We start from the raw sequence: 230,686 nt of genomic DNA, 5'->3' as shown, positions 1-230,686 counted from the left end.
GCAGCAGCGCCGCCCCGCCGAGCAGCAGCGGCGCCTGGAGGCGGTGCCGGGCGCCCACCAGGGTGACCAGCAGCGCCGCCGCGCCCAGCAGCAGGGGCCGCAGCCAGTGCGCGTCGCCCCACACCGCGAGGAGGCTCGGCACCAGCGTGGCGGCCAGCCCGGGGCCGTACGCCGTCCAGGACGCCGCCCCCGGATCGCGCCGCCTGCGCAGCACGCCCACGAGCAGCGCCGGGACCGTCACCGGCAGCGTGTACGCCTCCGGCGTGCCCACCTCCCAGGCCGCCAGCCGCACCCACGCGGCCAGCACGAACAGGGCAGCCGCCGCACAGCCGACGGGACGGCGGTCGGCGCGTACCGCCGTCGCCGCGGCGATCACGCCGGTCAGGGCGAGGACCAACGCCAGCACCGGCGGGTCGGTCACCGCGAGACCGAGGGCCAGCAGGGCCGCCGCGGCCCCGGCCACCTCCACGGTCACCCGGACCGGGCCCTCGACCCGGGGCGCCCACAGCGCCGCCGCCGACGGGACCAGCAGCACCAGCAGCGCGACGTACGGCGGCTGCCAGCCGACCGAGGCGCCGGTGGCGCAGGCCAGCGCGGTGGCGTACCCGACCGTCGCGGCGGCGGGCGCGGGCCGCCGGGCGGCCGACGCGCACAGCGCCGTCAGGAACGCGAGCACGCCGAGCGTCGCCGGTTCCGTGGCCAGGGCCAGCAGGGCGAGCGGGAGCGACGTCAGCAGGGCGAGCGCCATCGGGACCGTCCGCCGTAGCGCGAGCAGTGCCACCGTGAGCAGGGACCAGGTCAGGAGTGCCGCGAGGTAGGGGAGCCGCAGCGTCGCGGGCGTGATCAGCACGGCGGCCCAGGCCAGGACCAGCGACGCGGCGAGGGCGCGAGGGCGCCACTCGGGGGCGCGGACCGCCCGCCACACCACCCTGGCGACCACGGCCAGGACGACCGGCGCCAGCGCCGCGTCCGTCGGCCACGGCAGGACCCCCGTCACCGCCTCCCGCGCGTCACCCGGCGTCCCCGACCAGACCTCGGTCAGCCGGGCGGCCGGACCGACGGACGCCACCAGCACGACCGGCAGCGCCCACAGCACGGCCACCGCCTGCACGGCACCAGAGGCCCACGCCAGCCCCGTCCGCACCCCCCGCGGCACCCGGTCGACCCGGACCGCCACCAACAGCGCGATCCCGCACGCCAGATGGACCGGCACCGTCCACGCGTCCGGCAGCACCGCGTGCGGCACCCCGGCCAGCGCGGCGGTCACCAGAAGCCCCGCGGCCACCGCGTTGCCCACCGCCACGCCGGGAGCACGCCAGGCGGCGCCCAGGGCGATGGCCGCCGCGAGGAAGAGGAGCGCCGCCGCACGGGCGGCGGCGCTCGGACCGGGCGCCGTCCAGGACAGCCACCCGGCCGCCAACACGCCCCAGCCGCCCACGCCGTACCCGCCGACCACGGCGACCGCGCGGACGGCGGAGGCGGAAACCCGGAGCGCCAGCACCGTGTCCAGACCGGCCGTCAGCAGCAACGCGACCGTGACGCCGTACGCACCGGCGTCCACGGCCACCGCCGCCAGCGGCAGACACAACTGCGCCACCAGCACCGCGGCGGGCACCGGCAGCCGCAGCCCCGGGTCGGCCCACCGCGCCAACGCCCGGCCGTACGCCGCCCACGCCGCCGCCAGCACCGCCGAGGCCGCCGCCGCGTACCCGGTGCCGTCCAGCGAGCCCAGCGCGACCTCGTACAGCGCGTACGCGTCGAGCACCGTCAGCGCCAGCCCCAGCCCCGCCACCGTCTCCGCCGTCGACCGCAGCCCCCGCCGCAGCAGCGGCAGCGGCGCCGCGAGCGCGGCCACCGTGACGCCGCCGAGGACCAGCGCCCGCCCCGCGATCCCCAACTCCCCCCAGCTCACCAGGGTGAACGCGGTCGCCGCGAGGGTGAGCAGGGCGCCGCCCAGGAGCAGCAGGACGTTCTGGACACTGGGCGCGGAGGCGTCCGGACCCGGCGCGACGGGCGTCGGACCCCACTGCCGTACCGGCTGCGAGCGGGACACGAGCCAGGCGCGGCGGGCCAGCAACTGGGCCCGGCGGGCGTCCAGTTGGTACAGCTCGGCGTCGAGGATGCGCAGCTCCTCGGCCGGGGGCGGCAGGTGCGTCATGACGCCGAGTGTGGCTCGCGTCACGTCGCCGGACATGAGTGCGCGTACTCAGCCCGTACTCAGATGCGGCACCCCGCACCCCACGGGGCAGACTCCGTCCATGGACTGGAACCGTTACCGCTTCCTCAGCACCTGGTCCCTGCCCGCCCCGCCCGCCACCGTCTACGACGCGCTCATGCGGGCCGAGGACTACCCCCGCTGGTGGCGCCAGGTCCGCCGCGTCGACCGCACCGACGACACCAGCGGCGTCATCAGCATCCGCTCCGTGCTGCCGTACGACATGACGTTCACCGCCCGCCAGGTACGCAGGGACGCGGCGGCCGGAGTGCTGGAGGCGGCGGTGACCGGCGACATCGAGGGCTGGCTGCGCTGGACGATCACCCCGCGCGGCACCGGAACCACCGCCCGCTTCGAGCAGGTCGTCGACGTCAACAAGGCCCTGCTCAGACGGCTGGCCGTGCCGGGACGGCCGGTGTTCCGCGCCAACCACTGGCTGATGATGCGCTCCGGACGGCGCGGGCTCGCCGCCCACCTGGAAGCGGTTTGATGCCAGCCCCGTCGCACCTGTATTGTTCGGTGCGTTCCCGGGCGATTAGCTCAGTGGGAGAGCGCTTCGTTCACACCGAAGAGGTCACTGGTTCGAACCCAGTATCGCCCACCGGGAAAGGCCGGTCCGCCACCGCGGACCGGCCTTACGCATGTCCCGCGCCCCTGCCCCCGCCGCACGCCTCATGCCGCCGCCGCAGGCGCCTCCGGGCGCAGCGGCCACGCCGGGTCCACCGCCTCGTCCGTGCCGCTGCGGGCGAACCACGCCTGCAGACCCCGGGCCTGCGCCGCGTGCCACACCGCCTGGAGCGTGTGCAGCTCACCCGGGGACAACCGCTCAAGCCGGGCCGCGAACCGCCGCCCCAGCGCCCGGACGACCTCCAGCGCGGCCAGCGCGTCCGCCGCGGCGTCATGCGCCTCGTCCAGCTCCACGCCGTAGTGCGCGCACAGGTCGGTCAGGGTGCGGCGGCCCTTGCGGTAGCGGTCGAAGTGCTTGTCGAGGACCCGCGGATCCAGCACCAGCAACGGCGTCGACTCAAACCACCGGCCCAGCGACGAGGCACGGTGCCGGCGCAGCTCCCGGTCCAGCAACGTCAGGTCGAACGGCGCGTTCATCACCACCAACGGACGCCCCGCCGACGCGTGTTCGGCCAACTGCGCCGCTATCTCGTACATCACCGGCGCGGGCCACCTGCCGTTGCGCTGGAGATGGTCCTCCGTCAGCCCGTGCACCGCCGTCGCCTCGGCGGGCACCGGCACCCCGGGATTCACCAGCCAACGCCGCACCCGTGGCCGTCCACCCGTCGCGTCCTGGACGACCACCGCCGCCGACACGATCCGGTCGCCCTCCACGTCCACACCCGTCGTCTCCGTGTCGAAGGCCGCCAAAGGGCCCTCGAACCAGCACGTCATACGACCAACTCCTCGCTCACCCACGACCACTGACGCTCCGTCCGGCCGCCGCTTCGGTGATACCCGGGCCGTTTGCGCCGTACGCCGCCCGGAGACAACAGGAGTACGGGTCGGCGCAGTTCAGCGCTGTCGTCAGCACACCGCCGCACGGCCCGGCACTCGACGACCACCTGTGCTCGGAAGGCTGTACGGTCATGGCGGTAGCGCAGCCCGAGCGGGGCGGGCTGCTGCCCGAACGCACCAGCCCCCCGCGCGGTTCCCTCGCCACCACCGCCTGCATGGAGACCCTGCAGGTGGGCTATCTGCACGCCGTCGCCGCCGCGGCGGGCTGCTCACTCGCCCAGCCGTTCCCCGACCACGGCATCGACTGGCACGTCAGCCACAGCGCCCCCGGCCACACCGTCGACGACGAGGTCACCATCAAGGTGCAGCTCAAGGCGACGTACCAGACCCCGCCCCACCCGCCGGGCCGCACTTTCTCCTTCACGCTCGACAACGACCACCTGGTCAAACTCGCCCGCACCCCGGTCTCGGTACACAAGATCCTCGTCGTGATGCTCGTCCCGCGGTCCCGCGACGACTGGCTGCGCGCCAGCCACGACCGGCTCGACCTCAGGCACTGCTGCTACTGGGTCAACCTCGCCGGTCACCCCGTCACCGGCCGGACCCGGACCACCGTACGGATACCGACCGCGCGGATCTTCGACGACCGGGCCCTGTGCGAGATCATGACGCGGGTCGGCACGGGAGGCAGACCATGACGCACCGCCCGCTCGACGAACCCGCCCGCCCCCACCCCACCGACGCCCACCCCACGCGACCCCCCGACCCCGCCGACGTCGACCCCGCCGTCCTCGCCGCCCTGCTGCGCCGACACGGCTGGCAACGCCGCGGCGGCGCCCCCGGCCGCTACGGCCGCTGGACCCCGCCCGGACCCGCGGGGCAGGGCACCAGCCTCCTCGTCCCCGAGAGCCGCGCCTTCCCCGACAGCGACGACCTGCTCGGCGAGGCGCTCGACGCCCTCACCCGCAGCACGGCACCCTCCGCCCGCGAGGTGCTCCTCGGGCTGACCGTGCCCAGCGACGAGGTCCACTGGTGGCGCGACACCCCCGCGGGACCCACCCGCTGGACCGACGAGGAACGGCTGCGCGCCGCCGCCCGGCACCTGCTCCTCGCCGCCGCCCTCGCGACCCGCGCCCGCGCGGGCTACCACGGCGCCCGGCACCGCCGGACCGCCGCCGCGCTGCTCACCGACGTCCTCGTCGGCCCCGCGTCCGAAGGCGACCACCTCACCGCCTTCGTCCCCGTACACACCGGACGACCCCTCGCGATACGGCTCCACCACGCCCTGTACGCCGCCCGCGAAGCCGTCGACTACCAGCGCGCCACCGGCGGCATGGACGCCTTCGACACCGCCGTGGAAGCGGGCGTCAGCCGCGAACTCACCGAGGCGCTGACCACCCTGGTGCACGGCACCGAGGGCGCCCGGATCGCCGTCGCCTGGGCGCCCGCCGCCGGAGTGCCCGAGGGCTGCGCGCCCGGCGCCGAACCCGTCGGGTTCTCACCCGGCGACCTGCCCGCGCTGCGCGCCGCCGGGGCCCGCTACCTGCGCGCCGAGCCCTCCGTGCCGGTCCGGATCACCGGCGCCGTGGTGCGGATGCGCAGGACCCAGCCGCGCGGGCCGGGCACCGTACGGCTGCGGGTGCTCGCCGGGGCCGAGGTGCCGCACGTCAGGCTCACCCTCGACGAGGAGGACTACCGCCTCGCCGGGCACGCCCACCTCGTCGGACTGCCGGTGCGGGTGCACGGGCGGCTGGAGAGCCGCGGCGGCTTCCGGCGGCTGACCGGCGCCAGCGGGATCGTCCCCGTACAGGTCGACGAGGGAGAGCGGGACCGGCTCCTGAAGTCCCTCCAGGAGGACCTCGACCTCTTCGAGGAGGCGTGCGGCGGCGAGGACTGACGCTAACCGTTTCGCGGTGGGCGGGGGCGGGTCGGTACGATTCCGGCTACGGCGCGCGCTCGGGTACGGCGCTCGCATTCGCCTTCAGTCAGGAGAGACCGGTGTCAGACGTCCGTGTGATCATCCAACGCGATTCCGAGCGGGAAGAGCGCGTGGTGACGACGGGCACTACGGCCGCCGACCTCTTCGCCGGTGAGCGCTCGATCATCGCCGCGCGGGTGGGCGGCGAGCTGAAGGACCTCGCTTACGCGGTCTCCGACGGCGACGAGGTCGAGGGCGTCGAGATCTCCTCCGAGGACGGCCTCAACATCCTGCGGCACTCCACCGCGCACGTCATGGCGCAGGCCGTGCAGGAGCTGTTCCCCGAGGCCAAGCTGGGCATCGGCCCGCCCGTCCGGGACGGCTTCTACTACGACTTCGACGTGGAGAAGCCGTTCACGCCCGAGGATCTCAAGGCCATCGAGAAGAAGATGCAGGAGATCCAGAAGCGCGGGCAGCGCTTCTCGCGCCGCGTCGTCACCGACGAGGCCGCCCGCGAGGAGCTGGCCGACGAGCCGTACAAGCTGGAACTGATCGGCATCAAGGGCTCCGCGTCCTCGGACGACGGCGCGGACGTCGAGGTGGGCGGCGGCGAGCTGACCATCTACGACAACCTGGACGCCAAGACCGGCGAGCTGTGCTGGAAGGACCTGTGCCGGGGCCCGCACCTGCCGTCGACCCGGGCGATCCCGGCGTTCAAGCTGATGCGGAACGCGTCGGCGTACTGGCGCGGCAGTGAGAAGAACAAGCAGCTCCAGCGCATCTACGGGACCGCCTGGCCGTCCAGGGACGAGCTGAAGGCGCACCTGGAGTTCCTCGCCGAGGCCGAGAAGCGCGACCACCGCAAGCTGGGCTCCGAGCTGGACCTGTTCTCCATCCCGGAGCAGATCGGCTCCGGCCTCGCGGTCTTCCACCCCAAGGGCGGCATCATCCGCCGGGTCATGGAGGACTACTCGCGGCGCCGCCACGAGGAGGCGGGGTACGAGTTCGTCTACACCCCGCACGCCACCAAGGGGAAGCTGTTCGAGACCTCGGGCCACCTCGACTGGTACGCCGAGGGCATGTACCCGCCCATGCAGCTCGACGAGGGCGTGGACTACTACCTCAAGCCCATGAACTGCCCGATGCACAACCTGATCTTCGACGCGCGCGGGCGGTCGTACCGTGAACTGCCGCTGCGGCTGTTCGAGTTCGGCACCGTGTACCGGTACGAGAAGTCGGGCGTCGTGCACGGGCTGACCCGCGCGCGTGGCTTCACCCAGGACGACGCGCACATCTACTGCACCCGCGAGCAGATGTCCGAGGAGCTGGACAAGCTGCTCACCTTCGTGCTGGACCTGCTGCGCGACTACGGTCTGACCGACTTCTACCTGGAGCTTTCCACCAAGGACGAGACCAAGTTCGTCGGGTCGGACGAGGCATGGGAGGAGGCGACCGAGACGCTGCGCGAGGTCGCCGAGAAGCAGGGGCTGCCGCTGGTGCCCGACCCGGGTGGCGCGGCCTTCTACGGTCCGAAGATCTCCGTGCAGGCCCGGGACGCCATCGGCCGGACCTGGCAGATGTCGACCATCCAGCTCGACTTCAACCTGCCGGAGCGGTTCGAGCTGGAGTACACGGCGGCCGACGGCTCCAAGCAGCGCCCCGTGATGATCCACCGGGCCCTCTTCGGCTCCATCGAGCGGTTCTTCGCGGTTCTCCTTGAGCACTACGCGGGCGCCTTCCCGGCGTGGCTCGCGCCGGTGCAGGCGGTGGGCATCCCGGTCGGGGACGCGCACGTGGAGTACCTGGAGAAGTTCGCCGCGGAGGCGAAGAAGAAGGGGCTGCGGGTCGAGGTCGACTCTTCGTCTGACCGGATGCAGAAGAAGATCCGCAACGCCCAGAAGCAGAAGGTGCCGTTCATGGTCATCGTCGGGGACGACGACATGAACGCGGGCACGGTGTCGTTCCGCTACCGGGACGGTTCGCAGGAGAACGGCATCCCGTTCGACGAGGCCATCGGCAAGATCGTCAAGGTCGTCGAGGAGCGCGCGCAGGTCTGATCCGCGTCGGGTGCGGGCCCCCGGGGAGTTCACCTCCCCGGGGGCCCCTCCTCGTCCTCCCGGGAGAACACCTGGAGCAGCCACGACGAGAACGACCCCGTCACCGCCCCCAGCAGTGCCAGGCCGCAGGCCATCATGCCGACGGCGATGAGGCGGCCCACCGGCGTCACGGGCGCCACGTCGCCGTAGCCGACGGTGGACAGGGTCGAGCAGGTCCACCAGATCGCGTCGCCGAAGGTGCGCATGGTGGTCCCGGGGGCGCCGTGCTCGTGGTGGTAGACGGCGAGCGCGCCCGAGAAGCCGAGGAGCACCGCGGACGTCCCGGCGTAGACGATCACACGTCCGTACAGCGGGAGCCGGGGCAGCCCGTGCCGTCGCTGCACCCGCTCGTACGTCTTCACGAACCGCAGGGGCCGCAGCAGCGGCAGCACCAGCACGATCGTGTCGAGCAGATGGGTGCGTACGAAGCCCAGGCGCCGCCCGCTGAACCGCCAGCGGACCGCGTAGTCCACGGCGAACACCGCCCAGGCGGCGAGCATCGTGGCGTAGCAGGCGGCGCGTGCCGCCCGGGGCAGGGCGGGCTCGGCGAGGACGCGGACCGCGTAGGCGGCCAGGAAGAGCAGCGAGGCGAGGGTGAGGAGGCCGCCGGTGCGGCGTTCCCAGCGGGCCTCGGGGCTGTCGTCGTCCATCGGCCCAGCTTCACCGGGTGGTTTCGCGGGTGCCCGGCGACACGCCCCGTTCGGGCGACGCCATATGCTGCCTAGCATGACGAGTGAGCCGGAGCAGCAGATCGGAGTGGGTACGCAGGACGCGTTCCAGCGCCTGTGGACGCCCCACCGGATGGCCTACATCCAGGGTGAGAACAAGCCGAGCGGCCCCGGTGCCGACGACGGCTGCCCGTTCTGCTCGATCCCGGCGAAGTCGGATGAGGACGGGCTGGTCGTCCGGCGGGGTGAGCTGGTGTACGCGGTGCTGAATCTGTACCCGTACAACGGGGGCCACCTCATGACCGTGCCCTACCGGCACGTCGCCGACTACACCGATCTGACCGACGCGGAGACCGCTGAGCTGGCCGAGCTGACCAAGCAGGCGATGACGGCGCTGCGGGCCGCGTCGGGGGCGCACGGGTTCAACATCGGGATGAACCAGGGCGCGGTCGCGGGCGCGGGGATCGCCGCGCATCTGCACCAGCACATCGTGCCGCGCTGGGGTGGGGACACGAACTTCATGCCGGTGGTGGGCCACACCAAGGTGCTGCCGCAGTTGCTGGCGGACACCCGGAAGATGCTGGCGGAGGCGTGGCCGGGGCGGTGAGACGCGTCACGCGCCCTGAGGGGCGTCACGTGCCCTGAGGCGCGTCGCACGCACGTCACCGCCCCCGCGGGCCGGGCTCACGCGTCGTAGAGGTCGGCCTTCTTCGGGGAGGCGTCCTGGACGGCCCCGCTGAGGGAGGCCGAGCGGGAGCCGAACTTCTCCGTGTCGACGCCGTTCTCCTTGAGGACCTTGATCGCGGCGGAGTGGACGACGCGCAGGACCGGGGTGGCGGCGCGCAGGGCGTCGTCGGCCATGAAGCGGTGCCGCCAGGGCTTGTCGGCCCACACGTGCCGCAGTCCGAACGGCTCGGGCAGGGTGAGGGAGCCGCCGAGCCAGTTCAGCAGCGGCGGGTACCAGGTGAGCGGCGCGCGGGCGGCGAGGCGGACGACCTCGTCGGTGTCGACCAGCGGCAGCTTGATCGTCCGGCTCTCCCAGCGCTTGAGGGACTTCTGGACGGACTTCTCCTTGGCCGCGGGCTTCGCCGAGAACAGCGGGTGGACCCGGCCGAGGGCGTGTCCGGTGACCTCGATGCGCAGGGTCTCGTAGAGCACGGTCACCGTGATCAGCATGGTGATGACGAGCTGGCCGTCCCACAGGACCCACTGGACGCCGAGGTAGTGGCGGTCGCCGCTGCCGAACTGCTGCTTGTTGCAGATTTCCTGTATGGCGTGCGGTTTGACCTGGTACGCCTCCACGTCGGTGCCCTCGGGCCGGGAGACCGCGCCCGCGTTCTCGTCGACGGGGGTGACGATCCAGTGCCGTATCGACGGCTTGGGGAAGCCGCCGGTGTTCAGTGGGCCGCGCTCCAGCATCCGGAGCTGGTCGTGGATGGAGCGTATGACGTCCCAGCTACGGAACGGGTGGATCTCCCGGTCGGGGTCGGCGGGCACGAGGTCCTCGGCGAGCTGCCAACTGCCCCAGCGGGTGCCCATGCCGAGTATGCCCTTGGGTCCGGCGTAGAAGACGGAGTTGGACTGCTGCTCGGCGCTGAGCTTGGCCAGGGACTGGCGCAGTTGCTCGGCGGCGGTCTCGCCGGGGCTGCTGGGCACGGCCTCGGGGACCTTGGCGCCGACGCTGCTGCCGGAGAGCAGGCTGTCCCAGCGTGCGCGCAGGTCCCGCGCGGTGCGCTCGCAGATCCGCTTGGCCCAGAACCAGCCGACGACGGGCATCACGACGGCCGCGCGGGCGTACCAGGCCCAGAAGCCGGTGAAGGGCATCCGGAGGAGGAAGATCACGGCGAGGGCGCCGACGGCGACGAGGAGGGTGGTGGCGAGGGTGGAGGCGCGTTTGTCGTCGCGCTTGGCCACGGTGGTGCGCAGGGTGAACACCAGGAGCCAGATCAGCAGTCCGGGCAGGAAGAGGACGCCGCACAGGACCATGACCATGGACAGGAGGTTGTCCCGCTCCTTGCGGATGCGGTTGGCCGCGAGGCAGTGCTCGACGACGACCTGGGGTTCGGCGCCGAAGGACTGGATGAGCGGTTTGCGGCCGGAGCCGAGCATCCGGTTGACGACGGCCGTGGCGAACGCCTCGCCGAGGTTGGGCCGGAAGATCTTGGCCCACTTCTGGCCCTCGGAGACCTTCGACTCGTGCCACTCGCTGTTGGCCTTGAGGATCTCCGAGACCTCGTTGTCGCGGTAGGCCGCCGAGGCCAGCGCGAACGTCGCCGTCTGGCCCTCGTCACCCGTGCGCGGCACCTGCGGCCCGAAGAAGTCCGCGTAACCGCCGTCAACGGTCATTCCCGCCCCCACTCGCCGCACGCACTGTCGCTACTGCGGCCTTCCCGACTTCCCTGCTTCGCACACCTGTTGATCAGGCCATCAGGGTATCCGCAGCCACTGACATCCGGACGGCGGACGGCCGAAGCCGTCCGCCACCGGGGCGGGGAACCCTCCGGAACCGGCCACTTGGGGGTGGTGCGGGGGCAAGCGGGCGGTCCGGGGCGGGTGTTGTCACACCTGGTCGGCCTCCTGTTCGCGGACCTTCTCCGCGACCTGCGCGGGCATCGGCTCGTGCCGGGCGTAGCGGCGGCTGAAGCGCGCGGTGCCGTGGGAGAGGGAGCGCAGGTCGACGGCGTACCGGTCGATCTCGATCTCGGGTACCTCGGCGCGGATGAGGGTGCGCCCGCCGGGGGTCTGCTCGGTGCCGAGGACCCGGCCGCGCCGTCCGGACAGGTCGCTCATGACGGCGCCCACGTAGTCGTCGCCGACGAGGACGCTGACCTCGGCGACCGGTTCGAGGAGGTGGATGCGCGCGTCGGCGGCGGCCTCGCGCAGGGCGAGGGCCCCGGCTGTCTGGAAGGCGGCGTCGGAGGAGTCCACCGAGTGCGCCTTGCCGTCCAGGAGGGTGACGCGGACGTCGATCAGGGGGTATCCGGCGGCGACGCCCTTGGTGGCCTGGGTGCGGACGCCCTTCTCCACCGACGGGATGAACTGCCGGGGCACCGCGCCGCCGACGACCTTGTCGACGAACTCGATGCCGGAGCCGCCCGGCAGCGGCTCCACCTCGATCTCGCAGATGGCGTACTGGCCGTGGCCGCCGGACTGCTTGACGTGCCGTCCGCGGCCCGCGGACTTGGCGGCGAACGTCTCGCGCAGGGACACCTTGTGGGGGATGACGTCGACCTGGACGCCGTAGCGGCTGCGCAGTCGTTCGAGGGCGACGTCCGCGTGGGCCTCGCCCAGGCACCACAGGACGACCTGGTGGGTGTTCTGGTTCTGTTCCAGGCGCATGGTGGGGTCCTCGGCCACGAGTCGGGCGAGGCCCTGGGAGAGCTTGTCCTCGTCGGCCTTGCTGTGTGCCTGGATGGCGAGGGGGAGCAGCGGGTCGGGCATCTCCCAGGGCTCCATGAGGAGCGGGTCGTCCTTGGCGGAGAGGGTGTCGCCGGTCTCGGCGCGGGCGAGCTTGGCCACGCACGCGAGGTCGCCCGCGACGCAGTGGGTGACGGGGATCTGCCGCTTGCCGAACGGGGTGGACAGGGCGCCGACGCGTTCGTGGACGTCGTGGTCCTCGTGGCCGCGGTCCGCGAGCCCGTGCCCGGAGACGTGGACCGTCTCGTCGGGGCGCAGGGTGCCGGAGAAGACGCGGACCAGGGAGACGCGGCCGACGTAGGGGTCGGAGGAGGTCTTCACGACCTCCGCGACGAGCGGGCCGTCGGGGTCGCAGGGCTTCAGCTCGCGCGGGGTGCCGTCGATGGTGGTGACGCGGGGCGCGGTGCGTTCCAGCGGCGTCGGGAAGCCGCCGGTGATCAGTTCCAGCAGTTCGACCGTGCCGAGGCCCTGCCGGGCGCCGTCGGTCGCGGGGGCGGCGGCCAGCACGGGGAAGAAGGTGCCGCGCGCGACGGCCCGTTCCAGGTCGGTCACGAGCGTGCTGACGTCGACGGGTTCGCCGCCGAGGTAGCGGTCCATGAGGGTCTCGTCCTCGCTCTCGGCGATGATGCCCTCGATGAGCCGGTTGCGGGCCTGTTCGATCAGCGGGAGCTGGTCCTCGACGGGTTCGGACTCCTTGCGCTCGCCGGTGGAGTAGTCGTACAGCCGCTGCGACAGCAGCCCGATGAGGCCGGTCACGGGCGCGTGCCCGTCGGGGGCCTGCGGGCCGTGCAGCGGCAGGTAGAGCGGCAGTACGGCGTCGGGGTCGTCGGCGCCGAACGCGTCGGCGCAGAACCCGGTCATCTCGTCGTAGTCCGCGCGGGCCGCCTCCAGGTGGGTGACGACGATGGCGCGCGGCATTCCGACGGCGGCGCACTCGTCCCACACCATGCGGGTGGAGCCGTCCACGCCGTCGGAGGCCGAGACGACGAAGAGGGCGGCGTCCGCGGCGCGCAGACCGGCGCGCAGCTCCCCGACGAAGTCGGCGTACCCGGGGGTGTCCAGCAGGTTGATCTTGATGCCGTTCCATTCGACGGGCACCAGGGAGAGCTGTACCGAGCGCTGCTGGCGGTGCTCGATCTCGTCGTAGTCGGAGACGGTGCCGCCGTCCTGCACGCGGCCCGCCCGGTTCACCGCCCCCGCGGTCAGCGCGAGGGCTTCCACCAAGGTGGTCTTGCCCGATCCGGAGTGGCCGACCAGCACCACATTCCGTACGGACGCGGGGTGGTCGGCCGCCATTGCCCTGCCGGCGGCTCCGGGGTGTGTGTTCGCCTTGTCGCCCATTGTCCTGCCTCCCGTGCGCGGTGAGGTCCCTGTGGGCGCGGACACGCGGGAACCGCGTGCGGGGGCGGCTCCGGCGACGCCCGCGATCCTTCGAGCTTTCCACTCCCGTCACGGTGCGTCCATACGGAGGATGCGAAACCGACTTTCTGGACGTGGCGCCGGTGGCCCGCGCGGGCTGTCGGTGCCCGGCAGCCACGGGCACGCGCGCGTGGCTACGATGGGCCAGCCGGTGGCCAGCAGGGGCCGCGCGGCGAATTGACCCTCGGGAAGGCCATGCTGAACAAGTACGCGCGTGCTTTCTTCACGCGTGTTCTCACGCCGTTCGCCACGTTTCTGATCCGGCGGGGCGTCAGCCCTGACACGGTCACGCTGATCGGCACCGCCGGTGTGATGGCGGGGGCGCTGGTCTTCTACCCCAGGGGGGAGTTCTTCTGGGGCACGGTCGTGATCACGCTGTTCGTCTTCTCCGACCTCGTCGACGGGAACATGGCCCGCCAGCTCGGCCGCTCCAGCCGCTGGGGCGCCTTCCTGGACTCGACGCTCGACCGGGTCGCCGACGGCGCGATCTTCGGCGGGTTCGCGCTGTGGTACGCGGCGGGCGGGGACGACATCGTGCTGTGCGCGGTGTCGATCTTCTGTCTGGCCAGCGGCCAGGTGGTGTCGTACACCAAGGCGCGCGGTGAGTCGATCGGGCTGCCGGTCGCCGTCAACGGGCTGGTCGAGCGGGCCGAGCGGCTGGTGATCTCGCTGGTGGCGGCCGGGTTCGCGGGGCTGCACAAGTTCGGGGTGCCCGGCATCCAGTACCTGCTGCCGATCGCGCTGTGGATCGTCGCCGTCGGCAGTCTGGTCACGCTGGTGCAGCGCGTGGTCACCGTGCGCCGGGAGTCCGCGGAGGCGGAGGCGGCGGCGGAGGCGGAAGCCGCGGCGCAGGCCGCGCAGCCGTCCGGCAACGCCGCCCAGAACGGCGCTGGTGCCGCCCCAGGCGCCCGCAACGCCGCGCGGGGGGCCGGGGGAGCCTCGCCGGACGGCGGGGCGGCGACATGAGCGCCCAGGACCGGCTGACGGACGCGCTGTACGGCGCTGGCTGGGGCACCGTGAAGAAGCTCCCCGAGCCGGTCGCCGTACGGCTCGGCCGCACCATCGCCGACGTCGCCTGGCGGCGGAACGGCAAGGGCGTCCAGCGGCTGGCGGCCAACTACGCGCGCGTGGTGCCCGACGCCACGCCGGAGCGCCTGGCGGAGCTGACCCGCGCGGGGATGCGCTCGTACCTGCGGTACTGGATGGAGTCGTTCCGGCTCCCGGCGTGGAGCGCCGAGCGCGTCAAGGGCGGCTTCGACCCGAAGGACGTGCACTACCTGACCGACGGGCTGGCCGCCGGGAAGGGCGTGATCCTCGCGCTGCCGCACCTGGCCAACTGGGACCTGGCGGGCGCGTGGGTCACCACGAAGCTGGCGACGCCGTTCACGACGGTCGCCGAGCGGCTGAGGCCGGAGACGCTGTACGACCGGTTCGTCGCCTACCGCGAGGGCCTCGGCATGGAGGTCCTGCCGCACAGCGGCGGCTCCGCCTTCGGCACGCTGGCCCGGCGGCTGCGCGACGGCGGCCTGGTCTGCCTGGTCGCGGACCGCGACCTGTCCGCCTCCGGGGTGACCGTCGACTTCTTCGGCGCCCGGGCGCGGATGCCCGCGGGGCCCGCGCTGCTGGCGCAGCAGACCGGCGCGCTGCTGCTGCCGGTCACCCTCTGGTATGACGACTCGCCGGTCATGCGGGGCCGGGTGCACCCGCCGGTCGAGGTACCCGAGTCAGGTGACCGGGCCGAGAAGACGTCTGCCATGACACAGGCGCTGGCCGACGCCTTCGCCACCGGCATCGCCGAGCACCCGGAGGACTGGCACATGCTGCAACGGCTGTGGACCGAGGACCTCGACCCCGCGAAGGGACCCTCGTGAGGATCGGCATCGTCTGCCCGTACTCCTGGGACGTCCCCGGCGGCGTCCAGTTCCACATCCGTGACCTGGCCGAGTACTTCCTGCGCCTCGGCCACGAGGTGTCCGTCCTCGCCCCGGCCGACGAGGACACCCCGCTGCCGCCGTACGTGGTCTCGGCGGGCCGCGCGGTCCCGGTGCCGTACAACGGCTCGGTGGCCCGGCTGAACTTCGGCTTCCTGTCGGCGGCGCGGGTGCGGCGCTGGCTGCACGACGGCGCGTTCGACGTCATCCACATCCACGAGCCGACGTCGCCCTCGCTGGGCCTGCTGACCTGCTGGGCGGCGCAGGGCCCGATCGTGGCGACGTTCCACACCTCCAACCCGCGCTCACGCGCGATGATCGCCGCGTACGCCATCCTCCAGGCGGCGCTGGAGAAGATCAGCGCCCGGATCGCGGTCAGCGAGTACGCCCGCCGCACGCTCGTCGAGCACCTCGGCGGCGACGCGGTGGTCATCCCCAACGGCGTCGACGTGGACTTCTTCGCGCGGGCCGAGCCCAAGCCGGAGTGGCAGGGCGGGACGATCGGCTTCATCGGGCGCATCGACGAGCCGCGCAAGGGCCTTCCGGTGCTGATGAGGGCCCTGCCGAGGATTCTCGCCGAGCGGCCGGGAACGCGGCTGCTGGTGGCGGGCCGGGGCGACGCGGAGGAGGCCGTCGAGTCGCTGCCGGAGGAGCTGCGCGCGCGGGTGGAGTTCCTCGGCATGATCAGCGACGAGGACAAGGCGCGGCTGCTGCGCAGCGTCGACCTGTACGTGGCGCCCAACACCGGCGGGGAGAGCTTCGGCATCATCCTCGTCGAGGCGATGTCGGCGGGCGCGCCGGTGCTCGCCTCCGACCTGGACGCCTTCGCGCAGGTCCTCGACCATGGGGCGGCGGGCGAGCTCTTCGCCAACGAGGACGCGGACGCCCTGGCCGAGGCGGCCGTCCGGCTCCTCGGGGACCCCGGGCGCCGCGAGGAACTGCGGGCGCGCGGCAGCGCCCACGTCCGGCGCTTCGACTGGTCGACCGTCGGCGCCGACATCCTCTCCGTCTACGAGACGGTGACGGCGGGCGCGGCGGCGGTGGCGACGGACGAGCGGACGACGGGCCTGCGGGCACGGTTCGGGCTGGCGCGGGACTGACGGGACTGACGAGCCCGGTTGAGGCTCGCTCACGACCGACAGGAAAGTCGGGACTGACGAGCGGGCCCGTGACCCCTCGTGGGAAACCCCCCCGCCGCACGCGGGTATAGCCTTGCCGCCCGTGACCGCAACCCTCATCTGGATCCTGGTCGCCCTCGTGGCGATCGGCCTGTACCTGAGCTGGACCGCGGGCCGCCTGGACCGCCTGCACGCGCGCATCGACGCCGCCCGCGCCGCCCTCGACGCGCAACTGCTGCGCCGGGCCTCCGTGGCGCAGGAGCTGGCCACCTCCGGGGTGCTCGACCCGGCCGCGTCGATCGTGCTGTACGAGGCCGCGCACGCCGCCCGGCAGGCCGAGGAGGAGCAGCGGGAGTTCGCGGAGAGCGAGCTGAGCCAGGCCCTGCGCGCGGTCTTCGCCGACCCGGGCCAAGTGGACGAGGTGCGGGCCGCCCCCGGCGGTGAGGCGGCCGTCACGGAGCTGGCGGAGGCGGTGCGGCGGGTGCCGATGGCCCGGCGCTTCCACAACGACGCCGTCCGCGCGGCCCGCGCCCTGCGGCGGCACCGCAAGGTGCGCTGGTTCCGGCTGGCCGGGCACGCCCCTTTCCCGCTGGCCTTCGAGATGGACGACGAACCGCCCGCCGCGCTGGTGGAGAGGGCCGCCTGAGCGTCGTATTCCGGACACCTCCCGTTCGGAAAACGAGCCACCGCTTCCCCATTGGCCCTTGCTGTGGCCTGCACGCCTCACGTTTCCTCGGTGCCTAGTAGCCCTCTTTCCCTTCAGTGAGGTCACCCGTGTCCAGCACCCTCTCCGAGAACCAGACCCCCGAGACCGGCACCGCGCGCGTGAAGCGCGGCATGGCCGAGCAGCTCAAGGGCGGTGTGATCATGGACGTCGTCACGCCGGAGCAGGCGAAGATCGCCGAGGACGCGGGCGCCGTCGCCGTCATGGCCCTGGAGCGGGTCCCCGCCGACATCCGCAAGGACGGCGGCGTGGCCCGGATGTCCGACCCGGACATGATCGAGGGCATCATCGACGCCGTGTCGATCCCGGTGATGGCCAAGTCCCGCATCGGCCACTTCGTCGAGGCCCAGGTGCTGCAGTCCCTCGGCGTCGACTACATCGACGAGTCCGAGGTCCTCACCCCGGCCGACGAGGTCAACCACTCCGACAAGTGGGCCTTCACCACCCCCTTCGTCTGCGGCGCCACCAACCTGGGCGAGGCCCTGCGCCGGATCGCCGAGGGCGCGGCGATGATCCGCTCCAAGGGCGAGGCCGGTACCGGCAACGTCGTCGAGGCGGTCCGCCACCTGCGCCAGATCAAGAACGAGATCGCCCGGCTGCGCGGCTACGACAACAACGAGCTGTACGCCGCCGCCAAGGAGCTGCGCGCCCCCTACGAGCTGGTCAAGGAGGTCGCCGAGCTGGGCAAGCTCCCGGTGGTCCTCTTCTCCGCCGGTGGTGTCGCCACCCCCGCCGACGCCGCGCTGATGCGCCAGCTCGGCGCCGAGGGCGTCTTCGTCGGCTCCGGCATCTTCAAGTCCGGCGACCCGGCCAAGCGCGCCGCCGCCATCGTGAAGGCCACCACCTTCTACGACGACCCGAAGATCATCGCCGACGCCTCCCGCAACCTGGGCGAGGCCATGGTCGGCATCAACTGCGACACCCTGCCCGAGTCCGAGCGCTACGCGAACCGGGGCTGGTGATGACCGCTCCCGTGATCGGAGTCCTCGCACTCCAGGGCGACGTACGGGAGCACCTGATCGCCCTGGCCGCGGCCGACGCCGTGGCCAGGCCGGTCCGGCGCCCCGAGGAACTCGCCGAGGTGGACGGCCTCGTCATACCCGGCGGTGAGTCCACCACCATCTCCAAGCTGGCCGTCCTCTTCGGCCTGATGGAGCCCCTCCGCGCGCGCGTGCGGGCCGGTATGCCCGTCTACGGCACCTGCGCGGGCATGATCATGCTCGCCGAGAAGATCCTCGACCCGCGCTCGGGCCAGGAGACCGTCGGCGGCATCGACATGATCGTGCGCCGCAACGCCTTCGGACGGCAGAACGAGTCCTTCGAGGCGGGGGTCGACGTCCGCGGCGTCGACGGCGATCCTGTGGAGGGCGTCTTCATCCGCGCGCCGTGGGTGGAGTCCGTGGGCGCCGCGGCCGAGGTGCTCGCCGAGCACGAGGGGCACATCGTCGCCGTCCGCCAGGGCAACGCGCTGGCCACGTCGTTCCATCCGGAGCTGACGGGCGACCACCGTGTGCACGCGCTCTTCGTCGACATGGTGCGCGCGAGCCGGGCGCCGGAGTCCTTGTAGGATCTCTGACGTTCGTCATTGGATGGGTTACGCGAAGGAGACAGGCAGATGTCCGGCCACTCTAAATGGGCCACGACGAAGCACAAGAAGGCCGTCATCGATGCCAAGCGCGGCAAGCTCTTCGCGAAGCTGATCAAGAACATCGAGGTCGCGGCCCGCATGGGCGGCGTCGACCTGGACGGCAACCCGACGCTCTACGACGCCGTGCAGAAGGCGAAGAAGTCGTCGGTGCCGAACAAGAACATCGACTCGGCGATCAAGCGCGGCGGCGGCCTCGAAGCGGGCGGCGCCGACTACGAGACGATCATGTACGAGGGCTACGGCCCCAACGGTGTCGCGGTGCTCATCGAGTGCCTCACCGACAACCGCAACCGCGCCGCCTCCGAGGTCCGCGTCGCCATGACCCGCAACGGCGGCTCGATGGCCGACCCCGGCTCGGTGTCGTACCTGTTCAACCGCAAGGGCGTCGTCATCGTCCCCAAGGGCGAGCTGACCGAGGACGAGGTCCTCATGGCGGTGCTGGACGCCGGTGCGGAGGAAGTGAACGACCTCGGGGAGAACTTCGAGGTGATCTCCGAGCCCACCGACCTGGTCGCGGTCCGCACCGCCCTCCAGGACGCGGGCATCGACTACGAGTCCGCCGACGCCAACTTCGTCCCGACCATGCAGGTCGAGCTGGACGAGGAAGGCGCCAAGAAGATCTTCAAGCTGATCGACGCGCTGGAGGACAGCGACGACGTGCAGAACGTCTTCGCCAACTTCGACGTCAGCGACGAGATCATGGAGAAGGTCGACGCCTGAGCCGACGCTCTCGCTCGAACGGGCCGACGGGACACACCCGTCGGCCCGTCGCGTTGTCGGTGGTACCCGATAGCCTGCACAAACAGGCGATCGAGAGAAGGGGGAGCGGTGCGCGTACTGGGGGTGGACCCGGGACTGACCCGGTGTGGCGTCGGTGTCGTCGAGGGCGTCGCGGGCAGGCCGCTCACCATGCTCGGCGTCGGCGTCGTCCGCACCCCGGCCGACGCGGAGCTGGGGGACCGGCTCGTCGCCATCGAGCGGGGCATCGAGGCGTGGCTGGACGAACACCGGCCTGAATTCGTCGCCGTGGAGCGCGTCTTCAGCCAGCACAACGTGCGCACCGTGATGGGCACCGCCCAGGCCAGCGCCGTCGCCATGCTGTGCGCCGCCCGCCGTGGCATCCCCGTCGCCCTGCACACCCCCAGCGAGGTCAAGGCCGCCGTCACCGGCAGCGGACGCGCCGACAAGGCCCAGGTCGGCGCCATGGTCACCCGGCTGCTGCGGCTCAGCGCGCCGCCCAAGCCCGCGGACGCCGCCGACGCCCTCGCCCTCGCCATCTGCCACATCTGGCGCGCCCCCGCGCAGAACCGCCTCCAGCAGGCCGTCGCCCAGCACACCGCCCACACCACCCGCACCACCCACACCGCCCACGCAACGAAAGGCCGTACGGCATGATCGCCTTCGTCAGCGGCCCGGTCGCCGCCCTCGCCCCGGACTCCGCGGTGGTCGAGGTGGGCGGCATCGGCATCGCCGTCCAGTGCACCCCGAACACCCTGTCCGCACTGCGCACCGGCCAGCAGACCAAGCTCGCCACCTCCCTGGTCGTCCGCGAGGACTCCCTGACGCTGTACGGCTTCGCCGACGACGACGAGCGGCAGACCTTCGAACTGCTCCAGACCGCCAGCGGCGTCGGCCCCCGCCTCGCCCAGGCCATGCTCGCCGTGCACTCCCCGGACGCCCTGCGCCGAGCCGTCGCCACCGGTGATGAGAAGGCCCTCACCGCCGTCCCCGGCATCGGCAAGAAGGGCGCGCAGAAGCTGCTCCTGGAGCTGAAGGACCGGCTCGGCGAACCCCTCGGCGCCCCCGCCGTCGGCGCGCCGGTCACCCAGGGCTGGCGCGACCAGTTGCACGCCGCCCTGATCGGCCTCGGCTACGCCACCCGCGAGGCCGACGAGGCCGTCACCGCCGTCGCCCCGCAGGCGGAGGCCGCGGGCGGCCCGCCCCCGGTCGGGCAGCTCCTCAAGGCCGCCCTCCAGACGCTGAACCGCGCCCGCTAGCCCGCAGTCGAGAACCGAGGCACACCACATGAACTGGGACGACACCCCCGACACCGCCACCGAGCGGCTCGTCGGTGCGTCCGCCGACCGCGAGGACCAGGCCGTCGAGGCCGCCCTGCGCCCCAAGGACCTGCACGAGTTCATCGGCCAGGAGAAGGTCCGCGAACAGCTCGACCTCGTGCTGCGCGCCGCCCGCGCGCGCGGCGCCACCGCCGACCACGTGCTGCTGTCCGGCGCCCCCGGCCTCGGCAAGACCACCCTGTCGATGATCATCGCGGCGGAGATGGGAGCCCCCATCCGCATCACCTCCGGCCCCGCCATCCAGCACGCCGGTGACCTCGCGGCGATCCTGTCCTCCCTCCAGGAGGGCGAGGTCCTCTTCCTCGACGAGATCCACCGCATGTCCCGCCCCGCCGAGGAGATGCTCTACATGGCGATGGAGGACTTCCGCGTCGACGTCATCGTCGGCAAGGGCCCCGGCGCCACCGCCATCCCCCTGGAGCTGCCGCCGTTCACCCTGGTCGGCGCCACCACCCGCGCGGGCCTGCTGCCGCCCCCGCTGCGCGACCGCTTCGGCTTCACCGCGCACATGGAGTTCTACGAGCCCACCGAGCTGGAGCGGGTCATCCACCGCTCCGCCAGCCTGCTCGACGTCGAGGTCGAGGCGCCCGGCGCCGCCGAGATCGCGGGCCGCTCCCGGGGCACGCCCCGCATCGCCAACCGGCTGCTGCGCCGGGTCCGCGACTACGCGCAGGTCAAGGCCGACGGCGTGATCACCCAGGAGGTCGCCGCCGCCGCCCTCGCGGTCTACGAGGTCGACGACCGCGGCCTCGACCGCCTCGACCGGGCCGTCCTGGAGGCCCTGCTGAAGCTGTTCGGCGGCGGCCCCGTGGGCCTGTCCACCCTCGCGGTCGCCGTGGGGGAGGAGCGCGAGACCGTCGAGGAGGTCGCCGAACCCTTCCTGGTCCGCGAGGGACTGCTCGCCCGCACCCCGCGTGGCCGGGTCGCCACCCCCGCGGCGTGGGCGCATCTCGGCCTCACCGCGCCCGGCACGGGCACTGTAGGAAACGGACAACAGGACTTGTTCGGGACGTGACGGTGCGGACATTGGCCCGGCCAGGAACCCTGGTGCCATGCTGAGCGTTGTTCCATGCGCGCGGACTCGCTTAGACTCCGCCGATGCCGCCCTTCTCATGGCGGCAAGCACACCCCCAACCATCAGGCCGCTCACCACCGCGGTCGTGTGAAGGAAGTTCCGACCCGTGAGTCTCGTGACCCTCCTCCCGTTCATCGTGCTCATCGGGGCCATGTTCCTGATGACGCGGTCGGCCAAGAAGAAGCAGCAGCAGGCCGCCGACATGCGGAACCAGATGCAGCCCGGTTCCGGCGTCCGCACGATCGGGGGCATGTACGCCACGGTCAAGGAAGTCAACGAGGACACCGTCCTCCTCGACGCCGGACCGGGTGTGGAGCTGCTCTTCGCCAAGAACTCGATCGGTGCGGTCCTTACCGATGACGAGTACAACCGCATCGTGCACGGCATCGAGCACGACCTGAAGTCCGACGCTGACCTCGTGCCGGACGACGCCTCCTCCCTCACCGACTCCGACGAGTCCGCCGACGCCGCCTCCGACGGCGACACCTCCGCCGACGCCTCCGTCGACCTCGGCAAGAAGGACACGGCCGAGGAGCCGTCCACCGCCGACGCGAAGCCGGGCGAGGAGCCGAAGAAGACCGACGGCGACTCCGACGCGAAGTAGTCACGCCCCAGGGCGCGCGGGCGGGACCCGCGCGCCTCGGGACCTGCTCGTCGCGCACGAGATCCCCACACCATGGCACGGCCGCCCGCCCGCAGACCCGGCGCGGAGCGGCCCGAGAGGGAGTACGAGAAGGTGGCAGCACCCAAAAAGGGCCGGAGCGCGAGCGCTCAGAGCAAGCCGGTGCGCTCGCTGGTCCTGATTCTGATCGCCATCGTGGCGCTCACGGGGGGCATGTTCCTCTCCGGACATACCACCCCGCGTCTCGGCATCGACCTGGCGGGCGGCACGAGCATCACGCTCCGCGCCGTCCCCGAGGACGGCAACGAGGCGGCGATCAACAAGACCAACATGAACACCGCGGTCTCCATCATGGAGCGCCGCGTCAACGGTCTTGGCGTGTCCGAGGCGGAGGTCCAGACCCAGGGCGATCGCAACATCATCGTCAACATCCCCAAGGGCACCAACTCCAAGCAGGCCCGGGAGCAGGTCGGCACCACCGCCAAGCTGTACTTCCGGCCGGTCCTGGCCACCGAGCCCACCGGCGGCGCCGCGGCGAGCCCCTCGCCCAGCGCCTCCGACGAGGCCACCGGCTCCGCCAGCCCCTCCACGTCGGCGTCCCCGTCGGACGGTGAGTCCGCCACCGGCACCGAGACCGCCGAGGCCACCCCGTCGGGCTCCGCCACCACCCAGGGCCGCCCCGTCACCGACGCGCTGAAGGCCGACCCGACCCCCTCCAACAACTCGGCCTCGGCCTCCGCCTCCGCGAGCGCCAGCCCCTCCGCCACGGACGGGGGCGCCGCCTCCGACGCCGACAGCAAGGCCCAGCAGGAGTACGCCGCGCTGGACTGCTCCAAGAAGGCCGCCCGCACCGACGCCGGTGACGGCGCCAAGCCCGAGAACTCCACCGTCGGCTGCGGCGAGATCGAGGGCGTCTGGTACAAGTACCTGCTCGGCCCGGCCGCCGTCGACGGCACCGAGGTCGACGACGCCGACGCCGTGTACGACACCCAGAGCGGCGCGGGCTGGAAGGTCCAGATGGACTTCTCCTCCTCCGGCGCCAAGAAGTTCGCCGACATCACCGGCAAGCTCGCGCAGAACCAGTCGCCGCAGAACCAGTTCGGCATCGTCCTCGACGGCGAGGTCGTCTCCAGCCCGTTCGTCAGCCAGTCCATCACCGGCGGCAACGCGGAGATCTCCGGCAGCTTCACCCAGGACGAGGCGCAGAACCTCGCCAACATGCTCTCCTACGGCGCCCTGCCGCTGACCTTCCAGGAGGACAGCGTCACCACGGTCACCGCCGCGCTCGGCGGCGACCAGCTCCAGGCGGGCCTCATCGCGGGCGCCATCGGCCTCGCGCTGGTCATCCTGTACCTGGTGATCTACTACCGCGGCCTGTCCTTCATCGCGATCGCCTCGCTGATGGTCTCCGCCGCGCTCACCTACGTGATCATGTCGCTGCTCGGCCCGGCCATCGGCTTCGCGCTGAACCTGCCCGCGGTCTGCGGCGCCATCGTCGCCATCGGCATCACCGCGGACTCGTTCATCGTCTACTTCGAACGCGTCCGCGACGAGATCCGCGAGGGCCGCTCGCTGCGCCCCGCGGTCGAGCGGGCCTGGCCGCGCGCCCGGCGCACCATCCTGGTCTCCGACTTCGTGTCGTTCCTCGCCGCCGCGGTGCTCTTCATCGTCACCGTCGGCAAGGTCCAGGGCTTCGCGTTCACCCTCGGTCTGACGACCGTCCTCGACGTCGTGGTCGTCTTCCTCTTCACCAAGCCGCTGCTGACGCTGATGGCGCGCCGGAAGTTCTTCGCCAGCGGCCACCGCTGGTCCGGCCTGGACCCGAAGGCCCTGGGCGCCAAGCCGCCGCTGCGCCGCACCCGCCGTCCCGCCGCCCCCGTCGACCCGAAGGAGGCGTGAGATGTCGAAGCTCGGCAACCTCGGCGCCCGACTGCACCGTGGCGAGGTCGGTTACGACTTCGTCGGCAACCGCAAGCTCTGGTACGGCATCTCGATCCTGATCACCATCACGGCGATCGTCGGCCTGACGGTGCGCGGCCTGAACATGGGCATCGAGTTCCAGGGCGGCGCCGTCTTCACCACCCCGAAGACGTCCGTCTCCGTCTCCCAGGCCCAGGAGTACGCGGAAGAGGCCTCCGGTCACGACGCGATCGTCCAGAAGCTCGGCAACGGCAGCCTGCGCATCCAGATCGCGGGCACCGACACCAGCAAGTCCGACCAGATCAAGAACACCCTCGCCGAGGACCTCAAGGTCAACGAGGAGGACATCAACGCCGAACTGGTCGGTCCCAGTTGGGGCGACCAGATCGCCAACAAGGCGTGGCAGGGCCTGGGCATCTTCCTGGTCCTGGTGGTGATCTACCTGGCGATCGCCTTCGAGTGGCGGATGGCCGTCGCCGCGTTCGTCGCCCTGATCCACGACATCACCATCACGGTCGGCATCTACGCCCTCGTCGGCTTCGAGGTCACCCCGGGCACCGTGATCGGTCTGCTGACGATCCTCGGTTACTCGCTGTACGACACGGTCGTGGTGTTCGACAGCCTCAAGGAACAGACCAAGGGCATCACCAAGCAGACCCGCTGGACCTACAGCGACATCGCCAACCGCTCGATCAACAGCACCCTGGTCCGCTCGGTCAACACCACCGTGGTCGCGCTGCTGCCGGTGGCGGGCCTGCTGTTCATCGGCGGCGGTGTCCTCGGCGGCGGCATGTTGAACGACATCTCGCTGTCGCTGTTCGTCGGCCTCGCGGCCGGGGCGTACTCCTCGATCTTCATCGCCACGCCGCTCGTCGCCGACCTCAAGGAACTCGAGCCGGAGATGAAGGCGCTGAAGAAGCGCGTCCTCGCCAAGCGCGCCCAGGGCGGCGAACCCGCCGTGGAGCCGACCGCCGCCACCACGGACGACGGCTACGACGACGGCCCCGACGAGCCGGGGGACGCCGCGCCCGCGGTCGTCGGCCCGCGCAACCAGCCCGCGTCCCGTGGCCGGGGCCGCGGCCGACCGTCGGGGAAGCGCCGATGACCGACATCGAGCAGCTCCTGCTCAGCCGCATCCGTGACGTGGCCGACTACCCGGAGCCGGGCGTGATGTTCAAGGACATCACCCCGCTGCTCGCGGACCCGGCGGCGTTCGGCGCCCTGACCGACGCCCTGGCGGAGATCGCCGTACGCGAGAACGCCACCAAGGTCGTCGGCCTTGAGGCCCGCGGCTTCATCCTGGGCGCCCCGGTCGCCGTCCGCGCGGGCGTCGGCTTCATCCCCGTACGCAAGGCGGGCAAGCTCCCCGGAGCGACCCTCAGCCAGGCGTACGACCTGGAGTACGGCTCGGCGGAGATCGAGATCCACGCCGAGGACCTCAGCGCCGACGACCGGGTCCTGGTCGTCGACGACGTGCTCGCCACCGGCGGCACCGCCGAGGCGTCCCTGGAGCTGATCCGCCGCTCCGGCGCCCAGGTCGCGGGCGTCGCCGTCCTGATGGAGCTGAGCTTCCTCGGCGGCCGTCCCCGGCTGGAGTCCTCGCTGGCCGGAGCGCCCCTGGAGTCCCTCCTCACCATCTGACCGGCCCCGCACCGCGCGCCCAGCACCGAGCCCCACCGCTGGGCGCGCACCCGTTTCCGGGGCCCGGAGGAATCCCCCGGACGCCCCTTGTGTTCCTCGGGTAGACGGCCCTCACACTGGCCTGAAGGCGATCCTGGAGCCCGGGATCGCTACCATGGGGTCTCCGGAGCCTGACCGGGGGACCCGGATCGCGCACGAGGAGCCCTCTTGCCAGACGAGGCCCAACACCTGACCGCCGCCAAGCCCGAGCCCACCCCGGGCCCCGCGGCGGAGCCCGCGCCGAACGCCAGGAACGACACCCGCGGGCCGGTCGAGTACGCCCCGGCTCCGTCCGCGAACCCCGCCGAGCAGCGCCCCAAGCCGTCCCCTCCGCAGCGCCCCACGGCCACCCCGCCCATCCGCCCGGCGTCCGCGCAGCCCGTCCGCACCGGCTCCTCCAACCGCGTCCGCGCCCGCCTCGCCCGCCTCGGCGTCCAGCGCGCCAACCCGTACAACCCGGTCCTGGAGCCGTTGCTGCGGATAGTGCGCAGCAACGACCCCAAGATCGAGACGTCGACGCTGCGCCAGATCGAGCGCGCCTACCAGGTCGCGGAGCGCTGGCACCGCGGCCAGAAGCGCAAGAGCGGCGACCCGTACATCACGCACCCCCTCGCCGTCACCACCATCCTCGCCGAGCTGGGCATGGACCCGGCCACCCTGATGGCGGGCCTGCTGCACGACACCGTCGAGGACACCGAGTACGGCCTCGACGACCTGCGCCGCGACTTCGGTGACGTCGTCGCCCTCCTCGTCGACGGCGTCACCAAGCTGGACAAGGTCAAGTTCGGTGAGGCCGCGCAGGCGGAGACCGTGCGCAAGATGGTCGTGGCGATGGCCAAGGACCCGCGCGTCCTGGTCATCAAGCTCGCGGACCGCCTGCACAACATGCGCACCATGCGCTACCTCAAGCGCGAGAAGCAGGAGAAGAAGGCGCGCGAGACCCTGGAGATCTACGCGCCACTCGCCCACCGCCTGGGCATGAACACCATCAAGTGGGAGCTGGAGGACCTCGCCTTCGCGATCCTCTACCCCAAGATGTACGACGAGATCGTCCGCCTGGTGGCCGAAAGGGCACCCAAGCGTGACGAGTACCTGGCCATAGTGACCGACGAGGTCCAGCAGGACCTGCGCGCCGCCCGCATCAAGGCGACCGTCACCGGACGGCCCAAGCACTACTACAGCGTCTACCAGAAGATGATCGTCCGCGGCCGGGACTTCGCGGAGATCTACGACCTGGTGGGCATCCGCGTCCTGGTGGACACCGTCCGCGACTGCTACGCGGCCCTGGGCACCGTCCACGCCCGCTGGAACCCGGTTCCGGGGCGGTTCAAGGACTACATCGCGATGCCCAAGTTCAACATGTACCAGTCGCTGCACACGACGGTCATCGGACCCAACGGCAAGCCGGTCGAACTGCAGATCCGCACCTTCGACATGCACCGCCGCGCCGAGTACGGCATCGCCGCGCACTGGAAGTACAAGCAGGAGGCCGTCGCGGGTGCCTCCAAGGTCCGCACGGACGTGCCGCGCGCTCCCGCCGGCAAGGCCGGCAAGGACAACGCCGCCATCAACGACATGGCGTGGCTGCGGCAGCTCCTGGACTGGCAGAAGGAGACCGAGGACCCCGGCGAGTTCCTGGAGTCCCTGCGCTTCGACCTCTCCCGCAACGAGGTCTTCGTCTTCACCCCGAAGGGTGATGTCATAGCGCTCCCCGCCGGTGCCACCCCCGTGGACTTCGCCTACGCCGTCCACACCGAGGTCGGCCACCGCACCATAGGGGCGCGCGTCAACGGCAGGCTCGTACCCCTGGAGTCCACCCTCGACAACGGCGACCTGGTGGAGGTCTTCACCTCCAAGGCGGCCGGTGCCGGACCCTCCCGGGACTGGCTCGGCTTCGTCAAGTCACCGCGCGCCCGCAACAAGATCCGCGCCTGGTTCTCCAAGGAGCGCCGGGACGAGGCGATCGAGCAGGGCAAGGACGCCATCGTCCGCGCGATGCGCAAGCAGAACCTGCCGATCCAGCGCATCCTCACCGGCGACTCCCTGGTCACCCTGGCGCACGAGATGCGCTACTCGGACATCTCCGCGCTGTACGCGGCGATCGGCGAGGGCCATGTCTCCGCGCAGAACATCGTGCAGAAGCTGGTCCAGGCGCTCGGCGGCGAGGAGGCCGCCACCGAGGAGATCGACGAGACGGTCCCGCCGTCCCGTGGCCGCAGCCGCAAGCGCCGCTCCAGCGCCGACCCCGGCGTCATCGTCAAGGGCGTCGAGGACGTCTGGGTCAAGCTCGCCCGCTGCTGTACCCCCGTACCCGGCGACCCGATCATCGGCTTCGTCACCCGAGGTAGCGGCGTATCGGTTCACCGCAGCGACTGCGTCAACGTGGAGTCACTGTCGCGCGAGCCCGAACGCATCCTCGACGTCGAGTGGGCGCCCACCCAGTCCTCGGTCTTCCTGGTCGCCATCCAGGTGGAGGCCCTGGACCGCTCCCGGCTCCTGTCGGACGTCACCCGCGTCCTGTCCGACCAGCACGTCAACATCCTCTCCGCGGCCGTCCAGACCTCCCGCGACCGCGTCGCCACCTCCCGCTTCACCTTCGAGATGGGCGACCCGAAACACCTCGGCCACGTCCTGAAGGCGGTCCGGGGCGTGGAGGGCGTGTACGACGTCTACCGCGTGACGTCGGCCCGCAACCGCACGTAGGGGACCAGACGCAGAGAGGGGCTCCCCGTGGTGGGGAGCCCCTCTCGTCGCTGTCCGTGGGTCAGCCGCCGAACTCCTGCAGGCCCTTCAGCGCCTGGTCGAGCAGGGCCTGGCGGCCCTCCAGCTCACGCTCCAGCTTGTCGGCCTTGGCGTTGTTGCCCTGGGCGCGCGCCTGGTCGATCTGGCCGCGGAGCTTGTCCACGGCGGCCTGGAGCTGGCCGGTCAGCCCCTCGGCACGCGCGCGTGCCTCCGGGTTGGTACGGCGCCACTCGGCCTCCTCGGCCTCCTGGATGGCCCGCTCGACGGCGTGCATCCGGCCCTCGACCCGCGGCCGGGCGTCGCGCGGGACGTGGCCGATGGCCTCCCAGCGCTCGTTGACGGAGCGGAACGCGGCACGCGCGGCCTTCAGGTCCGTCACCGGGAGGATCTTCTCGGCCTCCTCGGCCAGCTCCTCCTTGAGCTTCAGGTTCTCCGCCTGTTCCGCGTCCCGCTCGGCGAAGACCGAGCTGCGGGCGGCGAAGAACACGTCCTGGGCACCGCGGAAGCGGTTCCACAGGTCGTCCTCGTGCTCGCGCTGGGCGCGGCCCGCCGCCTTCCACTCCGTCATCAGCTCGCGGTAGCGCGCGGCCGTGGGACCCCAGTCCGTCGAACCGGACAGCGCCTCGGCCTCGGCGACCAGCCGCTCCTTGGTCCGGCGGGCCTCCTCGCGCTGCGCGTCGAGCTGCGCGAAGTGCGCCTTGCGCCGCTTGGAGAACGCCGACCGGGCGTGCGAGAAGCGGTGCCACAGCTCGTCGTCCGACTTGCGGTCCAGGCGCGGCAGCCCCTTCCAGGTGTCCACCAGCGACCGCAGCCGCTCACCGGCCACCCGCCACTGGTCGGACTGGGCCAGCTCCTCGGCCTCGGTGACCAGCGCCTCCTTGGCCTGCCGGGCCTCGTCGGTCTGCTTGGCCCGCTGCGCCCTGCGCTCCTCGCGGCGCTTGTCCACCAGCTCGACCAGCTTGTCCAGCCGGGCCCGCAGCGCGTCCAGATCCCCCACGGCGTGGTGCGCGTCGACCTGCTCGCGCAGGTGGTCGATCGCGACCTGCGCGTCCTTCGACGACAGGTCGGTGGTCTGCACTCGCTTCTCGAGGAGGCCGATCTCGACAACCAGGCCCTCGTACTTGCGCTCGAAATAGGCCAGCGCCTCCTCGGGGGAGCCCGCCTGCCAGGAACCGACGACCTGCTCGCCGTCGGCCGTACGCACGTACACGGTCCCCGTCTCGTCGACGCGGCCCCACGGGTCGCTGCTCACAGCGCCTCCTCCACATGATGCCTGCGGGGGGCGTCGGCTCCCCCGGGCATCGTCCACAGTTTCGTCACGGCCAACATAGGCGACCGGCGGGTTGCCTGTCCGCATCCCGCGCGACCGAAATTACGCAGTTGGGGGTCAGGATTCGCTGACCGTGGCCTTGTTGATCACGACCGTCGCGTTCGGTGCCCCGTCGCCCGCGCCGGTGTTCTCACCCGCCTTGGCAATCTTCGTGAGTACCTTCATCCCGGCCTCGGAAACGGTACCGAACGGGGTGTAGTTGGGCGGCAGCGGACTGTCCTCGTAGACGAGGAAGAACTGGCTGCCACCGCTGTTGCGGCCCTGGCCCGAGGAGGCGTCGAACTGGTTGGCCATCGCCACCGTGCCCTTCGGGTAGGTGTCGCCCTTGAGGCTCTTGTCCTTCAGGTTCTCGTCCGGGATGGTGTAGCCCGGCCCGCCGGTGCCGTTGCCCGTGGGGTCGCCGCACTGGAGGACGTAGATGCCGTTCGTGGTGAGCCGGTGGCACGTCGTGTGGTCGAAGTAGCCCTTACCGGCGAGGAAGTTGAACGAGTTCACCGTGTGCGGGGCCGCCGACGCCTTCAGGTCGATGTCTATGTCACCGCAGGTCGTCGCGAGCTTCATCGTGTACTTCGCGGACTTGTCGATGGTCATCGCTGGCTCCTTCTTCCAGCTCATCGACTCCACCTCGCCCTTCGCGGGCTTGTCGCAGGGGTCGGGCGCCTTGCTCGTCGGCTCGGCGCTGGGCGTGACCTCCGCGCCCGCGTTGCTCTTGTCGTCGTCGCCCTTCAGGGTCCCGGTCGTGTACAGCGCGAGGCTGCCCACCAGAACCACGCCGAGCACCGACGCGATCACCGCGTTGCGCGTGCGCGCCTTGCGTCGTGCCTGGGTGCGCCGCTGCTGCTGCCGCAAGAACTTCTCCCGGGCGAGCTGACGCCGCCGCTGTTCCTGGCTGACCACCGGGTCTACTCCTCGTGCGTCTGGTTACGTCGACGGGTTACGCGCCCTGGAGTCAACCGCGCGCGTGTGTGCCCCGTACCGTATATGGGTTCCCTGAGGATGCGGCAGCGCCGGTAGGCTTCTGGCCTCAGGCGCAGCCCATTCACAAGCCACTCGAACCGACACAACGAAGGACGATCGTGCTCATTGCCGGGTTCCCCGCCGGGGCCTGGGGGACGAACTGTTATCTCGTCGCCCCCGCCGCCGGTGAGGAGTGCGTGATCATCGACCCCGGCCACCAGGCCGCCCAGGGCGTCGCGGAGGCGGTCGCCAAGCACCGCCTCAAGCCGGTCGCCGTCGTGCTCACCCACGGCCACATCGACCACGTCGCCTCGGTCGTCCCGGTGTGCGGCGCGCACGACGTGCCCGCCTGGATCCACCCCGCCGACCGCTACATGATGAGCGACCCGGAGAAGGGCATCGGCCGCTCCATCGGGATGCCGCTGATGGGCGAGCTGACCGTCGGGGAACCGGACGACGTCAAGGAGCTGGCCGACGGCGCCACGCTGGAACTGGCCGGTCTCGAACTGTCGGTCGCGCACGCGCCGGGCCATACCAAGGGGTCGGTGACCTTCGGTATGCCCGAGGCGGCGGACATCCCGCCGGTCATGTTCTCGGGCGACCTGCTGTTCGCCGGCTCCATCGGACGCACCGACCTGCCCGGTGGCGACATGGCCGAGATGCTCGACTCGCTGGCCCGCGTGTGCCTGCCGCTCGACGACTCGACCGTGGTGCTGTCCGGACACGGCCCCCAGACGACCATCGGCCGGGAGCGCGCCACCAACCCGTACCTGCGGCAGGTGGCCGACGGCCAGGGAGCCGCCGACCAGGCTCCCCGACGAGGAATGTGACGAGAGAACTCCCGTGAGCACCTTCAAGGCCCCCAAGGGCACGTACGACCTCATCCCGCCGGACAGCGCCAAGTTCCTGGCGGTCCGCGAGGCGATCGCCGCGCCGCTGCGCAACTCCGGCTACGGCTACGTCGAGACGCCCGGCTTCGAGAACGTGGAACTGTTCGCGCGCGGGGTGGGCGAGTCCACCGACATCGTGACCAAGGAGATGTACGCCTTCGAGACCAAGGGCGGCGACCGGCTCGCCCTGCGCCCCGAGGGCACCGCCTCCGTGCTGCGCGCCGCGCTGGAGGCCAACCTGCACAAGGCGGGCAACCTCCCGGTCAAGCTCTGGTACTCCGGCTCCTACTACCGCTACGAGCGCCCCCAGAAGGGCCGCTACCGCCACTTCTCGCAGGTCGGCGCCGAGGCGATCGGCGCGGAGGACCCGGCGCTGGACGCCGAGCTGATCATCCTGGCCGACCAGGCGTACCGCTCGCTGGGCCTCAGGAACTTCCGCATCCTGCTGAACAGCCTGGGCGACAAGGAGTGCCGCCCGGTGTACCGGACCGCCCTCCAGGACTTCCTGCGCGGTCTCGACCTCGACGAGGACACCCTGCGCCGCGCCGAGATCAACCCGCTGCGCGTCCTCGACGACAAGCGCCCCGACGTCCAGAAGCAGCTCACCGACGCCCCGCTGCTGCGCGACTACCTGTGCGACGCCTGCAAGGCGTACCACGAGGAGGTCCGCGAGCTGCTCACGGCGGCGGGCGTGGCCTTCGAGGACGACGCGAAGCTGGTGCGCGGCCTGGACTACTACACCCGCACCACCTTCGAGTTCGTGCACGACGGCCTCGGCTCCCAGTCCGCGGTGGGCGGCGGCGGTCGCTACGACGGCCTGTCCGAGATGATCGGCGGCCCCGCGCTGCCGTCCGTCGGCTGGGCACTCGGCGTCGACCGCACGGTGCTGGCCCTGGAGGCGGAGGGCGTCGCCCTGGAACTCCCCGCCACCACCAGCGTCTTCGCCGTCCCCCTCGGGGAGGAGGCCCGCCGCGTCCTGTTCGGCAAGGTCACCGAGCTGCGCAAGAACGGCATCGCGGCGGACTTCTCCTACGGCGGCAAGGGCCTGAAGGCGGCGATGAAGGCGGCCAACCGCAGCGGCGCCCGCTACACCCTCGTCCTCGGCGAACGCGACCTCGCCGAGGGCGTCGTCCAGCTCAAGGACATGGACTCCGGCGAGCAGACGGCGATCGGCGTCAACGAGATCGTCGCGGAACTGGAGTCCCGGCTCGGCTGACGGCCGGGGGTGGGTGGTCTCGGCCGTATGTCCTTATCCGGATCGAACGGCCCCCACACAGGCGTGTGCGGCACAATGACCCGTGCCGTAAACGGCCCCCCACCCCCTAGCGACGGAATCGGCGTGATGAGCAAGACGACTGTGCAGGGCGTCTCCACCGGAGTCGACCCGCGGGCCGACGACGGGCCGCGCACCGAGGGCGGCAGCCGGGCGCTCGCCCTGCTGCTGGTGATCACCGGCGCCGCGGGGCTGCTCGCCGCCTGGGTCATCACGATCGACAAGTTCAAGATCCTGGAGGCCAAGGTCGCGGGGGAGACGTTCACCCCCGGGTGCAGCCTCAACCCCGTCGTCTCCTGCGGCAGCGTCATGGAGAGCGACCAGGCGTCCGTCTTCGGCTTCCCCAACCCGATGCTGGGCCTGGTCGCCTACGGCATCGTCATCGGCGTCGGCATGGCCCTGCTCGCGCGGGCCCGCTTCCCGCGCTGGTACTGGCTCACCCTCAACGCGGGCACCCTCTTCGGCGTCGTGTTCTGCGCCTGGCTGATGTTCCAGTCGCTGTACCGGATCAACGCCCTGTGCCTGTGGTGCTGCCTCGCCTGGGTCGCCACGATCATCATGTTCTGGTACGTGACCTCGTTCAACGTCCGCAAGGGCTTCCTGCCCGCGCCGGGCTGGCTCAGGGGCTTCTTCGACGAGTTCACCTGGGTCATGCCGGTGCTGCACATCGGGATCATCGGGATGCTGATCCTGACCCGGTGGTGGGACTTCTGGCTGAGCTGACGGCCGGGACCGCGTTGTCAGTGCGGTGATTTAGGGTTCTGAGCGTGGAGCCCGACCTGTTCACCGCCGCAGCCGAAGACCGCCAGGAGAAGGAGCCGTCCAGCAGCCCCCTGGCGGCGCGGATGCGCCCGCGCACCCTCGACGAGGTCGTGGGCCAGCAGCACCTGCTCAAACCCGGCTCACCCCTGCGCCGCCTGGTCGGCGAGGGCGCCTCCGGCCCGGCCGGGCCGTCCTCGGTGATCCTCTGGGGCCCGCCCGGCACCGGCAAGACCACCCTGGCATACGTCGTCTCCAAGGCCACCAACAAGCGGTTCGTGGAGCTGTCCGCGATCACCGCCGGGGTCAAGGAGGTCCGCGCGGTCATCGACGGCGCCCGCCGCGCCACCGGGGGGTACGGCAAGGAGACCGTCCTCTTCCTCGACGAGATCCACCGCTTCAGCAAGGCCCAGCAGGACTCCCTGCTCCCCGCCGTCGAGAACCGCTGGGTCACCCTGATCGCCGCCACCACCGAGAACCCGTACTTCTCGGTGATCTCCCCGCTGCTCTCCCGCTCCCTGCTGCTCACCCTCGAACCCCTCACCGACGACGACATCCGCGCCCTGCTGCGCCGCGCCCTCGCCGACGACCGCGGCCTGAAGGGAGCCGTCACCCTCCCCGAGGACACCGAGGCGCACCTGCTGCGCATCGCCGGGGGAGACGCCCGCCGCGCCCTGACCGCCCTGGAGGCCGCGGCCGGGTCCGCCCTCGACAAGGGCGACACGGAGATCGCGCTGACGACGCTGGAGGAGACGGTCGACCGCGCCGCGGTGAAGTACGACCGCGACGGCGACCAGCACTACGACGTCGCCAGCGCCCTGATCAAGTCCATCCGCGGCTCCGACGTCGACGCAGCCCTGCACTACCTGGCCCGCATGATCGAGGCCGGGGAGGACCCCCGCTTCATCGCCCGCCGCCTGATGATCTCCGCCAGCGAGGACATCGGCCTCGCCGACCCGAACGCCCTGCCCATCGCCGTGGCCGCCGCGCAGGCCGTCGCCATGATCGGCTTCCCCGAGGCCGCCCTCACCCTCAGCCACGCCACCATCGCCCTCGCGCTCGCGCCCAAGTCCAACGCCGCGACCACCGCGATAGGCGCCGCCCTGGACGACGTACGCAAGGGCCTGGCCGGGCCCGTGCCGCCGCACCTGCGGGACGGGCACTACAAGGGCGCCGCCAAGCTGGGGCACGCGCAGGGGTACGTCTACCCGCACGACCTGCCCGAGGGCATCGCCGCCCAGCAGTACGCGCCGGACGCGTTGCGGGACCGCGAGTACTACACCCCGACCCGGCACGGCGCCGAGGCCAGATACGCGGACGCCGTGGAGTGGACCCGCAAGAACCTCGGTCGGAAGCGGCCCTGAGTACCCTGTAGACTGCTCCGAAGTGCTGAGTCCCGCGCTGTCAGAACGGGACAACCAGCCGGAGACCCGGTCCTCAGGGACCGGCTCCAGGAGCGTCGCGCACCGTCGAACGGTGTCGCGGGCAGCCCACCACCATCCCAGCAGGTCAGGGAAGCGGTCGGTGGGCCACTCGCGTGCTGCACGTATGTGCCCAGACCAGGGGAGCGGCTGCCCGACAGGTCCCACGCGGACCCGGCGGGTTTCCCCGGCTGCGGATGCGACCTCCCTCACCACCCTGACGAGCCGAACTAGGAAATGAGAGACAGTGGCGAACCAGTCCCGCCCCAAGGTCAAGAAGTCGCGTGCCCTCGGCATCGCGCTGACCCCGAAGGCCGTCAAGTACTTCGAGGCCCGTCCCTACCCGCCGGGTGAGCACGGTCGTGGCCGCAAGCAGAACTCGGACTACAAGGTCCGTCTGCTGGAGAAGCAGCGTCTGCGCGCGCAGTACGACGTGTCCGAGCGCCAGCTCGTCCGCGCCTACGAGCGTGCCTCCAAGGTTCAGGGCAAGACCGGTGAGGCCCTGATCATCGAGCTGGAGCGCCGCCTCGACGCCCTGGTCCTGCGTTCGGGCATCGCCCGCACGATCTACCAGGCCCGCCAGATGGTCGTCCACGGCCACATCCAGGTCAACGGCCAGAAGGTCGACAAGCCGTCCTTCCGCGTCCGCCCGGACGACGTCGTGCAGGTCCGCGACCGCAGCAAGGACAAGACGCTGTTCCAGATCGCCCGCGAGGGCGGCTTCGCCCCCGACGGCGAGACCCCGCGCTACCTCCAGGTGAACCTCAAGGCCCTGGCGTTCCGCCTGGACCGTGAGCCGAACCGCAAGGAGATCCCGGTGATCTGCGACGAGCAGCTCGTCGTCGAGTACTACGCCCGCTGACCCCAGCCGGCGCGGTCACCCCAGCGGTACCTCAGCCCGCCGTCTCGCCACCCCTCCGGGTGCGCGAGGCGGCGGGTTCGTGCTGTTCCGCCCCCTCCGGCGCACCCCGCGCCACCGCCCCGCGCGGCGCCGGAACCGCCGACAGCGCACGGTCCCCGTCGGCCGGGCCGCCGCGCAGCGCCCGCGCCACCGCCGCCTCCCGGCCGAGCCGCGTCCCCTCCCGCACGCCCCGCGCGTACCGCTCGTCGCCGAGCTGCTCGCGGGCCAGCGCCTCGCAGCGCTCGTGCGGGGCGTTGTAGTAGGCCGAGCCGAACAGCGGCAGCCCCACCGAGGGCCACATCCCGGCCGCCGCGCCCTGGAGCACCGCCGCCTCCGCCGGGTCGCCCTCGGCCACCGTGACCAGGGCCAGCAGCTCCACAGCCAGCACCGAGCCGAGCAGGTCACGGAAGGCGTGCGCGCCCTTCAGCCCCTCCGTCAGCAGCTCGCGGGCGGTGGCCAGCTCACCCTCGCGCCAGGCCGCGTACGCCAGCACGTACAGGGCGTACCCGCGCGCCCAGCGCTCGCCGTGGTCCTCGCAGACCCGGCGGACGTCCTCGCACAGCCGTACCGCGTCCGCGAGGTCGCCCTGGAAGGCCCGGGTCATCGCCAGTTCGACCTGGCCCATCAGGACGTTGCTGTTCAGCTCGCCGATCTCCCGGTAGCGCTCCAGCGCCGACCGCAGCAGCCGCTCCGCGCACGCCATGTCGTCGGTGACCAGCGCCAGACAGCCCCTGCGGTGCTCCGCGTACGCCATCGCGGTCGGGCTCGCGACCCGCTCGGCCGCCTCCCGGCACTCCTCCAGCGCGCCCAGCGCCGTGACCGGGTCGCCCTGGAGGACGGCCACGTAGCCGAGCACCCACAGCGCCTTCAGCCGGGACTGCTCACCGGCCCCGCGAGCCGCGGCCCGCTCCGTCTCCGGCTCCAGACAGCGCACCAGCCAGTGCCGCCCCTCCGCGAGCCGCCCGCAGCCCACCCAGTGGAACCACAGCGAACCGGCGAGGTACTGCCCGAGGTGCGTGCCGTCCGGCTCGCTCAGGCAGTGCTCCAGCGCCTCCCGCAGGTTCGGCAGCTCCGCCTCGACCCGCGCGGCGACCTCGTGCTGCCGGGGCGAGAACCACTCCAGCTCGCACCAGGTCGCCAGGCCCAGGTACCAGTCCCGGTGCCGCCGCCGCAGCCGCTCGGCGTCCCCGGTCGCCGTGAGCCACTCGGCGCCGTAGGCCCGGACGGTGTCGAGCATCCGGTAGCGCACCCCGGCCGGGGTCTCCTCGCGGGCCAGTACCGACTGGTCGAGCAGCCGCGCCAGGACGTCGAGGACGTCGTCGGAGGGCAGGCCGTCGCCGCTGCACACGTACTCGGCGGCCTCCAGGTCGAACGTTCCGGCAAACACCGACAGGCGCGCCCACAGCAGCCGCTCGGGCGGGGTGCACAGCTCGTGGCTCCAGCCGATCGCCGTGCGCAGCGTGCGGTGCCGGGGCAGGCCGTCGCACGGGCCGCCGTCCAGGAGCCGGAACCGGTCCCCGAGCCGGTCCAGGAGACGGCGCGGGGCCAGCGCCCGCAGCCGCCCCGCCGCCAGCTCCACGGCCAGCGGGATGCCGTCGAGGCGTCGGCACAGCTCCCGTACGTCCGGGTCGTCGGCGAGCGGCACGCCCTGCCGCTCGGTCCGCTCCCGCAGCAGCCGTACGGCGTCGTCCTCACCCAGCGGGGCCAGCGGGAACAGCAGCTCGCCCGGCACGCCCAGCGGTCTGCGGCCCACGGCGAGCACCCGCAGCCCGGGCGCGCGGCGCAGCAGCTCCCCGACGAGCTGGGCGCAGGCGTCCACCAGGTGCTCGAACCCGTCGAGGAGGAGCAGGAGTTCACGTTCGGCGAGATGGTCGCAGAGGGCGTCGAGCGGCGGCCTGGCGGTGTGGTCCGTCAGCGCCAGCGCCTCCACGACCGCGTGTTCGACGAACTCCGGGTCCCGCAGCGGGGCCAGTTCCGCGCGCCAGACGCCGTCGCGCGGGGTGCGTCCGGCGCCCGCGCGCGCCGCGAGCCGTGACTTGCCGACCCCGCCGGGGCCGGTGACGGTCACCAGCCGCGAGGCGTCGAGCGCGCGGGCCAGTCCGGCGAGTTCGGCCGTCCGGCCCACGAACGCGTCGAGTTCGAGGGGGAGATTGCCGGGTACAGGGTCCTCGGTGCGCTGATGGTCCCGCATGGAACACGGAGCGTACTGAATCGTATTCAGTCCGTACAATCGGCGCACAAGACCCAACCCCGCGCGCCCCCCTAATCCGGTGCGAGCCCGTGGTCCTGGCGCGATAGGCTCGGTGCACGACTTTTCCAAGCTCAGATTTCCGATGCTCAGGGAGCGGGTGCGCAGTGTCCGGTGGAGAGGTGGCCGGGATCCTGGTGGCCGTCTTCTGGGCGATCCTGGTGTCCTTCCTCGCCGTGGCCCTGGCGAGGCTGGCCCAGACGCTCAGGGCGACCACCAAGCTCGTGGCGGACGTGACCGACCAGGCCGTCCCGCTGCTGGCCGACGCCTCCGCGGCGGTGCGCTCCGCGCAGACCCAGATCGACCGGGTCGACTCGATCGCCTCGGACGTCCAGGAGGTCACGTCGAACGCGTCGGCGCTGTCGACCACCGTCGCCTCCACCTTCGGCGGCCCCCTGGTCAAGGTCGCGGCGTTCGGCTACGGCGTACGCCGGGCCCTGGGCGGCGCACGCCGGGAGGACGCGCCGGAGCGAGCGCCCCAGCACACGGTCATCGTGGGCCGCACCGTCCCGGCCGCGCGGTGGAGCAGGCGCAACGGCCGCGAAAACCGCGAAAACCGCGAAAAGCGCGGCAACCGGGGAAAGAAGGACTGAGAGCCAGCGATGTTCCGCCGTACCTTCTGGTTCACCACCGGCGTCGCCGCCGGGGTCTGGGCCACCACCAAGGTCAACCGCAAGCTGCGCCAGCTGACCCCCGAGAGCCTCGCCGCGACCGCGGCGAACAAGGCACTGGAGGCCGGTCACCGGCTGAAGGACCGCGCGGTCGGCTTCGCGCTCGACGTCCGCGACAACATGGCCGAGCGGGAGGCCGAACTCGGCGAGGCGCTCGGCCTGAACGCGCCCGTCGACCCCGAACTCCCCGCCGCCCGGCGCTACACCGCCATCGAGAACAGCAACAAGACGAAGACGTACGTCATCGACCGGACGACGTACTCGTACAACCGGAATGAGGACCACTGATGGAGTCGGCTGAGATCCGCCGCCGCTGGCTGAGCTTCTTCGAGGAGCGCGGGCACACCGTCGTCCCTTCGGCGTCGCTCATCGCGGACGACCCGACTCTGCTCCTCGTGCCCGCCGGGATGGTGCCGTTCAAGCCCTACTTCCTGGGCGAGGTCAAGCCGCCGTTCGACCGCGCCACCAGCGTGCAGAAGTGCGTGCGCACCCCCGACATCGAAGAGGTCGGCAAGACCACCCGGCACGGCACGTTCTTCCAGATGTGCGGCAACTTCTCCTTCGGCGACTACTTCAAGGAAGGCGCCATCAAGCTCGCCTGGGAGCTGCTCACCAGCCCCCAGGACAAGGGCGGTTACGGCCTGGAGCCGGAGAAGCTCTGGATCACCGTCTACAAGGACGACGACGAGGCCGAGCGCATCTGGCACGAGGTCGTCGGCGTGCCCAAGGAGCGCATCCAGCGCCTGGGCATGAAGGACAACTACTGGTCCATGGGCGTGCCCGGCCCGTGCGGCCCCTGCTCCGAGATCAACTACGACCGCGGCCCCGAGTTCGGCGCCGAGGGCGGCCCCGCCGTCAACGACGAGCGGTACGTGGAGATCTGGAACCTCGTCTTCATGCAGTACGAGCGCGGCGAGGGCACCGGCAAGGACAACTTCGAGATCCTCGGGGAACTGCCGAGCAAGAACATCGACACCGGACTCGGTCTCGAACGGCTCGCCATGATCCTCCAGGGCGTGCGGAACATGTACGAGATCGACACCTCGATGGCCGTGATCGACAAGGCCACCGAGCTGACCGGCGTCCGCTACGGCGACGCCCACGCCTCGGACGTCTCCCTGCGCGTCGTCACCGACCACATGCGCACCGCCACCATGCTCATCGGCGACGGCGTCACCCCCGGCAACGAGGGCCGCGGCTACGTGCTGCGCCGGATCATGCGCCGCGCCATCCGCAACATGCGCCTGCTCGGTGCCACCGGCCCGGTCGTCAAGGACCTCATCGACGTCGTGATCGGCATGATGGGCCAGCAGTACCCCGAGCTGATCACCGACCGCGAGCGGATCGAGAAGGTCGCCCTCGCCGAGGAGAACGCCTTCCTGAAGACGCTGAAGGCGGGCACCAACATCCTCGACACCGCCGTCAGCGAGACCAAGGCCGCCGGTGCCACGGTGCTCCCCGGCGACAAGGCGTTCCTGCTCCACGACACCTGGGGCTTCCCGATCGACCTCACCCTGGAGATGGCCGCCGAGCAGGGCCTGTCCGTGGACGAGGACGGCTTCCGGCGCCTGATGAAGGAGCAGCGGGAGCGCGCCAAGGCCGACGCCCAGGCCAAGAAGACCGGCCACGCCGACCTGGGCGCCTACCGGGAGATCGCCGACGCCGCTGGTGCCACCGAGTTCATCGGCTACACCGACACCGAGGGCGAGTCCACGATCGTCGGCATCCTCGTCGACGGGCTGTCCTCCCCGGCCGCCACCGAGGGCGACGAGGTCGAGATCGTCCTCGACCGCACCCCGTTCTACGCCGAGGGCGGCGGCCAGATCGGTGACACCGGCCGGATCAAGGTGGACTCCGGCGCCGTGATCGAGGTCCGCGACTGCCAGAAGCCGGTGCCCGGCGTGTACGTCCACAAGGGCGTCGTCCAGGTCGGCGAGGTCACCGTCGGCGCCAAGGCGCACGCCGCCATCGACGACCGGCGGCGCAAGGCCATCGCCCGCGCCCACTCCGCCACCCACCTCACCCACCAGGCCCTGCGCGACGCCCTCGGCCCGACGGCCGCCCAGGCCGGTTCCGAGAACCAGCCCGGCCGGTTCCGCTTCGACTTCGGCTCCCCGTCCGCCGTACCGCAGACGGTCATGCTGGACGTCGAGCAGAAGATCAACGAGGTGCTCGCCCGCGACCTCGACGTCCGCGCCGACGTCATGGGCATCGACGAGGCCAAGCGGCAGGGCGCCATCGCGGAGTTCGGTGAGAAGTACGGCGAGCGGGTGCGCGTCGTCACCATCGGGGACTTCTCCAAGGAGCTGTGCGGCGGCACCCACGTGCACAACACCGCCCAGCTCGGCCTGGTGAAGCTGCTGGGCGAGTCGTCCATCGGCTCGGGTGTGCGCCGTATCGAGGCCCTCGTCGGTGTGGACGCCTACAACTTCCTGGCCCGTGAGCACACGGTGGTCAACCAGCTCACCGAGCTGCTCAAGGGCCGCTCGGAGGAACTGCCGGAGAAGGTCTCCGCCATGCTCGGCAGGCTGAAGGACGCCGAGAAGGAGATCGAGAAGTTCCGCGCCGAGAAGGTGCTCCAGGCCGCCGCCGGACTCGCGGAGTCCGCCAAGGACGTGCGCGGCGTCGCCCTGGTCACCGGCCAGGTCCCGGACGGCACCACCGCCGACGACCTGCGCAAGCTGGTCCTCGACGTGCGCGGGCGCATCCAGGGCGGCCGGGCCGCCGTGGTCGCCCTGTTCACCGTGGTGAACGGCAAGCCGCTGACGGTCATCGCCACCAACGACGCCGCCCGCGAGCGCGGCCTCAAGGCCGGTGACCTGGTGCGTACGGCCGCCAAGACGCTCGGCGGCGGCGGTGGCGGCAAGCCGGACGTCGCCCAGGGCGGCGGCCAGAACCCGGCCGCCATCGGTGACGCCGTCGACGCGGTCGAGCGCCTCGTGGGCGAGACGGCCAAGTGAGCGACGGACCGGCGGATGGCGCGGGCCACGGGATGCGCCGTGGCCGACGCCTCGCCATCGACGTCGGGGACGCCCGGATCGGGGTCGCCTCCTGTGACCCCGACGGAATCCTCGCCACCCCTGTGGAGACGGTCCCCGGCCGGGACGTCCCGGCCGCACACCGCCGCCTGCGGCAGCTCGTCGAGGAGTACGAACCGATTGAGGTCGTGGTCGGACTCCCCCGCTCCCTCAAGGGGGGCGAGGGCCCGGCCGCGGCCAAGGTCCGGGTCTTTGCGAAGGAGCTGGCCAAGGGCATCGCGCCGATCCCGGTGCGACTGGTCGACGAGCGGATGACCACGGTCACGGCCAGCCAGGGGCTGCGCGCCTCCGGCGTGAAGTCCAAGAAGGGACGTTCCGTCATCGACCAGGCCGCTGCTGTGATCATCCTCCAGCAGGCACTGGAATCCGAACGGGTGTCAGGGAAGCCGCCGGGCGAGGGCGTCGAAGTGGTCATCTGATCGCGATACGGTAACGTTCCGCGCGATGCGGCTGCATTCGAACAGCTACCGCACAGGAGAGGCGGAACGGACACCGGACCCGGACGCCGCGTGACCGCCGCCTCGCGGCTCTAGGGGATCGATGACTGAGTATGGCCGGGGCCAGGGCTCCGAACCGTGGGATCCGCAGGACCCGTTGTACGGGGACGGCGGATGGGATGGACAGCAGGCCCAGCAGGGCCAGCAGTCCTCCTACGGCGGCCAGCCGCAGCAGCCCCAGCAGCCGCAGTACGGCGAGTGGGGCCAGGGAGCGCAGGACCCGTACGCCCAGCCGCAGCAGCAGTACCCCCAGCAGTACGACCAGCAGCAGTACACCGCGCAGCAGTACGACCAGCAGCAGGGATACGACCAGCAGCAGTACGACCAGTACTACGGCGGCCAGGACCAGCAGCAGTACGGGCAGCAGCAGGGCTACGGCCAAGGGCAGGGGCAAGGACAGGGCCAAGGACAGGGCCAGGGTTACGGCCAGCAGCAGTACGACACCGGCGGCTGGGCCAACGGCTCGGCCCCCCAGGCGGCCTACCCGGGCGACCCCGCCGACCCGTACGCCCAGCAGACCGGCACCTACGGCGGTGAGCAGCCCGACTTCTACAACACGCCGGACGCCTACCCGCCGCCGGAGCCGCCGAGCCGTCGGCGCGCCGAGCCGGAGCCCAGGACCGACTGGGACCCGGGCCCCGACCAGGGCGAGCACGCCTTCTTCGCGGGCGACGACGAGGACGACGACCGCGCTGACGACCGCGACGAGTCCGGCGGCCGGGGCGGGCGCGGGGACCGGCGCGGGCGCGGCGGCAAGGACAAGAAGAGCCGCAGCGGGTGCGCCTGTCTGGTGGTCGCGCTGGTGTTCGGCGGCGGGCTGGCCGGGGTCGCCTACTTTGGCTACCAGTTCTACCAGGATCGTTTCGGCGCGGCCCCGGACTACGCGGGCGACGGCACCAGCGAAGAGGTGGCCGTCGAGATCCCCAAGGGCGCGACCGGCTACGAGATCGGCCGTCGGCTGAAGGCGGCGGGCGTCGTCAAGAGCGTGGACGCCTTCGTCGCCGCGCAGTCGAAGGACCCGCAGGGCGACTCCATCCAGGCGGGCTCCTACCTGCTGCGCAAGGAGATGTCCGCGGCGAGCGCCGTCGACATGATGCTCGACCCCAAGAGCCAGAACAACCTGGTCATCCCCGAGGGCACCCGCAACGTCGTGATCTACGAGAAGATCGACGAGCGCCTGGAACTGTCCAAGGGCACCACGGCCAAGGTCGCCAAGGAGGAGTACAAGAGCCTCGGCCTGCCCGAGTGGGCACTGAACCACCCCGACGTGAAGGATCCGCTGGAAGGATTCCTCTACCCGTCCAGCTACGCCGCCAGCAAGGGTCAGAAGCCGGAGGCCATCCTGAAGGAGATGGTCGGCCGCGCCAACGACAAGTACGAGGAACTGGGCCTGGCGAAGAAGGCGGAGGGCCTGGGCCTCGACGGCCCCTGGGAGCTGCTCACCGTGGCCAGCCTGGCGCAGGCCGAGGGCACCAGCCACGACGACTTCCGCAAGATGGCCGAGGTCGTCTACAACCGCCTCGACCCGGGCAACCCCGAGACGTACGGCTCCCTGGAGTTCGACTCCACGTACAACTACATCAAGAACCAGAGCGAGATCGACCTGACGATCGCGGAGCTCAAGCAGTTCAAGAACCCGTACAACACGTACTACGTCAAGGGACTCCCGCCCGGCCCCATCGACAACCCGGGGGAGGAGGCGCTCAAGGGCGCGCTCAACCCGACGGACGGCGGCTGGTACTACTTCATCTCGCTGGACGGCAAGACCAGCAAGTTCACCAAGACGCTCGCCGAGCACGAGAAGCTCGTCGAGCAGTTCAACGCGTCGCGGTAGACGACTGACGCTCAAGGACGGACCAATGACACCTCGGGCCACCGACGCCCACCGGGCCGCCGTGCTCGGTTCGCCCATCGCCCACTCGCTCTCCCCGGTGCTGCACCGCGCCGCGTACGAGCACCTGGGGCTCACGGGCTGGTCGTACGACCGGTTCGAGGTCGACGAGGCCGCCCTTCCCGCCTTCCTCGCGGGACTCGGCGCGGAGTGGGCCGGGCTGTCGCTGACCATGCCGCTGAAGCGGGCGGTGATCCCGCTGCTCGACGAGGTCAGCGACACGGCGGCCTCCGTCGAGGCGGTCAACACGGTGGTGTTCACCGGGGACGGCCGCCGCGTCGGCGACAACACCGACATCCCCGGCATGGTCGCGGCCCTGCGCGAGCACGGCATCGAACAGGTCGGCTCCGCCGCCGTCCTCGGCGCGGGCGCCACCGCCTCCTCCGCGCTCGCCGCGCTGGCCCGGATCTGCGCGGGACCGGTCACGGTCTACGTCCGCAGTGCCGCCCGCGCCGCGGAGATGCGGCAGTGGGGCGAACGGCTCGACGTCGAGGTCCGCACCGCCGACTGGTCCGACGCCGCCGCGGCCCTGCGCGCCCCGCTGGTGATCGCCACCACCCCGGCCGGTACGACCGACGCGCTCGCCACCGCCGTACCGGAGATGCCCGCCACCCTCTTCGACGTGCTCTACGACCCCTGGCCCACCGCGCTGGCGGCCCGCTGGTCGGCGTACGGCGGTGCCGTCGTGAGCGGGCTCGACCTGCTGGTGCACCAGGCCGTGCTCCAGGTCGAGCAGATGACGGGGCACGCCCCGGCTCCCGTGGACGTCATGCGGAAAGCGGGCGAACACGCGCTCGAAGAACGCTAGGATCCGCTCGACTCACGCAGGGGGCGTGGGCCTGGAGGGGAAGCGTTTCTCATGTCCGTGGACACACAGCTCGCGTCCGCCAAGACCGCGATCTTCGACGCCGTGGTCGGATTCCTGCCCGACTGGGCGCAGATCGGTGTGCTGGCGCTCATCCTGCTCGTCGTCGTGGTGAGCTGGGGCGTCAGCCTGAAGGGCTGGATCAGTCGGCGCCGGGCGGCGCGCCACGCGCCGGTGGCGCCGCGGCAGCCGCAGGGCAGGGGCGCCGACTACCTGGGCCCCTACGCCCCGCGGCAGCAGCGGAGCGACCAGGGCAGCGGCGCCGACTACCTCGGCGCCTACGCGCCGCGGCAGCGGCCCGACGGGACCGGCTGACCGTACGGGCCGTCCGCCTGGTGGACCGGCGGCCGGGACACCGGCCCGGACGTGGGAGGATCGGAGGTGGCGGGCCAGGGCCGCGCACCCCGGTCGCGCCACGGCGTACGCGAGGACACGCGTACGTGAGGCAGTACCAGGGCGCGAGCACTGAGGAGCACCGTTGAGCAGGTTGCGCTGGCTGACCGCGGGGGAGTCCCACGGTCCCGCACTCGTCGCGACGCTGGAGGGCCTTCCCGCTGGCGTGCCGATCACCACGGAGATGGTGGCGGACCACCTGGCGAGGCGGCGGCTCGGCTATGGACGCGGTGCCCGGATGAAGTTCGAGCGGGACGAGGTCACCTTCATCGGCGGCGTCCGGCACGGACTGACCCTCGGCTCGCCCGTCGCGGTCATGGTCGGCAACACCGAGTGGCCCAAGTGGGAGCAGGTCATGGCGGCCGACCCCGTGGACCCGGCCGAACTGGCCGAGCTGGCCCGCAACGCCCCGCTGACCCGCCCCCGCCCCGGCCACGCCGACCTCGCGGGGATGCAGAAGTACGGCTTCGACGAGGCCCGCCCGATCCTGGAGCGGGCCTCCGCGCGGGAGACCGCGGCCCGGGTGGCGCTGGGCGCGGTCGCGCGGTCGTACCTGAAGGAGACCGCCGGGATCGAGATCGTCTCGCACGTCGTCGAGCTGGCCGCCGCGAAGGCCCCCTACGGCGTCTACCCGACCCCCGCCGACGTGGAGAGGCTCGACGCCGACCCGGTGCGCTGCCTGGACGCCGACGCGTCGAAGGCGATGGTCGCGGAGATCGACCAGGCCCACAAGGACGGCGACACCCTCGGCGGCGTCGTCGAGGTGCTGGCCTACGGCGTCCCGGTCGGCCTCGGCTCGCACGTGCACTGGGACCGGCGCCTCGACGCGCGGCTCGCGGCGGCGCTGATGGGCATCCAGGCGATCAAGGGCGTCGAGGTCGGCGACGGCTTCGACCTCGCCCGCGTGCCCGGCTCCCAGGCGCACGACGAGATCGTCACCACCGACGAGGGCATCCGCCGCGCCACCGGCCGCTCCGGCGGCACCGAGGGCGGCCTGACCACCGGCGAGCTGCTGCGCGTGCGGGCGGCGATGAAGCCCATCGCGACCGTCCCGCGCGCCCTGAAGACCGTGGACGTCGTCACCGGCGAGCCCGCCGCCGCCCACCACCAGCGCTCCGACGTGTGCGCGGTGCCCGCGGCCGGGATCGTCGCCGAGGCGATGGTGGCGCTGGTGCTGGCCGACGCGGTCGCGGAGAAGTTCGGCGGCGACAGCGTCACCGAGACCCGCCGCAACGTCCGCGGCTACCTCGACAACCTGGCGATCCGGTGACCGGGCCGCTGCTCGTCCTCGTCGGCCCGATGGGCGTCGGCAAGTCCACCGTCGGGCACCTGCTCGCGGAGCACCTCGGCACCGGCTACCGGGACACCGACGACGACATCGTCACCGCCGAGGGCCGCACGATCGCGGAGATCTTCGTCGACGAGGGCGAGGAAGCCTTCCGGGCGCTGGAGAAGCGGGCGGTGCGCACCGCCCTCACCGAGCACGACGGCGTCCTCGCGCTCGGCGGCGGCGCGGTCCTGGACGCCGACACGCGCGCGCTGCTCGCCGGGCAGCGCGTCGTCTACCTCTCCATGGACGTCGAGGAGGCGGTCAGGCGGACCGGACTCGGCGTCGCCCGCCCGCTGCTCGCGGTCAACCCGCGCAAGCAGTGGCGCGAGCTGATGGAGGCCAGACGGCACCTGTACGAGGAGGTCGCCGCCGCGGTCGTCCCCACGGACGGCCGTACGCCCGAAGAGGTCACCCAAGAGGTCCTGAACGCCCTGGAGTTGAAGGAAGCATGAGCGAGGCAGTCACCCGCATCCAGGTCGGCGGCACCGCGGGCAGCGACCCGTACGAGGTCCTGGTGGGCCGCCAGCTCCTCGGTGAACTCGGCGGGCTGATCGGGGACAAGGCCAAGCGGGTCGCCGTCATCCACCCCGAGGCGCTCGCCGAGACCGGCGAGGCGCTCCGCGCCGACCTCGCGGAGCAGGGCTTCGAGGCGGTCGCCATCCAGGTGCCCAACGCCGAGGAGGCCAAGACCGCCGAGGTCGCCGCCTACTGCTGGAAGGCGCTCGGCCAGTCCGGGTTCACCCGCAGCGACGTCGTCGTGGGCGTCGGCGGCGGCGCCACCACCGACCTCGCCGGGTTCGTGGCCGCGACCTGGCTGCGCGGGGTGCGCTGGATCGCCGTCCCGACGACCGTGCTGGCCATGGTGGACGCCGCGGTCGGCGGCAAGACCGGCATCAACACCGCCGAGGGCAAGAACCTGGTGGGCTCCTTCCACCCGCCCGCGGGCGTCCTGTGCGACCTCGCCGCGCTGGACTCGCTGCCGGTCAACGACTACGTCTCCGGGCTCGCGGAGATCATCAAGGCCGGGTTCATCGCGGACCCGGCGATCCTGGAGCTGATCGAGGCCGATCCCGAGGCCGCCCGCACCCCGGCGGGGCCGCACACCGCCGAGCTGATCGAGCGCTCCATCCGGGTCAAGGCCGAGGTGGTCTCGTCCGACCTGAAGGAGTCGGGCCTGCGGGAGATCCTCAACTACGGCCACACGCTCGCCCACGCCATCGAGAAGAACGAGCGGTACAAGTGGCGGCACGGCGCCGCGGTCTCCGTGGGGATGCACTTCGCCGCCGAACTCGGCCGTCTCGCGGGCCGGTTGGACGACGCGACCGCCGACCGGCACCGCGCGGTGCTTGAGTCGGTCGGGCTGCCGCTGACCTACCGCTACGACCAGTGGCCCAAGCTGCTGGAGACCATGAAGGTCGACAAGAAGTCCCGCGGCGACCTGCTGCGCTTCATCGTCCTGGACGGACTGGCCAAGCCGACCGTCCTGGAGGGCCCGGACCCGGCCGTGTTGCTGGCCGCGTACGGGGAAGTCGCGGAGTAGGCCCGTCCGGGTCGGGCACTTCGGGTGCTCCCCGGCCGTTCACCAAAGGACGACCGGGGAAGGTACCGTTCGGTAGCAGGCGGAGCCGTGTACGGCCCCGCCGCCAGCGCCAGTTGACTTGCACGAGACGGAGTGGGACGGGATGCAGCACGCAGTGGGGTCCGAGCTGCCGCCGCCCCACCGGCCGGGACCGGGACCGGCTTCCGGCTGGCCACCGCCACCGACCGCCGCGCACCAGGGGCCCGCGCATCCTGGCACGGGACCGGATGCCCAGCATCCCGGCTACGGCGGCGCACCCGCCGGTCCCGTCCCCCCGGTGCCGCCCGCGCCGCGTCCGCAAGGCACTCCGGTTCCGCCCGGCCCGTCCGGGGGGCACCCGGGCGCGCACCCCCCGGTGCCGCCCGCGCCGCGGCCGCCGAGCCCTCCGGTTCCGCCGAGGGGTCCGTCCGGGGGGCATCACGGAGCCCACCCGTCCGTGCCGCCCGCGCCGCATCCCCCGGGTCCGGCCGGGCCGCCGCCCGGCGCGCACCCGCCCGTGCCGCCCCACCCGGCGTCCCAGCAGGCCCCCGTCCAGCCTCCGCTGCCGCCCACGTCGGACACCACCGGCCATGTGCCGCTCCCGCCCGGCGGCCCCGTCGGCGTGCCGAGTCCGCCGCCCGCCATGGCGGTCCCCGACGCGGCCACCACCACCCTCGCGGTGCTGCTCATCGGCCCCGCGGGCGCGGGCAAGACCAGCGTGGCCAAGTTCTGGGCGGACCACCGCCGGGTCCCCACCGCCCACATCAGCCTGGACGACGTCCGCGAATGGGTGCGCTCGGGCTTCGCCGACCCCCAGTCCGGGTGGAACGAACACTCCGAGGCGCAGTACCGCCTGGCCCGCCGCACCTGCGGCTTCGCCGCGCGCAACTTCCTCGCCAACGGCATCTCCTGCATCCTCGACGACGCCGTCTTCCCCGACCGCCCCGTGGTCGGCCTCGGCGGCTGGAAGCGGCACGTGGGCCCCGGGCTGCTGCCGGTGGTGCTGCTGCCCGGCCTCGACATCGTCCTGGAGCGCAACGCCGAACGCTCCGGCAACCGCCGCCTCAGCGACGAGGAGGTGGCCCGCATCCACGGCCGGATGGCGGGCTGGTACGGCTCCGGGCTGCCGATCATCGACAACTCCCAGCTCGACGTGGAGCAGACCGCGCAGGTCCTGGACGACGTCCTCGCCCGTTCGATCGCCAGCCCACCGCAGTGGTAGCGCCGTAGACCGGGACCAGCCGTGCGCCCTCGACGGTCGGCCGCCCCACCCCACCGCAGTGGTAGCGCCGTACACCGGGAGCTAGCCGTGCGCCCTCGACGGTCGGCCGCCCCACCCACCCCCCACTCGGCCGTCCCCGACCGGCGCCGGGGCCGCCCAGCTCTTACGCTCGGGTCATGTCAGAGGTGTACGCGGCGCGCCGGACGCGGCTGAGGGACCGGTGCAACGCGGGCGGCAGCGCGGCGGCGCTGGTGTCCCGGCCCGCCAACGTGCGGTATCTCGCGGGCGCGGCGCCCCACGGCGCCGTCCTGCTGCTGGGCAAGCGCGAGGACCTGCTGGTCTGCGCCGGTCCGCCGGAGGACCGCCCCACCGACGGACGGCGCGACGAGACGCTCGGCGTGCAGGTCCTGCCCGGCCCCGGCGGCGATCCGGCCGTCGCCGCGGCCGACCTCGCCACCGCGCAGGGCGCCGACTCGCTCGCCGTGGAGGAGCACCACCTCACCGTCGCCCGGCACCGCGCCATCGGCTCGGTCGCCCCGCGGCTGCGGCTCGCCGACCTGGCCGGTGCGGTCGAGCAGCTCAGGGTGGTCAAGGACGAGGAGGAGATCTCCTGCCTGCGGATCGGCGCGGAGATCGCCGACCAGGCCCTCGGGGAACTGCTGGAGTCCATCCTGGTGGGCCGCACCGAACGGCACCTCGCCCTGGAGCTGGAGCGGCGCCTGGTCGACCACGGCGCCGACGGCCCCGCGTTCCCCACCTCCGTCGCCACCGGCCCGCACGCCGGACGCCGGGGCCACCGGCCCACCGACCGGCGGGTGGAGGAGGGCGACTTCCTCTCCGTCTGCCTGGGCGCCACCTACCGCGGCTACCGCTGCGAGATCGGCCGGACCTTCGTCATCGGCACCAGCCCCGCGGACTGGCAGATCGAGCTGTACGACCTGGTCTTCGCCGCCCAGCGGGCCGGGCGCGAGGCGCTCGCGCCGGGCGCCGCCTTCCGGGACGTGGACCGCGCGGCGCGTCAGGTACTGGACTCCGCGGGGCACGGCGAACGGCTCCCACCACTGACCGGGCACGGTGTCGGGCTCGAAATCGACGAGGACCCTCAGTTGGCTCCCTCGGCCATGGGTAAACTGGACGCTTGCGTGCCGGTCACCGTCGAACCGGGGGTCCACCTCCCGGGCCGGGGCGGTGTCCGGATCGATGACACGCTCGTCGTGCGCCCCGAGGCGGACGGCGGACCCGAGCTACTCACCATCACGACCAAGGAGCTGCTCGCGCTGTAGCGCGTGTCTTCTGGTCGTCCACGTCAGTCCAGGAGATTCCGCAACCGTGGCTTCCACGAACGACCTCAAGAACGGCCTGGTGCTCAAGCTCGAAGGCGGCCAGCTCTGGTCCGTCGTCGAGTTCCAGCACGTCAAGCCCGGCAAGGGCCCCGCCTTCGTGCGCACCAAGCTCAAGAACGTGCTCTCGGGCAAGGTGGTCGACAAGACCTTCAACGCCGGCGTCAAGGTCGAGACGGCCACTGTCGACAAGCGCGACATGCAGTTCTCCTACATGGACGGCGACTACTTCGTCTTCATGGACATGGAGACCTACGACCAGCTCATGGTCGACCGCAAGGTCGTCGGCGACGCCGCGAACTTCCTGGTCGAGGGCTTCACCGCCACCGTCGCGCAGCACGAGGGCGAGGTGCTCTTCGTCGAGCTGCCCGCCGCCGTCGAGCTGACCATCCAGGAGACCGAGCCGGGCGTGCAGGGCGACCGCTCCACCGGCGGCACCAAGCCCGCCACCCTGGAGACCGGCCACCAGATCCAGGTCCCGCTCTTCATCACCACCGGTGAGAAGATCAAGGTCGACACCCGTACGAGCGACTACCTCGGCCGGGTGAACAGCTAACCGTGGCTGCCCGCAACACGGCCCGCAAGCGCGCCTTCCAGATCCTCTTCGAGGGCGACCAGCGCGGCGCCGACGTCCTGACGGTCCTCGCGGACTGGGTCCGGCTCTCCCGGACCGACCCGCGGCAGCCGCCGGTCAGCGAGTACACGATGGAGCTGGTCGAGGGCTACGCGCAGCACGCGACCCGGATCGACGAGCTGCTCGCCCAGTACGCCGTCGGCTGGACGCTGGACCGGATGCCGGTGGTGGACCGCAACATCCTGCGGCTCGGCGCGTACGAGCTGATCTGGGTCGACGAGACCCCGGACGCGGTCGTGCTGGACGAGATGGTGCAGCTCGCGAAGGAGTTCTCCACGGACGAGTCGCCGTCGTTCGTCAACGGCCTGCTCGGCCGTCTGAAGGAGCTGAAGCCGTCGCTCCGGCGTGCCGAGGACTGAGCGGCCCGCGGCCACCGTGCCGCGGCGACGGAGAAGGGGCCACAGCAGCGCGCTGTGGCCCCTTCGGCGTTCCCGGGTACCGCCGGACCCCGGCGGTACGTTTCTGCGGTGACGCGGGCTGTCAGACCTCCTCGTGGGAGACCGCGCGCCGGGCGTCCGCGTCCAGCACGCCCCAGCTGATGAGCTGCTCGGTGAGGACCGAGGGGGACTGGTCGTAGATGACGGCGAGTGTGCGCAGGTCGTCCTGGCGGATCGACAGCACCTTGCCGTTGTAGTCACCGCGCTGGGACTGGATCGTGGCGGCGTAGCGCTGGAGGGGGCCCGCCTTCTCGGCCGGGACCGTGGCCAGCCGCTCCAGGTCGAGGACCAGCTTCGGCGGCGGCTCGGCGGCGCCGCCCGGGGTGGTGCCCGGCAGCAGCTCCTGGACCGGAACGCCGTAGAAATCCGCCAGCTCCGCAAGGCGCTGCACGGTCACGGCGCGGTCGCCACGCTCGTACGAACCGACCACGACCGCCTTCCAGCGTCCCTGGGACTTCTCCTCGACACCGTGGAGGGAAAGGCCCTGCTGGGTGCGGATGGCCCGGAGCTTGGCCCCGAGCTGTTTGGCGTATTCGCTGGACATATAGCTCCCCGGCACTGTGTCGACGCGGCCTGGCCGTGTTCCCGGCCGCGCAGTTGGTAACTCACTGTGAGGTTACGCAGCGTTACTCTTCCGCGTCAAGCCGAATGGTCCGCACCGACGCTTCCGTGGTAACGGTGACCGGTTGCGCCGAACGGGTGGTCCTGGGGCGGTTGAGCGGGTGGTCCGGGGGGTGCTCCGGGGTGTCGCAGGGGCCTGCTACCGTGGGTGGCGCAATCCCGACGTCCTTTAAGGTCCGTCCCGTGAGGCGGAGAAGGAGGTCCGTTTCGTATGGACAAGCAGCAAGACGGCCAGCGGGACGCGCAGGCGTCCGACGCCCGGCCCGTCCTCGAAGGCCCCGACATCGCCCGGGTGCTGACCCGCATCGCCCACGAGATCGTCGAGCGCGCCAAGGGCGCCGACGACGTGGTGCTCCTCGGCATCCCGACCCGGGGCGTCTTCCTCGCCCAGCGGCTCGCCGCCAAGCTGGAGCAGATCACCGAGCGCAAGGTGCCGTGCGGCTCGCTCGACATCACGATGTACCGCGACGACCTGCGGATGCACCCACCGCGCGCGCTCGCCCGCACCGAGATCCCCGGTGACGGCCTCGACGGCCGCCTCGTCGTCCTCGTCGACGACGTGCTGTTCTCCGGCCGCACCATCCGCGCCGCCCTCGACGCCCTGAACGACATCGGGCGCCCGCGCGCGGTCCAGCTCGCGGTCCTCGTCGACCGCGGCCACCGCGAACTGCCCATCCGCGCCGACTACGTCGGCAAGAACCTCCCCACGTCGCTGCGGGAGACGGTCAAGGTCCAGCTCGCCGAGGAGGACGGTCGCGACACCGTCCTGCTCGGTGCCAAGCCGACCGCCCAGTAGCAGCCGAGGCGTACGCCACCGTCGTACGCCTGCTCCGGCGCGCCCTCACGCGCGCGTGCCTGCCCCGAAATCTCCCCGTTCGCCACGAACGAACTGCCTTACGGAGCCTGAAAGATGCAGCGTCATCTCATCTCGGCCGCCGACCTCACCCGCGACGACGCCGTCCTGATCCTCGACACCGCCGAGGAGATGGCCCGGGTCGCGGACCGGCCCATCAAGAAGCTGCCGACCCTGCGCGGCCGGACCGTGGTCAACCTCTTCTTCGAGGACTCCACCCGTACCCGGATCTCCTTCGAGGCCGCCGAGAAGCGGCTCTCCGCGGACGTCATCAACTTCACCGCCAAGGGCTCCAGCGTCTCCAAGGGCGAGTCCCTGAAGGACACCGCCCAGACGCTGGAGGCCATGGGCGTCGACGCCGTCGTCATCCGGCACGGGGCCTCCGGGGCGCCGTACCGGCTGGCCAACTCCGGCTGGATCGACGCCGCCGTCATCAACGCCGGTGACGGCACCCACCAGCACCCCACGCGCCCTGCTGGACGCGTTCACCATGCGGCGCCGACTGGTCGGCCGGGACGCCGGGCTCGGGCAGGACCTGTCCGGGCGCCGGATCACCATCGTCGGCGACGTGCTGCACAGCCGCGTCGCCCGCTCCAACGTCGACCTGCTGCACACCCTCGGCGCCGAGGTCACCCTCGTCGCCCCGCCCACCCTGGTGCCGGTCGGCGTGGAGACCTGGCCCTGCGAGGTCTCCTACGACCTCGACTCCACGCTCACCAAGTCCGACGCCGTGATGATGCTGCGCGTCCAGCGCGAGCGGATGAACGCCGCGTTCTTCCCCACCGAGCGCGAGTACTCCCGCCGCTACGGCCTCGACGGCGACCGCATGGCGCGGATGCCCGAGCACGCCATCGTGATGCACCCGGGGCCGATGGTCCGCGGCATGGAGATCACCGCCGAGGTCGCGGACTCCGACCGCTGCACCGTCGTCGAGCAGGTCGCCAACGGCGTCTCCATCCGGATGGCCGTGCTCTACCTGCTGCTGGGCGGCAACGAGCCCGCCGTCACCCACGCCCGCACCAACGAGGAGAAGTAAGACCCATGAGCAAGATCCTGATCCGTGGTGCGAAGGTGCTCGGCGGCGCGCTCCAGGACGTGCTGGTCGACGGCGCGACCATCGCCGCGGTCGGCACCGGACTGAGCGCCGAGGGCGCCGAGGTCGTCGAGGCGGACGGCAAGGTGCTGCTGCCGGGCCTGGTCGACCTGCACACGCACCTGCGCGAGCCCGGCCGCGAGGACTCCGAGACCGTCCTCACCGGCACCCGCGCCGCCGCCTCCGGCGGCTACACCGCCGTGTTCGCCATGGCCAACACCTTCCCCGTCGCGGACACCGCGGGCGTCGTCGAGCAGGTCTACCGGCTCGGCCAGGAGCACGGCTACTGCGACGTGCAGCCCATCGGCGCCGTCACCGTCGGCCTGGAGGGCAGCAAGCTCGCGGAACTGGGCGCCATGCACGAGTCGGCCGCCGGGGTCACCGTCTTCTCCGACGACGGCAAGTGCGTCCACGACGCCGTGATCATGCGCCGGGCGCTGGAGTACGTGAAGGCGTTCGGCGGCGTCGTCGCCCAGCACGCCCAGGAGCCCCGGCTGACCGAGGGCGCCCAGATGAACGAGGGCGTCGTCTCCGCCGAACTCGGGCTCGGCGGCTGGCCCGCCGTCGCCGAGGAGTCGATCATCGCGAGGGACGTGCTGCTCGCCGAACACGTCGGCTCGCGCGTGCACATCTGCCACCTGTCGACCGCCGGGTCCGTGGAGATCGTCCGCTGGGCCAAGTCGCGCGGGATCGACGTCACCGCCGAGGTCACCCCGCACCACCTCCTCCTCACGGAGGAGATGGTCCGCAGCTACAACCCCGTCTACAAGGTCAACCCGCCGCTGCGCACCGAACGGGACGTGCGCGCGCTGCGCGAGGCGCTCGCCGACGGCACGATCGACATCGTCGCCACCGACCACGCCCCGCACCCGCACGAGGACAAGGACTGCGAGTGGGCCGCCGCCGCCATGGGCGTGGTCGGCCTGGAGACCGCGTTGTCAGTGGTCCAGGAGACCATGGTCGACACGGGTCTGCTGGACTGGGCCGGGGTAGCCGACCGGATGTCCTTCAAGCCCGCCCGGATCGGTCAGGCCAAGGGCCACGGTCGTCCCGTCTCGGCAGGTGAGCCCGCCAACCTCACCCTCGTCGACACGGCATACCGTGGCTCCGTGGACCCCGCGGGCTTCGCCTCGCGCAGCCGCAACACCCCCTACGAGGGGCGCGAGCTGCCGGGCCGGGTCACGCACACCTGGCTGCGGGGCAAGGCCACCCTCGTCGACGGGAAGCTCACGTGACATCCGTAATCCTGCTGGCCGCCGAGAAGGAATCGGCGGAAGTGACCGACTGGGCCGCCCGGATCGGCTGGGTCATCGGTCTCGCCCTGTTCGTCGCGCTCGTCTACTGGCTGATGCGCGAGGGCTGGAAGTGGCGCGGCACCCTCCAGGGCGACCTGCCGGAGCTGCCCAGCGCGCCGGAGGAGCCCGGCGAGGCGAGACTGACCATGGAGGGCCGCTACCACGGCTCCACCACCGCCGGTCAGTGGCTTGACCGCATCGTCGCGCACGGCCTGGGCACCCGCAGCCGGGTCGAGCTGACCCTGACGGACGCCGGACTGGACGTCGTACGCCCCGGGGCGGCCGACTTCTTCGTCCCCGCCGCCGCGCTGCGCGAGGCCCGGCTCGACAAGGGCATCGCGGGCAAGGTCCTCACCGAGGGCGGACTGCTCGTGGTGACCTGGGCGCACGGCGACAAGCTGATCGACTCCGGCTTCCGCTCCGACCGCGCGGCCGAGCACACCGCGTGGGTCACCACGCTGAACGACATGATCAACAAGAGGGAAGGCGCACGATGACGACCTCCACCAGGGGAGCCGCGAAGGTTCCCGCCGTACTCGTCCTGGAGGACGGCCGGATCTTCCGGGGCCGTGCCTACGGGGCCGTGGGGGAGACCTTCGGCGAAGCGGTGTTCTCCACCGGCATGACCGGCTACCAGGAGACCCTCACCGACCCGTCGTACCACCGCCAGGTCGTCGTGATGACCGCCCCGCACGTCGGCAACACCGGCGTCAACGACGAGGACCCCGAGTCCAAGCGGATCTGGGTCGCGGGCTACGTGGTGCGCGACCCCGCGCGCGTGCCGTCCAACTGGCGCTCCCGGCGCTCCCTCGACGAGGAGCTGCGCCACCAGGGCGTCGTCGGGATCTGCGGCATCGACACCCGCGCCCTCACCCGCCACCTGCGCGAGCGCGGCGCCATGCGCGTCGGCATCTTCTCCGGCAACGCGCTGCCCGACGAGGGCACCATGCTCGCCGAGGTCCGCCAGGTCCCCGAGATGACCGGCGCCAACCTGTCGGCGGAGGTCGCCACCAAGGAGCCCTACGTCGTCCCCGCGATCGGTGAGAAGAAGTTCACCGTCGCCGCCGTCGACCTCGGTATCAAGGGCATGACCCCGCACCGCATGGCCGAGCGCGGCATCGAGGTGCACGTCCTGCCCGCCACCGCCAGCGTCGACGACGTGTACGCCGTCCAGCCCGACGGCGTGTTCTTCTCCAACGGCCCCGGCGACCCCGCCACCGCCGACCACGCCGTCTCCGTGATGCGGGGCGTCCTGGAGCGGAGCACCCCGCTGTTCGGGATCTGCTTCGGCAACCAGATCCTCGGCCGCGCGCTCGGCTTCGGCACCTACAAGCTGAAGTACGGCCACCGCGGCATCAACCAGCCCGTGCAGGACCGTACGACCGGCAAGGTCGAGGTCACCGCGCACAACCACGGATTCGCCGTCGACGCCCCGCTCGACGAGGTCTCCGACACCCCCTTCGGCCGCGCCGAGGTCTCCCACGTGTGCCTCAACGACAACGTGGTGGAGGGGCTCCAGCTCCTCGACCGCCCGGCCTTCAGCGTCCAGTACCACCCCGAAGCGGCAGCGGGCCCCCACGACGCCGCCTACCTGTTCGACCGCTTCGTGAAGCTCATGGAGGGCCAGCGTGCCTAAGCGCACCGATATCCAGTCCGTCCTGGTCATCGGCTCCGGCCCGATCGTCATCGGCCAGGCCGCCGAGTTCGACTACTCCGGCACCCAGGCGTGCCGCGTCCTCAAGGCCGAGGGCCTGCGGGTCATCCTGGTCAACTCCAACCCGGCGACGATCATGACCGACCCGGAGATCGCCGACGCCACCTACGTCGAGCCGATCACCCCCGAGTTCGTCGAGAAGATCATCGCCAAGGAGCGCCCCGACGCGCTGCTGCCCACCCTGGGCGGCCAGACGGCCCTCAACACGGCGATCTCCCTGCACGACAACGGCGTCCTGGAGAAGTACGGCGTCGAACTGATCGGCGCCAAGGTGGAGGCCATCCACAAGGGCGAGGACCGCGACCAGTTCAAGGACGTCGTCGAGGAGGTCCGCAGGAAGACCGGGCACGGCGAGTCCGCGCGGTCGGTGATCTGCCACTCCATGGACGACGTCCTCGCCGGGGTCGAGGAACTCGGCGGCTACCCCGTCGTCGTACGGCCCTCCTTCACCATGGGCGGCGCCGGTTCCGGCTTCGCCCACGACGAGGACGAGCTGCGCCGCATCGCCGGTCAGGGCCTCACGCTCTCCCCGACCACCGAGGTGCTCCTGGAGGAGTCCATCCTCGGCTGGAAGGAGTACGAGCTGGAGCTGATGCGCGACAAGAACGACAACGTCGTGGTCGTCTGCTCCATCGAGAACTTCGACCCGATGGGCGTGCACACCGGCGACTCCATCACCGTCGCCCCCGCGATGACGCTCACCGACCGCGAGTACCAGGTGCTGCGTGACGTCGGCATCGCGATCATCCGCGAGGTCGGCGTCGACACCGGCGGCTGCAACATCCAGTTCGCGGTCAACCCCGTCGACGGGCGGGTCATCGTCATCGAGATGAACCCGCGCGTGTCGCGGTCCTCGGCGCTCGCCTCCAAGGCGACCGGCTTCCCCATCGCCAAGATCGCCGCGAAGCTCGCCGTCGGCTACACCCTCGACGAGATCCCCAACGACATCACCCAGGAGACCCCGGCCTCCTTCGAGCCGACCCTGGACTACGTCGTCGTCAAGGCGCCCCGGTTCGCCTTCGAGAAGTTCCCGCAGGCCGACGCCACCCTGACGACCACCATGAAGTCGGTCGGCGAGGCGATGGCGATCGGCCGCAACTTCACCGAGGCGTTCCAGAAGGCGCTGCGCTCGCTGGAGAAGAAGGGCAGCCAGTTCACGTTCGTGGGCGACCCGGGCGACAAGCAGACGCTGCTTGAGGAGTCCGTCCGGCCCACCGACGGGCGCATCAACACCGTCATGCGGGCCATCCGCGCGGGCGCCACGCCCGAGGAGGTCTTCGAGTACACCAAGATCGACCCCTGGTTCGTCGACCAGCTCTTCCTGATCAAGGAGATCGCCGACGAGCTGGCCGAGGCCGCCGAGCTGACCCCCGAGCTGCTCGCCGAGGCCAAGCGGCACGGCTTCTCGGACGTCCAGATCGGTGAGATCCGCGGCCTGCGCGAGGACGTGGTCCGCGAGGTGCGGCACGCGCTCGGCGTCCGCCCGGTCTACAAGACCGTCGACACCTGCGCCGCCGAGTTCGCCGCGAAGACGCCGTACTTCTACTCCTCCTACGACGAGGAGACCGAGGTCGCCCCGCGCGAGAAGCCCGCGGTGATCATCCTGGGCTCCGGCCCCAACCGCATCGGCCAGGGCATCGAGTTCGACTACTCCTGCGTCCACGCCTCCTTCGCGCTGTCCGACGCCGGGTACGAGACGGTGATGGTCAACTGCAACCCGGAGACGGTCTCCACCGACTACGACACCTCCGACCGCCTGTACTTCGAGCCGCTGACGCTGGAGGACGTGCTGGAGATCGTGCACGCCGAGCGGCAGGCCGGACCCGTCGCGGGCGTCATCGTCCAGCTCGGCGGCCAGACCCCGCTGGGCCTGTCGCAGGCCCTGAAGGACAACGGCGTACCGATCGTCGGCACCTCCCCGGAGGCCATCCACGCCGCCGAGGACCGCGGCGCCTTCGGCCGCGTGCTCGCGGAGGCGGGCCTCCCGGCCCCCAAGCACGGCACCGCCACCACGTTCGCCGAGGCCAAGGCCATCGCGGACGAGATCGGCTACCCGGTCCTCGTACGGCCGTCGTACGTGCTCGGCGGGCGCGGCATGGAGATCGTCTACGACGAGGCCCGGCTGTCCTCCTACATCGCCGAGTCGACCGAGATCAGCCCCTCCCGGCCGGTCCTCGTCGACCGGTTCCTGGACGACGCCATCGAGATCGACGTCGACGCCCTCTACGACGGCGAGGAGCTGTACCTCGGCGGTGTGATGGAGCACATCGAGGAGGCCGGCATCCACTCCGGCGACTCCGCGTGCGCGCTGCCCCCGATCACCCTCGGCGGCTTCGACATCAAGCGGCTGCGCGCCTCCACCGAGGGCATCGCCAAGGGCGTCGGCGTGCGCGGCCTGATCAACATCCAGTTCGCGCTCGCCGGGGACATCCTCTACGTCCTGGAGGCCAACCCGCGCGCGTCGCGCACCGTGCCCTTCACCTCCAAGGCGACCGCCGTGCCGCTGGCGAAGGCCGCCGCCCGGATCTCGCTGGGCGCGACCATCGCGGAGCTGCGCGCGGAGGGGCTGCTGCCGCGCCACGGCGACGGCGGCGAACTGCCGCTGGACGCGCCGATCTCCGTCAAGGAGGCCGTCATGCCGTGGTCGCGGTTCCGCGACATCCACGGCCGCGGCGTCGACACCGTCCTCGGCCCGGAGATGCGCTCCACCGGCGAGGTCATGGGCATCGACTCCGTCTTCGGCACGGCGTACGCCAAGTCGCAGGCCGGGGCCTACGGGCCGCTGCCGACCAAGGGCCGCGCCTTCATCTCCGTCGCCAACCGCGACAAGCGGTCGATGATCTTCCCGGCCCGGGAACTCGTCGCGCACGGCTTCGAGCTGCTCGCCACCTCCGGCACCGCCGAGGTCCTCAAGCGCAACGGCATCAACGCCACCGTGGTGCGCAAGCAGTCCGAGGGCACCGGCCCCAACGGCGAGAAGACCGTCGTCCAGCTCATCCACGACGGCGAGGTCGACCTCATCGTCAACACCCCCTACGGCACCGGCGGCCGACTCGACGGCTACGACATCCGCACCGCCGCCGTCGCCCGCTCCGTACCGTGCCTGACGACGGTGCAGGCGCTCGCCGCCGCCGTCCAGGGCATCGACGCGCTCAACCACGGCGACGTGGGCGTCCGCTCGCTCCAGGAACACGCGGAACACCTGACCGCGGCCCGCGACTAGCAGCCCGACGAGGGGGACACCGGAAACGGTGTCCCCCTCTTCATGAGGCTTACGAGGACACCATGTACAAGACCTTCTTCACGCTCGTCTTCCGGCGGATGGACCCGGAGCGGGCCCACCACCTCGCCTTCCGCTGGATCCGCCTGGCCGCGCGCGTCCCCGTGCTGCGCACCTTCGTCGCGGCCGTCCTCGCGCCCCGCTACCCCGAGCTGCGCACCGAGGCCCTCGGGCTGCGGATGCACGGCCCCTTCGGGCTGGCCGCGGGCTTCGACAAGAACGCCGTCGCGATCGACGGCATGGCGATGCTCGGCTTCGACCACGTCGAGATCGGCACCGTCACCGGGGAGCCACAGCCCGGCAACCCCAGGAAGCGGCTGTTCCGGCTGGTGCCGGACCGCGCGCTGATCAACCGCATGGGCTTCAACAACGACGGCTCCGCGGCCGTCGCCGCCCGCCTCGCGGCCCGCGAGGAGGTCTTCAGGACCGTCGTCGGGGTCAACATCGGCAAGACCAAGGTCGTCCCGGAGGCGGGGGCCGCCGCGGACTACGTCAAGTCCGCCGAACGCCTCGCGCCGCACGCCGACTACCTCGTCGTCAACGTCTCGTCGCCCAACACGCCAGGACTGCGCGACCTCCAGGCCACCGAGGCGCTGCGCCCGCTGCTGACCGCCGTCCGCGAGGCCGCCGACCGGGCCGTGCCCACCCGGCGCGTCCCGCTGCTGGTCAAGATCGCGCCCGACCTCGCCGACGAGGACGTCGACGCCGTCGCCGACCTCGCCGTGGAACTCGGCCTGGACGGCATCATCGCCACCAACACCACCATCGCGCGCGAGGGGCTCGGCCTGACCTCCGATCCCGCCCTGGTCGCGGAGACCGGCGGCCTGTCCGGCGCCCCCCTGAAGGCCCGCTCCCTGGAGGTACTGCGGCGCCTGTACGCGCGCGTGGGCGACCGCGTCACCCTCGTCGGCGTCGGCGGCATCGAGAACGCCGAGGACGCCTGGCAGCGCATCCTCGCGGGCGCCACCCTCGTGCAGGGCTACAGCGCCTTCATCTACGAGGGCCCCTTCTGGTCCCGGGCGGTCCACAAGGGCCTCGCCGCCCGGCTGCGCACCAGCCCGTACGCCACCCTCGCCGACGCGGTCGGCGCCGACGTGAAGGAGACCGCATGACCGCCCTGGAGCCCTTCGGCGCCCGGCTGCGCCACGCCATGGACGAGCGCGGCCCGCTTTGCGTCGGCATCGACCCGCACGCGTCCCTGCTCACCGAGTGGGGGCTCAACGACGACGTCGCCGGTCTGGAGCGGTTCAGCCGCACCGTCGTCGAGGCGACGGCCGACCGGGTCGCCGTCCTGAAGCCGCAGAGCGCGTTCTTCGAGCGGTTCGGCTCGCGCGGGGTCGCCGTCCTGGAGAGGGCCGTGGCGGACGCCCGCGCCGCCGGCGCCCTGGTCGTCATGGACGCCAAGCGCGGCGACATCGGCTCCACCATGGCCGCCTACGCCGAGTCCTTCCTGCACAAGGACGCCCCGCTGTTCTCCGACGCGCTGACCGTCTCGCCGTACCTGGGCTACGGCTCGCTGCGGCCCGCCGTCGAGCTGGCCCGGGAGAGCGGCGCGGGGCTCTTCGTGCTGGCGCTGACCTCCAACCCGGAGGGCGGCGAGGTGCAGCACGCGGTGCGCGCGGACGGGCGGAACGTGGGCGCGACGATGCTCGCGCACCTCGCCGCCGAGAACGCCGGTGAGGGTCCGCTGGGCTCCTTCGGCGCCGTCGTCGGGGCCACGCTGGGTGATCTGTCGTCGTACGACCTGGAGATCAACGGGCCGCTCCTCGCGCCCGGCATCGGCGCACAAGGGGCGACTCCGGCCGATCTTCCGCAGGTCTTCGGGGCGGCGGTGCGCAACGTGGTGCCGAACGTCAGCCGGGGGGTGCTGCGGCACGGTCCCGACGTCGTCGCGCTGCGTGCTGCCGCGGACCGGTTCGCCGACGAGATCCGGGCGGCGCTGGCGGCGGTCTGAGGGGGCCGGGGGAGGGTCAGCGAGGGGTCGCGGAGGGGCCCGCGTCTGGATACATCCTCAAATCCGGGGCAGTATGTCTGAAATGTACTGTCCTGACAGAGGCTGACCAGGACTTTTCCGCTGTTCTCGCTGACTCTGGCGGACTTGCCCGCTAGTCTCCGACGAGTGAGGGCCCCTCCCGCGCTCCAAGGCAGCGGGGGAGAACGGGCGAGCGTGTTGCTCGTGGCCCCTCAGGTGTGGGGCGACTAGGTTCCTCACCGGTCCGTATCCGACAGTTCGACATCCGAGGTGACGTAGGCGTGGCTCTTCCGCCCCTTACCCCCGAACAGCGCGCAGCCGCGCTCGAAAAGGCCGCCGCGGCTCGCCGGGAGCGGGCCGAGGTCAAGAATCGACTCAAGCACTCCGGCGCCTCCCTTCACGAGGTCATCAAGCAGGGCCAGGAGAACGACGTCATCGGCAAGATGAAGGTCTCCGCACTCCTGGAGTCCCTGCCGGGCGTGGGCAAGGTCCGCGCCAAGCAGATCATGGAGCGACTGGGCATCTCCGAGAGCCGCCGCGTGCGCGGTCTCGGTTCCAACCAGATCGCCTCCCTGGAGCGCGAGTTCGGCAGCACCGGCTCCTGAGTCCCGGGCGCCGGGCGATTGCTGGAATAATCGCCGCATGAGTGAACGTCCGCGGCTGACCGTGCTCTCCGGCCCCTCGGGGGTCGGCAAGAGCACGGTCGTCGCCCATATGCGCAAGGAACACCCCGAGGTCTGGCTCTCGGTGTCGGCGACGACCCGTAGGCCGCGCCCCGGCGAGCAGCACGGGGTCCACTACTTCTTCGTCACCGACGAGGAGATGGACAAGCTGATCGCCAACGGCGAGCTGCTGGAGTGGGCCGAGTTCGCCGGAAACCGCTACGGCACCCCGCGCGCGGCCGTGCTGGAGCGGCTGGAGGCGGGTGAGCCGGTGCTGCTGGAGATCGACCTCCAGGGTGCCCGGCAGGTCCGCGACACCATGCCGGAGGCCCAGTTGGTGTTCCTGGCTCCGCCCTCCTGGGAGGAGCTGGTGCGCAGGCTCACGGGCCGGGGCACCGAGCCGCCCGAGGTGATCGAGCGCCGCCTGGGAGCGGCGAAGGTCGAGCTGGCGGCCGAGCCGGAGTTCGATACGACCTTGATCAACACCTCTGTCGAGGACGTGGCGCGCGAGCTGCTAGCCTTGATGGCAGTCGTGTGATCATGACTGATCTTTTCCCATCCATCGGAAGGTAGAGCGTGTCCTCTTCCATCTCCGCGCCCGAGGGCATCATCAACCCGCCGATCGACGAGCTTCTCGAGGCCACCGACTCGAAGTACAGCCTCGTGATCTACGCGGCCAAGCGTGCCCGCCAGATCAACGCGTACTACTCGCAGCTCGGCGAGGGTCTCCTTGAGTACGTCGGTCCGCTCGTGGACACCCACGTCCACGAGAAGCCGCTCTCGATCTCCCTCCGCGAGATCAACGCGGGTCTGCTGACCTCCGAGGCCATCGAGGGCCCGGCGCAGTAAGCAGAAGCGTTAAGTAGTATTTTCAGCCTGAAGCTGACTTATCCACAGGCCCGGCACGCGACTGCCGGGCCTGTGGTGTGTGATAGGGGCGTACGTGCGGGTCGTCGAGGTGCGGGGAGTGACGGTGGACAAGCCGAAGGTCGTTCTGGGGGTCAGCGGTGGCATCGCCGCCTACAAGGCGTGCGAACTGCTGCGCCGACTGACGGAATCAGGCCATGACGTCCGGGTCGTGCCCACCGCCTCCGCGCTGCACTTCGTCGGCGCCGCGACCTGGTCGGCCCTCTCCGGCCACCCCGTCTCCACGGAGGTGTGGGACGACGTCCACGAGGTGCCGCACGTCCGCATCGGCCAGCACGCCGACCTCGTGGTGGTCGCCCCGGCCACCGCCGACACGCTGGCCAAGGCCGCCCACGGCCTCGCCGACGACCTGCTGACCAACACCCTGCTCACCGCCCGCTGCCCGGTCGTCTTCGCCCCCGCCATGCACACCGAGATGTGGGAACACCCGGCCACCCAGGAGAACGTGGCGACCCTGCGCCGCCGCGGCGCCGTCGTCATCGAACCGGCCGTCGGCCGCCTCACCGGCGTCGACACCGGCAAGGGCCGCCTGCCCGACCCCGCCGAGATCTTCGAGGTCTGCCGCCGGGTGCTGGCCCGGGGGGTGGCCGAGCCCGACCTCGCCGGACGCCACGTCGTCGTCAGCGCGGGCGGCACCCGCGAGCCCCTCGACCCCGTGCGCTTCCTCGGCAACCGCTCCTCCGGCAAGCAGGGCTACGCCCTCGCGCGGACGGCGGCGGCGCGCGGCGCCCGCGTCACCCTGGTCGCCGCCAACACCGGCCTGCCGGACCCGGCGGGGGTGGACGTCGTCCCGGTCGGCACCGCCGTCCAGCTCCGGGAGGCGGTGCTGAAGGCGGCGGCCGACGCCGACGCCGTGGTGATGGCCGCCGCGGTGGCGGACTTCCGGCCCGCGGTCTACGCCGCCGGGAAGATCAAGAAGCAGGACGGCCAGGACCCCGAGCCGGTCGCGCTGATACGCAACCCCGACATCCTCGCGGAGATCTCGGCCGACCGCCCCCGCGCAGGACAGGTCGTCGTGGGCTTCGCCGCCGAGACCGACGACGTCCTGGCCAACGGCCGCACCAAGCTCCGGCGCAAGGGCTGCGACCTGCTCGTGGTCAACGAGGTCGGCGAGCGCAAGACCTTCGGCTCGGAGGAGAACGAGGCCGTGGTGCTCGGCGCCGACGGCAGCGAGACCCCCGTGCCGCACGGTCCCAAAGAGGCGCTGGCAGACGTCGTCTGGGACCTGGTCGCGGCCCGGCTCGGCTGACCTCAGGGGTGGGCGGAGTGTGGCTGGAGTGGCGACATTGCGGTGTGGCGGCCCTGGCCAAGGCGGCGGGCCATTGGGCAGAATGCGGGTGCCGCAGGTCACAGCGCTTCCGAGAGGCGAGACAGGGGGGCCGGTGACCGAACGCGACCGATAAACTGTTCTCGGACGACGCCGGGCGCAGCCCCCGTCCCGTCCGCCCATGATCAGCCAGCAGCCGCTGCAACCCCAGGGAGCGTTGTGTCCCGTCGCCTGTTCACCTCGGAGTCCGTGACCGAGGGCCACCCCGACAAGATCGCTGACCAGATCAGCGACACCATTCTCGACGCCCTGCTCCGCGAGGACCCCTCCTCCCGAGTCGCCGTCGAGACCCTGATCACCACCGGTCTCGTGCACGTGGCGGGTGAGGTCACGACCAAGGCCTACGCGCCGATCGCCCAGCTCGTGCGCGAGAAGATCCTGGAGATCGGCTACGACTCCTCCAAGAAGGGCTTCGACGGCGCGTCCTGCGGCGTGTCGGTGTCGATCGGCGCGCAGTCCCCGGACATCGCGCAGGGCGTGGACACGGCGTACGAGAACCGCGTCGAAGGCGACGACGACGAGCTGGACCGGCAGGGCGCCGGTGACCAGGGCCTGATGTTCGGCTACGCGACGGACGAGACGCCGACGCTGATGCCGCTGCCCATCTTCCTCGCGCACCGGCTCTCCAACCGGCTGTCCGAGGTCCGCAAGAACGGCACCATCCCCTACCTGCGCCCGGACGGCAAGACGCAGGTCACCATCGAGTACGACGGCGACAAGGCGGTCCGCCTGGACACCGTCGTGGTCTCCTCGCAGCACGCCTCCGACATCGACCTGGAGTCGCTGCTCGCCCCGGACATCCGCGAGTTCGTCGTCGAGCCCGAGCTGAAGGCCCTGCTGGAGGACGGGATCAAGCTCGACACCGAGAACTACCGCCTGCTGGTCAACCCCACCGGCCGCTTCGAGATCGGCGGCCCGATGGGCGACGCCGGACTGACCGGCCGCAAGATCATCATCGACACCTACGGCGGCATGGCCCGGCACGGCGGCGGCGCCTTCTCCGGCAAGGACCCCTCCAAGGTGGACCGCTCCGCCGCGTACGCCATGCGCTGGGTCGCCAAGAACGTCGTCGCGGCGGGCCTCGCCTCCCGCTGCGAGGTCCAGGTCGCCTACGCCATCGGCAAGGCCGAGCCGGTCGGTCTGTTCGTGGAGACCTTCGGCACCCACAAGGTCGACACCGACAAGATCGAGCAGGCCATCGAGGAGGTCTTCGACCTCCGTCCGGCCGCCATCATCCGCGACCTGGACCTGCTGCGCCCGATCTACGCCCAGACCGCCGCCTACGGCCACTTCGGCCGTGAGCTGCCCGAGTTCACCTGGGAGCGCACGGACCGGGTGGACGCGCTGCGCAAGGCCGTCGGCCGGTAAGGCCACCGTCCACCGCGTCGAGTGACTCGGCGGGGCCCGGTCTCCCCCAGGGGCGGCCGGGCCCTTCGCGTGCGGTGGTCGCGGGCCGCCGCGTTGTCAGTGCCGTTTGTAACAATGCAACCGTGAGCAGCGACAACGGGCAGGGGAGCGGGGGCGCCGAGGGCGCGCCGCCGGAGCAGCTCGCGCTCATCCGGGAGAGTGTGCGGGGGGCGAAGGCGCCGCGGGCCAAGCCGCGGACCTGGCGGGGGGCCGCGCTGGCCAAGGAGCTGCCGGTCGCGCGGGTCCTCGTCGACAAGGGCGTGCTCCACCTCGACCGGTACTTCGACTACGCCGTCCCCGAGGAGCTGGACGCCGACGCGCGGCCCGGGGTGCGGGTGCGGGTGCGCTTCGGGGCCGGGCGGCACCGGGTGCGAGAGGGGCGCCGGGAGGGCGGCGGGCTGATCGACGGCTTCCTGATCGAGCGGCGGGCCGAGTCCGACTACTCCGGGCCACTGGCCGCGCTCGCCCAGGTCGTCTCCCCCGAGCCGGTGCTCGACGAGGAGCTGCTCGGACTGGCCCGCGCCGTCGCCGACCGGTACGCGGGGAGCCTCGCCGACGTGCTGCAACTGGCCGTCCCGCCGCGCAGCGCACGTGCCGAGCAGCGTCCGTCGCCCGCGCCGCTGCCGCCGCCCCCGGCGCCGGAGGCGGGGTCCTGGGCGCGTTACGAGCACGGGCCCGCGTTCCTGGCGGCGCTGGCCTCCGGAGGCGCCCCCCGGGCGGTCTGGCACGCCCTGCCCGGACCCCGGTGGAGCGCGGAGCTGGCCCGGGCCGTCGCCGCGACGCTGGCCTCCGGGCGCGGCGCCCTGGTCGTCGTCCCCGACGGGCGGGCCGCCGCACGGGTCGACGCCGCCCTCACCGAGCTGCTGGGGGAGGGGCGGCACGCGCTGCTCACCGCCGACGCCGGGCCCGAGAAGCGGTACCGCGAGTGGCTCGCGGTGCGGCGCGGTTCCGTACGGGCCGTCGTCGGCACGCGCGCCGCCATGTTCGCGCCCGTGCGGGACCTCGGCCTCGTCGCCCTCTGGGACGACGGGGACGACAGCCACAGCGAACCGCACGCCCCGCAGCCGCACGCCCGCGAGGTGCTGCTGCTGCGGGCCGCCCAGGACGGGTGCGCGTTCCTGCTGGGCGGCCTCGGCTGCACCGTGGAGGCCGCGCAGCTCGTCGACAGCGGCTGGGCCCGGCCACTGGTCGCCTCCCGCGAGCAGGTGCGGGCCGCCGCCCCGCTGGTGCGTACCGTCGGCGACACCGACCTGGCCCGGGACGAGGCCGCCCGCGCCGCCCGGCTGCCCACCCTGGCCTGGCAGGTGGTCAGGGAGGGCCTCAAGCACGGGCCGGTCCTGGTGCAGGTGCCCCGGCGCGGCTACGTGCCACGGATGGCGTGTGCCCAGTGCCGGGCGCCCGCACGGTGCCGACACTGCGCCGGGCCGCTCCAGGCGCGGGACTCCGCGGCGCTGGCCTGCGGCTGGTGCGGGCGCGAGGAGGGCGCCTGGCACTGCCCCGAGTGCGGGTCCTTCCGGCTGCGCGCCCAGGTCGTCGGGGCGCGGCGGACGGCGGAGGAGCTGGGCCGCGCCTTTCCGGCCGTGCCAGTGCGGACGTCGGGCCGGGAGCACGTCCTCGACACCGTGTCCGGCGCGCCCGCGCTGGTGGTGAGCACACCGGGCGCCGAACCGGTCGCCGAGGGCGGTTACGCGGCGGCCCTGCTGCTGGACGGCTGGGCGATGCTCGGGCGGCCCGACCTGCGGGCCGGTGAGGACGCGCTGCGCCGCTGGATCGCCGCGGCGGCGCTCGTCCGGCCGCAGGGCGAGGGCGGCACGGTGGTCGCCGTCGCGGAGCCGACCCTGCGGCCCGTGCAGGCGCTGGTGCGCTGGGACCCGGTCGGGCACGCGGTGCGCGAGCTGGCTGAGCGGGCCGAGCTGGGCTTCCCGCCGGTGTCCCGGATGGCGGCGGTGTCCGGGCCGCCGGAGGCGGTCGCGGAGTTCCTCGGCATGGCCGAGCTGCCCGAGGAGGCGGAGGTGCTGGGGCCGGTACCAGTGCCCGGCACGACACCGGGGCGGCCCCGCCGACCGGGCGCGCCCCCGGCTGGCGAGCACTGGGAACGGGCGCTGATCCGGGTGCCGCCGGGGCGGGGCGCGGCACTGGCGGCGGCGCTGAAGACGGCGCAGGCGGCGCGGATGGCCCGGGGGAGCGGGCAGGCGGGCGCTGGCGCGGGCACGGGGGCGGCGGGGCAGGCGGTGCGGGTGCGGATCGACCCGCCTGACATCGGGTGAGGGGGCTGGTGCCGGGTGGGGAGCGGCGAGGGAGATGGCGTCGTCCCGGCCCTCGGTGAGACGCCGACTCATGCGAGGAGACACCGACCACGGACACGGCTGCCCTCCCGGACGTGGGCCGGGAGGGCAGGGGCGGCGCAGCCGTAAGGGGCGCCCCGAGGGCAGCCGTCGCGGGCGTCCGGAGCCAGCCGTGGAGGGCGTCCAGGCCAGCCGAAGGAGGCGCCCAGGAGCAGCCGTAGAGGGCCTCCGAGTAGCCGTAGAGGGTGCCTCCGAGTAGCCGTAGAAGGCCCCCGGGTCAGCCGTTGCGGGGCCCCGGGAAGGCGGTGGGGCGGATTTCCTCGCGGAGGGCGGGGCTGCCCGCCGTCGGCTGGGTCGGCATGGAGCGGGCCGCGGGGACCGTGGGCATCGTGGGCAGGCCCGTGTTCACGCTGACCGTGCGGGTGCCCGAGGGCTCCGTGGACCGCTCGGCCTCGGCGGCGGCCTGGGCGCTGGCGCGGCGCGAGCCGTAGCGGCGGTGGACCGCCTGCTTGGTGACCCCGAGCGCGGAGCCCACCGCGTCCCACGAGAAGCCGAGCGAGCGGTCGAAGTCGACCGCGGCCGTGACCAGGGTCTCGACACTGTCCCGCAGTTCCTGTGCGAGGCGGACGGTCGGGGCGGGGGCGCGTCCGTAGACGACGAAGCCCGTGGCGGGGCCGGAGCGGCGCGGGCGGTAGACGTTGCCCAACTGGGCGGTGAGCGTGCGCAACGCGTCCACCTGCCGGCGGACCCGCTCGATGTCCCGCACCAGCAAGTGCAGGCTGGCCCGAGCCTGGGCGTCGTGGGTTGCGTGGTCGGCCATGAACAAGCCTCTCGAACCGGCGTTGAGGAGGAAGGGTCGGGCCGCGACCGCGGCCCGTGGGTCAACTCTTTCTAGACCAACGCCTTTTTGCGTGACTGGTCACGCTCCAGGGGCGTATGGGCATATGCGTACGCCCCCGGCGGGAAGTGTGCGCGGGAGCGTGCAGGGGGGCACCCATAGACTGGTGCGTCGCCCGTCGTTCACCCCGTCCGAGAGGCCCGTGTCCCTCCATGAAGCTCGTCTTCGCCGGTACCCCCGAGGTCGCCGTCCCCGCCCTGGACGCCCTGATCGCCTCCGCACGGCACGAGGTGGCCGCCGTCGTCACCCGGCCGGACGCACCGGCGGGCCGGGGGCGCAGGCTGGTCGCCTCCCCGGTCGCCGAGCGGGCCGAGGAGGCCGGGATCGAGGTACTGAAGCCCGCCAGGCCGCGTGACCCGGAGTTCCTGGAGCGGCTGCGCGAGATCGCCCCCGACTGCTGCCCCGTCGTCGCCTACGGCGCCCTGCTGCCCCGCGTCGCCCTCGACGTCCCCGCGCACGGCTGGGTCAACCTGCACTTCTCCCTGCTGCCCGCCTGGCGCGGCGCCGCGCCGGTGCAGCACGCCGTCATGGCGGGCGACGAGATCACGGGCGCGTCCACCTTCCTCATCGAGGAGGGCCTGGACTCCGGTCCCGTCTACGGCACGGTCACCGAGACCGTCCGGCCCACCGACACCAGCGGCGACCTGCTGACCCGGCTCGCCTTCGCGGGCGCCGGGCTGCTGGCCGCGACCATGGACGGCATCGCGGACGGCACCCTGCAGGCCGTACCGCAGCCCGCCGAGGGCGTCTCCCTGGCGCCGAAGATCACCGTCGAGGACGCCCGCGTCGACTGGGCCACGCCCGCCCTGCGCGTGGACAGGGTGGTACGGGGGTGCACGCCCGCGCCGGGCGCCTGGACCACCTTCCGCGGTGAGCGGCTCAAGCTCGTCCAGGTGTCCCTGGCCCCCGAGCTGACCGACCTCGCCCCGGGGCGGCTCGCCGTCGGCAAGAACAGCGTCCACGTCGGCACCGGCTCGCACGCGGTGGAGCTGGTGTGGGTGCAGGCGCAGGGCAAGAAGCCGATGCGCGCGGCGGACTGGGCGCGCGGGGTACGCATCGCCGACGGGGAGACGCTCGGGGCGTGAGCTGCCGTGACCTGGCGGCAGGGGCGGTCGGGGCGTGAGCTGGCGCGGAGCGTACCGGCGTACGCTGGACGCACACCGTATACAGACATTCCGGAGCACCTTTTCGTGAGCGACACCTCCCGGCGCCCCCGCAAGCCCGGCAAGCCCTACCGGCGGCCCAAGAAGGACCCCGTCCGCGTCCTCGCCTTCGAGGCGCTGCGCGCGGTGGACGAGCGGGACGCCTACGCCAACCTCGTGCTGCCGCCGCTGCTGCGCAAGGCGCGTGAGCAGGGCGACTTCGACGGGCGGGACGCCGCCCTCGCCACCGAGCTGGTGTACGGCACGCTGCGGCGGCAGGGCACCTACGACGCCGTCATCGCGGCCTGCGTCGACCGGCCGCTGCGGGAGGTCGACCCGCCGGTGCTGGACGTGCTGAGCCTCGGGACGCACCAACTGCTCGGGACGCGCATCCCGACGCACGCCGCCGTCTCCGCCTCCGTGGAGCTGGCGCGCGTGGTGCTCGGCGACGGGCGGGCGAAGTTCGTCAACGCCGTGCTGCGCAAGGTCGCCCAGCACGATCTGGACGGCTGGCTGGAGCGGGTCGCGCCGCCCTACGACGACGATCCCGAGGACCATCTCGCCGTCGTGCACTCGCATCCGCGGTGGGTCGTCTCCGCGCTGTGGGACTCGCTCGGCGGGGGGCGGGCCGGGATCGAGGAGCTGCTGGCCGCCGACAACGAGCGGCCCGAGGTGACGCTGGTCGCCCGGCCGGGGCGGGCCACGACGGAGGAACTGCTCCGGGAGGACGCCGCCGAGCCCGGCCGCTGGTCGCCGTACGCCGTGCGGCTCACCGAGGGCGGGGAGCCCGGGGCCGTCGAGGCCGTGCGGGAGGGCCGGGCCGGGGTGCAGGACGAGGGCAGTCAGCTCGTCGCCCTCGCGCTGGCCAACGCGCCCCTGGAGGGGCCGGACGAGAAGTGGCTCGACGGGTGCGCCGGGCCCGGCGGGAAGGCGGCGCTGCTGGCCGCGCTCGCGGCGCAGCGCGGGGCGACGCTGCTCGCCTCCGAGAAGCAGCCGCACCGCGCCGGGCTGGTCGCCAAGGCGCTGCACGGCAACCCCGGTCCGTACCAGGTCATCGCCGCCGACGGGACCCGGCCGCCGTGGCGGCCCGGCACCTTCGACCGGGTGCTGGTGGACGTGCCGTGCACGGGGCTCGGGGCGCTGCGGCGGCGGCCCGAGGCGCGGTGGCGGCGACGGCCGGAGGACCTCGACGGGTTCGCGCCGCTCCAGCGGGGGCTGCTGCGCACCGCCCTGGAGTCGGTGCGGGTGGGCGGCGTGGTCGGCTACGCGACCTGCTCGCCGCACCTCGCCGAGACGCGGGCGGTCGTCTCCGACGTGCTCAAGCAGTTCCCGGAGACGGAACTCGTGGACGCCCGCCCGCTGCTGCCCGGGGTGCCGGACCTCGGGGAGGGGCCGGACGTGCAGTTGTGGCCGCATGTGCATGGGACGGACGCGATGTACCTGGCGGTGATCCGCCGGGTGGGCTGACGCGGGGCCGGTCCGGTCGCCGTACGCTTCCCGGACGACGACGCGCGTGGGGTCAGGCTAGGGTCCCGCGCCGCCGGGCTGGGCGTCCTCCTCCCGGGCCAGGCGGCTCGGCCACCACACCCTCCCGCCGACGTCCAGGAACAGCGACGTCACCAGGACCGAGCGGACGATGAAGGTGTCCAGGAGGACGCCGAGGGCCACCGCGAAGCCGATTTCGGCGAAGGCGACCATCGGGAGGGTGCCGAGGGCGGCGAAGGTGCCCGCCAGGACCAGGCCCGCCGAGGTGATGACCGCGCCGGTCGCGGCGAGGCCGGTCACCACGCCGGCGCGGGTGCCCTGGCGGGCCGCCTCCTCGCGGATGCGGGTGGTCAGGAAGATGTTGTAGTCGATGCCCAGGGCGACCAGGAACACGAAGACGAAGAGCGGGAAGTCGGTCGTCTCGCCCGCGTAGTCGAAGAGGTACCGGAAGGCGAGCGCGCTGATGCCCAGGGCCGCGGCGAAGGACAGGATCACCGTGCCGATCAGCAGCAGCGGCGCGATCAGGGCGCGCAGCAGGACGCACAGGATCAGCAGCACCACGACCAGCACCAGCGGGATGATCAGGACGTTGTCGTGGGTGGTCGCCTCGTCCATGTCCAGCAGGGCCGCCGTACCGCCGCCCACCAGCGCGTCGGCGTCGGGCACGTCGTGCACGGCGTCCCGGACCCGTTCGACGGTCTGCTTCGCGGCCTCGCTGTCGGCGGGGTCGGACATGGTCGCCTCGAACAGCACCCGGCCCTCGTGCACCGTCTTCGCGCCGGGCGCCGGACCCAGTGACTCCGGCACCACGCCCTGCGTCCCGGCCACCGCCCGGCCCACCTGCTCGGCCTGCGGCTGGTTGGCCACGATCACGAGTGGGTCGCCGCTGCCCGCCGGGAAGTAGCGCGCGGAGACCTCCTGCCCGACGATCGAGTCCGGCTCGCCGGTGAACGCGTCGGCGTTGCTGATGCCCTCCGCGCGCAGTTGGATCAGGCCGAGGGAGCAGACCGCCAGGACCCCGGCCGTCACGGCCCACACCATGCGCGGTCGGCGTGCGATACGGCGGCCGGTGCGCGCCCAGACGCCCCGCTCGGTGGGGTCGGGGCTGCCGTAGCGGGGGATCACCGGCCAGAAGATCCAGCGGCCGAAGATCACCAGCAGCGCCGGGAACAGCGTCAGCATCGCCAGCAGCGCGACGGCGACCCCGATGGCCGCGACCGGGCCGAGACCGCTGGTGGAGTTCATCTCGGCGGCCATCAGCACCAACATGCTCAGGACGACCGTGGCGCTCGACGCGACCACCGCCGGGCCCGCGCGGTGCAGCGCCAGCGCCATCGCCTCGTGCCGGTCCTCGTGGCGGCGCAGCTCCTCCCGGTAGCGGGCCACCAGCAGCAGCGCGTAGTCCGTGCCCGCGCCGAAGACCAGGACCAGCAGGATGCCCGCGCTCTGCCCGTTCACCGTGAGCCCGCCGTGCTCGGCGAGCAGGTACACCAGCGCCTGCGCGGTGAACAGCGCGCCGACCACCGACAGCAGCGGCACCACCAGCAGCGTCGGACTGCGGTAGGTGAGCAGCAGCATCACGATGACCACCGTCATCGCGGCGAACAGCAGCGTGGAGTCGATGCCCTCGAACGCCTCGGAGAAGTCGGCCGAGGTGCCGCCGGGGCCGGTGATGTGGACGGCCAGCCCGCCGGTGCTCTCCCCGACGTCGTCGCGGATCGACTCGACGGCCGGGGAGATCCGCTCCCAGCCCTTCTCGTCCATCGTGATCGGTACGAAGACCTGGGCGGCCCGCGGATCGGTGTCACGGTCGAAGACCGGACCGCGGGTCTCGGCGCCCCGGACGCCGTGGTCGCGCAGTTGCCTCAACTCCTGCACGTCCTCCGCGATCCGCGCCCGGTCCGCGGCCGTCAGGCCGCCGTCGCGGGCGTAGACCACCACGGCCGGGATCTGCTCCGGCCGGAAGTCCTCGGAGATCTCCAGAACCTGGGTGGACTCCGCCGAGCCCGGCAGCCACGACTGCGCGTCGTTGTCCTGCGCGTCGGCCAGCTTCTGCGCGAGCGGCGCGACGACGAGCAGCACCACCACCCACAACCCCACCACCAGCCACTTGGCCCGCGCCCCGCAGACCAGACGCCCCACACCCCGGTCACCAGTCATACCCACCTCCGCACCAGCGCCCCCGAAGGGGCGCGGGGAACTGCGCGACAAGCCCCCACGGCCCGCAGTCGACCCACAACCCTAGCCACCGGGGACCGCCGTTACAGCCGAGCGCAGCGACATGGCAGGCTTGGGTCATGGCCCCGCAGATCAACCCCAGCATCCTGTCCGCCGACTTCGCCCGCCTCGCGGAGGAGGCGCAGGCGGTGCAGGGAGCCGACTGGCTCCATGTCGACGTCATGGACAACCATTTCGTCCCGAACCTCACCCTCGGTGTGCCGGTCGTAGAGTCGCTGGCCCGTGCGACGGACACCCCGCTGGACTGCCATCTGATGATCGAGGCCCCCGATCGGTGGGCCCCGCAGTACGTCGAAGCGGGCGCCGGTTCCGTCACCTTCCACGTCGAGGCCGCCACCGCCCCGGTACGGCTGGCCCGGGAGATCCGGGCCAAGGGCGCCCGCGCCGCGATGGCGCTGCGGCCCGCGACGCCGATCGAGCCCTACGAGGACCTGCTCCCCGAACTCGACATGCTGCTGGTCATGACGGTTGAGCCGGGCTTCGGCGGGCAGGCGTTCCTCGACATCATGCTCCCGAAGATCCGGCGGACCCGCGAGTTGATCAGCAAGCACGGGCTCGAGCTGTGGCTCCAGGTGGACGGGGGCGTCTCGGCCGCCACCATCGAGCGGTGCGCGGAAGCGGGCGCCGACGTCTTCGTCGCCGGGTCCGCGGTCTACGGGGCGGACGACCCGGCCGAGGCGGTACGTGCACTGCGCACCCAGGCGGAGGCGGCCACGGCCGCCGCGTCCTGGTCATGCGGCCACTGAACCACGGGAATGTGAACGGCTCTCATCCGGGCTGATCAACCGCGCCGCATCTGCAAGGATGAACGGCGTATCCAGAGTGTGAACAGCAGTGAGGAGATCGCCGTGTCGGGTATGTCGGCGGGCCGGTCAGCCATGCGGATGGGACCCGCTGAGCTGGTGCAGGCGGCGGCCATGGCCCGCCGCTTCTACCTTGAGGGTAAGTCCAAGATCCAGATCGCGGAGGAGTTCGGCGTCAGCCGCTTCAAGGTGGCCAGGGTCCTGGAGACCGCCCTCGAACGGGATCTCGTGCGCATCGAGATCCGAGTCCCCGCCGAACTGGACGCCGAGCGCTCCGACGCGCTGCGCGCCCGGTACGGCCTCAGGCACGCCGTCGTCGTCGAGTCCCCGGCCGACGCCGAGGAGACCCCGGACCCCGAGAACCTCGGTGAGGTGGCCGCCGACCTGCTCGGCGAACTCGTCAACGAGGGCGACGTACTGGGCCTGGCCTGGGGCCGCTCCACCATCCACATGGCGGCGGCCCTGAACCGGCTGCCGCCCTGCACGGTGGTGCAGTTGACGGGCGTGTACGACGCCGGGACCGCCGAGCGCGGCTCGGTGGAGGCCGTCCGCCGCGCCGCCCAGGTGTCCGGCGGCGACGCCCACCCCATCTACGCGCCCATGCTGCTGCCCGACGAGGCCACGGCAGCCGCGCTGCGCCACCAGACCGGGATCGCCCGCGCCTTCGAGTACTTCGACAAGGTCACGGTCGCCTGTGTCTCCATCGGCTCCTGGGAGCCCGGCATCTCCACGGTGCACGACATGCTCAGCGACGAGGAGCGGGCGCACTACGCCTCGCTCGGCGTCGCCGCCGAGATGTCCGCGCACCTCTTCGACGCCGAGGGCCGCCGGGTCGGCCGGGACCTGGGGGAGCGGTGCATCACGGTCAAGGCCGACCAGCTCCGCCGTATCCCCGAGGTGGTGGCCATCGCGGGCGGGCAGCGCAAGGCCGCCGCGATCGACGCGGTGCTGCGCAGCGGGCTCGTCACCAGCCTGGTGACGGACACCTCCGCCGCGGACTACCTGATGGCGGCCGGATCCACCCCGCGCCCGGCCCTGAACCGGGCCGACCCGGACGGACCCTGACCCACGCCGAGGGATACGGGACGTGCCGAGGCGCCGCGGGAGGGTTCTTGGAGGAACCTCCCAAGGCGCCTCTGACCTGCCTGGACGATCCGACCGGGCGGGGCATTACGGTCGCCATGGGACAATGAAGTACGTGCTCTTCCCCCTGGCTGACCTGTCCGGGGGCCACCTCTGAACGACTGGGATGTGCAGCACGTGCGTTTCCTCAACGACCTCCAGCCCTCGTACGACCTGACGTACGACGACGTCTTCATGGTGCCGAGCCGGTCCGCCGTCGGCTCCCGGCAGGGCGTGGACCTCAGCTCCCCGGACGGCACCGGCACCACCATCCCGCTCGTCGTCGCCAACATGACCGCCATCGCGGGCCGCCGGATGGCCGAGACGGTGGCCCGGCGCGGCGGCCTGGTGGTCATCCCGCAGGACATCCCGATCGACGTCGTCGCCGACGTCGTCTCCTGGGTCAAGAGCCGCCACCTGGTGCTGGACACCCCGATCGTGCTGGCCCCCCATCAGACCGTCGCCGACGCGCTCGGCCTGCTGTCCAAGCGCGCGCACGACGCCGGGGTCGTCGTGGACGACGCGGGCCGCCCGATCGGCGTGGTCACCGACGCCGACCTCAGCGGCGTCGACCGCTTCACCCAGCTCGAAGTGGTCATGTCGAAGGACCTGCTCCTGCTGGACGCCGACATAGACCCGCGCGAGGCGTTCAACACCCTCGACCAGCACAACCGCCGCTACGCCCCCGCCGTCGACGCCGACGGCAAGCTCGCCGGGATCCTGACCCGCAAGGGCGCCCTGCGCGCCACCCTCTACACCCCGGCCGTCGACGCGTCCGGCAAGCTGCGCGTCGCCGCCGCCGTCGGCATCAACGGCGACGTGGCGGGCAAGGCCAAGCAGCTCCTCGACGCGGGCGTGGACACCCTCGTCATCGACACCGCGCACGGCCACCAGGAGTCGATGATCACCGCCGTCAAGGTGGTGCGCGCCCTCGACCCCCGGGTGCCGATCGCCGCGGGCAACATCGTCTCCGCCGAGGGCGTGCGCGACCTGATCGAGGCGGGCGCCGACATCGTCAAGGTCGGCGTCGGTCCCGGCGCCATGTGCACCACCCGCATGATGACCGGCGTCGGACGGCCGCAGTTCTCCGCGGTCCTGGAGTGCGCCGCCGAGGCCCGCAAGTACGGCAAGCACGTGTGGGCCGACGGCGGCGTCCGCCACCCGCGCGACGTGGCGATGGCGCTCGCCGCCGGGGCGTCCAACGTGATGATCGGCTCCTGGTTCGCCGGGACCTACGAGTCGCCCGGCGACCTCCAGCAGGACGCCAGCGGGCGCCTCTACAAGGAGTCCTTCGGCATGGCCTCCGCGCGCGCCGTGCGCAACCGCACCAGCGAGGAGTCCGCCTACGACCGCGCCCGCAAGGCGCTGTTCGAGGAGGGCATCTCCACCTCCCGCATGTACCTGGACCCGGCCCGGCCCGGCGTCGAGGACCTGATCGACTCGATCATCGCGGGCGTCCGCTCCTCCTGCACCTACGCCGGTGCCGCCTCCCTGGAGGAGTTCGCCGAGAAGGCCGTCGTCGGCGTGCAGAGCGCCGCGGGCTACGCCGAGGGCAAGCCGCTGCACGCCAGCTGGAGCTGAGCCGCGCACCGGCTGGCGTGATCTACTTCGGGTGCGGTGCCCCGCCGCGCCCGTCCTCGGGTGCGGTCCCGCCGCGCCCGTCCCGCCCCAGCCGAAGTGAAGTGAACGACCCGCAGTGCTGAACGATCTCGACGAACGCATCGTGCACGCCCTCGCCGAGGACGCCCGCCGCTCCTACGCGGACATCGGGCAGCTCGTCGGCCTGTCCGCGCCCGCCGTGAAACGCCGCGTGGACCGGCTGCGCGCCACCGGGGCGATCACCGGGTTCACCGTACGGGTGGACCCGGCCGCCCTCGGCTGGCACACCGAGGGGTTCGTCGAGATCTACTGCCGCAGCAACACCTCACCGGAGACCATCCAACGCGGTCTGGAGCGCTACCAGGAGGTCGTCGCCGCGTCCACGGTCACCGGCGACGCGGACGCCGTCGCCCAGGTCTTCGCCTCCGACATGCGGCACTTCGAACGGGTCCTGGAGCGGATCGCGGGGGAGCCGTTCGTGGAGCGCACCAAGTCGGTGCTGGTGCTCTCCCCGCTGCTGCGCAGGTTCTCGTCCGGCTCCCCGACCTGACCCGGAGGGCGGGGGCGAGCGGGCCCGCGCAACGAATCGCCGGGCAGCGGGCCACGGACGCAACGATCCGCGCATCGGTGCGCAACGGGTGCTCCTTGTCCGGGCGCGGCGGCCGAACGTACCTTCTTGGGGGCCTCCACTGTCCGGCCCCACACCCCCGTCCTTCCTGGTGAGGAACCCGTATGCGCACCGCCCTGCTCCAGAGCTCCGGCCGTCCCGGCTCGCCCGCCGAGAACCTCAAGGTCCTCGACGAGGCCGCGGGCCGGGCCGCCGCCGCGGGCGCCGGGCTGCTGGTCGCGCCGGAGATGTTCCTCACCGGGTACGCCATCGGCGACGACATCGCCCGCCTCGCCGAGCCCGCCGACGGCGACGGCGCCGACGCGGTCGCCGACATCGCCGGACGGCACGGCCTCGCGGTCGCCTACGGCTACCCGGAGCGCGCCGGGGACACCGTCCACAACTCCGCCCAGTTGATCTCCGCCGACGGCACCCGGCTGGCCAACTACCGCAAGACCCACCTCTTCGGCTGCTACGAGCGCGACCACTTCACGCCGGGCGAGCGGCCGGTCGTCCAGGCCGAGCTGGACGGTCTGCGGGTCGGCCTGATGATCTGCTACGACGTGGAGTTCCCGGAGAACGTCCGCGCCCACGCCCTCGCGGGCACCGACCTGCTGCTGGTGCCGACCGCGCAGATGCACCCGTTCCAGTTCGTCGCGGAGTCGCTGGTGCCGGTGCGGGCCTTCGAGAACCAGATGTACGTCGCGTACGTCAACCGGGTCGGCGCCGAGGGCGCGTTCGAGTTCGTCGGCCTGTCCACGCTCGCCGGTCCCGACGGCGTCGCCCGCACCCGCGCCGGACGCGCCGAGGAACTCGTCCTCGCCGACGTCGACCCCGCCTTCCTGGCCGCCTCCCGCGAGGCCAACCCGTACCTGAAGGACCGCCGCCCCGGCCTGTACGGCTCCCTCATCTGAACCCCCCCCGCACCGCCCTCCCCAGTACCGCGCAAGGAGTCCGCACCCCATGACGTCCACCGTGCCCAACGCCGTCGAGCACGCAGACGAGCAGCAGCCGCCGATCACCATGTTCGGCCCGGACTTCCCCTACGCCTACGACGACTTCCTCGCCCACCCGGCGGGGCTCGGCCAGGTCCCGGCGACCGAGCACGGCGCCGAGGTCGCCGTCATCGGCGGCGGGCTCTCCGGCATCGTGGCGGCGTACGAGCTGATGAAGATGGGGCTGAAGCCGGTCGTCTACGAGGCCGACCAGATCGGCGGACGGCTGCGGACCGTCGGCTTCGACGGCTGCGACCCGGCGCTCACCGCCGAGATGGGCGCGATGCGCTTCCCGCCGTCCTCCACCGCCCTCCAGCACTACATCGACCTGGTGGGCCTTGAGACCCGGCCGTTCCCCAACCCGCTCTCGGAGGCGACCCCGTCGACCGTCGTCGACCTCAAGGGCGAGTCGCACTACGCCGAGACCATCGACGACCTGCCGCAGGTCTACCGGGACGTCGCGGACGCCTGGAGCCGGTGCCTGGAGGAGGGCGCCGACTTCTCCGACATGAACCGCGCCCTGCGCGAGCGGGACGTGCCGCGCATCCGCGAGATCTGGGCGCGGCTGGTCGAGAAGCTGGACAACCAGACCTTCTACGGCTTCCTCTGCGAGTCCGAGGCGTTCCGGTCGTTCCGGCACCGGGAGATCTTCGGGCAGGTCGGCTTCGGCACCGGCGGCTGGGACACCGACTTCCCCAACTCCATCCTGGAGATCCTGCGCGTCGTCTACACCGAGGCCGACGACCACCACCGCGGCATCGTCGGCGGCTCCCAGCAACTGCCGCTCAGGCTCTGGGAGCGCGAGCCGGAGAAGATCGTCCACTGGCCGTACGGCACCTCGCTCGCGAGCCTGCACGAGGGCCGCGCCCCCCGCCCGGCCGTGACCCGGCTGCACCGCACCGCGGGCAACCGGATCACCGTGACGGACGCGGACGGCGCCATCCGCACCTACCGGGCGGCGATCTTCACCGCGCAGTCCTGGATGCTGCTGTCGAAGATCGACTGCGATGACGCGCTCTTCCCGATCGACCACTGGACCGCCATCGAGCGCACCCACTACATGGAGTCCAGCAAGCTCTTCGTCCCCGTGGACCGGCCGTTCTGGCTGGACAAGGACGAGGAGACCGGGCGGGACGTCATGTCGATGACCCTCACCGACCGGATGACCCGTGGGACGTACCTCCTCGACGACGGCCCGGACAAGCCCGCCGTCATCTGCCTGTCGTACACCTGGTGCGACGACAGCCTGAAGTGGCTGCCGCTGTCCGCGAACGAGCGGATGGAGGTCATGCTGAAGTCGCTCGGCGAGATCTACCCGAAGGTCGACATCAGGAAGCACATCATCGGCAGCCCGGTGACGGTCTCCTGGGAGAACGAGCCCTACTTCATGGGCGCGTTCAAGGCCAACCTGCCCGGCCACTACCGCTACCAGCGGCGCCTGTTCACGCACTTCATGCAGGACCGGCTGCCCGAGGACAAGCGGGGCGTCTTCCTCGCCGGTGACGACATCTCCTGGACGGCGGGCTGGGCCGAGGGCGCCGTGCAGACCGCGCTGAACGCCGTCTGGGGCGTCATGCGGCACTTCGGCGGGGAGACCGACCCGGCCAACCCGGGGCCCGGCGACCTCTACGACGAGATCGCGCCGGTCGAACTGCCGGAGGACTGAGGGGGCCCGGCCCTTCAGTCGGGCAGCGGGGTGAGCATCATCCGGCCCGCGAAGCCGACCGCCGCGTCCAGGCGCTCGGTGAACTCCGCGGCGAGGTCCGGCAGGTGCCGCAGCGCCCACAGAGCCCGCGCCGCCGCCCAGGTGGCGTCGCGGGCCCGCTCCAGGCTCCAGGCGCCCAGCAGATGGATGAGCGGGTCCGCGATCCGCAGCAGGTCGGGGCCCGGCATCAGATCCTCGCGGACCCGCTCCTCCAGCACGGTGAGCAGATCGCCCACGCGGTCGAACTCGGCCTCCAGCTCGGCGGGTTCGCAGTCGAGCGAACAGCAGGCGTCCACCACCGCCAGCGCCAGGTCGTGGCCGATGTGCGCGTTGACCCCCGCCAGCGCGAACTGCAGCGGTCGTACCCCGGGATGGCGGCGGAACGCGAACAGGGGCCGCCAGCAGGCCGGTGGACGACGCCCCTGCGCGCCCGCGTCCACCGCCGCGAGGTAGCGCTCCGCGAACCGTACGTCCAGCGTGCTCGCCCACCGGCCGCCGTCGCGCCGCCGGTGGGTCTCCTCGACGACGGTGAGGTAGACGCGGTGGAACACCGCGAGGCCGTCCCGCGCGGGCAGCTCCGCCGCCAGGGCCCGCATCCGGGAGACGACCGCGTCGACGGACGTCGTGCACTGCTCCAACTGCGCCATGGGGGCAGCGTCCCAGCACCAGGCCGTGCGGCGTGCCGACGGGCCCGGCGCTTCCCCAGAACGGGGGAACCCGCCCGACGTTCGTACGCCTACGGCCTGGCGCGCGGGGCGTCCTCGTCGTAGCTGGACGTGCCCTCGTCCAGCAGCGGTTCCTGCGTCCTGAGGTGGGCGGGGGCGAAGGCGCGCAGCGCGTGGTAGCCGGTGATGACGACCAGCGTGCCGAGGGCGATGCCGCTGAGGGAGAAGGTGTCGGTGATCTCCAGCGAGACGTTGCCGACGCCGATGATGATGCCCGCGGCGGCCGGGACCAGGTTGAGCGGGTTGCGCAGGTCGACCTTGGCGTTGATCCAGATCTGCGCGCCGAGCAGGCCGATCATGCCGTACAGGATGACGGTGATGCCGCCGAGGACGCCGCCCGGGATGGCGGCCACGACCGCGCCGAACTTGGGGCACAGGCCGAACAGCAGGGCGAAGCACGCGGCGGCCCAGTAGGCGGCCGTGGAGTAGACGCGGGTCGCCGCCATCACGCCGATGTTCTCGGAGTAGGTGGTGGTGGGCGGGCCGCCGACCGCGGTGGACAGCATGGAGCCGACGCCGTCCGCGGAGATCGCCGTACCGAGCCTGTCGTCCAGGTCGTCGCCGGTCATCTCGCCGACCGCCTTGACGTGCCCGGCGTTCTCCGCGATCAGCGCGATCACCACCGGCAGCGCGACCAGGATCGCGGACCACTCGAAGGACGGGCCGTGGAAGGACGGCAGCCCGATCCAGTCGGCCTGGCCCACGGCGGAGAAGTCCAGCCGCCAGTGGTCGGTGACCTTGCCGCTCGGGTCGGCGGAGTGGATGCGGCCGAAGACCCGGTCGAAGGCCCAGGAGATCCCGTAGCCGAAGACCAGGCCGAGGAAGATCGCGATCCGGGACCAGAAGCCGCGCAGGCAGACCACGGCGAGCCCGGTGAACAGCATCACCAGCAGCGCCGTCCACTGGTCCTGCGGCCAGTACGTGGACGCGGTCACCGGCGCCAGGTTGAAGCCGATCAGCATCACCACGGCGCCGGTGACGATCGGCGGCATCGCGGCGTGGATGATCCGCGCGCCGAACCGGCGCACGGCGAGTCCGGCGAGGAACAGCGCGGCGCCGACGACCAGGACGGCGCCGGTGACGGTGGCGCTGGAGCCGCCGTCGGCGCGGATCACCGCGGCCACGCCCACGAAGGACAGCGAGCAGCCGAGGTAGCTCGGCACCCGGCCGCGGGTGGCCAGCAGGAAGACGACCGTCGCGACGCCGGACATCATGATCGCCAGGTTGGGGTCGAGCCCCATCAGGACCGGGGCGACGAACGACGCGCCGAACATCGCGACGACGTGCTGGGCGCCGAGCCCGGCCGTGCGCGGCCAGGAGAGCCGTTCGTCGGGGCGGACGACCGCTCCGGGCGCCGGGGTGCGCCCGTCTCCGTGCAGCTTCCAACGCACGCCGAGGTCCATGGGTGTGTCGCTTTCTCGCGGTGCTGTGCAGGTGAAACGTTCCGGACCATTGTGGGGGGTGTGCGGGGGTGCGCTGGACCGGCCCCGAAGCGGGGCTGTGGATGTTCGGGGCCGGTGGTCTCGGGGGTCAGCCGCGCTGGTCGACGGCGACCGTGCTCGGCGCGCTGATCTTCGGGCGGTCGCGGTCGGCGCCGCGCAGCACGCCCGCGAAGGCGGCGAGCCCGCAGGAGAGGACGGTCACGAGCGCGAACGACACGACCAGGCTGGTGAGTTGGGCCAGGGTGCCGATCGCGCTGGGCGCCACCAGGCCGGAGGTGTAGGTGATGGTCGCGACGCCCGCGATGGCCTGGCTGGGGTTGGGTCCGCTGCGGCCCGCCGCGGCGAAGCAGAGCGGGACGACGACCGCGATGCCGAGGCCCACGAGGCCGAAGCCGGTCATGGCGACCGCCGGGTGGCCCGCGAAGACGATCAGCAGTCCGCCGAGGACGGCGAGGATCCCGCCGTAGCGGACCGTGCGGACCGAGCCGAAGCGGTCCACGACCCGGTCACCGGCGATCCGGGCGATGGCCATGGTGAGGGTGAAGCCGGTGGTGCAGGCGGCGGCGAGACCCGCCGAGGTCTCCAGCTCGTCCCGCAGGTAGACCGCCGACCAGTCCAGGCTCGCCCCTTCCGCGAACACCGCGCAGAACCCGACCGCGCCGATCAGCAGCGCCGACTTCGGCGGCAGCGCGAACCGCGGCGGCGGCTCCTCGTCCTCGGCGGGCTGGAGGTCCAGCACCCAGGCGCAGGCCACCAGGCCGCCGACGGTCAGGACGGCGGCGGCGAGGGCGTGGTGGAGGCGGGCGTCCGCGCCCAGGTGGGCGGCGAGGGTGCCGCCCGCCGAGCCGATCAGCGCGCCCGCGCTCCACATGCCGTGCAGCCCGGACATGATCGACCGGCCGAGCCGGTTCTCCACCTCGACGCCGAGCGCGTTCATCGCCACGTCCGACATCCCGGCCGTGGCGCCGAAGACGAACAGGGCCAGACAGAGCGCCGGGAGGTTGGGCGCGAGGGACGGCAGGGTGAGCGCCAGCGTCCACAGCGCGAGCAGTCCGCGCAGCGCCGTACGGGCGCCGAAGCGGTGGCTGACCCGGCCCGCGAGCGGCATCGCCAGCGACGCGCCGAGGGCGGGGAAGGCCAGCGCCAGGCCGAGCTGGCCCGCGCTGACGGAGGCGTGGTCCTGGATCCACGGCACCCGGGTGGCGAAGGAGCCGGTGACGGCGCCGTGCACGGCGAAGACCGCGGCCACGGCGTACCGGGCGCGCCTCACCTCGCGTTGCTCGTAGACCACTGCGCTCATTGTCCCGCCCTTTCCGATCGCCGCGTCCGCGCTGCCGCCGACCGCTGCCGTGCTGTCGTCGCACTGGCGCCGACCGCTGTCGCGCTGTCGTCGCGCTGCCGCCGTGCTGCCGTCGCGTAAACTATCAGGAAGCCTGCCTGATAGATAGAGATTATCGACGCCGGGCCTGCACCACCGCCTATCTGGGAGGATCCCGGTATGCCCGCATCCCCGAGCACCGCCAGGGCCATCAACGACCGGTCCGCGCTGGAACTGCTCCAGCGTGAGGGTCCGCTGACGGCGGGGCAGTTGAAGCAGTTGACCGGCCTGTCCCGGCCGACCGTGGCCGACCTGGTCGACCGCCTCACCGCCGCCGGTCTGATCGCGGTCGTCGGGGAGGCGGGGGAGCAGCGCCGCGGCCCGAACGCCAAGCTGTACGGCATCGTCGCCGACCGCGCGCACCTCGCCGCCCTCGACGTGCGCACCGAGGGCGTCGCCGTGGTCGTCGCCGATCTGCTGGGGCGGGCGCTCGCGGAGGCGTCGCTGCCGATCGACGCGGCGTCGGGGACGGGGGCCGCGGTGGAGCAGGCGGTGGCGTTCGTGGAGCGGGTGGTGAAGGAGGCGGGGGCGGACCGGCTGCACACCGTCGGGATCGGCGCCCCGGGCCTGATCGACCCGGCCTCCGGGGAACTCCGTGACTCCGTGAGCCTGCCCGAGTGGCACCGGCGCCTGGTCGCGGCCCTCCAGGAGCGGCTCCCGGAGGCCCGGGTCAGCGTCGAGAACGAGACCAACCTCGCCGCCCTGGCCGAGCAGCGCGACGGCGCCGCCCACGACCGGGACACCTTCGTGCTGCTCTGGCTCGGGCACGGCACCGGCGCGGCCGTCGTCCTGGACGGCGTCCTGCGGCGCGGTGCCTCCGGCGGCACCGGCGAGATCGGCTTCCTTCCCGTGCCCGGCACCTCGAACGTGCCCTCCGCGACCGACTGCGGGGGCGGCTTCCACTCCCTCGCGGGCTCGGCGGCGGTCGTCGAGCTGGCCGAGGAGCACGGCCTGGGCGTGCCGGAGACGGGGAGCGAGCCGACCGCCGCGGCGGTGGTGCGGCACGCCGTCGCCGGACTGCCGGACGCGGAGCGCGCCGGGCGCTTCCTGGACGCCTTCGCCGACCGCCTCGCCATCGGCGTGGCCTCCGTCGCCGCCGTCCTCGACCCCGGCTGCGTGGTGCTCGGCGGTGAGGTCGGCCAGGCCGGGGGCGCGCGGCTCGCCGCCCGCGTGGGGGAGCGCGTCCGGCGGATGTCCCCGCTGCCCACGGAGGTCAGGGCCGGGGCGCTGGGCGGCGGCGCGGTCCTGCGGGGCGCCCTGCTGACGGCCCGCGACCGGGCCCAGGATGACCTGTTCGCGCCACGGTGACGTGAGCCCCGCCTACGTCATGCCCCGGAGCCCCCGCCAACGTCAGCCCCCGGAGCCCCCGCCAACGTCAGCCCCCTTGGCCCCCGCCGACGTCAGGCCCCGTCCTCACCCCCGTGGGCGCCGCCCGAACCGCTTGGTCAGGTACTCCTCGAAGGTGCCCTCGCCCGCCGCCCGCTCCGGCGTGAGGTGGCCGCCCGCGCGGAAGGCGCGGTAGGTGGTGCCCCACAGCGGGACGGAGAGCAGGGGGCGGCGTCGGCCCGTGGCCCGCAGGTAGGCGCGGGCCAGGGAGGTGAGGTCACGGACCTCGGGGCCGCCCAGGTCCGCCGCCCGCCCGACCGGCGGGCCCGCCGCCAGCTCCGCCAGCCGCGCCGCGACCTCGGCGACCTCGACGGGCTGGTCCCGCACGCCCGCGGGCAGCAGCAGCACCGGCGCCTTGCACAGCATCCCGAACAGCCGCGCCAGCAGATCGTGGAACTGCGTCGTCCGCAGCACCGTCCAGCCGAGCCCCGACTCCTCGATCTGCCGCTCCACGGCGAGCTTGGTCCGGTAGTAGCCGAACGGCACCCGGTCGACGCCGACGATGGAGATGTACACCAGGTGACTGACCCCGGCCCGCCGCGCCGCCGTGATCAGGTTGGCCGCCGCCCGCTCGTCGCCGCGCGGCGAGGAGGCGCAGTGCACGACGGTCTCCACGCCGTCGAGCGCCGCGTCCAGCGCGCCGCCGCCCTCGCGCAGGTCGACGGCGTACGGCTGCGTGGTCCGGCTGAGCACCCGTACCTCGTGCCCGTCCGCCCGCAGCCGCTCGGTGACGTGTCGGCCCAGGGTGCCGGTACCGCCGGTCACCAGGATCGTGGTCATGCTGTTCAGCCCTTTCTGCCACACCGCGCCCCCGGACGGAGCGCCCCACACCAGCTCCGACCGAGCGGCCCCACCGAATGTGACAGGCCCTACCCGGCGGCCAGCAGCTGACGCCTACGAAGGCCAGCTTCTCCGCGTTCACCACGCTCCGCACGTGCGCGGTCCGTTCGTCGTGGCTCTCGAAGGTGACCACGATCGGCGGCTCGTCGCCAAACCACCCGGTCAGCGCGGTGGCGCCGTTGGCCCCGGCCAGCCGGAAGTCGACCCGGAGACCCGCTGTACCGCCCGCCGGTGGAGCCGACGGCAGTCGGCCTCGCCCAGCCGCGGGCTGCTCGACGCTCCGCCGGTCGACGCCGCCGAGGCGCGGACGGGCGTCCTGGGCCGCGTCCTGCGCCCCATGGGCCGGGCCCGGCGTCCGGTAGGCCAGGACGAGGAGCCTCGGGCGGTGCTGCTCGAACTCGCCGGCGGGTGCGCGGCGGTCGTCCTGGCCCCGACCTGCCGGAAGGCCCCTTGCGGGGCCTGGTGAGGCCCGGCGGCGGGCAAGGGCCGTCGTCACCGCCGCCGGGCCGGTCCGCGCGGGGGGTCAGCAGGCGCCGAGGTCCTGCCAGACGCCCCATTCGCCGGTGGTGCCGGGCTCCTCGCCCTTCGTCCACCACTTGGCCTTCCAGGTGTGCGCCTTGTGCGCCACCGTGCTGCCGCCGCCGTACGCCGTGCCCGCGTCCCACGCCGGTACCGCGCACGACCCACCGGGCCCGGTGGGCGTCGGCGACGGTGACGTGCCCGTCCCGGGGTTCACCACGGTGGTGCCGCGGGCCAGGTCACCGGCGAGGGCGTACGTCTTCCCGCCGAACGTCACCGTCCAGTTGGAGGGCGTCGACACCGGCAGGTAGTACACGAAGTCCAGCTCCACCGACGCGCCCGGCGCCAGCGACTGCCAGCCCGGCAGCTTCAGCGAGACCCGGTGGTAGTCGCCCTTGAGGCCGCCCACGTTGGCGCCGGTGTGGTCGCTGCGGATCACCGAGGTGCCCCAGCCGGACTGGTCCTTGGCGTTGCCGGGCGCCGAGGTGGCGTAGTCGAACTGGAACTCCGTACCGCCGGGCAGGGCGGTCGAGGTGTTGTTGGTGATCTTCAGCTTGGGGCTGATCGGGTAGTTGGAGTCGCCGAGCGGGAACTGCCCGAACTGCACGTCGACGTCGAGCGCCTCGCTCGGCAGGTCGACGGTGGCGCGCCGGGCGCCGTACGGCGTGGCCGACCTGAACTTCTCGTACATCGCGGTCGTCAGCGTGGAGCCCTGCTCGTACTCGCCCTTGGCCGCGTTCCAGGCGTAGTCGCCCGCCAGCTCCCACACCATCGTGCCGCCGATGCCGCGGTCCACCACGTAGTCCGCCTTGGCCTTCACCGACTGCTCGTCCTCGGTGGACAGGAACACCTTCTTCTCGGCGTTCCACAGCCAGGGCGCGACCAGCGTGGCGTCGTACTTGCGGGCGTAGGTGCCGGTCAGCCGGGTGTCGGCGGGGAAGCCGTACCGGGTGACGTAGTCGCCGACGACGCCCTTCTCCAGGTTCTTGGCGTGCCACATCGGGTTGGAGCCCGCCGGGGACTCCTTGCCGGTGGTGTCCAGGTCGTGCCAGAGGTTGTCGATGCCGGTGGCGCCGTCACCGCACTTGGTCAGCCCGGACCCGGCCGGGCAGTTGGTGGTCGCCGCCCGGCCCCAGAGCCCGTCGGTGCCGCCGGTGACGTTCTTGAACCCCCGGGTGTAGTAGGGGAGTCCGATGTTGATGCGGCCCGCGGGCATCGAGCCGCGGAAGTAGTGGTACGCCCAGTCGGTGTTGAGGTAGCCGATCCCGCCGTACTGGGACGTCGAGTACACGCCCGCCGCCGCGAGTTCGGCGTCCTTGCCGTCGTCGAAGAGCGAGGCGTTCGGACCGACGTACTCGTTCCAGGCGCCGTGCAGGTCGTACGACATGATGTTGACGTAGTCCAGGTACTTCTGGACCTGGAAGGTCTCCATGCCGCGCAGCAGGTACCCGGAGGACGGCGCGGCCACCGTCAGCATGTAGTGCCGTCCGTCCGTGACGCCCGCGCGGTCGAGCTTCTCGCGCAGGGTCTTCATCAGCGCCGCGTAGCCCTTGACCAGCCCGGCGCGGCGGGCGTTGGAGATCGAGTAGTCGAGCGGGTTGCCCGCGTCCTTCATGGACGTCGGGTACTCGTAGTCGATGTCGACGCCGTTGAAGCCGTACTTCCTGAGGAACTGGACGGTCGAGTCGGCGAAGGTGTCGATGCCGGACTGGTTGACCGAGCCGTCGGCGTTGGTCGCCATGGAGTAGAAGCCGCCGGAGTCGACGCGCTTGCCGCTGTCGTCGAAGTAGCCGCCGGTCTCCGCCCAGCCGCCCACCGAGATCAGCGTCTTGACGTCCGGGTGCTGCTTCTTGAACTTGTTCAGCAGGTTGAAGTGGCCCTTGTAGGGGAGCGTGGCGTCCATCTCGGCGCCGCTCACCCCCGGCCAGGTCATCCCGGTGGCCGCGTTCGTGGCGCCGTCCGCGCCGACCGAGATCCGGTTGCCGCCGTCGACGTGCGCGAAGGCGTAGTTGATGTGGGTGACCTTGTCCCACGGGATGTCGGAGGCCAGGTAGGCGGGCGTGCCGTCCTTGCCGGTGCGCCAGCCGGTGAAGTAGCCGATCACCCGGCGCTGGTGGTCGGCGCCCATCTTCTCCCGGCCCGCCGCGTCGTAGACCGAGCAGTACGGGACGTCGACGCCGGGGGTGCGGTAGAGGCCGTCGGGGCGGCAGGACTCCTGGTCGGCGGCGTGCGAGACGCCCGCCGGGAGCAGCCCGGCCAGCACCAGGCCCGCCGCGGCCCCGGCGACGGCGAGCAGGGCGGGTCTCTTCTGGTTGCGCGAGGGGGTGCGTGTGGGGGACAGCAAAGTCGGTTCCTCTCCACGGAAGTTGGGCCAGACCGTAGAGAGGACTAGACCAATACGTCAATAGGTATGGACCAATTGGGGCGGCGGTGGTGGGTGTGGCGGCATGTCCGGCGCACGGTCTGTGAGCCACCCCACACCATGCGCGTACATGGATGCTGATCGGGCGTGGCACACTGGCCCTGTACCAACAGCAGCGCACTCCGGGGTCGGTGAAAGTCCGAACCGGCGGTTACAGTCCGCGACCCGGTCGCCTCCAGCGGCCGGTTGACCAGGTGAAATTCCTGGACCGACGGTTAAAGTCCGGATGGGAGGCAGTGCGCGGCGGGCGGGCATTCGTGCGCGCCGCCGATATCGGGTCCGTCCTCGGGTGGGCCGCTGTCCGGCGTCGCTCCGCGTGTTCCCGTCCGTACCTTCTGTCGTCATCGACAGCCCCGGAGTCCGTGCCCGAAGAGGCAGGAGGACCCGGGAAGTGTTCACCGGAATCGTCGAAGAGCTGGGCGAGATCACCGCCGTCGAGGACCTCGGCGACGCCTCCCGCTTCCGGCTGCGCGGCCCCGTCGTGACCCAGGGCGCGAAGCACGGCGACTCCATCGCCGTCAACGGCGTCTGCCTCACGGTCGTCGACCACGAGGGCGACGAGTTCACCGCCGACGTCATGGCCGAGACCCTCAAGCGCTCCAGCCTGGGCGCCCTCACCGTCGGCTCCCGCGTCAACCTCGAACGCCCCACCGCCGTCGGCGACCGCCTCGGCGGCCACATCGTGCAGGGCCACGTCGACGGCACCGGGACGATCCTGGAGCGCACCCCCTCCGAGCACTGGGAGATCGTGAGGATCTCCCTGCCCGCCGACCTCGCGCGCTACGTCGTCGAGAAGGGCTCCATCACCGTCGACGGCATCAGCCTCACCGTCGTCGACGCCGGGGCCGACCACTTCACCGTCAGCCTCATCCCCACCACCCTCGACCTGACCACGCTCGGCCACAAGCAGCCCGGCGCCCCGGTCAACCTGGAGGTGGACATCATCGCCAAGTACGTCGAGCGGATGCTCGGCGCGACGGGCCAGACGGGTCAGGCGGTCCGGACGGGCCAGGCGGGCCACGGTGACCAGGGGGCGACCCGGTGAACGCGCTGAACTCCGAGGCGTTCGTCCTCCTCGACCAGCACATCCTCTGGTCGGACATGATCGGCAACACCCTCGGCCTGGTCGCCCTCGCCCTCGGCTGGCGGCGCTCCCTGTGGACCTGGCCCGTGCAGTTCCTCGCCGGACTCATCCTCTTCGGCGCCTTCTTCGGCCACCTCACCGGCAGCGCGGGCAAGCAGGCCGTCGTCATGGTCGTCGCGCTGTACGGCTGGTGGCAGTGGAACCGCGGCCAGGGCAAGGCGGCGGACGGCCAGATATCCGTCCGCTTCGCCACCTGGACCGAGCGCGCCGCGATGGCCGCGGCGGCCACGGCGGGCACCGTCGCGGTGGCGCTGCTGTTCAAGGCGTACCCCAGCCTGTCCTGGGACCCCTGGCCGGACGCCTACATCTTCGTCGGCACCATCGTCGCCATGTACGCGCAGGCCCGCGGCATGGTCGAGTTCTGGTTCGCCTGGCTCCTCGTCGACCTCGTCGGCGTCCCCCTGAACTTCGCCAACGGCTACGCCTTCTCCGGCTTCGTCTACGTCATCTACGGCGCGCTCGTCCTGTGGGGCCTGCGCGACTGGTGGCTGCGCTCCCGCACGGCGGCGCGGCCCGTCCCGGAAGGAGCCCGCGCATGACCGCGGCACCCGTCCTGTACGGCGCCGACCGCGCCGAGGACCTCACCCTCGACCCCGTCGAGCGGGCCATCGCCGACATCGCCGCCGGACGCCCCGTGGTCGTCGTCGACGACGAGGACCGCGAGAACGAGGGCGACCTCGTCATCGCCGCCGAGAAGGCGACCCCCGAGATCGTCGCCTTCATGATGAGCGAGTGCCGCGGCCTGATCTGCGCCCCCATGGAGGGCGAGGAACTCGACCGGCTCCGGCTCCCGCAGATGGTCGACGAGAACACCGAGTCGATGAAGACCGCGTTCACCGTCTCCGTGGACGCCTCCGCCGCGCACGGCGTGACCACCGGCATCTCCGCCGCCGACCGCGCCACCACGCTCCAGTTGCTGGCCAGCGGCACCGCCGAGCCGACCGACCTGGTCCGCCCCGGCCACGTCTTCCCGCTGCGCGCCAAGCCCGGCGGCGTGCTCGTCCGCGACGGCCACACCGAGGCCGCCGTCGACCTCGCCCGCCTCGCGGGGCTGCGCCCGGCCGGGGCCATCGTGGAGATCGCCGGGGCGGACGGCCGGATGCTGCGGCTGCCCGAGCTGGTGCCGTTCGCCCGCAGGCACGGCCTGTCGATCATCTCCATCGCGGACCTCATCGCCTACCGCCGCTCCCCCCGGCTCCCCGCCGAGCCCGAGCGGACCGCGTCCCCCGCCGAGCCCACCGTCCGCCGCGAGGCCGAGGTCCACCTGCCGACCCGGCACGGCACCTTCACCGCGTACGGCTACCGCTCCACCGTCGACGGCGTCGAACACGTCGCCCTCGTCCACGGCGACCTCGGCGACGGCGAGGACGTCGTCGTCCGCGTCCACTCCGAATGCCTCACCGGCGACGTCTTCGGCTCGCTGCGCTGCGACTGCGGCCCCCAGCTCGACACCGCCCTGGAGCGCATCCAGGCCGAGGGCCGCGGCGTCGTCGTCTACCTGCGCGGCCACGAGGGCCGCGGCATCGGCCTGCTGTCCAAGCTGCGCGCCTACGAACTCCAGGAGCGCGGCCGGGACACCCTGGACGCCAACCTGGAACTCGGCCTGCCCGCCGACGCCCGGGACTACGCGGCGGGCGCCCAGATCCTCGACGACCTCGGCGTGCGCAGCGTACGGCTGCTCACCAACAACCCCGACAAGAGCGACGCTCTGACCCGGCACGGCATCAAGGTCGCCGAGCGCGAGCCGATGCCCGTGACCGTGGGCGAGCACAACCTCCGCTACCTGCGCACCAAGCGGGACCGGATGGGCCACGACCTGCCCTGGCTGGACACGACCACCGTGCCCACCTGCGGCGACCAGTAAGCGAACAGACGAACAGGGCAAGAGGGAGACACAGGAACGTGAGTGGCAAGGGCGCACCGGAACTGTCCGTGACCGGCGTGGGCGACCTCAGGGTCGCCGTCATCGCGGCCCAGTGGCACGAGAAGGTGATGGACGGACTGGTGGAGGGCGCCCTGCGCGCCCTGCGCGACCTGGGCATCGACGAGCCCACCGTGCTCCGGGTCCCTGGCAGCTGGGAACTCCCCGTCGTCGCCAAGGGCCTCGCGGGCCGCGGCTACGACGCCGTGGTGGCGCTCGGCGTCGTCATCCGCGGTGGCACCCCCCACTTCGACTACGTGTGCCAGGGCGTCACCCAGGGCCTCACCCAGGTCTCCGTCGACACCGGTGTCCCCGTCGGCTTCGGCCTGCTGACCTGCGACACCGAGGAACAGGCCCTGGACCGGGCCGGACTGCCCGGCTCCAGCGAGGACAAGGGGCACGAGGCGGTGACCGCGGCGGTGGCGACCGCGGCGACGCTGCGTTCAGTATCCGAACCCTGGCGCTGAGGCACCCGGCGGTTGGCATAGGCTGAGCCTCACCATGTCCAATAAGACGTTCGAGCAGCTCTTCACCGAGTTGCAGCAGAAGGCCGCCCACGGCGACCCCGCCACCTCCCGCACCGCCGAACTGGTCGGGAAGGGCGTCCACGCCATCGGCAAGAAGGTCGTCGAAGAGGCCGCCGAGGTCTGGATGGCCGCCGAGTACGAGGGCAAGGAGGCGGCGGCCGAGGAGATCTCGCAGCTGCTGTACCACGTCCAGGTGATGATGGTCGCCCGCGGCATCTCCCTGGACGACGTCTACGCCCACCTCTGAACCGCACGCCCGGAACACCCCGCACCCCCTCGAAGCGAAGGAAGCCGACCTCATGCTGCGCATCGCCGTCCCCAACAAGGGTTCACTCTCCGGCCCTGCGGCGGACATGCTGCATGAGGCCGGTTACCAGCAGCGCCGCGAGTCCAAGGAACTGCGCATCGTCGACCCGGAGAACGAGGTCGAGTTCTTCTACCTCCGCCCCCGCGACATCGCGATCTACGTCTCCTCCGGCCGCCTCGACATCGGCATCACCGGCCGCGACCTGCTGATCGACTCCGGCGCCAACGCCGAGGAGATCCTCCCCCTCGGCTTCGCCCGCTCCACCTTCCGGTACGCCACCAAGCCCGGCACCGCCAAGGGCGTCGAGGACCTGAACGGCCTGACCGTCGCCACCTCCTACGAGGGCATCGTCGCCGGACACCTCAAGGACAGCGGCATCGACGCCTCCGTGGTGCACCTCGACGGCGCCGTGGAGACCGCGATCGAGCTGGGCGTCGCCGAGGTCATCGCGGACGTCGTCGAGACCGGCACCTCGCTGCGCAACGCGGGCCTTGAGGTCATCGGCGAGCCGATCATGAAGTCCGAGGCGATCGTCATCCGGCGCACCGGCGCCGACACCGACGAGGCCGCCGAGCCAAAGGTCCAGCAGTTCCTGCGCCGCCTCCAGGGCGTCCTGGTCGCCCGGACGTACGTGATGATGGACTACGACATCCGCGCCGAGCACCTGGAACAGGCCGTCGCCATCACCCCAGGGCTCGAGGGCCCGACCGTCTCCCCGCTGCACAACGAGGGCTGGGTCGCCGTGCGCGCCATGGTGCCCTCCAAGGGCGCCCAGCGGGTCATGGACGACCTCTACGAGATCGGCGCCCGCGCCATCCTGACCACCGCCATCCACGCCTGCCGACTCTGAGGGGCGGCGCACCGATGCCGGACCACTCAGACCTCCCCGCCGTGCCCGCGCTCCCGCACACCTTCCGGCCGGGCCGCACCCGCGCGGTGCTGCTCGCCGCGGCCGTGGCGATCTTCGCGGTCGTCGCGGCCATCGCGCTGCTCCTCGACCGGCTCAGCCCGGGGGAGCGGGTCAGCTTCATCTTCACCGGCGCCCTGCTGGCGAGCGTGGCCGTGGTCCTCGCCCGGCCCAAGGTCGTCGCCGAGGAGTCCGGCGTCACCGTCGTGAACTTCGCCAGCACCCGCCGCCTTGAATGGGCCGAGATCGTCCGGGTGAACCTCCGCGTGGGCGACCCCTGGGTGTTCCTCGACCTCAGCGACGGCACCAGCCTGGCCGCCATCGGCATCCAGCCCGGCATCGACAAGCAGCAGGCCATCGCGGACACCAGCGCCCTGCGCGCGCTGGTGGAGGCCCGTGCGCGGGAACACCGGGACTGAGGCGCGCGGGAACATCCGGGTCGGCTCAGGGTGTTCACCCTGACGCATTCGCCCCTGTCTTGATTAATCTGGTGGCGAGGACGCGATCCGCGCGTCCTCGCCCCTGTCGTACCGCCCGGTGCACAGGGGTTCCTGCTACCCGAGGAGTGACTCCCACCGGCGATGGACGGATCGTCCTGTAGTACCTGCGCCGCCCCCGGCCGACATAGCGCGCACCGCACCGACCTCGTGCGCGCCCAGGCGACGGCGGCGGCATCATGATCACCCCCCTGCTGCTCCTGGCAGCCGCCTTCGTGCTGATCCTCGCCAACGGCTTCTTCGTGGCCGCCGAGTTCGGCCTGGTCACGGTCGAACGCGCGGACGCCGAGCAGGCCGCGGCCGAGGGCGACCGGCGGGCCCGCACGGTCGTCGAGTCGCTGAAGGAGCTGTCCTTCCAGCTCTCCGGCACCCAGCTCGGCATCACCATCACCTCCCTGGTCGTCGGAATGCTCGCCGAGCCCGCGCTCGCCGCGGTGCTGCGCGGGCCGCTCACCGCGACCGGCCTCCCCGCGGGCGCCGTGCCCGGGGTCGCCGTCGCCGTCGGCATGTTGCTGGCGTCGGCCGTGCAGATGGTCCTCGGTGAACTCGTCCCCAAGAACTGGGCGGTCTCCCGACCGCTCCAGGTGGCACGCTTCGTCGCCGCCCCGCAGCACCTCTTCGCGCGGGCGTTCCGCCCGGTGATCGCCGCGCTGAACGCCGTGGCGAACCGGCTGGTCCGCGCGCTCGGCATCGAGCCCACCGAGGAGCTGGCCTCCGCCCGCACCCCCGGCGAACTGGTCTCCCTGGCCCGGCACTCGGCCCTCGCCGGAGCCCTGGAGCAGGACACCGCCGACCTCTTCGTCCGCACGCTGTCGCTCGGTGAGCTGACCGCGCAGGCCGTGATGACCCCGCGCGTGCGGGTCAGCGCCCTCCAGTCGTCGGCCACCGCCGAGGACGTGGTCAACCTGACCCGCGCCACCGGCCTGTCCCGCTTCCCGGTCTACCGGGAGCGGATCGACGAGGTGGTCGGCATGGTCCACCTGAAGGACGCGCTGGCGGTCCCCGTGGCCGACCGGCTGCGCACCCCCGTGGGCCGGATCGCCCGCCCGCCGCTGCTGGTCCCCGAGACCCTGCCGGTGCGGCCGCTGCTGGCCCGGCTGCGCAGCGAGCAGCCCATCGCGGTCGTCGTCGACGAGTACGGTGGCACGGCCGGGGTCGTCACCCTGGAGGACATCGTCGAGGAGATCGTCGGCGAGGTCCGCGACGAACACGACGACGTGCTCGACGAGGCGCCCGAGCTGGCCCCCGCCCCACCGGAGGACGGCCGCCCCGCCTGGGACGTCGACGGCAGTTGCCGCGTCGACACCCTGACCCGGGTCGGGCTGACCGCGCCCGAGGGGCCGTACGAGACCGTCGCCGGACTCGTCGCGGACCTGCTCGGCCGTATCCCCGCCGTCGGTGACAAGGCGGAACTCCCGGGCTGGCGCCTGACCGTCCGCCGCGTCGGCCACTACCGCGCGGAACGCGTCCGCCTGGTCGCCACGGCGCCCTCCCCGGCGCTGACGGCCGCCAGCGTGACCCTCGCGGCGCCCAGCGGTGCCGCCGCCACGGCTCCGGCCCTGGCCGCGCGCTCCGCGCAGCCCCTCGCCGTACCCGCCGTGGAGGGGGCGCGATGACCCTGTTGCAGCTTCTCTTCGCCGCGCTGCTCGTGCTGGCCAACGGGTTCTTCGTGGGCGCCGAGTTCGCGCTGGTGTCGGTCCGCCGCAGCCAGATCGAACCGCTCGGCACGGCGCGCGCCCGGCAGGTCCTGTACGGCCTGGAGCGGCTGCCGCAGATGATGGCGGCGGCGCAGTTCGGCATCACGGTGTGCTCCCTGACGCTGGGCGCCGTCGCCGAGCCGACCGTGGCGCACCTGCTGGAGCCGGTCTTCGCGTGGGTGCACCTGCCGCACGCCATGATCCACCCGCTGGGCTATGTGATCGCCCTGGCCACCGTGGTCTTCTTCCACCTCGTCATCGGGGAGATGGTCCCGAAGAACCTGGCGATGGCCGCCCCGGAGAAGGCCGCCCTGTGGCTGAGCCCGGGCCTGGTCGCCTTCGCCCGGCTGTGCCGCCCCATCACCGTCGCGCTCGGCGCCTGCGCCCAGGCCGTGCTGAGGCTCTTCCGGGTGGAGCCGAAGGACGAGGTGGAGGCCGTGTTCACCAGCGAGCAGCTCAACCGCCTGGTGGAGGACTCCGGTCAGGCGGGCCTGCTCGACCCGGAGGAGGCGGAGCGGCTGGAGGACGCCCTCGAACTGGGCTCCCGCCCGGTCACCGACGTCCTCCTCAGGCGCGAGTCGCTGATCACCGTCAGTCCGTCGGTCACCCCGGCCCGGATCGTGGAGCTGACCGCCCGCACCGGGTACTCCCGCTTCCCGGTCGCGGCGGACGGCGGCGCCTTCATGGGCTATCTCCACGTGAAGGACGTACTCGACCTGGAGGAGTCCGAGCGGGCGGTGCCGCAGCAACTGTGGCGGCCGATGACGACCCTGCGGTCCGACCTCCCGCTGGACGACGCCCTCACCGTGATGCGCCGCGCCGCCACCCACCTCGCGCAGGTGGCGGACGCCTCCGGCAGGGTGCTGGGGCTGGTCGCGCTGGAGGACGTGCTGGAGCTGCTGGTCGGTGAGGTCCGCGACCCGGCCCACCGCGACCCGGCGGCCAGCAGGCCGACGCCGGGCCAGGGAGTGCTGGCGAGCTGAGCGGCGGGCGGCCGTGGGATCCGTCCGTCACAGGGCCGACGGATCCTGCGGCCCCCGCCCCGACAGCACCTCGCCGTACGCCTGCATCAGGTCCGGCAGCCGCAGCGTCGACAGGTCGTCCCGGGACAGCGTGCCCGGGTACACCGACAGCCGCAGGTCGCGGTACGCGCAGCTCTTCTCGTACAGCGTGCGCAGGAACCGCCCGTTGCCGAGTTCGTCGATCCACCCCTGGTCGACGACGTGCCCGGCGATGGCGCGCAGTTCGTCGAGCGCCTCCTCGTCCCACACGTCGCCGTTCTCCGCCGCCAGCACCTCACCGATGGAGGTGAGTTCCAGGGGCCGGTAGGACGGGAAGTCCACGCGGGTGGTGAAGCGGGAGGACAGGCCGGGATTGGCGGCCAGCAGCCGGTCCATGCCCTCCGGGTACCCCGCGAGGATCACCACCAGGTGGTCGCGGTTGTCCTCGGCCCGCTTCAGCAGCACCTGCAACGCCTCGTCGCCGTACGCGTCGCCCTTGCCGTACCCGGAGTTGGACAGCGAGTACGCCTCGTCGACGAAGAGGACCCCGCCGAGCGCGGAGTCGATCAGCTCGTTGGCCTTCACCGCGGTCTGCCCCAGGTACTCGCCCACCAGGTCGGCCCGCTGCGCCTCCACCAGGTGGTCGCCGCCGAGCAGCCCGAGGGCGTAGAAGACCCGGCCCAGGATGCGGGCGACGGTGGTCTTGCCGGTGCCGGACGGGCCGGAGAAGACGAAGTGCCGCTTGGGCGGCTGCACCGGCAGCCCCTGCCCGGCCCGCAGCCGCGCCATGTTGAGCTGCGCCGACAACGCCTTGACCTGCCGCTTCACCGGCTCCAGCCCGACCATCCGCTCCAGCTCGGCGAGCGCCTCGGCCAGCAGCGCCGGATCCGTCGGCCCGGCGGGCAGCGGCCCGGACGGTACGGCGTCCCGCTCCCGCACCACCGGATCGCTCACCGCGGGCGGCGGACCGGTCGGCGGCGGACCCGGATCGGAGAGCTTCAGGTCCCGTCCCTCGGTGTCGAAGAGCGGGTCGGTCGCGTCCAGGCCGTCGAGGTCGGGCCCGGTGCCGGTGAGGACGATCGCGCCGAGGCCGTCGGACTCGTCGTAGCCGTCGCCCTCGGCTATCGCGGCGAGCCGGGCGGAGGTGTCCATGAACGCCGGGTCGACCCGGTGCACGGCCCGGTACAGCGGCAGCGCCGCCGCCGAACGGCCGGTGCCCTCGTGCGCCCGCGCCAGCCAGTACCGCAGCTCCTTGCGCTGCGGCTGCTCACTTCGGCAGCGCATCAGCGCGGTGGACAGCAGCGGCTCGGCCTGCCCGTACATCTCCAGGCGGACCCGGGCCATGCCGCCGAACAGGCCCGCCTCTATCCCGAGCAGCGGATCGTCGAGGAGCGGGTCGGTGTGCCGGACCAACTGCTCCCAGTCCTTGACCAGATAGGCGCGGCAGGCGTGCAGGAAGCGCACCTGCGGGTCGGTGTCCACCGGGGGCAGTCCGGCGAGCGCCCGGTCCAGCTCCGGGACGTGGCGGCCGTCCAGCCAGTGCGAGGCGTGCGCGAGCAGCAGGTCGCGGGGGCTCTCCAGCACCGGCTGCACCCACCAGCCCAGCCAGTACCAGGAGTTGAGGGTACGGCGGTGCCGGGCGCGCTGTTCGCCGAAGCGTTCACGGTGCCGGAACATCCGCAGCAGCGCGGTCGTGGTGTCGACGCGCAGCGCGTGCAGTCCCAGCCAGCCGTCCGCCATCCCGGGGTCGAGGCGCACCGCCGTGCGGAACTCCTCCTCCGCCTGCGGATAGGCGCCCATGGTGTAGGCGTCCACGCCCCGCAGCCAGGCGAGGTCGGCCGGGGCCTCGGGACCTTGCGTGCCGAAGTCCATCGCGTCCCCCCACAAACCGTGCCCCCGCTGGTTCACCGCCGGGCCGTCGCCCGCCGGATGTCTGGCCGAACCGCCGTGCCCCGCACATGAGTTGCGGCGGTGCGAGACGTCGTCGTCCGGAAGGTCGCACCCGAGGGCATCGTACCCGTGGGCCGTCGCCCGCCGAAGGGTGCCGTAGCGGCCGTTTGGCGAGGTGGGAGCGGCTGGGGCGGGGTGCGGGTGGTGACCCAGGGTGAGCGGATCGCGCCGCACCGCGCCGGTGACGGAGGGGTGGGGGCAGAACGAAGCCCCCGGTCACGGGGGAACAACCGGGGGCTTCGCGTCGGGGGCGGCCTCGATGGGCCGCACATTGAGAACGTAAGTCCTGTACGGCCCCCCGGTCAAGCGGAGTTGGAGCACTTGGGCAACTTCGGGAGCAGGGTCTTCACAGGTTCACCACATCATGGGTGAGCGGTTACTGAGTGTCATGCGCCGGGTCGTGGGGCGGCTGTCCAGCGGGCCCCGGCAGCACCTCGTACCCCTGATTTTTCTGCCGCACCAGCACATCGGCGAAGGGCCGGGAGGGGTCGTCGGCGAAGTGCCGCCGTTCCGCGCGGACCCAGCCGTCCCAGAACTCCCGCTGCTCCGCCCCGTCCCGTTCCCGGCCGCGCCGCCAGGACTCGGCGGGCGGCAGGTCCATCCACAGCAGCCGGGCCAGGTGGGGGCGGAGCGCCCGGCGTCCGGCGCCGACCCCTTCGAGGAGGACCACCGGCGCGGGCTCCAGGGTGCGGGGCGGGCCGAAGCGGCGGGCCCGCCAGTCGTAGGGGGCGTAGTGCGCCGGGTCGCCGTGCCGCAGGGGTTCGATCACCTGGGCCAGCAGCCGGTCGGTCCACGCGAACAGCTCGCGGTGGCTGGCGATGTCGTCCAGGCGCAGCACCGGGGCGCCGCCCAGTGCCTCGGACAGGCGCCCGGCGAACGTGGACTTCCCCGACCCGGCGTGCCCGTCGACACCGACCAGCCGGACCGGCCCGAGCGACGGCGGCAGCGCGCGCAGCGCACCGGCGAGGGCGGTGAGCGCGGCGTCCGGGCGGGCGAGGGGGCGGGAGGAGGGCGGCACGGAGGGTGGCACGGAGGACGGCACGGAGGGCGGCACGTCCCCATCATCCACGGTCGCCCGGCGCCGCGCGGCGGGGCCCCGGCTGGCGGAGCCCCGCAGCCAACACCACTGGTCGAGACCAATATTGCTGGACGCGCCATGGTCCCAAGTGCTGGCCCGACGGCCCGGTCAGCGGCCATAGTTGGCCCACGATCCAAGCACTGACCTGCCCCGACTTCGACACCTGGGGGTCTTTCGCCCATGAGCAGAGCCGAACAGCCGTCCCGCAGAACCGTCCTGACCGCCGCCGCCGTCGTGGTCGCCGCGGTGGGCAGCGGCGCGGGAGGGGCGGTCGCCCACGCGGCGGGCGCCGCCACGGGCCCCACCGCGGGTCCCGCCGAGGCCCCGGCCCGCCCCATCGACAACCGCGCCTGGACGACGTACACCGACTGGCGCGCCGGAACCGCCCGCGGCACCCGGGTCCTCGGCGGCGCCCGCCCCGGCGTGGCCATCGCCACCCCCGCCGGGACGACCGACTACACCGACCCGCACACCGGACGCACCGCCGCCTGGGAGTACGCCACCTGGACCTCCCCGGCGCACCGGCTGACCGTGCCCGCCACCGAGGTGATCGCCTCCTGGAACGCGCACACCCCGGACGGCACCTGGCTCCAGGTCGAGCTGAAGGGCACCTACTCCGACGGGACCGACACCCCCTGGTACGTCATGGGCCGCTGGGCGGCGGGCGACCAGGACATCCGGCGGACCTCGGTGGACGACCAGGGCGACGGCAAGAGCAGCGTCTGGACGGACACCTTCGCCATCGACGACGCCTCCACCGGCCTGCGCCTGACCGCGTACCGGCTGCGCCTGACCCTCTACCGCGCCCCGGGCTCGAAGGCGACCCCGACCGTGTGGCGGCTCGGCGCGATGGGCTCCGACATCCCGGACCGCTTCACCGTGCCCGCCTCCACCCCCGGCGTGGCCCGCGAACTGGCCGTACCGCGCTACTCGCAGGAGATCCACGCGGGCCAGTACCCCGAGTACGACAACGGCGGCGAGGCCTGGTGCAGCCCCACCTCCTCGCAGATGATCATCGAGTACTGGGGCGGACGGCTCACCGACGAGCAGCTCTCCTGGGTCGACCCCTCCTACGCCGACCCGCAGGTCTGCCACGCGGCCCGGTACACCTACGACTACCAGTACGCGGGCTGCGGCAACTGGCCGTTCAACGCCGCCTACGCCGCCACCTTCGACGGCATCCAGGGCGTCGTCACCCGGCTCGCCTCGCTCACCGACCTGGAGACGCTGGTCGCGGCGGGCATCCCGGCCATAACGTCCCAGTCGTTCCGCGAGGAGGAGCTGACCGGCTCCGGGTACGGCACCTCCGGGCACCTGATGACGGTGATCGGCTTCACCCCCGACGGCGACGTGATCGCCAACGACCCGGCCTCGCCCAGCAACGAGGCGGTGCGCCGCGTCTACCTGCGGCGGGAGTGGGAGAACATCTGGCTGCGGACCAAGCGGTACAACGCCTCCGGCAAGGTCGTCTCCGGCACCGGCGGCGTCTGCTACCTCTACTTCCCGGCCCGCCCGACCCCGCGGCAGCGCGCCGCGCTGAAGGCGGTCGGCGTGTGCTGAGCCGCGGTCCGCTGTGACCAAGCTCTCCGCCGCACGGGCGTCCGGCGGTGGCAGGGTGGACGGATGACCGCACACCCCGCCACCGCCGCCCGCGTCCGCACCGGCGGCCCCCAGGACCACGGCCCCAAGATCGTCGAGCACGCCCTCGGGTGGGTGCTCGTGATGGTCCTCGCCATGCTCGTGACCCAGCTCGGCCTGGTCTGACCCCCGCCGGGGCCGGTGACCCACCTGCCATACTGCGGTGGAGTCCCGCCCGCCCCCGTAGACCAGGGTCGAAAGTGAATACCAGTCGACAGAGCGCCACCGCCGACGACCGCCCCCGCCCCCGGGTGCGAGGCACCGAGCGCTCCCTGGCGCGGCGCGCCGAACTCCTCGCCATCGGGCGGCGGCTGTTCGCCGACAGGTCCTACGACACCCTCTCCATGGACGACATCGCCCGCCAGGCCCAGGTCGCCAAGGGACTGATCTACTACTACTTCCAGTCCAAGCGCGGCTACTACCTCGCCATCGTCCAGGACTCCGTCGCCGACCTGGTCGACTTCGCGGCCCGCGAGGCCGAGCTGCCCCAGTTGGACCGGGTGCACCGCACCGTCGAGGGCTACCTGCGCTACGCCGAGCACAACCAGGCCGCCTTCCGCACCATCGTCAGCGGCGGCGTCGGCTTCGACACCGAGGTGCAGGCCATCCGGGACGGGGTGCGCGAGGCGATCGTCGACACCATCGCCGACGGCGCCTACGGCAGCCGGGAGGTCGCGCCGGTCGCGCGCATGGGGTTGCTCGGCTGGGTCTGCGGCGTGGAGGGCGCCACCCTCGACTGGATCGACCGCCCCGGGCTGTCCCGGGAGACGATGCGGGAGCTGCTGGTGAGGACCCTCGGCGGCACCCTGCGCGCCATCGAGGAACTGGACCCCGCGTACCGCGCCCCCGCACCGGCCCGCCGCGACGCCTGAAGGGGCCGCGCGGGGGGTGTGGCGTCTCCTGGCGTTCGCCGCGGACACCCGCCGGGTACGGCTGGAAGTGAGCGGTCGTTAACCGGTGACGGGAGGTCGTTGATCGGGCATACTCACAGCGCAGCCGCTGGTCAGCCGCTTCCGAGACCCGGGAGCGGGGGCACCGGCGACCGCTGTGAGACCCGGCGGAGCCGCCACCACCCGAGACGCGCGTCCGCCGCTGTGCCCGAAAAGGGAGGAGAGCGTTTCCATGCCCGACCGCGCCCCGCAACCGGTGGACCGTCAACTGCCCACGGACGAGGCCCGGGACCTGATCTCGCTCGTCCGTGACATCGCGCAGCGCGAGATCGCCCCGCAGGCGGCCGAGGAGGAGGACGCGGGCCGCTTCCCGCGCGAGGTTTTCTCCCTGCTCTCGCAGTCCGGCCTGCTCGGACTGCCCTACGACGCCGAGTACGGCGGCGGTGACCAGCCGTACGAGGTCTACCTCCAGGTCCTGGAGGAACTCGCCGCGGCCCGGCTCACCGTCGGCCTCGGTGTCAGCGTGCACACCCTGGCCTCCTACGCGCTGGCCGCCTACGGCAGCAAGGAGCAGCAGGTCGAGCACCTGCCCGCGATGCTGGGCGGCGGTCTGCTCGGCGCCTACTGCCTCTCCGAGCCGTCCTCCGGCTCCGACGCCGCGTCCCTGCGCACCCGTGCCGTGCGGGACGGCGACGACTGGGTGATCACCGGCACCAAGGCGTGGATCACCCACGGCGGCGTCGCGGACTTCTACACCGTCATGGCGCGCACCGGCGAGGAGGGCCCGCGCGGGATCACCGCGTTCCTGGTGCCCGGCGACGCCGCGGGGCTGAGCGCCGCCGCGCCGGAGAAGAAGATGGGCATGAAGGGCTCACCCACCGCCCAGGTCCACCTCGACGGCGTACGGGTCCCGGACAGCCGCCGCATCGGGGAGGAGGGCCAGGGCTTCGCGATCGCCCTCGCCGCGCTGGACTCCGGGCGGCTCGGCATCGCGGCCTGCGCGATCGGCGTGGCGCAGGCGGCGCTCGACGAGGCGGTGGCGTACGCGGCCGAGCGGCGCCAGTTCGGCAGGCCGATCGCCGACTTCCAGGGGCTGCGCTTCATGCTGGCCGACATGGCGACCCAGATCGAGGCGGGCCGCGCGCTGTACCTGGCGGCGGCGCGGCTGCGGGACGCGGGCCGTCCGTTCGCCCGGCAGGCGGCCATGGCGAAGCTGCACTGCACCGACACGGCGATGCGGGTCACCACCGACGCCGTGCAAATCCTCGGCGGGTACGGCTACACCGCGGACTTCCCCGCCGAGCGCTACATGCGCGAGGCCAAGGTGCTCCAGATCGTCGAGGGCACCAACCAGATCCAGCGGATGGTCATCGCCCGCCATCTCGTGGGCCCGGAGACGCGCTGAACTGCCCCGGCCGCACCAGGGGCGCCGCCAGCCGCACCCACTCCGGGTCGTGGCGCCCCGGCAGGGTGCGGCCGTGGCCCGCCCACGTCCGCAGCAGATCCCGGTAGATGGGCGGATCGGCCACCTGCGACGCGGGCGCCTGCGACGGCAGCGGAACCGTTCCTGCGGGCCGACGAAAGAAAATCTGACGCTGCCGCCCGCTCACCGACTGAATGGTGCTCATACCTCCCCAACGCACCCTCGGCCCACAGGTCACCGGCGCACGGAATCGCCCGTGCGTTCCTGAAGCGCTCCGGCGCGTGGGTGTGGAGCTTGTGGCTGGTGCGTGCGCTGAGGTGGGGTCGGGTGTAGCCGCACTGCATGGTTCAGGCGCGTCCGGCGGGCCTCGATGAGGGCCCGAAGTTCACTCGGTGTAGGCCAGGGGGCACGGCGGTGAATCATCCGGTGGCAGTTGGAGCAGATCAGTGCGAGGTCGCTCAGCTTGGTCCGGCCCTCGCCCGCTTGATGCAGCGGGACGACGTGGTGGCACTCGATGTAGCCGTCTCCGCGCTCGCCGTAGACCTCTTCGAAGTCGAATCCACAAGCCTCACAGCTGAGCCGTCGCCCCTGCCGGAGCACTGCGTCGATCTTCTTCTTGCGTAGAGCCTTGTTCCGCTCCCGACTCCTGTGCCGCCGCAGCAACAGTCGTCCTTCAGGCGCGCTGTAGTCGTCCAGTTCCTCGCCCTCGTCCGGCGGGAGATTCTCGAGATCGCCCGTGGTGATGCCCTCCCGGATGAGCTGAGCCACCTCGGTCATCTCGGCCGGCCTGGCAAGGAAGTCGTTCAGTACTTCGACGTCGAGGGCTCCGCCATTGGTGGGCTTGCCTTGGTACGCCGGGTGCCGCGTGGCGATGTCGAACGTCTTTCGGGCCACTCCGTTCGGGTTACGGAACTTCTCGTTGCGATCGGCCTCCGCGTGGATCGGCATCCGTTGCAGGAGGGCAGACAACTCGATGACCCGCTGGTCGTTCGCGTCGAGCCCCTTCCAGCCGTTGGTCATCACCAGGTGGCAGGCGAGGATGACCTCATCGCGTGCCCAGTCGGGGTTTCTGACGGCTTTGACCTTGAACCCGGCTCGCCTGAGCCAGGCCGCGGCATGGTCCTTACCACCGCTGAACTCCGCAGGCAGCAGCGCCCTGCCGTGGTCCCACTTGTGCGCCACGCCAGCGATGGCCTTGGAGTCGTACCACCCTCCCTCGTGCACGAGCACGTAAGAAAGGGACTCCTTGAAGCCGTACTTCGCGAGGAAATCCGTCCGCCCCAACTGGTCGTACTCGGCAATGGCCCGCAGTACGGCGTCCCGTGTGATCGCACCTATGCGCATGGCTGAAGGTTACGGGCCCGGGGACCGCGGCCATCGCATCTCAGGCGCGCTGGACCCGCGCCACGGCGCGGCGTGGCCATGGCGCGGGGACGGAGTGAGGGGATGCTGCGGGGACCGGCGTGTGGGGCGGTCAGGCGGCGTTGTGGCGCATCGTCGGGAGCCTGAGGGGGCGGGAGCCCGGGCCGCCGACGTGGGAGAACGGCTGGGTCCGCCAGTCGAGGCCCTGAGGGAGCGTCAACAGCAGGGAGGTGTCCTGCTCCTGCGGTTCCACCGACTCGTCGGCGGGGCGGGCGTCGGAGGCCCGGCGGCCCGTACCGGCGCAGACCGTGAGGCCGAACGGGTTCCACGGTGAGGCGCACAGCGCGTGCTCCGGCAGGACCTCCTCGTCCGCCAGCAGGGCGATGGGCTGCGCGCAGTCCGGGCAGATCACCCGGAACATCTCGAAGGTGTCGTACGCGTCAAGCTCGTCGGCGTCGAAGTCGTCGGGTTCGACGCCCTCCGGCGCGGGCTCGACGACGAACTGCTGGCGCTTGGGCGCGGTACGACCAGGGCGCTTAAGACTCTGCATGGGATTCTCCCCCTCGGGCTGGGCCGTGAAGGCGCTGCGGCCTCGACCACAGCAAGCACTTCCCGTCCGGCATCCGGGGTAATCACGAGAACATTACGAGGCACGTCAGAGCCGTGTGGTCTTCGTCACATGCCGCGTGCAGGTGCCCGGCCCGGCGCATTTGTCCCCTGCGTGCGCCACGGTCCGTTCTGCCGAGGTATCCGAGGAGATCAAGCGCACTGTAGGTTCTTGCGCCATGGAGGAGCTGGACCGTCAGATCGTGCAGCTGCTCGTCAAGGACGGGCGGATGAGCTACACAGACTTGGGCAAGGCCACGGGCCTGTCCACGTCGGCCGTGCACCAGCGGGTGCGTCGGCTGGAACAGCGTGGCGTCATCCGCGGCTACGCCGCGGTGGTCGACCCCGAGGCCGTCGGGCTGCCCATGACCGCGTTCATCTCGGTGAAACCCTTCGACCCCAGCGCCCCGGACGACATCGCGGAGCGGCTGGCGGGGGTCCCCGAGATCGAGGCGTGCCACAGCGTCGCGGGCGACGAGAACTACATCCTCAAGGTGCGCGTCGGCACCCCGCACGAGCTGGAGGAACTGCTCGCGCGGCTGCGGTCGTTGGCGGGCGTGTCCACCCGGACGACGGTGGTCCTGTCCACGCCGTACGAGGCCCGGCCGCCGCGCATCTGACGGGGCTGGCGGGCGGGGCGGCACGTCCTCCCGTCGCCCTTGGGGTGCCCTCGGTGCGGAGAGCCTCCCGCCCGGGGTGAGACTGGTGCCCATGAGTGAGCGCACCGAGCCGGTCAAGACCGTTCTGCTTCGCCGCGGCGAGGTCCACAGCCCCGCCGACCCCTTCGCCACCGCCATGGTCGTCGAGCGCGGCCAGGTCGCCTGGGTCGGCTCCGAGGGCGCCGCCGACGCCTTCGCCGACGGCGTCGACGAGGTCGTCGACCTGGACGGCGCCCTCGTCACCCCCGCCTTCACCGACGCCCATGTGCACACCACCGCCACCGGCCTCGCGCTCACCGGCCTCGACCTGTCCACCGCGCCCACCCTGGACGCCGCCCTCGCCCAGGTACGGGAGTTCGCCGCCGCCCGCCCGCACGACCGCGTGCTGCTCGGGCACGGCTGGGACGCCGCCCGCTGGCCCGGCGGCCGTCCCCCGACCCGCGCCGAACTCGACGCGGCGACCGGCGGACGCCCCCTCTACCTCAGCCGCATCGACGTCCACTCCGCGGTCGTCACCACCGCCCTCCTCGACCTCGTTCCCGGCGACGTCACCCGCGAGGACCGGCCGCTGACCGCCGACGACCACCACGCCGTACGCGCCGCCGCCCTCGCCGCCGTCACCCCGGCCCAGCGCACCGAGGCCCAGCGCGCCGCCCTCGCCCGCGCCGCCGCCCTCGGCATCGGCACCGTGCATGAGTGCGCCGGGCCGGAGATCTCCGCCGAGGACGACTTCACCGGCCTGCTCCGCCTCGCCGCCGAGGAGGACGGCCCGCGCGTCGTCGGCTACTGGGCCGACCGGGACGTGGACCGGGCACGGGAACTGGGCGCCGTCGGCGCCGCCGGTGACCTGTTCGTCGACGGCGCCCTCGGCTCCCACACCGCCTGCCTGCACCAGCCCTACGCCGACGCCGCCCACACCGGCACCGCCTACCTGGACGCCGACGCCGTCGCCGCCCACGTCGCCGCCTGCACCGAGGCGGGCCTCCAGGCGGGCTTCCACGCCATCGGGGACGCCGCCGTCACCGCCGTCGTCGAGGGCGTCCGCGCCGCCGCCGAGAAGGTCGGCCTGGCCCGCGTCCGCGCCGCCCGGCACCGCGTCGAGCACGCCGAGATGCTCACCCCCGACACCATCGCCGCCTTCGCCGAGCTGGGCCTGACCGCCTCCGTCCAGCCCGCCTTCGACGCGCTCTGGGGCGGGGACGAGGGCATGTACGCCCAGCGGCTCGGTGCGGAGCGGGCGCGCACCCTGAACCCGTACGCCGCCCTGCTGCGCGCCGGTGTCCCGCTCGCCTTCGGCTCCGACAGCCCCGTCACCCCGCTCGACCCGTGGGGCACGGTCCGCGCCGCCGCCTTCCACCACACCCCCGAGCACCGGATCTCCGTCCGCGCGGCGTTCACCGCGCACACCCGCGGCGGCTGGCGCGCGACCGGCCGCGACGACGCCGGGGTCCTGGTGCCGGGCGCGCCCGCCGACTACGCCGTGTGGCGCACCGGCGACCTCGTCGTGCAGGCCCCCGACGACCGGGTCGCCCGCTGGTCCACCGACCCGCGCTCCGGCACCCCGGGCCTGCCCGACCTGCGCCCCGGCTCCGACCTGCCTGTCTGCCTGCGCACGGTGGTCGGCGGCCGGACCGTGTTCGTACGGCCGGGCGAGTGATCTACGGGGGCGGCACCGCGCCCGCCCCCGCCCGCCAGGCCACCCACGACCTGCGCATCCTCCCCGCCCGGCGGAGCGCGGCGCGAAGACCGGCGGGCCCGGCGGCTGTTGACAGGCAGCGCCCGCGGGCCGGTAGGTTCGGCCGAGTCCACCATCGGACGCCCGACCGGGGAACCTCCGCGCACTCGACGCGGCGCCGCTGGGTCAGGGACGGGGTACCGCACCGGGGCACCGTCACTGGGAGCCAGGCTCAGCGTCCGCGCCGACGAGGGAGGCGTCCGGCCGGTCGGCAAGGTGTGACCCGGGTGGGGCCCGCGCGCTCAGTAGACAACGGCTTCAGGTCGACCCGCAGCCAGCGGGTCCCAGGTCGGCCCGAAGGGCGCCGGGCCCCCATCCGCCGTACCGCCGGTCCCTGCACCTTCCGGGCGAAAGAGACCGAAAAAGCGAATCCCTACCCCGAACCCGCGCGACTCACACCGGAATACGAACGTCCCGTCACGTCAGCGCAGGCCGCGCCCACTATGGTGGACCTCTGCGTACGGACATGAAGGGGCAGCAGTGAACGACGGCGACGGGACCCCCGCGGCACAGGACCCAGGGCGGCGCTTCGGTCCGCTCGGCGATGCCCTGGTGATCATTCCGACCTACAACGAGGCCGAGAACATCACCACGATCGTCAGCCGGGTGCGCGAAGCCGTCCCCGAGGCGCACATCCTCGTCGCCGACGACAACAGCCCCGACGGCACCGGCAAGATCGCCGACGAGCTGGCCGCCGCGGACAAGCAGGTCCAGGTGCTGCACCGCAAGGGCAAGGAAGGGCTCGGCGCCGCCTATCTCGCGGGCTTCCGCTGGGGCCTGGAGCGCGGCTTCGGCGTACTGGTCGAGATGGACGCCGACGGCTCCCACCAGCCGGAGGAGCTGCCCCGGCTGCTGACCGCCCTCAAGAGCGCCGACCTGGTGCTCGGCTCGCGCTGGGTGCCCGGCGGACGGGTGGTCAACTGGCCCAAGGGGCGGGAGTTCATCTCCCGGGGCGGCAGCCTCTACTCGCGCGTGCTGCTGGACGTGCCGATCCGCGACGTCACCGGCGGCTACCGCGCCTTCCGCCGGGAGACCCTGGAGGGCCTCGGCCTGGAGGAGGTGGCCTCCCAGGGGTACTGCTTCCAGGTCGACCTCGCCCGCCGCGCCGTCAAGGCCGGTTACCACGTCGTCGAGGTGCCCATCACGTTCGTCGAGCGCGAGCACGGCGACTCCAAGATGAGCCGGGACATCCTGGTGGAGGCCCTGTGGCGGGTCACCACCTGGGGCGTGGGGGAGCGGGTCAGCCGGGTGCGGCGGCGCCGCTGACCGGGCCGCCGTCGCCGCGCGGCCCGCTTATCCCGCGCTGAGCCGGGGCCAGGCACACTGGAACCATGACGACTGGCGCTCCGACTCCCACCCGACCCGCCCGGCCCCGGCGCTCCCGGCTGCGGACCTTCCTGCCGCTGGCCGTCGCGGCCTGGCTGGTGCTGGAGATCTGGCTGCTGACCGTGGTCGCGGGGGCCGCGGGCGGACTGACGGTGTTCCTGCTGCTCATCGCCGGGCTGGTGCTCGGCACCATGGTCATCAAGCGGGCGGGCAGGCGCGCCTTCCAGAACCTGAACGAGGCGCTGCAGCGGGGCACACCCCCCTCCCGCGGCGGCGGCAACGGCAACGGCCTGACGATGCTCGGCGGCCTGCTGCTGATGATGCCGGGGCTGATCTCGGACGCGCTGGGCCTGCTCCTGCTGGTGCCGCCGGTGCAGAAGGCGGTGAGCCGCTACGCCGAGCGCACCTTCGAGCGCACGCTGCGCACCGCCCGCCCCGGCACCCTCGGGGGCGCCTTCCAGCAGGCCCGTATCTACCGCCCGGACGGCAAGGTGGTCCAGGGCGAGGTCATACGGGACGAGCCGCGCGACGACCGCCCCGAGGAGCCCCGCCCGCCGCTGAACCGCTGAGGTCGCGGGCGCGCTCACGGCTTCCGGCATGACCATGACCGCGGGCGCCGTACAGATCAGATCCGTACGGCGCCCGCGGTCAGTCAGTCACGTGCCTGGTTGTCGCGGCCCTCGGCTACGCGCTCTTGCGGCTGTCCCTGGGGTGCACCGCAATGTTCATCGCACCGGAACGCAGGACGGCGAGACGCTCCTCAAGGACCTCTTCGAGTTCCTCGCGGGTGCGCCGCTCCATCAGCATGTCCCAGTGCGTACGCGCAGGCTTGGCCTTCTTCTCCTCCGGACCGTCGCCGTCTACGAGAAGTGCTGGGGCCCCGCAGACCTTGCACTCCCACTCCGGCGGGATCTCCGCCTCGACCGAGAAGGGCATCTCAAAGCGGTGCCCCTTCTCACATGCGTACTCCACGGCCTGGCGCGGGGCCAGGTCGATGCCGCGGTCCGTCTCGTAGCTGGTCACCACGAGGCGCGTGCCGCGAAGAGCTCGCTCACTCATGAATCGTGCCTCCCGGGCTTGTCGCCCACAGGACAGGTGTCGCTGTCGTCGTCATCCGGTCAACGTCCGGTCGGCGGTAAAGATTCCCGTTCCGAGTCCCGTTCCGGGTCATGCGTCGCCGTCGTAGCCGCAGCCTTGTCAACCAGTGCAGTACCCACCGGCGCCCGGTTTGTCACATCTGCAAGGAGATGTCACCCAGCGTTTCGGCATCTTTGACGCGCAGTAACGGTACGCCTGGCAGGCCAAACGCGTACACTACCGCCCTTTCGCTCCGAGTGCTAAATCCTGTCGGGCACCGGATTGCCCGCGTCGGCGATCGCCCGCCGCAGCGGCACCCGCGCGAGCAGTACGAAGCCCAGTACGAAGAAGGCCACCAGCGAGATGATCGCGTCCCGGTAGCTGCCGGTGAGCTGGTACGTCAGGCCGAACAGCAGCGGGCCGAGCCAGCTCATGCCGCGGTCGCTCAGCTCGTAGGCCGAGAAGTACTCCGCCTCCTTGCCGGGTGGGACCAGGTGGGAGAAGAGGGAGCGGGAGAGCGCCTGGCTGCCGCCGAGGACCAGCCCGATGCCCGCGGCCAGCGCGAAGAACCACACCGGCTCCCCGGCCGGGAGGAAGTACCCGGCGCCCAGCGTGAGCGTCCAGGCGACCAGCGAACCGAGGATCGTGCGCTGGGCGCCGTAGCGGCGGGCCAGTCGGCCGAGCGCCAGCGCGCCCGCCACCGCGAGCACCTGCACCAGCAGCACGGCGACGATCAGCGTGGACTGCTCCAGGCCCAGCTCCTCGGAGCCGTACACGGACGCCTGGGAGATCACCGTCTGGATGCCGTCGTTGTAGAGGAGGTACGCCAGCAGGAAGGACAGGGTGAGCGGGTGGCGGCGCATGTCGCGCAGGGTCTCCGCGAGCTGCCTGCGGCCGGGCAGGGCCGCCTCCCGCGCGGGGGAGCGGCGGTCGCGCAGCCGTCGTAGCGGGATGACCGCGAAGGCGCCCCACCACAGACCGGCCGAGGCCAGGCAGATGCGGACGGCCGTGGACTCCGAGACGCCGAAGGAGTCGTGGCCGAGGTAGAGCACCAGGTTGGCGACGAGCACCAGGGCACCCGACGCGTAGCCGAGGGCCCAGCCGCGCGAGGAGACCGCGTCGCGCTCCTCGGGCGGGGCGATCTGCGGGAGGTAGGAGTTGTAGAGCATCATCGCCACGCTGAACGCGGCGTTGGCCACCACGAGCAGCACACCGCCCAGCAGATAGCGCTCGCCGTCCAGGAAGAACATGCCGGTCGTCGCCGCGGCGCCCAGATACGCGGCGGCCGCCAGGAGCGGCTTCTTGCGGCCGGTACGGTCGGCCGCCGCGCCCACCAGCGGCATCGCCAGCACGGCCACGATCACCGACAGGGACACCGCGTAGGGGAAGAAGGAACCCGCGCGCACCGGGACCCCGAGGGGGCGGACGAAGCCGTCGGCGTCCGCCGCCGCCTTGGCGACCGACGTCAGGTACGGGCCCAGGAACACGGTGAGCACGCTGGTCGAGTAGACCGAGCAGGCCCAGTCGTAGAAGTACCAGCCGCGCTGTTCGCGCCGTCGCCCGGCTGTCTCGTCGGCCGCCTGTGCCCGCACGGTGTCGGTGCCCACCCGTGCCCTCGCTTCCCCGTGCCCGTGCCGCCACGCAGGCAGCGGACCGGGGTCAGACCCAGGCGCCCCGCTCCTCCATGACCTTGCGCAGTGTGTCGATGTGATCGGTCATGATGCCATCGACGCCCAGGTCGAGGAGACGGTGCATCCGCTCCGGCTCGTTGATCGTCCAGACGTGCACCTGGAGCCCGCGCGCGTGGGCGGTACGGACGAAGCGGTGGTCGACCACCTGGATGCCGGACTGCGCCTCGGGCACCTGCGCCGCCACCGCCGAGCGGCGCAGCGCCGCCGGAACGCCCCAGGACCGCAGCCGCAGGTTGAGCACCCCCCGGGTGCCGTACGACGTCGCCAGGCGCGGTCCGGCCAGCCGCTGGGCGCGCACCACCCGGGCCTCGGAGAACGAGCCGACGCAGATCCGGTCCCAGGCGTCGGCGCGGGCGATCAGGTCGAGCAGCGGGTGCAGCGCGGGCTCCGCCTTGACGTCCACGTTCCAGCGGACCTCGGGGAACGTCTCCAGCAGCTCCTCGAAGAGCGGCACCGGCTCGCGGCCCGCCACGCGCGCGTGCCGTACGTCCGCCCACGGCAGGTCGGCGATCCGGCCCGCCCCGTCGGTCACCCGGTCAAGGGTCGCGTCGTGGAAGGCGACCAGCCTGCCGTCGCGGGTGGCGTGCACGTCGGTCTCCAGGTAGCGGTACCCGGTCTCGACCGCGCGCCGGAACTGCAGGACGGTGTTCTCCAGTCCGTCCGCCGCGCCGCCCCGGTGGGCGAACGGGATGGGGCCGGGGTGGTCGAGGTAGGGGTGGCGTATCCGCGGGGTCACCGTCGCAGTATCGCGCGCCGCGGTGGCGCGGCGGCAACGACCGTGCTGCCGCCGGATGCCGGGGGGACGGCGAAGACGCGCAGGAAGAGCTGGGCGAGCGGACCGATCGACAGCGCGTACAGCAGCGTCCCGACGCCGATGGTGCCGCCCAGCGCGAAGCCGGTGACCACGACGGCCACCTCGACCGCCGTGCGCATCAGGCGGATCGAGCGGCCGGTGCGCCGGTGCAGGCCGGTCATCAGGCCGTCGCGCGGGCCGGGTCCGAAGCGGGCCGCGATGTAGAGGCCGGTCGCCACGCCGTTCAGCACGATCCCGGCCAGCAGCAGCGGGACGCGGACGGCGAGGGCGTGCGCGTCGGGGACCAGGGCGAGGGTGCCGTCCATCGCGAGGCCGACGACGAAGACGTTGGAGACGGTGCCGAGCCCGGGGCGCTGCCGCAGCGGGATCCACAGCAGCAGGACCACCGCGCCGACGATGATCGACACCACGCCGATGGTCAGGCCGGTGCGTTCCGCGAGGCCCTGGTGCAGCACGTTCCACGGCTCCAGGCCGAGGCCCGCGCGGACCAGGAGGGCGGAGCTGGCGCCGTACAGCGCGAGACCGACGTAGAGCTGCGTCAAGCGGCGCGGGACGTGTCCCTGCGTAGGCATAAAGTGCCCCCCGATGGTGGAGTGGACTGGCGCGTGCCACTCTGTGGCTTGTGCAGCAGGGCCATCCATGGCCAATTCGGGGAAGGTGGACTGATTCGCATGGCGCAGTGGACCTCGGCGGTGGGGGCGGCGCAGCTCGCCCGGCTGCTCATGTCGCAGCAGGAGCGGCCCGCGGGCCCGGGGACGCGCCGTCCGCCCGCCTACCGCGCGCTCGCCGACGGCATCCGGCTGCTGGTGCTCGAAGGGCGGGTCCCGGTGGCCGCCCGGCTGCCCGCCGAGCGCGAACTCGCCCTGTCGCTCTCCGTCAGCCGTACGACGGTCGCCGCCGCCTACGAGGCGCTGCGCGGCGAGGGGTTCCTGGAGTCCCGGCGCGGGGCCGGTAGCTGGACCGCCGTACCAGCCGGTAACCCACTGCCCGCGCGGGGCCTCGAACCGCTGCCGCCCGAGGCGCTCGGCTCGATGATCGACCTCGGCACCGCCGCGCTCCCCGCCCCCGAGCCCTGGCTCACCCGGGCCGTACGGGGCGCGTTGGAGGAGCTGCCGCCCTACGCGCACACGCACGGCGACTACCCGGCCGGGCTGCCCGCGCTGCGCGCCACGATCGCGGACCGGTACACCGCGCGCGGGATTCCCACCATGCCCGAGCAGATCATGGTGACGACCGGGGCGATGGGCGCCATGGACGCCATCTGCCACCTGTTCGCGGGGCGCGGTGAGCGGATCGCGGTGGAGTCGCCGTCGTACGCCAACATCCTCCAGCTCATGCGGGAGACGGGCGCCCGGCTGGTGCCCGTGGCGATGGCCGAGGGGCTCGCCGGGTGGGACATGGACCGCTGGCGGCAGGTGCTGCGGGAGGCGGCGCCGCGGCTCGCCTATGTCGTCGCGGACTTCCACAACCCGACCGGCGCGCTGGCCGACGAGGACCAGCGGCGGCGGCTGGTGGAGGCGGCCCGCTCGGCCGGGACCGTGCTGGTCGCGGACGAGACGATGACCGAGCTGTGGCTGGACGACGACGTGACCATGCCCCGTCAGGTGTGCGGGTTCGACCCCGCCGGGTCCACGGTGATCACCGTCGGGTCGGCCAGCAAGGCGTTCTGGGCGGGGATGCGCATCGGCTGGGTGCGGGCCGCCCCGGACGTGATCCGCAGCCTGGTCGCCGCCCGCGCCTACGCCGACCTGGGCACACCGGTGCTCGAGCAGCTCGCCGTCAACTGGCTGTTCGGCACCGGGGGGTGGGAGCAGGCGGTGGAGATCCGCCGTGCGCAGGCCCGCGACAACCGGGACGCGCTGGTCGCCGCGGTACGGCGGGAGCTGCCCGGCTGGGAGTTCGAGGTGCCCCGCGGCGGGCTCACGCTGTGGGTGCGCGCCGGGGGGCTGTCGGGGTCGCGGCTCGCGGAGGCGGGGGAGCGGGTGGGCGTCCGGGTGCCGTCCGGGCCCCGCTTCGGAGTCGACGGCGCCTTCGAGGGGTATGTGCGGCTGCCGTTCACCGTGGGCGGCGCGGTGGCCGAGGAGGCCGCGGCGCGGCTGGCGGCGGCGGCGCGGCTGGTGGAGAGCGGGGGCGCGGCGGGCGGGGAGACGCCGCGGACGTTCGTGGCGTAGCCGTACGGCGGGTCCGTCCCGTGCGGGCTCCGTCCTACGGGGTCTCCGCCGCCGCCTTCGCCGGGACCGGGTCCGGGGCCAGGGCCGGGTCCTGGTCCTGGTCCGGGTCCGGCTGGTCCAGGGTGGGGACCGGGGTGCGCCGGGGCGCGGGCTCGGGGGCCGGTTCGGCGGGGGACTCGGGGGCGGGCCGCTCGGTGACGGGTTCGGCCGGGCTCTTGGTGAGGCTCTTCTTGAGGTGCTCCGGTGCAGCCTCGGTCTCCGTCTCCCTCTCGGTCCCGGTCTCGGCTTCGACCCCGGTCCCGATCTCGCCGTCCGCCGGGGTCGTGCGCGGCGGCAGCAGGTCGAGGACCGCCCGCCGGTGCGCGTCCGAGGTCGCGTCGTCGTACGGGTCCGGGGTCGCCGGGACCTGGAGCCGCAGCACCGGGCCGGTGCCCAGCCGGGCGTAACCGCGGCCGGGCGGGACCTGCGTGACCGGCGTGGTCTGCGGCCGGGCGCCGAGGTACTCCTCCAGTTGTACGGCGGTGGCGGGGCCGAGGACGACACGCGCGCGCGTGTGCTGCCGTACCGGCTCGCTCAGCGCGTCCACGCAGTCGAACTGCTCGGCGACGACCACCGTGACGCCCACCGCGCGGCCGTGCCGCAGCGGGACCTGGAGCAGGGACTGCGGGTCCTTGTGGCCCTCCGCGGCGGCGATGTGGGTGAAGGCGCTGGGGCGGTCCAGGAGGAGCCACAGGGGACGCCTGGTGTCGTCCGGCGGCGGATCGCCCGCCTGCCGGGCGCGGTTGACAGCGATCAGACGGCGCTCCGTCTCGTGCGCCGCCCACTCCAGGCTGGTCAGCGCCCCGGCGAGCGCGCACTCGACGGCGAGGACGCCGTCCCGGCCGGTCAGGCAGGCGTACTCGCCGGTGCCGCCGCCCTCGATGATGACGACGTCGCCGTACTGGAGGGCCTGGAGCGCGATGGAGCGCAGCAGGGTGGAGGTGCCGCTGCCGGGCTGGCCCAGCGCCAGCAGGTGGGGCTCGGTGGAGCGCAGGCCGGTGCGCCAGACGACCGGCGGGGTGTCGTGCCGCTCCTCGCCGTAGGTGAGGGGCAGCGTGCGCTGGACCTCGGTCGGGTCGGTGAAGCCGAGGACGGTCTCGCCGGGCGCGGTGACGAAGCGCTGCGCGGCGACGTCGGTGGGCAGGGGCGCGAGGGCGGTCACCGTGAGCTGGTTGCCCTCCTCGTCCCAGTCGAAGTGGTACTCGCGGCCCCGGCCCGACTTCGCGGTGAGCAACTGCTCGATGCGCGCGCGGGACTCGGGCTCGCCGTCGGTGAAGTAGGCGGGGTAGTCGATGACCAGCCGGGTGAGGCGGCCCGAGGCGTCGAAGTCGTACGCCGTCAGGGCCTTCTCCCAGTCGCCGCCGTGGCTGTAGACCGGCTCGGGGTCCTCGGCGGCGGAGAAGTACGGCACCAGCGCCTCGTAGAGCGACCTGAGCCGCTGGGCCTGGGTCTCGTCGGGGCCGTCCGGGGCCGGTGGGGTGCGGTCCCGGCCCTGCCACGCCGCCGCCGCCATCAGGGTGATGACGGCGAGCAGCGGGCCGTACGGCACGAGGGCGACCACCAGGATCACCGAGGCCACCAGGAACAGCAGGGGACCCCGCCTGTCCTTGGGGGTGTCGGCCCACTTGCGCCGCCCGGCCGAGGCCAGTCGGCGCAGCCCGCGCGTGATGGTGATCAGCGGGTGGAGGACGTCGGTGGCGCTGTCGGCCGCCGTCCGGGCCAGCTCCCGGCTGCGGGCGAGCTGTGCGCTGCCGTTCGTCAGGATGCGGGGGAGGGGGCGCCGGGCCACTGCTGTCTCCTGGTGGTGCGTACGGGTGGGTGGGGAGTGGGGGTGGGGGACGGGGGGACGGGTCAGAACTTGATGCCTCCCAGGAGGCTCGCGAGGCTCTCGCCGCCCGCCTTGATGCTCGGGGCGATCGCGGTACTCGCGAGGTAGAAGCCGAACAGGGCCGTGATCAGCGCGTGCGACGTCTTCAGTCCGTCCTTGCGGAGGAAGATGAACACGACGATGCCGAGCAGGACGACGCCTGAGATGGAGAGAATCATGAGGTCTCCTGGTGTGAGGGGACAGTCACCATGAGTACTTCCAGGCTCACAGCATGTATCCATACGACAAAAGGTGCAACTGAGTGAAATTCCCGGAATTTCGCCCGGGTGGCCGAGGTGGTGTCGGCGCGTCTGACCAGCGCGGTTGCGTCCTGGCGGCGCATTGGTGATCTTTGCCGCGGGCGCGGCCCGCCATGTGCGCGTTCAGCAAGTACCCTGGCGAATCACCCGGACGGCCGCACCGCTCGCGGCCGTAGCACCCTGTCGTACCCGTACGCCCTGGCGACGCCTCGGCGTACCCGCAGTCCCCGAAGCTCGTAGTGAGAGGCGGTCCCGCCGATGACCGAAGTCCCCGACCCCGAGGTCGTGGAACTCGCGACCAAGATCTTCGATCTGGCCCGGCGAGGGCAGACCGAGGCGCTGGTGGCCTATGTCGACGCGGGTGTTCCGGCCAACCTCACCAACGACCGCGGCGACTCCCTCGTGATGCTCGCCGCCTACCACGGCCACGCGACCACGGTGCGCGCGCTGCTCACCCGGGGCGCGGCGGCGGACCACGTCAACGACCGGGGTCAGACGCCGCTCGCGGGGGCCGTCTTCAAGGGTGAGCCGGAAGTGATCAAAGCCCTTCTGGAGGGCGGCGCCGACCCCGCCGCGGGAACTCCCTCGGCCGTTGACACAGCCCGCATGTTCGGCAAGACGGAACTGCTGGAATTGTTCGGCGCACACTGATCCGAACGCCCTGACCTGCGCGGAAACCTCGCCAGGGCAGGTAAAGCACGGAAAACGGGGGAGGCGGGAGAAGGCCGCCGGAAATTTCGGTCGCGGTACGGATAACCGCCGAGTCATCATGACGTCGTGATTCACGGACGCGATGGCTGGGCAGGTGTTGCCGCACCGCGCGGACCGTGATGGGTCCGTTCGGGCCACTTGACGAGAGGCAGAGGAAGATGGTCTACAGCAAGCAAGAGACGGCGGGCGCCCCGACGTGTTGTCACGCGGCCAGGTAGTGCACGTTCCCCGGTTGCGTCGACGCTTGATGTGAGGCTGTTTCCCATGTTCGATCCGGTCATAGCGCCCAGCGGTACGCTGCTCGGCCTGCTCCAGCGGGGCCGCGGCGACGGCACACTGCACGCGCTCACCGCCCCCCGCGCGGAAGCGCTCGCGGCACTGAACCAGTGCGTGCTGAGCGACCCCCGCCACGACTGGCAGGTGGAGAACCGCTCCCTCTACTACGCCCGTCTCTACCTCGACCTGAGCGGCGAACTGGACGCCATCGAGGCGCACCTGTTCGACGCCGAGGACATCCTCGACAGCGACGAGTCCCGCACCGGACTCGCCCTCGCCGTCCTCGGCCACCTCGCCTCCTACGGCCGCCGCGACGCGCTCGACCTGCTGCGCAGGTACGCCGCCGAGGGCTCGAACTGGGCCTGGGCCCTGGACGAGCTGGCGCTGCGCGACGACGACGCCGGGCTGCGCGCCCTGGCCGTGCCCGTCCTCGCTCGGTTCCCCGCCGACGCGCAGGGCGAGGCCGAGCTGGCCGTCGCCGTACGCGACGCGTTCGAGCCGCGGCCCTGGCGGCTGTGGGCGGAGGACCCGCGCGAGGCGATCGCCACGCGCGTGCGCGCCGCCCAGGAGACCGGCTGCTTCGACCGCTGGCAGCGGCAGATGCGGCCCTCCGGGCCCCGCCCCGGCTGGAGCGTGCGGGCCGTGTTCGAATGGGCCCAGCAGGGCCTCGAACGCGGCGCCGCCCTCCATGTGCCCGCCGCCCGCTGTCTCAGCGCCGTCGCGGGCCCCGAGGACCGGGCCGAGATCGTGCAGGCCGCCAAGGACGGCTCCGACGGCGCCCGCTGTACCGCCCTGCGCTACCTCGCCGACGGCAACGACTCCGACGCCCTCGACCTGATCGACAACGCCGTCGCCACCGGCACCGCGGTCGTCGTGGAGGCCGCCGTCGACGCCTTCGAACGGATGCGCGGCGTCGCCGCCGTCGACCGGGCCCGCGGCTGGGCCCAGCGGCCCGACGCGCTCGGCGCCGCCGCCGGACGGATGCTCGCCTGCCGCGGCACCGCCCGGGACAGCGACCTCGTCCTCGGCGCCCTGCGCGAGGCCGTCCGCACCGAGGGCCCCGACGCGCCCACCCTGTGGACCCTCACCGACGGCGCCGGACGGCTCGGCATCGCCTGCGCGGCGCCCGTGCTGCGCCACGTCTACCGCGAGACCGCCTCCTCCCACCTCCGCGGCCGGGCCGCCCGCGCGCTCGCCGCCACCGACCCCTCCTTCGCCACCGGGTTCGCCGTCGAATGCCTGTGGGACTGCGAGGAGACCACCCGCGAACTCGCCGCCCGGCACGCCGAGACCGGCGACGCCCGGGTCGTGGAACGCCTGCGGCGACTGGCGGCGGATCCAGCCGAGGAGGACGAGGTCCAGACCGCCGTACGCAGCCGGATCGGCCCCGACGCGCCCGCAGTGTGAACGAGGGGTGACTCGCGGGTCAGGTGCGCGTGGACGCGCCCTGACCTGCGCATGTGCCGATCCAGAAGCTCATGGGACGTTCCTCGCCAGGAAAGATCCACGTTGACGTGGCCACGTCCGGTACGGCGACAACACCCGTATGCGTGTCGTCATCGTGACCGAATCCTTTCCCCCCGATGTGAACGGCGTGGCACACTGCGCGCTCCAGACCGCCCGACACCTCGTCGACCGCGGTCACGCTCCCCTCGTCGTCGCACCGGCGCCCGCTCCGGGCAGCAAGGCCGACGCCACCCTGGCGCCGTGCCCCGTGGTCCACGTCCCCTCCCTCCCGCTCCCCGGCTACCCCCAGGTCCGCGTCGCCCTCCCCAGCCGACGCCTGGCCGCCGCGCTCATCGAACACCGCGCGGACGTCGTCCACCTGGCCAGCCCCTTCATCCTCGGCGTGCGCGGCATGGCCGCCGCCGCCCGGCTCGGCATCCCCGCCGTCGCCGTCTACCAGACCGACCTGGCCGGGTACGCCCGCACCTACGTGGGCGCCGGTGAGGCCGCCGCCTGGCGGCGGATCCGCTCCGTGCACTCCGCCGCCGACCGCACCCTGGCGCCCTCCAGCGCCTCCCTGGGCGACCTGGAGGCCCACGGCGTGCCCCGGGTACGGCTGTGGCCGCGCGGCGTCGACACCGACCGGTTCCGCCCCGACCGCCGTGACGCCGCCCTGCGCCGCGAACTCGCCCCCAACGGCGAGCTGATCGTCGGCTACGTCGGCCGTCTCGCCCCCGAGAAGCACATCGACCTGCTCGCCGGGGCCTGCGCCCTGCCCGGCGTGCGCGTCGTCGTCGTGGGCGACGGACCGAGCCGTCCCGGCCTGGAGGAGGCGCTGCCCGGCGCGGTCTTCCTCGGCCGCCGCGGCGGGGACGACCTCGCGCGGATCTTCGCCTCCCTGGACCTCTTCGTGCACACCGGCCCCTTCGAGACCTTCTGCCAGACCGTGCAGGAGGCCATGGCCAGCGGCGTGCCGGTCGTCGCGCCCGCCGTGGGCGGCCCGCTCGACCTCGTCGACCACGGCCGTACCGGGCTGCTCGTCCCGCCGGGCGACGCCGACGCCGTACGCGACGCGGTGGCCGCCCTGGCCGCAGACCCCGCGCTGCGCGCCGCCTACGGCACCGCCGCGCGCGCCACCGTCGAGGGGCGCACCTGGGCGGCGATCGGGGACCGGCTGATCGAGCACTACGAGGACGTCCTCGCCGCGCGGGCGGCGGTGATGGCGGCATGAGCGGGCTGCGGATCGTCCGGCTGGCCAACTTCGTCGCGCCCGCCTCCGGGGGCCTGCGCACCGCCCTGCGCGAGCTGGGCCGGGGCTTCCTGGCGGCGGGCCACGAGCCGGTGCTGGTGGTGCCCGGCGAGCGGCACACCGACCGCGACACCGAACAGGGGCGGGTGATCACCCTGCCCGGCCCGTTGCTGCCCGGCACCGGCGGCTACCGCGTCCTCACCGACAAACGGCGCGTGGCCGCCCTGCTGGAGGACCTCGCCCCCGACCGCCTTGAGGTCTCCGACCGTACGACGCTCCGGTGGACCGGGCGGTGGGCACGGCGCGCGCGGGTGCCCGCGGTGATGGTCTCCCACGAGACCGCCGACGGCGTGCTGCGCACCTGGGGGCTCTCCGAGGGCATGTCCCGGCGCGCCGCCGACGCGCTCAACACCCGCACCGCGCACGCCTACGCGCGCGTGGTGTGCACCACCGAGTTCGCCGAACGGGAGTTCGTCCGCATCGGCGCCACCAACGTCGTACGGGCCCCGCTCGGCGTCGACCTGGTGACCCGGCACCCGGCGCTGCGGGACCCGGCGGTGCGCGAGCTGCACGCGCGCGTGGGGGAGCGGCTGCTGGTGATGTGCTCCCGGCTCTCCGTGGAGAAGCGGCCCGGCACCGCGCTCGACGCCCTGGAGGCGCTGCTGCGGCGCGGTGAGAGGGCGGTGCTGGTGGTCGCCGGGGACGGGCCGCTGCGCGGGCGGCTGGAGCAGCGGGCGGCCGAACGGGACCTGCCGGTGACCTTCCTCGGGCACGTCGCCGACCGCGCCCTGCTCGGCGCGCTCCAGGCGTCGGCCGACGTGTGCCTCGCGCCGGGGCCCGCGGAGACCTTCGGGCTCGCCGCGCTGGAGGCCATGGCGTGCGGGACGCCCGTCGTGGCCAGCGCCTCCTCCGCGCTGCCCGAGGTGATCGGCGCCGCCGGGGCCACCGCCGCCGACCACGGGGACGCCTTCGCGGACGCCGTCGCCCTGCTGCTCGCGCGGGGTGAGGCCGAGCGGCGGGAGGCGGCACGCGCGCGTGCGGAGTGCTTCGGGTGGGACACGGCGGTGGCGGCGTTCCTCGCGGCGCATGACGCCGGGGGTGCCGGGCGGGTGGAGGCCGTCGATCGGGTGGGGATTGTCGATCGGGTGGGGGCTGTCGATGGGGTGGAGGCTGTCGATCGGGTGGTGGAGGCCGTTGATCGAGTGGTGGCCGTCGACCGGGTGGAGCCGCCCGCCGTCTCGCGCGGGGGCGTGGCATGAGACCCGTCCGGTTCGTGGCGCTCGGTGACTCGCTCACCGAGGGCGTGGGCGATCCCGTGGGCGGCGGGTGGCGCGGCTGGGCCGCACTGCTCGCCGCCGACCTCGGCGAGCGCCCGGCCGAGCTGACCAACCTCGCGGTCAGCGGGGCCCAGACGCGTGACGTGCTGGAGACCCAGCTGCCCGTCGCCCTCGACCTGCGGCCCGACGTCGTGTCCGTCCTCGTCGGCGTCAACGACACCCTGCGCCGCACCTTCGACGTCCATGCAGTCGCCGCCCGGCTCGACGAGGTGTACGCCGCCTGCGCCGCGCAGGGCGCGGTCGTGCTGACCGCCTGCCTGCCCGACCCCGGCGCGATGCTCGGGCTGCCGGGCGCCCTGGCCCGGCCGCTGGCCCGACGGCAACGCGCCGTCAACGCCGTGGTGCACGCGCTCTCCCGGCGGTACGGCGCCGTCCACCTGCACGCCGCCGAGGGCGCCTGGCTCACCGACCGCGCGATGTGGAGCGCCGACCGGCTGCACCCCGGGGAGCGGGGCCACCGGCAACTTGCGGTGCGCTTCCACGGGCTGCTGGCGGGCGTGGGGCTGGCGAGCGGCGCCGGGCCCGCCCTGGAGCCGGAGTTCCCCGCGCCGAGCCGCGCGGCGCGGCTGCGCTGGCTGGCCACCGCGGGCACCGGGTGGGTGGCCCGCAGGTGCACCGACCTGCTGCCGCAACTGCTCCGCCTCGCCGCCGACGAGATGCGCCACCGCGCGCGCGGGACGAGCGCCCGGCTCGACCTGCGCACGGCCCACGCGGTGTCCACGGCACTGACGGCGTTGGCGGAGCCGGAGGCGGCGTAGGGGCTTTCGGTGGTTACGGCTTCAGCGGCGGGGGCGGACGGCTGTGTGACGCCACGGCTTCAGCGGCGGCGTACGGGCAGGAAGCGGACCGGCGTGCCGGGGCGTGCCTGGGCCGCCGCGGAGAGGTCGGCGGCGCGGACGACGGCGATCACCGGGTAGCCGCCGGTGGTGGGGTGGTCGGCGAGGAAGACGACCGGACGGCCGTCCGGCGGGACCTGGACCGCGCCCAGCACCATCCCCTCGCTGGGCAGTTCACCCGGCCGTGCCCGCTCCAGGACGGGCCCCTCCGTGCGCAGCCCGACGCGGTTGCTCGCGGGCGACACCCGGTACGCGCGCGTGGTGAGCGTCCGCAGGGCGTCGGGCGTGAACCAGTCGTCGCGGGGGCCGGGCGTCACCCGCAGGAGGAGTTCCGGCGCGGGACCGGGCTGCGGGGCGACGTCCACGCGCGCGTGCGGTCCGGTCGCCTGCCCCAGGGGGAGTACGGCGCCGTCCGTGAGGGGCGCGGGGCCGAGCCCGGAGAGCAGGTCCGTCGAGCGGCTGCCGAGCACCGGCTCGACGGCGATGCCACCGGAGAAGGCGACGTAGCTGCGGACGCCGGACACCGCCGCGCCGACGTCCAGCAGCGCCCCGGCGGACACCCGCACCGGGGCGCCCCAGGCGACCGGGCGTCCGTCGACCGTGACCGGGCAGGGCGCGCCACCGACCGCCACGGTGACCGTGGAACGGGGGCGCACCGCACAGCCGTTGACCGTGGTCTCCAGGACGGCCGCCTCGCGCGGGTTGCCGACCAGCCGGTTGACGAGCGCCGCCGCGGGCGCGTCGAGCGCGCCGGAGCGGGGCACGCCGAGGTGGGCGTGCCCAGGGCGGCCGAGGTCCTGCACGGTGGTCAGGGCGCCGGGGCGGACGACGGCGAGGGCGCGGTCGGTCATGCGGTCACCGCCGGGGCGGGTGCTCCGACCGGGACGAACCGCACGCGCGTGCCCGGCGACAGCAGCGCGGCCGGTACGCGCGCGTGGTCCCACAGCACCGCGTCGGTGGTGCCGATGAGCTGCCAGCCGCCCGGCGACGAACGCGGGTACACGCCCGTGTACGGCCCCGCGAGCGCCACCGCGCCCGCGGGGACGGCGGTGCGCGGGGTGGCCCGGCGCGGGACGTCGTAGCGGGGCGGCAGCCCGGTCAGATAGCCGAAGCCGGGCGCGAAGCCGCAGAACGCGACCCGGAACTCGGTGCCGGCGTGCAGCACGGCCACCTCCGCCTCGGTCACCCCCCAGTGCGCGGCGACGTCCGGCAGGTCCGGGCCGTCGTAGCGCACCGGCAGTTCGACCACCCGCCCCGCGCGCGGGGCCACGGACGGCACCGCGGAGGCGGCCAGTTCGGCGGCGAGCCGGGCCGGGTCGGGGACGCCGTCGAGCAGGACCGTGCGGGCCGCGGGCACGATCTCGCGGACCGTGAGCGTGCCCTCCGCGCGGCGGCGCAGCAACTCGGCGTGGAGGGCCTGCGCCTCGTCGCCGGAGGACACCTCGACGAGGAGGGCGTCGTCGCCGACGGGCAGGGTCCTCATGCGGGCGGGCGGGTCCTGTGCGGTGGGGGCGGGCTGGACGGGCAGGGCGCTCATGCGAAGGACTCCACCCGGACGCCCGCCCGCTCCAGCCGCTCCCGGACCCGCCGGGCCAGCTCGACCGCGCCCGGCGTGTCGCCGTGCAGGCACAGGGAACGCGCGTGTACCCCGACCCGGGCGCCGGAGTGCGCGGTGACGGTCCCGGAGCGGGCCAGGGTCACCGACCGCTCCACCACCGCCTCCGGGTCGGTGAGCACGGCGCCCTCGTGCCCGCGCGGAACGAGCGTGCCCTCGTCGGTGTAGGCGCGGTCCGCGAACGCCTCGGAGACGTCGGTGAGGCCCGCCTTGGCCGCCAGTTCCAGCAGCCGTGAGCCGGGCAGGCCGAGCACCGGCAGCGTGTCATCCGCGAGGAGGACGCCGTCGATGACCGCGCGGGCCTGCTCCTCGTCGTGCACGACCCGGTTGTAGAGCGCGCCGTGCGGCTTGACGTAGGCCACGCGGGCGCCCGCCGCGCGCGCGAAGACCTCCAGGGCGCCGATCTGGTAGGCCACCTCGGCCGTCAGTTCGGCGGGCGGCACGTCCATCGCGCGCCGCCCGAACCCCGCGAGGTCCCGGTAGGAGACCTGCGCGCCGATCGTCACCCCGCGCTCGGCCGCCAGCTCGCACACCCGGCGCATGGTGGCCGCGTCCCCGGCGTGGTAGCCGCAGGCCACGTTGGCGCTGGTGACGACGGACAGCAGCCGTTCGTCGTCGGTGAGCCGCCAGCGGCCGAACCCCTCACCGAGGTCGGCGTTCAGATCGATCGAGGTCATGGACCCTCTCCTGGTCGGTCGAGCGTGTGCCGTCCGGTCAGACCACGCGGTACTGGTCGTCGCGGGCGTCGGTCACGAACATCTGCCCCGGCGCGTGGGTGAGGGCGAACGGCGGCCGGGAGGCCGCGAGCGCCGCCTGCGGGGTCACGCCGCAGGCCCAGAACACCGGGATGTCGTCCTGTTCGGCGACCACCGGGTCGCCGAAGTCGGGGCGGGCGAGGTCGTCGATGCCGAGCGTCGCCGGGTCGCCGCAGTGCACCGGGCCGCCGTGCACCGCCGGGAGCAGGCTGCTCTCCCGGATCGCCGCCGCCAGCCGCCCCGGCGGCACCGGGCGCATCGACACCACCAGCGGGCCGCGCAGCCGCCCCGCGGGACGGCACTGACGGCTCGTCACGTACATCGGGACGTTGCGGCCCTGCTCGACGTGGCGGATCGGCACGTCCGCGGCGGCGAGCGCCCACTCGAAGGTGAAGCTGCACCCGAGCAGGAACGTCACCAGGTCGTCCCGCCAGTGCCCGAGCACGTCCGTGGGCTCGTCGACCAGCTCCCCGTCCCGCCACACCCGGTAGCGCGGCAGATCGGTGCGCAGGTCCGCGCCGTCCGCGAGGACGGTCGTCCAGGAACCCGCGTCGGTCACGTCGAGCACCGGGCACGGCTTGGGGTTGCGCTGGCAGAACAGCAGCATGTCGTACGCCCAGTCGGCGGGCACCGAGACCAGGTTGACCTGGGTGTGCCCGGCGGCGACCCCGGCGGTCGGGCCGGACAGTCCGGCGCGGAAGCGGGCCCGGGCCGTCTTCGGGCTCCACGCGCGCGCGTGCTCGTCGGCAAGGATCACGGGGCGGTCCTCGGTGATCGGGTTCGTGGGGCGGTCCTCGGTGCGGTTCACTCCAGCTCCTTCCCGCGGGTCTCCGGCAGGCCGAGCAGCGCCAGCGCGGCCAGACCGTAGCCGATCGCGCCGAACACCAGCGCGCCGCCCACGCCCCAACTGTCGGCCAGGAAGCCGACCGTGGTGGGGAAGACGGCGCCGATCGCCCGGCCGGTGTTGTAGGTGAAGCCCTGTCCCGTACCGCGCACCGCCGTCGGGTACAGCTCGCTCAGGAACGACCCGAAGCCGCTGAAGATGGCCGACATGCAGAAGCCCAGCGGGAAGCCCAGCACCAGCAGCAGCGTGTTGGCGCCGCTCGGGAGGTTCGCGTACGCCAGGATGCACAGCGCCGACAGCAGGGCGAACAGCCAGATGTTGCGGCGGCGGCCCAGCCGGTCGGTGAGGTAACCGCCCGTCAGATAGCCGATGAAGGCGCCCGAGATCAGGAACGTCAGATAGCCGCCCGTGCCGACGACCGACAGGTCCCGCTCGGTCTTCAGGTACGTCGGCACCCAGGTCGCCAGCGTGTAGTAGCCGCCCTGCACTCCGGTGGAGAGCAGCACCGCGAAGACCGTGGTGCGCAGCAGACCGGGCCGGAAGATGGCCACGAAGGACGCCTTGGCGCCGCCGGTGTGACGGCTCTGCGCGCGTACGGCGGTGGCGCGCGGCGCGTCGTGCACCCGGCGCCGCATCCACACCACCAGCAGCGCGGGCAGCGCGCCGGTCCAGAACATCACCCGCCACGCCAGGTCGTCGCCGACGAAGGAGAACACCAGCGTGTAGACGATCACGGCCGCCGCCCAGCCCACGGCCCAGGAACTCTGGACCGCGCCGAGGGTGCGCCCGCGGTGCCGGGCGCTCGCGTACTCCGCGACCAGGATCGCGCCGACCGCCCACTCGCCGCCGAAGCCGAGGCCCTGGAGGGCGCGGAAGACCAGCAGCGTCTCGTAGTTGGGCGCGAAGCCGCAGGCCACGGTGAAGACGGCGTACGTGATCACCGTGATCATCAGGGCCCTGACCCGGCCGACCCGGTCCGCGATCACGCCCGCGAGCGCGCCGCCGACCGCCGAGACGACCAGGGTGACGGTGGTGAAGAGGCCGGTCTGCCCGCTGTCCAGGCCGAAGTACGCGGCCAGCGCGACCATGCTCAGCGGCAGCGTGAAGTAGTCGTACGAGTCCAGGGCATAGCCGCCGAACGCGCCCGCGAACGCGCGTCGGCCGCGCGGGCCGAGGGCGCGCAGCCAGCCCAACGGGCCGTCGGCGTCGGTCCGTTCACGCGTTCCCGGTGGGGGGTCGGTGGTCAGGGCCTGCGGTGGTGGGGTCGTGCTCATGGGCACCTCGCTGGGTGAGGACGGAGGGTGCTGGGACTGAGCCGTGCCGTGCGGTGTCGTGCCGTGCGGTGTCGTGCAGTGCCGTGCGGTTCGTAGCAACGTAGAGGATTGTTCAACGATCCCTCAATACCCATGTTGTTTCGTTCTTGTGTCTGCGGTTGAATTCCGGGCATGGCAGAGGGCAGGGCAGATCAGCTCACGGGACTGGCCGACGACCGTGCCCTCCTCGGGCGCACCAGCACCGCCGAGCGGGTGTCGGACATCCTGCGGACCCGGATCGCCGAGGGGTTCTTCCCGCCCGGGACCCGGCTGTCGGAGGACGCCATCGGCGGGGCGCTCGGCGTCTCCCGCAACACGCTCCGCGAGGCGTTCCGGCTGCTCACCCACGAGCGGCTGCTCGTCCACGAGCTGAACCGCGGCGTCTTCGTGCGGGTGCTGACCGCCGAGGACGTCGAGGACATCTACCGCACCCGCCGCCTCGTCGAGTGCGCCGTCGTCCGCGGGCTGGGCGAGCCGCCGTACGCGCTCGACGGGCTCACGGCGGCCGTGCACCAGGGCCAGCTCGCGGCTGTCCAAAAAGAGTGGGGCGAGCTGGGCACCGCCAACATCCACTTCCACCGGGAACTCGTCGCCCTCGCGGGCAGCGCCCGCACGGACGAGCTGATGCGCAGCGTCTTCGCCGAACTCCGGCTGGCGTTCCACGTCGTGGACGATCCTCAACGGCTCCACGAGCCCTACCTCGTCCGCAACCGGCAGATCCTCCAGGCGCTCCAGGCGGGCGACAAGGCGGAGGCCGAGCGGCAGCTCGTCGTCTACCTGGACGACTCGCTCCGGCGCATCGGAGGGGCGTACCGGCGCCGGATGAGCGCCGACGACTGAGCCCCCGCACGCGGCACGGCCCCGCACGCGGCACGGCCCCGCACGCGGCACGGCCCCGCACGCGGGACGGCCCCGCTCGCCGGGCGGCGCCGTGGCGGTGGTCGCTTCTGCGGCCGTTTGGGCCGTTGTCAGACCGAGGACCTAGTCTGTGCACCGTGACTTCGCCTGCATCGACGGACAGCGTTCCGCCCCAGCTCAGCGCGGGGCCGCGGCCCGCGCCGGGCCCGGCCGCCGACGAAGGACTGGCGCGGCGGCTGCGCGCGCTCGCCTGCACCGCGCCGCTGCACGACCTCGACGCCCGCAAGGCCAACCTCGCGGGCGAGTACTCGGTGTACGGCATGGCGGAGGTCGCCCTCGCCGCAATCGACCTCGTCACCCTGAACATGGACTTCGACACCGGCGCCGACCACGACCAGGTCGTCGCCCGGCTCATCCCGCGCATCGCCGCGCAGGCCCCGCGCCGCCCCGTCGCCGAGCACGAGCGCGTGGCCCGCTGGGTGCTGGAGAACCTGATCAACGTCGGCAGCGTCGACCGCGGCTTCCGCGCGGTGTACGGCACCTTCGCGCCGGACGGCTCCTACGTCCGCCGGGACTACGACTTCAAGCTGATCGAGGAGGTCCCCGGCCCCGGCGGCAGCGTGTACCTGCGCACGACGGACGAGGCGGTCAACGTCCTCGTCGGCGCCCTCGACACCGACGTCACCAGCGCGCAGATCGCCGCCGAGGTCAAGCTGGAGGTGCTGATCAACCGGGGGCGGCTGGCCGACGCCCAGCTCGCCGCCGAGCAGGCCCGCTACCGCACCGTGCAGTACTCGGAGACCCTGCGCCGCGCCCTGGACGCCACCCGGCGCAACGTCCGCGCGGTGGACTGGCTCAGCGCCGTCCCCGACATGATCGCGGAGGCCCTCGACCACGTGGCCGACCGCTACCGCCACGAGAACGCGATCCTCACCAACATCCGCCGCGCACGCGACGAGTCCGAGGAACCCGAGCACAAGCGCCGCGCGGCCGAGCTGGTCGACATCGTCAAGGACTGCATCCGCAGGCACACCCAGCTCCAGTCCCGCCTGCTGGAGGCCGGTCCGCTGTTCCGCGCCGAGCAGGACCGGCAGGCGTTCGCGACCCCCGCGGCCACCTCGGGCACCGACCTGTACGGCCAACTGCTCGCCCCCACCCTGCCGCTCCCGCTGGAGCGGGCGATCCGCGTCACCGACGCCTTCTTCGCCAGCGGTACGGGGCTGCGCACGCCGGTCTCCGTGCGGGTCGGTGACCTCGTCGACATCCTGCTGACGCCCCCGGTGGAGCGCGAGCACCTGGGCGCGGAGATGCCGGAGCCCGACCTGATCGCCACCCCCGACGACAGCCGCTTCAGCGAGGAGCAGCTCGCGGCGGCGACGGAGCTGCTCGACCTGCCCGCCGACGCCCCGCGCCGACTGTCCGGCCTGCTGGCCGAGGCCCGCCGCCAGGACCCCGAGCTGCCCTACCTGGTCGCCCTGCTCGCCGTGCACGCGGCCAGCCCGCCCGTCGGCACCGCCTACCGCCAGGGCGAGCCGAAGCTGCTGTTCGCCGTGGACGACGGCACCGAACTCGACGACCCCGAGTTCGGCGGCGCCGACCTCATCGTCGGCACCGCCCTGCTGGACGCCGCCGGGATGGCGGCCGACCGGACGGAGGCCGCGTGAGCACCCACGCCGACACACGTCGTACGAGCACTGGAGCCGACACACGCCGTACGAGTGCCAAGGCCGACACCCCCCGCACCAGCGCCCCCGCAGCACCCCCGTACCAGCGACACCGCCGCAAGGAGCCCCGACCGTGACCGAGCACGACGACCGCAGCGAGCAGGAGACCGCCGCCGCGTCGCTGAGCGGCGCCACGTCCGGGACCGGTGGCGTGCCGGGGGCCGGTGCCCCGTCGGGGGCCGGTGCCGTCACGCCCGCCGACGCCGCCGACGCGGCGCGGCTCGTCGCCTTCGGCCTCCAGCCCAAGCTCCAGCCCGCCCGCGACCAGGAGTACACGGACCTGCTGCGCCGCTACCGCGAGGACCCGCCGTTCGCGCGGCTCGCGGACGCCGTGGCCACCGGGCTCGGCCTGGTCGTCCTGGAGGTGTCCCCGCGCGCGGGCATGGCCGTGACGGCCGCCGAGGACTCGGTGTTCGCCGTCCGCATGGGCGACTACGCGCGTCGCACCTCCGCCGACTCCGGCGACCGCTTCCTGCACGGCCTCGCCCACCTCGCCGTCGCCGCGATGGCCTTCCCGCGCCCCGAGGACCTCGCCGACGACGGCTACATCGGCCGGGTCACCGTCAACGGCGTCGACACCTTCGTCCGGCAGGTCTGCCGCCGCCTGGAGGAGAAGGCCGAGGAACAGGGCGAGAACACCGACCCGGAGACCGGCGCGCCCGGCCTGGAGGCCGCCTGGCGGATCTGGGTCAGACGCAGCGCCACCGGCGCCACCAAGGACGCGCGCCGTCTCGCGGGCTCCACCACCGGCATCGTCGCCAAGGCCGTCGCCTTCCTCACCGACTCCGGCTTCCTCCAGCGCACCGGCGACGACCACGGCGGCACCTACCGCACGACGGCGCGCTACCAGCTCCAGGTCCGCGACATGGCGGGCGGCGCCGCCCTGGCCGAACTGCTGGAGCTGGGCGTGGTCCCGGTGACCGACGGCACCCCGACGCTGCTGCCCGCCGACGACACCGACGACCTGGAGCTGGTGGCCGACGCCGGACTGCCGTTCCACGCCTCCCACCAGCCCTGACGCCCCAGCCCTGACCCCCACGCAGAAGACTGACGAGAGTCCGCCATGTACGAGCTGTCCCGGGTCCGCCTCTACTCCATCGGACCCGCCGGTGCACGCTACGCCGACACCGTGCTTGACCTGCGCGGTGTCGGTGAGCCCGTGCCCGAGCCCGCCCCCACCCAGGCGGAGTTCTTCGAGGACGAGCCGGTCGGCCCGCCGCGCCGCCCGGCGCCCGCGGGCGTGCTCTTCCTGGAGAACGGCGGCGGCAAGTCCGTCCTGCTCAAGCTGATCTTCTCCGTGATGCTGCCCGGCCACCGCAACACCCTCGGCGGCGCCAGCTCCGGCGTGCTGCGCAAGTTCCTGCTCGCGGACGACTGCGGGCACGTGGCCCTGGAGTGGCAGCACGTGCTGACCGGCGAGTGCGTGGTCGTCGGCAAGGTCAGCGAGTGGCGGGGGCGCCAGGTCTCCAACGACCCGCGCAAGTTCGCCGAGGCGTGGTACTCCTTCCGGCCGGGACCGGGGCTGAGCCTGGACAACCTGCCCGTCGCGGAGTCCACCGCCGTACGCCCGCCCGTGGAGGGCCAGTCCGGCGCCCGGGGCCGCCGCCGCACCATGAAGGGCTTCCGCGACGCCCTGACCGAGTCCGGGAAGACCTACCCGCACCTGGAGGTGCACTGGGAGGAGATCCACGACCGCTGGATCGAGCACCTCGGTGACCTCGGCCTCGACCCCGAACTCTTCCGCTACCAGCGGGAGATGAACGCCGACGAGGGCGAGGCGGCCGGACTGTTCGCGGTGAAGAAGGACGCCGACTTCACCGACCTGCTGCTGCGCGCCGTCACCGACACCCGCGACACCGACGGCCTCGCCGACCTGGTCAGCGGCTTCGGCAACAAGCTGGGCCGCCGCGCCGAACTGATCGCCGAACGCGACTTCACCGCCGGGTCGGTGGACCTGCTCGGGCGGATCGTGGAGGCCGCCGAGGCCCGCGCACGCGCGCGTGACATCCACGCCGGAGCCGAGCGCCGCACCCGTACGCTGTCCCGGCGGCTCTCGGTGCGCGGCGGCCAGGAGCGCGCCCGCGCCACCGACCTCGCCCAGCGGGTCACGGCCGCCGCCTACGCCGTCACCCACGCCGAGTCCGCGCGGGAGCGCAGCGCGCTGATCACCGCCGAACTCGCGTACCGGCACGCCTCCCTGGCGCTCGCCGCCGCCGAGAAGGCCGCCGCCGCGCAGAAGCGCGAACTCGCCGACGCCCGCACCCTGCACTCCGCCTGGCAGGCCGCCGAGGCCGTCCTGCGGCACCGCGCCGCCGCCGACCGCGTCGCGCGCGTGTCCGCCGCCATCCAGGAGGCCGAGCGCGACGCCGCCCCCGCCCTCGCCGCCCGCACCAAGGCCGCCGTGGACCTCGTACGCGCCCTGCACGGCGCCGCGGAGAGCGCCGAGGCCCTCGCCAACGAGGAGGAGGAGCGGTCCGCTGCGCTCCAGGAGGTCAGCGACGCCGCCTACCGCGACTCCACCGCCGCCGCCACCGAGGCACAGCGCGCCCGCAGCGAGGCCGGGCACCTGAGGCAGCGGCTCACCGAGGTCGAGCAGGAGACCGCCGAGGCCGTCCGCGCGGGCTGGCTCGACGACAGCGCGCCCGACGCCGACCCGGCCCGCGCCGCGCTCGCCGCCAGCGACGCCGAGAAGACCGCCGTCGCCGCCTGGGACACCGCCCGCGAGGCCGCCCGCCGCGCCACGGAACACGCCCGTGAGGCCGCCTCCGCCGAGACCCGCGCCGAGCTGACCGCCGCCCGCGCGGCGGACGCGGCCCTCGCCGCCGAGCGCGCCTACGACGGCGAACGCCGCACCGCCGAGGCGCTGGCCGCCGAGACCCGGCTCGCGGAACTGCTCGGCCTGCCGGGCACCGGGCACACGGGCGTGCCGGGGCAGCGCTCGGGCGCCGAAGGCACACACGAGGGCGCCACCCCAGCCACCGCGACCGCCCCCCTCACGCCCGAGGACCTCGACCGCTTCGCGGACGAGCTGCGCGAACTCCTCGACGACGCCGTCTCCTCCGCCGAACGCCAGCTCTTCGAGCTGCGGACCGCCGCCGCCGACGACGCCCGCATCCTCGGCGCCCTCGGTGACGGCGGACTCCTCCCACCCGGTCCCGACGTCCTCGCCACCGTCGAGTACCTCGGCGAGCACGGCATCCCCGCCCTGCCCGGCTGGCGCTACCTCGCCCAGGCCGTCGACCCCGCCGACCACGCGCGCGTGCTCGCCGCCCGCCCGGAACTCGTCGACGGCGTGATCATCACCGACCCCGCCTCGCACGCCCGCGCCCGTGAGGCGCTCGGCGAGGCCGCGCTGCTGCCCCGGTCCGCCGTGGCCGTCGGCACCGCGGCCGCCCTCCTCGCCCCCACCCCGGCGCCCGGCCAGGACGGCGGCGACGTCTTCCTCGTACCGCCGAACCCGGCCATGCACGACGAGCACGCCGCCGACGAGGAGCGGCAGGCGCTGCGCGCCCGCGCCACCGAGCGCGACGAGGAGATCCGGGCGCTCGCGGCCCGCCTCGGCAAGGACCGCGAGCTGTCCGCGCGGCTCGCGTCCTGGCGCACCGGCTGTCCGGCCGGGCAACTCGTCGAACTCGCTGAGGCCGCCCGTGAGGCCCGCGCCTTCGCGGCGGAGTCCGAGGCCGAACTCGCGGGGGCGCGCACCGCGCGCGCGGAGGCCGAGGAAGCCGCCGCCGAGGCGTCCCAGGTCCGCGACGAACGGCAGGAGGCCGCCCAGAAGGCGCGGCGCGCCGCCGACGCGCTCGCCGGACTCGCCTTCCGGCTGCGGGAGCGCGCCGGATGGCAGGTCCGGCTCCGCGAACTCGCCGACGAGGCCGCCGAGTCCGAGGACCGCGCCCAGACCTGCCTGGACCGCGCCCGCGCCGCCGACGAGGACCGCCGCGCCGCCCAGCGCGCCGCCGACGACGCCCGCCGCACCGCGCGGGCCCTGCGCGCCGAGCGCGCCGAGATCGCGGGCGCCCCCGACGACGTACCCGAAGACGGCGCGGACGGCCCGAAGGCGTCGCTGCCCGCGCTGCGGGAGGCGTACCGGGCGGCGTCGCAGGTGTACGAGAAGGTCGGCGTCGGCGCCGATCTGCGGGCCGAGCAGGCGCGCGCGGAGAGCGACGAGAGCGCCGCCCGCGCGGAGCTCGACCGGCTCAGCAACAAGGTGCGCACCCGCGCGGAACAGCTCCTCACCTCCCCCGACGGCTCCGACGGGCCGTCCCGGCAGGCCGCCGCCGCCCGCGCCGAGGAACTGGTGCAGTTGCTGGAGACCCGGATGTCCACGGCGTCCGAGCACCTCGGACGGTTGCGCGGCGAGGCCGAGCGGCACGCCCCCGAGGACGGCGACGCGCACACCGACCTCCCGGAGGAACTCCTCCCGCGCGACGCCGACCACGCCCAGGCCCTGCTGCGCACCGCCACCGCCGAACTCGCCGCCCGCAGCGAGGCGCTGACCCAGGCCCGGGACGCCCACGCGGACCTGCTCGCCGCGCACCGCGCCGCCGAGGACGCGGCCGGGGGCTTCGACGAGATCGCCGCCCTCCTGCGCGACCTGCTGCGCGAGCACACCCCCGACGACGACCAGGACCAGCCCGAGCCCTACCCGGGCACCCTGGAGGACGCCCGGCAGGCCGCCGCCGAGGCCCGCCGCTCGCTGCGCGGCTGCGCCGCCGACCTGTCCGCCGCCGAGGCCGCCGTCCGCGAGGCCAGCGACATCCTCGTCCGGCACGCCAACTCCACCCGCTACGAGCAGGTCCGCACCCCGGCCCGGCAGCAGATCCGCGAACTGCCCGCCGCCGCGCTGCCCGAGCACGCCCAGAAGTGGGCCGACGCCTTCGCGCCCCGGCTGCGCGTCCTCACCGACGAGCTGGCGCAGTTGGAGCGCAACCGCGACTCGATCGTGGACCGGCTGCGCGGCCTCGTGGAGTCGGCGCTCGCCACCCTGCGCTCCGCGCAGCGGCTGTCCCGGCTGCCCGAAGGGCTGGGGGAGTGGTCGGGGCAGGAGTTCCTGCGCATCCGCTTCGAGGAACCCGACCAGGCCACCCTCACCGAACGCCTCGGCGAGGTCATCGACGAGGCGACCCGCGCCGCCGTGAAGAAGAACTCCGACCTGCGCCGCGACGGCATGTCCCTGCTGCTGCGCGGGGTCGCCGCCGCTCTCCAGCCCAAGGGCGTCGCCGTGGAGATCCTCAAGCCCGACGCCGTGCTGCGCGCCGAGCGGGTGCCGGTCGGGCAGATGGGCGACGTGTTCTCCGGCGGCCAGCTCCTGACCGCCGCCATCGCCCTGTACTGCACGATGGCGGCGCTCCGCAGCAACGACCGGGGGCGCGACAAGCACCGCCACGCGGGCACCCTGTTCCTGGACAACCCCATCGGCCGCGCCAACGCCACCTACCTGCTGGAGCTCCAGCGGGCGGTGTCCGACGCGCTCGGCGTCCAGCTCCTCTACACCACCGGCCTGTTCGACACGACGGCGCTCGCGGAGTTCCCGCTGGTCATCCGGTTGCGCAACGACGCCGACCTACGGGCCGGGCTGAAGTACATCAGCGTCGAGGAGCACCTGCGGCCGGGGCTGCCGCAGCCCGCCCCGGCCGGGGAGGGGGAGGCGGTGCACAGCGAGATCACCGCCACCCGGATGTTCAAGAGACCGGCACCCCAAGGGAGCTGACGGGCGCTCAGTCGAACCAGCCCTGCGGCGCGGGGCTGGTGTTGCGCCAGACGTGCTTGGGCTCCTGGTACTCCGCGAGCCCGGCCGGGCCCAGCTCCCGCCCCGTCCCGGACTGCTTGAAACCGCCCCACTCCGCCTGCGGTACGTAGGGGTGGTAGTCGTTGATCCACACGGTGCCCAGCCGCAGCCGGGCCGCCATCCGCGCCGCCTTCGCCTCGTCGCGGGTCCACACGGCGCCCGCGAGACCGTAGATGGTGCCGTTGGCGAGCCGTACGGCCTCGTCCTCGTCGCGGAACCGCTCCACGGTGAGGACCGGCCCGAAGGACTCCTCCTGGACCACGGACATCGAGGCGTCGCAGCCGTCGAGCACGGTCGGCAGGTAGTAGAACCCCTCGTCGAGCCCTTCCGGCCGGGCGCCCCCGCAGCGCAGCACCGCGCCCTCCGCGAGACCCCGCGCGACATACGCCTCGACCTTGGCGAGGTGCGCGGCGGAGATCAACGGCCCGGTCCGCGCCCGCTCGTCGAACGGCCCGCCGAGCCGGATCAGCCGCGCCCGCCGCACCACCTCGTCGACGAACCGCTCGTGCAGCGACTCCTCCACCAGCAGCCGCGCCCCCGCCGAACACACTTGCCCGGAGTGCAGGAACACCGCGGTCAGGGCCATGTCGACGGCCGCCTCGAAGTCTGCGTCGGCGAAGACGACGTTCGGGTTCTTGCCCCCGAGTTCGAGGGCGACCTTCTTCACCGTCCCCGCCGCGGCGGCCATCAGCCGACGGCCGGTCTCCAGACCGCCGGTGAACGACACGAGGTCCACATCGGGGTGCTCGCCCAGCGGAGCGCCCACCTCCGGTCCGGCGCCGAGGACCAGGTTGCCCACGCCCGCGGGCAGGCCCGCCTCCACCAGCAGCCGCATCAGGTGGATCGCGGTGTGCGGGGTCAGCTCGCTCGGCTTCAGCACGAAGGTGTTGCCCGCGGCCAGCGCCGGGGCGACCTTCCAGGCGGTCTGGAGCAGGGGGTAGTTCCAGGGCGTGATCAGCGCGCACACCCCGACCGGCTCGTACACCACGCGGCTGTCGGCGCCCTGGGTGCCGGTGTCGACGACCCGGCCGGTCTGGGTGGCGACCAGCCGTCCGAAGTAGCGGAAGCAGGCGGCGACGTCGTCGATGTCGTACTCGCTCTCCACCAGGCGCTTGCCGGTGTCGAGGGACTCGGCGCGGGCCAGCGCCGCCTTGTCCCGCTCCAGCAGCCCGGCCACCCGCAGCAGCAGGTCACCGCGGTCGGCGGCGGAGGCACGCGGCCAGGGGCCGTCGTCGAAGGCGCGCCGGGCGGCGGCGACCGCGTCGGCGGTGTCCGCGGCGCCCGCCTCGTCGACCACCGCGACCAGGGAGCCGTCGGCGGGACACCGGATCTCCCGGGTCCGCTTCTCCCGCGGGGCGGCCCAGTCGCCGCCGATGAACAGATCCGGCATCACGTGCCTTTCTCAGGTGCTTGGATGGGCGGAGCGGGCGCCCGTTACGGCAGCCAGGCCTTGACGACGTCGGGGTTGGCCTTGACCCACTTCTCCGCCGCCGCGTCGGCGCTCATCTTCTCGTCCGCGATCATCGCGGCGACCTCGTTCTGCTGGTCGGCGGTCCACTTGAACTTCTTCAGGAACGTCGCCGCGTCCCCGCCGTCCTTCGCGAAGTCGGCGTTGAAGTACTTCTGGAGCGGCGTGTTGGCGTACCCGCAGGCGACCTTCTCCGGGTCGGCGTCACAGCCCTCCTCGTACTCGGGCAGCTTCACCTCGACCAGTTCCATCTGGGCGTTGAGCCACTGCGGCGTCCACCAGTAGCCGATGAACGGCTTCTTGGCGGCGTAGTTCTCCTTCATCTGGGTGATCTGCGCGGCCTCGGAGCCCGCGTAGACCGTCTTGAAGTCCAGCTTCAGGTTCTTGATGAGCGCGTCGTCGTTGGTCGTGTACGAGGGCGAGCCCTCCAGCAACTGGCCCTTGTCGCCGCTCTCCGCGGTCTTGAACAGGTCCTTGTACTTGTTGAGGTTCTTCCACTCGGTGATGTCCGGGTGCTCGTCCACCAGGTACTTCGGCACGAACCAGCCGATGTGCCCGGTGACGCCGAGGTCGCCGCCCGCGACGACGGTCTTCTTCTTCTCGACGTACTGCTCGATCTTCTTCGGCGCGCCGCCCCAGTCCTCCAGGACGGCGTCGACCTTGCCGCTGTTGAGGCCGTCGATCGCCACCGACTCGTCGAGCTGCGTCATCTTGACCTTGACGTCCAGCTCCTCCTCCATCACGTACTTGGCGACCGCCGCGTTGGCCTCGGCGCCAACCCAGGACGGTACGGCGATGGTGACCTCCTCGGAGTCCCCGGAGGAGGACGTGCCGGCGGCGCCGCAGGCGCTGAGCGCGGTGAGGGCGAGGGCGGCGGTGGCGGCAGCGGCGTGGCGGGCACGGGTTCTGTTCATCATGGGCAGGGCAATCTCTCGTTTCGGATGACGCGGGCGGTGGGAAAACGGGGGGTTCAGCGGGTGGTGAGGCGGTCGTCGGTACGGCGTTGGGTGGCCCGGTCCAGTACGAGGCCCAGCAGGACGATGGCGACGCCCGCGGTCATGCCGACGCCGAGTTCGCTCTTCTGGAGGCCGTAGACGACGTCGTAGCCGAGCGCGCCGGAGCCGACGAAGCCGCCGACGATGACCATGGCGAGGACCAGGACGACGCCCTGGTTGAGCGCCAGCATCAGCGCGGGCCGGGCCAGCGGCAGTTGGACCTGGCGGATCTGCTGCCAGGTCCCGGCGCCCATCGAGCGGGCCGCCTCCAGCGCCGCGGGGTCCACGGAGCGCAGGCCCTGCACGGTGATGCGGACGACGGCGGGCAGCGCGTACAGGACGGCCGCGGCGACGGCGGCGGCCCGGCCCACGTTGAACAGGGCGACCACCGGGATCAGGTAGATGAACTGGGGCAGCGTCTGCATCGTGTCGAGCACCGGCCGCAACAGCCGCTCCAGCAGCGGCATCCGCGCGGCGGCCACCCCGATCACGAACCCGGCCAGCAGCGTGAGCACGACACCGGCGACGGCCTGCGACAGCGTGTCCAGGGAGTGGTCCCATACGTCGATGACGCCGACCGCCGCCATCGCCAGGGCCGCCGTGCACATCGCGCCCCAGCCGCCCGCCAGCAGCGCGCAGCCCGCGGCGAGCAGCACCAGCAGCCACCACGGGGTGGCCGTCAGACCGTCCCGCAGCGGGTTGAGGACGCCGGTGGTGAAGCCGTCCGCCCAGGTGCGGGTGCCGCCAAGCACGGGCACGCCCTCGGCGAGGTTCCGGGTGAACCAGGCGACGGCCTCGTTGACGGGCTGCGCGATGTCCACGGTCCAGTCGTCCGACCACTCGCCCGGCGTGGCGGCCTTGCCGACCGCGAGCAGCGCGGCGAACGCCCCCGCCACCACCGTCCAGGCCCGCCAGCCGTGCAGCCAGGCGACGCCGGTGGGCTGGCCGCCGTCGCCGAGCCGGTCGCCCGCGGCGGCGGTGGTGCGGTCCAGCCAGATGGCCAGCAGCACGATCGGGATGCCCGCGGCCAGCGCCTGGCCGACGTCGACCGTGGACAGCGCCCGGAAGACCTCCTCACCGAGGCCGCCCGCGCCGATCACGGAGGCGATGGTGACCATGGAGAGGGCCATCATGATCGTCTGATTGAGGCCGAGCAGGATCTCCTTGCGGGCCAGCGGCAGCCGCGCGGTCAGCAGCCGCTGCACCGGCGTCGCGCCCAGCGCCGCGGACGCCTCCATCACGGCCGGGTCGGCGCCGCGCAGCCCGAGCGAGGTGAGCCGTGCCATCGGCGGGGCCGCGTAGACGACGGTGGCGATCAGCGCGGAGGGCACCCCGATGTCGAAGACCAGCACCAGCGGCAGCAGGTACGCGAAGGCGGGCATGATCTGCATGGTGTCGAGCACCGGCCGCAGCATCCGCTCGAAGCGGTCCGACAGCCCGGCGCCGAGGCCGAGCAGAGCACCGGCGACGGCGGAGACGAGCACGGCGACCGCCATGAGCGCGAGCGTCTCCATGGTGGCTTCCCACATGCCCAGCAGTCCGCACACCACGAAGGTGCCCAGCGCCGTGGCGGCCGTCCTCGCCCCGCGCCGCCCGAGGCCGCCGATCCGCCAGGCCAGCAGCACGGCCGCGGCGGTCACCGCGAACCAGCCGAGGTTCAGCAGGGAGTCGGTGACCCAGTCCACCGAGTCCTCGGCCCAGTTGCTCAGGTGCAGCAGGAAGTAGAGGAAGACGGGGCTGGTGTCCCGGTTGTCGACGACCCAGTTGTAGGCGTCGTCGAGGGGGCCGCGCACGTCCACGGTGAGGTCGGACGGCCAGGTTCCGCTGCCCCAGAGCACCGCCGCGAACGGCACCAGCACCACCGCGGCGGCGAGCAGCGCCGCCAGCCGCCGGGTGGACGGCCGGGCGACCGCCAGGCGGCGCAGCAGGAACGTCCGCAGGGCGGTGTGCTCGGTGTCGCCCGGTGGCGAACCGGTCTTCCCGGGAGCCTGCTTCTCGGGTGTGAGGGTGCTCATCGTCAGCTCACCGCCGCCCGCCGCGGACCTATGCCCGCCACCACGGCGAGCAGGTTCTCGTGGTCGACGACGCCCAGGCAGTCGCCGTCCTCCACCACGCAGACCGCGCCGCCGGTGCGGGCGACGGCCTCGATCGCGGTGGTGACGACCGTGTCCGGGGCGAGGGCGCCGGGGTGCTCCGTGCCCTCGCAGGCCCCGGCGCGCATGGCGGTGCGCACGGTGATGACCTGCTCGCGCGGCACGTCGCGGACGAAGTCGCGCACATAGTCGTCGGCGGGCTCCGCGACGATCTCCTCGGGCGTGCCCAACTGCACGATGGCGCCGTCGCGCATCAGCGCGATCCGGTCGCCCAGCTTCAGCGCCTCGTTGAGGTCATGGGTGATGAAGACCATCGTCCGGCCCTCCTCGCGGTGCAGCCGGATGACCTCCTCCTGCATGTCACGCCGGATCAGCGGGTCGAGCGCGCTGAACGGCTCGTCGAACAGCAGCACCTCGGGATCCACCGCAAGGGCGCGGGCGAGCCCGACACGCTGCTGCTGACCACCGGACAACTGGTTCGGCCTGCGGTGCTCCATGCCGTCAAGACCGACCTTCGCGATCACCTTCATGGCCTGCGCCCGGCGCTCCAGCTTGCCGACGCCCTGGATCTCCAGGCCGTACGCCACGTTGTCGAGGACCGAGCGGTGCGGCAGCAGCCCGAAGTGCTGGAACACCATCGAGGCGCGGTGGCGGCGCAGTTCGCGCAGCCGCGCCTTGTCCATCGCCAGGACGTCCTCGCCGTCGATCTCCAGCTCCCCGGAGGTGGGTTCGATCAGCCGGGTCAGACAGCGCACCAGGGTGGACTTGCCGGAGCCGGACAGGCCCATGACGACGAAGACCTCGCCCTTGCGCACATCGAAGGAGACATCGCGGACGGCGACCGTGCAGCCCGTCTCGCGCCGCAGTTCCTCGGCGGAGAGCGCGGCCAGCTCGGCGTTGCCGGGGATCCGCTCCGCCTTCGGTCCGAAGACCTTCCACAGACCGCGCACGGAGAACACCGGCGGCGTGTCACCCGACACGGCCTCCGGCTCCGGCGCCGGTTGCTTGGACAGGGTGGTGGACATCAGGCATCGACTCCCGGGTGCGTCGGCCGACGGGGTGGGTCGGAGGGGGTGCGTGGGGCGGCGAGGGGGTGCGGGGCGGCGGGGGAGCGCGGGATGGTGGGGGCGCGCGGGGTGGTGGGGGCGTGTGGGTCGGCGGGGGTGAGCCGGTCAGGCCGCGTGGGCGGGGCGCCGTGGGTGAGGAGGTCGGCGCACTTCTCGCCGACCATGAGGACGCCGATCATCGGGTTGACGGCGGGGATGGTGGGGAAGACGGAGGCGTCCGCGATCCGCACCCCGCGCAGCCCGTGCACCCGCAGGTCGGGGCCGACCACGGCGGCCGGGTCGTCGGCGGCGCCGATCCGGCAGGTGCCCGCCGGGTGGTAGACGGTGTGCGCGACCTTGCGGGCGTACTCGCTGAGTTCCGCGTCGCCGGTGACCTCCGGGCCGGGGCAGACCTCGCGCTTGAGCCAGCTCGCCAGCGGCTCCGCCTTCGCTATCTCACGGGCGAGACGGATGCCGTCGACGAGGGTACGGCCGTCATGGTCGTCCTCGTCGGTGAAGTACCGGAAGTCCAGCGCCGGTTTCACCTCCGGGTCGGCGCTGGTCAGATAGAGACGGCCACGGCTGCGGGGCTTGGGGATGTTCGGCGTCATCGACACCCCGTACGGCGGCTTCTCGTAGCCGATCCGCTCCGGGTTGTCGGTGAACGGGATCTGGTAGAAGTGGAACATCAGGTCCGGGCCGGGCGATTCGGGGTCCCGGCGGACGAAGAGACCGGCGTCGGAGTCCATCGCGGAGTTCTCCGGTATCGGCCCGTGGGTCTCCCAGACGATGACCGACTCCGGGTGGTCGAGCAGGTTCTCACCGACGCCCGGCAGATCGTGCACGGTGGGGATGCCCAGCGCGGCCAGGTCGCCCTTCGGCCCGATGCCGGAGAGCAGCAGCAGGCGCGGGGTGTCCACGGCACCCGCGCAGACGATGACCTCCCGGCTGGCGCTGACCGTCCGCTCCGCACCGTCGGCGGTGCGCACCCGGACGCCGGTGACACGGTCCCCGTCCAGCTCCAGCCGGTACGCCCAGGTCTCCAGCAGGAGCGTCAGGTTGGGCCGGTCGTCCATCACCGGGTGCAGGTACGCCACCGACGCCGACGACCGTTTGTTGTCCTCCGGGTGGTAGGCGAGGTCGAAGAAGCCGACGCCCTCGGTGAACGGCTTCTTGTTAAAGCCCTCCACACGCGGCACGCCCGTCACCCGCTGCGCGGCGTCGACGAAGTCGCGGGCGATGGCGTTGCGGTCCTTCTCGTCCACCGGGACGATGTGGTTCAGCAGCCGGTCGTAGTACGGGTCCATGGCCGCCGCGTCCCAGCCCTCGGCGCCCGCCGCCACCCACTCCGCCCAGTCGGAGGGCAGTGGCTTGAAGCTGATGAGGGTGTTGTGCGAGGAACACCCGCCCAGGACCCGGACCGGCTGTGCCGGATGTGGCTGTTGCCGCGCGGCTGCTCGGTGGTCGGGTAGTCGTAGTCGAGTTCGCCGCCGAGCAGGCCCAGCCAGTGGCGCAGGGTCAGCACCTCGGGCCGGTCCACGTCGGACGGGCCGCCCTCGATGACGGCCACGCTCACCCGTGGGTCCTCGGTGAGGCGGGCCGCTACGACGGACCCCGCCGTGCCGCCACCGACCACCACGTAGTCGTACGTCTTCCGCTCACCCTGTTCGCCCTGTTCGTCCCGCTCGGACATGACGCCTTCGCTCCTTGTCGTGCGTGCCGGATGCCTGCCCGGCCCACCCATGACCTGTCAGTTTGTTGACTGGACATGGACATGGGTCGGGGCGTCTGCCCTGTTGTCGTGAACCCATTCGGGAACATACCCGGATGTGATGCGGATCACATCAAGTGGGCATGGCTGGGCGAAGGTTGGCGCAGCGACGACTTAGCGAAAGGGAAGGAAAGGGCTTGCGTGCGGCGATGGCCTGAAGGTGCGCACGGGTTGTGAGTGAGTGGCAGCAGTGACGGGAGGGGCGGGACGTGCGTCTACTGGCGGGGTGTTGGCGCTGGTTGGCGAGAACGGGACGGTCGGGTGTGGGGGCCCGCCCATAGGTCGGGGGCCGCGACCGCGGGCCTGGGGCTGCACCTTCAGGTCAGGGGCCGCACCCTTGGGTCTGGGACCGCGCCCTCGGGTCTGGGACCGCACTCTTGGGTTTGGGGCCGACCGCCCCCTTGGGCCTGGGGCTGCACGCTCAGGTCTGGGCGTGCAGCCTTAGGTCTGGGGGGTGCACCCCTTAGGTCTCGGAGTGCGTCCTTCGGTCTGGGGACCGCGCACTCAGGGATGGGATAGCTGCCCGGTGCCGCCCCGCCGCCGTATCCGGTCCTGGGTGCGCCCCGCGGCCTTCGCCTGCCGACGCGCCCGGCGTCGCTCGCGGCGCAGCGCCCGCGCGGTGCTGCTCGGCACCGACACCACGCCGTTGCGCTGGTTCCACACCTGGCGGGTCACCCACACGTCCAGCACGCCCCAGGTCGCCACCACGGTGCTCGCCACGCCGCTGAGCACCATCGGGAACGCCAGCCACGAGCCGGCCAGCGTGCACAGGAACGCCACGATCGCCTGGACCAGCGTCACGGCCACGATCAGCACCGCCCGCACCGCCGCCGTACGCACCGGGTCGGGCAGCCTGCGACGCCGCGCGGGCTCCTCGATCCACAACGGCCGGTAGTACGACTGCGGCTCGCGCCTCGCCGGTATAGCGCGACCCGGCGCCTTGGAGCCCTGTCGCGCCGACCCCTCCGCCGCCGCGCCGTGCTCGGGTGCCTCGTACCGCTCCGCCGTGCCCATCACCGTGTCACTCCCCACCGCCAGCAGACCGATTGCCGGAGTCCGAAGACCCGATTCCCCTTGGCTGCCCGGCTTGCGCTGTTTTACGCCGCCCGGATGCGGGACGCGGCTCCTGTGACCGATTCCGCCCCCATGTCTCTGTAGAGAAAGACGAATGACACGGTGAGAAGATTCCCGGACACCGAAAAATTCTGGCCAAATGCCTCGGCGGAGTCGCCCTGTTCGGCGGGCCGACCCAGGACGCCTGGCGGGAGGCAATCTCCCGCAATGCCCGGACAACTGCCCATCTCTCGGCTCCCGAGCGGAAGTTCGGCCTCCGGAAGAGCCTTCGAGTTACCTGTGCGTCGGTAGTAGGCTCGCGCCGTTTGTTGACGCACATGCGTACCCCCTGCCGGTGGGGGGTCGAGCTGGGGGAGTCCATGCGCTTTCGCGGGAAGTCCATCCGCCGGAAGATCGTGGCGCTGCTTCTCGTGCCGTTGGTGTCCCTGACCGCGATCTGGGCCTTCGCCACGGTGCTGACGGGACGCGAGGCGGGTCGGCTGTTCACCGTGTCCTCCCTCATCGAGGAGGTCGGCTATCCGACCGAGGACACCGTGCGCGTCCTCCAGCAGGAACGCCGTCAGACCCTCGCCCACCTCGCCGACCCCCGCGCCTCCGACGGCCTCGCCGCGCTCAAGCGCAGCCGCGCCGCCACCGACCGCGCCGTCGCGGCGATCCGGCGGCACGCCGCCGACCCGGACGTCCGCGACGCCCTCGGCTCCGGCAGCGCCGAGCGACTGACCGCCGTCCTGGACGCCTTCGACGGCATCGACTCCCTGCGCCGCAGCGTCGAGGACGGCACGATCAACCGCTCCCAGGCGTACGAGCAGTACAACCTGCTGGTCGACCCCTGCTACATCCTGCTCGCCAACCTGCACGCGATCGACGACGTGGAACTGGACAAGCAGTACCGCGCCCTCGTCAACCTCGCCCGCGCCCGCGAACTGCTCTCCCGTGAGGACGCCCTCCTCGGCTCCGCCCTGATCGTCGGCACCCTCTCCCGTGCCGAGGTCCGCGAGGTGTCCGACCTCGCTGCCCAGCGCACCCTGCTCTACGACACCAACCTGCCGCTGTTGCCGTCCACCGACCGCGAGCGCTACGAACGCTTCTGGGAGAACGCCGAGTCCGCACCGCTGCGGGTGGCCGAGGAGTCCGCCATCGCCGCTGGGCCGGGCGAGCCGAGCGGTGTCACCGCCAAGAGCTGGGACACCGCCGCGGGCAACGTGCTCAAGGGACTGAGCACCCTCGACGACGAGGCGGGCGACCGCTACCAGGACCGCGTCAGCCCCATCGCCACCAGCGTCATCGTCCAGGCCGTCATCGCGGGCGCCCTCGGCCTGGTCGCGCTGCTCGCGGCGGTACTCGTCTCCGTCCGGATCGGCCGCGGGCTGATCCGCGATCTGAGGCAACTGCGCCTTGAGGCCCACGAGGCGTCCGGCGTCCGGCTGCCCAGCGTCATGCGCCGCCTCTCCGCGGGCGAACAGGTCGACGTGGAGACCGAGGTGCCGCGCCTGGAGTACGACCGGAACGAGATCGGCGAGGTCGGCCAGGCCCTCAACACCCTCCAGCGCGCCGCCGTCGAGGCCGCCGTCAAACAGGCCGAACTGCGCTCCGGCGTCTCCGAGGTCTTCGTCAACCTCGCCCGCCGCAACCAGGTCCTCCTGCACAAACAGCTCACCCTCCTCGACACCATGGAACGCCGGACCGAGGACCCCGAGGAACTCGCCGACCTGTTCCGCCTCGACCACCTCACCACCCGGATGCGGCGGCACGCCGAGGGCCTGGTGATCCTCTCCGGCGCCGCCCCGTCCCGGCAGTGGCGCAAACCCATCCAGCTCATGGACGTCGTCCGCGCCGCCGTCGCCGAGGTCGAGGACTACGAGCGCGTCGAGGTCCGCCGACTTCCCCGCACCGCGGTCACCGGTCCGGCCGTCGCGGACCTCACCCACCTGGTGGCGGAACTCCTGGAGAACGCCACGGTGTTCTCGCCGCCGCACACCGCCGTCCAGGTCCTGGGCGAGCGCGTCGCCAACGGCTTCACCCTGGAGATCCACGACCGGGGCCTCGGTATGACCGCCGACGCCCTGCTGGACGCCAACCTGCGGCTCGCCGAGACACCGGAGTTCGAACTCTCCGACACCGACCGGCTCGGCCTGTTCGTCGTCAGCCGCCTCGCCCAGCGGCAGAACGTCCGGGTCTCGCTGCAGCCCTCCCCGTACGGCGGCACCACCGCCGTCGTCTTCATCCCCGACGCGCTGCTCACCGACGACGTGCCGGACACCAACGGCATCGGGTTCCGTCTCGACCGGCCCCGGCCGTCCCGGGAGGCCGAACTGGAGGAGAGCCACCGGGCCTCCCTCTCCCAGGTGCCGGTACGGCTCCCGGGCCTGCCGCCGTCACTGCTGGACGGGCCGATCGAACTGGAGGCGCCGGTCGACCTGGACGCCTTGGGCGACTTCCCCGACACGCTCGACGGCGCGGAGACCGAACGCGGCGGACTGTTCCGCCCCCGCCGCTCCACCGCCCACCCGGACACCGTGCCGACCGGGCGCCGGGGCGAGCACCTTCCGTCCCACGGCACCGGCGGACCCGATCCGGACACCGTGGACCCCGCGGACCTGGACGACGACCACCTCACCGCGCCCGTCCCACTGCCCCGCCGCCGGACACCCAAGCTGGTCAGTTCCCACGGCCGCCCCGTGTCCGAGGCACGCGGCAGGCGCGCGGACGACACACCGGAGCCGCCGGTGACGCGCGGTCCCGGGCGCGGAAGCCGGACGGAGGGCGAGCCGGAGGCGCCGGTGGCGCGCGGGTTCGGGCGCGGCGGCCGGGCGGAGGACGATCCGGGGGCACCCGTGGGACGCGCCTTCGGGCACGGCGCCGAGGACGATCCCGAAGTACCCGGTACCCGCCGTCCAGGGCGCGACCTAGGCAAGGACGGCGCCCCGGGCACCCCACAGCTCCGCGGTCCCGGCCGCCCGGAACCCGACGGACCCGCCCCGCTGCCCACCCGCCGCCGCGGCGCGTCCCCCATGGGCCGCCGCACCGACCCGGCCGACCGACCGGCCGACCGGCCGACCGGCCACCCGGACCTGCGCCCCCGACCAGCCGAGCCCACCACGGCGGGGCCCGCACCGTCCGAACCCACCCTGGCCGAAGGACCGGAAGGGCCAGGAGACGGCACGGGACCGCTGCCGCGGCGGGTCCGGCAGGCGAACCTGGCGCCGCAGTTGAAGCAGGACCGGCCGCGCACCGAGAACCGGGCGGCGCCCGAGGACCGGGACGCCGAGGAGGTACGCAACCGCATGGCCTCGCTCCAGCGCGGCTGGCAACGCGGTCGGCGGGAGAACGCCGCGCAGGACGACACCCAGAGCGGCACAGCACCACAACGAACGACAAAGGGGGACGGTCGATGACCGCACCGAAGGCGACCGGCGACACCGAAACCACCAGGACCGGGGAACTGAACTGGCTCCTCGACGACCTGGTGGACCGCGTCGCGAGCATCCGCAAGGCCGTCGTGCTCTCCGGCGACGGCCTGGCGACCGGGGTCTCCAAGGACCTGACCCGGGAGGACGGCGAGCACCTGGCCGCCGTCGCCTCCGGCTTCCACAGCCTGGCCAAGGGCGTCGGTCGGCACTTCGACGCCGGTGGCGTCCGCCAGACGGTCGTCGAACTGGAGGACGCCTTCCTCTTCGTCACGGCCGCGGGCGACGGCAGTTGCCTCGCCGTCCTCTCCGACGCCGACTCCGACGTCGGCCAGGTGGCCTACGAGATGACGCTCCTGGTGAAGCGGGTCGGTCCGCATCTGAACGCCGCACCGCGCACCGATCTGCCCTCGGGCGGGTAGTGGGATGACATGAGCGCAGACGGTCAGGCAAGAAGCCACTGGTTCGACGACGACGCGGGACCCGTCGTCCGCCCCTACGCCATGACGCGGGGCCGCACCAGCCATGCGGCCCAGCACCGCCTCGACCTGATCGCGGTGGTCGTGACGGAACGCCACGCGGACGACCCGGAGGAGGACCCGACGCTGTCCCCGGAACACATGGACATCGTCGGCCTCTGCCGGGAGACCCCGCAGTCCGTCGCCGAACTCGCCTCCGAGCTGGATCTGCCCATCGGTGTCGTCCGGGTCCTCATCGGGGATCTCGTCGACAGCGAATTCGTCCATGTGACGCGCCCGGTGCCCCCGGCCGAACTGCCCGACGAGAGTATCCTGCGCGACGTGATCAACGGCCTCCGTGCGCTGTGAACAGCGCGGAAGCGGGGTGAGGACGTGACGACTGGCTGGCAGTTCTGGGTCGACCGCGGCGGCACCTTCACCGACGTCGTCGCGCGCCGCCCCGACGGGCGACTGCTGACCCACAAGCTCCTGTCGGACAACCCCGCCCGCTACTCCGACGCGGCGGTCGCCGGGGTCCGTGCCCTGCTGGCGGACTCCGGCGACACCGTGGAGTCCGTCGAATCGGTGCGGATGGGCACCACCGTCGCCACCAACGCCCTGCTGGAGCGCAAGGGCGAGCGGACGCTGCTGGTCATCACCCGCGGCTTCCGCGACGCCCTGCGCATCGCCTACCAGAACCGGCCCCGCATCTTCGCCCGCCACATCCAGCTCCCCGAACTGCTCTACGAGCGGGTCGTCGAGGTGGACGAACGCATCGCCGCCGACGGCACAGTGCTGCGGGCGCCCGACCTCGACGCCCTCGCGGGCCCACTGCGCCAGGCGTACGACGACGGCATCCGCGCGGTCGCCGTCGTCTGTATGCACAGCCACCTCCACCCCGCCCACGAACACGCCGTCGGGGAACTGGCCGCGCACCTCGGTTTCCCGCAGATCTCGCTGTCCAGCGAGGTCAGCCCACTGATGAAGCTCGTCCCGCGCGGGGACACCGCCGTCGTCGACGCCTACCTCTCGCCCGTGCTGCGCCGCTACGTCCAGCACGTCGGTGACCGCCTCGAAGGCGTCCGGCTGATGTTCATGCAGTCCAACGGCGGGCTCGCGGAGGCCGGGCAGTTCCGCGGCAAGGACGCCATCCTGTCCGGGCCCGCGGGCGGCATCGTCGGCATGGCCCGGATGTCGCAGCTCGCCGGGTTCGACCGCGTCATCGGCTTCGACATGGGCGGCACCTCCACCGACGTCTCGCACTTCGCGGGCGAGTACGAGCGGGTCTTCACCACCCAGATCGCCGGTGTCCGGCTGCGCGCCCCCATGCTGGACATCCACACCGTCGCCGCGGGCGGCGGCTCGGTGCTGCACTTCGACGGCTCCCGCTACCGCGTAGGGCCGGACTCGGCGGGCGCGGACCCGGGACCCGCGTGCTACCGCGGCGGCGGCCCGCTCGCCGTCACCGACGCCAACGTCATGCTGGGCCGCATCCAGCCCGCGCACTTCCCCCACGTCTTCGGACCCGACGGCGACCAGCCCCTCGACGAGGCACTCGTCCGCGACCGCTTCACCGCCCTGGCCCGCGAGATCCGCGACCGCACCGGCGATGACCGCACCCCCGAGCAGGTCGCCGAGGGCTACCTGGACATCGCGGTCGCCAACATCGCCAACGCCGTCAAGCGGATCTCCGTACAGCAGGGGCACGACGTCACCCGCTACGCCCTGACCACCTTCGGCGGGGCGGGCGGCCAGCACGCGTGCAAGGTCGCTGACTCGCTCGGCATCCGCACCGTCCTGGTGCCGCCCATGGCCGGGGTGCTCTCCGCGCTCGGCATCGGCCTCGCCGACACCACCGCCATGCGCGAACAGTCCGTGGAGGCGCCCCTGGAGCGCGCCGCCATGCCCGGCGTCCTCAAGACCGCCGACGACCTCGAATCCGCCGCCCGCGCCGAACTTCGTGCCGAGGACGTGCCAGAGGACCGCATCCAGGTCACCCGCCGCGCCCAACTGCGCTACGACGGCACAGACACCACCCTCACCGTCGAACTGACCGACCCCGCCACGATGCGGCGCGCCTTCGAAGAACGTCACCACGCCACGTACTCCTTCACGCTCGACCGCCCGATCGTCGTCGAAGCCCTCTCCGTCGAAGCCACCGGCATCACCCAACCCCCCGATCTGTCCGCCCTCGCCCCGTACGAAGGCCGCCCCGGCACCCCGCGGACCGTCCGCCTCCACACCGGCGGCGCCTGGCGCGACGTGCCCCTGCACCACCGCGCCGACCTGCCGCCCGGCGAGACGGTCCACGGACCCGCGGTCATCACGGAGGCCAGCGCGACCACCGTCGTCGACGACGGCTGGCGGGCCGCCGCGACCGACCACGGGCATCTGCTCATGGAACGCGCGGCGATTACACAGAGTTCCGAACTCGACACAAAAGTCGACCCCGTTCTGCTTGAGGTCTTCAACAACCTGTTCATGTCCATCGCCGAACAGATGGGCGCCCGGCTGGAGTCCACCGCACAGTCCGTCAACATCAAGGAACGACTGGACTTCTCCTGCGCCCTCTTCGACCCGGACGGCAACCTGGTCGCCAACGCCCCCCACATCCCCGTCCACCTGGGCTCCATGGGCACCAGCGTCAAGGAGGTCATCCGCCGCCGCGGCCCGCGGATGCGCCCCGGCGACACCTACGCCGTCAACGACCCGTACCACGGCGGCACCCATCTGCCCGACGTCACCGTCATCACCCCGGTCTTCGACACCCGGCCCGCCCCGCGCCCCACGGACACGCAGGGTGACCGGATCCTGTTCTACGTCGCCTCCCGCGGCCACCACGCCGAGATCGGCGGCATCGCGCCCGGCTCCATGCCCGCCGACAGCCGCTCCATCGACGAGGAAGGCGTCCTCTTCGACAACTGGCTCCTCGCCGAGGACGGCCGCTTCCGCGAGGAGGAGACCCTGCGCCTGCTCACCGAGGCCCCCCACCCCTCCCGCAACCCGCGCACCAACCTCGCGGACCTGCGCGCCCAGATCGCCGCCAACCAGAAGGGCGTCGACGAGGTCGCCCGCATGATCGACGACTTCGGCCTCGACGTCGTACAGGCGTACATGCGGCACGTCCAGGACAACGCCGAGGAGGCCGTGCGCCGGGTGATCGACGCCCTCGATGACGGCGCCTACTCCTACGAGACCGACTCCGGCGCCGTCATCCGGGTACGCGTGCGCGTGGACCGCGAGAACCGCTCCGCCACCGTCGACTTCACCGGCACCTCAGCCCAACGGGACAGCAACTTCAACGCCCCCTACGCGGTGGTGAACGCGGCCGTCCTGTACGTCTTCCGCACCCTCGTCGCCGACGACATCCCCCTCAACGACGGCTGTCTGCGCCCCCTGCGGATCATCGTGCCGCCCCGCTCCCTGCTCGCGCCCGAGCCGCCCGCCGCCGTCGTCGCGGGCAACGTGGAGACCTCGCAGGCCATCACCGGCGCGCTCTACGCGGCACTCGGCGTGCAGGCCGAGGGCTCCGGCACCATGAACAACGTCACCTTCGGCAACGCCCGCCACCAGTACTACGAGACCGTCGCCTCCGGTTCCGGCGCGGGCGACGGCTTCCCCGGCGCGAGCGTCGTACAGACCCACATGACCAACTCGCGGCTGACCGACCCCGAGGTCCTGGAGTGGCGGCTGCCCGTCCGGCTCGACGAGTTCGCGGTCCGGCGCGGCAGCGGCGGCGCCGGACGCCACCGCGGCGGCGACGGCGCGGTGCGCCGCATCCGGTTCCTGGAGCCGATGACCGTCTCCACACTGTCCCAGCACCGCCGGGTCCCGCCGTACGGCATGGCGGGCGGCGCACCCGGAGCGCTGGGCGCCAACCGGGTCGAGCGCGCCGACGGCACGGTCACCGCGCTCGGCGGCAGCGACACCACGGACGTCGGTCCCGACGACGTACTCGTCATCGAGACCCCCGGCGGCGGAGGCTACGGCCCGCCGCCCGACCACCCCCACCTGGCAGGAGAAGACATCGATGATCCTCGGGCGTACTGAGCGCGGCACACCCCCCTTAGAGCCCGTCACGCTCAAGATCCTCGTGGCCGGAGGCTTCGGTGTGGGCAAGACCACCCTCGTCGGCGCCGTCAGCGAGATCAAGCCGCTGCGGACCGAGGAAGTGCTCACCGAGGCGGGCCGCCCCGTCGACGACACCAGCGGCGTGGAGGCCAAGCACACCACCACCGTCGCCATGGACTTCGGCCGCATCACCCTCAGGGAGGATCTGACGCTGTACCTGTTCGGCACGCCCGGACAGGAACGCTTCTGGTTCATGTGGGACGAACTCTCCGAGGGTGCGCTCGGCGCCGTCGTCCTCGCCGACACCCGCCGCCTGGAGGACTGCTTCGCCGCCGTCGACTACTTCGAGCGGCGTGCCATCCCCTTCCTCGTCGGCGTCAACTGCTTCGAAGGGGCCGCCCGTTACCCCGTCGACGCCGTCCGCCAGGCCCTCGACCTCGACGAGGGCGTACCCCTGCTGCTGTGTGACGCCCGCGACCGCGAGTCGGTCAAGGACGTGCTGATCGGGGTCGTCGAGCACGCCATGGCGCAGTCGGCGGGACGCCGCCACGCCCTTGCCACCTGAGGCGCACTGAGGCGCACGCGCGGGATGGCCCGTACCCCCGCCGACCGGGGCACGGGCCATCCCTTCCGAGTGCCCTCAACACCGCGACGTACGCGCGCGTGCGGCGTCTAGTCGTCGCCGTCCTCCAGCCAGCCGAAGCTCTTCTCCACCGCCCGGCGCCAGTTGCGGTACTCGCGTTCCCGCACCGGCGCCGCCATCGCCGGGGTCCACTCGGCGTCCCGCTGCCAGTGCGCCTTCAGCTCGTCGAGGTCGTTCCAGACGCCGGTGGCGAGCCCGGCCGCGTACGCGGCGCCCAGACAGGTCGTCTCGGACACCTTCGGCCGGATCACCGGCACGTCGAGGACGTCCGCCTGGTGCTGCATCAGGAGGTCGTTCTTCGTCATGCCGCCGTCCACCTTCAGGGTGGTGATCGGCACCCCGGAGTCCTGGAACATGGCGTCCACCACCTCCCGCGTCTGCCAACTGGTCGCCTCCAGCACCGCCCGCGCGAGATGCGCCTTGGTCACGTACCGGGTGAGGCCGGTGATCACCCCACGGGCGTCCGAGCGCCAGTACGGGGCGAACAGCCCGGAGAACGCGGGCACGATGTACGCCCCGCCGTTGTCCTCGACACTCGCCGCGAGGGTCTCGATCTCATCCGCCGTACGGATGATGCCGAGCTGGTCACGGAACCACTGCACCAGCGCGCCCGTGATCGCGATCGCGCCCTCCAGGCAGTACACGGGCGCCTCGTCGCCGATCTTGTAGCCCATGGTGGTCAGCAGCCCGCTCTTGGACGGCACCGGCCTGCTGCCGGTGTTGAGCAGCAGGAAGCTGCCGGTGCCGTAGGTGTTCTTCGCCGTCCCCACGTCGTAGCACGCCTGCCCGAACACGGCCGCCTGCTGGTCGCCGAGCGCGGAGGCGACCGGCACCCCGGAGAGCTGGCCCACGGCGGTGCCGTACACCTCCGCGGAGGACCTGATCTCGGGCAGCACCGCCTCCGGGACGTTCATCGCGGAGAGGATGGCCGGGTCCCACTGGAGGGTCTCCAGGTTCATCAGCATCGTGCGCCCGGCGTTGGTGACGTCGGTGACGTGCCGTCCGCCGTCGGTGCCGCCGGTGAGGTTCCAGATGAGCCAGGAGTCGATGGTGCCGAAGGCGATCTCGCCGCGTTCCGCGCGGGCCCTCAGTCCGGGTACGTGGTCCAGCAGCCAGGCCGCCTTGGGGCCGGAGAAGTAGCTGGCCAGTGGCAGGCCGGTCGCGTCGCGGAAGCGGTCCTGGCCGTCCGTGCCGCCCAGTTCGCGGCAGAGCGGGGCGGTGCGCGTGTCCTGCCACACGATCGCGTTGTGCACCGGTTTGCCGGTGGACCGGTCCCACAGGACGGTCGTCTCGCGCTGGTTGGTGATCCCGAGCGCGCTGAGCTGTTCGGCGCGCAGTCCGGCCTTGGCGACGGCCCCGGCGACCACGGCCTGCGCCTTGGACCAGATCTCGGTGGCGTCGTGCTCCACCCAGCCGGGCTTGGGGAAGATCTGGCGGTGCTCGCGCTGGTCGACGGCGACGATCGCGCCGTTCCGGTCGAAGATGATGCAGCGGCTTGAGGTGGTGCCCTGGTCGATCGCGGCGACGTACTTCTCGGCGTGGTCCGTCATGGCTACCCCTTGGGCTGAGTGGTCTCAGAAGGCTGCGTTGTAGATGAGCCCGGCCAGTCCTCCGCCGATCAGCGGCCCGACGACGGGCACCCAGGCGTAACCCCAGTCGGAGGTGCCCTTGTTCGGGATCGGCAGGAAGGTGTGCACGATGCGCGGACCGAGGTCACGCGCGGGGTTGATCGCGTAGCCGGTCGGCCCGCCGAGGGAGAGTCCGATGCCGACGACCAGCAGGCTGACGATCAGCACCAGCGTGCCCGACTCGCCGAGCCCCTTGGTCAGTCCGAAGGCGAGGATCGGCAGGACGAGCGCGACCGTCGCGATGATCTCCGTCAGCAGGTTGGCGACCGGATTGCGGATCTCCGGGATGGTGGAGAAGATGCCGAGCGTCGGGGTGGGCTCCTCGGCGGTGCCCTCCGTGGTGCCGCTCTCGCGGACGTTGGCCTGGAACTGCGCGAAGTACACGAGGTACGCGAGTACGCCGCCCAGCACCGCGCCGATCATCTGGCCCAGCAGGTAGAAACCGACCTTGCCCCACTCGCCGGTGTCCACGGCGATGCCGAGCGTGACGGCCGGGTTGAGGTGGCCGCCGGACAGCGGGGCGGCGGTGTACGCGCCCGCCATCACCCCGAACCCCCAGCCGAACGCGATCACGATCCAGCCGGAAGCTCTGGCCTTGGAATACCTGAGGGTGACTGCGGCGCAGACTCCGGCGCCGAAGAGGATCAGGATCGCGGTGCCGATGATCTCGCCGACGACAATGTCTCCGTTGCTCATGGCGGCTCCTTGCGCCGGACCCGGGGCGATCGACCCCGGTCCTGGACATGCGGGCTGGTATCCCGCTGTTCCCGTTGCTCCCGTGGCGAACCAGCCGAGGGCAGGGCGGGTCCCGCGCCCAGCCCGGGCGTCCGTGACAGCGTGTCGTCGTCGCCGCATCGCCGCGCGGGGAGTGGGCCAAGCGCACGAGCCCATGCGGCGGTGTGCCGGAATCCGCCAAGAATGTACGGCGATGTCGGCTGACACCGGGAAGTGTTCACCGGCACTCAGGGGTCGTCAAGGTCGCTGACGACAACGGTTCCCCGGATGCGAGGCCCCGCGCGCAGCGCGGCCACGAACCGCCGGGCTCGCTGGCTGTGGCGGCTGGGAATCCCCGGACCTGCTTGCCGTGGCCGCTTGGGACCGACCGACCTGTTCGCTGCGGTGGCCAGGGGCCTCCGGACCCGCGCGCCGTGGCCGTTCGGGATCGCCCGACGTGCTCGTGGCCCGAGAACCTCAAGCCCGCACGCCGCAGTGACTGGGTACTACAGGCCCGCTTGCCGTGGCGGCGGGGAGCCCTCGAACCCGCGCGTCGTGGCGCTGGGAATCGCTGGATCTGTTCGCCGCAGCGGATGGGGACCGCCGCCCCCGCTCACCGCAGCGGCCGGAAACGACCAGACCCGCCCACCCCAGCAGCCGGACCCCTCACCCCCGCCCCGGCTCGCCCACCGCGCACCCCGCCCGGCTTGCCGTGGGCGCCACGCCCCGGCGGACCTCGTGCCCGGTCAGCCCGGCCCGCCCCAGTACCCAGCTCGCCCCGCCGAGCGACTTCGCGGCCTTCTTCAGCGGTGCCAGGGCGGCGGCAGCCGCACGGTGGTCGGTCACGCTGCCCGGCGCGCACACCACCGTGGCCAGGGACAGCGTCACCGGCCGCCCACCCGCCTGCCACGGCGTGTCCAGCACATACGCAGCCAGCGCGTCCAGCTCCCCCGGGTCGGCCAGCACCAGGAAGTCGTCCCCGCCGATGTGCCCGACACGGACGGTCCCGGACGCCGCCGCCTGCAGCGCCCGCCCCACGGACCGGATCAGCTCGTCACCCGCGGCGAACCCGGCCCCGTCGTTGACCTGCTTGAAGTGGTCGATGTCGAGCCAGCTCAGCGCGAACGCGCGCCCGTCCGCGAGCCACCGGTCCACCTCCGCGGTGATCGCGTCAGAACCGGGCAGCCGCGTCAGCGGATTGAGCCCGGCCGCCTCCTCCACTCGCGAGTCGGCCAGCGCCCGCAACAGATCGGCCAGCCGTACGACGCCCAGGCACCGCCCGTACTCGTCCACCACGGCCACGTCGTCCGACGCCCGGTCCCGCTCGCCGACCGCCACCACGTCCAGCACCTCCCACGCGGTGGCCCCGATGCCCACCGTCCGCGGCGGATCGCCCAGCTTGACGGCGGGCCGGTCGGCGTACAGCGCGTGGCCGTAGCGCCCCGACATCGACAGCAGGAAGCGGGACCGGTGCACCGACCGCACCGGAACCCCGGCCCGGTCCACGAGCAGCACCCCGGAGACCTCCGGCGAGCCGGTCAGCAGCGCCCGCACCTGCCCCGCCGACGCGGTGGCGGGAAGCAGCGCGGCGGGCCTGAGGAACTCCCGCACTGAGGGGCCCGGCCCGACCGCCGCCGCCCCGCCGCCGCCGTCGGAACGCGGCGGAACGTATACGTCCGTCACGGGCAGCCGGGCCGGTGGCGCGAACAACTCGCCCTGGGCCAGTTGCGCCCCCGCCGACACCGCCGTCGCGCACTGCGTCTCCGTCTCCACGCCCTCGACGCACAGCAGCGCCCCCAGCCCGTCCGCGAGGGTCCGCATCGCCCGCACCGCCGCTGGCCGGGCCAGCAGTGACGCGTCGAGTTTCAGCAGGTCGGGGGCGATGTCCGCGAGCAGTCGCAGGGGCAGATCACCGTCCCCCACGCCGTCCGCGCTGACCCGGAAGCCCTCGCCGCGCAGCCCCGCCACCGCGTCCAGGAAGGCCCGCTGCGGCACATGCGTGTAGGGCGGGCAGATGTCGACCGTCACCTCCCAGGGCAGCCGTCCCACCGCCCGCACGGCGTCGTGCAGCAGCCGCAGCCCGCCCAGGTCGGCGAGGGTTCCGGCGAACACGTTGACGTGCAGCGGCAGCAGCGCCTTCGTACGGACCGCCGCACGGACCGCCGACACCGCCAGCCGAGCGTCGAGTTCGGGGTCCCTGCGCGCCTCGGCCAGGACGTCCCCGGCCTCCGGACGGGCCAGGACCTCCAGCGCCGCTATCCCCCCGGTGGTCAGATTGACCACGGGTTGGAAGGCGAAACGGAGCGTGTCCGGCGAGGAGCGCACGGGAGCATGATGGCGCCGCCGCCGGACCCCCAGTTCCAGTTCATGAGACGTTCACGCAGGATTCCGAGGCGATCACACAGCGTACGAACAGCTCGCCGGGCGCGGCACCCACCGGTGAGGCCCGGCCCTCAGCGCACCGCGATCACCGCCGAGCCATGCCCGAACAGCCCCTGGTTCACCGCGATGCCCGCGCGGGCGCCCCCAACTTGCCGGTCACCCGCAGCAGCCCGCAGTTGCCAGGTCAGCTCGCAGACCTGCGCGATCGCCTGGGCGGGCCCCGCCTCCCCAAAAGGAGGCCAGCCCCCCCGCTGGCGTTCACCGGTATGTGCCCGCCCGGCGCCGTCACCCCCTCCCTATGCAGCTTCGCGCCCTCGCCCTCGGCGCACAGCCCCAGATCCTCGTACCACTGCAACTCCAGGGCGGTGGACAGGTCGTACACCTCCGCCAGCGACAGGTCCCCGGGGCCGAGGCCCGCCTCCTCGTAGGCTGCGGCACCGATCGATGCGCGGAACGGCCGCGCGGGCGGGTCCACCGCCACCGCGGAGTCCGTGGCGATGTCCGGCAGGTCGAGCACGGTGTGGGGGTAACGCGGCGTCACCGTGGACACCGCCCGGATCCGCACCGACCGCGCCACCCCGTGCCGGTGCGCGAAGTCCAGGTCGGCCAGGACCAGCGCCGCCCCGCCGTCCGAGGTCGCGCGGATGTCCAGCAGCCGCAGCGGATCCGCGACCACCGCGGAGGCCGCGACCTCCCCGGCCGTCACCCGACGCCGGTAGCGCGCGTACGGGTTCAGCGCGCCCGCCGCCGCGTTCTTCACCATGACCTGTGCGAAGTCCTCCAGGGTGTCGCCGTGTACCGCCATCCGTCTGCGCGCGTACAGCCCGAAGTACGCCGGATTGGTCGCCCCGAGGGCCCCCGAGGACCCGGAAGCGCAGCCAGTCGGGGTCGTCCGGCCGGTCCCCGCCTGGTGGCCGGAAGAAGCCCTTGGGCGCGGCGTCGGCGCCCACCACCAGCACCACGTCCGCCAGGCCCGCGAGGATCTGCGCCCGCGCGGTGTGCACCGCCTGCGCCCCCGACGCGCAGGCGCACGTACACGCTGGTGACCCGGGCGCCCTGCCAGCCCAGCGCCTTGGCGAACGCCGCCCCCGCCACACACCCGGGGTAACCGCCGCGCACCGTCCCGGCCCCCACGACCGAGCCGGTCTGCCGCCAGTCCAAACCGGCGTCGGCGAGCGCCGCGCGGGCCGCGACCGCCCCGTACTCCACGAAGCCGCGCCCCCACTCGCCCCACGGGTGCATCCCCGCGCCCAGCACCGCCACCTCACCCGTCATCGTGTCCCCCCGTCGGCCGCCAGTGCCAGGTCGTCCAGGCCGTCTCCGCGTCCTCGTGCAGCACGCCGGGGACGCCCTCCACCTCCATGCCCACCGCCAGCTCCACGACGGTGATCCCAGGAGCCGCCTGCCCCAGCACCACCAGCCGCTCGGACTCCAGCTCCACAGCGATCAACGCGCAGGCACCCAGGGAAGTTCCGGATCGGTCACATACGGTGACGGCGGCCGGTACCGGCTGTCCGTGTACGACCAGACCCGCCCGCGCTTCGCCAGCGGAACCTCGGCGACCACCGGAGTCCGTGTACCTGCCAACACCCCTTCCCTCCTCGCATCTGACGGAATGTCAGAAGTGTGCCACGGGCGGCCACGAAACGGCAGGGCGTCTTCCCTCCCGCACCCGGCACCTGATAGATGGAGGGTGCATGACACGACTCACCACCGCGGTACGAGGACTGGTCACCGCGCTCGCCGCCCTGCTCGCCGCGACCGCCACCGCCGCCCCCGCCCAGGCGAAGACCGAGCCCAAGGCACCCGACGACTTCGTGGCGCTGCGCACCGTGGACCGGACGATCATCGAGGAGATGCGCTACTTCACCCCGCACAACTTCGTCGGAGAGCGCATCGACGGCTACCAGCAGCCCCTCTGCATCCTCACCCGCCCCGCGGCCCAGGCCCTCCACCAGGCCCAGAGGCAACTCCAGCGCCAGGGCTACGGCCTCAAGGTGTACGACTGCTACCGGCCACAACGCGCCGTCGACCACTTCGTCCGCTGGGCCGAGGACCTCGACGACCAGGCCATGAAGGACGAGTTCTACCCGGACGTCGACAAGACCCGGCTCTTCACGGACGGCTACATCGCGGAGAAGTCCGGCCACAGCCGCGGCTCCACCGTCGACCTCACCCTCGTCCGGCTCCCGGCCAGGCCCACCAGGCCCTACGTCCCCGGCGCACCCCTCGTCCCCTGCTACGCGCCCCAGAGCGAGCGCTTCCCGGACAACTCCGTGGACATGGGAACGGGCTACGACTGCTTCGACACCCGCTCCCACACCCTCGACCCGCGCATCCAGGGCGAACAGCGCGCCAACCGGCTGCTGCTGAAGACCACCCTCGAAGACCTCGGGTTCGTGAACCTCGCCGAGGAGTGGTGGCACTTCACCTACCGCCCCGAGAGCCACCCGGACACCTACTTCGACTTCCCCGTCTCCGCCAGGTCGCTCACCCACCGCCCCTGAACCGCCCGCCGAAGACGCCCTCTTGGTGATCGGATACAGTCCGCCGCGTGTCCGAAACCGAAACCTCCACCATCAACCCCGCAGCGGACTCCCACTGTTCGAGCTGCGGATCGCCCTACGGAGAGGGCGTATCCGGCTGGCCCCGCACCTGCCCCGCCTGCGGCACCGTCGCCTACCGCAACCCACTGCCGGTAGCGGTGGCCCTCCAGCCCGTGTACGACACCCAGGGCACCGCACTGGTCGTCATCACCCGCACCATCGCCCCCGCGCGCGGGGGCACCGCCCTGCCCGGCGGCTACATCGACGACCGTGAGGACTGGCGCCAGGCCGTCGTCCGCGAACTCAAGGAGGAGACCGGCATCGACGCCGCGAGCCGCGACGTACGGCTCGTCGACGCGATGAGCTCCTCCGACGGCCACCTGCTGCTCTTCGGGCTCCTCCCGGAACGCCCCGCCGAGGGCCTTCCCGAGCCCGCCGCCACCGCCGAGACGACGGGCTGGCACCTGCTGCGCAGGCCGCAGGAGCTGGCCTTCCCGCTGCACACCCGCGCCGCACGGGCCTGGTTCGAGGGCCGCTACGTCTGACCTCCGGGGCCGCCCAGTCCCCGGATGCGCACCGGGCGGCCCGGCTCACCCACCTCGTCGTCACCCTCCCGGCGGACCTCCACCCGCCGTCCCTCCCAGCGGGCGACGTACCGCTCGACCTCCGGCTCGTCCCACCCGTCGCCCGCGTCCGGCACCACCAGCCCGCCCCCCGTACGCCCCGGGGCGGGCGCCCACACCTCCAGCTCCACCCCACCGTCCGCCCCACGGACCGGAACGACGGCACCCGCGCGCGCGAGCACCGGCACCCGGGACAGCGGAGCGTCGACGACCACCCGCCCGGGACCCTCGTACACCCGCTCCGTCACCGTGTCGTACCAGCGCCCCCGCGGCAGCCGCACCGCCCGCCGCTCCACCCCCGGCTCCAGCACCGGAGCCACCAGCAGACAGTCACCCAGTAGGAAGGCGTCCTCGCAGTCACGCAGCGCGCGGTCCTCCGGCGCACCCCACCACAAGGGCCGCACATAAGGTGCCCCCGTACGCCGTGCCAGATGGGCCAGCGTCACGAAGTACGGCAGCAGCCGCCGCCGCTCAAGGAGCGCCACGCGCGCGTGCTCCAGCACCTCGGCCCCGAACTCCCACGGTTCCCGCCGCCCCGCCCGCATACTCGCGTGCGTCCGGAACAGCGGCAGGTACGCCCCGAGCTGGAACCACCGCAGGAACAGCTCCGGTGACGGACAGCCGTCGAAACCCCCCACGTCCGGCCCCGAGTACGGCACCCCGCACAGCCCCAGCCCGAGGACCAGCGACAGGGACGCCCGCAGCCCCGGCCAGCCCGTGCCCACGTCACCGGACCAGGTCCCGCCGTACCGCTGCATACCGATCCACCCGGACCGTGAGAAGACGAACGGCCGCTCCTCCGGGACGAGTCGGCGCAGCCCCTCGTAGCCCGCCCTGGCCATGCACAGCCCGTAGACGTTGTGCGCCTCCCGATGGTCACCACCACGCCCCTCCAGGGAGTGCCGTGCCGACCGCGGCAGCGTCGTCTCACCGAAGGCGTTGAACGAGGTGGGCTCGTTCATGTCATGCCAGAAGCCCGAGAACCCCTGCCCGAGTCGCTCCGCGTACAGGCCGCCCCACCACTCACGCACGCGCGCGTGCGTGAAGTCCGGATAGACCGCCTCCCCGGGCCACACGACCCCCCGCACCAGCCGCCCCGACGCGTCCCGCACGAAGGCGTCCTCCGCCACGCCGCTGTCGTACACCGCGTTGCCCGGCGCCGCCTTCACCGCCGGATCGACGATCGACACCAGGCGTATCCCCTCCCGCAGCAGCTCCTCGGCGAGCTGCGGCAGCTTCGGGAAGCGGTCCTCGTCGACGGTGAACACCTGATGGTCGTCGTAGTGGTCGATGTCCAGGTGGACGGCGTCCAGCGGCAGTCCCCGCTCCTGGTACCCGGCGACGATCCGCCGCACCTCCTGCTCGCCGCCGAAACCCCACCGCGCGTGGTGATGCCCCAGCGCCCACGCGGGCGGCAGCGCGGGCGCACCCGTCAGCGCGGACCAGACGAGCAGCACGCGCGCGGGGGAGCCCACCACCACCCAGCAGCGCAACGGACCGCCGTCCATCCGCACCTCGCACGACCCGGCCCGGTCATGCCCGGACCCGGCGCCCTCCTCACCCTCCCGCACGGTCACCGTGCCGTCCCACGAGCTGTCGTGGCACACCAGGTGCGTCCCCGCCTCGGCCACCACCCACTGCACCGGCATGGTGATGTACAGCGGATCGTCACCGGGTCCGAAGACGCGCCCCGGATCGGTGTTCCACAGCCGGTACGTGCCATCCCGCAGCCGCGGCCCCGCCGCCCGGCCGCCCAGCCCGAAGAACCGCGCGTCCGCTGGCACCTCCGACCGCTGCATCCAGCGGGCCGGACCGCCCCCGACCGGCTCCCACCACCGGGGCGGCAGATCACGGCGCAGCAGCACCCCGCCCGGCGTGAGCACCTCAATGGCGCCGTACCGGGACACCACGACCGTCACCCGCTCGGCCACCACGCGCCAGCCACCGTCCTTGTCCGGCTCCAGCACGGCCCGCGGATCCGGATCCGGACACCGCCCGGCGAGCGCGTACGAGGGCTCGGGCCCCGCCCCGTCCCACCCCCAGAACACCGCCCCGCTGACGGTGACGACGATCCGCAGCTCGGCCCGGTTGAACCGCACGGTGCCGCCGCCCGGCGCGGGCTCCACGTCCCGCACGGCACCGGGCACCCGCGCGCGCTCGGCGCCCCGCGGCGGCAGCCCGGAGGCGTCCGCACGCCGCCTGCGCCACGCGGCCCGCACGGTCCGCACCCCTCGGACCGCCCCCGCGGCACCGATCGTCCTCACCGAGCGCACCAGGTCATGACCGTCCATGTTGATCACCCTGCCATTGAGGGAACCGCCTGAGGGTGTCGTTCAACTGCCGTTCACCAGTGCTTCGGCCACATCTTCATGACACGGACTATGTGCCGAGCACCCTGGTGCTGAAGTCGATCACATGGCATCGTCCGTGTCAGCCGCGTCACGCGCACACCACAGCCCGTGCGCGAGCGACGCACACGACGCGCACAGTCCGGGAGCCGCCCCATGTCGACCGAGAACCTCCAGCCGCTCTGGCAGCCCGATCCGGAACGCATCGCCCAGGCCCAGATCACCAGGTTCCACGCCTGGGCCGCGGAGCACCACGGGGCCCCGGCCGAGGGCGGGTACGCGGCCCTGCACCGCTGGTCCGTGGAGGAGCTGGACACCTTCTGGAAAGCCGTCACGGAGTGGTTCGACGTCCGCTTCTCCACCCCCTACGCGCGCGTGCTGGGCGACCGCGCCATGCCCGGCGCTCAGTGGTTCCCCGGCGCCACCCTCAACTACGCCGAACACGCCCTGCGCGCCGCCACCACCCGTCCGGACGAACCGGCCCTCCTCTGCGTCGACGAGAGCCACGAAACCCGCCCGGTGACCTGGTCCGAGCTGCGCCGCCAGGTCGGCTCCCTCGCCGCCGAACTGCGCGCCCTGGGCGTCCGCCCCGGCGACCGCGTGAGCGGCTACCTCCCGAACATCCCGCAGGCCGTCGTCGCCCTCCTCGCCACCGCCGCCGTCGGCGCCGTATGGACCTCCTGCGCACCCGACTTCGGCGCCCGCAGCGTCCTGGACCGCTTCCAGCAGGTCGAACCCGTCGTCCTGTTCACCGTCGACGGCTACCGCTACGGCGGCAAGGAACACGACCGCCGCGACACCGTCGCCGAACTCCGCCGCGAACTGCCCACCCTGCGCGCCGTCGTCCACATCCCCCTCCTCGGCACCCCGGCCCCCGAGGGCGCCCTGGAATGGTCCGCACTGACCACCGCCGACACCGAACCCGAGTTCGAACAGGTGCCCTTCGACCACCCCCTGTGGGTGCTCTACTCCTCCGGTACGACCGGCCTCCCCAAGGCCATCGTCCAGTCCCAGGGCGGCATCCTCGTCGAGCACCTCAAACAGCTCGGCCTGCACTGCGACCTCGGCCCCGACGACCGCTTCTTCTGGTACACGTCGACGGGCTGGATGATGTGGAACTTCCTCGTCTCCGGCCTGCTCACCGGCACCACGATCGTCCTCTACGACGGCAGCCCCGGCTACCCCGACACCGGCGCCCAGTGGCGCATCGCCGAACGCACCAGGGCCACGCTCTACGGCACCTCGGCCGCCTACGTCATGGCCTGCCGCAAGGCGGACGTGCACCCCGCGCGGGACTACGACCTCTCCGCCGTGCAGTGCGTCGCCACCACCGGATCCCCGCTGCCGCCCGACGGCTTCCGCTGGCTCCACGATGAGGTCCGCGAGAACCTGTGGATCGCCTCCGTCAGCGGCGGCACGGACGTCTGCTCCTGCTTCGCCGGAGCCGTCCCCACCCTCCCCGTCCACATCGGCGAACTCCAGGCACCCGGCCTCGGCACCGACCTCCAGTCCTGGGACCCCAGCGGCAACCCCCTCACCGACGAGGTCGGCGAACTCGTCGTCACCAACCCCATGCCGTCCATGCCGATCCACTTCTGGAACGACCCCGACGGCAGCCGCTACCACGACAGCTACTTCGACACCTACCCCGGCGTCTGGCGGCACGGCGACTGGATCACCGTCACCTCCCGCGGCTCCGTCGTCATCCACGGCCGTTCCGACTCCACCCTCAACCGCCAAGGCGTCCGGATGGGCTCGGCGGACATCTACGAAGCCGTGGAACGCCTCCCCGAGATCAAGGAGTCCCTGGTCATCGGCATCGAACAGCCCGACGGCGGCTACTGGATGCCCCTGTTCGTCCAGCTCGCCCCCGGCGCGGTCCTCGATGAGGCCCTCCTGACCCGGATCAAGCAGACCATCCGCGAACAGCTCTCCCCACGCCACGTCCCCGACGAGATCATCGAGGTCCCCGGCGTGCCCCACACCCTCACCGGCAAGCGCATCGAGGTCCCCGTCAAGCGCCTCCTCCAGGGCACCCCCCTCGACAAGGCCGTCAACCCCGGCTCCATCGACAACCTCGACCTCCTGCACTTCTACGAGGAACTCGCCCGCAAACGCGCCTGATCACCCCCTGACCTGCGCGTTCACCCACTCCCGTGACCGCCGCCGACCGACTCGCACCCCCGTTGTCAGTGGCGGCGGTTACTGTGAGTGAGCATTGATCGACCGCGCACAGGGGGAAAAGACATGGCGCACACCGACCAGCGGACCATGCGACGCGCACTGCGCAGCGAAATCGCCGGAACCATCGGCCTGCTCACCGACGAACACGACTTCCGCGCCATGCGGCGCTACCCGAGCTTCACCTTCGACGACCACACCACCTACCTCCGACAAGTCGAAGCCGTCCTCAAAACCCGGGCGGCCCAGGGCAGCCACACCACCGTCGCCCTCTTCGACCCCGAGGAGTACGCCGAGTACTGCACGGCCAACGGCCTCGACCCGGACCTCCCGTCCAGCCGGACACGCTTCACCGCCGAACTCACCACCAAGGGCTCCGCCCTGCCGTACGAGGGCCAGCCCGTCACCGACCTGATCCCCGCCCTCGTGGACGAGGCCGTCCGCCAGGCCACCTGGGAGTACGCGGCCACCCTCCTCGCCCACCTCGGCGCCTGCGCGTCCTGCGGCGAGGACATCGGCCGGGCCGCCTTCGCCCGTGCCTCGGCCCTCCTCGCCCGCATCCTCGACACGGCCCCACCGGGCAGCCACCACCTGGTCTGCAGCGTCACCGGCACACCGGAAACCCTGCTCGCCGCCCTCCACACGGACGACGACCCCCAGGGCGCCACCCGGCTCGACGAAGCCGAGACCCTCGAATTCACCACGGTCCTGGCCGTCGGCATCGCCACCAGCAGCCCCGGCGGCCTCGTCATGAGGACCACCACCCCCGGCGCCACCGACCGCGTCTACGGCTGGCGCCTGCGCGACGACGACCTGCACCCCCTCACCGCCGCCGAGGTCTTCGACGCCTACTGCACCGACATCGTCTCCGGCGACCTCATCGGCCCCGAATCGGACGTCGACTACACGACACCCCCTGACCTGGGAGACGACGCACCCGACACCCCCACACCCCGCCACCACCACTGAACGCGGAAGGGGCGCCCCACCCGAAGGCGGAGCGCCCCTCCACAACACAACCACGCAGCCGTACGACCGCGAGCGCGGGCCTTACTCCCCGGACAGCACCGCCTGAGCGGCACTCCGCGCGTCCTCGGCACTGTCCGCCGCCCGTGCCGCCGCCGCAGCCCGCTCGCACTGCGCCAGCGTGTACTTCGCCAGCGTCGCCCGCACATAGGGCAGCGACGCCGCACCCATCGACAGGGAGGTGACACCCAGACCGGTCAGCACACACGCCAGCAGCGGATCCGACGCGGCCTCACCGCAGACACCGCAGCTCTTGCCCTCGGCCTTCGCCGCCTCGGCGGACAGCGCGACCAGGTCGAGCAGCGCGGGCTGCCAGGGATCCTGGAGCCGCGACACCGCGCCCACCTGACGGTCGGCCGCGAAGGTGTACTGCGCGAGGTCATTGGTGCCCAGAGAAAGAAACTCGACCTCCTGGAGGATCGACCGCGCCCGCAGCGCGGCCGACGGGATCTCCACCATCGCGCCGAACTTCGCCTTCAGACCGGCCTCCCGGCAGGCGTCCGCGAACGCCTTCGCGTCCGCGCGGTCCGCCACCATCGGGGCCATGACCTCCAGGTACACCGGCAACCCCTCGGCGGCCTTCGCCAGTGCCGTGAGCTGGGTGCGGAGCACCTCGGGGTGGTCCAGCAGCGTCCGCAGCCCGCGCACACCCAGCGCCGGGTTGGGCTCATCGGCGGGGGTCAGGAAGTCCAGGGGCTTGTCCGCGCCCGCGTCCAGCACGCGCACCACGACCCGCCCCTCGGGGAAGGCCTCCAGCACCTGCCGGTACGCCGCGATCTGCTTCTCCTCGGAAGGAGCCTGCTTGCCGTCATCAAGGAAGAGGAACTCGGTACGGAAGAGACCCACACCCTCCGCCCCCGCCTCGACCGCCGCGGGGACGTCCGCCGGACCGCCGACATTGGCCAGCAGCGGCACCTTGTGACCGTCAGAGGTCGCACCCGGCCCGGTCGAGGCGGCCAGGGCCGCCTTCCGCTCCGCGGCGGCGGCCGTGAGCGTGGCCTGCCGCTCCTCGCTCGGGCTCACGAAGATCTCACCGGTGCTGCCGTCCACGGCGATCACCGTGCCCTCGGCGAGTTCACCGGCCCCGGGCAGCGCCACCACGGCCGGAACGCCGAGCGCCCGCGCGAGGATCGCGCTGTGGCTGGTCGGCCCGCCCTCCTCGGTGACGAAACCGAGCACCAGCGCCGGGTCGAGCAGTGCCGTGTCCGCGGGCGCCAGGTCACGCGCGATCAGGACGTACGGCTTGTCACTGTCCGGGACACCCGGCATGGGCACCCCGAGCAGCCGGGCGACGATACGGTTCCGCACGTCGTCGAGGTCGGCGACCCGACCCGCGAGGTACTCACCGGCACCCGCCAGCAGCGCCCGGTACGCGGCGAAGGCGTCGTACACCGCGCGCTCGGCTGTGCTCCCCACGGCGATCCGGCGCTCGACGTCGGCCATCAGCTCGGGGTCCTGCGCCATCATGGCCTGCGCCTCAAGCACCGCCTGGGCCTCGCCACCGGCCAGATTGCCGCGCGCCACCAGATCGGCGGCCACGGCTTCCACGGCCTTGCGGGCGCGCCCCTGCTCACGCTCCGCGTCCTCCGCAGGGATCTGCTTGGCAGGCGGCTCCAGCACCGCCGTGCCCATGTGCCGAACCTCGCCGATCGCCACACCGTGGCTCACGCCGACGCCTCGCAGCGTTGTCTCCATCTCACCCGTCTCCGCATAGTGCGACGGACCCGCCCGCCGCGGTTGATTCCTCAGGGCCGCCGGACGACGGCCCTGACGTCACTTCCAGAGGAAGAGACTGTCGCCAGCCTTGACGTCGCCGTCCTCACGCAGCTCGGAGAGGGCCTCGGCGGTGGCCTCCAGCGCCACGACGGGGCACACCGGGGACTTCCCGGCGGCCTCGACGGCGGCCGGGTCCCAGCGCACGACGGCCTGGCCGCGCGTCACGGTGTCGCCCTTGTTCACGAGCAGTTCGAAGCCCTCGCCGTTGAGCTGCACGGTGTCGATACCGAGGTGGGTGAGCACACCGTGGCCGTTCGCGTCGACGACGACGAAGGCGTGCGGGTGCAGGGAGACGATCACACCGTCGACGGGCGCCACCGCCGCGGAAGGCTCACGCACGGGGTCGATGGCGGTGCCCGGGCCGACCATGGCCCCGGAGAAGACCGGATCAGGCACCTCTGCCAGTCCGATGGCGCGTCCTGCGAGCGGGGACGTCACGGTGGTCATGGGGAGCCTCCCAGAGCGTGGAGATGCAGATGGGCCGTCACTGACCTGTCCCGGACGGCGCACTGTTCAGCAGGGTATGTCATATGAACCACCCGTTCCGCACAACCGATCCCGGTTCAGAGGTCTAGACCACTCTACCAATCGATTTGCACGCGCTCCAGCGCCCCATGTACAGTCGTAGACCTGCCCGGGGTTGAGCGACGCGATCGAGCGCCTCAATCCAGCAGCATCCAACTTGTCAGATCCTATCTCGGGGTCGCCTTCCGCATGTCTGCGGAACGGTGGTCAGGGACACGGAAAAACGCTGATAGAGTCGGAAACGCAAGACCGAAGGGAAGCGCCCGGAGGAAAGCCCGAGAGGGTGAGTACAAAGGAAGCGACCGTTCCTTGAGAACTCAACAGCGTGCCAAAAGTCAACGCCAGATATGTTGATACCCCGTCTCCGACTCGTATGAGTTGGGGCGAGGTTCCTTTGAAGAACAAACACAGCGAGGACGCTGTGTGCGAGAGGATCATTCCTCCTCTTGCACCGCTCTCGTGGTGTTGCACCCGATAACGGGTAAACATTCACGGAGAGTTTGATCCTGGCTCAGGACGAACGCTGGCGGCGTGCTTAACACATGCAAGTCGAACGATGAAGCCCTTCGGGGTGGATTAGTGGCGAACGGGTGAGTAACACGTGGGCAATCTGCCCTTCACTCTGGGACAAGCCCTGGAAACGGGGTCTAATACCGGATACGACCATCTTGGGCATCTTTGATGGTGGAAAGCTCCGGCGGTGAAGGATGAGCCCGCGGCCTATCAGCTTGTTGGTGAGGTAACGGCTCACCAAGGCGACGACGGGTAGCCGGCCTGAGAGGGCGACCGGCCACACTGGGACTGAGACACGGCCCAGACTCCTACGGGAGGCAGCAGTGGGGAATATTGCACAATGGGCGAAAGCCTGATGCAGCGACGCCGCGTGAGGGATGACGGCCTTCGGGTTGTAAACCTCTTTCAGCAGGGAAGAAGCGAAAGTGACGGTACCTGCAGAAGAAGCGCCGGCTAACTACGTGCCAGCAGCCGCGGTAATACGTAGGGCGCAAGCGTTGTCCGGAATTATTGGGCGTAAAGAGCTCGTAGGCGGCTTGTCACGTCGATTGTGAAAGCTCGGGGCTTAACTCCGAGTCTGCAGTCGATACGGGCTGGCTAGAGTGTGGTAGGGGAGATCGGAATTCCTGGTGTAGCGGTGAAATGCGCAGATATCAGGAGGAACACCGGTGGCGAAGGCGGATCTCTGGGCCATTACTGACGCTGAGGAGCGAAAGCGTGGGGAGCGAACAGGATTAGATACCCTGGTAGTCCACGCCGTAAACGGTGGGAACTAGGTGTTGGCGACATTCCACGTCGTCGGTGCCGCAGCTAACGCATTAAGTTCCCCGCCTGGGGAGTACGGCCGCAAGGCTAAAACTCAAAGGAATTGACGGGGGCCCGCACAAGCGGCGGAGCATGTGGCTTAATTCGACGCAACGCGAAGAACCTTACCAAGGCTTGACATACACCGGAAACATCCAGAGATGGGTGCCCCCTTGTGGTCGGTGTACAGGTGGTGCATGGCTGTCGTCAGCTCGTGTCGTGAGATGTTGGGTTAAGTCCCGCAACGAGCGCAACCCTTGTTCTGTGTTGCCAGCATGTCCTTCGGGATGATGGGGACTCACAGGAGACCGCCGGGGTCAACTCGGAGGAAGGTGGGGACGACGTCAAGTCATCATGCCCCTTATGTCTTGGGCTGCACACGTGCTACAATGGCCGGTACAATGAGCTGCGATACCGTGAGGTGGAGCGAATCTCAAAAAGCCGGTCTCAGTTCGGATTGGGGTCTGCAACTCGACCCCATGAAGTCGGAGTCGCTAGTAATCGCAGATCAGCATTGCTGCGGTGAATACGTTCCCGGGCCTTGTACACACCGCCCGTCACGTCACGAAAGTCGGTAACACCCGAAGCCGGTGGCCCAACCCCCTTGCGGGGAGGGAGCTGTCGAAGGTGGGACTGGCGATTGGGACGAAGTCGTAACAAGGTAGCCGTACCGGAAGGTGCGGCTGGATCACCTCCTTTCTAAGGAGCACATAGCCGACTGCAAGCGCATGTCTTGCACGGTTGCTCATGGGTGGAACGTTGACTACTCGGCACGGTCTTGAAGGCTTCTTCTGTTAGTACTGCTTCGGCGTGGAACACAGGGAGGGCTGAGAGGACGTGTCGGGCACGCTGTTGGGTGTCTGAGGGAATGAACTTTCCTTCAGTGCCGGTCCCGGTGAAGCATCGCGGTAGTGGTGTGTGACGGGTGGCTGGTCGTTGTTTGAGAACTGCACAGTGGACGCGAGCATCTGTGGCCAAGTTTTTAAGGGCGCACGGTGGATGCCTTGGCACCAGGAACCGATGAAGGACGTGGGAGGCCGCGATAGTCCCCGGGGAGTCGTCAACCAGGCTTTGATCCGGGGGTTTCCGAATGGGGAAACCCGGCAGTCGTCATGGGCTGTCACCCGCTGCTGAACACATAGGCAGTGTGGAGGGAACGCGGGGAAGTGAAACATCTCAGTACCCGCAGGAAGAGAAAACAACCGTGATTCCGGGAGTAGTGGCGAGCGAAACTGGATGAGGCTAAACCGTATGTGTGTGAGACCCGGCAGGGGTTGCGCATACGGGGTTGTGGGATCGCACTTGATCAGTCTGCCGGCTGGTCGGTGAGTCAGAAACCGTTGATGTAGGCGAAGGACATGCGAAAGGTCCGGCGTAGAGGGTAAGACCCCCGTAGTCGAAACATTAGCGGCTTGCTTGTGCGACACCCAAGTAGCACGGGGCCCGAGAAATCCCGTGTGAATCTGGCGGGACCACCCGCTAAGCCTAAATATTCCCTGGTGACCGATAGCGGATAGTACCGTGAGGGAATGGTGAAAAGTACCCCGGGAGGGGAGTGAAATAGTACCTGAAACCGTGTGCCTACAAGCCGTGGGAGCGTCGGAGTGGAGCTTGCTTCACTCTCGTGACTGCGTGCCTTTTGAAGAATGAGCCTGCGAGTTTGCGGTGTGTTGCGAGGTTAACCCGTGTGGGGAAGCCGTAGCGAAAGCGAGTCCGAATAGGGCGATTCAGTAGCGCGCTCAAGACCCGAAGCGGAGTGATCTAGCCATGGGCAGGTTGAAGCGGAGGTAAGACTTCGTGGAGGACCGAACCCACCAGGGTTGAAAACCTGGGGGATGACCTGTGGTTAGGGGTGAAAGGCCAATCAAACTCCGTGATAGCTGGTTCTCCCCGAAATGCATTTAGGTGCAGCGTCGTGTGTTTCTTGCCGGAGGTAGAGCACTGGATAGGCGATGGGCCCTACCGGGTTACTGACCTTAGCCAAACTCCGAATGCCGGTAAGTGAGAGCGCGGCAGTGAGACTGTGGGGGATAAGCTCCATGGTCGAGAGGGAAACAGCCCAGAGCATCGACTAAGGCCCCTAAGCGTACGCTAAGTGGGAAAGGATGTGGAGTCGCAGAGACAACCAGGAGGTTGGCTTAGAAGCAGCCACCCTTGAAAGAGTGCGTAATAGCTCACTGGTCTAGTGATTCCGCGCCGACAATGTAGCGGGGCTCAAGCGTACCGCCGAAGTCGTGTCATTGCAGCAATACTCCCAACGGAGGCTGTGATGGGTAGGGGAGCGTCGTCTGCCGGGTGAAGCAGCCGTGGAAGCGAGTTGTGGACGGTTGACGAGTGAGAATGCAGGCATGAGTAGCGATTCACACGTGAGAAACGTGTGCGCCGATTGACTAAGGGTTCCTGGGTCAAGCTGATCTGCCCAGGGTAAGTCGGGACCTAAGGCGAGGCCGACAGGCGTAGTCGATGGATAACCGGTTGATATTCCGGTACCCGCTGTGAAGCGTCAAACATCGAATCCAGTGATGCTAAGCCCGTGAAGCCGCCCTGATCTCTTCGGAGTTGAGGGGAGTGGTGGAGCCGGTGACCCAAGTTGGTAGTAGGTGAGTGATGGGGTGACGCAGGAAGGTAGTCCATCCCGGGCGGTGGTTGTCCCGGGGTAAGGGTGTAGGACGGTGTGTAGGTAAATCCGCACACCACGTGTCTGAGACCTGATGCCGAGCCGATTGTGGCGAAGTGGATGATCCTATGCTGTCGAGAAAAGCCTCTAGCGAGTTTCATGGCGGCCCGTACCCTAAACCGACTCAGGTGGTCAGGTAGAGAATACCGAGGCGTTCGGGTGAACTATGGTTAAGGAACTCGGCAAAATGCCCCCGTAACTTCGGGAGAAGGGGGGCCATTTCCGGTGAGGGAACTTGCTTCCTGAGCTGGGGGTGGCCGCAGAGACCAGCGAGAAGCGACTGTTTACTAAAAACACAGGTCCGTGCGAAGCCGTAAGGCGATGTATACGGACTGACGCCTGCCCGGTGCTGGAACGTTAAGGGGACCGGTTAGCTTGGATTCGTCCAGGCGAAGCTGAGAACTTAAGCGCCAGTAAACGGCGGTGGTAACTATAACCATCCTAAGGTAGCGAAATTCCTTGTCGGGTAAGTTCCGACCTGCACGAATGGCGTAACGACTTCTCGACTGTCTCAACCATAGGCCCGGTGAAATTGCACTACGAGTAAAGATGCTCGTTTCGCGCAGCAGGACGGAAAGACCCCGGGACCTTTACTACAGTTTGATATTGGTGTTCGGTTCGGCTTGTGTAGGATAGCTGGGAGACTTTGAAGCGGCCACGCCAGTGGTTGTGGAGTCGTCGTTGAAATACCAGTCTGGTCGTGCTGGATGTCTAACCTGGGTCCGTGATCCGGATCAGGGACAGTGTCTGATGGGTAGTTTAACTGGGGCGGTTGCCTCCTAAAGGGTAACGGAGGCGCCCAAAGGTTCCCTCAGCCTGGTTGGTAATCAGGTGTTGAGTGTAAGTGCACAAGGGAGCTTGACTGTGAGACCGACGGGTCGAGCAGGGACGAAAGTCGGGACTAGTGATCCGGCGGTGGCTTGTGGAAGCGCCGTCGCTCAACGGATAAAAGGTACCCCGGGGATAACAGGCTGATCTTCCCCAAGAGTCCATATCGACGGGATGGTTTGGCACCTCGATGTCGGCTCGTCGCATCCTGGGGCTGGAGTCGGTCCCAAGGGTTGGGCTGTTCGCCCATTAAAGCGGTACGCGAGCTGGGTTTAGAACGTCGTGAGACAGTTCGGTCCCTATCCGCTGTGCGCGTAGGAGTCTTGAGAAGGGCTGTCCCTAGTACGAGAGGACCGGGACGGACGAACCTCTGGTGTGCCAGTTGTTCTGCCAAGGGCATGGCTGGTTGGCTACGTTCGGGAGGGATAACCGCTGAAAGCATCTAAGCGGGAAGCCTGCTTCGAGATGAGGACTCCCACCCACTTGATGGGGTAAGGCTCCCAGTAGACGACTGGGTTGATAGGCCGGATCTGGAAGCACGGTAACGTGTGGAGGTGACCGGTACTAATAGGCCGAGGGCTTGTCCTCAGTTGCTCGCGTCCACTGTGTTGGTTCTGAAACCACGAACAGCCCCACGTTGTTACAGGCGTGGTGTGGCTGACAGTTTCATAGTGTTTCGGTGGTTATAGCGTGAGGGAAACGCCCGGTTACATTCCGAACCCGGAAGCTAAGCCTTACAGCGCCGATGGTACTGCAGGGGGGACCCTGTGGGAGAGTAGGACGCCGCCGAACTCCTTTTACAGCTCTGGCTCTTGGGTCGCTGACCCGGGAGCCAGAGCTTTTTTGCGTTGAGGTAAGGTCAGGAGGCATCGTTGGCTCGTTCCCCACAGGAGGCTCCCGGGTGGAGGTCCAGGAGACCCGTGTCCAGACGGATCGGGTGCTCACCATCCCGAACATCCTCAGCATGGCGCGGCTCGTTGGCGTGCCGCTCTTCCTGTGGCTGATCCTCAGGCCCGAGTTCGGCGGGCCCAAGAGCGATGGCTGGGCGCTGCTCGTGCTGGCGCTGAGCGGGATCAGTGACTACCTGGACGGTAAGCTCGCGCGGCGCTGGAACCAGATCAGCAGCCTCGGCCGACTTCTTGATCCGGCGGCCGACCGGCTCTACATTCTTTCGACTTTGGTGGGGCTCACCTGGCGGGAGATTCTGCCAATCTGGTTGACCCTTGTACTGCTGGGCCGTGAGCTGGTCCTGCTGGTGATGGTCGGCATCCTCAGGCGGCACGGCTATCCGCCGCCGCAGGTGAACTTCCTGGGGAAGGCCGCGACGTTCAACTTGATGTATGCGTTTCCACTGCTCCTGCTCAGTGACGGAAGTGGATGGATCTCGTCACTCGCTGCTATTTTCGGATGGGCGTTCGCCGGATGGGGTACAACCCTGTACTGGTGGGCAGGAGTTCTCTACGTGGTACAGGTGCGCCGTCTGGTTCGGGCGGACGCCATGGCCGATTGACCTCGCCGATTGAAGCAGCCGCAGTGGCGCGATGGCCCGCCGTGGAAAAGTGCGGGACAATTCGGACGGGAGTAGTCGGCTAGACCGTCGTCTCTTAGAGGAGGACGCTTCCGACATGAAGGCCGTCGTGATGGCCGGTGGCGAAGGCACACGCCTTCGTCCCATGACCTCAAGTATGCCCAAGCCGCTCCTGCCGGTGGCCAACCGGCCGATCATGGAGCACGTTCTGCGGCTGCTCAAAAGGCATGGGCTCAACGAGACCGTTGTCACAGTCCAGTTCCTCGCGTCGCTGGTGAAGAACTACTTCGGTGACGGCGAGGAACTCGGCATGGAGCTGACCTATGCCAATGAGGAGAAGCCACTCGGTACCGCCGGAAGCGTGAAGAACGCCGAAGAGGCGTTGAAGGACGACACGTTCCTCGTCATCTCCGGTGATGCGCTGACCGACTTCGACCTCACGGATCTGATCAGCTTCCACAAGGAAAAGGGGTCGCTGGTCACGGTCTGCCTGACGAGGGTGCCGAATCCGCTGGAATTCGGTATCACCATCGTCGATGAGGAAGGCAAGGTCGAGCGTTTCCTGGAGAAGCCGACCTGGGGGCAGGTCTTCTCGGACACGGTGAACACGGGCATCTACGTGATGGAGCCCGAGGTGTTCAACTACGTCGAGGCGGACGTGCCCGTCGACTGGTCGGGTGATGTCTTCCCCCAGTTGATGAAGGAAGGCAAGCCGATTTACGGCTATGTCGCCGAGGGCTACTGGGAGGACGTCGGCACCCACGAGAGCTATGTGAAGGCGCAGGCCGACGTCCTGGAGGGCAAGGTCGACGTCGAGCTGGACGGGTTCGAGATCTCGCCGGGCGTGTGGGTGGCGGAGGGCGCCGAGGTGCACCCCGACGCGGTGCTGCGCGGGCCGCTCTACATCGGGGACTACGCCAAGGTCGAGGCCGGTGCCGAGATCCGCGAGCACACGGTCGTCGGCTCGAACGTCGTCGTCAAGAGCGGGGCGTTCCTGCACAAGGCCGTGGTGCACGACAACGTGTACGTCGGGCAGCACAGCAATCTGCGCGGCTGTGTCGTCGGGAAGAACACCGACATCATGCGGGCCGCGCGGATCGAGGACGGGGCGGTCATCGGGGACGAGTGCCTGATCGGCGAGGAGTCGATCGTCCAGGGCAACGTCCGGGTCTACCCGTTCAAGACGATCGAGGCCGGTGCCTTCGTCAACACGTCGGTGATATGGGAGTCCAGGGGGCAGGCGCATCTGTTCGGTGCGCGGGGCGTCTCCGGGATTCTCAACGTGGAGATCACCCCCGAGCTGGCGGTGCGGCTGGCCGGTGCCTACGCGACGACGCTCAAGAAGGGCTCCACCGTCACCACCGCCCGCGACCACTCCCGTGGCGCTCGGGCGCTGAAGCGTGCGGTCATCTCCGCGTTGCAGGCCAGCGCCATCGACGTACGGGACCTGGAGAACGTACCGCTGCCGGTGGCCCGGCAGCAGACGGCGCGGGGCAGTGCCGGTGGGATCATGATCCGGACCACGCCCGGGGTGCCGGACTCGGTGGACATCATGTTCTTCGACGGGCAGGGTGCCGACCTGTCGCAGGGCAGTCAGCGCAAGCTGGACCGGGTGTTCGCGCGGCAGGAGTACCGGCGGGCGTTCCCCGGGGAGATCGGGGACCTGCACTTCCCGGCGAGCGTCTTCGACTCGTACACCGGGTCGCTGCTGCGGAACGTCGACACGACCGGGATCGCCGAGTCGGGGCTGAAGGTCGTCGTCGACGCGTCGAACGGCAGCTCCGGGCTGGTGCTGCCCAGTCTGCTGGGCAAGCTGGGTGTGGACTCGCTGACGATCAACCCCGGTCTCGACGAGTCCAGGCCGACGGAGTCGGCGGAGGCGCGGCGGTCCGGGATGGTCCGGCTGGGAGAGATCGTCGCGTCCGCGCGGGCCGCGTTCGGTGTGCGGTTCGACCCCGTCGGTGAGCGGTTGTCGCTGGTCGACGAGAAGGGGCGGATCATCGAGGACGACCGGGCGCTGCTGGTGATGCTCGACCTGGTGGCCGCGGAGCGGCGCAGTGGGCGGGTGGCGCTGCCGGTGACCACGACGAGGATCGCCGAGCAGGTGGCGGCCTACCACGGCACGCAGGTGGACTGGACCACCACCTCGCCGGACGATCTGACGCGGGTCGGGCGGGACGAGTCGACGATCTTCGGCGGGGACGGGAAGGGCGGGTTCATCGTCCCCGAGTTCAGCAGCGTCTTCGACGGTACGGCCGCCTTCGTGCGGTTGATCGGGCTGGTGGCGCGGACGCAGCTCACGCTCAGCCAGATCGACGCGCGGATCCCGCGCGCGCACGTCCTGAAGCGGGATCTGGCGACCCCGTGGGCCGTCAAGGGCCTGGTGATGCGGCGGGTCGTCGAGGCGGCCGGAGAACGCGACGTGGACACCACGGACGGGGTGCGCGTGGTGGAGTCCGACGGGCGCTGGGTGCTGGTGCTGCCCGACCCGGCCGAGGCGGTCACCCATCTGTGGGCGGAGGGCCCGGACGACGCCTCCGCGCAGGCCCTGCTCGACGAGTGGTCGGCGGTGGTGGACAGCGCCGGACGGTAAAACACCCCGCACGCGCGCGTGCCGGACAAGTGTCCCCAAGGGGGCCTGTCCGGCACGCCGGTGGGGCCGTTCGGAGGTAGTGGTCGCGACATGCGACGATGTGCGACATGCCGCAGCAGCCCCCCGTTCGGAGCACACCGCCACGCCCCGCGCGTCCGGACGCCTCCATGTCGCTGCTGACCAACGTCATGGACCACAGCCTCGACGACGGGTACGCCGAGGCGGCGGCGCGCAAGGAGGCCGCGGGGGCCGGGGGACTGCCCAAGACGCTGCGCGCGAAGCTCGGCCTGGCCGCCGGTCTGGTACTGGCGGCCCTCGTCGTCACGGTCGGCGCGGCGCAGGCGCGGGTCGCCGCTCCCGTCGTCGCCAAGGAGCGCGAGGAGCTGATCGACCGCATCGAGAGCGAGACCGCCGCGGCGGACGAGCTGGAGGACAGCGTCGACGAGCTGCGCGACGAGGTGGGCGCGCGTCAGCGCGAGGCGCTCAGGGAGAGCGGCGGCGGGGACCGTACGGCGCTGCTGGGGATCCTGTCCGGCGCCGCCGAAGTGCGCGGTCCCGGGGTGAAGTTGGTCGTCAACGACGCCGAGGACACCGCGGCGGGCGGAAACAGCGACCCGCGCGGGACGTCGGGTTTCTCCGACACGGGGCGGGTACGGGACCGGGACATGCAGCGCGTGGTGAACGGGCTGTGGGAGTCGGGTGCCGAGGCCGTCTCGATCAACGGGCAGCGGCTGACGGCGCTGTCCGCGATCAGGGCCGCGGGCGACGCCATACTGGTCGACAACAGGCCGCTGGTGCCGCCGTACACGGTCCTCGCGGTGGGGGACGGGGAAGAGCTGAAGGGCCGGTTCCAGGACAGCGCGGACGGGCTCTACCTGGACGCCCTGAAGGAGAGTTTCGGCATCCGCGCGAGCATCTCCGTGGCGGACGACCTCCGGCTGGCCGCGGCACCCAGTGTGATCGTCCGTACCGCTGAGCCGCTGACCGGGACAGCACAGCCGAGAACCGAGAAGAACTGAGGAAGGCACAACGTGATCGCCGTACTGGGCCTCGTCGTGGGAGTCGTGGCCGGATTGTTGGTCCGGCCCGAGGTTCCGGCGGCCGTCGAGCCTTATCTGCCGATCGCCGTGGTCGCGGCGCTCGACGCCGTCTTCGGTGGCCTGCGGGCCATGCTCGACGGGATCTTCGACGACAAGGTCTTCGTGGTGTCGTTCCTGTCGAACGTGGTCGTGGCCGCGCTGATCGTCTTCCTCGGCGACGAGCTGGGCGTGGGCGCGCAACTGTCCACCGGCGTCGTGGTCGTCCTCGGGATCCGCATCTTCTCCAACGCCGCCGCGATCCGGCGGCATGTGTTCCGGGCGTGAGGGCGATGAGCGAGAAGGACGAGGCGCCGGAGAACCGGCTGCGCAGGGAGCTGCCCGCGGAGGTGCCCGCGCAGGCGCGGAGCGTCGAGGTCCCGGAGGAGGCCGGTGAGCCGGAGCTGACCGGTCGGCAGCGGCTGGCGCAGGGGCTGTGGCCGCCGCGGGTGAGCCGGGCGCAACTGATCGTCGCGCTGCTGCTGTTCGGGCTCGGTTTCGGGCTGGCCGTCCAGGTCGCCTCCAACAGCGACGGCGACAGCGCGCTGCGGGGCGCGCGTCAGGAAGATCTTGTTCGCATCCTCGATGAACTCGATGACCGTACTCAGCGTCTAGAAGACGAGAAGCAGGATCTTGAGGAGCAGCGGGACGAGCTGGAGAACAGTTCGGACCAGGCCGAGGAGGCCCGCAGGCAGCGGATCGAGAAGGAGCGGCAACTCGGGATCCTGGCGGGGACCGTGGCGGCGCAGGGGCCCGGTATCACGATGACCATCGAGGACACGAAGGGGACGGTCGAGGCGCACATGCTGCTCGACGCGGTGCAGGAGCTGCGCGCGGCCGGTGCCGAGGCGATCCAGGTGAACGGGGTGCGCGTGGTCGCTGGTACCTACCTGACGGAGCCGGAGTCGGGGAAAGGCGTCAGCGTCGACGGGAACAAGATCAACGCGCCCTATCGTTTCCAGGTCATCGGCAAGCCGCAGGACCTCGAACCGGCGCTCAACATCCCAGGAGGCGTGGTGCAGATGCTGGAGAAGGAGCAGGCCACCGTTACTGTGGAGCGGTCGGACAAGATCGTCGTGGATGCCTTGCGAGCGGCGAAGCGCCCTGACTACGCTCGGTCGTCCTCCCAGTGAACCGGGGGTGCATGGGAGAGGTCCGGCCAGGGCATGAGGTTGCGGGGGGTCGGCGCACCGAATGGGTGGTGCGTGGTGGAAACTGTCTGGTGGAGACGGACGTTGTGAAGATGTCCGGGTCGGCCAGAGTGTGCAGTCAGGGTTCGTCCTGCCCCACGGGCGGGTCTGTTTCGGTCAAGGGGAATCGCCCGTGAAGTTGTTTGCGAAGTTGTTCGGCAAGAGCGCGCGAGAGGGTCGCGACAACGCGACCGCTCGGCACCGCGCACAGCCCGACGCGGAGGGCCAGCGCCCGCTGTACCGGGATCAGGTGGCGGGTCCGCAAGGTGGTGTCCCCGGTGGTCAGGGCGCGCCGTCTGTTGACCCTGCCCAGGCCGCAGGCATAGGTTTCGGGCAACCGTCAGCCTCGAGTGCGGGTGGAGGGTTCTCCGGCGACCCGTACGCGTCCCAAGCCCCTGGGGGGCAGCCGCGGCAGGAGGATCCGTCCATGTCGGCGCTGGTGTGTACGAGGTGCGGTAACCGCAACGCGGAGAACAGCCGCTTCTGCTCCAACTGTGGCGCGCCGTTGCGGGCCGGGGCGGCGGCGGAGCGTCCGTCGGAGACGACGTCCACGATCTCGATCAGCGGGCTTGAGGCCTACGACGCCGAGGCGACCGGCCAGACGGCGGTGCCGATGCTCTCCCCGGAGGCGCAGGCGGCCGTCGACGCGCTGCCGCTGGGCTCGGCGCTGCTGGTCGTGCGCCGCGGGCCGAACTCGGGCAGCCGCTTCCTGCTGGACAGCGACCTGACCACGGCCGGGCGGCACCCGCAGAGCGACATCTTCCTGGACGACGTCACGGTCTCGCGCCGCCACGTGGAGTTCCGGCGCAGCCCCGACGGCTCGTTCACGGTCGCCGACGTGGGTTCGCTGAACGGTACGTACGTCAACCGCGAGCGGATCGACCAGGTCGCCCTGTCGAACGGCGACGAGGTCCAGATCGGCAAGTACCGACTGGTCTTCTACGCCAGCAGGCAGGGCATCTGACCCGCCCCCGGACCCGGTCCGGGGGAACTGCGAGGGAAGGTCCATGCTGCGATCACCGAGCGGCGGTGCCGGGCGCGGTACCGCCGCCACGGACAGTGGGCTGATGAGCATCGGCACGGTGCTGACCGTGCTGCGTGAGGAGTTCCCCGAGGTCACCATCTCCAAGATCCGGTTCCTGGAGGCGGAGGGGCTGATCGAGCCGCAGCGGACCCCCTCGGGTTACCGCAAGTTCAGCGCGGAGGACGTGGAGCGGCTCGGTCTGGTGCTGCGGATGCAGCGGGACCACTACCTTCCGCTCAAGGTGATCCGTGAGCACCTGGAGGCCCTGGAGCGCGGTGAGGCCGTTCCGCTTCCCGTGCTGGGCCAGCAGCGGCAGGGGGACGCGGAGGCCGCCCCTGAGGCCGCTGAGGGGCCCACGGCGGCCCGGATCGGGCGGACCGAGCTGCTGGCCGCCGCCGGGATCGACGAGGCGGAGCTGGCCGAGTGGGAGTCGTACGGGCTGATCTCCGCGCTGCCCGACGGGGCGTACGACGCCGAGGTGGTCACCGTGGCGGCGCTCGTCGCCGAGCTGGGGCGGTTCGGGATCGAGCCGCGGCACCTGCGGCTGATGAAGGCCGCGGCCGAGCGTGAGGCGGGGCTGGTGGACCAGGTGGTGGCGCCGCTGCGGCGGCACCGCAATCCGCAGACCAGGACGCACGCCGAGGCCCGTACGAGGGAGCTGGCGGGGCTGACGATGCGGCTGCACGCGGCGCTGGTGCGGACGGCGCTCGGGGTACGGCTGCCGTAAACGGGTGTAGCGGGTGTGCCGGGCGCATCGGGTGTGCCGGGTTGTGCTTGGTGCAGGTCCGGCGGGCGCGAGCAGGGGTTTCGGTGGGGTTCGACGGGGTTCGGGTGGGGTGAGTCCGGGCGGTCCATGGCGGCCCGACTACCCAAACGTCCCGGGCACGTCCTAGGGTTGCTGTGTGAACGAGCTCGATGTCGTAGGTGTCCGGGTCGAAATGCCCTCCAACCAACCGATCGTGCTCCTGCGCGAAGTGGGAGGCGACCGTTACCTCCCCATCTGGATCGGGCCGGGGGAGGCGACGGCGATCGCCTTCGCCCAGCAGGGCATGGCCCCCGCACGGCCGCTGACCCACGACCTGTTCAAGGACGTGCTGGAGGCCGTCGGCCAGGAACTGACCGAAGTACGCATCACGGACCTGCGTGAAGGGGTCTTCTACGCGGAGCTGGTCTTCGCCAGCGGTGTCGAGGTGAGCGCCCGGCCGTCCGACGCCATAGCGCTGGCCCTGCGTACCGGAACGCCGATCTACGGCAGCGACGGGGTCCTCGACGACGCCGGTATCGCGATTCCGGACGAGCAGGAGGACGAGGTGGAGAAGTTCCGCGAGTTCCTCGACCAGATCTCGCCGGAGGACTTCGGCACCAGCAGCCAGTGAGCCGCGCCGTCGGCCCGGCGGACCGGTGGTCCGCGCGGGTCGGCCTGGGGGGCGGTGACCGTTCGCGTTCTGGCATGTGCCGGGGGCCAGTGAGGCCGTCATGAGGCCCATCACGAGAGCATTCGGCTAGCCTTTCCCCGCGGTGGGGCACGGGAAACCACTCTTAGGGTGATTATCACTCGGCGTGCCGAGTGTGGCGATCGTTGACGCACCCTTGGTGACTGCCTACCGTCGAGAAGGCAGGTCAAGGACGGAGGTCGGCGTGAGAAGCAGCGGCGACGGTACGGCTGGGGGTGCCCCCGGACGCATTCCGGGGGAGAGCGGTCCGTACCCTCCCTCAAGCTCGCGGCTCCGCTCGAACGGGGGATATCCCCAGGTCCGGGCGGCCGATCACGCTGTGCAGCGCCCGTCGGCCGTGCCCAGCAGCGGAGGGGCGGCGTCCATGGCATCCGAAGAGATCGGCTATCGGGGCCCGACGGCGTGCGCCGCCGCCGGGATCACCTACCGGCAGCTCGACTACTGGGCCCGTACGGGGCTGGTGGAGCCGAGCGTGCGGCCCGCCCACGGGTCGGGGACGCAACGGCTCTACAGCTTCCGGGACGTCGTCGTCCTGAAGATCGTCAAGCGGTTCCTGGACACCGGGGTGTCCCTGCAGAACATCCGTAGCGCCGTACAGCACCTGCGGGAGCGCGGGTTCCGGGATCTTGAGCGGATGACGTTGATGAGCGACGGGGCGACGGTGTACGAGTGCACCTCGTCCGACGAGGTCCACGCGCTGCTCCAGGGCGGGCAGGGGATCTTCGGGATCGCGGTCGGCGTGGTGTGGCGGGACGTCGAGAACGCGCTGTCGCAGCTTCACGGGGAGCGGGTGGACACCGGGGAGACACTCGTCGGGCACAATCCGGCGGACGAGCTGGCGCGGCGGCGTAACCGGGCGGTGTGAGACGGGTCCGACGTGGGGCTCGCCGGGTCCGGCTGATCGGCTGCGCCGTGCGTGGGTGGGGCGTTGTCAGTGGTGTGAGGCAGCATCGGAGATGTGAGAACCGCGCCCACGATCCTGCATCTCGACATGGACGCCTTCTACGCCTCGGTGGAGCAGGCGTCGAAGCCGAGCCTGCGCGGGAAGGCCGTCATCGTGGGCGGGCTGGGGCCGCGCGGGGTGGTGGCCACCGCGTCGTACGAGGCCCGGGTTTTCGGGGTGCACTCCGCGATGCCCATGGCACAGGCGCGGCGGCTCGCGCCGAACGCCGCGTACCTCGTGCCGCGGTTCCAGCTCTACCGGGCGGTCAGCGAGCAGGTCATGGAGTTGCTGCGGGCGCTGTCGCCGCTGGTGGAGCCGCTCAGCCTGGATGAGGCGTTCGTCGACCTGGAGGCCGGGGGAGCGGCGTGGGACGAGGCGTCGGCGCGGCTGGTGGGGAGCGCGCTGCGGGCGGACATACGGCGGGTTACCGGGCTGACCGGGTCGGTGGGGCTCGCCGCGTCCAAGATGCTGGCGAAGATCGCCTCCGAGCAGGCCAAGCCCGATGGGCTGGTGGTGATCGAGCCCGGGAGCGAGCGGGCGCTGCTGGAGCCGATGCCGGTGCGGACGCTGCCGGGGGTGGGGCCCGCGACCGGTGACCATCTGCGGCGGGCCGGGATCACCACGGTGGGGGAGATCGCCGAGGCGGGTGAGGACGAGGTGGTCCGGCTGCTGGGGAAGGCGCACGGGCAGGCGCTGTACGCGATGGCGTTGGCGCGGGACGAGCGGGCGGTGGTGGCTGAGCGGGAGACCAAGTCCGTCTCGGTCGAGGACACGTATGACGTGGACATCCATGACCGGGTGCGGGTGGGGCTGGAGGTGCAGCGGCTCGCGGAGCGGTGTGTGCGGCGGTTGCGGGCGGCTGGGTTGTCCGGGCGGACGATCGTGTTGAAGGTGCGGCGGTACGACTTCTCGACGCTGACGCGGTCGGAGACGTTGCGGGGGCCGACGGATGACGCGGTGGTGGTGCGGGAGGCTGCCGCGCGGTTGCTGGAGGGGGTGGACACCACCGGGGGTGTGCGGTTGTTGGGGGTGGGGGTCAGTGGGCTTGCGGATTACACGCAGGAGGATTTGTTCGCGCAGGCGGTGGAGGGCGAGTCGGAGGAACGGGTGGGGGTCGAGGACGGGGAGCCGGAGGGGGAACGCGTGCGGCAGGAGGGGGAGGGGGGTGAGCGGCGGTGGGTGCCGGGGGCCGATGTGCGTCATGCGGAGTACGGGTACGGGTGGGTGCAGGGGAGTGGGGTGGGGCGGGTGACCGTGCGGTTTGAGACGCCGGGGTCCTTGCCTGGGCGGGTGCGGACGTTTCGGATCGGGGATCCGGAGTTGGTGGGGGTGGAGCCGTTGCCGCTGGTGCCGGGGGTAGTGCCGGGGGCGGTGCGGTGAGCGGCGTCGGTGGGGGCGCCGTCTAGGTGCTGGCCGGGGGTGGGGTGCGCGGCCCGGCGCTGCGGGGTGCCTCCCCCAAGCTCTTCGAGCAGGGGGTGCCCCCAGCGCCCACCCGTGCCGCCCCAGCGGCACGACTGCCCGCAGGCTAAGACGGGGGCGGGTCGGGTGGGGGCGCCTTGGCTGTGCGGCTGCCCGCAGGCTAGGCGGGTGGGGTGGACGGGCGGGCAGGGGTTACGCCTCGGCCTCCTCCGTGGGGGACGGGGTCGTGTCCATGGCGTAGTGGTGGTAGAGCTGGAGTTCCTGTTCGGGGGAGAGGTGGCGGCCTACGCCGAAGTCGGGGGCGTCCTTGATCAGGGCGCGGTCGAACGGGATGTGGAGGGCGCCTTCGACGAGTTCGCTGGGCTCCAGGGGGACGAAGGCGTCCCGGCTGAAGAGGCCGGTGCGTATGGCGGCCCATTCGGGGACGCCGGTGGCGTCGTCGAGGTAGACCTCGTCGATCGTGCCGATCTTGACGCCGTTGCGGTCGAACGCCTTGCGGCCGATCAGGTTGCGCGGATCGATGTCGGTCTGCACGGGCCCTCCAACTGGTCGCAAGTCAACCGTTACGGCGTGACTCGTAGCGGTCTGGGCGCTTTGCTCCGGTTACTACGAAAGAGCAGTTTGAGGAGGGCGGCCACTCGAAGACCCGGTCTTGTGCGCGCTGGTAGGCTGGCGGACGGCTGCTGACCCCGTGCGGGAGAGTCCTCCAGACACCATCGGAGGCGCCGAAGGAGCAAATCCTCCCCGGAATCTCTCAGGCCCACGTACCGCACGGACGAGGTCACTCTGGAAAGCAGGGCGGGTGTCGACGGCGTCCGCCCTCACCGACGGTGAAAGCCGGAGGCCCGCGGGCGTCCGGTGAAGCTCTCAGGTTGAGATGACAGAGGGGGAGGCCGTCGGGACACCCGTCTCGTGGTGTCCCCCGAAGGTCGTGTCAGACCATGGAGGCCTCCGTATGACCGCCCATCGCATTCCCCTCGCCGAGCTTGAGCGGGGCATCGCCTTCGAGCAGCGCCATATCGGACCCGACCAGGAAGCGCGGGCGAAGATGCTCGCGCAGGTCGGCTACGGCTCGCTCGACGAGTTGACCGCCGCCGCCGTGCCGGACGTGATCAAGAACGCCGAGTCGCTGGAGCTGCCGGAGGCGCGGAGCGAGGCCGAGGTGCTGGCCGAGCTGCGGTCGCTCGCCGAGCGCAACCAGGTGCTCGGTTCCATGATCGGGCTCGGTTACCACGGGACCTTCACGCCGCCGGTCATCCTCCGCAACGTGATGGAGAACCCGGCCTGGTACACGGCCTACACGCCCTACCAGCCGGAGATCTCTCAAGGACGGCTCGAGGCTCTACTGAACTTCCAGACCGTCGTCGCCGACCTCACCGGGCTGCCGACCTCCGGCGCCTCCCTGCTCGACGAGGGCACCGCCGCCGCCGAGGCGATGGCGCTGTCGCGGCGCATGGGCAAGAACAAGAAGGGCCTCTTCCTCGTCGACGCGGACGCCCTGCCGCAGACCATCGCCGTGATACAGACCCGCGCCGAGCCGACCGGCGTGGAGGTCGTCGTCGCCGACCTGAGCGACGGCATCCCGGCCGACGTGGCCGAGCGGGAGATCAACGGGGTGCTCCTGCAGTACCCCGGCGCCTCCGGTGCCGTAAGGGACCTCGCGCCCGTGATCGAGCGGGCCCATGAGCTGGGTGCCGTCGTCACCGTCGCCGCCGACCTGCTGGCGCTCACGCTGCTGAAGTCGCCGGGCGAGCTGGGCGCGGACATCGCTGTCGGCACGACCCAGCGGTTCGGTGTGCCGATGGGCTTCGGCGGGCCGCACGCCGGTTACATGGCCGTACAGGAGAAGTTCGCGCGCAGCCTGCCCGGGCGGCTCGTGGGGGTCTCCGTGGACGCCGACGGGCACAAGGCGTACCGGCTCGCGCTCCAGACCAGGGAGCAGCACATCCGGCGCGAGAAGGCCACCAGCAACATCTGCACCGCCCAGGTGCTGCTCGCCGTCATGGCCGGGATGTACGCCGTCTACCACGGGCCCGAGGGGCTGAGGGGCATCGCCGCGCGGACCCACCGGTACGCCGCCCTCCTCGCCGCGGGGCTCGTCGCCGGGGGCGTCGAGGTCGTGCACGGTTCCTTCTTCGACACCGTCACCGCGCGGGTCCCCGGGCGCGCCGGTGCCGTCGTGGAGGCCGCGCGGGACAACGGCGTCAACCTGCGGCTCGTCGACGCCGACCACGTCTCGGTCGCCTGCGACGAGACCACCACGCGGGCCCAGCTCACCGCCGTGTGGGACGCCTTCGGCGTCGAGGGTGACGTCGAGGCGCTGGACGCGGGGAGCGAGGACGCGCTGCCGGAGGCGCTGCTGCGGAGCGACGAGTTCCTGGCCCATCCGGTCTTCCACCAGCACCGGTCCGAGACGGCCATGCTGCGGTACCTGCGGCGGCTCGCCGATCGGGACTACGCGCTGGACCGGGGCATGATCCCGCTGGGCTCCTGCACCATGAAGCTCAACGCGACCACCGAGATGGAGCCGGTCACCTGGCCCGAGTTCGGGCAACTGCACCCGTTCGCGCCCGCCGAGCAGGCCGAGGGCTACCTCACGCTCATCCGTGAGCTGGAGGAGCGGCTCGCGGAGGTCACCGGGTACGACAAGGTCTCCCTCCAGCCCAACGCCGGGTCGCAGGGCGAGCTGGCCGGGCTGCTCGCCGTCCGCGGCTACCACCGGGCCAACGGGGACGAGCAGCGGACCGTGTGCCTGATCCCGTCCTCCGCGCACGGGACCAACGCCGCGAGCGCCGTCATGGCCGGGATGAAGGTCGTCGTCGTGAAGACCGCCGAGGACGGCGAGATCGACGTCGAGGACCTGCGGGCCAAGATCGAGCAGCACCGTGACGAGCTGGCGGTGCTGATGATCACGTACCCGTCCACGCACGGTGTGTTCGAGGAGCACGTCGCGGACATCTGCGCCCAGGTCCACGAGGCCGGTGGGCAGGTCTACGTCGACGGCGCCAACCTCAACGCGCTGGTCGGGCTCGCCAAGCCGGGGCACTTCGGCGGCGACGTCTCCCACCTGAACCTGCACAAGACGTTCTGCATCCCGCACGGCGGCGGCGGTCCCGGCGTCGGTCCGGTGGCCGTACGGTCGCACCTGGCGCCGTACCTGCCGAACCACCCGCTCCAGCCCGCCGCCGGTCCCGAGACGGGCGTGGGGCCCATCTCCGCGGCGCCCTGGGGCTCCGCGGGCATCCTGCCCATCTCCTGGGCGTACGTCCGGCTGATGGGCGGCGAGGGGCTCAAGCGGGCCACCCAGGTGGCCGTGCTCAGCGCCAACTACATCGCCAAGCGCCTTGAGCCGCACTTCCCGGTGCTCTACACCGGGCCGGGCGGGCTGGTCGCGCACGAGTGCATCATCGACCTGCGCCCGCTGACCAAGGCGACCGGCGTGAGCGTCGACGACGTCGCCAAGCGGCTCATCGACTACGGCTTCCACGCGCCGACGATGTCGTTCCCGGTGGCCGGGACGCTGATGATCGAGCCGACCGAGTCGGAGGACCTGGTCGAGCTGGACCGGTTCTGCGAGGCGATGATCGCCATCCGCGGGGAGATCGAGAAGGTCGGGGCCGGGGAGTGGCCCGCCGACGACAACCCGCTGCGGAACGCTCCGCACACCGCCGCCTCCGTGGGGGGCGAGTGGGAGCACGCCTACAGCCGGGAGGAAGCCGTGTTCCCGGGCGGGGTGTCCGTCGCGGACAAGTACTGGCCGCCGGTGCGCAGGATCGACCAGGCGTTCGGGGACCGGAACCTGGTGTGTTCCTGCCCGCCGCTGGACGCGTACGACGACTGAGGCCGGTTCTTCGGACGCACGCCTGCCGGGCAGGTCACGCCGGGTAGGCGTGCGTCTGGGACGCCTTCACCGTGGCCCAGACCTTCGCGCCCGGGTGCAGGTCCAGTTCCGCCGCCGCGATCGTCGTGAGGTCCGCCGTGAGGCTGACCTCGCCGTTCAGGGCGGCGCGGATCTGGTCGCCGTGGGTTTCCAGGCCCGTGACCTCGCAGTGCCAGAGGTTGCGGGCGCTGGAGCCGGTGGGGCGGTCGCGGTGGAGGGTGACCGCGTTCGGCGGGAAGGCGACGAACGCCGGGCCCGTGAGCTGCTCGGTGGTGGCGATGGCGGGGCCTTGCGCGCCGACGCGGACCGTGTGGCCGTCCGCCTCGCCCTGGTAGAGGTTCAGGCCGACCAACTGGGCGATGTAGTCGGTGCGCGGACGGCGGGCGATCTCGGCGGGCGTGCCCTCCTGGACGACCCGGCCGTCCTCGACCACCACCAGGCGGTCGGCCAGCACCATGGCGTCCAGCGGGTCGTGGGTGACGAGGACGGCGACCGCCTCGAAGTCCGCCAGGTGGCGGCGGAGCCCGGCGCGCACCTCCAGGCGGGTGCGGGCGTCCAGCGCGGCCAGGGGCTCGTCCAGCAGGAGCAGCCGGGGGCGGGTGGCCAGGGCGCGGGCGAGGGCCACGCGCTGCGCCTGGCCGCCGGAGAGCCGCCTCGGCTTGGCGTGGGCGTGGTCGGTGAGGCCCATGCGGGCCAGCCACTCGGCCGCCTGCGCGCGGGCCGCCGCCTTCGGCACGCCCTGGCAGCGCGGGCCGAAGGCCACGTTGTCCAGCGCCGACAGGTGCGGGAAGAGCAGGTAGTCCTGGAAGACGACGCCGACCGGGCGGGACTCCGGCGGTGTGCCGTCCAGCTCGGTGCCGTCGAGGCGCAGGTGCCCGCCGGTGAGCTGCGTGAGACCGGCGAGGGCGCGCAGGGCGGTGGTCTTGCCCGCGCCGTTGGGTCCGAGGAGCGCGACGACGTCGCCGGGGGCGGCGCCGAGCGCCACGTCCAGGTGGAAGGCGCCGCGGTCGACGACGAGGTGGGCGTCGAGGCCGCCGCGGAGGTCGGTCATGGGGTGCGCTTCCCTGGGTGTCATGACGGGGTCAGCCAGCGGTCGCGCAGGCCCGCCAGGACCGCGATGGACACGGCGAGCAGGACCAGGCTGAGGGCGATGGCGGCGGCGGGGTCGTTCTGGAGGGCGAGGTAGACCGCGAGCGGCATGGTCTGGGTGCGGCCCGGGAAGTTGCCCGCGAAGGTGATGGTCGCGCCGAACTCCCCGAGGGCGCGTGCCCAGGCGAGTACGGCACCGGCGGCGACGCCCGGCGCGATCAGCGGCAGGGTCACGCGCCGGAACGCGGTGAAGCGGGAGGCGCCGAGGGTGGTCGCGGCCTCCTCGTAGCGCGGGTCGGCGGCGCGCAGGGTGCCCTCGACGCTGATGACGAGGAACGGCATCGCCACGAACGTCTCCGCGAGGATCACGCCGGTGGTGGTGAACGGCAGGGTGACGCCGAACCAGGCGTCCAGCCACTGCCCGACGACGCCGTTGCGGCCGAGGGCGAGCAGCAGCGCCACGCCGCCGACCACCGGGGGCAGCACCAGCGGCAGGGTCACCAGCGCCCGCACCAGTCGGCGGCCGGGGAAGTCGGCGCGGGCCAGCAGCCAGGCCAGCGGGACGCCGATGACCAGGCTCAGCGCGGTCGCCGAGGTGGCGCACACCAGTGACAGCCGCAGCGCCTGCCAGACCTCCTCGCTGGTCAACTGGTCGGGCAGGGTGCGCCAGGGCGTGCGGATGAGCAGGGCGACGAGGGGCAGCAGGAGGAAGGCCAGGCCCGCGAGGGCGGGGACGAGCAGCGGCAGCGGCACGGAGCGGGTGCCGCGGCGCCGGGTCCCGCCGGTGGCCGATCGGCGGGTCATGGCGCGAGGAAGCCGGCGTCCGTGAGGATCTTGCGGCCCTCGGCGGAGCGTACGAGGTTGACGAACGCCTGACCGCCCTCGGCGTTGGGCGCGTCCTTCAGCCGGGCTATCGGGTAGTTGTTGATGGCCTGCGCGGACTCGGGGAAGGCGACGCCGGTCACCTTGCCGCCCGCCGCCCGGACGTCGGTGCGGTAGACGAGGGCGGCGTCGGCCTCCTTCAGCTCGACCTTGGTCAGGGCGCTCTTGACGTCCTGCTCGTAGGAGACGGGGGTGACCTGGACGCCGCCCGCTTCGAGGGCGCGCTTCGCGGCGATGCCGCAGGGCACCGTCTCGTCGCAGAGCACGACCTTCAGGCCGGACTTGCCGAGGTCCTTCAGGGTGGTGATCTGGTCGGGGTTGCCGGGCAGGGTGGCGATCTCCAGCTCGTTGCGGACGAAGGTGGCGGGCGGGCCCGCCGTACCGTCCGCGTTGACCACGGTCTCCATCGTCCCGGGGCTGGCGGCGGCGAACACGTCGGCCGGGGCGCCGCCGGTGATGCTCGCGGCGAGGTTGTCGCTGCCGCCGAAGCTGAGCGTCACCTTCGTGCCGGGGTGCCGCTTCTCGAACTCCGCGGCGAGTGCCGTGAAGGTCTCCTTCAGGGAGGCGGCGGCGAGGACCGTGACGGTGCCGGAGACCTTCGTCGAGGCGCTGTAGGAGGGGGCGACGCTGGCGTCGGAGCCGGACTGGGTGTCGACGGCCGGGGAGCAGGCGCTCAGGAGCAGCAGCGCGGCGCCGCCGACCGCGCCCGCCGTCAGGGCGTGGCGGGTGCGGCGTGCGGAACGGATGGTCACGTGGGCCCTCGCTCGGTGTCCGGGAAGGGCCTCGCGGGCCCGTCCAGTGCGTCGACTTTACGCCGATGATACTTGCGCAGATGCGAGCCGTATGTCTGTAGGAGCATCGCATGAGCGAGGTGGGGCGGTGATGTTGGTTCGCATGTGCGGCTTGGGTGTGGGTCAGGCGCGGTCGATGTGGACGTTGGTCGACTTCACGCGGGCGGTGGCCGCCACGCCGACCTCCAGGCCGAGTTCCTCGACGGCCTCGCGGGTCAGCAGGGACACCAGCCGGTGCGGGCCCGCCTGGATCTCGACCTGGGCGGCGACGTCACCGAGCTTGACGGCGGTGACGATGCCGGGGAAGGCGTTGCGGGCCGAGGTGTAGGAGGTCTCCTCGTCGGCGGTGTCGGCCGTGGCGAGTTCGACGGAGAACGCGGCGAGGTCCCGGCCGTCGATGAGCCGCCGTCCGTTGTCGTCGCGGTGGGTGGGCACGCGGCCCGCGTCCGCCCAGCGGCGCGCGGTGTCCGGGCTGACCCCGAGCAGGCGTGCGGCCTGGCCGATGGTGTAGGACTGCATGGTCGTCACCCTAGAGCGGTGTGGTGCGTCTCACGCCAACGGGTGCGGTCGGCTACGGGGAGTGACCGGCACCGGACGCACGTCGGGGCCGGTTCGCGGTGTGGTTCCGCGGGCCCGGCCCCTTCAGTCGCCGCGGGCGGGGTGTCGTACCCGCCCGGTCGTGCTCAGGCCGCCGTCATCACCTGGAGCGGACGGTGCGGGTCGATGATCCTGCCGTCCGGCAGCAGCTCACCGGTGTCCTCGAAGAGCAGGACGCCGTTGCACAGCAGGCTCCAGCCCTGCTCCGGGTGGTGCGCCACGAGGCGGGCGGACTCCCGGTCGGCGGAATCGGCTGACGGACACGGTGGCTGGTGCTGACACATGGGTGGGTTCTCTCGGTGTGGTGTGAGGTGTGGAATGGACTCGTTCATGGCCGCCCCCGTGGAAAAGTCGGTCGGAACCCAGTGTTGCCCTCTGGGCGGCGATCCGCAGGGATTTCGCGGCACCGCTCCTCACAGGTTCAGGACGCCGTCACCCACGCGGACGGTTCAGCCCAACTGCACGGTCACTTCGGGTGGTTCGCCGTGGCCGGATAGGGCTAGTCATTCCGTGCGCCACCGGTCCGGACAGGGGTGTACCCCGCCGCCGGGTCTGGTGGGTGGCCCGGCGGCGGGGTACGGGGCGGTGGTCAGGCGGGCGAGCCGAGCAGCGGGGTCGGCGGGGTGGCCCGGTGGGTGAGGACCGGGAGCAGGTCGGCCACCCGGTGCGGGCGGTGGGCGGCGATCCCGGGCGGGGCCGGGGCGAGCGGCACCAGCAGGTCGGTCGCGGCCGGGTGGCCGGTGGCGCCGTCCGCGGTGTGGTCGCCGTGCAGCCAGAGCGTGAGCATGTACAGGCCGGGCAGCGACAGCAGGCGCGGCTGGTACGGCTGGGTCAGGGACTCCGCCTGGCGCAGCGCGCGCTCGGTGGAGGTGACGTAGGGGCCCTCGAAGAAGTGCGAGAAGGCCCAGCCGTCGGGGGTCAGCATCGTCTCCGCGGCGGCCAGGGCGCGGTCGCCGCCGCGGATCAGGAACCGCCAGCCCGCGAGGCGGGTGGCCGGGGTGCCCTTGGCGGAGATCCGGTCCAGTACGTGCACCGGCAGCGGCAGTTCGGGTGTGACGGGGCCCTGCGCGGTGCGCAGGGAGGGGGTGCGGCCTCACGGACGGCGGTGGGGGAACCGAGAGCCGTGAGGACGGTACGGAGTGCGGGCGCGGGAGCCTCGGGGACATGCAGCGGCATGGTGGGTCGCCTCTCAATCGACAGGCACGGTGGCGCGAGGGGGCGGGGGCGGACGGCGCTGTCAGCTCACCAGGTCAGGAAGGCAGGGCCGGGGTCGAGTGCGTGCGGGACGGGTGCGGTCTGCCGCGCTGCGGACCGACGGCAGGACTCTGTGACCGCGGGCGCCAACCTTCTGCCTGTGCGCGGAGTTTATACGACACGTGTTCAGGCTGTGTTTCGTCTAGTCGTTTCCGGCGGCTGCGGCAAGGGTTCATTCGGTCGGTGATACGCGGGATTCTTCCCGATTCCGCGCTGGTCACACCGCGCTGACCTCGTCATTTGTCGCCGCTGCGGTAGGCTAATTCTCATCGGCGTTTTTCACGAGATCTGGGGCACCGGAAATTTCACGGGGCAACTTGCCGGGTGAATGTGCCATGGGGCCGTCGGGTTCCGCGGAGACCACAGTAGCGCGCGGCGGGGTCCGCCGGGGACGTTACCGATCGCTTCGACGGGGCATCATCCACCCTGACCCGGACACCGTGCGAGGAGGGACGCTCCATGGGGGAGAAGGTCGTGGCGGGCGCGTTCGACCTGTCCGATCGGCAGCGCTACCGCGACAAGCTCCGGCAGTGCCTGGAGGGGCTGGAGCGCCTCCTGGCGGAGCGGCGGTTCGACCGGCCCAAGAACCTCATGGGGCTGGAGATCGAATTGAATCTCGTCGGTGCCGACGGGATGCCGAGAATGTTGAATGCGCAAGTCCTGGAACGGATCGCCAGTCGGGACTTCCAAACAGAACTCGCCATGTTCAACCTTGAGGTCAACATAGCCCCACACCGATTGGGCGGCCGGGTATTCGACCGACTCGCGGAGGAACTCCGCACGTCACTGGCATATGCCGACCGGAAAGCCGGGGAGGTGTCCGCGGGAATCGCGATGATCGGTATTCTGCCGACCCTGGACCGCGATGACCTGGTCTCCTCCAACCTCTCCGACGTCGACCGCTACACCCTCCTCAACGACCAGATCGTCGCCGCCCGCGGGGAGGACTTCGCCCTCGACATCGCGGGCGTGGAGCACCTCACCTGCACCTCCAAGTCGATCGCCCCCGAGGCCGCCTGCACCTCCGTGCAGCTCCACCTCCAGGTGACGCCGGGGCGGTTCGCGGACGTGTGGAACGCGGCGCAGGTCGCGTCCGCCGCGCAGATCGCCGTGGGGGCGAACTCGCCGTTCCTCTTCGGCCGGGAGCTGTGGCGGGAGTCCCGGCCGCCGCTGTTCCAGCAGTCCACCGACACCCGGCCGCCCGAGTTGCAGGCCCAGGGGGTACGGCCGCGCACCTGGTTCGGCGAGCGGTGGATCTCCTCGGCGTACGACCTGTTCGAGGAGAACCTGCGCTACTTCCCGGCGCTGCTGCCGATCTGCGACGACGAGGACCCGCTCGCCGTCATCGACGAGGGCGGGGTGCCCGCGCTCGCGGAACTCGTGCTGCACAACGGCACCGTCTACCGCTGGAACCGGCCCGTGTACGGCATCGCGGACGGCGTGCCCCACCTGCGGGTGGAGAACCGCGTGCTGCCCGCCGGACCCACCATCACCGACGTCATCGCCAACGCGGCCTTCTACTACGGGCTGGTGCGCGCCCTCGCGGACGAGTCCCGGCCGGTGTGGACCCGGCTGCCCTTCGAGGCGGCGGCGGCCAACTTCGACGCCGCCTGCCGGTACGGCGTCGAGGCCCGCTTCCAGTGGCCGCGCCCGGTGCGGTACGGCGGGACGACCGAGGTCGACGCCGTGCGCCTGGTCCGCGACGAACTGCTGCCGCTCGCCGAGGTGGGCCTGGACGCGTGGGGCGTGGAGCCCGCCGACCGGGACCTGTACCTGGGCGTGATCGACGAGCGGTGCAGGCGCCGGTTCAACGGGGCGTCCTGGCAGGTCGCCACCTTCCACCGGGCGCTGGAGGCCGGGCTCTCCCGGGACGTCGCCCTCGCGGCGACCACCCGGCGCTACTGCGAGCTGATGCACGTCGGTGACCCGGTGCACGCCTGGCCCGTGGGGCTCCCGGAGCCGGTGCCGCTGGGCTGAGCCCGCACCCGGCCGGTTAGCCGGACCCCCTGACGCCGCCCCCGGTGCCGCCGATACGGCAGTGACCGGCGAAGATGGGGGGCCGGTGGATGGCTGAGTGAAGGCGGGTGTGCGGGTGGAGGCGGGCTCGGGGATCGCGGACGAGGGGCTCTCGCGGCGGCGGCTGCGGGACGAGACGCTGCTCGTGCTGGCGGTGTCGCTCGGCGCGAGCGGGGTGTCCGCGCTGATCAGCTTCGTCGGGTCGGTGACCAGGCCGGGCGGCCTCAAGGACCAGGCGGCCACGCTCAACGCCTCCGCCGCGCCCGGACGGCCCTGGCTGGACCTCGCCTGGCAGCTCTTCGGCATCGCGACCGCGCTGGTGCCGGTGGCGCTCGTCGCGCACTTCCTGCTCCGCGAGGGCCGCGGCCTGCGCACCCTCGGCTTCGACCGTACCCGGCCCTGGCCCGACCTCGGCCGGGGCGCGGTGATCGCCGCCGTCATCGGCAGCAGCGGCATCGCCTTCTACCTCGCCGCCCGCGGTCTCGGCTTCAACCTCACCGTGGTGCCGGAGGCGCTGCCCGAGGTGTGGTGGAAGTACCCCGTGCTGATCCTCTCCGCGATCCAGAACGCCGTGGTGGAGGAGGTCATCGTCGTCGGCTACCTGCTGCGCAGGCTCGGGCAACTGGGCTGGTCGCCGGGGGCGGCGCTGATGGGCAGTTCGGTGCTGCGCGGCTCGTACCACCTGTACCAGGGCGTCGGCGGGTTCATCGGGAACATGGTGATGGGCGTCGTCTTCGTCTACCTGTACCGGCGCTGGGGGCGCGTGGGGCCGCTGGTGGTGGCGCACTCGCTGCTCGACATCGGCGCGTTCGTCGGGTACGGGCTGCTGGCCGGGAAGGTGGACTGGCTACCGACCGCCTGAGCGGCGGCCGACGCCCCGTACGCCCTCCCGGCCCGCTGGTCAGGCGTGCAGCTCGCCCTCGATGACGGTGACCGCGCGGCCCGTCAGGAGGGTGCGCTCGCCGCGCAGCGAGGTGCGGACGCGCCCGGAGCGCGGGGACGCCTGGAGGCCGGTGAGGTCGGGGCGGCCGAGGCGCTCCGACCAGTAGGGGGCCAGGGCGGTGTGCGCGCTGCCGGTGACCGGGTCCTCGTCGATGCCGACGTTCGGGAAGAAGCACCGGGAGACGAAGTCGTAGCCGCGGGCGGGGTCCTCGGCGCGGGCGGTGGCGATGACGCCGCGGGTGGAGTAGGCGGCCAGCGCCTTGTGGTCCGGGCGCAGGGCGTGCACCGTCTTCTCGTCGGCCAGCTCCACCAGCAGGTCACCGACGTGCGGGCCGGTGTCGTAGGCCGCGCGTGGCTCGGCGCCCAGGGCCCCGGCGACACCCTCGGGGACGTCCACCGCGGTGAGCGGGGCGGTCGGGAAGTCCAGGGTCAGGGAGCCGTCCTCGGCGGGCGTCGCGACGAGCACGCCGCTGCGGGTGGCGAACCGTACGGGGCCCTCGTGGGCGCCCGTCGAGTGCAGCACGTGCGCCGTGGCGAGGGTGGCGTGGCCGCACAGGTCGACCTCGGTGGCGGGCGTGAACCAGCGCAGCGCCCAGTCGGCCTCGCCGCCCCCGGGCAGCCGGTGCGCGAAGGCCGTCTCGGCGTGGTTCACCTCCAGCGCGACGTTCTGGAGCCAGGTGTCGTCAGGGAAGGCGTCAAGGAGCAGCACGCCCGCCGGGTTGCCGGAGAAGGGACGCTCGGTGAAGGCGTCGACGATACGAATCCGCATGAGCCGACCGTAGAGGGGGCGGGCGGGCGGCGGCCAAGGCCAATCCGCGAACGCTGGACTCGAAAGGGCGTGGACCTCTCAGCCCAGGGAGCTGCCCGCGCCGTACGGGGCGTACAGGTCGAGCAGCCGGGTGCGGGACGCGCGCAGGCGGTGGGCCAGGACGGTGCCCACCCACTGGCTGACCGTGTTGCCCATGGCGGGGTCGTCCTCGCACATGGCGCGCACGGCGGTCGCGTCGAACTCGTACGCCCGCACCGGCGAGGTGGTGACGGCGCCCAGGTGCCAGACGTGCGGGGAGAACAGCCAGGACCAGCCGACGAGTTCGTTGTGGCCGAGGGACTCGATGACGGCCGGGCGGCGGCCGGGCACGTGCATGTCGAGTTCCACCGTGCCGGTGCGGATGATCCAGAACCGGTCCGCCCGACCGCCTTCCTGGAAGAGCCGGGTGCCCTGCGGGAAGGACACCTCGCGGGCGACGCGCATCAGCCGCTGCCGGTGCTCCAGGGGCAGCGCGCGCAACATGCTCGGAGTGGGCGCGGTGTTCATGGGGTGCCTCCCGTACGGCGAGGGGGTGGGGGAGGGTGCTGTCCGCCGTCTCCCAGGGTGGCCGCGCGGCGCCCGCGTGAGCGTGGGCCGACCGGCCCCAGTACGGGCGCCACTGGACCCTCACCGGCCCGGCGCCGCCTCCTCCGGGGCGACCAGGCGGATGCCGGTGACCAGGTCGGGGCGGATGCGCACGGCGTGGTCCATGTCCAGCGCCGGGGGCGCCCAGGGCCGCAGCAGGGCCCGGTAGCGGGTCAGCTCGTCCGCGTCGGTCACCAGGTACGCGTACCCGGTGACCACCACCGACCAGCCGAGGTGGGTGTCCGGGTCGATCACGTCGGCCTCGTAGGCGACCACGACCCCGTGGCCGCCGGCGCCGCGCGCGTGCGAGGTCAGCGCCGCGCCCTCGTGGGTGCGGATGACGATGTCACCGCCGTCCAGGATGTGGTTGACCGGACGGACGGTCGGCAGCGCCTGCCGGGTGAAGACGATCCTGCCCAGCGAGACGCTGCCGAGCAGCCGCAGCGCCTCGGCAACGTCGAGGTTGTCGAGTTCGATGCTCTGGCGGGGCCCGGCGGCGGCGGTCCGGGCGTTGTCGAAGGTCATGTGTGTGTGCTCCGGGGGCTTGATCCGTCCATTCGACCGGCTGGCGCGCCCCGTTCACCAGGGCCGAACGGCCCCGGCCCGCGGCGCGCGGCGCGAACAGGGACCATCGGCCCTGGCCCTTACGGGAGTGCACCAGGCAGGATGGGGAGACAGGTGCGGGCAGATCGCCGTACCAGCGACCAGACAGCGGAATCAGGAGCGCATCCATGGCGGACAGTGAGCAGAGCGGCCCCGGCACCCCCATCCGGGTCTTCCTGCTGGACGACCACGAGGTGGTACGCCGCGGAGTGCACGACCTGCTGGACGACGAACCGGACATCACCGTGGTCGGCGAGGCGGCCACCGCGGAGCAGGCCCTCGCCCGCGTCCCCGCGCTGCGCCCCCAGGTCGCCGTGCTCGACGTGCGGCTGCCCGACGGCGACGGCGTGAGCGTGTGCCGGGAGCTGCGCTCGCGGATGCCGGACCTGGCGTGCCTGATGCTCACCTCCTTCGACGACGAGGAGGCGCTGCTGGACTCGATCATGGCGGGCGCCGCCGGCTACGTCCTCAAGCAGATCCAGGGCTCGGACCTGGTCTCCGCCGTGCGCACGGTCGCCAAGGGGCAGTCCCTGCTCGACCCGAGCGCCGCGACCAAGCTGATGGCGCGGCTGCGCGGCGGCCAGGAGCAGGAGACCGAGGTGGACGTGTTGCCGGGCCTGACCGCCCGGGAGCGGGAGATCCTCGCCCTGATCGGGGAAGGGCTCACCAACCGGCAGATCGGACAGCAACTGTTCCTCGCGGAGAAGACGGTGAAGAACCACATCTCCCGGCTGCTGGCCAAGCTCGGTGTGGAGCGGCGCATCCAGGCCGCGGTGATCGCCACCCAGGCGCAGGACCGGCTGCGGCAGAACGGCGGCGGCCACTGACCCGGGAGGCGGTGCGACCGCCGTCGCGGAAGGGGAGTCCGACACCGGAGTAACCTCCTGAGCGTCCGCCTATTAACGTGTCCTCTGACCGGCACATCATTTCGGTGTGCCGCGCGATCTGGAGGAACACTGGTGGCGAGCTCCGACGAGTCCCGGGAGGCGCGGGTCCAGCTTCCGCAGCTCAGGCTGGACGAGCTGCTGGAGGAGCTACAGGCCCGTATCGACGCGGCCCGCGGCACCCGCGACCGCGTGCACAGCCTGCTGGAGGCGGTGCTCTCGGTCGGCCGTGAGCTGGACCTCGAACAGGCGCTGCGCCGGATCGTCGAGGCCGCGGCGGTGCTCGTCGACGCCGAGTACGCCGCCCTCGGCGTGATCGGCCCGGACGGCAAGCGGCTCTCCGACTTCCACACCGTCGGCATCAGCGAGGAGCAGATCGCCCGGATCGGCCACTACCCCGAGGGCCACGGCATCCTCGGGGAGCTGATCCGGCACCCGGAGCCGCTGCGCCTGACGAAGCTCTCCGACCACCCCTCCTCGTACGGCTTCCCCGCCCACCACCCGCCGATGAACTCCTTCCTCGGCGTCCCGATCCGGGTGCGCGAGCAGGTCTTCGGCAACCTGTACCTCACCGAGAAGCGCGGCGGCGCGCAGTTCGACGAGGAGGACGAGTCGGTGCTCGCCACGCTGGCCGTGGCGGCGGGCGTCGCGATCGACAACGCCCGGCTGTACGAGGAGTCCCGGCTGCGCGAGCGCTGGCTCCAGGCCAACGCGGAGATCACCCACGGCCTGATGTCCGGCACCGAGCGCGCCGAGGTGCTGGGCCTGATCACCGGCCGGGCCGCCGAGATCACCGGCGCGGCGCTCGCCGTGTTCGCGGTGCCGATGGAGGACACCGGCACCCTCGCCGTGGAACTCGCCGTCGGCAAGGGGGCGGAGTGGCACCGCGGGCTGGTGCTGCCGGTGCGCGGCACCCTGATGGGCGAGGCGTTCGACAGCGCCGCCCCCGTCACCAGCCGGGACGCCTCCAACGACGAGCGCATCACCGCCGGGCCGCCGCGCTTCGCCGGGCTCGGCCCCGCCGTCGCCGTCCCCGTCGGCACCGGCGAGGGCGGGGTGCAGGGCGTGGTCCTGCTGGCGCGGGAGGCGGGCAGGCAGCAGTTCTCCGAGAAGGAGATCCAGCCGTTGCAGGGCTTCGCCGCGCAGGCCGCGATCGCCATGGAGCTGGCGGAGCGCCGCGAGGACGCCGAGGAGATCGCCGTACTCAAGGACCGCGACCGGATCGCCCGGGACCTGCACGACCTGGCGATCCAGCGGCTGTTCGCGACCGGGATGACACTCCAGAGCGCGGGCCGGTTCATCGAGCACACCGAGGCCGCCGAGCGCGTGGTGCGGGCGGTGGACGACCTGGACGAGACCATCAAGATCATCCGGTCCACGATCTTCGGGCTGCGCACCCGGGACGGCGCCGCGGGCCCCGGGCTGCGCGCCCGCGTGGTCCGCGTCGTCGGCGACGCGGCGCCGGTGCTCGGCTACGCGCCCAGCCTGCGCATGGAGGGCCTGGTCGACACCCACGTGCCGCGCGAGACCGCCGACCACGTGGTCGCCGTGCTCTCCGAGGCGCTCACCAACATCGCCCGGCACGCCCAGGCCGACCGGGCCGACGTCGCGCTGGAGACCGACGGGCGCGAGGTGCGCCTGACGGTGTCCGACAACGGGGTGGGCATCCCCGCCGAGGGCCGCCGCAGCGGGCTGCGCAACATGGCCGAACGGGCCCAGCAGCTCGGCGGCGACCTGGAGATGAGCAGCCCGCCCGGCGGCGGCACCACGCTGGTGTGGCGGGCGCCGGTCACCTCGCAGTGACGGCGCTGGTCGCCGGGCCGTGACGGTGCTGGTCGCCGGGCGGGGACGGCCCCGGTCGCCTGCCTGTGGCGGTGCTGGGCGGCTGCCGTGACGGCGCTGGTCGCCTGTCCCTGACCGCCTCGGTTACTTCACGGTAACTCCGTGTCGCCTGGGGTCCATCGGCCCTGGCCGGGGACCTGCGGCCCCTGCTCCGCGCGCTCCTCTTCTCCGATCCTGGAGTTACACACCAGGTCAGGGGAGGCACACCATGGAGCGCATCGTCGTCAGCGGCATCGACGGCTCGGCGGAGAGCCGCGCGGCGGCCGAGTGGGCGGCGCGCGAGGCGCGGCTGCGCGATCTGCCGCTGAAGGTCGTCCACGTCTGGGACCCGGTGCCCGACCCCATCGCGCAGGCGCCCCACCTGGGCGGCGGCACCCTGCAGCACTGGGCCGAGCGCGTCCCCCGGGAGACGGTCGAGGGCCTGCGCCTTCGCCACCCCGGCCTGGAGGTGACGGCCGAGCAACTGCCCGGCGGGCCCGCCGAGGTGCTGGCCCGGGTCGCGGGCGACTCCGAACTGCTCGTCCTCGGCTCCCGCGGCATGAGCGGCGTCGGCGGCTTCATGGTCGGCTCCGTGGGCCTGTCCGTGGTGGCGCACGCCGAGCGGCCGGTCGTCCTGGTCCGCGCCGGTGAGCAGGCCGCCGACGAGCACGAGCCCGACCCGACGGGCATCCCGTCCGCCGCCACCCCCTACCGGCAGGTCGTCCTCGGCCTGGACACCACCCGCCCCGACGAGTCCCTGATCGAGTTCGCCTTCGAGGCCGCCGCCGCCCGCGGCGCCGCCCTGCGCGTCGTACACGGCTGGAGCCCGACGCCGTACGAGGTCTACAGCCTCGCCGCCAGCCCCGAGACGCAGCACCTGCTCGCCGCGCAGCGGGCCGCCGCGCTGGCCGCGGCCCTGGAGCCGTGGCGGGCCAAGCACCCGAACGTCGAGGTCATCGAGGAGGCCGTGGTCGGCGTGCCCGCCCACCACCTCGTCGACGCCTCCCGCACCGCCTCGCTGGTGGTCGTCGGCCGCCGCATCCGGCGCCGCGCCTTCGGCCCGCGCGTCGGCGCCGTGACGCACGCGGTCCTGCACCACTCCACCGCGCCCGTCGCCGTCGTCCCCCACCCCTGAGCCACGTTCCCGCCGTTCCACCCGCACCACAGTCAAGGGAGTTCCGTCATGAAGGCAGCCGTCGTCCGAGCGTTCGGTGAGCCCCTCGTCATCGAGGACCGCCCCGACCCCGAGCCCGGCCCCGGTGAGGTCCTGATCCGCGTCGAGGCGTCCGGACTCTGCCACACCGACATCCACGCCGCGCACGGCGACTGGCCGGTCAAGCCGAACCCGCCGTTCGTGCCCGGCCACGAGGGCGTCGGCCTGGTCGAGCGGCTCGGGGAGGGCGTGACGCACCTGACCGTCGGCCAGCGGGTCGCCGTACCGTGGCTCGGCCGGGCGTGCGGGCGGTGCGAGCACTGCCGGACCGGCTGGGAGACGCTGTGCGAGCAGCAGATCAACACCGGGTACGGCTGTGACGGCGGGTACGCCGAGAAGATGCTCGCCTGGGCCGACTTCGCCCAGCCGGTGCCCGACGGCGTCTCCGCCCTCGACGCCGCCCCGCTGACCTGCGCCGGTGTCACCACGTACAAGGCGCTCAAGGTCGCCCAGGTGCAGCCCACGCAGCTCGTCGCGATCTCCGGGGTGGGCGGCCTCGGCCACCTCGCCCTCCAGTACGCCAAGATCGCCGGGGCGACCGTCGCCGCGATCGACGTCACCGACGAGAAGCTGGAACTCGCCGCCGAACTCGGCGCCGACCTGGTGATCGACGCCCGCAAGGAGGACGTCGGCGCGGTCCTGAAGCAGCACGGCGGCGCGCACGCGGCCATCGCGCTCGCGGTCAACGAGTCCGCGTTCGAGGCGGCGTACACCGGGCTGCGGCGCGGCGGCAAGCTCGTCATGGTGGCGCTGCCCGCGCACGGCACGGTCCGGGTGCCGATCTTCGACACCGTCCTGAACGGCACCTCCGTCATCGGCTCCATCGTCGGCACCCGGCAGGACCTCGCCGAGGTCTTCCAACTGCACGCGGCCGGACGCACCCGGGTGGTCCGCGAGAGCCGTCCGCTCAGCGCCGTCAACGAGTGCATCGAGGAAGTGCTGCGCGGCGACGTCCGGGCCAGGATCGTCTTCGACCTCGGCGCCGGGGGGTGACGGCGGTGGACCTCCCGCTGGTGGTCGGCGTGGACGGCTCCGAGCCGAGCCTGCGGGCCGTGGACTGGGCGGCCGACGAGGCCGCCCGGCGCGGGTACGCGCTGCGGATCGTGTACGCCTCCCTCTGGGAGCGCTACGAGGGCGCCGCGCACGGCCACGGCTCCCCCGGGGTGCGGCTGCGCGGCGAGGAGGTCCTGGACGCCGCCCTGCACCGGGCGGGCGCCCGGCAGCCCGACCTGAAGGCCACCGCCGAGATCGTGCCCGAGGAACCGGAGTACGTCCTCGTCCGGGAGGCCCGTCAGGCCGCCGCCGTGGCCGTGGGCACGCGCGGCCACGGCGGCTTCGCGGGCGCGCTGCTCGGCTCGGTCAGCGTGACCGTGGCGGCGCACGCGCACTGCCCGGTCATCGTGGTCCGCGGCGACACGGCGGCCCCGGCCGACGCCCGGGTCGTGGTCGGCGTCGGCGACGGCGCGGAGACCGCGGCGACCGTCCGCTACGCCGTCGACGCGGCGCGGGCCCGCCGCACGTCCGTCGAGGCGGTACGGGCCTGGCGGCGCCCTTCCCGGGAGGCGGCCGGTGGCGGCCCCGCCGACCCGGCGTACGAGGAGCAGGCGGCGCGGCGGCTGGACGAGGCGCTGCGCGACGCCCCACCGGACGTCGAACTGCTGCGCCGCACCGTCGAGGGCCACGCCCGACGCGCCCTGGTCGACGCCTCCTACGACGCCGAGCTGGTCGTCGTCGGGGCGCGGCGGCGCGGCGGACGGTTCGGGCTCCAGCTCGGCCGGGTCGCCCACGCGGTGCTGCACCACGCCGCGTGCCCCGTGGTCGTCGTACCGCAGCGGGTGGCCTGAGACGCCCCACGGGACCGTGGGGATGACGCGGGTGCGCCGCGCTGATATCGGCCGGGGGAGTGCTGGTACGCATCCGTGGTACGGGGGCAGTGTTCCCGGCAAGCGCCCGACGACCGACGGAGTCGCACCCATGCCCACGGCAGACGACCAGGACAGCCGTACCCCACTGACCGACGAGGAAGTGCGCCGCCTTGACGCCCACTGGCGGGCCGCCAACTACCTGGCCGCCGGTCAGATCTACCTCCTCGCCAACCCGCTGCTCACCGAGCCCTTGAAGCCCGCCCACATCAAGCCGCGGCTGCTCGGCCACTGGGGCACCTCACCCGGCCTGAACCTGGTCCACACCCACCTCAACCGGGTGATCCGGGCGCGTGACCTCGACGCGCTGTGCGTGTGGGGGCCGGGGCACGGCGGGCCGTCGGTGGTCGCCAACTCCTGGCTGGAGGGCAGCTACAGCGAGACCTACCCGGACGTGTCGCGCGACGCCGAGGGCATGGCGCGGCTGTTCCGGCAGTTCTCCTTCCCCGGCGGCATCCCCAGCCACGTCGCGCCGGAGACGCCGGGCTCCATCCACGAGGGCGGCGAGCTGGGCTACGCGCTGGCGCACGCCTACGGCGCCGCGTTCGACCACCCGGACCTGCTGGTCGCCTGCGTCATCGGCGACGGCGAGGCGGAGACCGGCCCGCTGGCCGCCTCCTGGCACTCCAACAAGTTCCTCGACCCGGCGCACGACGGCGCGGTCCTGCCGATCCTCCACCTCAACGGCTACAAGATCGCCAACCCGACCGTGCTGGCCCGTCTCCCGGAGGCGGAACTCGACGCCCTGCTGCGCGGCTACGGCCACGAGCCCCTCGTCGTCGCGGGGGACGACCCCGCCCAGGTGCACCGGGACCTGGCCGCCGCCCTCGACCGCGCCCTGGACCGCATCGCCGAGATCCAGCGCGCGGCACGCGAGGAGGGCGCCGCCGAGCGCCAGCCCTGGCCGGTGATCGTGCTGCGCACCCCCAAGGGCTGGACCGGCCCCGCCGAGGTCGACGGCGACCTGGTGGAGGGCACCTGGCGCGCCCACCAGGTGCCACTGGCCGGGGTCCGCGAGAACCCCGAGCACCTACGGCAACTGGAGGCCTGGCTGCGCTCCTACCGCCCGGAGGAGCTGTTCGACGCCGACGGACGCCCCGTCGCGGACGTCCTGGCCTGCGTCCCCGACGGCGCCCGCCGCCTCGGCGCCACCCCGTACGCCAACGGCGGCCTGCTCGTCCGCGACCTGCCCCTGCCGTCCCTGGACGCCTTCGCCGTACCGGTCGACAAACCGGGCGTCACCCTGCACGAGCCGACCCGTGTCCTCGGCGGCCTCCTCGAACAGGTCATGCGGGACAGCGCCGCCCGCCGCGACTTCCGTCTGGTCGGCCCCGACGAGACCGCCTCCAACCGGCTCCAGGACGTCTACGGCGCGACCGGCAAGGCGTGGCAGGCCCGTGTCCTGCCGGTCGACGAGCACCTCGACCGGCACGGCAGGGTGATGGAGGTGCTCTCCGAGCACCTGTGCCAGGGCTGGCTGGAGGGCTACCTGCTCACCGGCCGCCACGGGCTGTTCTCCTGCTACGAGGCGTTCGTGCACATCGTCGACTCGATGGTCAACCAGCACATCAAGTGGCTCAGGACCTCCCGCGAACTGCCCTGGCGCGCCCCGGTCGCCTCCCTCAACTACCTCCTCACGAGCCACGTCTGGCGCCAGGACCACAACGGCTTCTCCCACCAGGACCCCGGCTTCGTCGACCACGTCCTCAACAAGAGCCCGCAGGTCGTACGGGTCTACCTGCCGCCGGACGCCAACACGCTGCTGTCCGTCGCCGACCACGTGCTGCGCAGCCGCGACTACGTCAACGTCGTCGTCGCCGGGAAGCAGCCCTGCTACGACTGGCTCACCATGGACCAGGCCCGCGCCCACTGCGCGCGCGGCGCCGGGATCTGGGAGTGGGCGGGGACGGAGAACGGCTCCGAGCCGGACGTCGTCCTGGCCTGCGCCGGGGACGTGCCCACCCAGGAGGTGCTGGCCGCCGCCCAGTTGCTGCGCCGGAACCTGCCCGACCTCGCGGTGCGGGTCGTCAACGTCGTCGACATGACGACCCTGCTGCCGCGCGAGGAGCACCCGCACGGGATGACCGACTTCGAGTACGACGGCCTGTTCACCGCAGACAAGCCGGTGATCTTCGCCTACCACGGCTACCCGTGGCTGATCCACCGGCTCGCCTACCGCCGCACCGGGCACCCGCACCTGCACGTGCGCGGCTACAAGGAGTCCGGGACCACGACCACGCCGTTCGACATGGTCGTCCGCAACGACCTCGACCGCTACCGCCTGGTCATGGACGTCATCGACCGGGTTCCCGGCCTCACCGTCCGCGCCGCCGCCGTACGGCAGCGGATGGCGGACGCCCGCACCCGCCACCACGCGTGGATCCGCGAGCACGGCACGGACATGCCGGAGGTGGCGGAGTGGAGCTGGGGGGCGTGACGGGCGGTCCGGTCAGCCCGGGGTGGGGATGCCGCCCCGACCGACGGCGTCGCGGATCCGGCCCAGCCACTCCTCGCCCATCCGGCGTCCGTCGGGGAACCGGTCGTCGCGGTCCCAGCGCCAGGCCGTGATCATCGCCAGCACGAGGAGGCGGCAGGCGTGGAGCAGGTCCTGGTCGGCACCCGGGTAGTGCGTGGCGACCGCTTCGGGCGCGTGGGCGAGGTCGAACTCGACGGGGCCGCGGCAGCAGGTCTCCAGGTCGACGAAGAGCGGCCCGTGCTCGGTGCGGAGCAGGTTGCCCGGGTGCGGCTCGCCGTGCAGCAACTGCTCGGCGCCGCCGCGCTCGTGGATCGTCCGGCGCAGGCCGCGCAGGGTGGCGTCGAGCAGCGCCCGGTCGGCCTCGGCGAGCGCCGGGGTGCGGTCGCGGTCCGCGACGATGCGCTGGGCCCGCTCGACGCGGTCGGTGAAGCGCGGTGCGGGGACGTCGAGTCCGCGCATCCCGGTGTGCAGCCGCTGGAGCGCGTCGGCGTAGTCGGCTGGCGGGACCTCTGGGTCGGTCAGGGGCGCGTAGTAGCGCCACAGGGTGACCACGAACCCGTCGCGGGCGTGGACGCCCGGTGCCCCGCGGGGCTCCAGGGCGGCCACGGGGCACCCGGCCGCGACCAGCCGCCGGGCGAGCCCGACCTCGAACTCCGCTACCTGCTCGGCGGCGGGCGCCACCCGGGCCAGCACGTCACAGGGGAGCAGCCGCAGGGTGAGCTTGTTCGAGTCATGGAGGACGACCGCGTCGTCCACGGCCAGACCGAGGGACGAGGCGATCGAGGTGGCGGCGACCTCCGCACGCGCCCGCTCCGCTGCCTGCATCGTCGTCGAACTCCTTCTCTCCGAGCGCTAGGGGTGGGCCGGTTCGCCGGGGCGGGTCTGGTCGACGGCGTCGTGCAGGGCGGCGACGAAGGCCGTGGTCGCGGGCGGGTCCGGTGGGTCGCCGTAGGTGGCGAGGTAGACGTGGCGCCGGAAGCCGCGCACGGGGCTGGCCTGGATGCCGGGCGCGTGGTGGGTGCGCAGCGCCAGCCCCGGCATGGTGGTCACGCCCATGTCCGCGGCGACCAGGGCCTGCTGGACGATGATGTCGTCGCTGGTGTACGCGATCGGCGGGACGAACCCCGCCTTGCCGCAGGCGTCGAGGAACTCGCGGCGGCAGTTCTCGCACCCGGCGATCCAGGCCGAGTCGCGGTTGCCCGCCAGCGTCTGGCCGGGTTCGAGGCTGAGCAGGTACATCGGGTCGTCGAACAGGGGCGTGGCGCGGATGTCGTCCGGGGGCGGATCGTCGTAGCGGAAGACGACCGCGACGTCGACCTGCCCGGCCCGGAGGTGGTCGAGGGCCACGCGCGGGTGGGCTTCGACGAGGTGCAGTTCGACGCCGGGGTGGGCGCGGCGCAGGACGCCCACGGCGTGCGGCACCAGGGCCGCGAGCGCCGACTGGAAACCGGCGACCCGGACCCGGCCGGTGCGCAGGCCCACCATCGCGGAGAGTTCCTCGGCGGCGGTGTCGAGCCGGCCGACGATCTCGGCGGCGCGGCGCGCCAGGTGCTCGCCCTCCGGGGTGAGCCGGATGCCCCGGCCGACCCGCTGGACGAGCCTGGCGCCGGTCTCCGCCTCCAGCCGGGCCAGATGGTGGCTGACGGCGGGCTGGGAGTAGTTGAGCTGCCTGGCCGCCTTGGTGACCGAGCCGTGCGCGGCGACCGCCGCGAGCACCCGTAGCCGCAGGATATCCAGCATCCATCAAGGTTACGTATGAATGGGCCCAAGGATTGTCATTAGACGAATGATTCGACGCGCGGGAGGCTGAGCGGAACGGACCCGCCCGGCGCGGAGGATGCGGCCGTGACCGCTCACCTTTCTGACGCGGCGCCGGTGGGAACGCCAGTCCGCCTGAGCCGAGATCGGAGAAACACCATGACCGACACCGACCAGCGAGGTGGCCCCGGGGGCGGGGCGATCCGGCGGTTGGACAACGTCGCGATCGTCGTCGACGACCTCCCGGCCGCGAAGGCGTTCTTCGCCGCGCTCGGGCTGGAGCTGGAAGGCGAGGCGACCGTGGAGGGCGGTGAGGTGGACCGCCTCATGGGGCTCGAAGGGGTCCGCTCGGACATCGCGATGATGCGCACTCCGGACGGCCACGGACGCATCGAACTGACCAAGTACCAGACGCCGCCGCCCCACGAAGCCGACCCGCAGGCCCCGCCGAACACGCTGGGCGCCCATCGCGTCATGTTCGCCGTCGACGACGTCGACGCCGTCCTCGACCGCCTCCGACCCCACGGGGCCGAACTCCTGGGCGACCTGGTCCAGTACGAGGACAGCTACCGCCTCTGCTACCTCCGCGGCCCCGCGGGCATCCTCATCGCCCTGGCCGAGCAGATGAAGTGACCGGTGGTGGGCGGTTCGGCGGTCACCACAGGTGGCTGAACGCCTGGTCGGCGTCGGCCACGGCCTCGGGGTGTACGTCGTGGGCGGTCCGGCTGCCAGCGATCTTCTGCCAGTTGGTCTGGGCGAGCACCCGCTGCACCGCGAGCACCTGGGCGGCTCGCAGGCGTGCCTGGACGCCCTCGCCGAGGGCGTCCGCCAAAGCCTCCTCGTCCTCGCGCTGGTACTGCGTGAGCCGTGCCGCGAGGCTCGGCGTGCCGAAGACCAGCCGGTGGAACGCCACGACCTCGGGGTGGTCGTTGAGGCCGGTGACGGGGTCGTGCCGATCGAGACCCGCCCGGAAGTGCCGGTGCAGCGCCGTCACCGGCTCGATGCCGGGACCGCGGTCACGCACGACGCGTGCCGCCTCGCCCTGGTGGTCCGCGAAGCGGTGCAGCACCAGGTCCTCCTTGGTGGGGAAGTAGCGGAAGAGGGTCGGCTTGGAGACCTCGGCGGCCACGGCGATGTCGTTGACCGAGACACGGTCGAAGCCGCGTTCCAGGAACAGTGAGACGGCCGCGGCGCCGATGGCGTCACGCGTCCGCTCCTTCTTGCGGGCCCGCAGCCCCGTCGGCTCGCTCATCCGACCACCGTAACATTCGTAACCGAGTTGCTTTTTTAACTCGGTAACGTTTTCATGAGCGGCGTGAATCAGGCAGACATTCCTCCCGTGCTCGTCACCGGGGCGACGGGCCGGGTCGGCCGCGCCGTCATCGACCAGCTCCTCGACGCGGGCGTGCCGGTCCGCGCCCTCACCCGTCGCCCCGAGGCGGCGGCCACCCTGCCAGCGAGGGTCGAAGTCTTCACCGGCGACCTCACCGTCCCCGAGACACTCGACCCGGCGTTGACGGGCGCCGGTGCGGTCTTCCTCGTCTGGACCGCGCCGCCCCAGGCCGCCGAGGCCGTCATCGCGCGGCTCGCGGCCCACGTGCGGCGGATCGTCTTCCTCTCCTCCCCGCACCGGACACCGCACCCCTTCTTCCAGCGGCCCAACCCCATGGCGGCGCTGCACGCCCGCGTCGAGCGGCTCGTCGCCGCCACCGGACTGGAGGCGACGATCATCCGGCCGGGGATGTTCGCGTCGAACGCGCTGGCCTGGTGGGCGCCCGCCATCCGGGCCGGTGAGACCGTCCGGTGGCCCTACGGCGCCGCCGAGACGGCACCGGTCGACGACCGCGACATCGCCGCCGTCGCGGCCCGCACGCTCCACCAGGACGGACACGTCGGAGGCGACTACGTCCTCACCGGCCCCGAGTCGCTGACCCAGGCCGCGCAGGTGGCCCTCATCGGTCGTGCCCTGGGGCGCCGGATCGCCTTCGAGGAGATGACGCCGGACGAGTTCCGAAGCCTGTCGGGCGGTACGGCGCGCGGTCCGGCCGTCGACATGCTCCTCGCCGCGTGGAGCGCCGCGGTCGGTCAACCCGCGTACGTCACCAGCGCGGTGGCCGACATCCTCGGCACGGCGCCCCGGACGTTTGGCCAGTGGGCGGCCGACCATGCCGCCGCGTTCGCGAGGGGTTAGCGGACGGGCGCCCGCTCCATGGGTTCTTCGGGAGCGCCTTGCCGTACGACAGGTTCCGATATATCGTTGAGTCATCGCGACAGATCAACGATGGATGGAGTGATGGCGATGCACAACCACGGATTCGAGCGTGGACACGGCGGCCACCCGCAGGGGCGTGGCGGCTTCGAGGGGCGTCGGGCGGCCTTCGGGCCCTTCGGTCCTGGTGGGCACGGGTTCGGGCCCGGGGGGCCCGGGTTCGGACCTGGCCCTTGGGGGCGGGGGCGTGGCGGGCCCAGGGGGCGGGCGCGGCGCGGTGACGTACGGGCGTCGATCCTGGCGCTGCTGAAGGGCCGGCCGATGCACGGCTACGAGATGATCCAGGAGATCGCCGAGCGCAGCGGCGGGGCGTGGAAGCCCAGCCCCGGTTCGGTGTACCCGACCCTCCAACTGCTGGAGGACGAGGGGCTGATCGCCAGTGAGTCCGAGGGCGGCAAGAAGCTGTTCTCGCTCACCGAGGCCGGTCGGACCGCCGCCGAGGACGGTCCGGACGCGCCCTGGGAGGAAGCCTCGCGCGGGGTCGACTGGGAGGCCCTCGGGGAGATCCGGCAGGCCGGGTTCGGTCTGATGGAGGCCTTCGGGCAGGTCTGGAAGACCGGCAGCAAGGAGCAGCGCGAGAAGGCGCTCGCCGTCATCAACGAGGCCCGCAAGAAGCTGTACCTCATCCTCGCCGACGAGGACTGAGGGAGTCGTTCAGGGCCGTCGTCGCCGAGTCCTTCGGTCTGTCCGCCAGCACCGCGCGGGTCAGTTGATTCGGCGGATCTGGGACGCGTCGAACACGTCCCACGCGCGCGGGAAGGCGCTCTCGTCGTGGCAGTGCCAGGCCTCCCAGAACAGGTCAGCGGGCAGGGCGTCCACCGGGCCGTACACCCGGTAGACGTACTGCCTGCCGTCCACCCCGGGCAGCGTGACCAGCCAGCAACCGCGCTCCATGTCCCGAGGGACGTGCCGTGGAGCGCGTCGGTTGCCTGGCGGGCGTGCGGCAAGGTGGCACACGCCCCTTGGCTTGAATACGGCCTGATCTCCTCCGTGAGGATGAGATATCGGCCGGGGATGTCCGCTCTGCGTGGGACGCGAAGATGCGTCCTGCCGGGGATGACCGGATCTTCCGGGACTGATGGGGTAGGGGCGTGCGACCCCGGATCTTCCCTCAGGCGCCCGTTCAGCGCGGCGCCCACCGCCCGGACAACGATGCCAGCTTCAGCGCCGAACTGGCCGCGGTGGTGACGGGCGCCCGTCGACGGGCCCAGCGGGACGGGGACCGGCACGTCGACTCCGCGCACCTGCTGCACTCGCTGCTGGAGCACGACCCCGAGGTGCGCGCCGTCTTCGGCGACGGGCCGCAGCTCGCGCGGCTGCTCGGCTACCTCGTGCAGCGCAGCATCGGCTACGGGCTGCGCTGGCAGGCCAGCGTCGAGGACTCCGGCGCCCTGCCCGCCGTCACCGTGCTCCCCGAGGCCGACGGGTGCTCGCCGCTCGTCGCCGAGGCGATGGAGCGGGCGTGCGCGCGTGCCGCGCGGCGGGACGGCGGACTCGCCCGCGGCGTCGACCTGCTGGCGGCGCTCGTCCTGGACCGGCGGTCCCGGGCCGTCGAGGTGCTCGGGCGGGCCGGGGTGGACGTGGGGCGGCTGCACGCCGTTCTCTAGAGCGCGGCGGCGCGCTGTCCTGTCCAGCCTGTACAGCGTCGCGCGTCCAGTCCGCGAGACAGGTGTCAACGAGGGTGACGCTCCTGTCGGTGCCTGTCATCATGTGCCGGTGCAGACGACGAACAGCAGTCACGGCAACCGCGGGAAGGGGCTGGGCCTCGGGCTCGCGCTCGGGTCGGCGGTCGCCTTCGGTGGGTCAGGGGTGGCGGCCAAGCCGCTGATCGAGGCGGGCCTCGACCCGCTGCACGTGGTGTGGCTGAGGGTCGCCGGTGCGGCGCTGGTGATGCTGCCGCTCGCCGTGCGGCACCGCGCGCTGCTGCGCCGCAGGCCCGCGCTGCTCGCCGGGTTCGGGCTGCTCGCCGTCGCCGGTGTGCAGGCCTGCTACTTCGCCGCGATCTCCCGGATCCCGGTCGGCGTCGCCCTGCTCGTGGAGTACCTGGCGCCCGCGCTGGTCCTCGGGTGGGTGCGGTTCGTGCAGCGGCGGCCGGTGACGCGCGCCGCCGCCCTCGGTGTCGTCCTCGCGGTCGGCGGTCTCGCGTGCGTCGTGGAGGTGTGGGCGGGGCTCGGGTTCGACGCCCTCGGGCTGCTGCTCGCGCTCGGGGCGGCCTGCTGCCAGGTCGGCTACTTCGTCCTGTCCGACCAGGGCAGCGACTCCGGCGCCGACGCCCCCGACCCGCTCGGCGTCATCGCCTACGGACTGCTGATCGGCGCCGCCGTGCTGACCCTGGTGGCCCGGCCCTGGGGCATGGACTGGGCGGTGCTCGGCGAGACCGCCGACATGGACGGCACGGGCGTACCGGCCGTCCTGCTGCTGGCCTGGATCGTGCTGGTCGCCACGGTCGTCGCCTACGTCACCGGCGTGGTCGCCGTGCGCAGGCTCTCCCCGCAGGTCGCCGGGGTCGTCGCCTGTCTGGAGGCGGTCATCGCGACCGTGCTGGCCTGGGTGCTGCTCGGTGAGCACCTCTCGGCGCCGCAGCTCGTGGGCGGCGCGGTCGTGCTGGTCGGCGCCTTCATCGCGCAGTCGTCGACGCCCGCGAAGGGCGCCCCGGAGCCGGTGGCGGCGGGTGGCGGCGAAACGCGGTTGTCCCCCAGCGAGAATGCGGCCTAAAGTGTCGATCATGCATTCGGACGCACGCGTTCTTCCGCCCCCGGCCGCCTGAGGCGGGCGGTCCCTCACGGACAGCGCCCGGCGCCGGGACCGGTGACCGGTTCCCCACGCGCCGCCGGGGCGCTGTCGTGCTGCCCGCAGACGAAGTCCGCGGACCCCGCCGAGCGGCGGTCCCTTCCCGAACTTCCGCGCAACTCGCGCGCTGCGGAGAGAACTCGTGTCCACTGTTGCCTCCGGCCTGCCCGTCGGGCGTGGCCTGCTCTATCTGATCGTCGCCGGTGCCGCCTGGGGTACCGCGGGCGCCGCCGCCGCACTGGTCTACCGGACCAGTGACATGGGCTCCGTCGCCCTGTCGTTCTGGCGCTGCGCGGCCGGGCTCGCGCTGCTCGTCGCCGCCCGGCTGCTGACCCCGCGCCCCAGAGGCGCCCGCACCGCCGCCGCCCCCGAGGCGGGTCGCCGCAGGGCGCTGCGCATCGGCGCCACCGGTCTTGGCCTCGCGGTGTTCCAGACGGCCTACTTCGCCGCCGTGTCCGCCACCGGGCTGGCCGTGGCGACCGTGGTCACGCTCGGCGCCGGGCCCGTGCTGATCGCGCTCGGGGCGCGGCTGACCATGGGCGAGCGGCTCGGCCGCGCCGGGGCCGCCGCCGTGCTCGGGGCGCTCGCCGGGCTGGCGGTGCTGGTCGTCGGGGACGGGGCCGCGACCGTACGACCGTCGGGCGTGCTGTTCGCGCTGCTGTCCGCCGCCGGGTACAGCGCGATGACGCTGCTCACCCGCTGGTGGGGCCGCGACGGCGGCACGGACGCCGCCCACACCACCGTGTGGGCGTTCGCGGTGACGAGCGCCTGCCTGCTGCCGTTCGCGCTGGCGGAGGGGATCGTGCCGCAGACGGCGGACCCCGTACGGCTGCTGTGGCTGGTGGCGTACATCGCGGCGGTGCCGACCGCGCTCGCGTACGCGCTGTACTTCGCCGGGGCGGCCGTCGTACGGTCCGCGACCGTGTCCGTGATCATGCTCCTGGAGCCGGTGAGCGCGGCGGTCCTGGCCGTCGGACTGCTCGGTGAGCGGCTCACCGCGGCCACCCTGACGGGCACCCTGCTGCTGCTCGGCTCGGTCGCGGGGCTCGCGGTGGCGGAGGCGCGCGGGACGCGGGCGGCGTGACGGTGGCGTGTGCCGCCCCGGGCGTGGGGCGGCACACGGGTCAGCGGGTCAGCGCCGCCAGGTAGTCGGGGACCTCGGTACCGGGGGCCAGGTCCGGGTTGGGTACGGGCGCCTCGTAGCCCTTGCGCAGGGGGAGGACGCCCGCCCAGTGCGGGAGGCCGAGGTCCTCGGGCTCGTCGTTGGCGGCGCCGGTGCGGAGTTTGGCGGAGACCTCGTTCAGGTCGAGGCGGATGACGGCGGTGGCGGCCAGCTCCTTCTTGTCCGCGGGCCGGGAGTCGCGGGAGCGGCCGGGGACGACGTGGTCGACCAGCGCGTCCAGGGCCGTGCGCCGCTCGTCCGGGTCCGTGACGTCGTACGCGGTGCCGTGCACCACCACCGAGCGGTAGTTGATGGAGTGGTGGAAGGCCGAGCGGGCCAGTACCAGCCCGTCGACGTGGGTGACCGTCAGGCAGACCGCGAGTCCCGGGTCGGCCTTGCCCGTCATCCGCAGCGGGCGCGAGCCCGTCGAGCCGTGCACGTAGAGGCGCTCGCCGACCCTGCCGTACAGCGTGGGCAGGACGACCGGGGCGCCGTCGCGGACGAAGCCGAGGTGGCAGACGTAGCCCTCGTCGAGGATCGCGTGCACCAGCTCCTTGTCGTAGGAGGCGCGGTCCGCGGCGCGGGTGGGGACGGTGCGGTCGGTCGGTGTGTAGGCGGCGGGCTGCGACTCCCGGGTCCCCTGCATGGCGTTCTCCATTGCACTAGTGCATACTTTAGTTTGTGCTAGGAGATTATCCGATCAGTGGGCGGGGCGCAGCGGAGATTTCGGCGAGTGTGGAGCGCGCGGTGGGCGCGGGGGAGCTGGCGCCGGGGCAACCGCTGCCGCCGATGCGGGAGTTGGCCACGCGCCTCGGGGTGAATCCGAACACCGTCGCCGCCGCGTACCGCACCCTGCGCGAGCGCGGGGTCATCGAGACCGCCGGGCGCCGGGGCAGCCGTGTCCGGGCGAAACCGGCCACCACCGGGCGCGAGGAGATCCGGGTGGACGTCCCGGAGGGGGTGCGCGACCTGTCCGACGGCAACCCCGACCCGGCGCTGCTGCCGCCGCTGGCGGCGGCGTTCGCGGCGGCGGCCGAGCGGGGCGACCGGGAACCGGTGCTGTACGGGGCCGCCCCGGTCGACCCGGAGCTGGCCCGGCTCGCGCGGGCCGACCTGGACGCGGGCGGGGTGCCGGACGGGCCGGTCGCCGTCGCCTCCGGCTCGCTGGACGCCATCGAGCGGGTGCTCACCGCCCATCTGAAGCCCGGCGACACCGTCGCCGTGGAGGACCCCGGCTGGGGCGGGCTGCTGGACCTCGTCCCGGCACTCGGGCTGCGCACCCGGCCGGTCGGCGTGGACGGCGACGGGCCGCTCCCCGACGCCGTGCGCGCCGCGCTGGCCGCCGGGGCGCGCGCCCTGATCGTCACGGACCGCGCGCAGAACCCGACCGGCGCGGCGGTGAGCGGCGCACGCGCGCGTGCGTTGCGGTCCGTCCTGCGGGAGTACCCGCAGACGCTGCTCGTGGAGGACGACCACGGCCACGGCATCGTCGACCTGCCGCTGCACCCGCTGGCGGGCGGCACCCGCCACTGGGCGTTCGTCCGCTCCGCCGCCAAGGCGTACGGCCCCGACCTGCGGCTCGCCGTGCTCACCGGGGACGGGGTGACCCTCGACCGGGTGCGCGGGCGGCAGCGGCTCGGGCCGGCTGGGTCAGCCGGATCACGCAGGGCGCGGTGGCCCGGCTGTGGGCGGGCGGCGCGGTGGACGCGCGGGCGGTCGCGGCGGCGTACGGCCGACGCCGGGAGGCGCTGATCGCGGCGCTGGCCCGGCGCGGGGTGCCCGCGTACGGCAGGAGCGGCCTCAACGTCTGGATTCCGGTGCCGGACGAGACCGGCGCCGTCGCCCGGCTGCTGCACGCCGGGTGGGCCGTCGCCCCCGGCGCCCGCTTCCGCCTCGACGCCCCGCCCGGCATCCGCGTCACCGTCTCGACGCTGGGGGAGGCGGAGACGGGCGCGCTGGCCACCGCGATCGCGTCGGCGGTGGGGAGGTGGGCACCGGGCGGCACCCGGGTGTGAGGCACCGCTCCGGGCGTAGCGCACCGCCCGTCCGCGGGCACCCAGGCGCAGGGCACCGCCCGTCCGCGGGCGTCCCGGTGTGAGGCACTGCCTGTCGGCGGGTGCCCAGGCGCAGGACACTGCTTGTCCGCGGGGTGCCCCGGTGTGAGGCACAGCCTGTCCGCGCGCGCCCCGGTGTGAGGCACTGCCTGTCGGCGGGTGCCCAGGCGCAGGACACTGCTTGTCGCGGGCGCAGGCGCAGGGCGCCGCCCGGCCGTCTGTCCGTCTACCCGCGCGGCCGGAGCTGCGTCAGCGCCGCCCCCGCCAGGACGATCACCGCGCCGACCGGCGTCGACCAGGCCAGCGGTTCGCCGAGGAGGGCGATGCCCGCGGCCGTGGCGATGACGGGGACGAAGTACGTGACCGTCTGCGCCGTGGTCGGACCGACCTCCGCGACCAGGCCGTACTGGACGAGCATCGCGATCCCGGTGCCGAGGGCGCCCAGGGCGGCGACCGCGAGCAGCGGCAGGACCGGGAAGCGGGTCGGCAGGTCGGTGAACAGCGGTGTCACCAGTGCCAGTTGGGCCGTCGCCAGCAGGAGCTGCGCGCCGGTGAGGGACAGGTGGGAGTGGGCCGACCCGGCCAGGGTGCGGCGGACGTAGATCCAGCCGATCGGATAGCTGAGTGACGCCAGCAGGGCCATCGCCGTGCCCGGACCGTCCAGGCCCTCGAACCCCTGCCACGCGCCGAGCACCGTCAGGACGCCGAGGAAGCCCAGGCCGAGACCGGCGACGCGCAGCCGCGTCGGCCGGTCCTCGGAGAGGGCGACCAGGGACAGGGCCATGCCCCACAGCGGTGAGGTGGCGTTGCAGATGCCCGCGAGCGTCGACGGGATCGTCAGTTCCGCGTAGGCGAACAGGGAGAACGGCAGCGCGTTCAGGAAGAAGGCGGCGACCGTCAGGTGCGCCCAGGTCCGCGCCCCGCGCGGCAGCCGCTGCCGCTTGACCACCAGCGCCGCCGCGAGCACCGCCGTACCGAACGCCAGCCGCCCCAGGGTGACCTGGAAGGGGGCGTACGCGCCGGTGCCCACCTTGATGAGCAGGAAGCTGAAGCCCCAGATCAGGGAGAGGGCGCCGAGGCGCAGACGCCAGTCGAGGCGGGGGCGGGGGCGCGAGGGGGCCGCGGGGCTCGCGGTGGCCGGGGAGGTGGTGGTCACGCTGGTCATGAACGCAACGATGCGGGACCTGATCTCGTAGAACAAGCGAGAATTGGAACCGAATATCTCGTAGCATCGCTTACATGTTGAACCTGGAGCGGCTGCGCACCCTCGACGCCCTCGCCCGGCACGGCTCGGTCAGCGGCGCGGCGGAGGGGCTGCACATCACGACCTCGGCCGTCTCCCAGCAACTGGCCAAGCTGGAGCGGGAGGTGGGCCAGCGGCTGCTCGCCAAGCACGGCCGGGGCGTACGGCTCACCGACGCCGGTCGGCTGCTGGCCGAGCACGCCGCGCGCATCCTGTCGCAGGTGCAGCTCGCCCAGTCCGATCTGGAGGCGCAGCGCGGGCAGGTCGTCGGGGAGCTGCGGCTGTCCGCCTTCCCGACCGCCGCCCGCGGGCTGTTCCCCACCGCGCTGGCCGCGCTGCGCGCCGAGCACCCCGCGCTGCGGCTGCGCTCCAGCGAGCTGGAGCCGGAGCGGGGCATCGCGGGCGTGGTCCGCGGCGACCTGGACCTCGCCGTGGTCCTCGACTGGTACAACAAGCCGATGCCGCTGCCGGACGGCATGGTCAAGGCGCCGATCCTGGACGACCCGGCGGACGTGGCGATGCCGGTGGGGCATCCGCTCGCGGGGCGGGACGAGGTGGACCTGGAGGAGTTCGCCGAGGACGAGTGGATCACCTGGGGCGAGGGCGAGTTCTGCCACGAGTGGCTGGTCTTCACGCTGCGCTCGCGCGGCATCGAGCCGATCCTCGGCCACCGCGCCGCCGAGACCCACACCCAGCTCGGGCTGGTCGCGGCGGGCCTCGGCGTCTGCGTCGCGCCCCTGCTGGGCCGCCATCCGCTGCCGCCCGGCGTCGTCACGGTCCCGCTCCGGCCACGGGTGCGCCGCCACGTCTACGTCGTCTGGCGGGCCGACGCCGACCGCCGCCCGTCGATCCGCGCGGCGGTACGGGCGCTGCGGGCGGCGGGGGAGGGCGTGGGCGCGGGGGACTGACGCGGGGCCGGGTCGACCCCCAGGGGCGCTACGCCCCCTGGACCGCCCCCAGCTTCCGGAAGTCCCACGACCGCACCGCGTCCGGGGTCAGCCGGAGCCAGGCGTGGCGGCCGTCGTGGGGGAGTTCGTCGATGCCGAAGTACTTGCGGGCGAACAGCCGCTCCACCGCCGTCAGCTCCTCGTGCGGGGCGCCGGTGCGCGGCACCTCGCCCACCGGCTCGACGGTGCCGGACAGCTCCGCGCCGCGCAGCTCGTCGTACTCGTGCCCGGCGTCGACGGCCACCGCGATCCGGCCGTCCCGGCGCGCCTGGGCCCAGCGGCGGCTGCGGGTGAGGGAGTACAGCCACAGGGAGGTGCCGTCCCAGACGAACCAGAGCGGGCTCACGTGCGGGGTGCCGTCGGCGGAGACGGTGGCGACCCGGCAGGTGCGCTCGGCGGCGAGGAACGCGTCCAGCTCCTTTGGCGTCATCATGATCCTCCGGCCCCGGCGCTGGGTGACGGTCATGCGGTTCCCTCCACGGAGACTCAGCCGTTCCTGACGGTTCGTCAGAAAAAGCATGGCCCGACTTCCGTCCGTACGCAACGGCCGCTACTCTCGCCCGCCCCGGCACCCGTGACAAGGGAGGGCGCGACATGACGTCGGCCACGCGGCCCGGCCAGCTCCGAGTGCCAGGAAGGCGTCGTGGGGGCGGACAGCGCGCCGCCGGGGTGCCCGAAAGCTGCCGTACGGCGAGCCGCTCGGCGGCGCGGAAGAGGCGGGCGTTGCGGCTTGCCGACGCTCCGCGTCGACGCCCTCCTCCGCCTTGCCGTTGGACGCTCCTCAAGCTCTCGACTGCCGTCGATCTCCCGCAGCCTGATCCGCCGGACAGCACACCTAGGCCCGCGTGATCGACTCACCGTCGACCGCGATCTCGGCCGCCGCCAGCGGCTGGGTCGCCGGGCCCTTGCGGACGCTCCCGTCGGCCGCCGAGAACTGGCTGCCGTGGCAGGGGCAGTGGATGACGCCGTCCTTGACGTCCTTCACGGCGCAGCCCTGGTGGGTGCACTTGGAGGAGAACGCCCTGTACTCGCCCGCGGTCGGCTGGGTCACGACCACGTCGCCCACGACCATCCCGCCGCCCTCGGGGATGTCCGAGGTCCGGGCGATGACCGTGCCGCCCCCGGCACCCTCCCCGCCCGCCTCCGGGGCGCCGGTGCCGGTCGACCCGGTGCCGCCCGCGTCCACGTCCGTGCCCGTGCCGGACCCGGCGTCGTCCTCCGACCCGCACGCCGTCAGCGCGGCGGTGAGGCCCGCCGCCCCGGCCGCCGCGATGACGGCCCGTCGGGCGGGCCGCCGGGCGGGCCGGGACGAGGGCTGTGCGGGCTGAAACGGTGCGCTGGTCATGCTGGGAGTCCCTTCCCCGGGATGCGGTGCTGTCGGTGTTGCCGCCCACAGGTGCGAGCGGTGGTGTCGCCCAAGGTGTCCACAGGATGGGCGGGTGACGCCGCCCACAGGCAGGCGCGGTGATTCCGCCCACAGGTACGGGCCGGGCGCCGGGCCCGTTCAGAGCGGGCCGGAATCGGCCCTTCGGCGGCCCAACTGCGGTTTCGGTGTCCGACTCGGCGCCTTCGCCCAGTACTGTCCTGCTGGGGAGGGGCGATCGATCGCCCCGGCCCCGCCGCCACGCCACAAGAGTCGGCTGATTCACGGAGGCGCCAGCAGGGCATGTCGTTCCGGCCCGGGTGAACGGGTCCGGCGAGGGGGACGCCCATGCCCTCGGCCCCGGGGAACACACGACACCAGAGGAGAACAATGTCGGATTCACCCCCTCAACGGATCGGCGTCGTCACCGAGTCAACCCGCGGGGAGACCCGGGTGGCGGCCACGCCGGACAGCGTCCGCCGACTCCTCGGCCTCGGCTACGAGGTCGTCGTGGAGTCGGAGGCCGGTGCCGCCTCCGGCTTCTCCGACGAGGCCTACACCGAGGCGGGCGCGCGGATCGGGGACGCCTGGCAGGCGGACGTCGTCCTCAAGGTCAACGCCCCCTCGCCCGAGGAGATCGAGAGGCTGCGCGACGGGGCCACCCTCATCGGGCTGATCGGCCCGGCCCACAACCCCGACCTCGTCGAGGAACTGTCGGCACGCCCGATCACCGTACTGGCGCTCGACGCCGTCCCGCGCATCTCCCGGGCCCAGTCGATGGACGTGCTCAGCTCCATGGCGAACATCGCCGGATACCGGGCGGTGATCGAGGCCGCGCACGTCTTCGGACGCTTCTTCACCGGCCAGGTCACCGCCGCGGGCAAGGTGCCACCGGCCAAGGTCCTGGTGGCCGGGGCGGGCGTCGCCGGACTCGCCGCGATCGGCGCGGCGGGCAGCCTCGGCGCCGAGGTGCGGGCCACCGACCCGCGGCCCGAGGTCGCCGACCAGGTGCGCTCCCTGGGCGGCGAGTTCCTCGCCGTCGAGGTGGAGCAGGCGGTGAGCAGCGACGGCTACGCCCGGGCCACCTCCGAGGAGTACGACCGGCGCGCCGCCGAGATCTACCGCGAGCAGGCCAGGGACGTGGACATCATCATCACCACCGCGCTGATCCCGGGCCGCCCGGCGCCCCGGCTGATCACGGCGGCCGACGTGGCGTCGATGAAGCCCGGCAGCGTCATCGTCGACATGGCCGCCGCCCAGGGCGGCAACGTCGAGGGCACGGTCAGCGGCAAGGCCATCGTCACCGACAACAACGTGACGATCATCGGCTACACCGACCTGGCGAGCCGACTGCCCGCGCAGGCCAGCCAGCTCTACGGCACCAACCTCGTCAACCTGCTCAAGCTGCTGACGCCCGGCAAGGACGGGCAGCTGACGCTCGACTTCGACGACGTCGTACAGCGGTCCGTGACGGTGGTGCGGGCGGGCGAGAAGACCTGGCCGCCACCCCCCGTCCAGGTGTCGGCCGCGCCCGCCGGGCAGACCCCGGCGCCGAGGCCGCCCGCGCCGCGGCCCAAGGAACCCCGGCTCACCCCCGCCGCCAGGTACGGGCTCACCGGCGTCGCCATGCTCGCCCTGTTCCTGCTGATCGCCTTCTCCCCGGCCCAGCTCGTGGGCAACTTCACGGTGTTCGCGCTGGCCGTGGTCATCGGCTACTACGTGATCGGCAAGGTCCACCACGCCCTGCACACGCCGCTGATGTCGGTCACCAACGCCATCTCCGGGATCGTGGTGGTCGGGGCGCTGCTCCAGATAGGCCACGGCGGTCCGGCGATCACCGTGCTGGCCTTCGCGGCGATCATGTTGACCACCGTCAACATCTTCGGAGGCTTCGCCGTCACCCGCCGTATGCTCGGCATGTTCTCGAAGGGCTGAGACCGATGACCGCAACCACGGCCGCACAGGCCGCCGACATCGTCGCCGCGCTGCTGTTCATCTTCAGCCTCGCCGGGCTCTCCCGCCACAACACCTCCCGCGCCGGGGTCGCCTACGGCATCGGCGGCATGGCCCTCGCCCTCGTCACCACCGTCGTCGCCGCCGCGCAGGACATCTCGGGCACCGCCGTCACGCTGATCGTGGTCGCCACGGTCGTCGGCGCCGCCGTCGGGCTGTGGCGGGCCCGGCGGGTGGAGATGACCCAGATGCCGGAACTCATCGCCGTCCTGCACAGCCTCGTCGGCCTGGCCGCGGTGCTGGTCGGCTGGAACAGCTACTACGAGGTGGAGGCGCACGACGGCGGACGGGGCCGGATCGCCGACGAACTGCTCGGCATCCACCACGCCGAGGTGTTCATCGGCATCTTCATCGGCGCCGTCACCTTCACCGGCTCCATCGTCGCCTACCTGAAGCTGTCGGCGCGGATCAAGTCCCGCCCGCTGACGCTGCCGGGCAAGAACGCCCTCAACCTCGGGGCGCTCGTCGCCTTCGTGGCGCTCACGGTCTGGTTCACGGCCAGCCCCGGCCTGGGCCTGATGATCGCCGTCACCGCGCTGGCCCTCGCGCTCGGCTGGCACCTGGTCGTCTCCATCGGCGGCGGGGACATGCCCGTCGTCGTCTCCATGCTCAACAGCTACTCGGGCTGGGCCGCGGCGGCGGCGGGCTTCCTGCTCAACAACAACCTGCTCATCGTCACCGGCGCGCTCGTGGGCTCCTCCGGCGCCTACCTGTCGTACATCATGTGCAAGGCGATGAACCGGTCCTTCCTCTCCGTGATCGCCGGTGGCTTCGGCGTCGAGGCGCCGACCGGCGGTGACACCGAGTACGGCGAGCACCGCGAGACCACCGCGCAGGAGACCGCCGAACTGCTGGAGAACGCCACCTCGGTGATCATCACCCCCGGCTACGGCATGGCGGTGGCGCAGGCCCAGCACCCGGTGGCGGAGCTGACGCAGGCGCTGCGGCGGCGCGGCGTCCAGGTCCGCTTCGGCGTCCACCCGGTGGCGGGCCGACTCCCCGGCCACATGAACGTGCTGCTGGCCGAGGCCCGGGTGCCGTACGACATCGTCCTGGAGATGGACGAGATCAACGACGACTTCGGCGACACCGGGGTCGTGCTGGTCATCGGCGCCAACGACACCGTCAACCCCGCGGCGGAGGAGGACCCGGCCAGCCCCATCGCCGGGATGCCGGTGCTGCGGGTGTGGGAGGCGGAGAACGTCGTCGTCTTCAAGCGGTCCATGTCGTCCGGGTACGCGGGCGTGCAGAACCCGCTGTTCTTCCGGGAGAACAGCCGGATGCTGTTCGGTGACGCCAAGGCCAGCGTGGAGGCGATCCTGCGCTCGCTGAGCCCGCTGGACGCCGGTTCCGCGGCGTCGCAGGGCGGGGAGGCGGCGATGCAGAGCACCTCCGTGTGAGCGGCGACCGCGTCGCGCGGCGGACCGGGGGAGCGCCGCCTCCCCCGTCCGCCGCGCGCGCGTGATCACCCTCGGTACGATGCTCACTTCACGCCGGAGGCCGAAAGGGTGGCCTGGGAAACATGCTGGACGAGGTCACCGCGACCCGCTACGTCACGCCCCTGCGGGAGGGCGGCTCACTGCCGGGACTCGTCGAGGGCGACGACTTCCGCCCGTACGTCATGAAGTTCACCGGCGCCGGACAGGGCCGCAAGACGCTCGTCGCGGAGGTCGTCTGCGGGGAACTCGCCCGCCGACTGGGCCTGCGCGTGCCCCGCCTGGTGACCGTCGGCCTCGACCCGGTGCTGGGGCTCGGCGAGCCCGACCCGGAGGTGCAGGAGCTGCTCAAGTCCAGCGGCGGCACCAACCTCGGCATGGACTTCCTGTCCGGCGCCCTCGGCTTCGACCCGCTCGCCTTCACGGTGGACGCCAGGGAGGCGGGGCGGATCGTCTGGTTCGACGCGCTGGTGAACAACGTCGACCGGTCCTGGCGCAACCCCAACCTGCTGGTGTGGCACGGCGAGCTGTGGCTGATCGACCACGGCGCCACCATGATCTGGCACCACAACTGGCCCGGCGCCACCGCCTCCGCCGCCCGCCCCTACGACGCCTCCGACCACGCCCTGATCTCCTTCGCGCCGGACGTCGCCGCCGCTGCCGCCGACCTCGCGCCCCGCGTCACGGCCGACCTCCTCGCCGAGGTCACCGCCGAGATCCCCGACGTCTGGCTGGCCGGTGAACCCGGCTTCGAGACCACCGACGACCTGCGGCGGGCCTACGCGGAGCCGCTGCTCGCGCGGGCCGCCGACATCCACGAGCGCATCCAGGGGACCAAGTGAGCGACCGGCACGTCTACGAGTACGCGCTGCTGCGGGTCGTCCCGCGGATCGAGCGCGGCGAGTGCGTCAACGCCGGGGTGCTGGTGTACTGCCGCGCCAGGTCCTACGTCGGCGCCCGCACCCACCTCGACGAGGCGCGGCTGCTCGCCCTCGACCCGGCGGTGGACCTCGGGGGCGTGCGGGCCGCGCTGCGCGCCGTGGAGGGCGTCTGCGCGGGCGGCGCCGCGGCGGGCCAGGCGGCGTCGGACGACGCCGGGCGGCGCTTTCGGTGGCTGATCGCGCCGCGCTCCACCGTCGTCCAGCCGGGGCCGGTGCACACCGGGCTCACCGCCGATCCGGCGGCCGAGGCGGAGCGGCTGCTCGACCTCTTGGTCAGGTAATGGATCACACGGCGCGGTGAGCCGTTGACACCGGGTGCCAGGGCTTCTAGCGTCATCGTCTGCTGAAGGTACTAAGCGGTCGGTCACCGATGGGCGGACCGCGGAGCCGCATCCCGAGGACGAGGAGAAGCAGCCATGTCCAGCACTGACCAGCGGGTCGCCGTAGTCACCGGCGGAGCGCGCGGAATCGGCGCGGCCACCGCCGTACGCCTGGCGGCCGAGGGCCGGGCCGTCGCCGTGATCGACCTCGACGAGGCCGCCTGCAAGGACACCGTCGAGCAGATCACCGGCGCCGGTGGCCGGGCGATCGCGGTCGGCTGTGACGTCTCCGACGAGGCCCAGGTCGAGGCGGCCGTCGCGCGGATCGCCGAGGAGCTGGGCGCGCCCACCATCCTGGTGAACAACGCGGGCGTGCTCCGCGACAACCTGCTGTTCAAGATGAGCGCCGCCGACTGGGACACGGTCATGAACGTGCACCTGCGCGGCTCGTTCCTGATGACCAAGGCGTGCCAGAAGCACATGGTCGACGCGGGCTTCGGCCGGATCGTCAACCTCTCCTCGTCCTCCGCGCTCGGCAACCGCGGCCAGGTCAACTACGCCGCCGCCAAGGCCGGTCTCCAGGGCTTCACCAAGACCCTCGCCAAGGAGCTGGGCAAGTTCGGCATCACCGCCAACTCCGTCGCGCCCGGCTTCATCGTCACCGAGATGACCAAGGCCACCGCGGAGCGCGTCGGCATGGGCTTCGAGGAGTTCCAGGCCGCCGCCGCCACCCAGATCCCGGTGCAGCGCGTGGGCCGTCCGGAGGACATCGCCAACGCGATCGCCTTCTTCACGGGCGACGACGCCGGGTTCGTCTCCGGCCAGGTGATGTACGTCGCCGGCGGACCGCTCAACTAGGGATCTGGAGCAGCAACATGACTGTGGAGCTCTCGGGCAAGGTCGCCCTCATCACCGGCGGCAGCCGTGGCATCGGCTACGGCGTCGCCGAGGCCCTCATCGCGCGCGGTGACCGGGTCTGCATCACCGGCCGCAACGAGGACGCCCTGAAGGAGGCCGTCGACCAGCTCGGCTCCGACCGCGCGATCGGCGTCGCGGGCAAGGCGCACGACGAGGCCCACCAGGCCGTCGCCGTGGAGCGCGCCATGGAGGCCTTCGGCCGGGTGGACTACCTGGTCAACAACGCCGGGACCAACCCGGTGTTCGGGCCGATCGCCGAGCTGGACCTGAACGTCGCGCGCAAGGTCTTCGAGACCAATGTGATCTCCGCGCTCGGCTTCGCCCAGCAGACCTGGAAGGCGTGGCAGCGGGAGAACGGCGGCGCGATCGTGAATATCGCCTCCGTCGCCGGACTCGCCCCGTCCCCGTTCATCGGCGCCTATGGCGTCAGCAAGGCCGCGATGATCAATTTGACGGTGCAACTCGCGCATGAATTCGCGCCCTCCGTGCGTGTCAACGCAATCGCTCCGGCCGTGATCAAAACGAAATTCGCGCAGGCCCTCTATGAAGGCCGGGAGGCGGAGGCGGCTGCCGCCTATCCGCTCCAGCGGCTCGGCGTTCCCTCCGACATCGGCGGCGCCGCCGCGTTCCTCACCTCCGAGCAGTCCGACTGGATCACCGGCCAGACGCTCGTCGTGGACGGTGGCATCTTCCTCAACGCCGGGGTCCACTGAGGATCTTGGCCGCGCGCCGTGGGCGCCGCACCCCTCGTCTGCCGGAGGGGTTCGGCGCCTTTTCGGTGCAACGGACAGCTTTCAGTGGGAAAGGGGCAGCTCATCGACGTTTGACAACGTAGTCATGACACGGGTTGATCAAGAAGCGTGCACGGGCATGGTCCAACGGCCCAAAAGGCTGCGGTAATGTCTGCCGACCCTTGGTATGGCAGATCGAGGAGCGTGCGCGTGTTCAACCGGAATCGATGCTTGCGGCAACTGGCTGCGCTGGCGTCCATATCCTTGGTAGCGGGGTGCGGTTTCTTCTCCGACGACGACTCCGACGCGGGGCCCATCATCGTGGGCACCACCAGCGCGCCCAGCACCCTGGACCCGGCCGCCGCCTATGACGGTTCCTGGGAGCTGTTCCGCAACATCTACCAGACGCTGCTCAGCTACCCGATCGGCGCGACCACGCCCGAGCCCGACGCCGCCGAGAGCTGTGAGTTCACCGACAGCTCCAACCGCGCCTACCGCTGCGAGCTGCGCGAGGGCCTGAAGTTCGCGGACGGCTCCGCGCTCGACGCGCAGGCCGTGAAGTACTCCATCGACCGGATCATGACCATCAAGGTCCCCGGCGGCCCGTCCAGCCTGCTCGGCAGCCTGGAGCGGGTGCAGGCGCGCGGCGACCGCGAGGTCACCTTCCACCTCAAGACGGCCGACGCGACCTTCCCGTTCGTGCTCGCCACCCCCGCCATGTCCATCGTCGACCCGGACGACTACCCCGCCGACGCGCTGCGCGAGGGCACCTCGGTCAGCGGCTCGGGGCCGTACACCCTCAAGTCGTACAAGGAGGGTGACCAGGCCGAACTCGTCCGCAACGACAACTACAAGGGCTACGCCGAGCGCCGCAACGACGCGGTGACCATCCGCTACTTCGGTGACTCCGCCGCCATGGTCAAGGCCCTGAAGGACCAGCAGATCGACATCACCTACCGCGGTCTGGGCTCCGGCGACATCCTCGAACTCCAGGAGCGCAACAACGACTCCGGGCTCCAGCTCGTCGAGAACGCGGGCACCGACATCAGCTACCTGGTGTTCAACCCCAAGGACCCGTGGGCGGCCAAGCCCGCCGTGCGCCAGGCGATCGCCCAGGTCGTCGACCGGGCGTCGATCGCGCACAAGGTCTACCGGGACACCGTGGACCCGCTGTACTCCATGGTCCCCAAGGGCCTGACCGGCCACACCACGGGCTTCTTCGACAGCTACGGCGACCCGAACGCCGACAAGGCCCGCGACACCCTCACCAAGGCGGGCATCACCGAGCCGGTGCCGCTCACCTTCTGGTACACCACCGACCGGTACGGCTCCGAGACGGCCACCCAGTTCCAGGAGCTGAAGCGCCAGTTGGAGGCCACCGGCCTGTTCAAGATTACGCTGAAGAGCCGCCCCTGGAAGACCTACGTGGAGGGCTACCAGAAGGGCGAGTACCCGGTGTTCGGGCGCGGCTGGTTCCCCGACTTCCCCGACGCCGAGAACTTCATCGCCCCGTTCGTCGGCGAGGAGAACGCCCTCGGTACGCCGTACCCCGCCACCCGGATCACCGACGAACTGCTGCCCCGCTCCCGTCGGGAGAGCGACCGGGCGCAGGTCGCGAAGGACTTCGAGGAGGCCCAGGACATCCTCGTCGACGACGCGCGGCTGCTGCCGCTGTGGCAGGGC

General features: G+C 72.2%; 189 protein-coding genes, 1 tRNA gene, 3 rRNA genes, 7 pseudogenes and 2 riboswitches (2 of these 202 running past the window's edge). Of the genes and pseudogenes, 137 read left to right on the top strand and 63 right to left on the bottom strand.

Features of this window, described 5'->3' with window-relative positions:
* Positions 1 to 2,158: the 5' portion of an SCO7613 C-terminal domain-containing membrane protein gene (locus ACFQZ6_RS05915; protein WP_381605326.1), read on the bottom strand. It extends 170 nt beyond the left edge of the window; only the first 2,158 of its 2,328 coding nucleotides appear in the window; the start codon lies at positions 2,156 to 2,158; its stop codon lies beyond the left edge, outside the window.
* A gap of 100 nt (positions 2,159 to 2,258) precedes the next feature.
* Here ACFQZ6_RS05915 and ACFQZ6_RS05910 point away from each other — a divergent pair, with 100 nt between their 5' ends.
* Positions 2,259 to 2,705 (top strand): SRPBCC family protein, encoded by a 447-nt coding sequence (locus tag ACFQZ6_RS05910; RefSeq protein WP_381605324.1) that lies wholly within the window; start codon positions 2,259 to 2,261, stop codon positions 2,703 to 2,705.
* Between the two features lie 39 nt (positions 2,706 to 2,744).
* Positions 2,745 to 2,816: transfer RNA gene (locus ACFQZ6_RS05905), tRNA-Val, on the top strand.
* Between the two features lie 71 nt (positions 2,817 to 2,887).
* Here ACFQZ6_RS05905 and ACFQZ6_RS05900 read toward each other — a convergent pair.
* The gene (locus tag ACFQZ6_RS05900) at positions 2,888 to 3,616 is read right to left on the bottom strand and encodes a 3'-5' exonuclease (RefSeq protein ID WP_381605322.1); all 729 of its coding nucleotides are present in this window, start codon (positions 3,614 to 3,616) and stop codon (positions 2,888 to 2,890) included.
* Between the two features lie 194 nt (positions 3,617 to 3,810).
* Between ACFQZ6_RS05900 and ACFQZ6_RS05895 the strand changes: the two genes are divergently transcribed.
* The 3 genes from ACFQZ6_RS05895 (at position 3,811) to thrS (ending at position 7,654) form a co-directional block, all read left to right on the top strand.
* A complete protein-coding gene (locus tag ACFQZ6_RS05895; RefSeq protein ID WP_381605320.1) occupies positions 3,811 to 4,377 on the top strand; it encodes a DUF4365 domain-containing protein in 567 nt (188 codons plus the stop codon).
* Entirely contained in the window at positions 4,374 to 5,576 is a 1,203-nt protein-coding gene (locus tag ACFQZ6_RS05890; RefSeq protein ID WP_381605318.1) for a hypothetical protein, read from the top strand. Before ACFQZ6_RS05895 ends, ACFQZ6_RS05890 begins: the two co-directional genes overlap by 4 nt.
* Before the next feature lie 101 nt (positions 5,577 to 5,677).
* Complete coding sequence (gene thrS, locus ACFQZ6_RS05885; RefSeq protein ID WP_381605316.1) at positions 5,678 to 7,654, top strand: threonine--tRNA ligase; 1,977 nt, start codon at positions 5,678 to 5,680, stop codon at positions 7,652 to 7,654.
* A 29-nt stretch (positions 7,655 to 7,683) separates the two neighbouring features.
* Here the strand turns inward: thrS and ACFQZ6_RS05880 are convergent, their stop codons facing one another.
* Entirely contained in the window at positions 7,684 to 8,343 is a 660-nt protein-coding gene (locus tag ACFQZ6_RS05880) for a potassium channel family protein (RefSeq protein ID WP_381605314.1), read from the bottom strand.
* 64 nt (positions 8,344 to 8,407) lie between these two features.
* Here ACFQZ6_RS05880 and ACFQZ6_RS05875 point away from each other — a divergent pair, with 64 nt between their 5' ends.
* Entirely contained in the window at positions 8,408 to 8,968 is a 561-nt protein-coding gene (locus tag ACFQZ6_RS05875; RefSeq protein WP_381605312.1) for an HIT family protein, read from the top strand.
* Between the two features lie 77 nt (positions 8,969 to 9,045).
* Here ACFQZ6_RS05875 and ACFQZ6_RS05870 read toward each other — a convergent pair whose 3' ends face one another.
* Positions 9,046 to 10,707, bottom strand: coding sequence for a hypothetical protein (locus ACFQZ6_RS05870; RefSeq protein WP_381605310.1), 1,662 nt, complete (start codon positions 10,705 to 10,707; stop codon positions 9,046 to 9,048).
* Between the two features lie 213 nt (positions 10,708 to 10,920).
* Positions 10,921 to 13,119, bottom strand: a complete 2,199-nt coding sequence (locus tag ACFQZ6_RS05865; RefSeq protein ID WP_381605308.1) for an elongation factor G-like protein EF-G2 — start codon at positions 13,117 to 13,119, stop codon at positions 10,921 to 10,923.
* A gap of 217 nt (positions 13,120 to 13,336) precedes the next feature.
* On the opposite strand from ACFQZ6_RS05865, the pseudogene pgsA reads away from it, so the two are divergent.
* The 15 genes and pseudogenes from pgsA to ACFQZ6_RS05790 all read left to right on the top strand — a co-directional run.
* Positions 13,337 to 14,058: pseudogene (pgsA, locus tag ACFQZ6_RS05860) on the top strand (phosphatidylinositol phosphate synthase); the annotation flags it as partial.
* A 101-nt stretch (positions 14,059 to 14,159) separates the two neighbouring features.
* Positions 14,160 to 15,068, top strand: coding sequence for a phosphatidylinositol mannoside acyltransferase (locus tag ACFQZ6_RS05855; RefSeq protein WP_381605306.1), 909 nt, complete (start codon positions 14,160 to 14,162; stop codon positions 15,066 to 15,068).
* The gene (locus ACFQZ6_RS05850) at positions 15,065 to 16,228 is read left to right on the top strand and encodes a glycosyltransferase family 4 protein (RefSeq protein WP_381605305.1); all 1,164 of its coding nucleotides are present in this window, start codon (positions 15,065 to 15,067) and stop codon (positions 16,226 to 16,228) included. The genes ACFQZ6_RS05855 and ACFQZ6_RS05850 overlap by 4 nt, the downstream gene beginning before the upstream one ends.
* A gap of 121 nt (positions 16,229 to 16,349) precedes the next feature.
* Entirely contained in the window at positions 16,350 to 16,892 is a 543-nt protein-coding gene (locus ACFQZ6_RS05845; protein ID WP_381605303.1) for a hypothetical protein, read from the top strand.
* A gap of 128 nt (positions 16,893 to 17,020) precedes the next feature.
* Positions 17,021 to 17,932, top strand: a complete 912-nt coding sequence (gene pdxS / locus ACFQZ6_RS05840; RefSeq protein ID WP_381605301.1) for a pyridoxal 5'-phosphate synthase lyase subunit PdxS — start codon at positions 17,021 to 17,023, stop codon at positions 17,930 to 17,932.
* Complete coding sequence (pdxT, locus tag ACFQZ6_RS05835) at positions 17,932 to 18,537, top strand: pyridoxal 5'-phosphate synthase glutaminase subunit PdxT (protein ID WP_381605299.1); 606 nt, start codon at positions 17,932 to 17,934, stop codon at positions 18,535 to 18,537. Before pdxS ends, pdxT begins: the two co-directional genes overlap by 1 nt.
* Positions 18,538 to 18,585: 48 nt before the next feature.
* Positions 18,586 to 19,338, top strand: a complete 753-nt coding sequence (locus tag ACFQZ6_RS05830) for a YebC/PmpR family DNA-binding transcriptional regulator (RefSeq protein ID WP_381605296.1) — start codon at positions 18,586 to 18,588, stop codon at positions 19,336 to 19,338.
* A gap of 108 nt (positions 19,339 to 19,446) precedes the next feature.
* Positions 19,447 to 20,013: a crossover junction endodeoxyribonuclease RuvC gene (ruvC, locus tag ACFQZ6_RS05825; protein ID WP_381605294.1), complete on the top strand. Its 567-nt coding sequence runs from the start codon at positions 19,447 to 19,449 to the stop codon at positions 20,011 to 20,013.
* Positions 20,010 to 20,615: a Holliday junction branch migration protein RuvA gene (ruvA, locus tag ACFQZ6_RS05820; protein WP_381605292.1), complete on the top strand. Its 606-nt coding sequence runs from the start codon at positions 20,010 to 20,012 to the stop codon at positions 20,613 to 20,615. Before ruvC ends, ruvA begins: the two co-directional genes overlap by 4 nt.
* A 28-nt stretch (positions 20,616 to 20,643) precedes the next feature.
* Entirely contained in the window at positions 20,644 to 21,711 is a 1,068-nt protein-coding gene (gene ruvB, locus ACFQZ6_RS05815; RefSeq protein WP_381605290.1) for a Holliday junction branch migration DNA helicase RuvB, read from the top strand.
* Positions 21,712 to 21,877: 166 nt separating this feature from the next.
* On the top strand, positions 21,878 to 22,375 hold the full coding sequence (yajC, locus tag ACFQZ6_RS05810) for a preprotein translocase subunit YajC (protein WP_381605288.1): 498 nt from the start codon (positions 21,878 to 21,880) through the stop codon (positions 22,373 to 22,375).
* A 132-nt stretch (positions 22,376 to 22,507) separates the two neighbouring features.
* A complete protein-coding gene (gene secD / locus ACFQZ6_RS05805) occupies positions 22,508 to 24,292 on the top strand; it encodes a protein translocase subunit SecD (protein ID WP_381605286.1) in 1,785 nt (594 codons plus the stop codon).
* 1 nt (position 24,293) lies between these two features.
* Positions 24,294 to 25,418 (top strand): protein translocase subunit SecF, encoded by a 1,125-nt coding sequence (gene secF, locus ACFQZ6_RS05800; RefSeq protein ID WP_381605284.1) that lies wholly within the window; start codon positions 24,294 to 24,296, stop codon positions 25,416 to 25,418.
* Positions 25,415 to 25,954 (top strand): adenine phosphoribosyltransferase, encoded by a 540-nt coding sequence (locus tag ACFQZ6_RS05795; protein ID WP_381605282.1) that lies wholly within the window; start codon positions 25,415 to 25,417, stop codon positions 25,952 to 25,954. The genes secF and ACFQZ6_RS05795 overlap by 4 nt, the downstream gene beginning before the upstream one ends.
* A 207-nt stretch (positions 25,955 to 26,161) precedes the next feature.
* The gene (locus tag ACFQZ6_RS05790; RefSeq protein WP_381605280.1) at positions 26,162 to 28,696 is read left to right on the top strand and encodes a RelA/SpoT family protein; all 2,535 of its coding nucleotides are present in this window, start codon (positions 26,162 to 26,164) and stop codon (positions 28,694 to 28,696) included.
* Between the two features lie 61 nt (positions 28,697 to 28,757).
* Here the strand turns inward: ACFQZ6_RS05790 and ACFQZ6_RS05785 are convergent, their stop codons facing one another.
* Together ACFQZ6_RS05785 and ACFQZ6_RS05780 are read right to left on the bottom strand one after the other, a co-directional pair.
* Complete coding sequence (locus ACFQZ6_RS05785; protein ID WP_381605278.1) at positions 28,758 to 29,987, bottom strand: DUF349 domain-containing protein; 1,230 nt, start codon at positions 29,985 to 29,987, stop codon at positions 28,758 to 28,760.
* A gap of 135 nt (positions 29,988 to 30,122) precedes the next feature.
* Positions 30,123 to 30,962, bottom strand: a complete 840-nt coding sequence (locus ACFQZ6_RS05780) for a peptidylprolyl isomerase (protein WP_381605276.1) — start codon at positions 30,960 to 30,962, stop codon at positions 30,123 to 30,125.
* A 179-nt stretch (positions 30,963 to 31,141) separates the two neighbouring features.
* Between ACFQZ6_RS05780 and ACFQZ6_RS05775 the strand changes: the two genes are divergently transcribed.
* The 5 genes from ACFQZ6_RS05775 to rpsD all read left to right on the top strand — a co-directional run bounded on the left by ACFQZ6_RS05775 (position 31,142) and on the right by rpsD (position 36,227).
* Positions 31,142 to 31,852: an MBL fold metallo-hydrolase gene (locus ACFQZ6_RS05775; protein WP_381605274.1), complete on the top strand. Its 711-nt coding sequence runs from the start codon at positions 31,142 to 31,144 to the stop codon at positions 31,850 to 31,852.
* Between the two features lie 13 nt (positions 31,853 to 31,865).
* Positions 31,866 to 33,128: a histidine--tRNA ligase gene (gene hisS, locus ACFQZ6_RS05770; protein ID WP_381605271.1), complete on the top strand. Its 1,263-nt coding sequence runs from the start codon at positions 31,866 to 31,868 to the stop codon at positions 33,126 to 33,128.
* Positions 33,129 to 33,254: 126 nt separating this feature from the next.
* Positions 33,255 to 33,908, top strand: coding sequence for a vitamin K epoxide reductase family protein (locus ACFQZ6_RS05765; RefSeq protein ID WP_381605269.1), 654 nt, complete (start codon positions 33,255 to 33,257; stop codon positions 33,906 to 33,908).
* Positions 33,909 to 33,952: 44 nt separating this feature from the next.
* Positions 33,953 to 35,308, top strand: a complete 1,356-nt coding sequence (locus tag ACFQZ6_RS05760) for a replication-associated recombination protein A (RefSeq protein WP_381605267.1) — start codon at positions 33,953 to 33,955, stop codon at positions 35,306 to 35,308.
* 304 nt (positions 35,309 to 35,612) lie between these two features.
* Positions 35,613 to 36,227, top strand: coding sequence for a 30S ribosomal protein S4 (rpsD, locus tag ACFQZ6_RS05755; RefSeq protein ID WP_066996810.1), 615 nt, complete (start codon positions 35,613 to 35,615; stop codon positions 36,225 to 36,227).
* Positions 36,228 to 36,258: 31 nt separating this feature from the next.
* On the opposite strand, the gene ACFQZ6_RS05750 is transcribed toward rpsD, so the two are convergent.
* Positions 36,259 to 38,457 (bottom strand): ATP-binding protein, encoded by a 2,199-nt coding sequence (locus ACFQZ6_RS05750; RefSeq protein WP_381605266.1) that lies wholly within the window; start codon positions 38,455 to 38,457, stop codon positions 36,259 to 36,261.
* Between the two features lie 164 nt (positions 38,458 to 38,621).
* Between ACFQZ6_RS05750 and ACFQZ6_RS05745 the strand changes: the two genes are divergently transcribed.
* The 14 genes from ACFQZ6_RS05745 to nusB all read left to right on the top strand — a co-directional run bounded on the left by ACFQZ6_RS05745 (position 38,622) and on the right by nusB (position 52,312).
* The gene (locus ACFQZ6_RS05745) at positions 38,622 to 39,107 is read left to right on the top strand and encodes a DUF948 domain-containing protein (RefSeq protein ID WP_381605265.1); all 486 of its coding nucleotides are present in this window, start codon (positions 38,622 to 38,624) and stop codon (positions 39,105 to 39,107) included.
* Positions 39,108 to 39,116: 9 nt separating this feature from the next.
* On the top strand, positions 39,117 to 39,473 hold the full coding sequence (locus ACFQZ6_RS05740; RefSeq protein ID WP_381605264.1) for a hypothetical protein: 357 nt from the start codon (positions 39,117 to 39,119) through the stop codon (positions 39,471 to 39,473).
* Positions 39,473 to 42,145 (top strand): alanine--tRNA ligase, encoded by a 2,673-nt coding sequence (gene alaS / locus ACFQZ6_RS05735; protein WP_381605263.1) that lies wholly within the window; start codon positions 39,473 to 39,475, stop codon positions 42,143 to 42,145. The genes ACFQZ6_RS05740 and alaS overlap by 1 nt, the downstream gene beginning before the upstream one ends.
* Positions 42,146 to 42,177: 32 nt before the next feature.
* Positions 42,178 to 42,642 carry a Holliday junction resolvase RuvX gene (gene ruvX, locus ACFQZ6_RS05730; RefSeq protein WP_381618097.1) on the top strand — a complete coding sequence of 155 codons (465 nt, stop codon included), beginning with the start codon at positions 42,178 to 42,180 and terminating at the stop codon, positions 42,640 to 42,642.
* Between the two features lie 121 nt (positions 42,643 to 42,763).
* Positions 42,764 to 44,554 carry an endolytic transglycosylase MltG gene (gene mltG, locus ACFQZ6_RS05725; RefSeq protein WP_381605262.1) on the top strand — a complete coding sequence of 597 codons (1,791 nt, stop codon included), beginning with the start codon at positions 42,764 to 42,766 and terminating at the stop codon, positions 44,552 to 44,554.
* A 25-nt stretch (positions 44,555 to 44,579) separates the two neighbouring features.
* Positions 44,580 to 45,419 (top strand): shikimate dehydrogenase, encoded by an 840-nt coding sequence (locus tag ACFQZ6_RS05720; RefSeq protein WP_381605261.1) that lies wholly within the window; start codon positions 44,580 to 44,582, stop codon positions 45,417 to 45,419.
* A gap of 51 nt (positions 45,420 to 45,470) precedes the next feature.
* On the top strand, positions 45,471 to 45,791 hold the full coding sequence (locus ACFQZ6_RS05715) for a hypothetical protein (RefSeq protein WP_381605260.1): 321 nt from the start codon (positions 45,471 to 45,473) through the stop codon (positions 45,789 to 45,791).
* A 163-nt stretch (positions 45,792 to 45,954) separates the two neighbouring features.
* Positions 45,955 to 47,139, top strand: coding sequence for a chorismate synthase (gene aroC, locus ACFQZ6_RS05710; RefSeq protein WP_381605259.1), 1,185 nt, complete (start codon positions 45,955 to 45,957; stop codon positions 47,137 to 47,139).
* Positions 47,136 to 47,651 carry a shikimate kinase gene (locus ACFQZ6_RS05705; protein ID WP_381605258.1) on the top strand — a complete coding sequence of 172 codons (516 nt, stop codon included), beginning with the start codon at positions 47,136 to 47,138 and terminating at the stop codon, positions 47,649 to 47,651. The genes aroC and ACFQZ6_RS05705 overlap by 4 nt, the downstream gene beginning before the upstream one ends.
* Positions 47,648 to 48,739 carry a 3-dehydroquinate synthase gene (aroB, locus tag ACFQZ6_RS05700; RefSeq protein ID WP_381605257.1) on the top strand — a complete coding sequence of 364 codons (1,092 nt, stop codon included), beginning with the start codon at positions 47,648 to 47,650 and terminating at the stop codon, positions 48,737 to 48,739. Before ACFQZ6_RS05705 ends, aroB begins: the two co-directional genes overlap by 4 nt.
* A 142-nt stretch (positions 48,740 to 48,881) precedes the next feature.
* On the top strand, positions 48,882 to 49,979 hold the full coding sequence (locus ACFQZ6_RS05695; RefSeq protein WP_381605256.1) for an AAA family ATPase: 1,098 nt from the start codon (positions 48,882 to 48,884) through the stop codon (positions 49,977 to 49,979).
* 176 nt (positions 49,980 to 50,155) lie between these two features.
* A complete protein-coding gene (locus ACFQZ6_RS05690) occupies positions 50,156 to 51,262 on the top strand; it encodes an aminopeptidase P family protein (protein ID WP_381605255.1) in 1,107 nt (368 codons plus the stop codon).
* Positions 51,263 to 51,308: 46 nt separating this feature from the next.
* A complete protein-coding gene (gene efp, locus ACFQZ6_RS05685; protein ID WP_381605254.1) occupies positions 51,309 to 51,875 on the top strand; it encodes an elongation factor P in 567 nt (188 codons plus the stop codon).
* Positions 51,876 to 51,877: 2 nt separating this feature from the next.
* Positions 51,878 to 52,312 carry a transcription antitermination factor NusB gene (gene nusB, locus ACFQZ6_RS05680; RefSeq protein WP_381605253.1) on the top strand — a complete coding sequence of 145 codons (435 nt, stop codon included), beginning with the start codon at positions 51,878 to 51,880 and terminating at the stop codon, positions 52,310 to 52,312.
* Between the two features lie 121 nt (positions 52,313 to 52,433).
* On the opposite strand, the gene bldD is transcribed toward nusB, so the two are convergent.
* Positions 52,434 to 52,934 carry a transcriptional regulator BldD gene (bldD, locus tag ACFQZ6_RS05675; protein WP_381605252.1) on the bottom strand — a complete coding sequence of 167 codons (501 nt, stop codon included), beginning with the start codon at positions 52,932 to 52,934 and terminating at the stop codon, positions 52,434 to 52,436.
* Between the two features lie 288 nt (positions 52,935 to 53,222).
* Between bldD and pyrR the strand changes: the two genes are divergently transcribed.
* The 14 genes and pseudogenes from pyrR to ACFQZ6_RS05605 all read left to right on the top strand — a co-directional run bounded on the left by pyrR (position 53,223) and on the right by ACFQZ6_RS05605 (position 69,808).
* Positions 53,223 to 53,807, top strand: a complete 585-nt coding sequence (gene pyrR / locus ACFQZ6_RS05670; RefSeq protein WP_381605251.1) for a bifunctional pyr operon transcriptional regulator/uracil phosphoribosyltransferase PyrR — start codon at positions 53,223 to 53,225, stop codon at positions 53,805 to 53,807.
* 114 nt (positions 53,808 to 53,921) lie between these two features.
* Positions 53,922 to 54,900: pseudogene (locus tag ACFQZ6_RS05665) on the top strand (aspartate carbamoyltransferase catalytic subunit).
* Between the two features lie 5 nt (positions 54,901 to 54,905).
* Complete coding sequence (locus ACFQZ6_RS05660) at positions 54,906 to 56,192, top strand: dihydroorotase (RefSeq protein ID WP_381605250.1); 1,287 nt, start codon at positions 54,906 to 54,908, stop codon at positions 56,190 to 56,192.
* The gene (locus ACFQZ6_RS05655; protein ID WP_381605249.1) at positions 56,189 to 56,749 is read left to right on the top strand and encodes a PH-like domain-containing protein; all 561 of its coding nucleotides are present in this window, start codon (positions 56,189 to 56,191) and stop codon (positions 56,747 to 56,749) included. Before ACFQZ6_RS05660 ends, ACFQZ6_RS05655 begins: the two co-directional genes overlap by 4 nt.
* Positions 56,746 to 57,888, top strand: coding sequence for a glutamine-hydrolyzing carbamoyl-phosphate synthase small subunit (gene carA, locus ACFQZ6_RS05650; RefSeq protein WP_381605248.1), 1,143 nt, complete (start codon positions 56,746 to 56,748; stop codon positions 57,886 to 57,888). The genes ACFQZ6_RS05655 and carA overlap by 4 nt, the downstream gene beginning before the upstream one ends.
* Positions 57,881 to 61,189, top strand: coding sequence for a carbamoyl-phosphate synthase large subunit (gene carB / locus ACFQZ6_RS05645; protein WP_381605247.1), 3,309 nt, complete (start codon positions 57,881 to 57,883; stop codon positions 61,187 to 61,189). Before carA ends, carB begins: the two co-directional genes overlap by 8 nt.
* Positions 61,190 to 61,251: 62 nt before the next feature.
* Positions 61,252 to 62,358 (top strand): quinone-dependent dihydroorotate dehydrogenase, encoded by a 1,107-nt coding sequence (locus ACFQZ6_RS05640; protein WP_381605246.1) that lies wholly within the window; start codon positions 61,252 to 61,254, stop codon positions 62,356 to 62,358.
* Positions 62,355 to 63,200 (top strand): orotidine-5'-phosphate decarboxylase, encoded by an 846-nt coding sequence (gene pyrF, locus ACFQZ6_RS05635; RefSeq protein WP_381605245.1) that lies wholly within the window; start codon positions 62,355 to 62,357, stop codon positions 63,198 to 63,200. The genes ACFQZ6_RS05640 and pyrF overlap by 4 nt, the downstream gene beginning before the upstream one ends.
* 299 nt (positions 63,201 to 63,499) lie before the next feature.
* Positions 63,500 to 63,823: an integration host factor gene (locus tag ACFQZ6_RS05630; protein WP_003977346.1), complete on the top strand. Its 324-nt coding sequence runs from the start codon at positions 63,500 to 63,502 to the stop codon at positions 63,821 to 63,823.
* A gap of 37 nt (positions 63,824 to 63,860) precedes the next feature.
* Positions 63,861 to 64,418: a guanylate kinase gene (gene gmk, locus ACFQZ6_RS05625; RefSeq protein ID WP_381605244.1), complete on the top strand. Its 558-nt coding sequence runs from the start codon at positions 63,861 to 63,863 to the stop codon at positions 64,416 to 64,418.
* Positions 64,419 to 64,456: 38 nt separating this feature from the next.
* Entirely contained in the window at positions 64,457 to 64,729 is a 273-nt protein-coding gene (gene rpoZ, locus ACFQZ6_RS05620; RefSeq protein WP_067025681.1) for a DNA-directed RNA polymerase subunit omega, read from the top strand.
* Positions 64,730 to 64,853: 124 nt separating this feature from the next.
* The gene (coaBC, locus tag ACFQZ6_RS05615; RefSeq protein ID WP_381605243.1) at positions 64,854 to 66,056 is read left to right on the top strand and encodes a bifunctional phosphopantothenoylcysteine decarboxylase/phosphopantothenate--cysteine ligase CoaBC; all 1,203 of its coding nucleotides are present in this window, start codon (positions 64,854 to 64,856) and stop codon (positions 66,054 to 66,056) included.
* Between the two features lie 237 nt (positions 66,057 to 66,293).
* Positions 66,294 to 67,502 carry a methionine adenosyltransferase gene (gene metK, locus ACFQZ6_RS05610; RefSeq protein WP_381605242.1) on the top strand — a complete coding sequence of 403 codons (1,209 nt, stop codon included), beginning with the start codon at positions 66,294 to 66,296 and terminating at the stop codon, positions 67,500 to 67,502.
* Positions 67,503 to 67,624: 122 nt separating this feature from the next.
* Positions 67,625 to 69,808, top strand: coding sequence for a primosomal protein N' (locus ACFQZ6_RS05605; protein WP_381605241.1), 2,184 nt, complete (start codon positions 67,625 to 67,627; stop codon positions 69,806 to 69,808).
* 295 nt (positions 69,809 to 70,103) lie between these two features.
* Here ACFQZ6_RS05605 and ACFQZ6_RS05600 read toward each other — a convergent pair whose 3' ends face one another.
* Positions 70,104 to 70,646, bottom strand: coding sequence for a hypothetical protein (locus ACFQZ6_RS05600; RefSeq protein WP_381605240.1), 543 nt, complete (start codon positions 70,644 to 70,646; stop codon positions 70,104 to 70,106).
* 230 nt (positions 70,647 to 70,876) lie between these two features.
* On the opposite strand from ACFQZ6_RS05600, the gene fmt reads away from it, so the two are divergent.
* Together fmt and ACFQZ6_RS05590 are read left to right on the top strand one after the other, a co-directional pair.
* Positions 70,877 to 71,809 (top strand): methionyl-tRNA formyltransferase, encoded by a 933-nt coding sequence (gene fmt, locus ACFQZ6_RS05595; RefSeq protein WP_381605239.1) that lies wholly within the window; start codon positions 70,877 to 70,879, stop codon positions 71,807 to 71,809.
* 105 nt (positions 71,810 to 71,914) lie between these two features.
* A complete protein-coding gene (locus ACFQZ6_RS05590) occupies positions 71,915 to 73,333 on the top strand; it encodes an RsmB/NOP family class I SAM-dependent RNA methyltransferase (RefSeq protein ID WP_381605238.1) in 1,419 nt (472 codons plus the stop codon).
* A 57-nt stretch (positions 73,334 to 73,390) separates the two neighbouring features.
* Here ACFQZ6_RS05590 and ACFQZ6_RS05585 read toward each other — a convergent pair whose 3' ends face one another.
* The gene (locus ACFQZ6_RS05585) at positions 73,391 to 75,511 is read right to left on the bottom strand and encodes an MMPL family transporter (protein WP_381605237.1); all 2,121 of its coding nucleotides are present in this window, start codon (positions 75,509 to 75,511) and stop codon (positions 73,391 to 73,393) included.
* 137 nt (positions 75,512 to 75,648) lie between these two features.
* Here ACFQZ6_RS05585 and rpe point away from each other — a divergent pair, with 137 nt between their 5' ends.
* The 6 genes from rpe to ACFQZ6_RS05555 all read left to right on the top strand — a co-directional run bounded on the left by rpe (position 75,649) and on the right by ACFQZ6_RS05555 (position 82,381).
* Entirely contained in the window at positions 75,649 to 76,335 is a 687-nt protein-coding gene (gene rpe, locus ACFQZ6_RS05580) for a ribulose-phosphate 3-epimerase (RefSeq protein WP_380976498.1), read from the top strand.
* 78 nt (positions 76,336 to 76,413) lie between these two features.
* Positions 76,414 to 77,457: a sugar-binding transcriptional regulator gene (locus tag ACFQZ6_RS05575; RefSeq protein WP_380976496.1), complete on the top strand. Its 1,044-nt coding sequence runs from the start codon at positions 76,414 to 76,416 to the stop codon at positions 77,455 to 77,457.
* 195 nt (positions 77,458 to 77,652) lie between these two features.
* Complete coding sequence (locus ACFQZ6_RS05570; protein ID WP_381618094.1) at positions 77,653 to 79,095, top strand: GuaB1 family IMP dehydrogenase-related protein; 1,443 nt, start codon at positions 77,653 to 77,655, stop codon at positions 79,093 to 79,095.
* A gap of 115 nt (positions 79,096 to 79,210) precedes the next feature.
* The gene (locus tag ACFQZ6_RS05565) at positions 79,211 to 79,663 is read left to right on the top strand and encodes an Lrp/AsnC family transcriptional regulator (RefSeq protein ID WP_031067555.1); all 453 of its coding nucleotides are present in this window, start codon (positions 79,211 to 79,213) and stop codon (positions 79,661 to 79,663) included.
* A 182-nt stretch (positions 79,664 to 79,845) separates the two neighbouring features.
* On the top strand, positions 79,846 to 80,634 hold the full coding sequence (locus tag ACFQZ6_RS05560) for a carbon-nitrogen hydrolase family protein (protein ID WP_381605236.1): 789 nt from the start codon (positions 79,846 to 79,848) through the stop codon (positions 80,632 to 80,634).
* 49 nt (positions 80,635 to 80,683) lie between these two features.
* Positions 80,684 to 82,381, top strand: coding sequence for a flavin monoamine oxidase family protein (locus ACFQZ6_RS05555; RefSeq protein WP_381605235.1), 1,698 nt, complete (start codon positions 80,684 to 80,686; stop codon positions 82,379 to 82,381).
* A gap of 14 nt (positions 82,382 to 82,395) precedes the next feature.
* Here ACFQZ6_RS05555 and ACFQZ6_RS05550 read toward each other — a convergent pair whose 3' ends face one another.
* From ACFQZ6_RS05550 to ACFQZ6_RS05540, 3 genes are all read right to left on the bottom strand, one after another.
* Positions 82,396 to 83,067, bottom strand: coding sequence for a DUF5995 family protein (locus ACFQZ6_RS05550; RefSeq protein WP_381605234.1), 672 nt, complete (start codon positions 83,065 to 83,067; stop codon positions 82,396 to 82,398).
* Between the two features lie 89 nt (positions 83,068 to 83,156).
* A complete protein-coding gene (locus ACFQZ6_RS05545) occupies positions 83,157 to 84,548 on the bottom strand; it encodes a uracil-xanthine permease family protein (protein ID WP_381605233.1) in 1,392 nt (463 codons plus the stop codon).
* A gap of 127 nt (positions 84,549 to 84,675) precedes the next feature.
* On the bottom strand, positions 84,676 to 85,887 hold the full coding sequence (locus tag ACFQZ6_RS05540; RefSeq protein WP_381605232.1) for an MFS transporter: 1,212 nt from the start codon (positions 85,885 to 85,887) through the stop codon (positions 84,676 to 84,678).
* A 198-nt stretch (positions 85,888 to 86,085) separates the two neighbouring features.
* On the opposite strand from ACFQZ6_RS05540, the gene ACFQZ6_RS05535 reads away from it, so the two are divergent.
* Positions 86,086 to 87,273, top strand: a complete 1,188-nt coding sequence (locus tag ACFQZ6_RS05535; RefSeq protein ID WP_381605231.1) for an ROK family transcriptional regulator — start codon at positions 86,086 to 86,088, stop codon at positions 87,271 to 87,273.
* 105 nt (positions 87,274 to 87,378) lie between these two features.
* On the opposite strand, the gene ACFQZ6_RS05530 is transcribed toward ACFQZ6_RS05535, so the two are convergent.
* Positions 87,379 to 88,131 (bottom strand): SDR family oxidoreductase, encoded by a 753-nt coding sequence (locus ACFQZ6_RS05530; protein WP_381605230.1) that lies wholly within the window; start codon positions 88,129 to 88,131, stop codon positions 87,379 to 87,381.
* Positions 88,132 to 88,285: 154 nt separating this feature from the next.
* On the opposite strand from ACFQZ6_RS05530, the gene ACFQZ6_RS05525 reads away from it, so the two are divergent.
* Positions 88,286 to 88,657, top strand: a complete 372-nt coding sequence (locus ACFQZ6_RS05525) for a hypothetical protein (protein ID WP_381605229.1) — start codon at positions 88,286 to 88,288, stop codon at positions 88,655 to 88,657.
* A 57-nt stretch (positions 88,658 to 88,714) separates the two neighbouring features.
* Here the strand turns inward: ACFQZ6_RS05525 and ACFQZ6_RS05520 are convergent, their stop codons facing one another.
* Complete coding sequence (locus tag ACFQZ6_RS05520; RefSeq protein WP_381605228.1) at positions 88,715 to 91,054, bottom strand: chitinase C-terminal domain-containing protein; 2,340 nt, start codon at positions 91,052 to 91,054, stop codon at positions 88,715 to 88,717.
* 191 nt (positions 91,055 to 91,245) lie between these two features.
* Positions 91,246 to 91,376: riboswitch (FMN riboswitch) on the top strand.
* Positions 91,377 to 91,523: 147 nt separating this feature from the next.
* Here ACFQZ6_RS05520 and ACFQZ6_RS05515 point away from each other — a divergent pair.
* The 9 genes from ACFQZ6_RS05515 (at position 91,524) to ACFQZ6_RS05475 (ending at position 99,115) form a co-directional block, all read left to right on the top strand.
* Positions 91,524 to 92,177: a riboflavin synthase gene (locus ACFQZ6_RS05515; RefSeq protein ID WP_381605227.1), complete on the top strand. Its 654-nt coding sequence runs from the start codon at positions 91,524 to 91,526 to the stop codon at positions 92,175 to 92,177.
* Positions 92,174 to 92,815, top strand: coding sequence for a nicotinamide mononucleotide transporter family protein (locus tag ACFQZ6_RS05510; RefSeq protein WP_381605226.1), 642 nt, complete (start codon positions 92,174 to 92,176; stop codon positions 92,813 to 92,815). Before ACFQZ6_RS05515 ends, ACFQZ6_RS05510 begins: the two co-directional genes overlap by 4 nt.
* Positions 92,812 to 94,140 (top strand): bifunctional 3,4-dihydroxy-2-butanone-4-phosphate synthase/GTP cyclohydrolase II, encoded by a 1,329-nt coding sequence (locus ACFQZ6_RS05505; RefSeq protein ID WP_381605225.1) that lies wholly within the window; start codon positions 92,812 to 92,814, stop codon positions 94,138 to 94,140. Before ACFQZ6_RS05510 ends, ACFQZ6_RS05505 begins: the two co-directional genes overlap by 4 nt.
* 38 nt (positions 94,141 to 94,178) lie before the next feature.
* Positions 94,179 to 94,664, top strand: a complete 486-nt coding sequence (gene ribH, locus ACFQZ6_RS05500) for a 6,7-dimethyl-8-ribityllumazine synthase (protein WP_381605224.1) — start codon at positions 94,179 to 94,181, stop codon at positions 94,662 to 94,664.
* 34 nt (positions 94,665 to 94,698) lie between these two features.
* Positions 94,699 to 94,971, top strand: a complete 273-nt coding sequence (locus tag ACFQZ6_RS05495) for a phosphoribosyl-ATP diphosphatase (RefSeq protein WP_360223541.1) — start codon at positions 94,699 to 94,701, stop codon at positions 94,969 to 94,971.
* 52 nt (positions 94,972 to 95,023) lie between these two features.
* Entirely contained in the window at positions 95,024 to 95,881 is an 858-nt protein-coding gene (gene hisG, locus ACFQZ6_RS05490; RefSeq protein ID WP_381605223.1) for an ATP phosphoribosyltransferase, read from the top strand.
* Positions 95,882 to 95,895: 14 nt separating this feature from the next.
* Entirely contained in the window at positions 95,896 to 96,357 is a 462-nt protein-coding gene (locus ACFQZ6_RS05485; RefSeq protein WP_381605222.1) for a PH domain-containing protein, read from the top strand.
* A gap of 257 nt (positions 96,358 to 96,614) precedes the next feature.
* Positions 96,615 to 98,051: a hemolysin family protein gene (locus ACFQZ6_RS05480; RefSeq protein ID WP_381605221.1), complete on the top strand. Its 1,437-nt coding sequence runs from the start codon at positions 96,615 to 96,617 to the stop codon at positions 98,049 to 98,051.
* Complete coding sequence (locus ACFQZ6_RS05475) at positions 98,048 to 99,115, top strand: hemolysin family protein (protein ID WP_381605220.1); 1,068 nt, start codon at positions 98,048 to 98,050, stop codon at positions 99,113 to 99,115. The genes ACFQZ6_RS05480 and ACFQZ6_RS05475 overlap by 4 nt, the downstream gene beginning before the upstream one ends.
* Positions 99,116 to 99,142: 27 nt before the next feature.
* Here the strand turns inward: ACFQZ6_RS05475 and ACFQZ6_RS05470 are convergent, their stop codons facing one another.
* Both ACFQZ6_RS05470 and ACFQZ6_RS05465 read right to left on the bottom strand, forming a co-directional pair.
* Positions 99,143 to 101,005, bottom strand: a complete 1,863-nt coding sequence (locus tag ACFQZ6_RS05470) for an AAA family ATPase (protein WP_381605219.1) — start codon at positions 101,003 to 101,005, stop codon at positions 99,143 to 99,145.
* Positions 101,006 to 101,459: 454 nt separating this feature from the next.
* Positions 101,460 to 102,101, bottom strand: a complete 642-nt coding sequence (locus ACFQZ6_RS05465) for a uridine kinase family protein (RefSeq protein WP_381618091.1) — start codon at positions 102,099 to 102,101, stop codon at positions 101,460 to 101,462.
* Between the two features lie 240 nt (positions 102,102 to 102,341).
* On the opposite strand from ACFQZ6_RS05465, the gene ACFQZ6_RS05460 reads away from it, so the two are divergent.
* The 4 genes from ACFQZ6_RS05460 (at position 102,342) to ACFQZ6_RS05445 (ending at position 106,094) form a co-directional block, all read left to right on the top strand.
* Complete coding sequence (locus ACFQZ6_RS05460; protein ID WP_381605218.1) at positions 102,342 to 103,721, top strand: peptidase C39 family protein; 1,380 nt, start codon at positions 102,342 to 102,344, stop codon at positions 103,719 to 103,721.
* Between the two features lie 63 nt (positions 103,722 to 103,784).
* Entirely contained in the window at positions 103,785 to 103,925 is a 141-nt protein-coding gene (locus ACFQZ6_RS05455; RefSeq protein WP_381605217.1) for an SCO1431 family membrane protein, read from the top strand.
* A gap of 74 nt (positions 103,926 to 103,999) precedes the next feature.
* The gene (locus ACFQZ6_RS05450) at positions 104,000 to 104,671 is read left to right on the top strand and encodes a TetR/AcrR family transcriptional regulator (RefSeq protein WP_381605216.1); all 672 of its coding nucleotides are present in this window, start codon (positions 104,000 to 104,002) and stop codon (positions 104,669 to 104,671) included.
* 250 nt (positions 104,672 to 104,921) lie between these two features.
* Positions 104,922 to 106,094 (top strand): acyl-CoA dehydrogenase family protein, encoded by a 1,173-nt coding sequence (locus tag ACFQZ6_RS05445; RefSeq protein ID WP_381605215.1) that lies wholly within the window; start codon positions 104,922 to 104,924, stop codon positions 106,092 to 106,094.
* Between the two features lie 252 nt (positions 106,095 to 106,346).
* On the opposite strand, the gene ACFQZ6_RS05440 is transcribed toward ACFQZ6_RS05445, so the two are convergent.
* Both ACFQZ6_RS05440 and ACFQZ6_RS05435 read right to left on the bottom strand, forming a co-directional pair.
* A complete protein-coding gene (locus ACFQZ6_RS05440; protein ID WP_381605214.1) occupies positions 106,347 to 107,456 on the bottom strand; it encodes an HNH endonuclease in 1,110 nt (369 codons plus the stop codon).
* 130 nt (positions 107,457 to 107,586) lie between these two features.
* The gene (locus tag ACFQZ6_RS05435; RefSeq protein ID WP_381605213.1) at positions 107,587 to 108,024 is read right to left on the bottom strand and encodes a hypothetical protein; all 438 of its coding nucleotides are present in this window, start codon (positions 108,022 to 108,024) and stop codon (positions 107,587 to 107,589) included.
* 235 nt (positions 108,025 to 108,259) lie between these two features.
* Between ACFQZ6_RS05435 and ACFQZ6_RS05430 the strand changes: the two genes are divergently transcribed.
* The 4 genes from ACFQZ6_RS05430 (at position 108,260) to fxsA (ending at position 112,369) form a co-directional block, all read left to right on the top strand.
* The gene (locus ACFQZ6_RS05430; RefSeq protein WP_360223567.1) at positions 108,260 to 108,700 is read left to right on the top strand and encodes an Lrp/AsnC family transcriptional regulator; all 441 of its coding nucleotides are present in this window, start codon (positions 108,260 to 108,262) and stop codon (positions 108,698 to 108,700) included.
* Between the two features lie 91 nt (positions 108,701 to 108,791).
* A complete protein-coding gene (locus tag ACFQZ6_RS05425) occupies positions 108,792 to 110,396 on the top strand; it encodes an amidohydrolase (protein ID WP_381605212.1) in 1,605 nt (534 codons plus the stop codon).
* 558 nt (positions 110,397 to 110,954) lie between these two features.
* Complete coding sequence (locus tag ACFQZ6_RS05420; protein WP_381605211.1) at positions 110,955 to 111,740, top strand: polyprenol monophosphomannose synthase; 786 nt, start codon at positions 110,955 to 110,957, stop codon at positions 111,738 to 111,740.
* A 65-nt stretch (positions 111,741 to 111,805) separates the two neighbouring features.
* The gene (gene fxsA / locus ACFQZ6_RS05415; RefSeq protein WP_381605210.1) at positions 111,806 to 112,369 is read left to right on the top strand and encodes an FxsA family membrane protein; all 564 of its coding nucleotides are present in this window, start codon (positions 111,806 to 111,808) and stop codon (positions 112,367 to 112,369) included.
* Between the two features lie 115 nt (positions 112,370 to 112,484).
* Here fxsA and ACFQZ6_RS05410 read toward each other — a convergent pair whose 3' ends face one another.
* The 4 genes from ACFQZ6_RS05410 to yczE all read right to left on the bottom strand — a co-directional run bounded on the left by ACFQZ6_RS05410 (position 112,485) and on the right by yczE (position 115,954).
* A complete protein-coding gene (locus ACFQZ6_RS05410; protein WP_009187548.1) occupies positions 112,485 to 112,859 on the bottom strand; it encodes an RNA polymerase-binding protein RbpA in 375 nt (124 codons plus the stop codon).
* A 278-nt stretch (positions 112,860 to 113,137) separates the two neighbouring features.
* Entirely contained in the window at positions 113,138 to 114,484 is a 1,347-nt protein-coding gene (locus ACFQZ6_RS05405; RefSeq protein ID WP_381605209.1) for an MFS transporter, read from the bottom strand.
* 52 nt (positions 114,485 to 114,536) lie between these two features.
* Positions 114,537 to 115,304, bottom strand: coding sequence for a glycerophosphodiester phosphodiesterase (locus tag ACFQZ6_RS05400; RefSeq protein ID WP_381605208.1), 768 nt, complete (start codon positions 115,302 to 115,304; stop codon positions 114,537 to 114,539).
* Complete coding sequence (yczE, locus tag ACFQZ6_RS05395; RefSeq protein ID WP_381605207.1) at positions 115,301 to 115,954, bottom strand: membrane protein YczE; 654 nt, start codon at positions 115,952 to 115,954, stop codon at positions 115,301 to 115,303. The genes ACFQZ6_RS05400 and yczE overlap by 4 nt, the downstream gene beginning before the upstream one ends.
* A 99-nt stretch (positions 115,955 to 116,053) precedes the next feature.
* Between yczE and ACFQZ6_RS05390 the strand changes: the two genes are divergently transcribed.
* Complete coding sequence (locus ACFQZ6_RS05390) at positions 116,054 to 117,553, top strand: SCO1417 family MocR-like transcription factor (protein ID WP_381605206.1); 1,500 nt, start codon at positions 116,054 to 116,056, stop codon at positions 117,551 to 117,553.
* Between the two features lie 34 nt (positions 117,554 to 117,587).
* Here the strand turns inward: ACFQZ6_RS05390 and ACFQZ6_RS05385 are convergent, their stop codons facing one another.
* Both ACFQZ6_RS05385 and ACFQZ6_RS05380 read right to left on the bottom strand, forming a co-directional pair.
* A complete protein-coding gene (locus ACFQZ6_RS05385; protein WP_381605205.1) occupies positions 117,588 to 119,381 on the bottom strand; it encodes a hypothetical protein in 1,794 nt (597 codons plus the stop codon).
* Between the two features lie 62 nt (positions 119,382 to 119,443).
* Entirely contained in the window at positions 119,444 to 119,638 is a 195-nt protein-coding gene (locus ACFQZ6_RS05380) for a hypothetical protein (RefSeq protein WP_381605204.1), read from the bottom strand.
* 339 nt (positions 119,639 to 119,977) lie between these two features.
* Here ACFQZ6_RS05380 and ACFQZ6_RS05375 point away from each other — a divergent pair, with 339 nt between their 5' ends.
* The 5 genes from ACFQZ6_RS05375 (at position 119,978) to ACFQZ6_RS05355 (ending at position 125,496) form a co-directional block, all read left to right on the top strand.
* Positions 119,978 to 120,370: an ankyrin repeat domain-containing protein gene (locus tag ACFQZ6_RS05375; RefSeq protein WP_381605203.1), complete on the top strand. Its 393-nt coding sequence runs from the start codon at positions 119,978 to 119,980 to the stop codon at positions 120,368 to 120,370.
* A gap of 324 nt (positions 120,371 to 120,694) precedes the next feature.
* Positions 120,695 to 122,113, top strand: coding sequence for a HEAT repeat domain-containing protein (locus tag ACFQZ6_RS05370; RefSeq protein WP_381605202.1), 1,419 nt, complete (start codon positions 120,695 to 120,697; stop codon positions 122,111 to 122,113).
* A gap of 139 nt (positions 122,114 to 122,252) precedes the next feature.
* Positions 122,253 to 123,383 carry a glycosyltransferase family 4 protein gene (locus tag ACFQZ6_RS05365; protein WP_381605201.1) on the top strand — a complete coding sequence of 377 codons (1,131 nt, stop codon included), beginning with the start codon at positions 122,253 to 122,255 and terminating at the stop codon, positions 123,381 to 123,383.
* The gene (locus tag ACFQZ6_RS05360; protein ID WP_381605200.1) at positions 123,380 to 124,660 is read left to right on the top strand and encodes a glycosyltransferase; all 1,281 of its coding nucleotides are present in this window, start codon (positions 123,380 to 123,382) and stop codon (positions 124,658 to 124,660) included. Before ACFQZ6_RS05365 ends, ACFQZ6_RS05360 begins: the two co-directional genes overlap by 4 nt.
* Positions 124,657 to 125,496 (top strand): SGNH/GDSL hydrolase family protein, encoded by an 840-nt coding sequence (locus ACFQZ6_RS05355; RefSeq protein WP_381605199.1) that lies wholly within the window; start codon positions 124,657 to 124,659, stop codon positions 125,494 to 125,496. Before ACFQZ6_RS05360 ends, ACFQZ6_RS05355 begins: the two co-directional genes overlap by 4 nt.
* A 59-nt stretch (positions 125,497 to 125,555) precedes the next feature.
* Here ACFQZ6_RS05355 and ACFQZ6_RS05350 read toward each other — a convergent pair whose 3' ends face one another.
* Genes ACFQZ6_RS05350 through ACFQZ6_RS05330 form a run of 5 tightly spaced genes read right to left on the bottom strand, consistent with a single transcriptional unit; the run spans position 125,556 to position 130,062 of the window.
* Positions 125,556 to 126,425 (bottom strand): 5-oxoprolinase subunit C family protein, encoded by an 870-nt coding sequence (locus tag ACFQZ6_RS05350; protein WP_381605198.1) that lies wholly within the window; start codon positions 126,423 to 126,425, stop codon positions 125,556 to 125,558.
* Positions 126,422 to 127,057 carry a 5-oxoprolinase subunit B family protein gene (locus tag ACFQZ6_RS05345; protein WP_381618088.1) on the bottom strand — a complete coding sequence of 212 codons (636 nt, stop codon included), beginning with the start codon at positions 127,055 to 127,057 and terminating at the stop codon, positions 126,422 to 126,424. Before ACFQZ6_RS05345 ends, ACFQZ6_RS05350 begins: the two co-directional genes overlap by 4 nt.
* A gap of 50 nt (positions 127,058 to 127,107) precedes the next feature.
* On the bottom strand, positions 127,108 to 127,866 hold the full coding sequence (locus tag ACFQZ6_RS05340; RefSeq protein ID WP_381605197.1) for a LamB/YcsF family protein: 759 nt from the start codon (positions 127,864 to 127,866) through the stop codon (positions 127,108 to 127,110).
* A 37-nt stretch (positions 127,867 to 127,903) separates the two neighbouring features.
* Complete coding sequence (locus ACFQZ6_RS05335) at positions 127,904 to 128,752, bottom strand: putative hydro-lyase (RefSeq protein WP_381605196.1); 849 nt, start codon at positions 128,750 to 128,752, stop codon at positions 127,904 to 127,906.
* A complete protein-coding gene (locus ACFQZ6_RS05330) occupies positions 128,749 to 130,062 on the bottom strand; it encodes an MFS transporter (protein ID WP_381605195.1) in 1,314 nt (437 codons plus the stop codon). Before ACFQZ6_RS05330 ends, ACFQZ6_RS05335 begins: the two co-directional genes overlap by 4 nt.
* A gap of 171 nt (positions 130,063 to 130,233) precedes the next feature.
* Here ACFQZ6_RS05330 and ACFQZ6_RS05325 point away from each other — a divergent pair, with 171 nt between their 5' ends.
* The 4 genes from ACFQZ6_RS05325 to ACFQZ6_RS05310 all read left to right on the top strand — a co-directional run bounded on the left by ACFQZ6_RS05325 (position 130,234) and on the right by ACFQZ6_RS05310 (position 138,393).
* Entirely contained in the window at positions 130,234 to 130,941 is a 708-nt protein-coding gene (locus ACFQZ6_RS05325) for a GntR family transcriptional regulator (protein ID WP_381605194.1), read from the top strand.
* A gap of 155 nt (positions 130,942 to 131,096) precedes the next feature.
* Positions 131,097 to 132,623 carry a hypothetical protein gene (locus tag ACFQZ6_RS05320; RefSeq protein WP_381605193.1) on the top strand — a complete coding sequence of 509 codons (1,527 nt, stop codon included), beginning with the start codon at positions 131,097 to 131,099 and terminating at the stop codon, positions 132,621 to 132,623.
* A 133-nt stretch (positions 132,624 to 132,756) separates the two neighbouring features.
* The gene (locus ACFQZ6_RS05315; RefSeq protein WP_381605192.1) at positions 132,757 to 133,701 is read left to right on the top strand and encodes a hypothetical protein; all 945 of its coding nucleotides are present in this window, start codon (positions 132,757 to 132,759) and stop codon (positions 133,699 to 133,701) included.
* A gap of 45 nt (positions 133,702 to 133,746) precedes the next feature.
* Entirely contained in the window at positions 133,747 to 138,393 is a 4,647-nt protein-coding gene (locus tag ACFQZ6_RS05310) for a hypothetical protein (RefSeq protein WP_381605191.1), read from the top strand.
* Positions 138,394 to 138,400: 7 nt separating this feature from the next.
* On the opposite strand, the gene ACFQZ6_RS05305 is transcribed toward ACFQZ6_RS05310, so the two are convergent.
* From ACFQZ6_RS05305 to ACFQZ6_RS05280, 6 genes and pseudogenes are all read right to left on the bottom strand, one after another.
* The gene (locus ACFQZ6_RS05305) at positions 138,401 to 139,861 is read right to left on the bottom strand and encodes an aldehyde dehydrogenase family protein (protein ID WP_381605190.1); all 1,461 of its coding nucleotides are present in this window, start codon (positions 139,859 to 139,861) and stop codon (positions 138,401 to 138,403) included.
* A gap of 44 nt (positions 139,862 to 139,905) precedes the next feature.
* Complete coding sequence (locus ACFQZ6_RS05300; RefSeq protein WP_381605189.1) at positions 139,906 to 140,856, bottom strand: ABC transporter substrate-binding protein; 951 nt, start codon at positions 140,854 to 140,856, stop codon at positions 139,906 to 139,908.
* 53 nt (positions 140,857 to 140,909) lie between these two features.
* Positions 140,910 to 142,949 carry an ABC transporter permease gene (locus tag ACFQZ6_RS05295; RefSeq protein ID WP_381605188.1) on the bottom strand — a complete coding sequence of 680 codons (2,040 nt, stop codon included), beginning with the start codon at positions 142,947 to 142,949 and terminating at the stop codon, positions 140,910 to 140,912.
* 2 nt (positions 142,950 to 142,951) lie between these two features.
* Positions 142,952 to 144,052 (bottom strand): quaternary amine ABC transporter ATP-binding protein, encoded by a 1,101-nt coding sequence (locus ACFQZ6_RS05290; RefSeq protein WP_381605187.1) that lies wholly within the window; start codon positions 144,050 to 144,052, stop codon positions 142,952 to 142,954.
* Between the two features lie 176 nt (positions 144,053 to 144,228).
* Positions 144,229 to 145,766: pseudogene (locus ACFQZ6_RS05285) on the bottom strand (GMC family oxidoreductase); the annotation flags it as partial.
* Positions 145,767 to 146,348: 582 nt separating this feature from the next.
* On the bottom strand, positions 146,349 to 146,858 hold the full coding sequence (locus tag ACFQZ6_RS05280; RefSeq protein WP_381605186.1) for a hypothetical protein: 510 nt from the start codon (positions 146,856 to 146,858) through the stop codon (positions 146,349 to 146,351).
* Between the two features lie 419 nt (positions 146,859 to 147,277).
* On the opposite strand from ACFQZ6_RS05280, the gene ACFQZ6_RS05275 reads away from it, so the two are divergent.
* Genes ACFQZ6_RS05275 through ACFQZ6_RS05255 form a run of 5 tightly spaced genes read left to right on the top strand, consistent with a single transcriptional unit; the run spans position 147,278 to position 155,419 of the window.
* Complete coding sequence (locus ACFQZ6_RS05275; protein WP_381605185.1) at positions 147,278 to 150,313, top strand: sensor histidine kinase; 3,036 nt, start codon at positions 147,278 to 147,280, stop codon at positions 150,311 to 150,313.
* Entirely contained in the window at positions 150,310 to 150,747 is a 438-nt protein-coding gene (locus ACFQZ6_RS05270) for a roadblock/LC7 domain-containing protein (RefSeq protein ID WP_381605184.1), read from the top strand. Before ACFQZ6_RS05275 ends, ACFQZ6_RS05270 begins: the two co-directional genes overlap by 4 nt.
* Positions 150,748 to 150,756: 9 nt before the next feature.
* Positions 150,757 to 151,152: a DUF742 domain-containing protein gene (locus ACFQZ6_RS05265; protein ID WP_360223618.1), complete on the top strand. Its 396-nt coding sequence runs from the start codon at positions 150,757 to 150,759 to the stop codon at positions 151,150 to 151,152.
* Positions 151,153 to 151,176: 24 nt separating this feature from the next.
* Complete coding sequence (locus tag ACFQZ6_RS05260) at positions 151,177 to 154,833, top strand: hydantoinase B/oxoprolinase family protein (protein WP_381605183.1); 3,657 nt, start codon at positions 151,177 to 151,179, stop codon at positions 154,831 to 154,833.
* Positions 154,814 to 155,419, top strand: coding sequence for a GTP-binding protein (locus ACFQZ6_RS05255; protein ID WP_381605182.1), 606 nt, complete (start codon positions 154,814 to 154,816; stop codon positions 155,417 to 155,419). Before ACFQZ6_RS05260 ends, ACFQZ6_RS05255 begins: the two co-directional genes overlap by 20 nt.
* A gap of 107 nt (positions 155,420 to 155,526) precedes the next feature.
* Here the strand turns inward: ACFQZ6_RS05255 and glpK are convergent, their stop codons facing one another.
* From glpK to ACFQZ6_RS05230, 5 genes and pseudogenes are all read right to left on the bottom strand, one after another.
* Positions 155,527 to 157,047, bottom strand: a complete 1,521-nt coding sequence (gene glpK, locus ACFQZ6_RS05250; RefSeq protein ID WP_381605181.1) for a glycerol kinase GlpK — start codon at positions 157,045 to 157,047, stop codon at positions 155,527 to 155,529.
* Positions 157,048 to 157,071: 24 nt separating this feature from the next.
* On the bottom strand, positions 157,072 to 157,821 hold the full coding sequence (locus ACFQZ6_RS05245) for an MIP/aquaporin family protein (protein WP_381605180.1): 750 nt from the start codon (positions 157,819 to 157,821) through the stop codon (positions 157,072 to 157,074).
* Between the two features lie 684 nt (positions 157,822 to 158,505).
* On the bottom strand, positions 158,506 to 160,164 hold the full coding sequence (locus ACFQZ6_RS05240; RefSeq protein WP_381605179.1) for an EAL domain-containing protein: 1,659 nt from the start codon (positions 160,162 to 160,164) through the stop codon (positions 158,506 to 158,508).
* A gap of 128 nt (positions 160,165 to 160,292) precedes the next feature.
* Positions 160,293 to 161,496, bottom strand: a pseudogene (locus ACFQZ6_RS05235) (lipid-transfer protein).
* Positions 161,486 to 161,784, bottom strand: a pseudogene (locus ACFQZ6_RS05230) (benzoylsuccinyl-CoA thiolase); the annotation flags it as partial. The pseudogenes ACFQZ6_RS05235 and ACFQZ6_RS05230, both read right to left, overlap by 11 nt.
* 134 nt (positions 161,785 to 161,918) lie before the next feature.
* Between ACFQZ6_RS05230 and ACFQZ6_RS05225 the strand changes: the two are divergent.
* Both ACFQZ6_RS05225 and ACFQZ6_RS05220 read left to right on the top strand, forming a co-directional pair.
* Positions 161,919 to 162,728, top strand: coding sequence for a M15 family metallopeptidase (locus ACFQZ6_RS05225; RefSeq protein ID WP_381605178.1), 810 nt, complete (start codon positions 161,919 to 161,921; stop codon positions 162,726 to 162,728).
* Between the two features lie 47 nt (positions 162,729 to 162,775).
* Entirely contained in the window at positions 162,776 to 163,312 is a 537-nt protein-coding gene (locus tag ACFQZ6_RS05220; RefSeq protein ID WP_381605177.1) for an NUDIX domain-containing protein, read from the top strand.
* Here the strand turns inward: ACFQZ6_RS05220 and ACFQZ6_RS05215 are convergent.
* Positions 163,303 to 165,681 carry a glycoside hydrolase family 31 protein gene (locus ACFQZ6_RS05215; protein WP_381605176.1) on the bottom strand — a complete coding sequence of 793 codons (2,379 nt, stop codon included), beginning with the start codon at positions 165,679 to 165,681 and terminating at the stop codon, positions 163,303 to 163,305. The two genes, ACFQZ6_RS05220 and ACFQZ6_RS05215, sit on opposite strands and share 10 nt — an antisense overlap.
* A 213-nt stretch (positions 165,682 to 165,894) precedes the next feature.
* Between ACFQZ6_RS05215 and ACFQZ6_RS05210 the strand changes: the two genes are divergently transcribed.
* On the top strand, positions 165,895 to 167,862 hold the full coding sequence (locus tag ACFQZ6_RS05210) for an acetoacetate--CoA ligase (protein ID WP_381605175.1): 1,968 nt from the start codon (positions 165,895 to 165,897) through the stop codon (positions 167,860 to 167,862).
* Positions 167,863 to 167,985: 123 nt separating this feature from the next.
* Positions 167,986 to 168,888, top strand: coding sequence for a hypothetical protein (locus tag ACFQZ6_RS05205; RefSeq protein ID WP_381605174.1), 903 nt, complete (start codon positions 167,986 to 167,988; stop codon positions 168,886 to 168,888).
* Positions 168,889 to 168,969: 81 nt separating this feature from the next.
* Here the strand turns inward: ACFQZ6_RS05205 and ptsP are convergent, their stop codons facing one another.
* Together ptsP and ACFQZ6_RS05195 are read right to left on the bottom strand one after the other, a co-directional pair.
* On the bottom strand, positions 168,970 to 170,640 hold the full coding sequence (ptsP, locus tag ACFQZ6_RS05200; protein WP_381605173.1) for a phosphoenolpyruvate--protein phosphotransferase: 1,671 nt from the start codon (positions 170,638 to 170,640) through the stop codon (positions 168,970 to 168,972).
* 78 nt (positions 170,641 to 170,718) lie between these two features.
* Positions 170,719 to 171,168, bottom strand: a complete 450-nt coding sequence (locus ACFQZ6_RS05195; protein ID WP_381605172.1) for a PTS sugar transporter subunit IIA — start codon at positions 171,166 to 171,168, stop codon at positions 170,719 to 170,721.
* Positions 171,169 to 171,734: 566 nt separating this feature from the next.
* Between ACFQZ6_RS05195 and ACFQZ6_RS05190 the strand changes: the two genes are divergently transcribed.
* From ACFQZ6_RS05190 to ACFQZ6_RS05130, 13 genes are all read left to right on the top strand, one after another.
* Positions 171,735 to 173,262, top strand: a 16S ribosomal RNA gene (locus ACFQZ6_RS05190).
* Positions 173,263 to 173,535: 273 nt separating this feature from the next.
* Positions 173,536 to 176,656 (top strand): 23S ribosomal RNA (locus ACFQZ6_RS05185).
* 87 nt (positions 176,657 to 176,743) lie between these two features.
* A 5S ribosomal RNA gene (gene rrf, locus ACFQZ6_RS05180) occupies positions 176,744 to 176,860 on the top strand.
* The 16S, 23S and 5S rRNA genes sit together here, the layout of an rRNA operon.
* Before the next feature lie 109 nt (positions 176,861 to 176,969).
* The gene (locus tag ACFQZ6_RS05175) at positions 176,970 to 177,578 is read left to right on the top strand and encodes a CDP-alcohol phosphatidyltransferase family protein (protein WP_381605171.1); all 609 of its coding nucleotides are present in this window, start codon (positions 176,970 to 176,972) and stop codon (positions 177,576 to 177,578) included.
* 115 nt (positions 177,579 to 177,693) lie between these two features.
* On the top strand, positions 177,694 to 180,189 hold the full coding sequence (locus ACFQZ6_RS05170) for a sugar phosphate nucleotidyltransferase (protein WP_381605170.1): 2,496 nt from the start codon (positions 177,694 to 177,696) through the stop codon (positions 180,187 to 180,189).
* A gap of 98 nt (positions 180,190 to 180,287) precedes the next feature.
* Positions 180,288 to 181,208 carry a DUF881 domain-containing protein gene (locus ACFQZ6_RS05165; protein ID WP_381605169.1) on the top strand — a complete coding sequence of 307 codons (921 nt, stop codon included), beginning with the start codon at positions 180,288 to 180,290 and terminating at the stop codon, positions 181,206 to 181,208.
* A gap of 12 nt (positions 181,209 to 181,220) precedes the next feature.
* Positions 181,221 to 181,553: a small basic family protein gene (locus tag ACFQZ6_RS05160; RefSeq protein ID WP_360225068.1), complete on the top strand. Its 333-nt coding sequence runs from the start codon at positions 181,221 to 181,223 to the stop codon at positions 181,551 to 181,553.
* A 5-nt stretch (positions 181,554 to 181,558) separates the two neighbouring features.
* A complete protein-coding gene (locus ACFQZ6_RS05155) occupies positions 181,559 to 182,398 on the top strand; it encodes a DUF881 domain-containing protein (RefSeq protein ID WP_381605168.1) in 840 nt (279 codons plus the stop codon).
* A gap of 61 nt (positions 182,399 to 182,459) precedes the next feature.
* Positions 182,460 to 183,419, top strand: a complete 960-nt coding sequence (locus tag ACFQZ6_RS05150) for an FHA domain-containing protein (RefSeq protein WP_381605167.1) — start codon at positions 182,460 to 182,462, stop codon at positions 183,417 to 183,419.
* A 43-nt stretch (positions 183,420 to 183,462) separates the two neighbouring features.
* Positions 183,463 to 184,206, top strand: a complete 744-nt coding sequence (gene ftsR / locus ACFQZ6_RS05145; protein WP_381605166.1) for a transcriptional regulator FtsR — start codon at positions 183,463 to 183,465, stop codon at positions 184,204 to 184,206.
* A gap of 175 nt (positions 184,207 to 184,381) precedes the next feature.
* Entirely contained in the window at positions 184,382 to 184,855 is a 474-nt protein-coding gene (locus tag ACFQZ6_RS05140; protein ID WP_004002801.1) for a bifunctional nuclease family protein, read from the top strand.
* 262 nt (positions 184,856 to 185,117) lie between these two features.
* Positions 185,118 to 185,798 carry a MerR family transcriptional regulator gene (locus ACFQZ6_RS05135; RefSeq protein WP_360225058.1) on the top strand — a complete coding sequence of 227 codons (681 nt, stop codon included), beginning with the start codon at positions 185,118 to 185,120 and terminating at the stop codon, positions 185,796 to 185,798.
* Positions 185,799 to 185,891: 93 nt separating this feature from the next.
* The gene (locus ACFQZ6_RS05130; protein WP_381605165.1) at positions 185,892 to 187,256 is read left to right on the top strand and encodes a DNA polymerase IV; all 1,365 of its coding nucleotides are present in this window, start codon (positions 185,892 to 185,894) and stop codon (positions 187,254 to 187,256) included.
* Positions 187,257 to 187,487: 231 nt separating this feature from the next.
* On the opposite strand, the gene ACFQZ6_RS05125 is transcribed toward ACFQZ6_RS05130, so the two are convergent.
* Positions 187,488 to 187,829 carry a PRC-barrel domain-containing protein gene (locus ACFQZ6_RS05125; RefSeq protein WP_381605164.1) on the bottom strand — a complete coding sequence of 114 codons (342 nt, stop codon included), beginning with the start codon at positions 187,827 to 187,829 and terminating at the stop codon, positions 187,488 to 187,490.
* A gap of 150 nt (positions 187,830 to 187,979) precedes the next feature.
* A riboswitch (glycine riboswitch) is annotated at positions 187,980 to 188,075 on the top strand.
* A gap of 175 nt (positions 188,076 to 188,250) precedes the next feature.
* Between ACFQZ6_RS05125 and gcvP the strand changes: the two genes are divergently transcribed.
* Complete coding sequence (gene gcvP, locus ACFQZ6_RS05120) at positions 188,251 to 191,136, top strand: aminomethyl-transferring glycine dehydrogenase (protein ID WP_381605163.1); 2,886 nt, start codon at positions 188,251 to 188,253, stop codon at positions 191,134 to 191,136.
* A 34-nt stretch (positions 191,137 to 191,170) separates the two neighbouring features.
* Here gcvP and ACFQZ6_RS05115 read toward each other — a convergent pair whose 3' ends face one another.
* From ACFQZ6_RS05115 to ACFQZ6_RS05090, 6 genes and pseudogenes are all read right to left on the bottom strand, one after another.
* A complete protein-coding gene (locus ACFQZ6_RS05115; RefSeq protein ID WP_381605162.1) occupies positions 191,171 to 192,250 on the bottom strand; it encodes an ABC transporter ATP-binding protein in 1,080 nt (359 codons plus the stop codon).
* The gene (locus tag ACFQZ6_RS05110) at positions 192,247 to 193,068 is read right to left on the bottom strand and encodes an ABC transporter permease (protein WP_381605161.1); all 822 of its coding nucleotides are present in this window, start codon (positions 193,066 to 193,068) and stop codon (positions 192,247 to 192,249) included. Before ACFQZ6_RS05110 ends, ACFQZ6_RS05115 begins: the two co-directional genes overlap by 4 nt.
* On the bottom strand, positions 193,065 to 193,898 hold the full coding sequence (modA, locus tag ACFQZ6_RS05105) for a molybdate ABC transporter substrate-binding protein (RefSeq protein WP_381605160.1): 834 nt from the start codon (positions 193,896 to 193,898) through the stop codon (positions 193,065 to 193,067). The genes ACFQZ6_RS05110 and modA overlap by 4 nt, the downstream gene beginning before the upstream one ends.
* A gap of 162 nt (positions 193,899 to 194,060) precedes the next feature.
* Positions 194,061 to 194,456 (bottom strand): TOBE domain-containing protein, encoded by a 396-nt coding sequence (locus ACFQZ6_RS05100; protein WP_381605159.1) that lies wholly within the window; start codon positions 194,454 to 194,456, stop codon positions 194,061 to 194,063.
* A 164-nt stretch (positions 194,457 to 194,620) separates the two neighbouring features.
* The gene (locus ACFQZ6_RS05095; RefSeq protein WP_381605158.1) at positions 194,621 to 194,818 is read right to left on the bottom strand and encodes a DUF5999 family protein; all 198 of its coding nucleotides are present in this window, start codon (positions 194,816 to 194,818) and stop codon (positions 194,621 to 194,623) included.
* Positions 194,819 to 195,123: 305 nt separating this feature from the next.
* Positions 195,124 to 195,710: pseudogene (locus ACFQZ6_RS05090) on the bottom strand (hypothetical protein).
* A 537-nt stretch (positions 195,711 to 196,247) separates the two neighbouring features.
* Here ACFQZ6_RS05090 and ACFQZ6_RS05085 point away from each other — a divergent pair.
* The gene (locus ACFQZ6_RS05085) at positions 196,248 to 197,765 is read left to right on the top strand and encodes a glutamate--cysteine ligase (protein WP_381605157.1); all 1,518 of its coding nucleotides are present in this window, start codon (positions 196,248 to 196,250) and stop codon (positions 197,763 to 197,765) included.
* A gap of 109 nt (positions 197,766 to 197,874) precedes the next feature.
* On the top strand, positions 197,875 to 198,666 hold the full coding sequence (locus ACFQZ6_RS05080) for a CPBP family intramembrane glutamic endopeptidase (RefSeq protein WP_381618085.1): 792 nt from the start codon (positions 197,875 to 197,877) through the stop codon (positions 198,664 to 198,666).
* 39 nt (positions 198,667 to 198,705) lie between these two features.
* Here the strand turns inward: ACFQZ6_RS05080 and ACFQZ6_RS05075 are convergent, their stop codons facing one another.
* The 3 genes from ACFQZ6_RS05075 to ACFQZ6_RS05065 all read right to left on the bottom strand — a co-directional run bounded on the left by ACFQZ6_RS05075 (position 198,706) and on the right by ACFQZ6_RS05065 (position 200,664).
* Positions 198,706 to 199,515 carry a PhzF family phenazine biosynthesis protein gene (locus ACFQZ6_RS05075; protein ID WP_381605156.1) on the bottom strand — a complete coding sequence of 270 codons (810 nt, stop codon included), beginning with the start codon at positions 199,513 to 199,515 and terminating at the stop codon, positions 198,706 to 198,708.
* A gap of 78 nt (positions 199,516 to 199,593) precedes the next feature.
* The gene (locus tag ACFQZ6_RS05070) at positions 199,594 to 200,061 is read right to left on the bottom strand and encodes a cyclic nucleotide-binding domain-containing protein (RefSeq protein ID WP_381605155.1); all 468 of its coding nucleotides are present in this window, start codon (positions 200,059 to 200,061) and stop codon (positions 199,594 to 199,596) included.
* Between the two features lie 120 nt (positions 200,062 to 200,181).
* Positions 200,182 to 200,664: a pyridoxamine 5'-phosphate oxidase family protein gene (locus ACFQZ6_RS05065; protein WP_381605154.1), complete on the bottom strand. Its 483-nt coding sequence runs from the start codon at positions 200,662 to 200,664 to the stop codon at positions 200,182 to 200,184.
* Between the two features lie 206 nt (positions 200,665 to 200,870).
* Here ACFQZ6_RS05065 and ACFQZ6_RS05060 point away from each other — a divergent pair, with 206 nt between their 5' ends.
* The 6 genes from ACFQZ6_RS05060 (at position 200,871) to ACFQZ6_RS05035 (ending at position 209,019) form a co-directional block, all read left to right on the top strand.
* Positions 200,871 to 201,569 carry a response regulator gene (locus tag ACFQZ6_RS05060; RefSeq protein ID WP_381605153.1) on the top strand — a complete coding sequence of 233 codons (699 nt, stop codon included), beginning with the start codon at positions 200,871 to 200,873 and terminating at the stop codon, positions 201,567 to 201,569.
* Between the two features lie 132 nt (positions 201,570 to 201,701).
* Entirely contained in the window at positions 201,702 to 203,429 is a 1,728-nt protein-coding gene (locus tag ACFQZ6_RS05055; RefSeq protein ID WP_381605152.1) for a sensor histidine kinase, read from the top strand.
* Between the two features lie 247 nt (positions 203,430 to 203,676).
* Positions 203,677 to 204,582: a universal stress protein gene (locus tag ACFQZ6_RS05050; protein WP_381605151.1), complete on the top strand. Its 906-nt coding sequence runs from the start codon at positions 203,677 to 203,679 to the stop codon at positions 204,580 to 204,582.
* A 48-nt stretch (positions 204,583 to 204,630) separates the two neighbouring features.
* A complete protein-coding gene (adhP, locus tag ACFQZ6_RS05045; RefSeq protein WP_381605150.1) occupies positions 204,631 to 205,653 on the top strand; it encodes an alcohol dehydrogenase AdhP in 1,023 nt (340 codons plus the stop codon).
* Between the two features lie 5 nt (positions 205,654 to 205,658).
* Positions 205,659 to 206,504, top strand: a complete 846-nt coding sequence (locus ACFQZ6_RS05040; protein WP_381605149.1) for a universal stress protein — start codon at positions 205,659 to 205,661, stop codon at positions 206,502 to 206,504.
* A 130-nt stretch (positions 206,505 to 206,634) separates the two neighbouring features.
* Complete coding sequence (locus ACFQZ6_RS05035; protein WP_381605148.1) at positions 206,635 to 209,019, top strand: phosphoketolase family protein; 2,385 nt, start codon at positions 206,635 to 206,637, stop codon at positions 209,017 to 209,019.
* A gap of 12 nt (positions 209,020 to 209,031) precedes the next feature.
* Here ACFQZ6_RS05035 and ACFQZ6_RS05030 read toward each other — a convergent pair whose 3' ends face one another.
* Together ACFQZ6_RS05030 and ACFQZ6_RS05025 are read right to left on the bottom strand one after the other, a co-directional pair.
* Entirely contained in the window at positions 209,032 to 209,883 is an 852-nt protein-coding gene (locus ACFQZ6_RS05030) for a phosphotransferase (RefSeq protein ID WP_381605147.1), read from the bottom strand.
* A gap of 27 nt (positions 209,884 to 209,910) precedes the next feature.
* Complete coding sequence (locus ACFQZ6_RS05025; RefSeq protein ID WP_381605146.1) at positions 209,911 to 210,798, bottom strand: LysR family transcriptional regulator; 888 nt, start codon at positions 210,796 to 210,798, stop codon at positions 209,911 to 209,913.
* 177 nt (positions 210,799 to 210,975) lie between these two features.
* On the opposite strand from ACFQZ6_RS05025, the gene ACFQZ6_RS05020 reads away from it, so the two are divergent.
* A complete protein-coding gene (locus ACFQZ6_RS05020) occupies positions 210,976 to 211,449 on the top strand; it encodes a VOC family protein (RefSeq protein WP_381605145.1) in 474 nt (157 codons plus the stop codon).
* Between the two features lie 22 nt (positions 211,450 to 211,471).
* Here the strand turns inward: ACFQZ6_RS05020 and ACFQZ6_RS05015 are convergent, their stop codons facing one another.
* Positions 211,472 to 212,068, bottom strand: a complete 597-nt coding sequence (locus tag ACFQZ6_RS05015) for a TetR/AcrR family transcriptional regulator (RefSeq protein WP_381605144.1) — start codon at positions 212,066 to 212,068, stop codon at positions 211,472 to 211,474.
* Between the two features lie 54 nt (positions 212,069 to 212,122).
* Here ACFQZ6_RS05015 and ACFQZ6_RS05010 point away from each other — a divergent pair, with 54 nt between their 5' ends.
* A complete protein-coding gene (locus ACFQZ6_RS05010; protein ID WP_381605143.1) occupies positions 212,123 to 213,007 on the top strand; it encodes an SDR family oxidoreductase in 885 nt (294 codons plus the stop codon).
* 108 nt (positions 213,008 to 213,115) lie between these two features.
* Positions 213,116 to 213,730, top strand: a complete 615-nt coding sequence (locus ACFQZ6_RS05005; RefSeq protein WP_381605142.1) for a PadR family transcriptional regulator — start codon at positions 213,116 to 213,118, stop codon at positions 213,728 to 213,730.
* A 60-nt stretch (positions 213,731 to 213,790) separates the two neighbouring features.
* On the opposite strand, the gene ACFQZ6_RS05000 is transcribed toward ACFQZ6_RS05005, so the two are convergent.
* A complete protein-coding gene (locus tag ACFQZ6_RS05000) occupies positions 213,791 to 213,979 on the bottom strand; it encodes a hypothetical protein (RefSeq protein ID WP_381605141.1) in 189 nt (62 codons plus the stop codon).
* 197 nt (positions 213,980 to 214,176) lie between these two features.
* On the opposite strand from ACFQZ6_RS05000, the gene ACFQZ6_RS04995 reads away from it, so the two are divergent.
* From ACFQZ6_RS04995 to ACFQZ6_RS04985, 3 genes are all read left to right on the top strand, one after another.
* Positions 214,177 to 214,692: a Clp protease N-terminal domain-containing protein gene (locus ACFQZ6_RS04995; RefSeq protein ID WP_381605140.1), complete on the top strand. Its 516-nt coding sequence runs from the start codon at positions 214,177 to 214,179 to the stop codon at positions 214,690 to 214,692.
* 103 nt (positions 214,693 to 214,795) lie between these two features.
* Positions 214,796 to 215,800 (top strand): EamA family transporter, encoded by a 1,005-nt coding sequence (locus tag ACFQZ6_RS04990; RefSeq protein ID WP_381605139.1) that lies wholly within the window; start codon positions 214,796 to 214,798, stop codon positions 215,798 to 215,800.
* 217 nt (positions 215,801 to 216,017) lie between these two features.
* Positions 216,018 to 216,959: a DMT family transporter gene (locus ACFQZ6_RS04985; RefSeq protein ID WP_381605138.1), complete on the top strand. Its 942-nt coding sequence runs from the start codon at positions 216,018 to 216,020 to the stop codon at positions 216,957 to 216,959.
* 40 nt (positions 216,960 to 216,999) lie between these two features.
* Here the strand turns inward: ACFQZ6_RS04985 and ACFQZ6_RS04980 are convergent, their stop codons facing one another.
* Positions 217,000 to 217,683: a pyridoxamine 5'-phosphate oxidase family protein gene (locus ACFQZ6_RS04980; RefSeq protein WP_381605137.1), complete on the bottom strand. Its 684-nt coding sequence runs from the start codon at positions 217,681 to 217,683 to the stop codon at positions 217,000 to 217,002.
* 35 nt (positions 217,684 to 217,718) lie between these two features.
* Here ACFQZ6_RS04980 and ACFQZ6_RS04975 point away from each other — a divergent pair.
* Positions 217,719 to 219,052, top strand: a pseudogene (locus tag ACFQZ6_RS04975) (aminotransferase class I/II-fold pyridoxal phosphate-dependent enzyme).
* Between the two features lie 265 nt (positions 219,053 to 219,317).
* Here ACFQZ6_RS04975 and ACFQZ6_RS04970 read toward each other — a convergent pair.
* Positions 219,318 to 220,256 (bottom strand): DMT family transporter, encoded by a 939-nt coding sequence (locus tag ACFQZ6_RS04970; RefSeq protein ID WP_381605136.1) that lies wholly within the window; start codon positions 220,254 to 220,256, stop codon positions 219,318 to 219,320.
* A gap of 74 nt (positions 220,257 to 220,330) precedes the next feature.
* Between ACFQZ6_RS04970 and ACFQZ6_RS04965 the strand changes: the two genes are divergently transcribed.
* A complete protein-coding gene (locus ACFQZ6_RS04965) occupies positions 220,331 to 221,242 on the top strand; it encodes a LysR family transcriptional regulator (RefSeq protein WP_381605135.1) in 912 nt (303 codons plus the stop codon).
* A 28-nt stretch (positions 221,243 to 221,270) separates the two neighbouring features.
* On the opposite strand, the gene ACFQZ6_RS04960 is transcribed toward ACFQZ6_RS04965, so the two are convergent.
* Both ACFQZ6_RS04960 and ACFQZ6_RS04955 read right to left on the bottom strand, forming a co-directional pair.
* A complete protein-coding gene (locus ACFQZ6_RS04960) occupies positions 221,271 to 221,747 on the bottom strand; it encodes a pyridoxamine 5'-phosphate oxidase family protein (RefSeq protein WP_381605134.1) in 477 nt (158 codons plus the stop codon).
* A 369-nt stretch (positions 221,748 to 222,116) separates the two neighbouring features.
* Complete coding sequence (locus ACFQZ6_RS04955; protein WP_381605133.1) at positions 222,117 to 222,626, bottom strand: QcrA and Rieske domain-containing protein; 510 nt, start codon at positions 222,624 to 222,626, stop codon at positions 222,117 to 222,119.
* 408 nt (positions 222,627 to 223,034) lie between these two features.
* On the opposite strand from ACFQZ6_RS04955, the gene ACFQZ6_RS04950 reads away from it, so the two are divergent.
* The 7 genes from ACFQZ6_RS04950 to ACFQZ6_RS04920 form a co-directional block, all read left to right on the top strand.
* Entirely contained in the window at positions 223,035 to 224,579 is a 1,545-nt protein-coding gene (locus ACFQZ6_RS04950; protein ID WP_381605132.1) for a Re/Si-specific NAD(P)(+) transhydrogenase subunit alpha, read from the top strand.
* Between the two features lie 5 nt (positions 224,580 to 224,584).
* Positions 224,585 to 226,057 (top strand): Re/Si-specific NAD(P)(+) transhydrogenase subunit beta, encoded by a 1,473-nt coding sequence (gene pntB, locus ACFQZ6_RS04945; protein WP_381605131.1) that lies wholly within the window; start codon positions 224,585 to 224,587, stop codon positions 226,055 to 226,057.
* A 122-nt stretch (positions 226,058 to 226,179) separates the two neighbouring features.
* Positions 226,180 to 226,935 carry a HipA family kinase gene (locus ACFQZ6_RS04940; protein WP_381605130.1) on the top strand — a complete coding sequence of 252 codons (756 nt, stop codon included), beginning with the start codon at positions 226,180 to 226,182 and terminating at the stop codon, positions 226,933 to 226,935.
* Entirely contained in the window at positions 226,932 to 227,315 is a 384-nt protein-coding gene (locus tag ACFQZ6_RS04935; RefSeq protein WP_381605129.1) for a DUF3037 domain-containing protein, read from the top strand. Before ACFQZ6_RS04940 ends, ACFQZ6_RS04935 begins: the two co-directional genes overlap by 4 nt.
* Before the next feature lie 135 nt (positions 227,316 to 227,450).
* Positions 227,451 to 228,212, top strand: a complete 762-nt coding sequence (fabG, locus tag ACFQZ6_RS04930) for a 3-oxoacyl-ACP reductase FabG (RefSeq protein WP_381605128.1) — start codon at positions 227,451 to 227,453, stop codon at positions 228,210 to 228,212.
* Between the two features lie 17 nt (positions 228,213 to 228,229).
* The gene (locus ACFQZ6_RS04925) at positions 228,230 to 228,985 is read left to right on the top strand and encodes an SDR family oxidoreductase (protein ID WP_381605127.1); all 756 of its coding nucleotides are present in this window, start codon (positions 228,230 to 228,232) and stop codon (positions 228,983 to 228,985) included.
* Between the two features lie 228 nt (positions 228,986 to 229,213).
* Positions 229,214 to 230,686, top strand: the 5' portion of a protein-coding gene (locus ACFQZ6_RS04920) for an ABC transporter substrate-binding protein (RefSeq protein WP_381605126.1). 105 nt of this gene lie beyond the right edge of the window; only the first 1,473 of its 1,578 coding nucleotides appear in the window; the start codon lies at positions 229,214 to 229,216; the stop codon falls past the right edge of the window.

It is taken from the genome of Streptomyces flavalbus (assembly GCF_042674625.1).
GTDB lineage: Bacteria > Actinomycetota > Actinomycetes > Streptomycetales > Streptomycetaceae > Streptomyces > Streptomyces flavalbus.
The sequence above is the reverse complement of the archived record's forward strand: the minus strand, read 5'-3'. Positions and strand labels throughout refer to the sequence as shown.

Bases quoted from the DNA above. Each gene is read 5' to 3' on its own strand.
- aroB (WP_381605257.1), top strand. From the start codon at position 47,648: ATGAGCGAGGCAGTCACCCGCATCCAGGTCGGCGGCACCGCGGGCAGC.
- ACFQZ6_RS05715 (WP_381605260.1), top strand. From the start codon at position 45,471: ATGTCCGTGGACACACAGCTCGCGTCCGCCAAGACCGCGATCTTCGAC.
- ACFQZ6_RS05545 (WP_381605233.1), bottom strand. From the start codon at position 84,548: ATGGACCTCGGCGTGCGTTGGAAGCTGCACGGAGACGGGCGCACCCCG.
- ACFQZ6_RS05255 (WP_381605182.1), top strand. From the start codon at position 154,814: ATGATCCTCGGGCGTACTGAGCGCGGCACACCCCCCTTAGAGCCCGTC.
- ACFQZ6_RS05280 (WP_381605186.1), bottom strand. From the start codon at position 146,858: ATGGGCACGGCGGAGCGGTACGAGGCACCCGAGCACGGCGCGGCGGCG.
- pdxT (WP_381605299.1), top strand. From the start codon at position 17,932: ATGACCGCTCCCGTGATCGGAGTCCTCGCACTCCAGGGCGACGTACGG.
- ACFQZ6_RS05245 (WP_381605180.1), bottom strand. From the start codon at position 157,821: ATGAGCAACGGAGACATTGTCGTCGGCGAGATCATCGGCACCGCGATC.
- ACFQZ6_RS05005 (WP_381605142.1), top strand. From the start codon at position 213,116: ATGCACAACCACGGATTCGAGCGTGGACACGGCGGCCACCCGCAGGGG.
- ACFQZ6_RS05110 (WP_381605161.1), bottom strand. From the start codon at position 193,068: ATGACCCGCCGATCGGCCACCGGCGGGACCCGGCGCCGCGGCACCCGC.
- ACFQZ6_RS05895 (WP_381605320.1), top strand. From the start codon at position 3,811: ATGGCGGTAGCGCAGCCCGAGCGGGGCGGGCTGCTGCCCGAACGCACC.
- ACFQZ6_RS05695 (WP_381605256.1), top strand. From the start codon at position 48,882: ATGCAGCACGCAGTGGGGTCCGAGCTGCCGCCGCCCCACCGGCCGGGA.
- ruvA (WP_381605292.1), top strand. From the start codon at position 20,010: ATGATCGCCTTCGTCAGCGGCCCGGTCGCCGCCCTCGCCCCGGACTCC.
- ACFQZ6_RS05300 (WP_381605189.1), bottom strand. From the start codon at position 140,856: ATGATGAACAGAACCCGTGCCCGCCACGCCGCTGCCGCCACCGCCGCC.
- ACFQZ6_RS05445 (WP_381605215.1), top strand. From the start codon at position 104,922: ATGCCCGACCGCGCCCCGCAACCGGTGGACCGTCAACTGCCCACGGAC.
- ACFQZ6_RS05100 (WP_381605159.1), bottom strand. From the start codon at position 194,456: ATGCAGTCCTACACCATCGGCCAGGCCGCACGCCTGCTCGGGGTCAGC.
- ACFQZ6_RS05485 (WP_381605222.1), top strand. From the start codon at position 95,896: ATGCCGGACCACTCAGACCTCCCCGCCGTGCCCGCGCTCCCGCACACC.
- ACFQZ6_RS05505 (WP_381605225.1), top strand. From the start codon at position 92,812: ATGACCGCGGCACCCGTCCTGTACGGCGCCGACCGCGCCGAGGACCTC.
- ACFQZ6_RS05380 (WP_381605204.1), bottom strand. From the start codon at position 119,638: ATGATTCTCTCCATCTCAGGCGTCGTCCTGCTCGGCATCGTCGTGTTC.
- ACFQZ6_RS05640 (WP_381605246.1), top strand. From the start codon at position 61,252: ATGTACAAGACCTTCTTCACGCTCGTCTTCCGGCGGATGGACCCGGAG.
- ACFQZ6_RS05455 (WP_381605217.1), top strand. From the start codon at position 103,785: ATGACCGCACACCCCGCCACCGCCGCCCGCGTCCGCACCGGCGGCCCC.
- ACFQZ6_RS05085 (WP_381605157.1), top strand. From the start codon at position 196,248: ATGGGGGAGAAGGTCGTGGCGGGCGCGTTCGACCTGTCCGATCGGCAG.
- ACFQZ6_RS05310 (WP_381605191.1), top strand. From the start codon at position 133,747: ATGTACGAGCTGTCCCGGGTCCGCCTCTACTCCATCGGACCCGCCGGT.
- ACFQZ6_RS05350 (WP_381605198.1), bottom strand. From the start codon at position 126,425: ATGACCGACCGCGCCCTCGCCGTCGTCCGCCCCGGCGCCCTGACCACC.
- ACFQZ6_RS05170 (WP_381605170.1), top strand. From the start codon at position 177,694: ATGAAGGCCGTCGTGATGGCCGGTGGCGAAGGCACACGCCTTCGTCCC.
- ACFQZ6_RS05890 (WP_381605318.1), top strand. From the start codon at position 4,374: ATGACGCACCGCCCGCTCGACGAACCCGCCCGCCCCCACCCCACCGAC.
- ACFQZ6_RS05215 (WP_381605176.1), bottom strand. From the start codon at position 165,681: ATGGACGGTCATGACCTGGTGCGCTCGGTGAGGACGATCGGTGCCGCG.
- ACFQZ6_RS05265 (WP_360223618.1), top strand. From the start codon at position 150,757: ATGAGCGCAGACGGTCAGGCAAGAAGCCACTGGTTCGACGACGACGCG.
- ACFQZ6_RS05910 (WP_381605324.1), top strand. From the start codon at position 2,259: ATGGACTGGAACCGTTACCGCTTCCTCAGCACCTGGTCCCTGCCCGCC.
- mltG (WP_381605262.1), top strand. From the start codon at position 42,764: ATGACTGAGTATGGCCGGGGCCAGGGCTCCGAACCGTGGGATCCGCAG.
- ACFQZ6_RS05480 (WP_381605221.1), top strand. From the start codon at position 96,615: ATGATCACCCCCCTGCTGCTCCTGGCAGCCGCCTTCGTGCTGATCCTC.
- ACFQZ6_RS04970 (WP_381605136.1), bottom strand. From the start codon at position 220,256: ATGACCAGCGTGACCACCACCTCCCCGGCCACCGCGAGCCCCGCGGCC.
- ACFQZ6_RS05875 (WP_381605312.1), top strand. From the start codon at position 8,408: ATGCTGCCTAGCATGACGAGTGAGCCGGAGCAGCAGATCGGAGTGGGT.
- ACFQZ6_RS05425 (WP_381605212.1), top strand. From the start codon at position 108,792: ATGAGTGAGCGCACCGAGCCGGTCAAGACCGTTCTGCTTCGCCGCGGC.
- ACFQZ6_RS05010 (WP_381605143.1), top strand. From the start codon at position 212,123: ATGAGCGGCGTGAATCAGGCAGACATTCCTCCCGTGCTCGTCACCGGG.
- ACFQZ6_RS05360 (WP_381605200.1), top strand. From the start codon at position 123,380: ATGAGCGGGCTGCGGATCGTCCGGCTGGCCAACTTCGTCGCGCCCGCC.
- ACFQZ6_RS05390 (WP_381605206.1), top strand. From the start codon at position 116,054: ATGGCGCAGTGGACCTCGGCGGTGGGGGCGGCGCAGCTCGCCCGGCTG.
- glpK (WP_381605181.1), bottom strand. From the start codon at position 157,047: ATGACGGACCACGCCGAGAAGTACGTCGCCGCGATCGACCAGGGCACC.
- ACFQZ6_RS05870 (WP_381605310.1), bottom strand. From the start codon at position 10,707: ATGACCGTTGACGGCGGTTACGCGGACTTCTTCGGGCCGCAGGTGCCG.
- ACFQZ6_RS05165 (WP_381605169.1), top strand. From the start codon at position 180,288: ATGTGCGACATGCCGCAGCAGCCCCCCGTTCGGAGCACACCGCCACGC.
- ACFQZ6_RS05740 (WP_381605264.1), top strand. From the start codon at position 39,117: ATGTTCCGCCGTACCTTCTGGTTCACCACCGGCGTCGCCGCCGGGGTC.
- ACFQZ6_RS05340 (WP_381605197.1), bottom strand. From the start codon at position 127,866: ATGACCTCGATCGATCTGAACGCCGACCTCGGTGAGGGGTTCGGCCGC.
- ACFQZ6_RS05375 (WP_381605203.1), top strand. From the start codon at position 119,978: ATGACCGAAGTCCCCGACCCCGAGGTCGTGGAACTCGCGACCAAGATC.
- secF (WP_381605284.1), top strand. From the start codon at position 24,294: ATGTCGAAGCTCGGCAACCTCGGCGCCCGACTGCACCGTGGCGAGGTC.
- ACFQZ6_RS05325 (WP_381605194.1), top strand. From the start codon at position 130,234: ATGGCAGAGGGCAGGGCAGATCAGCTCACGGGACTGGCCGACGACCGT.
- ACFQZ6_RS05430 (WP_360223567.1), top strand. From the start codon at position 108,260: ATGGAGGAGCTGGACCGTCAGATCGTGCAGCTGCTCGTCAAGGACGGG.
- ACFQZ6_RS05155 (WP_381605168.1), top strand. From the start codon at position 181,559: ATGAGCGAGAAGGACGAGGCGCCGGAGAACCGGCTGCGCAGGGAGCTG.
- ACFQZ6_RS05690 (WP_381605255.1), top strand. From the start codon at position 50,156: ATGTCAGAGGTGTACGCGGCGCGCCGGACGCGGCTGAGGGACCGGTGC.
- ACFQZ6_RS05880 (WP_381605314.1), bottom strand. From the start codon at position 8,343: ATGGACGACGACAGCCCCGAGGCCCGCTGGGAACGCCGCACCGGCGGC.
- ACFQZ6_RS05495 (WP_360223541.1), top strand. From the start codon at position 94,699: ATGTCCAATAAGACGTTCGAGCAGCTCTTCACCGAGTTGCAGCAGAAG.
- rpe (WP_380976498.1), top strand. From the start codon at position 75,649: ATGGCCCCGCAGATCAACCCCAGCATCCTGTCCGCCGACTTCGCCCGC.
- ACFQZ6_RS05270 (WP_381605184.1), top strand. From the start codon at position 150,310: ATGACCGCACCGAAGGCGACCGGCGACACCGAAACCACCAGGACCGGG.
- ACFQZ6_RS05660 (WP_381605250.1), top strand. From the start codon at position 54,906: ATGAGCAAGATCCTGATCCGTGGTGCGAAGGTGCTCGGCGGCGCGCTC.
- ACFQZ6_RS05030 (WP_381605147.1), bottom strand. From the start codon at position 209,883: ATGCAGGCAGCGGAGCGGGCGCGTGCGGAGGTCGCCGCCACCTCGATC.
- ACFQZ6_RS05210 (WP_381605175.1), top strand. From the start codon at position 165,895: ATGTCGACCGAGAACCTCCAGCCGCTCTGGCAGCCCGATCCGGAACGC.
- ACFQZ6_RS05330 (WP_381605195.1), bottom strand. From the start codon at position 130,062: ATGAGCACGACCCCACCACCGCAGGCCCTGACCACCGACCCCCCACCG.
- ACFQZ6_RS05345 (WP_381618088.1), bottom strand. From the start codon at position 127,057: ATGAGGACCCTGCCCGTCGGCGACGACGCCCTCCTCGTCGAGGTGTCC.
- ACFQZ6_RS05020 (WP_381605145.1), top strand. From the start codon at position 210,976: ATGACCGACACCGACCAGCGAGGTGGCCCCGGGGGCGGGGCGATCCGG.
- ftsR (WP_381605166.1), top strand. From the start codon at position 183,463: ATGCTGCGATCACCGAGCGGCGGTGCCGGGCGCGGTACCGCCGCCACG.
- ACFQZ6_RS05550 (WP_381605234.1), bottom strand. From the start codon at position 83,067: ATGGCGCAGTTGGAGCAGTGCACGACGTCCGTCGACGCGGTCGTCTCC.
- pyrF (WP_381605245.1), top strand. From the start codon at position 62,355: ATGACCGCCCTGGAGCCCTTCGGCGCCCGGCTGCGCCACGCCATGGAC.
- ACFQZ6_RS05765 (WP_381605269.1), top strand. From the start codon at position 33,255: ATGAGCAAGACGACTGTGCAGGGCGTCTCCACCGGAGTCGACCCGCGG.
- ACFQZ6_RS05585 (WP_381605237.1), bottom strand. From the start codon at position 75,511: ATGACTGGTGACCGGGGTGTGGGGCGTCTGGTCTGCGGGGCGCGGGCC.
- carA (WP_381605248.1), top strand. From the start codon at position 56,746: ATGACGACCTCCACCAGGGGAGCCGCGAAGGTTCCCGCCGTACTCGTC.
- pntB (WP_381605131.1), top strand. From the start codon at position 224,585: ATGACCGCAACCACGGCCGCACAGGCCGCCGACATCGTCGCCGCGCTG.
- ACFQZ6_RS05065 (WP_381605154.1), bottom strand. From the start codon at position 200,664: ATGACCTTCGACAACGCCCGGACCGCCGCCGCCGGGCCCCGCCAGAGC.
- ACFQZ6_RS05865 (WP_381605308.1), bottom strand. From the start codon at position 13,119: ATGGGCGACAAGGCGAACACACACCCCGGAGCCGCCGGCAGGGCAATG.
- ACFQZ6_RS05540 (WP_381605232.1), bottom strand. From the start codon at position 85,887: ATGAGCGCAGTGGTCTACGAGCAACGCGAGGTGAGGCGCGCCCGGTAC.
- bldD (WP_381605252.1), bottom strand. From the start codon at position 52,934: ATGTCCAGCGAATACGCCAAACAGCTCGGGGCCAAGCTCCGGGCCATC.
- ACFQZ6_RS05435 (WP_381605213.1), bottom strand. From the start codon at position 108,024: ATGCAGAGTCTTAAGCGCCCTGGTCGTACCGCGCCCAAGCGCCAGCAG.
- ACFQZ6_RS05115 (WP_381605162.1), bottom strand. From the start codon at position 192,250: ATGACACCCAGGGAAGCGCACCCCATGACCGACCTCCGCGGCGGCCTC.
- ACFQZ6_RS05440 (WP_381605214.1), bottom strand. From the start codon at position 107,456: ATGCGCATAGGTGCGATCACACGGGACGCCGTACTGCGGGCCATTGCC.
- yczE (WP_381605207.1), bottom strand. From the start codon at position 115,954: ATGCCTACGCAGGGACACGTCCCGCGCCGCTTGACGCAGCTCTACGTC.
- ACFQZ6_RS04965 (WP_381605135.1), top strand. From the start codon at position 220,331: ATGTTGAACCTGGAGCGGCTGCGCACCCTCGACGCCCTCGCCCGGCAC.
- ACFQZ6_RS05475 (WP_381605220.1), top strand. From the start codon at position 98,048: ATGACCCTGTTGCAGCTTCTCTTCGCCGCGCTGCTCGTGCTGGCCAAC.
- ACFQZ6_RS05830 (WP_381605296.1), top strand. From the start codon at position 18,586: ATGTCCGGCCACTCTAAATGGGCCACGACGAAGCACAAGAAGGCCGTC.
- fmt (WP_381605239.1), top strand. From the start codon at position 70,877: ATGAAGCTCGTCTTCGCCGGTACCCCCGAGGTCGCCGTCCCCGCCCTG.
- ACFQZ6_RS05025 (WP_381605146.1), bottom strand. From the start codon at position 210,798: ATGCTGGATATCCTGCGGCTACGGGTGCTCGCGGCGGTCGCCGCGCAC.
- ACFQZ6_RS04960 (WP_381605134.1), bottom strand. From the start codon at position 221,747: ATGACCGTCACCCAGCGCCGGGGCCGGAGGATCATGATGACGCCAAAG.
- ACFQZ6_RS05530 (WP_381605230.1), bottom strand. From the start codon at position 88,131: ATGACCACGATCCTGGTGACCGGCGGTACCGGCACCCTGGGCCGACAC.
- ACFQZ6_RS05900 (WP_381605322.1), bottom strand. From the start codon at position 3,616: ATGACGTGCTGGTTCGAGGGCCCTTTGGCGGCCTTCGACACGGAGACG.
- ACFQZ6_RS05075 (WP_381605156.1), bottom strand. From the start codon at position 199,515: ATGCGGATTCGTATCGTCGACGCCTTCACCGAGCGTCCCTTCTCCGGC.
- ACFQZ6_RS05410 (WP_009187548.1), bottom strand. From the start codon at position 112,859: ATGAGTGAGCGAGCTCTTCGCGGCACGCGCCTCGTGGTGACCAGCTAC.
- ACFQZ6_RS05000 (WP_381605141.1), bottom strand. From the start codon at position 213,979: ATGGAGCGCGGTTGCTGGCTGGTCACGCTGCCCGGGGTGGACGGCAGG.
- ACFQZ6_RS05070 (WP_381605155.1), bottom strand. From the start codon at position 200,061: ATGAACACCGCGCCCACTCCGAGCATGTTGCGCGCGCTGCCCCTGGAG.
- ACFQZ6_RS05205 (WP_381605174.1), top strand. From the start codon at position 167,986: ATGGCGCACACCGACCAGCGGACCATGCGACGCGCACTGCGCAGCGAA.
- ACFQZ6_RS05150 (WP_381605167.1), top strand. From the start codon at position 182,460: ATGGGTGGTGCGTGGTGGAAACTGTCTGGTGGAGACGGACGTTGTGAA.
- ACFQZ6_RS05750 (WP_381605266.1), bottom strand. From the start codon at position 38,457: ATGCGGGACCATCAGCGCACCGAGGACCCTGTACCCGGCAATCTCCCC.
- ACFQZ6_RS05535 (WP_381605231.1), top strand. From the start codon at position 86,086: ATGCCCGCATCCCCGAGCACCGCCAGGGCCATCAACGACCGGTCCGCG.
- ACFQZ6_RS05560 (WP_381605236.1), top strand. From the start codon at position 79,846: ATGCGCACCGCCCTGCTCCAGAGCTCCGGCCGTCCCGGCTCGCCCGCC.
- hisG (WP_381605223.1), top strand. From the start codon at position 95,024: ATGCTGCGCATCGCCGTCCCCAACAAGGGTTCACTCTCCGGCCCTGCG.
- ACFQZ6_RS05470 (WP_381605219.1), bottom strand. From the start codon at position 101,005: ATGGACTTCGGCACGCAAGGTCCCGAGGCCCCGGCCGACCTCGCCTGG.
- ptsP (WP_381605173.1), bottom strand. From the start codon at position 170,640: ATGGAGACAACGCTGCGAGGCGTCGGCGTGAGCCACGGTGTGGCGATC.
- alaS (WP_381605263.1), top strand. From the start codon at position 39,473: ATGGAGTCGGCTGAGATCCGCCGCCGCTGGCTGAGCTTCTTCGAGGAG.
- ACFQZ6_RS05095 (WP_381605158.1), bottom strand. From the start codon at position 194,818: ATGTGTCAGCACCAGCCACCGTGTCCGTCAGCCGATTCCGCCGACCGG.
- ACFQZ6_RS05600 (WP_381605240.1), bottom strand. From the start codon at position 70,646: ATGGCCGACCACGCAACCCACGACGCCCAGGCTCGGGCCAGCCTGCAC.
- ruvB (WP_381605290.1), top strand. From the start codon at position 20,644: ATGAACTGGGACGACACCCCCGACACCGCCACCGAGCGGCTCGTCGGT.
- ACFQZ6_RS05355 (WP_381605199.1), top strand. From the start codon at position 124,657: ATGAGACCCGTCCGGTTCGTGGCGCTCGGTGACTCGCTCACCGAGGGC.
- fabG (WP_381605128.1), top strand. From the start codon at position 227,451: ATGTCCAGCACTGACCAGCGGGTCGCCGTAGTCACCGGCGGAGCGCGC.
- ACFQZ6_RS05855 (WP_381605306.1), top strand. From the start codon at position 14,160: ATGAGCGCCCAGGACCGGCTGACGGACGCGCTGTACGGCGCTGGCTGG.
- ACFQZ6_RS04940 (WP_381605130.1), top strand. From the start codon at position 226,180: ATGCTGGACGAGGTCACCGCGACCCGCTACGTCACGCCCCTGCGGGAG.
- pyrR (WP_381605251.1), top strand. From the start codon at position 53,223: ATGGACAAGCAGCAAGACGGCCAGCGGGACGCGCAGGCGTCCGACGCC.
- ACFQZ6_RS04925 (WP_381605127.1), top strand. From the start codon at position 228,230: ATGACTGTGGAGCTCTCGGGCAAGGTCGCCCTCATCACCGGCGGCAGC.
- ACFQZ6_RS05225 (WP_381605178.1), top strand. From the start codon at position 161,919: ATGACACGACTCACCACCGCGGTACGAGGACTGGTCACCGCGCTCGCC.
- ACFQZ6_RS04955 (WP_381605133.1), bottom strand. From the start codon at position 222,626: ATGACCAGCGCACCGTTTCAGCCCGCACAGCCCTCGTCCCGGCCCGCC.
- adhP (WP_381605150.1), top strand. From the start codon at position 204,631: ATGAAGGCAGCCGTCGTCCGAGCGTTCGGTGAGCCCCTCGTCATCGAG.
- ACFQZ6_RS05050 (WP_381605151.1), top strand. From the start codon at position 203,677: ATGGAGCGCATCGTCGTCAGCGGCATCGACGGCTCGGCGGAGAGCCGC.
- ACFQZ6_RS04950 (WP_381605132.1), top strand. From the start codon at position 223,035: ATGTCGGATTCACCCCCTCAACGGATCGGCGTCGTCACCGAGTCAACC.
- ACFQZ6_RS05460 (WP_381605218.1), top strand. From the start codon at position 102,342: ATGAGCAGAGCCGAACAGCCGTCCCGCAGAACCGTCCTGACCGCCGCC.
- ACFQZ6_RS05195 (WP_381605172.1), bottom strand. From the start codon at position 171,168: ATGACCACCGTGACGTCCCCGCTCGCAGGACGCGCCATCGGACTGGCA.
- gcvP (WP_381605163.1), top strand. From the start codon at position 188,251: ATGACCGCCCATCGCATTCCCCTCGCCGAGCTTGAGCGGGGCATCGCC.
- ACFQZ6_RS05795 (WP_381605282.1), top strand. From the start codon at position 25,415: ATGACCGACATCGAGCAGCTCCTGCTCAGCCGCATCCGTGACGTGGCC.
- gmk (WP_381605244.1), top strand. From the start codon at position 63,861: ATGAGTGAACGTCCGCGGCTGACCGTGCTCTCCGGCCCCTCGGGGGTC.
- ACFQZ6_RS05275 (WP_381605185.1), top strand. From the start codon at position 147,278: ATGCGCTTTCGCGGGAAGTCCATCCGCCGGAAGATCGTGGCGCTGCTT.
- ruvX (WP_381618097.1), top strand. From the start codon at position 42,178: ATGCGCCGTGGCCGACGCCTCGCCATCGACGTCGGGGACGCCCGGATC.
- ACFQZ6_RS05295 (WP_381605188.1), bottom strand. From the start codon at position 142,949: ATGAGCACCCTCACACCCGAGAAGCAGGCTCCCGGGAAGACCGGTTCG.
- ACFQZ6_RS05035 (WP_381605148.1), top strand. From the start codon at position 206,635: ATGCCCACGGCAGACGACCAGGACAGCCGTACCCCACTGACCGACGAG.
- ACFQZ6_RS05015 (WP_381605144.1), bottom strand. From the start codon at position 212,068: ATGAGCGAGCCGACGGGGCTGCGGGCCCGCAAGAAGGAGCGGACGCGT.
- ACFQZ6_RS05720 (WP_381605261.1), top strand. From the start codon at position 44,580: ATGACACCTCGGGCCACCGACGCCCACCGGGCCGCCGTGCTCGGTTCG.
- ACFQZ6_RS05290 (WP_381605187.1), bottom strand. From the start codon at position 144,052: ATGTCCACCACCCTGTCCAAGCAACCGGCGCCGGAGCCGGAGGCCGTG.
- fxsA (WP_381605210.1), top strand. From the start codon at position 111,806: ATGACGACTGGCGCTCCGACTCCCACCCGACCCGCCCGGCCCCGGCGC.
- ACFQZ6_RS05305 (WP_381605190.1), bottom strand. From the start codon at position 139,861: ATGCCGGATCTGTTCATCGGCGGCGACTGGGCCGCCCCGCGGGAGAAG.
- ACFQZ6_RS04980 (WP_381605137.1), bottom strand. From the start codon at position 217,683: ATGCAGGGGACCCGGGAGTCGCAGCCCGCCGCCTACACACCGACCGAC.
- ACFQZ6_RS05555 (WP_381605235.1), top strand. From the start codon at position 80,684: ATGACGTCCACCGTGCCCAACGCCGTCGAGCACGCAGACGAGCAGCAG.
- ACFQZ6_RS05365 (WP_381605201.1), top strand. From the start codon at position 122,253: ATGCGTGTCGTCATCGTGACCGAATCCTTTCCCCCCGATGTGAACGGC.
- ACFQZ6_RS05060 (WP_381605153.1), top strand. From the start codon at position 200,871: ATGGCGGACAGTGAGCAGAGCGGCCCCGGCACCCCCATCCGGGTCTTC.
- ACFQZ6_RS05370 (WP_381605202.1), top strand. From the start codon at position 120,695: ATGTTCGATCCGGTCATAGCGCCCAGCGGTACGCTGCTCGGCCTGCTC.